The organism is Bacillus sp. JKS001846 (genome assembly GCF_900176455.1).
In the GTDB taxonomy this organism is placed as follows: domain Bacteria; phylum Bacillota; class Bacilli; order Bacillales; family Bacillaceae_G; genus Bacillus_A; species Bacillus_A cereus.
Genome location: NZ_FWYG01000001.1, coordinates 945,172 through 1,175,857 on the forward strand (window position 1 = coordinate 945,172; position 230,686 = coordinate 1,175,857).

Sequence of the window (230,686 nt, forward strand, 5' to 3'; positions counted from 1 at the left end):
CTTTATCTTTGCTATTCCGTTAGTAATTGGTATTTTACACAGCCTATTTGCACTAAAAGGTTTATCAAATATATTACCATTTGAAATTATGATTCCGCTTCTAATTAGTATCGGAGTATACGGCGCGATTTATATTGGATATTACTTCTTAACGGTTCGTTCTTATTATAAGATCGTGAGTGCGAAGTAATAAGGGACAGCTATCGCTAGAGGCGATAGCTGTTTTTTTATTCTTCATAAAATCTTAAGAAATCTCCTCAATTTTTGTTAAGAAATAATAGTTATACTTAGAAACAAGTTAAAAACTATTGAACGAATGAGGAGAGGTTTATATGCAACTCATAACATTCTTACATGAATTTATTAAACATCCGAAACATACTGGTGCAATTGCGCCAAGTTCAAAAATATTAGCAAAGAAAATGGTAGATGTAATTGATTTTAATAAAGCGAAATGCATTGTAGAGTTAGGTCCTGGTACAGGAGTCTTTACGAAAGAAATTATGAAGAGAAAGAAGAAGGAAACAATATTTCTTCTTATTGAAATTAATGAAGTGTTTTGCAAGGAACTAAAGAGAAAATTTAAAGATGAGCAGAACGTCATTGTTGTACACGGTTCAGCCGAAAATATAAAAAAGTATATAGAAGATCTCAATATAGAATGCGTGGATTACGTTTTATCGGGATTACCTTTTACCTCTTTACCAGAAGAAGTTTCAAAGCGTATTTTAAACAATGTAATGGAAGGGATACATGAGAATGGTGAATTTATTACATTTCAATATTCACTTGTGAAAAAAGGATTTATACAGCACTTCTTTCCTGAAATTACGCTAGAGAAAGTGTGGCTCAATTTCCCACCAGCGTATGTCTTTAGCTGTAAAAAAGAGCTAAGGAGAGCATATGCATAATGGAATTACATGAATTATTATCTTATATTGAACAATACGGTTATTGGGCATTATTTTTCTGTTTATGGTTAGGTATTATTGGTATGCCAATTCCAGACGAAATGATCGTAATGAGTGGTGGCTTTGTATCTTCACTAGGGATATTAAGTGTCATTCCTGCATTTTTATTAACATATTTAGGTGTTGTATCTGGGCTTTCTTTAGGTTATATATTAGGGAAAATATTTGGTACGAAAGTACTTGATAAGCTAATGAAAAAGAAAAAGGCGAAATATCTTTTGAAATCTCAACAAATGGTAGAGAAGTATGGTCATTATGCGTTAGTCACAAGTTACTTCATACCAGTTGTAAGACATATCGTACCGTATTTAGTTGGAATGAATAACATGTCATTTAAGACGTATGCTTTGTATTCTTATATGACAGGATTTGTTTGGACACTCGTTTACTTTGTGCTCGGTGCTTTATTTGGACAACATATTGAAAGTATTGTAGCGATCGCGATAGAATATGGTGTGTATTTTGGCGTGATTGTTTTTATAGTTACAGGTATTCTTTATTTATATAGAAAAAAAAGAATCACACTGATGAGTAAATAGAAGTAAAGAAAGTTTCTTCCAGTATGAAGGACAAGATAGGATTATAAGTATAAAATTATCTTTATTTAATGGTAAAATATAGGTAAGTAGTTAAGGGAGGAAGAGCGTTGTGCTACTCATTTTTAGCCTTATCTTAATTGGAATTATGTGCAGTATGAAAATAGTATCCTTACACATGATAGAACGACAAAAGGTAGAGGAACGATATGTATATTGTCCAAAATGTGATACGAAAATTAGAAGAGGAAATTCAGCTCCTTTTTGTTCGAAATGTAATTTAATATTTTAAAAATAAAAAGTTCGAAATCACTTTATATAGTTTCGGACTTTTTATTCTTAAGTAAACATTAATCCACCTAGTTCTCTTTCGTTTGTTTATTAGCTAAAATGGATTATGAATAACAATAGTATGTAAACGAAAATAAATATAAATGTACACATGGAGTGTTATATTTGGAGATTTTAATCATAGTAGGATGACTAAACTGTATGGATGTTAACCTTTTTAGAGAAAGATATCCCAGCTAATTTAGTTTGGAAGATTGAAAGAATAGATTGAAAATAGATGAGAAGTGGAGTGCATATGATGGAGACACAAATCGTTATTGGAGTACCTGGTTTATGGAAAGATAGAACAGAATTAATACAAGAAGTTGTGAGTAAAAGTAACTATATATTAGCGGGAAATGTTATGCACCATAAGGAGAAAGAGATTGGCTTTGAAATTGATATATATGAACAAGACCCTTCTTTGAGAGAGGCTTTCTTCTATGCAGGTGGTGAGCGTTTTGATGAAGAATTGCTTCAGGAGTTGGAGAAGCATACTTATACAGTGTATGTTATTGCAAAAGTTGACGATACAGAGAGATTACAAGAAGTAATTGATGTAGGAATGGAACTTTTAAATGCAGGTGGACTTGCTTTAAAAGTTGAAACAGCAGGTATGGCTTATTCGAAAGAAGAATGGCAAGAGCTTGCAGAGGATAAGGAAATATTCCCGATGTATTCGCACCTTGTAACTTTAGTTGGAGATGAAGAGGACGGCTACTATTCATGTGGAATGCAAGCATTTAATCTACCAGACGTTGTTTTAGACGGATGGATAGATCCGGAAGTAGCTGTAGATTTATTAAATGATTTTAACCTACATAATATATTGGAAAAACCTAATTTGAAAGATGGAGATACAATTAGTTTCACAGAAGATGCTCCAGTGTATCTTTTATCTCATTATATAGATAATCGTTATGAACAAGAGGATCCATTTTATAATCCGTGTGGGGTATGGAAGTTAGAGAGTGCTTCGGCAAAGAAATCTATCTTTCAAAAATTGGGGAGTGTGCTAAAAGGATGGAAAAATACATAAAAGAACAGAGGAGTATATGTGATAAATATAAAGCGGAGTATGTAGAATCTCCGAATGACTTGAAATTAGGAATAGCGCAAAATGTGAAAGATGGTATCGCTCCGATTAATGGGTTACGAATGCCTATAGAAAACGGAACGACAGGTTGGTACATTTGGGCTGGTGAAGAAATGGGGACAGAAGAAGATTTCTTTCTTCCTTTACACGTTCAACATATTGATGAATGGGCACCTGAAATAAAGAAGTATTTAGGGTTACCACCTGGTTGGAGATTTTTAATTGCTGGAGATTACGAGGATGTGTGGTATGATCCGAATTTGTTTGATGAAGATTTAGAAGAGGATGCAGATGAATGGGAAGAAAATATGCTACAAGAGTATGGATGGTACATGCATAGCATATTAGCAGAAGATATTGATGGCATCCATGCTAATTATCATACGCATGGTCTAAGAGATAACTTTAATCATCAAGATTTACAAATAGCATTAAATATGGATCCTGAAGTCGCGCATAGTGTTTTTTGTACGATAATAGAAGAAATAAAGAGCGGAAAAAAGTTTGAACAAGGGATTGAGTATACGAATATTATTGAAGGATATCCCATTATTATGAAGTCTTTCGTAGAGATGGAACGAGAAGTTTTGAGGGTTTTATTACCTGATGACAGAGGGATTCTTCCTACGAGGTGAGAGTGTGATGAATGTTATAAGACTCAATTGGATGATATTGAGGAGAGTTGATAAAAAAAGAGCTTGAAACTATTCAAGCTCTTTTTTTATCACTATTTATGTCCTAAAATATGCTCAATCTCATGCAAACTTAATTTACTTGCCTTAGCAATCGTTTCAAGTGGTATACCAAGATCATACATATTTTTAATCATTTGAACTTTTCCCTGCTGAACTCCTTCTTTTCGACCTTGTTCAATGCCCTGTTCAATGCCTTGTTCAATGCCCTGTTCAATGCCTTGTTCAATGCCCTGTTCAATGCCTTGTTCAATGCCTTTTTTAATTCCTTGTTTCATCCCTTGTTCCATTCCTCTTTTTATTCCTTCTGTCTCTGCATGGGCGAATTTTGCGGCTTCATCCATTAAAACTTTCTCCCTTGCATCATAGGCTTGTCGGAAAGAAGAATCTTGACTCATACGTTCCCATTTATTTATCGCTTTTTGTAAAATAGGGTCTTGGTTCATAGCAATATCCTCCAATAGTTTAGTTAAGTGCTCATCCTCATTTGCTGAAAGCAATAAAAGCCAACGAACAAATGGATCTTTCCACGGATTTACTTTTTCTTCATGCCATTGTTCAGTTAACTTTGGAATTTCTATAATGTGGATTTCAATGTCGTCACTCAGGAGTTTTTGTTGTTGTGTATTCCATAATATGCTTGTTGTATGGAAGGCTGGGTGTTCCGAAAACATTACGAAGTTTAGTAAGTTTATGGTGATGGTTTTGTGAAGTGCACTGTAGGGCATCCCTTTTTGTAGTTGAGATGTGTATAGTCTTCCCCAATAATATAAACTGCGTTTAACCATATCGTGATTATTATTGAGTTGTATTTCTACATTGACTTTTGTTCCTGTGTCTAATGTTGCTGAAATGTCTAAAATAGATAACTTATCCTCTTCATATTCCCTGTGTAAATGTGGATCTTCTAGTTGTAGAGAAGCAATGGGCGACTCTAAAGACTCTTGTAACATAGCATTTAAAAATGCAATTAGAATATCTTCGCTACCATTCGTACCAAACAATTGTTTAAATGCAAAATCAATGCGTAAATTAACTAACTGTTGGTTGAACAAAGTTTGTCCTCTCCCTTATATGAAGGTGCTTCTTTCCTTCATTGTACATAAAAAGAACTAGAGTATGCAAACAAGCCATTCTTCTATTTTATTAGAGGATGTTTAGAGATTCCTATAATTGACTACCACGAAAATTTCATATGGACTGTGTGGGTATCACTTAGTAAAGAAAGTTATGATGAAGTATTAGAAAAGTGGGATGAGAGAGGCCGAGAAAATAGTGATCCTTATTTTGGTTGGTTATCTGTAGAAATACCAGTTTATCCAGAAACACTAAATTTAAAAACAAATGTACATATAAGAGAAGTTGGAATGGCACCGTATGTTGAATTAGAGCCAACCGAGCATCCTTTAGCGATCGAACAAAGAAATGGAATTACTTTAGAGAGAGTTAAAGAAATAGAGGAAATGATCCAACAATATAACTAGATTAGAAGAGAAAAAACGAGTGCTAGCACTCGTTTTTTTATTACACAACCGCAGGATTATAAATCATCGTAAAGTGTCCTGGTAATAATTCAATGTGACAAGGTGTATGAAGCGAGCTTTCTCCATCTGTATCTACTTCTTTTTCTTCTTTCGTTTCAATATGAATGGATTTCGCTTTTACGTGGAAGATGTCATTTTCATTTGAGTCTTCAAATAGTTTCTTTCCGATGTAATCTTTAAATGCTTGAATACCTGTTGATTTGACTACGAAAATATCAAGTGTTCCGTCATCACATTTTACGTTCGGAATAAAGGATGGAATACCACCAAGATATTCACCATTTCCAACCATGACAAGGACAGCTTCGTCTTCATATACTTGTCCGTCATAAGTAATTTTTACTGGGAATGTTTCAGCATTTTTTACAGTTCGAATTGTGCTTAAATAGTAACCGATTTTACCAAGCTTTGCTTTTTCTTCTGCATCGATATTGTTTGATACTTCAGATACGAGTCCAATGCCCCAGAAGTTTAAGAAATGTTGTTCATTTGCTTTTGCAACGTCAACTGGTTTTATATGTTCTTTTGTAATAAGTTTTGCCGCTTCTGCAATGTTTTGCGGAACACCAAGTGTGCGAGAGAAGTCGTTGCAAGTTCCACCTGGAATGATTGCAAGTGTAGGTCTAGTTTCGAGAGGTGCTAAGCCATTTGTGCATTCAAATACTGTTCCATCACCACCAAAGACGATAATTAAATCTACTTTACTAGCAAACTCTTGGCAATATTTTGTTGCATCACCTTGTTTTTTCGTATGAAGGATATGTAGATCAGGAAAAGCTGCGGCAAGAGGTGGTACGATTTTCGTTAAATTTGTATGTAAGTCACCTTGACCAGCTTTCGGATTTACGATGAGGAGTACTTTTTCAAATTTTGTCTTTGTCATATTTCATCTCTCCCTGTAGTTTGTAATGGAAAGAAAGGAGCTGTTCCCATGTATTTTAGAACAGCTTCTCCCTATTAATTGGGTGCTAAGATTGTCAGTTATTGTCGGTAAGTCGATATATTTAAAAAATCGCCGATATACATTTTATGTACTATCGATTTTTTAAGTTATACGATTATTCCGTTACAACTGAAGCAATGAATGGTAAGTTACGATATTTTTCCGCACAGTCGATACCGTATCCAACGATGAATTCGTCTGGAATTTGGAAGCCAACATATTCAGCTGTTAAGTCTACTTTACGACGTTCTGGTTTATCAAGTAATGTACAGAACTTGAGTGCTTTTGGTTTATGCATAAAGAAGTGATCTTTTAGGAAATGAAGTGTTAAACCAGAATCGATAATATCTTCTACAACAATTACGTTTTTCCCAGTAATGTTTACGTCGATATCTTTTAGTAGTTTCACTTTTCCTGTTGTTTCTGTTTGATTTCCGTAGCTAGATGCAGAAATAAAGTCAATTGTTACATCATTTTTGATGTTACGAATTAAATCAGCAGCAAATACGAATGAACCTTTTAATACTGCGATAACTACAATTTCTTCTCCTTCAAAGTCACGTTCGATTTGAAGTGCTAATTCTTTAACTTTTGCTTGTAATTGTTCTTCAGAAATTAAAGTGTCTTTTATTTCAATATTCATTGTAATCCTCCTACAGTGTAAAACTTATGAACATTTCGACTGTAAAGGATAGAATAGAAAAAGTCAAAGGAGATAGTAATTTTTTACAAAGATAATGACAAAATCATCTGATGATATGATATACTAAGTTTATTAAGAAAACGCTTCCATGAAGGGTGAATATGATGAAGAAGAAACAGTACACAAGTGTAACATTTATAAAAGCATTACTTTTAACAATTGTTCTTGGCCTGTTGGCTTACGTAATTGATGTACCTGCGATTCGTATTTCATTAATTGGAATGACTTTAGTGTTAGGAGCAATTTCGCACGGTATGATGTCGCAGCTAAAAGAAGCTGGACTTGATGATATGAGAGATCATATAGATAAAAAGTAAGAAACCTTCATTATATAGAGTGAAGGTTTTTTTGTTTCTTACAAAAATGTAAGGTAGTTGTAAGGCAAATCGATAGTTGCATAAGAGCATTTTGGATAAACTATGGGTGTAAGGTAAAAGGCAAGCATATTTTAGGTAAATTAAGTTTTAGGCACTCTATATGTGAAAAAGGAGTAGGAGGGCATGGAGAAACGTTGGACGACCTTTTCTTTTTTAGCGACTAGTAACACCGTAATGCTAGATGGAAAAATGGATTTTTTGCACTTGTTTGATCGTGAAGATGATCATTCTTCTTCTAAATTTACAATGAAATGGAATAAATGGAGCGAGAGTTGTAGGTTTGAAGAAGAGGCCCCTAACGAAGAGCAAAAGATTATTTTAACAAACCCTATTAAAGCGTGGGTTGTTCAACGTCGTAAGTGTAACGTCAAAAATCACTTCAAGAAAACTGAGCCGAGACAATTAGTTATCGCTCCGGCCCGTTCTACTTCTAAATCACGCGAAAGTAACATGTAAATAATTGAGACACACACCCGAAAAAAACATCGTACATATTGCGATGTTTTTTTCTTTTTCTACAATGAAATCTTTAAATGAAATATATTTCATCTGCATCTTATATTTATATCTCTTGCTTATTCTAGTAATACATCCGATGCGAGTAGATGTGAATAAAATATAAGGAGAGAGTGAAAATGAAAAAGAAACTATTACCAATTTGTGCAATGGCACTTTTAACAGTAGGATATTCTTCAGTAGCGAGTGCGGATACTGGAACAGTAACAAAGGAAGAAGAAGCGCAAGTACAACAGGATAAAGCTAAAAAAGAAGAAGCAATTAAGGAACAGCAAAAAAGTGAAATAGAGAAAAAGCAAGCGGCACAAGTACAAGAAAAAAATGATATGGCTAAAAAAGAGGAAACAATAAAAGCTGAGAAAAAAAGTGAAGAAGAGAAAAAGAGAATAGCGCAAGAACAGTTAAAAAACGATATGGCCAAAAAAGAAGCAGCGATAAAAGCCGAGCAAAAGAATGAAGTAGCTAAAAAAGAAGAAGCAAAGCCAGTTGTACAAGGTGAAAAATTACCAAATACAGCATCAAATAATGTAGCAATGATGGGATTAAGTGCATGCCTTGTAGCGGTAGGTACATTATTTGGTTTGAATCGTCGCAATAAGATTAAAGCGTAAATAAAATATTTTCCTATAAAGAATGGGATAATTTCATATATTAAAAATGGTAGGTTACTCCTACCATTTTTGGCATGGAGGAATGAAGAATGAAGTTACTCAATTATATCGGTATCATATTGATGGCTATAGGGCTATTCATGGGATCCTATTATGCTGTGGAATGGTATAAAGGAAGAAGCTCTGCCGGGCAATTAACGGCAGAAGAAATAAAGAGCCTTAAAAATATACAAGGTACTCAACTTTCTCATGAAACACCTGTAACTTCTCAAGTGCCTTCTTCTCAAACAGAACATAAAGAAGGAGAAAAGGTAGCGATGTTAAACATACCGAAAATAAAGAAGAAGTTTTCTATATATTGGGGAGCAGATGATATGACTTTGAAAAAAGGAGTGGGTATGTTCGTTAGTGATTTAACGACAACTCCATCTGGAGGGGGACATACTGTACTGAGTGGACATCGAGATACTGTATTTACAGATTTAGAAGAGTTGAAAGAAAAGGATACCCTTGTTTTAGAGTATGATAATAAAACGTACACATATGAAATTCAAAAGACATGGATTACTCATGCGGATGATCGTACTGTTATTATAAAAAAAGAAGAACCGATATTAACACTGACAACTTGTTACCCATTTGATTATATAGGGGATGCACCAGATAGATATATTATCGAGGCGAAGTTAACTGGCAGTTATTCAAAGTGAAATTATAGTTTCTGAAAGCGAGAGGGGGATATATAAGTTATGTCAAAAAACATTTTAATTGTTGAAGATGAAGACATATTACGTGAAATATTAAAAGATTATTTTTTAAGTGAACAATATGTAGTGTTTGAAGCGAGGGACGGGAAAGAGGCTTTAGTTGTATTTGAAGAAGAAGAGGTTGATTTAGTTATTTTAGATATCATGTTGCCAGAACTCGATGGATGGTCTGTTTGCCGAAGGATTAGGAAGACGTCCGAGGTGCCTATTATTATGCTGACGGCGCGTGTAGATGAAGACGATACGTTACTTGGTTTTGAACTTGGAGCAGATGACTATGTGACGAAGCCGTATAGTCCTCCAATTTTATTAGCAAGAGCGAAACGATTATTAGAAAGTAGAAAAGCATCGAAGAAACCTTTAGAGAACGAAGATGATACGTTATCGATTCATGGCATCCATGTCCATTTTCCGTCACGTACTGTTACTGTTGATGAGGCAGATGTTAGTTTAACGCATACGGAGTTTGAAATATTGGTGTATTTCATGAAAAATCAAGGAATCGTTTTAACGCGAGAGCAACTCATTTCAAGAATTTGGGGATATGAATTTGCTGGCGATGATCGAACGGTGAATAGCCATATTCGTAATTTAAGAAATAAATTAGGAGAGAAAGCAAAGTATATTACAACTGTAGTACGAACTGGTTATAAATTTGAGGGGAATGTATGAAGAAAGGAATTGTACTAAAATTATTTACTCTTACAACAGCATTATGTATGTTGATTTTAGCGACGATATTTATTGGACAAACGATATTTTTTAAACAATATTATGCGAATCGAAAAGTGGAAGATATTAAAGTGAATTTAAATTCTTTTGAGAAGAATTATTTAAATTATGCAGGAAATGCAGAAGAAATTCAGAAACTAGAGCAAGACTTTTTAAGAGAAAATAATACGTGGATTACGACATTAGATAAGAACGGGAATTTAAAACATGCAGATGATTTTTATTTTGAAGTAACGATAGATCGTAGGCAACAAAAGAGCTTTGGACAACAAATATTTAAAATTCCCTTAGGTAATCTCGTCAATATAGAGGAAATTGATAATAAATTATCAGAGCAGTTTTTAGGGCAAGAAATTTATTTTTCTGGAGTGAGAAAAGAAGATAGTTTTATTCCATTCTCTTTTTCTTTATCTAAGCAGAATTTAAGTGGATCTAATAAACCGTTAGAAAAAGCATTTAATGAGAAAATGAGCAAATTAAATGAGGAGAAAAAGAGAGCAGTTGAGGAACAACTTGTTAAGGAAAAGAAACCAGCTGTTCAGGAGCAAGCTGCTCAGGAATTAGGCGTTTACATAGGAGGACGTGTTACAAAAGTACAGTTACCAGATGTAAAAGGTCCTGTGAATCCAATTTATAAAAATGGCATCTTCTTAGATAGCATAAAAGAATTTCAAACTAATTTATTATTAAAAGAGAGCAAGCCCATACAATATACAACACAAACAATGGACTATGAAAAAAATGATATTAAATATAAATTATTAATCAAGCCAATAGAAAAAGACGGATCAGTAACATATATTTATGCGATGGCTTCTTTACAGCCCGTAGATGAAGCTGTACAAATGGTGCAAGATTATTACATCTATATCATTGCATTTGTAGTCGTTCTTATTTTTTTAGCTTCGTTCTATTACTCAAAACAAATTGCCAAACCGTTATTAAAAATAAATGATACGACGAAGAAAATAGCACAATTAGATTTTACAGAAAAAATACCGATTACTTCAAAAGATGAAATTGGAGATTTGTCGAAAAATATTAATGTGCTATCAAATAAACTCCATTCACATATTGGACAGTTAGAAGAAGATATTGAAAAGGAAAGAAAGTTAGAAAATACACGGAAAGAATTCATTTCTGGTGTTTCGCATGAATTAAAAACACCGCTAAGTATTATGAAAAGTTGTATTTCCATTTTAAAAGACGGGGTAGCTGAGCATAAAAAAGAGTATTATTTTCAAGCGATGGAGAGAGAAGTAGACAAAATGGATACTTTAATTTTGGATATGCTTGAGCTAGCTAAATTTGAATCTGGTACATATAAAATGAAAAAGTCTGCGTTTTATATTGATACAGTAATTGAAGATATATGTGAACATCTATCTGTGGAAATAGAGAAAAAAGAACTTCATGTTCATAAAAATATACATTCATTTGAAGTGATTGCAAATCAAGGCCGGATTGAACAAGTCATCGTTAACTTCATTACGAATGCCATACGTTATACACCAAATAAAGAAGATATTATTATTTCTGCAATAGATGAGAAGGATCGTATAAAAGTTTGTATTGAAAATAAAGGTACTCACATTGAAGAAGAACAATTAGATAAAATTTGGGATCGTTTTTATCGCGTGGATACAGCTCGTCAGCGTTCACAAGGTGGGACGGGACTGGGGCTTGCTATTTCTAAAAATATTTTAGAATTACACGATGCTGAATATGGAGTGAAAAATACAGAAGACGGTGTATTATTTTACTTTTACTTACCGAAAAAAGCGTAGATAATGCATGCTACGCTTTTTTTAATTTATTTTCATATTATCTTTACCTAATCTTTATTTTTAAGCGATATAATCTGGTTAGAAAATGAGGTTATGTAAGGAGTCGATGAACCGTGCATAGCAATTGGCTAAGTATAATGGTATTTATTTTCTTTTGCGCATTTATTGTATTTTTAATTAATATTACGATATGAAAAAAGAGCGCTCATTAAGCGCCCTTTTTTTGTGTATTCATTTGATAAGCACTGATGCTTTTGAATAAGCGTGGGGAAGTGAGGAATAAAAATATAAGTAAAACTGTACATAGAATATAGGAACCAATCATTGTACTACCGTTAAATATTAAAGAATATAGGAAAGCCGATTGGCCTTTTGGTGCATATTGTCCCCAGAAAATGATACCAGCGATAAAGTGACAGAAGTAACGAGCTAGACTACCGATAAAAGTAGCGACGATAATGTATCCAATTACTTTCTTTCCTTGGTTTGGTTTTGATGAAGGTTTGTCTTTACGGCTACCTAAATTTGATTGCTCTTCGCTATTATCATTGGAAGTTAAAAGTGCTTTTTGAATTGGACGATAGAATAAACCAGCAAATCCAATGAATGCGAAAGCAACAAAGTATTCAATTAGTACTTGAATTGGTGTGACGATAATGGCATCGCCTACGACAATTTGTAATAATCCCCAAATTAGGCCCCCTAAGAAAGCCATTTTGAAGCCCCAGCGGTATGCGATAATAAAAATAGGAATCATAGCAAATGAAATGGAACCGCCTGTTGCTGATATTTTTATTGAAAGTGGTAAAATGTCGATGACCAAGGCGAAGGCTGCAAGAATAGCAGATTCGATCATCGCTTGTAAATTAGTGTTACGCATGTTGTCTCCCCCTAAATCCAAGTTGTACAAAAAAGAATAGATATCATAGGAGGATACGAAATACGTAAATAAAAATGAGGTATGTATTTCGGACGTTTGCACAATCCCTGCGTTAGCATTAACTAACAGGTTCGAAGGGTCGGAACGAAGTGTTCCCTCTCAGCGGCATGGCTCCCCCAGTGATAACGAGATTCTTTATTTGCTATTGTTTATTGTAAGCGAAATGGATGAGAATGGCAAACGAATACAGTATGACAATAATTGAAATAGAATTGTAGCGAAATGTTAATAAATATGAAGCAAAAGGGTATAGTACAAGAGAAATTGGGTGTGGTATAATTTTTTTGAAAATAATTATCATTCTCTTCTGAGGGGGAAGGTTATGAGTTTAGTAGATATTAAAATTGGAGAGAAAGTGTTAGTAAAAAGTATTCAGTCTTTAGATCAGCTATTAAAGCGTAGACTAGCTGCTTTCGGTCTTGCTGAAGGAAGCGAACTTCGCCTGAAACAGAAAGCGATGTTTAAAGGTCCTTGTACATTGGAGTGTCGTGGACAGTTAATTAGTATTCGTCATTGTGACGCGAAAATGATAAAGGTGGAATTAGCGTGAATAAGGTAGCTTTGCTAGGGAATCCGAATACAGGGAAGACATCATTATTTAATGCACTTACTGGTTCTTATGAGTATGTAGGAAACTGGAGCGGTGTAACAGTAGAAAAGAAGGTTGGTAAATTAAAAGATAGACAAGGAACATTAATTGATTTACCAGGTGTTTATGATTTAAATCCAGTTTCACGTGATGAAGGTGTTGTAACAAACTTTCTATTAACAGAAGAATTTAATCATATGTTAAATATCGTAGATTCCTCGCAGTTTGAAAGAAATATGCATTTAACGTTGCAGTTACTTGAATTTGGTAAGCCAGTCTCAATTGGTTTAAACATGGTTGATGTGGCGAAGCAAAGAGGAATTGTCATTAATGTAAAACGATTATCAGAACTATTAGGTGTAACAGTCGTTCCTGTTGTTGCAAGGAGTGGAAAAGGCTGTGAAGAACTGCTTACGACTCTTAAAGAAAATGACAAAAAAGAGAAAAAGCCATTCCTTATTTCATATGGTGTACAAATGGATGAAGGAATTGGAGAAGTAATTGCTCTTTTAGAGACAGTGAATTACGAGCATCCGAGATGGTTAGCACTTCAATTTTTAAGCAATAACGAAGTAGTAGAAAAAGAAATGAAAGCATTACCAATTTATAAGGAACTCATAGCCATTCGATCTCGCTTAGAAGGAAAACTTGATTGTACGTTAGAAGAGCACATTTACAAAACTCGTGAAGCGTATATTGAAAAGTTAAAAACAAATGTTATGAAGCATGAGAAAGAAGGAAAAATTCCTTTTTCAGAAAAAATTGATAGATTAATTACACATAAAATTTTAGGACTTCCAATCTTTTTAGCAGTTATGTTTTTTATTTTTCAGGTTACGTTTACGTGGATTGGTACACCTTTATCTGATATGTTAGATGAGTTTTTTGGTGGCCAGCTTACGGATTGGGTGACGGCTGGACTTACAAGTATTGGAGCTTCTCATTTTATTCAAGCACTCGTTACAGAAGGTATTATTGCCGGTGTTGGTGCTGTATTAGTATTCGTACCACAAATCTTTGCACTATTCTTTTTCATTTCATTATTAGAAGACTCAGGGTATATGGCGCGAATTGCAGTTGTTATGGATAGAATTATGGAGTTTTTCGGCTTAAACGGAAAAGCTTTTATTCCGATGATTATCGGTTTTGGATGTAACGTTCCAGGTATTATGGCTGCGAGAACGATTGAACAGGAGAAAGAACGTTTACTTACCATTTTAGTAACACCATTTATGTCTTGTTCAGCACGATTACCTGTATATGCATTATTTGCGGGCGTATTCTTCCCGCATAGTCAGGCGACTGTTGTATTTTCTTTATATGTTGCAGGGATTGTTCTTGCGTTATTAGTTACAAAAATTATGTCTCTTACGATTTTGAAAGCGGAAAAGTCTATTTTCGTAATTGAATTACCGCCTTACCGTGTGCCACAAGCGAAAACATTATGGCTGAGCACGTGGGAGAAAGGGAAAGGATTTGTTCGTAAAGCTGGTACATTCATCTTTGGTGGTTCGGTTGTCATTTGGTTATTAAACTATGCAGGTCCATCAGGATTTGGTGTTGATATGGGAGATAGTTACTTAGCGATGATTGGTGGATTTATCGCACCGCTATTTGCACCGCTCGGCTTTGGAACGTGGCAAGCTGCAGCATCCCTTTTAACAGGATTTTTAGCGAAGGAAGTTGTCGTTTCAACAATGGCAATTATTTATGCAGTTAAAGAAGATGTGCTTGGAAACGTAATGGGAGCACATTATACAGCATTATCAGCTTATGCATTTATGTTCTTTATTTTATTATACGTTCCATGTTTAGCGACGGTGGCTGTTATTAAACGTGAAACAGGATCAGCGAAATGGACGATTTTCTCAGTCGTTTACCCGCTTGTTGTTGCTTATGTATTAACGCTTATTATATACCAAGTTGGATCTTTACTAGGATTCTAAAAGGAGATGTATAATGATGGTCAATATTATAATTGGAGCTATCATTTTTGGTTATGCAGCATACACGTTAGTTAATTTTGTAAAGAGAAGTAAAAAAGGAAAATGCGCAGCATGTTCTTTAAATAAGTCATGTCAGTCGAAAACTTGTAGTCCAGATATGGAACAAGTTGCTCATAATAAATAGAAAAAAGCTTTGCGAATGTCGCAAAGCTTTTTTGTTTTACTTTTTAATTTTTACAAGTTGAGAAGCTTCGACGCCGTTGTAACCAGGGAATTCTTTACTTGGGTCTTTATCAAATTTTAATACACCTACAGATTTTTCATCACCTTTTACATTGTTGTAAGTTGCGTCATCGACAATCGCATACATATCTGTATATGCACGGCCACTTCCGATAATTGTGTTGCCTTCATATTTTAATTTCGCTCCATCAAGTGTAGCATTTTCTACTTTTTCTTTTGCAAATAATACACCTTGTTCTGTTGTTACAGCTGGTAATTTATCAAGTGGTTTCGTGTTGTCTTTTTCATCAACTTTGCTAAGTAACTCTTTTTTCACTAGTTCCTCACCAGTTTTCTTATCCATTACAAGAACTTTTTTACCATCTAATGTTGTCATTTTCATTTTATAGAAGTCTTTTTCTTTCACTTCTTTTTTGTTTTTATCTGTAATTTGCTGAACTTGTTCTTCTGAGCCGTACAGTACAAAACCGTTCGCTTTCTCTCCTAATAAAGAACAACCTGATAATGCTCCAAGTGAAATTGCTGCTGCTAATCCGATTCCTACTAATTTTTTCATGATGATTTCTCCTTTTATATGTTTTATATTAAATACAATTTTTGTATTATTGCTTACAAGTGAAGAAGCTTGTTTGTTGCTTCTGGTATTAGTGTATAAGAAATATTAGAATGCAACTATCGAGTTAGCTTACAGTAACATTACACTTATGTAATTTAGTGAAATTGCACAAAAGTAAGTTAATTTCAAAGAGGAATAATGAGAATATATTAGAAATACAATATTGTATATAGAATGTCATATTATAATGGATGTATTTTGGAAATAACATGTAAGGACATATTAGTTTTGTTATAATAAACACATAGGCTGTAAAAATGAATATTCTTTACTGTAAAGGGAGATTTTTCAGTTTTCCAAGTAGTGAATTTGAAATATGAGGTATATCATAGGAGGAATTTAGATGTCTGTATTTAAACGATTAAGAGATTTAACAATGTCAAATGTGTATTCGTTAATTGAGAAAGCGGAAGATCCAGTTAAGATGACGGATCAATATTTACGCGATATGCAAGCGGATGTACAAGAAGCTGAGAAAAGTGTAGCAGCTCAAATCGCGCTTGAGAAGAAATTCAAAATATTATTTGAAGAGCAAGAAGCACTTGTGAAAAAACGTGAAGAGCAAGCTCATATGGCTGTTCAAGCTAATAACTTAGATCTTGCGCGCCGTGCACTAGAAGAAAAACAAAATGCGGAGCAAAAGATGAATGAGTATAAAGCAAGCTATGAGCAAAATAAAGCTGCTGCTGATAACCTGCGCCTAAAGCTAGAAGAAATGCGTAAGCAATTAAATGAGCTGAAAAATAAACGTGAGACACTTGTAGCGCGTGTAAATGCGGCGAAAGCACAAAAGAATATTAATCAGGCGATGTCTGGATTTGATTCAAACTCAGCAAAAGCTGGTTTAAGCCGTATGGAAGAGAAAGCTCTTCAATTAGAGGCTGAAGCAGAAGCGAGCGGTGAAGTTTATAAGAAAGAAAAATCATTAGATGATGAATTCGCAAGCTTAAACAAAAATTCTGCTGTTGACGATGAATTAGCTCGTATTATGAAGCAGTATGAGAAATAATATAGAATAGAGACAAATGAACCGACATGTCTAAATATATTCATGTCGGTTTTCTATTATATTTAGAGGAGGTTTTGCAATGACATGGACAAATGTATTAGCCATGCTTGTATGGACTGGAGCGAGTGCAGTACTTTTATTTGCAATTATGTGGGTTGATTCAATTTTTACAAAATACAATGATTTAAAAGAAATCAAAAATGGAAATACAGCTGTAACAACTCGTTTTATTATGAAATTATTTGCACAAGGGTACATTTTATCTCAATCAATTACGAAAGCAAATGACTTATGGCAAGCACTTCTTGCATCAGCAGTTTCTTTCGTTATTTTATTAGTGGTAGAAATGTTTATCGAATTCGTATTAAAGAAAATGTCTGGTCTTGATTTAGAAGAAGGTACGAAAGAAGGCAGCGTTGCACATGCGATGTTAGCTGGATCATTACATATTGTTGGTGCACTTATTTTAGGTGCTTGTTTATAAAGAGAAAAGGAGGGGTAAATCATGAGTTTATTTAAACGAATTAAAAATATAATGAAAAGCCCAGAGCCACCGAAGCCGGAAAAGAGTCTTTTAACGTTAGCTCCTGGCGATATGATTGAAGTGTCATTAGTTATGTATGAATTAATTGGGAAAACGAGTATGCATTCGCGTAAGGAAATTGTTTTGACATTGCAAGATGGAAAAGACATTCGTTATTTAAAAATTGAAGATCGTGAAAATACGTATTACAAATTATATACACCAATTGATGGTCGCTTAGATTCAATTGATGAAATTCCGACGACAATTGAAATGGATGATACCGAGTACCATATGGAAGAACAATATAACGGACGTGTTGTTGTGATGGGAAAAACTCCATTCTCAGCTTCAGAAGAACAGTACGTATGGGAATTCCAATCAGACAATCGAAAATTATTGCGTATTGAATGGCAAAATGGTCGCACAATGATGTATGAGGGAGAAGCAATCATTCCTGCTGATGTACAAATTATAAGAGCAACGTAAGGGGGCGTAATCATGTCAAACCGATTGTTTACCATGATTAAATCGTTTGTAATCCCTATACTTGCTATCGTTATATTACTTGTTGTTGCTGGTTATGCCTTATCAGGTTGTCAAGGCGGGCAGACAAAGTCGATTCAAGACCGTTATCCACTTGAATCTGTTGCCAAGGAAGGTAAACAAGAATCTTACGTGTATAGGGCCGCCAATCGGTCAGTTCCTGAAGTAGCGAAGGAACTCATTAACGAAAGAGAACCGAAGCAAGCATCTAAAGAAGACGAAAATCAAATGTTCCTCGTTTATTCTGATAAGATTTATAACCTGCAAAAGGATAAAGAGAAACCATCTGATACGTTAATTGAAATAAGTAATAAAGAATTTGTCCGTCAAAATTACCAACCGTCCTTCTTGCAAGGATATATTATGGGTAGCATATTAAACGATATATTCGGTTCAAAAAGATCATCATCCGGTGATTACCGAGGATATAATGACAGACAAAATCATCAACCAGTTATTCCAGAAAGACCACCTACAAAAGAAGAAAAGAAAACCCCACCTCCAATTACGAAGGAAGGGAAAGGGTCTATCATTAAGCGAGGCGATAATGTAGATTCGAAACCATCAGTAGGTGATAAGGGAAGTATTACTGAAAAAGGAAGTAATACGACGCCCCCACCTTCTACTGGAAGCAAGGGGAAAATTACGAAAACACCAGGCGGTTCAAGCGGATCAGATGTGAAGCCAAAATCATCTATTAAAACGCCGCCAAGGAATACATCTCCTCCGAAAACGAGGGTCGGTGGTTCAGGAAAGATTACGAAGAGAAGATAGTGTAGAGACCGAAAAGTGTAAATTGCTTTTTGGTCTTTTTTTGTTATGGGAATTAATCCCTTTCAGTTGGTACGATTTAGGCATAAGGGGGGAAGTAAAAGTATATCAGCGATTATTAGAATATATCGACCACAACTCAAAATATATCAGCGATTATTGAAATATATCGACTTACCGACAAAAACTGACAACGATAGCAACTTAATAATAAAAAGAGGGTGTGCCAAAATTTTGGCACACCCTCTTTTTCATAACGATTAATGAATATCACGTTTCTTGAAATTACCGCCTTTTACTTCTGCTACGTCATAAACTGTAATAAAGGCGTGTGGATCGATTTCATTAATAAGTTCTTTCATTTTACTTTCTTCTAAACGGTTAATTACGCAAGAAATTTCTTTGAATTTCTCTCTTGAATAACCACCGTATACTTCGTTATATGTTGCACTTCGGCCTAAACGATCGCGAATTGTTTCTACCATTAATTCAGGCTCTTTTGTAATAATTTTAAATGCTTTTGAACCACTTAAACCAACTTCAACGATATGAATCACTTTCGAAGCGATAAAGTAAGCAATTGCCGAAAGGATAGCTCCTTGAAGACCGAATACCGTTGATACGAAAATAAATACGAACATGTTTAAGAATAAAATAAGGTCACTCGTTCCAAATGGTAACTTACGAGAAAGCAATACAGCAAGCATATCGATTCCATCTAATGCCCCACCGTTACGTAATGCTAGTCCCATACCAAAACCGATGATAATACCACCAACAACTGTAACTAATAATGTATCGCCTTCAATAATAGCTGGTATTCCGTGCATGACAACGGTACCTACTGCTAATGAAGCAATTCCGATAATAGAATAAATCGCAAAGCTTTTACCGATTTGCTTATACCCTAACCAAACGAAAGGAATGTTAATAACTGCGATTAGAGCTCCTAATGGCAATCCAAATAATCTTGAACTAACGATACTTAAACCAGTCACACCACCGTCTGATACGTTATTTGGAATTAATACTGCTTCTAATCCGTACGCTGTGATAAATGCCCCAATAATAATCATCAAAGCTTTTGAAGCAATTTTTAGCTTATTGGGCTTGTTTTTGATAATTTTCTCCATATAATTTCCTCGTTTCAAACTAGTTTCTTATTTGTTACGTCATTCACACCTAAATTTTATTTTAACATTTAATTTGAAAAAATTCTCCTTTAATGGATGTATGCAGGGAATATTATCACCATATTATCTTTAAAATATTTTTGAAATCAGTATAAGAAATCCCATCCTTTCAAAGGATGGGATGCTATTAAGAAAATATAAAACTAAGTATTGATACGAATAAAGCGAAACCTAAAATAGTTCCACATATTTTCATATGGCGCTTACGTCCCATTACGACAATCGCAACATATTCGCGAATCATTGCGTTAGGCCAGTAATAAAATGCAGTTTTTGACCCGATTCCTTGGCTATTAAGACCAGCTTGTCTAGCGTATATGCCAGCGCGGAAAAGGTGGAAATTATTTGTGGTAAAAATACTTTTATATTTACCTTCAGGTTTTAAAGAATCCATAATTTCTTTAGAGAACAACATATTTTGATATGTGTTTACAGAGCGATTTTCTTGCACCGTATGTTCAAGAGGAATTCCTTTTTCAACAGCATAATTTTGCATTGCTTCTGCCTCTGGAAGACCTTCATCTGGACCTTGACCACCAGAGAAAATAATTGTTGGTGGTGTATTTACAGCTGCTTGTTTCCAATAGAAGTCGATAGCTTTATTAATGCGGCTTGCAAGTAATGGTGGTACTTTATCATTAATTAAGCCGCTACCAAGAACGATGATGAAATCTTGATTACGTCTTGGTCTGTTGAATTGGTATAAAAAATATGCGCTTAAGAAGTTAGATAAGTGTATAAAGAAATAGAAGCTTATAAGAGAAATAGCTGCAAAAATAGGCTCTAAATGCGATGAGACCAAACTTGCTGGGTTTATAATAGGGAGTAACATAAAGAATAACATCCCTAAAGCAGCAAGGAGTGTTAAACAGTTAGTGAACCGTCTTCCTTCTCGCTTCATTAAAATTCTAGCATTAAGAAATAGCCCAAACATTAAAGCAACAATACCGAAAGGAAGCATAATAAGAAGTGCTAAAATAGGTAAAATTATAATATAGCGTAGGACATCACTACTTGAATTTACAGATATAATCACACAAAAAAGAAGGAAAAAACAGACAAAGGAATTAAATAAAAAGCCGTTTATTATTTTTCTCGGATCTTTTAAATATGAGATAAGAAAAATAATAAATAATATAAGAGGAATAATTCCGAAATACATCATAAATATAGTACACCTCAATTTGTATAAGAATTTGACATACCTTTTATATTACATGATTTTATAAGTGAAAATGAAAGAAAAAGGATTTTGAATTTTCTCAATAAAATATATGGATACATATGTTACAATATATTCAAAGCGATATATTAAAAGTAAAATGGTTGAAAAGGCACTCAATAGAGTGCTTTTTCTTTTTGTATGCAATTGTGCATATTATATTTTTTTTCAAATGAAGAGGATTACAATATAATTTGTAGACAGACTTTATAAAGCAGAATTTAATACAAACATTTCCCTCTACTTTTTGTATCTAACAATCGTATAACAATAAATAATTCTGTTTTATAGTGTCTGTTTTTGAAAGGTGTCTTTTTTGAAGGCACCTTTTTTTATTAGTATAGATAGTTTTCACTGTTAGCATAGTGTAAACTATCTATACTAAACATTAGCAATCTTCCGTATAAATATTATCAATTTACTATATATTCCAGTGGTGTTAACCTACATATGAAAGGCTTTCTTTTTCAAAATATTACCCCTAATAAAATTTTGAAGAAGTCAACTGTCTCCAAACTTGTCTTTATGCTTAAAGAAAAAGCACTCAAATTGAGTGCTTTTTCTTATTGAAACATGCTATTTTTCTAGGCGATTTTCATAAAATAAAAGTAAAGAAATGAAAGTGGGTGACAAAATGCCGGCAGTTGTGGAAGGTGTTATTATTGAAAACTGCAATGGAACAATTAATGTAGGGGATAAATATAACGTACAGCCGATTGAAAAGACGAAAGCTTATAATGGATCGGGATCATCAAATACAGGAATGAAAGTACAAACGTTTAGCGGGATTAGTACGGCGGATGTAAGGGATAATGATGCGTATGATCAAGTTATTCAATCAACGTTATAATTTTAAAATGCAAAATTGCATAAAGTAACATGTTTGTTGTATGTTACACTCTAGCTGTGAGCTGTTAATGATTCTTCTGTATTATAGTTGTTAGATTAGAAATATAACATCTTATCGAAAATCATACGTACAAAAAAAGACACTTCAAACGAAGTGTCTTTTTTTACTTTAGTGATACCCTTTAGCAGAGTCTTTATGAATTTTATTTTTAAAAATACTGTAGCTCCAAAGCTGATATCCAATAACGATTGGTACCATAACCATTGCAACGAAGAACATAATTTTTAAGTTTAATTGACTACCAGCTGCGTTATATAACGTTGTACTGTATGCATCGTTAATACGAGATGGTAACATTCTTGGGAACATACCTGCAAAGCCAGTTGTCATAAACATTGCGATTGTTAGGCAAACGAATGTGAATGCAAGGCCAATTTTATGTTTGTACACCATAATAAGTGCGAGTACACTCATTAGCATTGCAAGTACTGGAAGAATGAATAGTACCGGATATTCCGTAAAGTTTTGGAATAAGTTTGTCCGATTAGCAGTTGCTACATAGAAGATAGCTAAAATAATAGCAGCTGCCATTGAAAATGGTCTTGCGATTTTATAAGCACGATCAGATACTTCACCAGTCGTTTTAATCATGACCCAAAGGGCACCGGATACGACAAATATAGCAGTGAAGAAAAGACCACCTAATATACCGTAATGGTTTAGTAAGCTAAGTAAATTTCCTTCATAGCCATTTTTTCCGATTTGTAGTCCGTAATAAAGATTAGCGAACGTAACACCGAATAAGAAGGCGATTAGGAAACTGCCAATTGCAAATGCCCATTTACAAGTTTTTTGCCAAATTGGTGAATCATCTTTATGCATGAATTCCAGTCCAGCGGCACGAGCAAATAGTGCAAGTAATACTAAGAATAACGGTGTATATAAATAACTAAACATATTAGCATATGTGACTGGGAAGGCAGCAAATGTTGCGCCACCAGCTGTAATTAACCATACTTCATTACCGCCCCAGAACGGGCCAATTGCTTCTTGTAATTGATTTCGTTCTTGTCGGTCTTTCGTAACGAAAGGAAAAATCATTCCGTTACCAAGTGCATACCCGTCAAGAATGAAGTAAACTGTCCAAATCACGCCCCATAAACCGAACCAGATGATTGCAAGCATATCATGAGACATGAGCTACACCTCCCTCAGTAGCAGGTTCTTCTAATGCGGCAGGTCCTTTTTTCGCGAACTTCAGCATTAAGTATACGTCTGCGATTAAAAGTAAAGTGTAGAATAAAATTAAACTAATTAATGAGAACCAAATTTGCGGGACAGATATAGGTGATACAGATTCTGCTGTACGCATTAGTTTATATACTGTCCATGGTTGACGACCTACTTCAGCGACAATCCATCCTGCGTTAATTGCGATATAAGGAAGTAAGACAGACCATATTGTAATTTTCAAATAACGTTTTGAGTTTTCTAGTTTTCCTTTTCGGTTTAAATAGAAGCCATACCAAGTTAATGCCATAAAGAACATGCCGAGTGCAACCATTAAGCGGAAGCTATAATACACGAGGTTAACATTTGGACGTTCATCTTTCGGAATATCTTTTAAACCAACAATTTCGCCATTAAATGAATTTGTGTAGAAGAAGCTTCCGAGTTTTGGAATCGTAAGGAATTCAAAGTTCTTCTCATTTTTTACATCAGGAATTTGAACAATTGAGAAGCCTTGTCCTTTTCCAGTTTCCCAAACTGCTTCCATCGCAGCACCTTTTGCGGGTTGATATTTAGCTGCTGATACACCAGATTGATGTCCCATAAACGGTGTAATTGTTGCGGCGAATAAGCCTAACATTAAACCAAACTTAAATGATTTTTTGAAGAATTCTACTTCATTTTTACGTAATAAGTGATAAGCACTAATTGCCATAACGAAGAAAGCACCTACGATATAACAACCAACTACAGTATGGAAGAACATGTTCCAAGCGTATGGATTCGTAACGAGTGCCCAGAAATCATTTAATTCAGCGCGGCCGTTACGCACGACGTATCCAACAGGGTTTTGCATAAAGCCGTTTGCTGTAATAATCCAAAGGGCGGAAATGTTTGTTCCAAGTGCAACCATCCACATACAGAAGGCACGGAACTTTGGTGAAATTTTGTCTTTACCGAATAACCATATTCCCATGAAAGTAGATTCTAAGAAGAAGGCAACGAGTGCTTCGATTGCGAGAGGTGATCCGAAAATGTCTCCCATATATTTGGAGTACTCAGACCAGTTTGTTCCAAATTGGAATTCCATCGTAATCCCGGTTATAATCCCCATTACGAAGTTAATTGTAAATAATTTACCCCAGAAATTTGCCATTTTACGGTATGTTGGATTCAATGTGCGGGCGTATTGAGTTTCCATACATGCTACTAAAATGACAAGTCCGATTGTCAAAGGTACAAATAAAAAGTGATAAAAAATAGTAATTGCAAATTGAAAACGACTCAGTAACAGAACGTCGGACATAATAAATATTCACTCCTTTTTTACATTATCTACAATCAGTTTATAGTGAAAATACGTTTAAAGTATGTGAAACTTGTTACAAAGATGTGTGTATATTTTGAAAGAATTATGTCGATTATCTGAAAATATCTTATTTTTACTATAAAGCGATATCCTTTTTGAGTTTTTCATATTTTGGTACACTATTTATGTAGTGTAAACGAGAGAAAAGAGGGTCCTTTACTATGAAGTCATTAGAAGAGATTTTGCAGTACAATGAGAAATTTGTTGAAGAGAAAAAATATGAAGAGTTTGTAGCGGGGAAATTTCCAAACAAAAAGATGGTAATTATTTCTTGTATGGATACACGACTTGTCGAACTATTACCGAAAGCGATGAATATGCGTAACGGTGATGTGAAAATTATTAAAGTAGCAGGCGCTGTTATTTCACATCCATTTGGAAGTATTATGCGTAGTATTTTAGTCGCTGTATACGAACTTGGCGCTGATGAAGTATGTGTAGTTGGTCACCATGATTGTGGTATGGCAAAAATTCAAGCAAGCAGTACGATTGAGAGAATGAAAGAACGCGGTATAACAGAAGAGAAATTAGATATGCTTCGTTATTCTGGAATCGATTTAGAACAATTCTTGCGCGGTTTCTCTAGTGTGGAAGAAAGTGTAGAACATAGCGTATCAGTACTTCGCAACCACCCATTACTTCCGGAAGAAGTACCTGTTCACGGTCTTGTTATAGATCCTGATACAGGAAAATTAGATTTAGTTGTGAATGGTTACGACAATTAAGAATTTACTTTGTCATCCTTTTTATCTGGGACAGGATCAAATCCTCCCGGGTGGAAAGGGTGACATTTTAATATACGCTTACAAGTAAGCCAAAAGCCTTTGAGTGCACCATGTTTTTGAAACGCCTCTAATCCGTAATGAGAACAAGTTGGATAAAAACGACATGTTGGTGGCGTCATCGGAGAAATGAACTTTTGATAAAAGCGTATAATCCCAATAAAAATCTGTTTCATAACGGTCTCCTTTTCAGCATATTCTTAAAGTATTATAGCACGACTGTACATAATACTTTACTAATGTGCATTTCCGTTATATCATATTGGATATAACGGAATTAAATTAAAAGCGGGAGAGATGTTGTATGCCATCAGTAGAAAGCTTTGAATTAGATCATACGATTGTAAAGGCACCTTATGTAAGACATTGCGGAGTTCACAATGTAGGTAGTGACGGTATTGTAAATAAATTCGATATTCGTTTCTGCCAACCGAATAAACAAGCAATGAAACCAGATGTTATTCATACGTTAGAGCATTTATTAGCATTTAATTTACGTAAATATATTGATCGTTATCCGCACTTTGATATTATCGATATTTCACCGATGGGCTGCCAAACAGGATATTATCTTGTAGTAAGCGGAACACCGACAGTACGAGAAATCATTGATTTATTAGAACTAACATTAAAAGATGCGGTTCAAATTACAGAAATTCCGGCTGCAAATGAAACGCAATGTGGTCAAGCGAAGCTTCACGACTTAGAAGGAGCACAACGCTTAATGAACTTCTGGTTAAGCCAAGATAAAGATGAACTTGAGAAAGTTTTTGGATAAAAAGAAAAACTGCCTGTGAAAGGGCAGTTTTTTTATTGTGCTAAGAGCGACCATACTCTTCTTTTGTATGAAAATATATTAGATACTCCAACATATAAAATAAAGGCAGAACAGAGAAAATAAACAAATGCTTTCGCTTTTTGCTGCTTCTTTATTTCATCGATTCCAAAAAGGATACACATAATACTTAAAAGGATAGACACGTAAGGTAAAAGAATAGTGAAGTTTGCAAAGAAGCTAAATAGGGCGAGAGAAAGAGCGATAGTGGCGATTATAATTTGAATGTTTTTTAACATGGAATCCCCCTTAAGTAGAAAGAAATAGTTACTGAGAGAAAATAATTATAAATGCTAAATTGGTCAAAATTTCATTCTACATATAACGAAAGTAGTTTGATATTAAAAAGAAGAATATGAGACTGGAAACGAAAAAATACGGGATACTCATTGATTTTCGTCCGGATTTCAATTCATTAATTCCTAGAAGAATAAAGAAACAACTGAGAATAAATTGTACGTATGGGAGAAGTGAAAAATTATCGGTAACATGGATATAAGTGCTTAGAATGAGTAAGAGAAGCATGAGAAATGCTAAAAAACTCCGTAATATAGTTAGAGTTAGCATTGTATAGCCTCCTTTAGACCATTTACTAGAATATTTCTGTGAAACCAATAAATAAAGCAGCGGCCCCTGCTAGTAGAGCGAGCAGACTACCTCCTGTTTGTCGTTTTAATATTTCCTCTAAACTTATGGTGAGGGCCATACCTCCTAAAAAGATGAACATATAAGGCATTATTTCTCTACTACCAGTAAAAAATCCATAGATTGCTATAGATAAGGCAATAAGTGATAAAGTAATCCGACCCCCTTTTAGCATAAAAGACCTCCTCTATTTTATGTAGGTAATAATGAGAACTATCCAAATGAAAGCACCGGCAATAATACAAATAAATCCAGTTGCTAATTCCTTTTTCTTTATTTGTTCAAATGCGATGAGAAACATTAAAGCCCCTAATAGAAATTGTGAAAGAGGTAAAAAATTATTTTGACCTGTATATAATCCAATTGCCGACATAACGATCACAGTGAGTGCTACTATGATGCGAAGTATACGAAGCATATTAGGAATTCTCCTTATTCTTTTTTGTATAAGGATTGTCTTCTAGTTTATCGACGGAATGTTTATAAGCATAGCCTTTATTAATTGTCATGATGGAGAGTACGAGGATGATTAGGACGATGATAATACCGATAATTAATATTTTGAACATAAAATCCCTCCTTTTCTTTATTTTACATAATTTTGTAATTGATGAAAACAATAGAAAATAAAAGGATGAAAGAAGGGTGTTACATGGAGACGAAAAAAACATATTATATATCAATAGGAAATGGTCAAATTTCACAAGTGAAGACGGCGGATACGTATAATTTTGAGATTTCCGCAAATGATGAGGAAATTACGGAATTAAGAGAGCACTTTGATCAAGCATATGTAGAAGATTTAGGGTCATTTGTACGCTCCCACGTTCCATTTGTTGAGTATCATCACGATTCAAATAATGACCGATATGATGAACAACTACAAAAAGCATATAAAATGATTTACGATTTAGGAAATCATGAGACGAAAGAATTAGTCGCGCAAATGGGAATAATCAATGGATTGTAATTGGATAATATTATGCAGAAAAGCGAGAATATGCTACAATTTGTGGTAGGAAAAACTTGTAACCATCAATAGGGGAGTAATGGCATGTACAAATTTAAAGATTATTACCACAACACTGTACAATTATCGTTTGAACGTTATCCATTTTCTCCTGAGCCAAAGCATGTTTGGGTTGTATGCCGGTACGGGGATCAATGGTTATTAACGCATCATTTACGTCGCGGTCTTGAATTTCCAGGTGGTAAAGTAGAACTAGGGGAAACACCGGAAGAAGCGGCAGTTCGAGAGGTTCATGAAGAAACCGGCGGCATAGTTTCTGATTTAACTTACTTAGGACAATACAAAGTATCTGGAAAAGACAAAATAATCATTAAAAACATTTATTTTGCAACAATTAGTGCGGTAGAAGAACATACGCATTACGAAGAAACGAAAGGGTCTGTTTTATTAAAAGACATTCCGGACAACATTAAAACGAATAGAAAATTTAGCTTTATAATGCGCGATGACGTATTAGCGCGTACGATGAAACATATAGAAGAAATCGGCTGTTTTACGAAGTAAAGTAGCCGGTTTCTTTTTTTTGTATGTAAGAATAAATGTAAATATATCTTTATATTATTTTGGGTATATTATACAATTTTGTAAAGATATATTTACATTTTAGGAGGGGAAAGATGGATAAAAGAAAAGAAACGACTGTTACTGTTTCGATGGTTAAATTAAACTTTTCTTTATTTTTTATAATAATTGCTTTGTCGTTTGGAATTGGTTATTTGCATATATTTCTTTCAGGTGGGGTTCAAGTTGAAGTTGAAGTTACATTATTAACGATGTTTCTTTTTATTATCGCAATGATTGTTCTCGTTTGTATTCATGAGGCGATACATTTAATTGGCTTTCGCTATATCGGAGGTGTTCCGTGGAGTGAACTAAAATGGGGCGTTAATTGGAAATTAGGTGTTGCATATGCTCATTCTAAACAGGCGGTTACAGTAAAGCAAATGAAGAAAGTGTTAATGCTTCCGTTTTTACCAACTGGAATTTTGCCAATTGTATTGGGATTAGCTATGAATCTGGAGCCACTCTCATTTTTAGGAATTCTACTAACAGGAGGTTGTATCGGTGACATTGCCGTATATCAAAAAGTTTCAAAGTTTCCAGATGATGCGCTAGTAAAAGATCATCCGAGTAAACCTCAGTTTACAGTGTATGAATAATAAGAGGAGGCGTTTGGTATTATCCCCTATAGGTAGACAGTAAAAAAAGAGTCCATCTGATATGATGGACTCAATACTGTTTTATCTGGAGGGGATTTTTTTATGGCAAGAAAAGGACAATCATTTCAAAAATATACAGAAGAACTAAAGCGAGAAGCAGTTCGTCTTCGATTAGAAGAGAGAAAATCATTGCGAGAAATTCGTGAACAACTCGGTGTGAAGAGCGATGCCCAGATTATTGAGTGGGTAAAACGTGCGCAACAAGGGGAGTCCTTTGATGATCAACGTGGTGTCTGGAATCGAAAGAATTTTAATAGTCTAGAAGAAGAAAATGCTTATTTGAAGGCACAGGTTGAGTATTTAAAAAAGCGCAATCCAAATCTACACGGGAAGGAATGGTCCTAAAGAAAGAACGATTTTCTCTTATCGATTCATTACGCCAAGCCTATCCACTCCGATGGTTGCTTCAAATCGCGGAAGTTTCTAAGGCTGGCTACTATAAATGGCGGAAATATCATAACGTGCAGCGTTTACGTCAGAAAAGGGATATGTGGCATAAAGAACATATTTTATCTATTCATCGTCAGCACCCTTACTATGGGTATAAACGTATGACTCGTGCTTTGGCTCGAGAAGGAATGGTAATGAATCATAAACGTGTTCGTCGTCTTATGAGAGAGCTGGGTATTCAATCTATCATTCGAAAAAAACGTCCGTTTTATGGAAGAAAAACATCTGTGGTATTTAAAAATCATTTGAATCGAGAGTTTCAAGCTGAAAAGCAAAATCAAAAATTCGTAACAGATATTACTTATGTACGAATCGGAGAACAATTTGCCTATTTGTCGGCTGTGTTAGATTTATACAACAATGAAATTGTTGCCTGGAAGCTATCTTCAAGAAATGATTTAGATTTGGTTTTAACTACATTACGTCAATTAGAAGGGAAGTCATTAACTACTAAGCCCCTTTTCCATTCAGATCAAGGGTTTCAATATACATCTAAATCCTACGCAAAACAGTTAGAGAAATTAGGATTTGTCGGTAGTCATTCTAGACGTGGAAACTGTTTTGATAATGCGTGTATCGAATCATTCTTCTCACATTTAAAAACAGAGAAGTTGTATTTAGTGTGCCCAAAAACATATGAAATGGCCTACCGAGCAATTCAAGAATATATTCAATTTTATAATACAGAAAGATTCCAAGAAAAACTTCACGGCCTTTCCCCGATAGAATATCGGGAAAAGGCCGTGGCATAATACTCTTTTTATTTCTGTCTACTTGAAAGGGAGATGACCAGTTTGTGAAAAACGCCTCCTCTTATTATTGTTACTTTTGGTTGGTGAATTGATATATTGTGAAAATCGCTGATATAATTTATTTGTTATTATTGTGTTGATACCTCCACCTCTAAAAACGAAAGCACCTCCAACAAATCATCTACGATACGTGAATGCTTAAAATTCCCCCAAAATGAATCTTTTTTCCAAACACCAAGAATCCCTACTTGTTCAGAACCAAGCACATCGTTTTCTGGATGATCTCCAACATAAAGACATTCTTCTGCCTTCACATCTAGTCTTTGCAAAGCACGTTCGAAAATTTCAGGATGAGGTTTTTTAATTCCTTCAGCTTCTGAAACGAGAATGGTGTTTGTATACGTATGTATATGTAGTGCTCGAAGGTTGCTCATCTGAAATTCAGTAAAACCATTTGTAATAATACCAATTTTAATGTTTCGCTGTTTTAACTGTTGAAGTAGTTCATGCGTGTTTTTGAAAGGAATACAATGATGTTGGAAGTTTGTAATATAGTCGTGTAGTAGTTGTTCTTGCGTTAAAGTAGTAATGTTGTATTCGAAAAGGAGAGTAGCATATACTTTATCCTTCCACGTATAGCCATTATTATCGAGTTCAAGAAATCGAGAACAATACTTTGATTTCTCTATGCTCTTCAAATGTGAGGCGAAGCGATTATATTGCTCACAAATAAATTGTTCTAAAGATTGGCGCCGATCTAATAGTGTTCCATCTAAGTCGAATAAGATTGCACGAATCATGGGAAGCCTCCTTGCAGTTTTTATAATTAATTATCGCATATTCGTAAAAAAATGATTATGATATTTTGTAGAATGGAATAATGGGGGATTGTATGAAGAAACTGTATGGCAAGTTAGTGTGTTGTATTATAGCAAGCAGTTTAGTTGCAGGATGCGAGAGTGCTATCGAGGTTACGAATGAAAAAGAAATTTGTAAAACAGAAGAAGAGTGCACGCAAATAGGAGATAAAACATTACAAAAAGTATATAAAAAGATAGAGGGACTTTCAGAACTTGAAAAAGTAGAGGATTATGACATAGAAGAGTATGAAAGTATGAATATGAAAGAGGCGGAACAGAAAAAAGAAGAGGATGACAATTACTTCTTTTTAGCTTCTTATTATATCGATGATGATGAAATTGTAGATCCTTATTTTGAGAAATTGGATCGTAAGAGATTGAATAAAGTTTTTGCAGATGACAAAGTAGCAAAAGATGATTTGTTAAGCCAGCGGCAAGATAGAGAGTATCATGAAACGTTATGGGACATGTATCGCACTCTCATTCCAGTGAAATATCGTGAGAATATAACAGGGTTGGATTTAATAACGGATGGTTATGACGGCGTTGTTGCCCATGTCATGCCAAGTATGGATGACCCGAGAGATTGGTTGCTTAGTTTAGACGTGCTCGATTCTGGGGTGAATATAGATGAAGTGATGAAAACATTAATTCATGAAACGGCTCACGTATTAACGATTGGGCATAAACAAGTACCAGTGGATAGGAAATATTTAGAGGCGTTTGATGAAGAGAAAGACATTTCATCATATCGAAATAAATGTAAAACGGTGTTCTTGAAAAATGGATGTGCGAGAAAAACTTCGTATATTAACCAATTTTATAATGAATTTTGGAAACCAATTGAGCAAGAGTGGACAGAAAAGAAAGTAGAAGAAAGTGAAGAGGCACAAATTGAATTTTATAAAGAAAAGCATGATGATTTTGTATCGCTGTATGGAACAACAAATGTAACGGAGGATATCGCAGATACATTTACAGCGTTTATTTTACAAGATTCAAAAAAGGTGAAAGAAGGAACAGAGTTAAAATATAAAAAAATTGCTTTCTTCTATCAGTTCCCTGAGCTTGTAAAAATGAGAGCGGAAGTGCTGTCGGGATTATATGATGTTTCAAAAACGATAGAACAACAAAGTGGAGACTAATGTGAGGTATGCTTTCGATATAGTTTCGTTAAAGAAAAGCGTGAAGAATTTTTAATTCTTTGCGTTTTTTTATGTTGATAAAATTGAAAATTCTGTATTTTTATTAAAAAGAAGAAGGAACTTGCGGTATAAAATAGAATTAGTATAAAAATGTCACAATTTAGACACAATTATAATGCGCGTGTTGTAGGGACTATAAGTTTACTCTCGAGGAGGTAATGAAACGTATGAAAACGATTCTTGCTGTTGCTGGTCTCATTTGGGTAATGTCTCACGGTTTTCCGATTTTTGAAGGGGAGCAAATTCGTAGTGCTTTGAATGAAAAGTTTAATGATTATCATGTGATAGATCGAAAAGATAATGTCGTTACAGTACGTGTGAAAGACTGTTTCCATACAGTTACGGTTGCGGATGGAAACATTACAAATGAAACGAAAATGTGTGATAAAAGGTAAAAGAAAGAAGCTGACTATAGCGCACTGTTTTGAGTCAGCTTCTTTTTCTTTTTCCAATTAGAATTTTTTCAAATGCCTCAACAAATACATACATAAGAGTTGCAAGAACACATGTGAGTAGTACGCTAAGTAAGACGAGTGTGAAGTTAAAGACTTGGAATCCGTAGCTAATTAAGTAGCCAAGTCCTTGTTTGGAAACGAGAAGTTCTCCGAAAATAACACCGACCCAGGATAAACCAACATTTACTTTTAACGTTGAGATAATTGCTGGAAAGGATGCAGGGAGAACGACTTGCTTATAACATTGCCATTTATTTGCGCCAAATGTGTCCATCACTTTTATATAGTTAGAATCGACTTCTTGAAATGCACTGTAAATAACGAGAATGGTAATGATGATGGAAATGATTACTCCCATTGCGATAGAAGATGAAATGTTTGGACCGAAAATAACGATGATGATTGGACCGAGTGCAACTTTTGGCATTGCATTTAGGACGACGAGGTAAGGATCAAGTACGCGGGCTAGAAGTGGCATCCACCAAAGAAATGTGGCAATAATAGCACCGAGTACCGTTCCGAGAATGAAGCCTACTCCTGTTTCCAGCAATGTCGTCCATATGTGGACCCAAAGTGAACCGTCGATCCATTTCGTTAAGAAGAGATCCCAAATACTCGAAGGAGAACTAAAGAGTAAAGGATCGATCCATTCTTTTTGCTAGCTATTTCCCATAGTGCAAAGAAAAGAATAAGTAGTAAAAGCTGTAATGAGCGAGCAATCCAAGCACGCCTGCGTTCTTTCTTTCGAAATTGTTCATGTAGTTGTTTTATATTATCCAAGTCGTTCCAGCTCCTTCCATATATCTTGAAAGAGGGCTGGGAAATCGTAGTGATGGCGTGCTTCTAACGGTGATAAAGAACGGATACTTTCCGGGACGATAAAGGTTTTTGCGATTTTTCCAGGATTCGCTTGCAGTAAATAAATACGATCACTCATCGCAATCGCCTCTTCAATATCGTGAGTAACAAGTAGTGATGTTTTCTTATATTTATTTAGTAAGTTGAAAACGAGTTCTTCTAGTTTTAATTTCGTTTGATAATCGAGTGCGGAGAATGGTTCATCTAGTAATAAAATTTTCGGATCAGTTGCTAACGTTCGAACGAGAGCAGCACGTTGACGCATACCGCCGGATAGTTCACGAGGATATTGTCCTTCTACCCCATGTAGACCGACTTGTTTTAAAAGATTTAAAGTATGTTCTTTCATCTGTTCATCATAAATCTTTCGAATATGAAGTCCAAGCATAATATTTTCTTCAATTGTTTTCCACGGGAATAAGTAATCTTGCTGCAACATATATCCCATAGATGAAGTTTTCGTTGTAATTGGTTCACCATCTAAAAAGACGATACCATCAATTGGATCAAGTAGTCCAGCAATGATTGAGAGGAGCGTTGTTTTACCGCAACCACTTGGGCCGAGTATAGAAATAAATTCGCCTTCTTCCACTTGTAAGCTCATATCTTCGAGAATAAGTTTGGCATTCTCTTTTGCGAAAAAACAGTGAGAAACGTTACGTATTTGTAAAAAACTCATACACTTCGCCTCTATTTCTTAATAACGCTTTCGGCAATTTTTGTATTGACGAGCGCTTCATGTGGGACTTCTTTTTGTAATTCACCAGCATCTTTCATAATCGTTTGGAGCTGTTTCCATTCTTCCGCATCTAGTAGTGGATTTGTCGCATAAGAATGTTGTTTTTTATACCGTTCAATTACTTTTACTGTAATGTCTTTCGAAGTGTCTTTAAATAGCGGAGAAACAGCATCAGCAATCTCTTCTGGACTATGTGTATCAACCCATTGCTGTGCTTTATAGAGCGCACGTGTGAACTTTTCAGCAGCAGCTTTATCTTTCTTTAAGAAACTTTCTTTTGCCATGAACGTTGTATAAGGAACAGTACCAGATTCATTTCCGAATGAAGCGACGATATAACCTTTACCTTCTTTTTCGAATATGCTTGCAGTCGGTTCAAAGAGCTGCACAAACTCTCCTATACCAGATGCAAAGGCATTTGCAATATTAGCAAATTCGATATTTTGAATTAAGTTCGTATCTTTCCGAGGATCAATGCCATTTTTCTTTAAAACGTATTCCCCAACCATTTGCGGCATGCCGCCTTTACGCTGTCCTAAAAATGTAACACCTTTTACGTCATTCCAATTAAAAGAGTCTAGTTTTTTACGTGAAACTAAAAATGTCCCATCTGTTTGTGTAAGCTGTGCAAAGTTAATGACAGGGTCTTTCGCTCCTTGTTGATGAACGTAAATAGACGTTTCAGAACCGACGAGAGCAATATCAATTCCGCCAGATAATAGGGCGGTCATCGTTTTATCGCCACCAGCTGTTGTTTGTAGGTCAATATTTAGTCCTTCATCTTTAAAAAATCCTTTTTCAATCCCGACATATAATGGGGCATAGAAGAGAGAATGGGTAACTTCGCCAACGCGAATGTTTTGAGTTTGTTCTTTCGTACTTTCTTTTTTACTACTACAAGCAGCAAAAGTAAAAACAGCTAGTAACATGATGCAAAAAATCGCGATTAATTTTTTCACTATATAACACCTCCTAGAAGTCACTCTACAAGCATGATATGTAGGTAAGTGCCCATATGTGAGTGTAGATAGCAGGAATTTTTTGGGTGGTAAAGAAGTACAAATATAAGGGGTGATAAAATGGAGTACGAATACGATGATAGCGTACATTTACATCTTGATTATTTCGGGACAGAATGTGATATGGAATCGATCGCTTATAAGAGGAAGAATGAAGACGTATGGGATGTGTATTTTAATTTTGGAGTATACGGTATTCAGAAAGACGATGTAGAGTTAGGTAGGTTTATGGACGAATATGCCGGTTATTACGTTTTTTCTGTACATGCTCGCGATCTTAGTTGGGAATTTGGAAGTGCCCAGTTTGAAGAGTGGGTTTTGAAAAATCGGATAGTAGAAAAAACGCTACAAAAATAGGAGGAATTTTGTGATTGGATTTCTCATCTTATTATTTATTTTTGTGGCCGGATTTTTTATTATGCAAATGCTTATTTACCGATTTGCAAAGAAAAACATCCATAAATATACAAAAATAAAATGGTTTCATATGTGGCTACATATGAATATGAAAAAAGGACCGAGATTAGATTTTTTTGATTTTGTAGTTATAGTGCTCGTATGTATCGTATGGAAAATATGGCTGCTTCCTTTTATATAATACACATACTAATCATTTTCTCTTTTCGTTATAGTAATAGTTGTAAAAAACTTGCATTTATACGTAAAACAGTGAGTGGTGTTGTGAAAGATATTTTGACAAATACAGACACACATACATACGGAATTAAAGTGTGATTACAGAATGGACAAATTGGCCGTGTGTAAAGTGTGGGGGAATAAGAAAGAGGTCGTCCAACGGTGGACGACCTCTTTCTTATTATGCTTGATTAGTGCGGAAGAATGGAAGCTTCTGCACAATGTGAATTAATCCGTATGCAAGAATTAAGCACATAAGAGGATTAATGAAAAATCCATAGCGATTAATTGCTAAGAATAAGTTTGAGAAGATAATGTAAATAATTGAACTTGCTACTAGCATCATAACGCGTTTATGTTTAAATGAATTTAGCATGAAGCAGAAGCTGCTCAAGAATGTACCGATGATAAACACTCTATGACATAGTTGCATAAAGTTGTGAATACGATATTGGTCTACAGCAGGAGCTGTTTTGAATAATTCAATTGTTTTACCGACAGTGAACCAAGAGAACCAATAAGTGAAGTCCGTCTTAAATCCGTTCTTAATTAATTCTTTTGCGTATGCACCTTTGTCATCTAAGCCTTTAGCTCTCATTTCATTTACTATATTTTCATATCCAATTTTATTAAATGGATCTGCACCGGCAATTAGTGGATCTGCACCTTGGGTTGAGAATAAAATAAATTGGTTGAGTGCTAAGTAGTTACGAACAACCCATGCGCCAATAATAAAGAAAGGTCCGATAAACCATAACAATCCGATTCGAATGGATTCTTTAAATCCATATGTAAATAACACAACAAGAACAGGAATGAGCATCATTGGAGCTGGATTTGGACGGAACATAAGTAAAATTGAAACGACAATTCCAAACCATATATGGAATTTCACTTTATTGTATTTCCATGCGAGAACAAATACATATACACATAACGCCAATAAGAATATGGATGGAACTTCTGTTAGCAATGTACGGAAGTATGTATAGTTACTTGGATAAATAGCATATAAAATACTTGCAACAATTCCATAAATGTTTTTTTCGAACAATTCTTTTCCTATTAAGAATACTAATAGCACTGTGCAAAGGTTCATGATCATGTTAATAACAGTTGCTACGTAATAGTAAGGAATTGATGTAATATCAGAAATAATCATAGCGCCAGCTAATAGTAATGGCTGACCTGGTGTAATATATGCATTTTTCCCTGGAACTTCACTAGGTTCTAAATACACATAACCAAATACACCATGTTTTAATAGTTGTTCAGCTGTTAACGAATAGTTAAAGGCATCATTTGCACCATATGTTACTTTGACTAACTCTCCATCTAATCCTGGCTGTTTTACTAAACAAAAAACGTGCAACAGGAAAGAAAGCGCCAAAATTGCATATACCGCTTTAGGCAAACTCTTAAACTTAGTAAGCAAAAATGAGCAACTCCTTTTTTATTAATTCTTTCGTAATTTTATGTGAAATCTTTAATAGTATTAAGGATTTCCAAAACATAGTTATTATATCATAAAGTGGAATGCTGAAATTAAGTTTTTCAAGAATGAGTAATTTGTATACCACAATTTAACTGTTGATTAAGGGAATATTAAGACAATACATTTATGGTAGAAGCAAGTATGCTGACGAAATATGTAATATATGTTATTTTAATAGAAATAGTTCTTTCGATGCGGGGAAATTAAGACATAGAAACGAGGGAATGAATTGAAGTATGGTTCTACACTTTTTCATCTTCCAAAAAGAAATATATTAATTTCTAGCATTATAAGTAGTATGGTGACTTTATTAGTAATAACTATGCTGTTTATGATTTTAAAGGTTTTTAATTTAGACATGATGAAAGATCATTTAAATCAAAAGCTTGTTTTAAGTGTTATGATGATGTTCATATGGGGCATAACGTTTTATATTACGCATTTCATTAAAAAAGAGATGTCTATACTTAGAGCATCCCTGCGAGTGCATTTTATATTACTTTTATTAGCTCATACAGTAGCGTTATTTTATATTGTCATGCAAGTTAATATGAGTTTCATAGAGGCAATGAATTGGATTTACTTTTATAATATGCAGTTTATATTAAGTTTTGTAGTAATTTATGCGATATATATTCTTGTATATAATTTAATAGGTAAGGTTTTTCTAAGTATGGTTTTAACGAGCTGTACGTTAGTCATTTTATGTATTGTGAATTATTTGAAGCTTATTTTTAGAGGTGATCCGTTATATCCTTCTGATTTCACACAAATTACTCATATGCAATCTGTTATACCGATGGTGATGGACTATTTTAGTTGGAGTTATATTTTTGTCATTATCTTAAGTATCGTAGCTTGTATTGTAGCAGGGATATATATGAGAAGGTATATTCAAAATGTAAAGATTCATCTAGGAATAAGAGCCTTATTAGTAGTAGGATCTATTTTTGTTCTATATGCGTATGGCAATTTTGCGAATACATTTATGAATAAAGTATTTCAAAAATCAGGTGTAGATTTTGTTTTGTGGAATCAAAATGAGAACTACGCTTCAAATGGTTTTATACTTGGGTTTATTAGCAATTTAGATACAACAGTTATGGAAAAACCAAAAAATTATTCTAAAGAAAATATGCTTCAAATAGCAAACGATATAAAAAAACAATATAGTGGAAATATAGGGAGTCAAAAGAAAAAAGAGAAACCGAATATTATTTTTGTAATGAGTGAATCGTTTTGGGATCCGACGAAAGTAACCAACCTTTCTTTTAGTGAAGATCCTGTACCAAATTTACATCATTATATAGAAAACTTTCCTGGGGGACAAACTATTTCTCCTACATTTGGGGGAAATACGGCGAACGTTGAATTTGAGGCATTAACAAGTTATTCAATGAGTTTGTTAAAGCCAGGTTCTATACCATATCAGCAGGTTATTACAAATAAGAAAGAAATTCCATCAATCCCTACGGCGTTGAAAAAAGAAGGGTATTACACAAGTGCAATTCATTCATTTGGTCGCACATTCTTTAAACGTGATGATGTATATAAGGTGTTAGGATTTGATAAGTTTAATGCAGAGGACACGATGAAAAATGTGGATATTGATGGAGATTATATTAGTGATTTAGCGATGAGTAAAGAGATAATTGCTGAGTTAGAGGAACAAAAACAGCCTACATTTATTCATGCAGTTACGATGCAAAATCATTTTCCATTTACAGAGGGCCGATTTGGTGAAAACCTAATAGAAATTAGCGGGCTAGAAAATGAAGAATCAAAAGGAGAATTAGAGACGTATACAGAAGGATTAAGACGTTCAGATGAGGCACTTCAATATTTAATAGAGCAACTAGATAATTTAGATAGACCTACATTATTAGTATTCTTTGGAGATCATCTTCCATCACTAGGAACAAATAAATCTTTTTATAAAGAAAACGGGTATATAACGAATGAAAAAACACCGAGTGAACGTTTAGCGATGGCGCAAACGCCGCTATTAATGTATGCAAACTTTGATATGCCAAATGATAATTTAGGTTTAGTAAGCCCAATTCATTTTTCTAATCTTATTTTTGATTATGCAGGATTAAATAAATCCTTATTTTATCAATTTTTATCGGAACTTTACAAGGAAATACCAGTGCTTAGAGATGAATTAAAAGTTGATAAAAATGGAGAAGTAATCAATGATTTAACAAAGAAACAAAAAGAAATGTTAGAGCAATATAAAATGCTCCAATATGATTTACTCGTTGGAAATCAATATAGTACAGATATCCTCTTTAAATAAAAGAAACAAAAAGAACTTGTATAACGATACAAGTTCTTTTTTCATAGTATTTAACGGGGTAACCAGACAAGCTGGGTTTAGGGAGTATTACCTGTACATTTAGTATATATGAAAATGTAATCGTTTTATTTGTGTATTTGTGAGAAATATGTGAATTTTATGTTTTGTGAAAAAATCTATTATATTAACTTTCGTTCTTGTATTGCAGTTGTTATGCATGTAAAAATTTTATCAGTTCTTTATTTAATTCATCCGCTTGATCGATTGGTGAACCATGACCACTATTTGTAAGAGCATGTAACTGAGAATTTTTAATTCGTTGTTGCGTAAGCTCAGCACTTTTGTAAGGAATTAGTTGGTCGTGAACGCCGTGGAAGATTTTTGTTGGGACGTTAATTTTATTTAAATCTTTCGTTACATCTTCATTTGCAGCTGCTTGTAAAATTTTGATAAGGGCATAAGAAGCGGACTGCATACCGAGATAAGAAAACCATTCAAGGGTTGCAGCCCCTAAGTTTCTATTGAAAAAGGATAAAGATACGTCATTTAAAAATTTTGGTAAATTAGCATACATTTGATTAATGAGAGCATCTGCTTGTTCTTTCGGTACACCGTAAGGGGACTCTTGATTTTTAACGAAAGAGGGGGAGACAGCGTCAATTAATGCGAGCTTAGAAATGCGGCGCCCATGATAGCGAGACATATAGCGAATAGAAAGAGCACCACCAACTGAGAAACCGACTAATGTAGCGTTCTCTACTTGGAGTGCTTCTAGAACAATTGCGATATCATCGGCTAATCGATCATACGTGTAACCAGTCCATGGCTTATCAGATTGCCCATTCCCTCGTATATCCATGGCGATACAACGAAAGCCATGCTCTGGTAAAACATTGAGTTGATATTGATACATTTGATGATTTAAAGGCCATCCGTGAACGAAGAAAACAGTCTTACTACCTGGACCAGGATTAACGTCTTGCACAAAAATATGCACATCTTTCTCGACAGTAACAAACATAAAACTCCCCCTGTTCTATCAATAGGCTCCACTCTAAAAGCTTTGTTTTACTTTTTAGGCCGTCTATATAAAACATCCTCCATAATATACGTATTAATGATCATAGATTTTATGCTCTGTATATAGTCTAAATATATTGCGTTTTTGGTACGATTTTCCTCAAATGTTCGATTTATCTTTGTTTGTCTATGAAAATCATTTATTATAATAAATGGTATTCTTTGAGATGTTATTTTGAAGGGGTGTTGAAGTGAAAGAAAGTTTTCTATCATATAAAGAAGAAGAAAGGAATGCAAAACTCCTTTTATGGGTGTTATATGTCATTGTTATTGTATATCAAATTTTCTATGCAATCGTATTAGAAGATAAATCAATAATGGATAAGGGATACAACATAATATGGCAAGTTATTTGCGGAGTAGCAATACTATGCGTGAATATATATTTACTGAAAAAAGAGAAGGCAAACCTTGTTAAATATGCATGGATATTTGCATACATAGGGATAGAAATCGCTAATATAGTTTCGTATATTTTTTATAATAAGGCGGCGTTTGATGCGACAAATATAATAGAAATTATTCTCATTTTCTTTGTACCCATATTTTTAAATAAAAAATTTTATGTGTTTTTGCTTTCCTCTATTGTAGGAAAATATTTAATTTATTTATTTGTATTAGAGGAAATAAAAGCATTTATGTTCCTTATTATGTGTACACTTATGTTAATAGTTGTATATATCATTTTAAATCGATTTTTACAATATCTTTCAGCCGTAAAGGAAAGTATTGCGATTGCTAGTGAATCACAAAAATTAGCAGTAATCGGAAAAATGGCAGCGACTGTTGGACATGAAATTAAAAATCCACTGGCTTCATTAAAAGGATTTACGCAATTACAACGAGAGAAGCATGAAGAGGATCCTATTTATAAACGTATGATTTTTGAAATAGAAAATATGAATAATATGATAAGTGAGTTGATGGAAGTTGCTACATGCAAACCTTCTATTTATAAGAAACATGATGTAGGAAAAATTGTATTACAAGTAATAACAAGTCTTCGCGGAAAAATGAATGAATTAAACGTGCAGTTTATTTCTAATGTGGAAGAAAAAACAATAGAAGTTGAATGTGATGAACGAAAAATAAGAGGAGTCTTTTTATATACGATAAAAAATGCTTTAGAGGCAATGGAACAAGGTGGCATATTACATTTGCAATTAGAGAATAAAGGGAAAGAATATGTAATAATCAGCGTAATCGATAATGGTCATGGTATTAAGCAAGAAAACTTAACCCGTGTTACAGAAGCCTTTTATACAACGAAACAAGATAAAATTGGTCTGGGACTTACGGTAGCGAATCGAATTGTCGCCGAGCACCTTGGTGAGCTGCATATTTCAAGTGAAAGAGATACTGGAACGAGAATAGACATCATTCTCCCAAGGAAGTGTGGAAATACTGAAATCCAAGTGGAAGAAAAGCTAGGAGTTACCATATGAATAAAGGCTATATATTTAAAAATGAAGAAATAAAGGCATTGAAAGTATTTTTAAGTTTATTTTTTATTATATTTTTTGTGTATGATCTTGCCTATGAATTTATCGTACCTTTAATCGCGGGAGAGCAAGAAGGCGTAGGAAAGTTTGAAGATGGTTTAGGTTTATGGCTTTACTTTTTGACGGTAGTATTGTTTTGCAGTGGAATATACTTTATGAAATGGAAGAATGTTTTTGTGGTAAAGTATATTATTCTAATTGGCTATAATGTATTAGATTGTATCCATAACATTATGATTTATTATGGTAGCGATGCGGAATTTGACGGTGGAAATATAGTAGAAGTATTTTTTATTTTGTTCGCACCAATCTTTGTGAACAAAAGATATTTCTGGTTAGTTCCAGCGATACTTGTCGGGAAGTACGCTCTTACAGGAATCATTATTCAATCTTCTCTCGTTTTAATCCCAATGGCATTATATAGTGTATTTACTATTATATGTTGGATTATATTTTTGAGGGTTCAGTCTTACGTTCGTACGCTTGAGATGATGGACAAAGAAATAAAACAGACAGAAAAACTAGCAGCTGTTGGAAAAATGGCAACGGTTATTGGTTATAAGATTAGAAGACCTTTAGCAAACTTAAAAAAACTTGTGAATAAACAAGCCGACAAGCATCCAGAGGATAAAATTTATAGTGATATTATGAAACAAGAAGTAGATCGGATTCATATAATTGCTACAGAACTTAGTGGATTTGAGAAATCTAAATCACTAGAATCAGAAACTCATAACATACAAGAAATTATCTCTTATGTTATTCGAGTTATGGAAAAGCCTGCTTTAAAACAAGGAGTCCACATACAAGGTATTTACAGTAAAGACTTACCGTCCATTACATGTGATGAAAAACGATTAAAACAGGTCTTTTTTAATTTAATCAAAAATGCAATTGAAGCAATGTCAGTTGGGGGAACAATTACGATTAAAGTTACTGTAAAAGATGGAATCATCGTTCAAGTGAAAGATGAGGGATGTGGTATTCCAAAAGATAAAATTCCAAAGTTAAATGAAGCCTTTTATACAACGAAAGAAACAGGAACTGGTCTAGGTTTAGTAGTTACAGAAAAAATTATTAAAGACCACAATGGTAAAATGAGTTTTGAAAGTGAAGTTGGGGTTGGAACAACGGTTGAGGTTATGTTACCACTGCATTAAATAGAAAAAACATCACTTATTTGGAAGTAATGCTTTTGTGTTCTTCTTAGGTAGACGTTCTAAAAAAGAGGACGATAACGAAAAATAATATATTGATAGTGTAAAAAGAAAATAATGGATGTTTTACTATGAAAAATATATAATGGCTTTGTCTGTTATTTGTTGTAGTTCATTTATATTTCTATTTGTTGACCCGAATCTCGGGTCTTTTTTTTATGAAATGAATTGCTATATGTCAGTGATTAGAAAAATAGAATATATATTCATGCTGTAATACTGGTAGCGCCAGTAAACTCGGTGCTACCAGTAGGTTCGTTTTCTGGCACAACGAAAGCATTTACGTTGGTACAGGTGCTTTCTCATTTATCCAGCTATTTGCCGGGCAGCCCGATTGGTGAGGACTGATTAAGGTTTCACTTTATCTATTTTTCTGTGGTCGATTGTATTGTGTATATAAATTTAAAAAATGATAGCGTTAGAGCCACCATTTCTCCTGCGGAAGCAAAATAACATCCACATCAAAATTTTCTTTAAACCAATCATACATCAATGTCTCTTTCACTAAATATTCAGAGGCAGAGTGTGACACACCAATTAGAGACATATTCGTTTCTTTTACATAATCCATAATGAGCGAGTATTTATGTCGGCCGTAATCATTGTCGATATGGCAATGGATTTCTCCTGTAATATATGCTTCAGCACCTTTTTCTTCTGCTTCCTTCATTAAAGATACAACATCGCCACATCCAGCGATAATTGCGATTTTTTTGATGGAATCATGTCGTTTACCTTCGAAGTCTGTGTAAGGAATCTGGAAGAGTTGTTTTAGATGTTTTTGGAGTGCTTCTGTTGATGTTTCATCTATTTCACAAATAAGGCCAACTGGTTCTTGTTCTGGACCTCCATATGCAAAGTCGTCCACTACAGTAGCATTTAATGCTTTTGCAATTGAAATACTCGTTCCATGCGTTTGATGAAAATCCATTGGTACGTGACATGTATATATAGAAAGTTGTTTTTCTTTTATTCCTTGCAAATATTTTTCAGGAATTGGTATGAAACCGCGACCTGATCTTCCAAGCGGATCACCACACTCCATTACAAGGGGATGGTGCATAAAGAGTAAATCACCAGGTGTGGATTGTGAAATGAATGTTTCAAGAACGTCATCTGTAGGGAATACAGCTAAAAATACTTTGTTTACATTTTCAGATCCGTGCATCATAAGGCCGTTAAATAAATCTACAAAATTTGCTTCGAAAAATTGTTGCCAAGGAAATTTGATAGGATCATATACGGCTGGGATAAATCGACTAAAGGCACTATCTTTTCCGTATTTTTCAATTTGGAATAAGTGATCGAGTGATTGCTCTATTTTTTTTAAGGCTGGCATGTTTGATAATCCTCCTTAAGATGATTCTTGCTTTATGAGTTGTTTGTATTCTTCGTAGCAAAATAAGAAGCGGATAGGAAACAAATAAAACCTAGGATCCAGCTAATAGAAGGAGAATAGGGAAGTACATGCTGTAATAGCATTCCGCTAGAAATGAAGAAACTACTAAATAGACCTAATAACATGGGATATCGTTGTAGTTTGAACACGGATAGTAAACATCCTTTCTCCTGCATGAACTACTCATAAAAGCTCGATTGCTGAAACTTTATCACATACATTGTATATTAGTCTTAATTTTCTGTATATAACTTTTAAGAAAAATGGTGATACAATATATGAATGATAAGAGAAGAGAGGATGAAGATTAACATATGTACGTTACTGTAACAGAAGCAGCATATAAAAAGATTATAGATACGATTCCAAGTGAAGCGAAATATATAAAGTTATTTTACGATAATGAGGGTTGCGGTTGTGTCATGAGCGGAATCATCGATTTAGTAGCTGTAGCAGAGAAAGATGAGCGCGATGTGGATATTGAATCAAGCACAATGAACTTTATCGCTGATCGTACAAAGCTTGTATTTATGGACGATAAGTTAACGGTTGATTGGCATGAAGGTGGAGGAACTTTTCAGTTGAAGAGCCCAAGCCAGTTTTATAATCCAAATATGAAGTTACACGTTCGAATATAGTAAAGGAAAGGTGATTCCAAAATGTATTTTGGAATCACCTTTTTTATTTTATAAGTCGCTATTATTGTCGATTTTTGTTGATAAGTCGATATATTGAAAAAATCGCTGATATAAATGGAGTTGCGCCGATATAATTTCATTTACCAAAACGTTTCAAAAGTAAAAAGATTTTTTCACATAATGAAATGTACATGTGATTGAATTTTCTGTATAATCTTCTTTGCGGAGGGGATACGCATGAGAAGATGGGGAATTGAGTTGTTAATTTTAAGTGTTGTTATTATTTGGGGGATTAACTATACAATTGCGAAGTATGGACTTTTAGAATTTACAGCAATTGAGTTTACTGCACTTCGCATGATGGCGGCGGCACCGCTTCTGTTACTCCTTACCTTTTTTATTGAAAAGTCGGTTTATATGGAGCGAAAGGATATACCTAGATTAATTATCGTTAGCATTGTAGGTATTGTACTGTATCAAACGTTATTTATGGAAACTGTCAAATATACATCTGCTACAAATGCCTCTTTACTCATTTCTATTTCACCTATTTTTACAACTGCATTTGCGATTTTCTTGAAACAAGAAAAGTTTTCTTCTCGAAAGTTAATCGGTTCTATGACTGCCTTTGTTGGTGCAGCATTAGTTTTAGTAGCAGGACATTCGCTTACTAGTTCTTTTTATGGCAATGGAATTGGACTTATTACATCAATATGCTGGGGGCTTTATCCTGTTTTAGCAGGACCATTAATTAAAAAATATTCAGCATTACGTGTTACAGCATGGTCTGCATTAGTGGGTGCGATTCCGCTATTATTGTTAAGTGGTCCACATGTGTTTGTCATGCCATTTCACATTACTCACGGAATGACACTATTTGCTTTACTATATTCTATTTTCTTTGTAACAGTATTTGGTCTAGTAATGTGGTATGTTGGTGTTCAAAAAATTGGGGCGTCACATACGATGGTATATATGTATATAACGCCGCTTGTAGCTGTTTTATTTGCAGCTGTCTGGGCAAATGAATATGTATCGTTTCAACAAATCATCGGTGGAATTATCATTTTTGTCGGTCTATGGTTTGTGAAATCGGAGAAAGTAAAAGTTCATTCTATTGCAGGGGAACCTATATCAAAATAGGAAAACAGATCACCTATGATCTGCTTTCCTATTTTTTTATTTTTGGTAAGAAGATGAGAAATAAGATAGCAGTAATAAGTGGAATTAAGTTTAAAAATGGAATACGGAAGAGTGTAATAAGAATAATACCTGGAAGAAGAACACCGAGGACAGCGTAAAAAATGCTATGGTTTTTCGTGTACCAATACAATGAAAGTCCAATAAGTGCAGGGATAATGAGGTGAATGAGAGCCATTAAAAAATAAATCATTAGACGCCCCCTTTATTTGTGTGCTTATTACATCATATCCGTATGTTCATAGATTGATATCATTTTTTTCATAAATGGACGAAAAAAGTTTGAAAAACCGTCACAAAATATGAGAATATGATGTTTGAAATCTTGTATAATATTATTTCCTAAAAATATTTAAACAACATAAACATACTGTTTATGTTGTTTTTAATTTGAGTGAAATGGATGTAAGGAATATGAATTTGAAAGAAATTTTTTGTTGGATAGATAAGAACGAATGAAGAGAGGTACAGCATGATTAGTATGTCACTAAGATCATTTAAAATCCAATCGTATTATATACTAGGTATTTTGTTACTAGGCTGGATGTTAACGCCGTTTTCAGCTCATTTTCTAGGTGCTGGAATTGGGCTTATTGTAAGTATGTATTGCGTTTGGCTTTTAGGGAGACGAATTGAGAAGCTTGGAGATAGTATTGTAAAGAAGACGAAAGCACCGACACTCGGTATGTTTAACCGTTTTGCAGCTGCAATTTTGGGTGCTATTATTATGTACGAAATTGAGCACCACATGGTTATGTGGGCATTTGCAGTAGGGATTTTGGGTGGGTATTTCTTAATTGTTGTTAATTTAGGATACTATAGCATGAAAGATGAGAAAGAACTAACAAAGAGCTAAAAAAGGTAAAAGACTTCTTTTTAGATGGAATAGATGATCCAGCCACGGATAGAAGCGGTCAGGGCCTTTTTTAGCCCCATACGATGTGAAACCCAGTAGGGATATAATGTATATATTCGAAGCTGTAATTTTATAATCTAGGTCACAGATGAAGAGATTAGCGTTTCACTTTATATAAGATATAGAAAGAAGCTTACGTTTTCACGTAAGCTTCTTTTTTATGTAAGTGTGTGTAACCGTTAAGCCGCATTGGGTTTTGTCGGTGAGTACGCGAAACTTTACGGTTACACGACACTTATTCATATGAGTAAAGGGTTATTCCAACAGAAAGTTTTAATTTAAGCGATTGGACCGCCTAAGTTAATAATGTCTTCAGATACGCTGTCGAACTTTTTGAAGTTAGCTTTGAATTCATTTGCAAGTTCGATTGCTTTTGCTTTGTAAGCAGCTTTATCAGCCCAAGTTTGTTCAGGCATTAACACTTCGTCAGGTACACCTGGTACGTGAAGTGGAACTTCAAGACCGAAGATGTCATGTTTAGCTGTTTCAGTTTTCGCAAGTTCACCGTTTAATGCAGCTTGAATCATTGCACGAGTGTAACCTAAGTTCATACGTTTACCAACGCCGTATTCGCCACCAGTCCAGCCAGTGTTTACTAAGAATACTTTCGCATCGTGTTTCTCAATTTTTTCACCAAGCATTTCAGCATAGCGAGATGCATCAAGTGGTAAGAATGGTGAACCGAAGCAAGTTGAGAATGTTGCTTGCGGAGATGTAACACCGCGCTCTGTTCCTGCTAGTTTACTAGTGTAACCACTTAAGAAATGATACATAGCTTGTTCTTTTGATAACTTACTGATTGGAGGCAATACGCCAGATGCATCAGCAGTTAAGAAAATGATTGTATTTGGGTGTCCAGCAACACTTGGCAGTACGATATTGTCGATCGCATGCATAGGGTATGCAGCACGAGTATTTTCTGTTAAAGTAGTATCGTTATAGTCTGCGATACGCGTTTGGTCATTAATGATAACGTTTTCTAAAACAGATCCAAATGTGATTGCATCGAAAATTTGTGGTTCTTTCTCGTGAGAAAGGTTTACACATTTCGCGTAGCAACCGCCTTCAATATTGAATACACCGTTATCAGACCAACCGTGCTCATCATCACCAATTAATTTACGGTTTGGATCAGCAGATAATGTTGTTTTACCTGTTCCAGATAAACCGAAGAATAATGCTACATCGCCTTCTTCACCTACGTTTGCAGAACAGTGCATAGAAAGAATATCTTGTTCAGGTAATAAGAAGTTCATAATAGAGAAGATTGATTTTTTCATTTCTCCAGCGTATTCTGTACCACCAATTAATACGATGCGTTTTTCGAATGAAACCATAATGAATGCTTCAGAGTTTGTACCGTCAACAGCTGGATCAGCTTTGAAATTCGGTGCAGAAACAATTGTGAACTCTGATTCATGAGTCGTTAATTCTTCTTCAGTTGGACGAATGAATAATTGATGTACAAATAAATTGTGCCATGCATATTCGTTAATAACTTGAATTGGTAGGCGGTAATTGCGGTCAGCGCCTGCAAATCCTTTGAAGACGAATAACTCTTCTTTTTCTTTTAAGTATTCTAAAACTTTAGTATATAATTTATTAAAATGTTCTTCAGAAATCGGTTGGTTCACAGCTCCCCAAGCAATTTTGTCAGCAACCGATGCTTCTTTCACAATAAATTTATCTTTAGGAGAACGTCCTGTATATTTTCCTGTTGAAGCAGAAACGGCACCAGTAGAAGTTAATTTCCCTTCATTTCGCATTAATACTTTTTCCACTAATTGCGGAACACTTAGTTGAATCTGTGCATTGCTTCCGTTCAATAATTCGTGTAAACCAATTTGGACATTCACAGTACTCATATTTATATACCATCCTTTTCATTTAATGAAATATTTCTCGTAATCCCCAACAAGAGTATAACACAATTATATAAATAATGTATACTATTTATTTCTTTTTGTTTGTGTGAATGCATTATTTCCTTATTAATATTTCATTTCAGGCGTATTGAGAAAAACTTTCAGGAAAATGTGAATATTAATTGACAAATGAATATCATTTCTTTAGTATAGGTTGGGACGGATACTCTCTTATCCCGAGCTGGCGGAGGGACAGGCCCGATGAAGCCCAGCAACCTCACTTGTATTGATAAATGCAGGTGAATAGGTGCTAAAACCTGTGCGAGGCTACAGGTCTCGAACGATAAGAGCGAAGGGCAAAAAGCAGTATGCAAGTAGCAAATTAAACCTTTCCTCTATGTAAAGTAGGAAAGGTTTTTCTGTATGCTTGTGTGGGAGAATAAATGTATGTCGCAGTTTGTGGCAAATTAAGGATGAGTTCCGTACAATATATACAATTACTGTAGGGAGGTTTACCACATGACAAAAAAACGTCATCTGTTCACATCTGAGTCTGTAACTGAAGGACATCCAGATAAAATTTGTGACCAAATTTCTGATTCAATTTTAGATGCGATCTTATCAAAAGACGCAAATGCACGTGTAGCTTGTGAAACAACTGTAACAACTGGTTTAGTATTGGTAGCGGGGGAAATTACGACTTCTACTTACGTAGATATTCCGAAAATCGTTCGTGAAACAATTCAAGGCATTGGTTACACACGCGCAAAATACGGATTCGATGCAGAAACTTGTGCTGTTTTAACATCTATCGATGAGCAGTCTGCTGACATCGCTATGGGTGTTGACCAAGCGCTAGAAGCACGCGAAGGTCAAATGACTGACGCTGAGATTGAGGCAATTGGTGCAGGAGACCAAGGTTTAATGTTTGGTTTTGCATGTAATGAAACACAAGAATTAATGCCACTTCCAATCTCGCTTGCTCACAAATTAGCTCGCCGTTTAACTGAAGTACGTAAAGATGATACATTATCATACTTACGTCCAGATGGAAAAACGCAAGTTACAGTTGAGTATGATGAAAATGGTAAACCAGTACGTGTTGATACTATCGTAATTTCTACACAACATCACCCAGATGTTACATGGGAAGAAATCGATCGCGACTTAAAAGAGCACGTAATTAAAGCTGTAGTACCAGCAGAATTAATGGATGGAGAAACGAAATTCTTCATTAATCCAACTGGCCGCTTCGTAATTGGTGGACCACAAGGTGATGCTGGTTTAACAGGACGTAAAATCATCGTTGATACTTACGGTGGATACGCTCGCCACGGTGGCGGTGCATTCTCTGGTAAAGATGCAACGAAAGTTGACCGTTCTGCAGCATATGCAGCTCGTTATGTTGCGAAAAACATCGTAGCAGCTGGTCTTGCTGAAAAAGCAGAAGTACAACTTGCATACGCAATCGGTGTAGCACAACCAGTATCAATTTCAGTTGATACATTCGGCACTGGTAAAGTATCTGAAGACGTACTAGTAGAACTAGTTCGTAACAACTTCGATCTTCGCCCGGCTGGTATTATTAAAATGTTAGACTTACGTCGCCCAATTTACAAACAAACAGCAGCTTACGGCCACTTCGGACGTACTGATGTAGATCTATCATGGGAACGTACAGACAAAGCTGCAGCTTTAAAAGAGCAAGCTGGTCTATAATATATGAAAAAAAGCTTTGCGCGGTGAGCGCAAAGCTTTTTTTATTTATAATTACGTTGGAATAAAGCGAAGAGTTCAATGTCATGCCAAGTGCCGTTGCGGAATATAGCTTCTTTACAAGTTCCTTCATGTTGAAAACCAAGTGATTTATATAATTTAACTGCTCTATCGTTAAAAGAAAATACTCGTAAAGAAAGGCGATGTAAATTTAATTCTAAAAATGCATAATCCAATAATAGGGTTAAAGCTTCCTGCCCATAACCTTGCCCCCAGTAATCCTTTTTACCAATATCAATAATGCATTCAGCGTTTCGATTATACGAATCAATATGAATTAAAGAAGTAATACCAATTGGAAGATGCGTAGCTTTTTCTTCAATGATATAGCTCTTAGAGTTCGAAGAATGAATAAATTGCCGGCAAAGTTTTTCTGTGTCTTGAAAGGAATATTTATCAAGAGTGAGTGTAGTTGAACTCATAACGTCTATATCATTATGCCATTTATAATATGTTAGAATATCATCTTCGGAAAACTTTCGTAACTGGATACGGTTGGATTCAAACAATGTAAACACCCCTTTTGTATTTACTGGTTTTTGTTCATTATCTCAACACACGAACTACAATAAATTTGTCCTTCTAATTCAATATACTTTTTCATATTTGTCATGCCATTCGCCGGAAATGGCATATGAATCCACGCTTTTTCATACGTTTGTATTTCTGTTTTACATGATTTACAAAAGATTGATTTCTTTTTGAACATATGTAATCAACCTTTCATTTGACGTGCTTTACTTGCGCAAAAGGCACTACTTAGTAAAAATAGTGTCGCGAATATAATGCTTACTAATGTAGCGTATGGAATTGCGCCTTTTAAGGAAAAGCCGACAGTGATTGAAGCGATGAATAAGAGGATAAATGTTGTTGTTAATTTTTTATAAAGTTCCATACAATGTAGACCTCCAATTTATTTTTTAGTACAAGTTTTAAAATTGAATCTATTATGTAGAAAATATAAAGAGTAGCTAAAGATGTGTAGTCTAGGAGTATAAGAAAGTACACTTTCCTTTTTGTGGGTTAGTATACTTATATTGTATCATGGCGCATGATTGGCTTCATACATAATTGTGTAAAGGTATGTATGATAAAATGAAGAAAAGTCTTTAAGAAAGGAAAGATAAAAAATGAGTGTAACTGAACATAAAAAACAAGCTCCAAAAGAAGTGCGTTGCAAGATTGTTACAATTTCCGATACACGTACGGAAGAAACAGATAAGAGCGGACAACTATTACATGAATTGTTAAAAGAAGCGGGACATAAAGTAACTTCTTATGAAATTGTAAAAGATGATAAAGAAAGTATTCAGCAAGCGGTGTTAGCTGGTTATCATAAGGAAGATGTAGATGTTGTATTAACAAATGGCGGTACTGGTATTACGAAACGCGATGTCACAATTGAAGCAGTATCAGCGTTATTAGATAAAGAAATTGTTGGATTTGGTGAGCTGTTCCGTATGATTAGTTATTTAGAAGATATCGGAAGCAGCGCAATGTTAAGTAGAGCGATTGGTGGTACAATTGGGCGCAAAGTAGTCTTCTCGATGCCAGGGTCTAGCGGAGCGGTTCGACTTGCGATGAATAAATTAATTTTACCGGAATTAGGCCATATTACATTTGAGCTGCATCGCCAATGAGTAAGTATGCTGGAATTGTATTAGCGGGCGGTATGTCGAGTAGATTTGGTGAGCCGAAGGCGTTAGCAATTTGGAAGGGAACTACTTTTGTTGAGCATATTGTGAAAGTGATGGGAACTACTTTGCAAGACATTGTAGTAATTAGCCATACTGATATAAAAGAGCGAGTAGAGCAATTCGTACAAGTTCCTGTTATAGAAGACATTCCGCACTATAAAGGAAATGGACCGCTTGCGGGCATTGTATCAGGTATGGAATACATAGAAGCAGATTGGTACGCTATTATGCCTTGCGATGCACCAAACGTTTCGCATCAATGGTTTGCCATTTTACTAGAGCAAACGAGCAATGAATATGATGCGGTTGTACCTATTATTAATGGAAGAAAACAACCGCTACTTGCGGCGTATCATAACCGCGTGAAAGAAAAGATTTATGCTTTACTTCAGGAAGAAAAAAGAAGTATGGGCCAGCTTTTATCACAATGTAATGTGAAGTATGTTTCTGGAGAAGATGTACAAGCGAATGCGGATTGGTTTATAAATGTAAATACGAAAGAAGAATATGTGCAGGCTCAAAAAGACCTTTCAAATGAATGAAAGGTTTTTTGATATACAGAATTGGGGAACAATTACTGTATAAAGGTATGTGAGTAAGTTGATTTTAAGGGGAATTCTTAAAATCATTATACAGTTTAAAATACTGTATAACCATATATTAATTTTTATGGGTTTTTATTACAAGTCTGTTTAGTTATGTTTATTTTTGATATAATTAATATAGCAATAAAACAATGTTTAACCTTATGTATCATTTATTAAACTAAAATTTATGACCATGTAATAAACTCCCTTCGTTTTTTTGAAGGGAGTTTTTCTATTTAAGCAAGCAACTCTGATGCGTTATGCTGCAGGACTTCTTCATAATGGTTAAGCAAACCGCGAAAGATCTCATCCCAGCTCTTTGATTTCGCAAAAGATGAAGCTGCTATTCCCATCTGCTCAAGTTTTTCTTCATTTTGTAATAAAAAATAAATGGATGATAGAAATGCATCTTCATTTTTAGGCGGACAAAGAACTCCCGTTTTTCCATCTGTAATAATATTTTTAACCCCGCCACTATTTGCACCAATGACAGGTGTACCGCATGCGAGTGATTCAAGTACGACATTTCCGAATGTTTCAGTAGCTGATGGAAACACCATTATGTTAGAACAAGCATATGCTTCAGCTAAATCTGCACTTTGTAAATAGCCAGTAAAAGTGATATTTGTTTTCGGAACAGCTTCACGTAAACTTGTTGCTAGAGGACCGTCTCCTGCGATGAGCCAATGAATATCGTTTCGAGTATGTGCTGTTTTAACGATAAGGTGTTGCAGTGTATCAATATCTTTTTCAGGAGCAATTCGCCCAACATAGGAAAGGACATACTTCGCTGTAATATTATATTTTTTTCGGAATAGGTCTGTATTGTAAGCAGGATGAAAGAGTGTGCAATCTACACCACGTCCCCATATAGAGAGGGTCTGAAAGCCTTTGTTTTTTAATTGATGTAATGTTTCAAAGGAAGGTACAAAATTTTTTTGCATATGACTATGAAACCATTTTAAATAGTTCCACAGCATATTGGAGAGGAATTCGATTTTGTAATAACGTAAATAGGCATCGAAATCAGTATGATAAGAACCGACAACTGGGATGTTTAACTTTTTTGCATAATACAATCCACAAAGTCCCATGTTGAAAGGTGTGGCAATGTGAATAATGTCAGGTTTAAAGGAAAGTAGTTCTCGTTTAATGCGCGGAGTAGGAAAAGAAAAACGACATTCTGGATATAATATTGTTAACGGGATACTTCTCATCTTATTCACATTCGCTACAAAATTATCTTCAGCTGTATGCTGAGGAGCGAAAACAGAATAGGCGATCTGTTTTTTCTGAAAATATTGTGTTAATCGCTCTAACGTTTTCGCAACCCCGTTAACTTGTGGCGTAAAAGTATCGGTAAAAATGGCGACTCTCATCATATCACTTCCTTTATGTGAAAAGTGGGATGAATTGATAAAAAGAGATGATGCCAGAGCAAGTGCCAAGGCACATACCGACGAATACATCTGACGGATAGTGAAGTCCTAAATAAATACGTGAAATACCGACGCATAATGCTAACGGTAATAGGAAAGCAAGTAAGCTTGGATTATAGCAAATAAATGGAATGAAGACAGAGAAAACGGCTGTTGTATGACCAGACGGGAAAGAGTGGTCTTTTAATGGATGGACTGGATATTTTGCATCCTGAATTGTTAAATAAGGACGTTTTCGCGGATACCACCTTTTTAATATTTGCACAGGAATATGGCTAATTGCTAACGAAATAGCAGTTGCAATTGCAGCTTGATGCAAAGTTCCCTTTGCGAAAATTAAAAAGAAAAGTGTGAGTCCGATGGAGAAATTCGCGCCACCGATATGAGTAATATTGCTGAAAAAGATATTTAATGTTTTTTGATCAAAGTAGCGATTAATTCCTCTGAAAATGTAACATTCTATTTTATATAATCCACTGACCTTCATGAAAATTCTCCTCCCTCATCTACATATATATGGAGATATTAGCTTTTATTTTAATAAGATTTTGTTGAGGGAGTAATAATGTTTTGTAAAGAAAAAGTTAGATTTTATATAAAAAAAGCTGCCAATCTTATGGCAGCGGAAATTTACTTCTGTAATGATTTATAATATTGACCTTTTTCAACGTATTGCGTGCGAATACGCTCCATATCTTTACGGTCTTCTTCTGTTAATTCACGAATGACTTTCGCGGGACGACCGAAAGCTAACGTGTTCGGCGGAATTTTCTTTCCTTGTGAAACGAGGCTTCCAGCGCCGATAAAAGCTCCTTCGCCAATTTCAGCACCATCTAATATAATAGATCCCATTCCAATTAAAGCATCTTTCTTAATATGGCAACTATGTAAAATGACTTGATGCCCAATTGTTACGTCATCTTCTAAAATAAGAGGATACTGCGGGCTTTGGTGAAGTGTACATTGGTCTTGTACATTTACTCGGTCTCCAATGATTGTCGGTGACACATCACCACGGATGACTGTATTAAACCAAATACTTGATTCCTCGCCAACGGAAACATCGCCTGTAATCGTAACATAGTCAGCGATAAAAGCACTACTCGCAATTTTCGGTTTTTTTTCTTTGTAAGGATATATCATGTAAAGTCTTCCTTTCCTAGAGACTAATTTTAGTGTATCAAATTATGAGAAAGAGTGAAATGGAGGAGAGCCGTATGTGGAATTATGAAGCGGAGGAAGCAAAGGCTGTCATTGTTATTGTGCACGGCGCAATGGAATATCACGGACGTTACGAAGCCGTTGCGGAAATGTGGAATCATATCGGCTACCACGTCGTGATGGGGGATCTTCCGTCACATGGAACGACTTCAAGAAATAGAGGACATATTGATTCATTTGATGAATACATAGAGGAAGTTAAATTATGGGTGAAAGAAGCAAGAAAGTATAGGTTACCTATTTTTCTATTCGGTCATAGTATGGGTGGTCTTATTGTCATTCGTATGATGCAAGAAACGAAGAGAGAAGATGTAGAGGGTATTATTTTGAGTTCGCCTTGTTTAGGGGTAGTGACTGGACCCTCTGCTCCGCTTCAATTTGCTTCAAAAATATTAAATGTTGTGGCTCCAAAATTGCAATTTGCAACGAATCTTACGGTGGAAATGTCAACACGTAACCATGAAGTGAGAGATGCAATGGAGAATGATTCTTTGTTCTTGCGCAAAGTATCAGTACGTTGGTATAGTGAATTGATTAAGTCTATCGAAATTGCTCATAAGAAAATAGATGATTTTCCAGACGTGCCGCTCTTGCTAATGCAAGCTTGTGAGGATAAACTTGTAGATAAAATACGTGTCCGCACTTGGTTTGATAATGTTAAAATAAGTGATAAGGCTTTTAAAGAATGGCCGAATTGTTATCACGAGCTATTAAATGAGTATGAGCGTGATGAAATTTTGAGTTATATTCAGTCATTTACTGAAATGCATGTCAATAATATAGTAAAAACAAACAAATAAATCATTATTTGTACATTTAATAGAGGAGATGAAGGAAGAAGTGAACGTACCGAGTAATCCCATAACGCTCATGGCGAAAGTATACCGTGATGTGTTTCCGGTTGTACACCATGAGCTAGCGATGTGGAAAGAGCGTGCCTACCATATTCCGAATGATGAGCTTCATAGTCAGGCAATCGCAAGTATTGAGCATAAAACGTTTCATTGCGAGGGCGGTGGCATTTTAGCTCTGCTAGCAAATGAACACCGAGAAGAATGTATTCGTTTTATCGTAGCGTATCAAACGATCAGCGACTATTTAGATAATTTATGTGATCGCAGTACATCACTTGATCCAAATGATTTTGCCGCACTGCATGAATCGATGTTAATGGCATTATCACCTGAAGTAGAAGGCGGCGGTAATTATTATCGTTATCGTGATGATCAAGATGATGGTGGTTATTTAGATGAACTTGTTGAAACATGCCAAGATGTTTTAAAGAAAACGAAGCACTATGACAAAATTGCTCCTGTTCTTCATGAACTTGCTTGTTATTATTGTGATTTGCAAATTCATAAACACGTGAAATTAGAAGAAAGAGAGCCGCGACTGAAAAATTGGTTTGAAGCACATAAAGAAAACTTACCAGAGATGAGTTGGTTTGAATTTTCAGCATGTGCCGGTTCTACACTTGGAATTTTCTGTCTTGTCGCATATGCCTTTCATGATGAATTACATGATGAAGATATTGCGAAAATTAGACAAGGATACTTCCCTTACGTACAAGGACTTCATATTTTGCTTGATTATTTCATTGATCAAGAAGAAGACCGTATAGGCGGAGATTTGAATTTCTGTAGTTATTACGAAAACGAGCAAGCGATATTAGATCGGATGAAACACTTTGTAGAAGAAGCAGAGAAGAGCATTGGTGATTTGCCTCATGCGAAGTTTCATCGTCTCATAAGCCGAGGGTTACTTGGTATTTATTTATCAGATCAAAAAGTATCAGCACAAAAGAATATGCACAAAATGGCACGGCGCATTGTAAAGTACGGAGGCCTCACTTCACGATTCTTCTATTGGAACGGGAAGATGTACCGAAAGAAAACAGCGCTGTGATGAAGAAAACCACTAATTTAGTTAAAGACACTCTTATGAGTGTCTTTTTTGTTATTTTGAAAATGGCGTATTTTATCAGTATACAGAAAATAAAAAGGGTCCACGATCTGTTGTATATAGTAGGTGGTGGGCTTTTTCAGTAGCCTCATCTTAAGTAGGAACACTTTTTTTCACCTATCATACAATAACCCAGAAAATAACTTGCTGTTTTTTGTGAAAAGGAGTATGACAATTATGACTATAGTAGCTTTAATTACCATTTTATTACTTTCGTTATCCTCTAGTATAGATAATTTTGGAGTAGGGCTATCTTATGGGATTCGTAATATTCGAATAGGTTTTTTAGCTAACTTTATAATTGCAATTATTGCTTTTATTTTTAGTGAAATGGGTATTTTGTTTGGGCAATATATTTCAAAAGTTTTTCCAGGTACATTATCTGACGTTATTGGTACATTGTTTTTGTTTGTAATTGGTTTACGAATTATTTTAATGACAATTCCACAAAAAAAGAAGGCTAATCAAGAAGTACTTGATGAAGATGAATCTGTTTCCAATGTTATTACTGGATATTTAAAATCTCCTGAAAAAGCTGACCTTGATAGATCAGGGAATATTAGTTTTTTTGAATCTATTGTTCTTGGTATTGCTATATCGATGAATGCTCTAACGAATGGACTAGGTGCAGGTTTATTAAAATTATCTCCATTTGCTATTTCATTATCAGCAGCTGTATTCAGTTTTTTCACTGTTTGGTTAGGAGTTAAATTAGGAAAAAAAGTTGCAAATGTAAAAATTGGATCTTGGACATTAGGACAATTTAGCACAGCTTTAAGTGGATTTATATTATTATTAATCGCTGTACACAATTTGTTTTAAGTACAAATTGTGGTGAATACATTGGGGGAATTTAATTTTAATGGTGGGAAGTGTGTTATTGGATGGAAAGATAAAAAAGTTATTAATAAAAAAGAAAATGCCATTGAAGATAGATAAGTGATCTAGAGAGAAATAAAAAGCATTTGTACAACGCGTGTACAAATGCTTTTTATTATGATCGTATTTTTGAAAATACATATATAAGAAGTTCAATCGCAAAAATCACTAATACAGATAGTCCGAATAAAGGCATGGCAGCGCCTAGTATAACCATCATGATAAAGAAAACGATTATGCTTTTCTTATCTCTTTGCTTTGGTGGTGCTGCTAATTTTCCTTTCGGCTTTCTTGCTAACCACATTTTTACTCCGTAATAAATAAGAAGTAGTAGAGATAATGTCGTTAGTAAGCATAATATTTTATTTGGCCATCCGAATAAATGTCCTTCATGAAGCGGGATGCCGTAAGTGAACCATTGTGCAAGTAATCCATAATCACGATAGTCCGTTTTTGAAATGAGTTCCCCGCTATATTGATCAAAGTAAGCTGTTATCTCTTCATTTGGTGCAACATGCATACCTGTAATACCAGAACCGCTCGATTTCGAAACGGTGAATACACCTTTTGGATCAGCTGGTAGTGAAATAACATATGGCTTCTTTATTTCAATTCCTTTTTGTAATTCATCGACAGAAATTGCTTTCGGTTCATTTGAATTTGATTCAGGCGGAGCTTCTTTTCTTGTTGCCCACGGCAATTCTTTTACCTTTGATTCAGGCGGCGCCATATACAATTTCGGATATCCGAGCGATTCATTCGACGACGCAATTTTATAAATTTGGTTACCCATAAATCCTGACCATGGCAATCCAGATGCGACTAGCAGAACGAGTGGAATTGTAAATATAATACCGATAATAGAATGACGTCGTTTTGCTTTTTCTCGCTTATTGGATGCCGGTTTGTTTTTGAACTGGCGTATACTCATGTACAACCCAGTCACGATTAAAAAGATAGTCCAGCATGCCGCAAGTTCTACAGTATAGTTGACGACAGTGCCACCAACTAAAAGAGAACTATGTAATTCCCGCATGATATTGGCAAACGTGTCACTTGCATTTTGATCCCCAACAATTTGATTATTACTATCTAAATACACATATTTTTGTTGTCCAGTATACTCATTTGCAATGGTAAGTCTCGTATTATAATCCCCATTAAACTCACTAATTTTCGCCACACTATAATGTGGATATTTTTTCTCTGTTAACGAAATAGAATCAGCCATCGAAATAGATTCTGTTTGAGCGCTCTTCCCAAAATATAAATCTTTATAGATGAAATCTTCAACTTCCTCTCGAAATAAATACCCAATTCCGCTCAGTGACAACGTAATAAGAAGTGGCGTAATAAAAAGCCCAGCATAAAAATGCCAACGCCAAAAAATGTAATGAAGCGAACGATTTACTTTCATACTTTCAGTTCCCCTAACCTTCCCTATATGAATAACTACTTATTTAATATAGCGAGATTAAGTGTGATTACTTTGAAAGAATTGTGAAGAAAGTTAAAAGTTTGTGGGATTTTTATTAAACATAAAACACATTTTAGAAGGAGTGTTTTCTATGTTTATGAAGATCTCTTTATATTTGATAAGTACATCCTAACAACCGCTTTCGCAAGACATTGAGAAGAATCAACAAAATCCTCACTAGCCACAACATTCAAATCAGTACATGCGATAATTGCGGTATCTACTTCATCCTTCAACTGCACAACGAGCGCGCTCCATAATTTGCGAGCTTCTTCAACTTCTCCGCTTTTAATATACATAATAATTTGATTAATCATCGTTTGCCATTTTTCATAATGAATGTATTCTATATTCCGTTTTGCAATCCCGTCTTGATAAATACCAGCTTGAACTGTCGCTTCCGTTGCAAGAAGAGCGACTCTTTTTGCAGTTTCAGGAATTGCTTGTAACGTTTCGTCAACTATATTTAAAATCGGGATAGAAAGAGAACGCTGTAATTCTTCAAAATAAAGATGCGCCGTATTGCACGGCATAGCGATAAAGCTTGCGCCAGTACTTTCAAGTTTTTGTGCTCCTTCAATAATCGCTTTTTTCATCGCTTCGTGATCAATAGGGCGATCCATGTAAAACGGTGTTGGGCACGAATAAATCATCATATGAGGAAAGTCCATATCATGCTTTGCTCCGTATATTGTTTGGCACCCTGCTACAACTGTATCGACGAATGGTCCAGTTGATTTTGGCCCCATTCCTGCTAGTATTCCGATCATTGTGTCGTCTCCTTTAATATGTAATTAAAAACGTTTTTTGCGAACGATAAAAAGAAATAAGGTAAATAATAAAAATGAATATACGATAGCCCAAGCTGTGAGCCATAGTGTGTGAGTCAGTATATTATATTTGTATTGGCCAAGCATTAGAAAGCTTTCGACAGGTGGTAAAAACCATAATAACTCTTTTTTAAACCGGATAGATGCGATCGTTATAAGCAATATAAAGGTAAGGCTAAGCCAAGCAGTGCCTGTTTTTTGAATCATATTTCTAGTAAATAATGTTGCGATTGAAATTCCTAGTATAGAGAAAGACATGTGAGAGAGAAATCCGACTAGAAATAAAGAAACTGTCATTTTTTCATTAAACATTTGCAAAATAATTGGATAGATTACGGATATAAAAGATAATACAGTACAAATGAGAAGAGCTGTAATATATTTACCAACATATAATGCGGAAATATTATTTGTGTGAGAAATAGTAATTTGTTCTTGTACAGGGTCTTCAGTATGAAAAATTGTGACCGTAATCCAGGCAGATAATAAATAAAGCGCGAGAGCTGTTTCTAAATATGTCGGTACAATAGGAGTCGGTTTATATGTATATACAAAAAGCAAGCTCACAAAGTACATCGCAATAGGAGGGACATACTTATACGATTTTGTATAGTCGAGAAAATGGTAACGAATAAGCGCAAACATAATAAACCTTCTTTCGATTTAAAAGTTAGGTTGTAGCAGTGTGATAGATGCTTTTTTATGTAATAAAAACTGAAGTATTTCGTTTGTATATTCTTTTTCGATTTGTAATTGAATAAGATTTTGATTTGCATTGTGTGCAACGTGTATAAAACCGGATTGCTTTTGTAGTTCTATTGCTGAAAATGTGTCGTGAACGATTGCCTCAATATAGACCTGTTCCGCTACTTTTTGTGCAGAGGTATTTTCTGCAATTGTATGATTTGCTAACGTCACAATTCTATCGGCGAAGTTTTCTAATAGTTGTTTTTCGTGACATGTGAAGAGTATAGATATACCTTGTTGTTTTAATGAGAGTAAAATATGTTCTAATTCTTGCTGAGAGTTAGGATCGAGCCCAGAAAGCGGTTCATCTAAAATTAATAAATGGACGTCCGTAAGTAATGCTTGCATAATACCTGTTTTTTGTTTCATACCTTTTGAAAAGTTTCGTACAACGGAATGTCTTGCATGATGTAAGTGAAAAGTCTCAAGGAGCATCGGAATTTTATTTCTTAAATATGTTGTTGATAAGCCGTGAATGCAGCCGAGATGAAATAAATAATCCGCTAATGTAAAACGAATTCCTTCAGGAAAATGTTCAGGTACATAACCAATTTGTATATGTTCTTTTCTTTTGAGTGTCCCTGCCGTAGGTGAAATAAATCCTGCAATTATTTTGAGCAGAGTACTTTTTCCAGTCCCGTTCCCGCCGATAATAGCGAGCGCTTCTCCTTCTGGAATGGATAAATCAATGTTGTCTAGTATAAGTGATTTGCTATACTTCTTTTGAATTCCCCTTAGTTCTACTAGCAAAGTTCTATCCTTCTTTCTTTAAATAGTGTATATATCCATTATATAGGAGAATAACAAAAAGACGTGCAGTGAGTGCACGTCTTTTTTTGTTATGTTTTGTCGAATCGTCGATATATCCGAGAAATCGTTGATATATTACTCCGCATTAACGGGCAGTAAAACTTCCACCTTAAAATTCGGCTGGAGCAAAGAAGTTAGTTGGGAAATAAACTGCCCATAAATGCCCGATTGGTTCAACTAATAATCAGTGGGGATTCCCCCCACTGATTAAAGTTTCACTTTATCGTTTCTCAATCGCCACAATAAATGGCGGGTTGTTTTGTTGGTTAATGAAGCCATATCGCAGTACGTGACCTTGTTTTTGGTCTAGCTCTTCTGCAAATTTGAGAACAGCGTCGCGTTCTACTTGTCCTTCTGGGTGTCCGTGGTAAATGACGAGGACGATGATACCTTCAGGTGCCATTACTTCTAGTAATTGTTCAATTGCCGAAATTGTTGAGTTCGGTTTTGTAACGATATGCTTGTCACCGCCAGGAAGGTAACCTAAGTTGAAGATAGCGCCTGTTACTTTTCCTTTTGCGTCTTCTGGTAGTACGGATAGAAGTGTATCGTGACTATCGTGAACTAAAACAGTACGTTCAAAAAGTTCTTTTTCTTTTAGACGAGTTGTTGAGCTTTCAATCGCTTCTTTTTGAATATCAAATCCAAATACTTTTCCGCTATCCCCAACAATTTCAGCTAGGAAGCAAGTGTCATGACCATTTCCAAGTGTTGCATCTACAGCGTAGTCGCCTTCTTTAACAGCCGTTTGCAGCAGTGTGCGAGCAAACGGTAATACACGTTCTAATTTCATTGTTGTTTCTCCTCATTTGCATATTTTCCTTGCCAGCTTCCGCGGCGTACAAATTCTGCATCGATGGAATTTAATACTTCCCATTTATTTAAGCTCCACATTGGACCAATCATTAAATCAGGTGGGCCGTCACCTGTGATACGGTGCACAATTACGTCTTCTGGAATAATTTCAAGTTGGTCAACAACAAGACTTACGTAATCCTCAAGAGAAAGGAATTCGAGTTGTCCTTTTTCATATTGCTTCACCATTGGCGTTCCTTTTAATAAGTGAAGTAAGTGGATTTTAATTCCTTGTACATCAAGTTTCGCTACTTCACGAGCTGTTTCCATCATCATGTCGTAATCTTCAAGTGGAAGACCGTTAATAATATGAGAGCAAACTCTAATGCCGTGCTTACGTAATTTATTTACGCCTTCCACGTAAGACGGATAATCGTGAGCGCGATTAATAAGGTTTGCAGTGCGTTCATGAACGGTTTGTAGTCCAAGTTCAACCCAAAGATACGTACGTTTATTTAAGTCCGCTAAATATTCAACGACATCGTCTGGTAAACAATCTGGACGAGTTGCGATAGAAAGACCGACAACATCTTTTTCTGCTAGAAGCGGTTCGAATTTTTCTTTTAACACTTCAAGTGGTGCGTGTGTATTTGTGTACGCTTGGAAATAAGCGATACATTTTCCATCTTTCCACTTTGAGCGCATTTTTTCTTTCATTTCATGATATTGTGTTATAACATCATCGCGGCGATCACCAGCGAAGTCGCCAGATCCGGCAGCGCTGCAAAATGTACAACCACCGTAAGCAACTGTACCATCACGGTTCGGACAATCGAAGCCAGCATCTAATGAAACTTTAAAGATTTTTTCACCAAATTCATTTCGTAAATGGTAATTCCATGTATGATAACGTTTATTGTCGTTTGTATATGGAAAAGGGTTTTGAACCTTCATTATTTTCCCTCCTAAGCCGAGTCAAAATGAAACAAAATCCATTATAACATACTCATAAGGTAGAGATGGAAGGGACACACTAAAGGGGAATTGAAGCAAGGAGGGACAATTATGGCAGAGCGTCAATCACTTGAATCGTATATTACACAAGCGGAACAAGCGGTGGAATATGCAAAAGAACAATTAGAACAAGGCATGAGACAAGAGCATTACAATACGATGGAGTATTCAGATGCACAGTTACAATTAGAACAAGCGTATAACGATTTACAAACGATGCAACAACATGCGAATGATGAGCAACGTGAGCAATTAAATAGAGCACGTATGGCAATTCGCCAATTGCAACATCAAATGATTATTACACCGCACTAATAAGGAGTGAATGTAATGGCGAAACGTTCAGATCAAAATAACCCAGAGCAAAAAACACAAAATGGACATAACGCTGAGTTTTCGAATGAACTTGATCCCATTGTTCAAGTAAAACAGCGTAATAGTAAAAAAGGACAACCTCAAAAATCAAAACAATCAGAGTAAACCAGGTCGAAATATGACCTGGTTTTATTTTGCTATATGACAATAGTGTAAGATTTCTGTAAGGTTTGCCGATAGTTGTAATTGTCCTTTTCCAGTAGAGTAAGGGAGGATTAAATTTTGGACAAGGAGCTGCTTTATGGGGAACAATATTACAAACAAACGAATTGATGAGTTAGATTACATTCGTGGCTTCGCATTACTGGGGATTATTTTAGTAAATATTTTAGCACTACTTAATATTAAAACTCCAGATCCTAATACAGTAGATGCTAGCTATCAAAGGTTTCTATACTTATTTGTAGAAGGTCGTTTCTTCTCGATTTTCTCATTCTTATTTGGAGTGGGATTCTATATCTTCATTACAAGAGCGATTGCGAAAGGGAAAAATGGATATGTTCTATTTTTCCGCCGCGTAGTTGCATTATTTATTTTTGGTTTAATTCATCAAATGTTTCAGCCTGGAGAAGCACTAGCGTTATACGCAATTTGTGGGTTAATCGTTTTGCCGTTTTATAAAGCGAAAAAAGAAGTGAACCTAGCACTAGGACTTATTTTGACAATTGCCTTCAGTGTAATGGGAGTTAAAGAACTATTACCACTTGGCTTAATTTTATTAGGACTTGCTGCAGGACAATATCGTGTATTTGAAAATCTTTCAAAAAACATAAAGCAAGTCGCTATTTTTACAGGCATTATGTTTGTTTTAAGTGTGGCAGCTGTATGGTATCAATATGGACACGTGCCTGCTGGCCCATTTGTAAATATGATATTGATGAATGAAGATGGAACAATGGATGCTGCAAGCCAGTTTCTAAAAATTGGTATTACTGTTGGACCAATTATTTCAGCTTTCTATGTAGGAGCATTAATTTTATTACTTCAGTTAAAACCAGTTCAAACATTATTAGCACCATTGAAATACTACGGTCGTATGGCTTTAACAAATTATATCGGACAAACGGCAATGATTTTAATTGCTGGTAGTGTATTTAACTTTGCAGGTAACTTAACATACATGCAGACGCTATATGTATGTATCGCAATTTATGCAATTCAAATTGTGTTTAGTGTAATTTGGATGAAAATCTTTAAAATGGGTCCATTAGAATGGGTTTGGCGTGTTATTACGTACTGGACGGTAACACCTTTAAAGAAATAAAGTGAAACTTTAATCAGTGGGCTGTTCCTTTCGCGGAACAGCCTATTTTTATTGTCATCTTTTGTCGATAAGTCGATATATTTTGGTAATCGCTGATAAAAGTGTAAGAATCGCCGATATATTTGAAAAATCGCTGATAAAAGTGTAAGAACCGCTGATATATTTGAAAAATCGCCGATATAATTTCATTTACCGATTTACTATGTCGAAATGCGAACTAGTAGTAAAAGCCAAACTTACACGCCCACCTTCTTTATATTACAAAAGTGTAAGGTAATTGTAATGTTAACAAATAGCAGTTCACTTCTAAAAAGCGCAAAATAGGTAATGGAAAAACAAGCGTAGGAGGATATATATGACGAAACCAGTTGTAGACGTGAAAAACGTTCAAAAAGTGTACGGTAAAAAAGGTGAGAACCAATCACACGCGTTAAAGGGTGTTTCATTCTCAATTCAAGAGGGTGAGTTTGTTGGAATTATGGGACCATCTGGTTCCGGTAAAACGACATTATTAAATGTAATTTCAACGTTAGATAAGGCAACGGGCGGCGTTGTTGAAATTGCGGGAACGGATATTACAAAAATGAAGCAAGGTGAGCTTTCAGATTTCCGTTCGCAAAAATTAGGATTTATCTTCCAAGATTTTAACTTATTAGAGAACTTATCTATTTATGAAAACATTGCACTTCCACTTTCTCTTCAAGGTGTCGCATCACGTAATATTGGACCGAAAGTAGAAAAAGTAGCGGATATGTTAGGGATTACAGAAATACTTCAAAAGTATCCATCTGAAGTATCTGGTGGACAGAAACAACGTTCAGCAGCAGCGCGTGCTTTAGTGCATGAGCCGGCAATTATTTTAGGGGACGAGCCAACAGGAGCGCTTGATTCTAAAAATGCAACGAGTTTACTTGATGCGATGACAAACTTAAATAAAGATCAAGGCGTATCGATTATGATGGTTACGCATGATCCATATAGTGCAAGTTACTGTCAGCGTATTTTATTCATTCAAGATGGTGAGCTATATAAAGAAATTCATCGCGGTGGTACGCGTGAAGAGTTCTACAAAGAAATTTTAGATGTACTTGCAGATTTAGGTACACAAAAGGCGTAAGAAAGGAGGTTCCAGTATGTTATTTAAACTTTCCATGTCGGGGCTGAAAAGTAAGCTGAAAGATTATATCGTCTTACTTGTCGGTCTTGTCATGTCGATTTCAATTTTTTACATGTTCCAAACGTTAGCACTGAATAAAGCATTTTTAGAATCTAATTCAGTGATTAAATCTATTGGATTCGTATTCCAAGCAGGATCATTTTTATTAGCAATTATAACGTTCTTCTACATTTTATATGCAAACTCTTTCTTATTATCTCTTCGTCAAAAAGAGTTCGGTATGTATATGATGTTAGGTGCGAAAAAACATAAAGTTACATTACTTATGTTTATTGAAACAATCGTATTAGGTGCTGCGTCTCTTGCAATCGGGATTGCAGTTGGAGTAGGACTTGCAGAAGGTATTGGACAGTTATTAATGAAACAGCTTGAATTTGCTGGTGAAGGGTATAAAGCATTTTATCTACCATCTATGACTGTTACTTGCATCTTCTTCTTTGCACTATTTGTATTATCAGCAATTATGAACAGTATTAAATTGTCACGTATTTCTGTATTGCAACTAGTACATGCAGATGCACAAACAGAGCGTGTTGCAGTAAAAGGTAAAAAGACAGTTGTAGTGGCATTCCTTGCTGTTATTTTATTAGGTATAGGTTATGCATCTATGATCTATATGGAAAAACTAAAAGAGATGGGAATCCTTATTGCATTAATTACAACGACAGCTGGTACTTACATGCTATTTGGCTCACTTCTTCCAGTCATTATTAAAAAGTTAAAAAGTAATAAAAAGCGTAGTGAAAAAGGACTTAATGCTTTTACATTTGCACAATTAAACTTCCGAATTAATAGTTTAACAAAAGTACTTGCAACAGTGGCAATGTTAGTTGCACTTGGAGCTGGTGCAATTTCAGGTGGTATGGCATTTAAAAATAACGTTATAAAAATGGTAGATGGTTTAGTAATATATGATTCAGTAGTTCATAATCCAACAGCTGAAGAAAAGAAAATTTTAGATGGTATTACATTTAAAGAGAAAAGCGAATATCGTTACAAAGTTGATGATAAATACGTTTACTATGTAAAAGAAGATTTAGAGAAAAATCGTCCTTTCGTAAAAGATATGGCAAAGATGAAGTCTATGAAGGATTTAGTAAATACGAAAAAAGTTTCAGAGGAACTACCGGTAGGTGCAGTTTCTAGAGAGATGAATCAAAAAGATGCGAATACTAAAGAACTTTCAGCGGAATGGACAGATGCTTTTAGTACAATCCATCCATATTATTTATACAATGATCATGCAATTAAAATTGTAGATCAAAAAATGTATGATGGGATAAATGGTAAAGAAGGTATAGCATTTATCGGAAAAACAGATGATTTTTTAACATATAAAAAAGAATGGAAAAAACTTGACGAGTTGCAGCTAGATAAATATAAAAATGTAAAAGCTGAACAAATGGATAGTAAATATCAAGCTTATAGTGGGTTCTATGGCATTGCGAGTGGAACAGTATTTATGGGATTCTTCCTTGGAATTGCGTTCTTAGCAATGATGGCAAGCTGTCTTATGTTTAAAATTCTTTCTGGTGCATCAAAAGATATTACGCGTTATCAAATGCTTCGTAAAATCGGTGTGCGCCGTGAGTTATTAACGAAATCGATTTATAAAGAGCTATTCTTAGTATTCTTATTCCCAGCAATTGTGGGTATCGCTCACGTATTAGTTGGTATGAATATTTTCGGATTTATTTTAATCGATCCGTACTTCCGTATTTGGATACCAATCGTAATTTTCGTAGTTATTTATGCGATTTATTACTTCATTACAGTTCAATTGTATAAAGGAATTGTTCTTCCGAAAGAAGATTAATAATAAAAACCGAGCAAAAACGCTCGGTTTTTATTATTTTCAGAAAAAACACTTTAATGTTACTGAAATGTATAATATAATGTAAGTAAGTAACGTAATATAAAAGTAGAAGTAGCTGTATAAGGAAAGGAGGAATCCAATCTGTAGAAAGAAGCTGAACTTTTATCCCCACATTTTTTTACCGCAACGTATTTATACAATCGTAAGTTTCCACATTGAAAGTTTTCAGAACCACCTGAGTATATTGTGAAAATAATGGATAACACATGGAAATCTCATAGCATGATAAGGTAAAATGGACAACATAATGAGAAAATTACCGTTCATAAGATGAGGAGAATACATGTATGGAAGTTGTAGAGGCATTAAAAGATATAAGCCAAATTGAGGCTATGAAAAAATATTTAAAAGAGCACTCCCAGCGAGATTATCTTTTATTTGTTATTGGAATTAACACAGGATTAAAAATTACAGAACTACTTAGCATGAAATTTGAAGATGTATTAAATGAAGACGGGACTGTTAAAGAGTTTTATGCTCTTCCTGTGAAAGATGAAAAATTTAAACAAGATATTTATTTAAATACAAAAGTAAAAGAAGCGCTTTTAGATTACGTACAATCTATTGGCGTTAAAAGAGAAAATTACGTATTCCAATCTAATAAAACGCCAAATTCAATTACGCGCCAACAAGCGTATCGTGTAATTCATAATGCTGCAGAAGCAGTTGGAGTTGTTGGTAAAATCGGAACGAATTCAATGCGAAAAACGTTCGGATTTCATGCGTACAAAAGAGGGATAGCGATTGCACTATTGCAAAAACATTTTCATCACGCGACTCCATCAGAGACACTAAAGTATTTAGGTATCTCAAAGGATGAGAGCTTTAAAACGGAGATTGATGTCGATTTATAAAAGCCGTAACTAAAAAATTAGGAGGCGGAAAATATGAATATTAGAGAGAGTGAACTGCCGGGTATTGGATGTAAGTTTGAAGTGATTACAAAAGGTAATGAAAAGATGGTTATCGTTATTCATGATGATGGCCGAAGAGAAATGTACCATTTTGATGCTGATCATGAAGAGAGTATTTCAAGCGTCTCTCTTCGTGATTCTGAAGCGAGACAAATTGCAGCTATATTGGGCGGAATGGTATATAGGCCACAAGCTTTAGATACGATTGAAATGGCTTTTGAGGGATTATCAATTGAGTGGTTTAAGGTGGAAAATAATGCACCAGTTGTACAAAAAACAATTGGTAGTTTACATGTTCGAAACACATATAACGTAACGATTATTGCCATTTTGAAAAAGAATATGAAGAAGTTCTTTAATCCAGGCCCAGATTCTATCATTGAAGCTGGCGATATGCTCGTATTATCAGGCGCGAGACATGAAGTGAAAAGAATTATTAATGAGTTGCTTTCAGTAGGAGGGGATTCATAATCGATGGATACTTTAATCTTTGAAGTTGGAACTGCGTTAGTATTAGTCGCTTTTGTAGCTATTCTCGCTGCAAAGTTAAAGTTCTCGATTATTCCGTTTCTTATTATACTCGGTATGCTAGTGGGGCCTCATGCCCCAGATTTAGGGCTTATCGATTTAAGATTTATTGAAAGTGGAGAAGTTATTTCCTTCCTCGGCCGTGTTGGCGTCATATTCCTCCTATTTTACTTAGGTTTAGAATTCTCAATTAAAAAATTAATTAAATCAGGAAAATCAATTGCTTTTGGGGGAACTGTTCATATATCGCTTAATTTTATATTAGGTTTACTTTACGGATATATAATGGGTTTCCCCTTATTAGAAACATTAATTATTGCTGGGATCATAACAATTTCATCGAGTGCAATTGTTGCGAAAGTAATTGTTGATTTAAGAAGATCTGGTAATAAAGAGACGGAGCTAATTTTAGGAATCATTATGTTTGATGATATCTTTTTAGCGGTATATTTATCAGTCGTTTCAGGATTAGTACTTGGAGGGGCAACATCATTTGTAGGTGCTCTTACATCTATTTTAATCGCAGTAGGTTATATGCTACTATTCTTTGTAGTTGCTAGAAAAGCTACACGGTTTTTAAATAAAATGTTAGATATTTCGTCCAATGAAATTTTTATTATTGTAATATTCGCTATTTTGTTTTTTGTAGCAGGATTTTCAGAAACGATTCATGTTGCAGAGGCAATTGGAGCATTATTACTAGGACTCGTTTTTTCTGAAACAGAGCATAGTGATCGAATTGAACAGCTTGTCGTTCCGTTTCGTGATTTCTTTGGAGCTATATTCTTTTTCAGCTTCGGTTTAAGTATAGACCCATTTTCACTTGGCGGAGCAGTGTGGTTGGCATTAGGAGCAGTTTTCATTACTCTTATCGGTAATTTTACTGCTGGAATGGTTGCGGGGCGTAAAGCTGGGTTATCGCATAAGGCTTCTACGAATATCGGTTTAACACTTGTATCACGCGGAGAATTTTCTATTATCGTCGCGAATATTGGAATTGCGGGTGGCTTAATGGCAGCGATTAAACCGTTCTCAGCTTTGTATGTTTTAATATTAGCATCGTTAGGACCTTTGTTGACGAAAGAATCTGGGAGAATATACTCGCTACTAGATAAGGTGTTTAAATGGAGTGATAAAGAACGTGTGAAGCGAGAAAAGGAAGTTGGATAGTACAAATAAGGGTAGACTGCATGAAAATTTCATGCAGTCTACCCTTTTATATATTGTTACTGTTGTCGTTTTTTGTCGGTAAGTTGATATATTTTAATAATCGCTGATATATTTGTAGTTGCGCCGATATATTCTGATAATCGCTGATATAATCCAAGAAGCAACCAATATAAATTCATTTACCGACGAACTATTATCTGAATTTCATCAACTATTAATCAGTTGCCTTCCTATTTAAAAACGACTACAATTTTACTGTTATATATATGAACGAAAAAAATAGAATAGGAGGGGAAGCTATGCCAAGGAAAGTATGGCTATTAGTAGCTGGGATGATTATTAATGTCACGGGTGCTTCTTTTTTATGGCCTTTTAATACAATTTATTTACATGATCACCTAGGAAAATCTTTATCTGTGGCCGGAATGGTATTAATGATCAACTCGCTTACTGGTGTAATCGGAAACTTGCTCGGCGGTGTTTTATTTGATAAATGGGGCGGTTATAAATCAACTTTAGTAGGGATTGTGATTACACTTGTATCAATTTTAGGTCTTGTGTTCTTCCACGGTTGGCCGTTATATGTTGTATGGCTAGCGTTAATCGGCTTCGGTTCTGGAATGGTCTTCCCATCGATGTATGCGATGGTTGGTACGGTTTGGCCAGAAGGCGGAAGACGGGCATTTAATGCGATGTACGTTGGACAAAATGTTGGTATTGCGATCGGAACAGCATGTGGTGGATTAGTTGCATCGTATCGTTTTGATTATATTTTCTTAGCGAACTTTATTTTATACTTTGTTTTCTTCTTAATTGCTTTTATTGGATTCCGCGGTATGGAAGACAAAAAAGAGCCAGGAGTGCAAAAAGAAGTCGAAACGAAAAAAGGGTGGTCACTTACACCTGGATTTAAAGCACTTCTTATCGTGTGTGTAGCATATGCTTTATGCTGGGTTACATACGTACAGTGGCAAGGAGCGATTGCAACACATATGCAAGAATTGAATATTAGCCTTCGTCACTATAGTTTATTATGGACGATAAACGGAGCAATGATTGTTTGTGCACAGCCACTTGTTAGTATGCTAATTCGTTGGATGAAGCGTTCTTTAAAACAGCAAATTATGATTGGGATTTTCATTTTTGCGGCGTCATTCATTGTGTTAAGCCAAGCGCAGCAATTTACGATGTTCCTCGTTGCGATGGTAACATTAACAATAGGTGAATTATTTGTATGGCCTGCGGTTCCAACGATTGCAAATATACTTGCACCAAAAGATAAATTAGGTTTTTATCAAGGGGTTGTAAATAGTGCGGCGACTGTAGGGAAAATGTTCGGGCCAGTCGTTGGCGGAGCAATTGTGGATTTATACAATATGGAAGTATTGTTTATAGCAATCATGGTAATGCTTGTAGTAGCGCTTATAGCAACGAGCATTTATGATAAACGAGTAAAAGTAGAAGAAACAGTTGAAGAAAAAATTGCAGTTTAGTTTGACGGAACATGTAACATGTTTTAGAATATATTTAAATAAAACAACCTTTAGAACAAGGGAGATAGCTCGGCTGTCTTAAGATGAATTCGTTAGTTATTAAGAGTAACGATTAACCGAGAAGTCCTCGCTTTAAGTAAGCTCTTAAGAGATACTAGGTGAAGGATAGTTCACGTAACTTATATGTGTAATAACAGTGAGAAGGAGTAGTAGTAATAGAAGCTGGTTTAGAGAGTTGACGGTCGGTGCAAGTCAATCCACGTTTCGTTATGAACTCGCCTTTGAGTTGCAGTTGTGAAACTAATAGTAGCAATTGCCGTTAATCCACGTTACGGATCTAAGCGAATGTATATTTGTACATTAATTTAGGGTGGTACCGCGGGAATCTATAACCTCTCGTCCCTTTTTAGGGATGAGAGGTTTTTTGTATTTTGGGCGGTGAAAATAAATAGAATTTCAAGGAGGGTATCTCATGAGCTTTAATCATCAAGAAATTGAGAAGAAGTGGCAAGGGTACTGGGAAGAGAATAAAACATTCCGTACGCCAGATGAGACAGAAAAACCAAAATTTTATGCACTAGATATGTTCCCATATCCATCAGGTGCAGGCTTACACGTAGGACATCCAGAAGGTTATACAGCGACAGATATTTTATCTCGTATGAAGCGTATGCAAGGATATAACGTTCTTCATCCAATGGGATGGGATGCATTTGGGCTTCCAGCAGAGCAATATGCACTTGATACTGGAAACAGCCCAGCTGAATTTACAGAGCATAATATTAATACGTTCCGTAACCAAATTAAATCATTAGGTTTCTCTTACGATTGGGACCGTGAAGTAAATACAACAGATCCAAACTACTATAAGTGGACGCAATGGATCTTCCTAAAACTATTTGAAAAAGGCTTAGCTTACGTTGATGAAGTACCTGTAAACTGGTGCCCAGCACTTGGTACAGTACTTGCAAACGAAGAAATCATTGACGGTAAGAGTGAGCGTGGTGGACATCCAGTTGAGCGTCGTCCGATGAGACAGTGGATGTTAAAAATTACAGCTTACGGAGATCGTCTATTAGAAGATCTAGATGAGCTTGATTGGCCTGAAAGCTTAAAAGATATGCAACGTAACTGGATCGGTCGTTCTGAAGGTGCAGAAGTACACTTCAACATCGATGGTACAGACGAGAAATTCACAGTTTTCACAACACGCCCTGATACATTATTTGGTGCAACATACTGTGTACTAGCTCCAGAACATGCACTTGTTGCAGAAATTACAACAGCAGAACAAAAAGAAGCGGTAGAAGCTTACATTAACGCTGTAAAAATGAAGAGTGATCTAGAGCGTACAGAACTTGCGAAAGAAAAAACTGGTGTATTCACTGGTGCTTACGCAGTTAACCCAGTAAACGGTGAGAAATTACCAATCTGGATTGCTGACTATGTTCTTGCAACTTACGGAACAGGTGCTGTAATGGCAGTTCCAGCTCACGATGAGCGTGACTATGAATTCGCATCAGTATTTAATCTTCCAATGAAGGAAGTTGTAAAAGGCGGAGATATTACGAAAGAAGTGTACACAGGTGATGGTGCACACGTAAACTCAGCATTCCTTGATGGTTTAAATAAAGAAGAAGCAATCGCAAAAATGATTGAATGGCTTGAAGTAACGAGCGCAGGGAATCAAAAAGTAACGTACCGTCTACGTGACTGGTTATTCAGCCGTCAACGTTACTGGGGTGAGCCAATTCCAGTAATTCACTGGGAAGATGGTACAATGACAGCTGTGAAAGAAGAGGAATTACCATTAGTTCTTCCGAAAACAGAAAACATTCGTCCTTCAGGTACAGGTGAATCACCACTTGCTAACATTGACGAGTGGGTAAATGTTGTTGATCCTGAGACTGGTAAAAAAGGTCGTCGTGAAACAAATACAATGCCGCAATGGGCTGGTAGCTGTTGGTATTACCTACGTTACATCGATCCAAACAATAGCGAAGCACTTGTAGATCCTGAAAAAGTAAAACAATGGCTTCCAGTTGATATTTATATCGGTGGTGCAGAGCACGCTGTACTTCACTTACTATATGCTCGTTTCTGGCATAAAGTATTATACGATATCGGTGTAGTTCCAACGAAAGAACCGTTCCAACAATTATTCAACCAAGGTATGATTCTAGGTGAAAACAACGAGAAAATGAGTAAATCAAAAGGTAACGTTGTAAATCCTGATGATATCGTAGCAAGCCACGGTGCAGATACACTTCGTCTATACGAAATGTTCATGGGACCATTAGATGCTTCAATCGCTTGGTCTGAAAATGGTCTTGACGGAGCTCGTCGTTTCCTAGACCGCGTATGGCGTCTATTCGTTCAAGATAACGGTGAATTAAGTGAGAAAATTACTGACGCACCAAATAAAGAGCTTGAAAAAGCTTACCATCAAACAGTGAAGAAAGTAACAGAAGACTATGCAGAGCTTCGCTTCAACACAGCGATTTCTCAAATGATGGTATTCATCAACGATGCATACAAAGCTGAAACACTTCCAAGAGAATATGTAGAAGGTTTCGTAAAAATGATTGCACCAGTTGCACCTCATATCGGGGAAGAGCTATGGAGCAAACTTGGATACAATGAAACAATCACATATGCAAGCTGGCCAACATTTGATGAGTCTAAACTTGTAGAAGATGAAGTTGAAATCGTTGTTCAAGTTATGGGTAAAGTTCGCGCAAAACTAACAATGAGTAAAGACGCATCAAAAGAAGAAATGGAACAACTTGCACTTGAAGCAATTCAAGACCAAATTGAAGGGAAAACAGTTCGTAAAGTAATTGTTGTTCCTGGAAAACTTGTTAACGTTGTTGCAAACTAAATCATTTAAAAAAGCTCAGAGCGTTTATGCTCTGAGCTTTTTTGTATAGAAAATAATTTCAGGGTCACCTTCATCTAAGTTTTCAACTATTCCGCTACGTATAAAACTATTCGAGTTAAATACTTTCTGCATACTTTCATTCGATTCGTTCGTTGAAGAAAATATTTTTTGAGTAGGAGAATGACTTAACATATATGAGATTAACGAGCTTGCATAGCCTCGCCTTCTTTTAGTTGGTGAAACAATGATTAATGAGAGGAAAGTACAACCAAAGAAATTTGTATCGTATGTTAGAAAGCCAGAGATAGAATTTTCTTCTTTTACAATGATGCATCTGCCTTCACGGATAGTGTGCTTAATATAATTTCGTCTACTATCGTTTCCAATTACGTCAATATCTATATGGACGATTGAATCTAAATCATTGATAGAAGCCTTTGTTACATTCTTCAATATAAATACCTCCTAGAAAAAATATTCAGTTAATTAATTTTATCATGAATGAAGAAAAAGAAGCGGAATTCTAGTGCAGACAAACACCTATTCTTCTATAGGAAATATGATAAAAAAGGTAGGCTAAATTGAGTAGAAGAGGTGAAAGGAATGAAAGGGATGGACAATAATGCACCACATGGTTTCTTCGGGGGTGGATCGGATAGTTATGAACAAATGATGTTAATGGGAGGAGGACAACAAGGATACGGTGGAATTCCGAGCTGGATGGGCGGAACACCTGGAGGGTTTTCTACATCAGTAGCGGGTGTACAAACTGGAATTCCAACATTAACAGGAGGATTTCCATCATCGGTAGCCGGAGTGCAAACTGGAATCCCAACATTTGTTGGCGGAGCAGCGGGAGGAGTACCAGTAGGTGTACCAACTGCATTTCCATCTTTCGTTGGAGGAGTACAGACAGGATTTCCTGTACCGGGAGTAGGTGTTGTAGCAGGAGGAGTAGGTGGATATCCGCAAGTAGTTCACGGCTACCATGGTCATCATCACCACCATCAAGGTCAACACGGCCATCATGGACATCACCACCATCAAGGTCAACACGGCCATCATGGACATCACCACCATCAAGGTCAACACGGCCATCATGGTCATCACCACCATCAAGGTCAACACGGCCATCAAGGTCAACACGGCCATCATGGTCATCACCACCATCAAGGTCAACATGGTCATCAGGGGCAACAAGTACATCACCACGGTCACCACCACATTCATCCGCAAGCTGTTCTTTATCAAACTCACCAAGGCCAACATGGTCACCAAGGTCATCAAGGCCAACATGGTCATCATGGACACCACCATCACCAAGGTCATCAAGGCCAACACGGTCATCATGGACACCAAGGCCAACATCATGGACACCAAGGTCAACAGCACCAACAGCACCAACAGCACCAACAATATCAGCAATATCAACAACAACAACAATCTTCTCCTTGGACAGGTGGAATTGGAGCAGGAGGAGCAGGGGCAGCAGCAGGAGCAGCTAGTATTAGTGGAGCAGCAGGACACGCAGGGCACGTGGGTCATTAATGATTGGCAGAAAAAAAGCCATAATAAAAAACTGCTAGGAAATCCTAGCAGTTTTTTTCAGCTTCTTGACGCTGACGTTCAATTTCAGCACGAAGTTGTGGTTCCGGTGCTTGCCAGCCTTCTGGCTTTAGAATCTTACCGTCGCCTTCACGGAATCGAGGCTTCCCATCAGGGAATAGTTTTGCCATGTTGGCGTTGTTTACAATTTCGAATCCTTTATCTGGACGTACGCCCATTTCTGCAAACGTTCCGAATGCAAAGTAAATAAGGTCAATCAGTGCATCGTATTGATCTTCAACAGTCGTTGCCTCTAGAAATTCTTCTAGTTCTTCCTGCATAAAACTTGCACGGATTTTTGCACGCTCTTCTGTTAATTTTGTTGGAGTATTTGTCACAGGATGTCCGAATACTTCATGCATTTTCGCAACAAGTTCGTATCCTTTATCTAAACCTTTTTCGTTTGTCATGTTGTTTCATCCTTTCTTACGTTATGCCGAAGTTTATTGTAACATAAGGTGATTATGAAATGAAAAGAACATCTTATTGAAATAAGATGTTCGCTCGTTATTCTTCTTTTTTTATTAAAAGCGATGAAATAAGATCGATGCCAAAAATACCGACGAGTAACATTGGTATAACGACAAGCAAGTAACGTGTGAAGGAAACATTTTTTAAGTATGTATGAGCAAATAAAAAGACGCCGAGAAATAAAATACCATTTAAAATAGGCTTTACTAATTTTTTAGACATAAGCTCCCCCATAAATATCTTCTCTCTCTATCTAAAATAAAAACTCCTCTCTCCGTTGTATCATGCTGGAGAGAGGAGTTCAATCATTTCTCATTCAATTACACCAGAATTTGTAATATTCACGGTGTATTTTATATGAACTGGAACATCTTTATACATTTGTCTCCATTCTTCTAATTTGAATGGGCGATAATGTTGTTTATACTTTGCACCTAGCCCGAGAGGATCGACGCCTAAAGATTTAAATTGCTTAATTAACTTAGCAGCTTGTTTATCTAATTGTTTTTGGACATCTTTTTCAATGTTTTTTGTGTTCTTGTTATTTTCTAAGTTAATTTGCTTTGATAGTTCTTGAATACGTGCGTCAAGACGAACGTGAATGAAAAAAGAAGGCTTTCCGTTTTTAATTTTTATATCGTAAGTTGGAACAGAACGAATATTATTAATCATTACGTACGCAGAATCTGTTTTAAATTCATGTGAATCTAATTTATGTTTCTCTAATAGTCCTTTAAATATGAACATATCTTTTTCCGCAATTTTACCGATATATTTATCCTTTTTAAAAAGACCAATTCCAGTGATTTTTATTTTATCACCATGCTTCTTTAGAATGGGAATATAGTAGTCTTGCCCTTCTTGATAATAACGAAATGCTCCTACATGCAGATTATCCGTTGGTAAAGGACCGGTCTCCATATTATGTTCTAACAACTTTTTTATATAAATTGCAACGTTGTATGAAGTGGAATATTTGCCTTTTAAAAGTTCAGTACCATTCCCCTCTAATAAAGCGGCATATAAAGCGTTCCCTATATTCACATCTCGAAGTAATGTATCGAATGAAGTAGACATTCCTGTTTTGGCAAGTCTTATCGTATATAGAGCGACACGCATTTGTCCACTAGCAAAAGGTTGAGAAGATTCTAATGATGTATCTGCTTTTACTTGTTTTACCGCATTTGCAGTTCCTTCAAAAACTTGAACTTTATTTCCTTTTTTCTGAATGGGGCAAACGAATGTCACTTTTACTTTGTTGCCTTTTGCAACGTCAAATACGGATCCTTGAATAAGTTGTACATCGTCGATAATATTTTTTTGTAAACATCCAATTAGACTGAAGAATGTTATACAAGAAATAAGTATTAATTTGCTTGTGCTTTTGATTTTTTCCATTTTCTTTTCACCCACACAATAATAAATAGGATTGGGATGTATACATAAATGAGCCAAAAACTAACCTTTGATACATTACTAATAAAGTTATTAATATCGTGTCTGTTTGTTAAAAGTTGTGAAACAATGAGGGTGATAAGGATAAAAGCGATTAAAACCCCTCTTTGTTTTACACGGAATATTTCATGAGTTGCTCTCATTGACGCCCATAAAGGGAGGATAAAACTTGAAATAATAACGAGTGCGTAGCCTGAAATTGCAATATATTCGAGTCTTTCTATAAATGGTAATTGAATGACTTGGGTCATAGAAAGTTGTGCCCATATCGTTTTTAACAATTGTTTTTCACTAAAAAATGCAAAGGCTAAAAGGGTGCTAAATAAATATAGAAGATTTGAAAATAGTGCTCCAAGCTGAGCGTATTTATGAGATTGCATAGGCTTTTTCACAAATGGATATACCATGAGGTAAATCTCAAAACCGGTCATACTGTAGATTGACAGTTGAGCGGATTTTAAAATGTCTGAAAAAGAATGTGTGAATATAGGTAGTAAATTATCCCAATGTGAATATTTCAAAACGAATAAGCTTAGAAATAAATATCCTAATGTACCACCAACAGAGATGACACAAATGCCAGTAATGACACGAAATCCAGAAGAGATAATGTAATAGCTAACTAAGCATAAAAAGAGTGTTAACATAAAGGTGGAAGCGGTAGGAAACATCCATACTTGAATAATTTCAACATATGTTCGAATAACCGAAATGCTGACGTTTAAAAAATAAGCTGCAAAGATGATATTAAAGATATTCCCTATCCACTTTCCGAACGTTTGCCTTTGTAAATCAATTAAATTTCCATTTGTTTCTTTTAATAAAAAATACATCATCCATATAAGGAGATGGATACAGAGTCCCGTGATTAGAACGCCCATCCATCCGTCGTATCCAGCGGCCTTTGCGATGATTCGAGCGAAGCCGAGAACGCCAGCACCAAACTGTGCACCGTGAATTAAGAAGAAAACAAAGACAGGAGATATTTGATATTTTTCTTGAACTTTACTCATCAATGCACCTCATTTCTTAATCATCAAAATCCGATCTATGTTTTGTTGAAATTCCTTTCGCAGCTTTTTTTACATGTTGTGGTCTTGCTTGTACATCTCTTGTATCAATCATTGTTAAAGGAAAACGGATCCAAGAATCTTTAACAGATTGTTGTCTTGTTGGATAGAACAAAGCGTACGGCTTGCGTAAAGAAGTAAGTCTAAACAGATGGGTGAATAAAAAGATAAATCCAAGTGAAATACCGAAAAGTCCTCCTATTTCTGCAAATATGAGAAACGGGAAACGTAGTAATCGAACCGCATTACCCATTTTATAAATAGGTGTAATAAAGGAAGCGAGTGCTGATAAGGCAACGATAATTAATAAAATATTACTCGTTAAACCTGCTTGTACAGATGCTTGCCCGATTACGATACCCCCTACGATACCGAGCGTTTGACCAACTTTCATCGGTAACCTTGCGCCGGCTTCTCTTAATAAATCAATTGCAAGTTCTAAAAAGAGAGCTTCAATTAAAGGCGGGAACGGTACTTGTGCTCTTGATAAAATTAAAGTTTCAAGTAAATCACTCGGAATAAGTTCATAATGATAATTTAAAACTGCAACGTATAACGGTGTAGCGCAAATTGAAAATAGAACGGCAATTAATCTTAAAACCCTTGAAAATGTAGCGTACATCCAGGAGACGTTATAGTCTTCTGGTGAAATGAAAAAATCGAAATAGGATACCGGTGTTAGTAAAACACTCGGAGAACCATCAACAAAAATAGCAATTTTCCCATCAATAAGCGCTTTTGTAACTCTATCAGTACGTTCTGTATTGATATATAGAGGGAAAATTGATTTTTCACCCATCAATTCTTGTATATAAGCACTATCATTAATTTGATCATATTCAAGAGCGCGTAATGATTCCTCGAGAAAATCTACATTATCTTTTTCAGCGAGGTTGTCTAAATACATCATGACAACTTTCGTTTTGGAAAACTCGCCGATAATCATTTCTTTTGTTTGTAAATCTAAAACAGGCAGACGTTTTCGAACTAAATTAATGTTTGTATCAATAGCCTCTACGAAACCTTCTTGCGGACCAATAACAGTTGATTCGTTTAAAGGAGGGGTTGGTGCACGATAATTATCAATTGCAATGTTTGCAAGCATACATTTTTGATCTTGCTGATTCAATTGAATGATCGCATGTCCCTTTAAAACCATGTCTTCAATTTTTTGCAAGTCGTTCGTAATTGTAATGCCACTCATCGGAATATGTTCTTTTAGTTCTTCTAGCGAAGTACAAGGTCTCTCTAAAAGAGTAGGCATTAAATATTTTTGTAATTTCTCCCCATCAAGTGAAGGGCGATAGTAAGAAATCCAATAAGGCATCGTTTCATCGTCAGATGTATGGTAATTAATAAAATCACTAGACTTTTTAAGTTTCTCTATTAAATCTTGTAGAGAATGAATACGGTCTTTTTCTGGTTTTGTAAAGTCATAAATACTATTACCTCCAGAGCTTTGTTGCTTACTTTGAGAAGGTTCATCTTGCTTAGCGTTTTGTTGTTTATCTTGAGATGAATCATCTTGTTTAGCACTTTGTTGCCTATCTTGAGACGAATCATCCTGTTTAGAGCTTTGTTGCTTATCCTGAAACGAATCATCTTGTTTAGCGCTTTGTTGCTTATCCTGAGAAGATTCATCTTGTTTAGCGCTTTGTTGCTTATCCTGAAATGAATCATCTTGTTTAGCACTTTGTTGCCTATCTTGAGATGAATCATTCTGTTTAGCGCTTTGTTGTTTATCCTGTGAAGATTCATCTCGTTTAGATTTTTGTTGTTTATCTTGAGATGAATCATCTTGTTTAGCACTTTGTTGTTTATCTTGAGATGAATCATCTTGTTTAGCACTTTGTTGCCTATCTTGAAATGAATCATTCTGTTTAGCGCTTTGTTGTTTATCCTGTGAAGATTCATCTTGCTTAGAACTTTGTTGCTTATCCTGAGAAGATTCATCTTGTTTAGCGCTTTGTTGTTTATCCTGAGAAGAATCTTTTTGCTCGTTATTTTTACCTTTATTATGTTTTATACTTCTAGTCTGTTCTTTGTTATCATCCTCTTCATTGTTAGAATGCTGCTCCTGGTTATCTCTTTCGTTTGCTTCTGGTTTATTTAATTTTTTTTTCTTACGTAACCAATTCCAAATCATATGTATGCCCTCTTTAATCTTGTAATATAGTGCTATTTTGTGGCTAATTTTGTATATTATTCATTTATTTATGAAAAGAAGAAGGAGATTAGTTGCATGGAAAAAAATCTTTAGTAAGCAGTTCATACTATAACGGGGAGAGGGAGAGTCTATGCAAATTGTAAAAAAAGAGAAGTTTGTTTTAAAAGAGTTTACGTTTGAAAATGGCAGGGAAATTCCTGTTCAAATGGGATACGAGACATATGGTACGTTAAATAGAGAAAGGTCAAATGTGATTTTGGTTTGTCATTATTTTAGTGCAACAAGTCATGCGGCGGGAAAATATACAGTGCATGATGAGGAGTCTGGTTGGTGGGATGGGCTCATTGGACCTGGGAAAGCAATTGATACAAATAAGTATTTTGTTATATGTACGGATAATCTTTGTAATGTGCAGGTGAGAAATCCATATGTGATTACAACAGGACCGAAATCAATTAATCCAGAAACTGGAGAAGAATATGCTATGGAGTTTCCGGTTTTTACATTTCTTGATGTAGCTCGTATGCAATATGAGTTAATAAAAGGTATGGGAATTTCAAGGTTACACGCTGTAATCGGACCGTCGGCGGGGGGAATGATTGCACAACAATGGGCGGTTCACTATCCACATATGGTAGAGCGGATGATTGGCGTTATTACGAACCCACAAAATCCAATTATTACGTCAGTAAACGTAGCGCAAAATGCGATTGAAGCAATTCAACTGGATCCAAGTTGGAAAGATGGAAAATATGGAGAACAGCAACCGATAAAGGGGCTTCATTTAGCAAATAGAATGATGTTTATGAACGCGTTTGATGAGCATTTTTATGAAATGACATTTCCTCGTAATAGTATAGAGGTAGAACCTTATGAAAAGTTTTCTACACTAACATCATTTGAAAAAGAGATAAATAAAGCGACATATACAAGTTTAGAGCTAGTAGATGCAAATTCATGGATGTATACTGCGAAGGCAGTTTTATTGCATGATATTGCACATGGGTTTTCTTCACTAGAAGAATCTCTTTCTAACATAGAAGCGAATGTGCTTATGATTCCGTGTAAACAAGATTTGCTTCAGCCGTCTCGTTATAATTATAAAATGGTAGATATTTTGCAAAAACAAGGGAAATATGCGGAAGTATATGAGATAGAAAGTATAAATGGGCATATGGCAGGAGCACTTGATATTTATTTATTTGAAAAAAAAGTTTATGAATTTTTGAATCGGAAAGTATCTAGTTTTGTGTAGAAGAAAAATGATGGGGAAAAGGTGCAATGTTTGTAGTAGGCACCTTTTTTCACATGATTTGTAGACGGAAAATATATGTAGCTATTGCTATACCAAAGAACGCTATGCTAAGCAATAGAAATAAGAATGACATTTCTTGTGAGGATTTTATTTTTTTATTATTTTTCATACTGAGAGTAATAATTGCAGCGATTAAGAAAATGATGCCCATAATGAAAAGGGAAAGTGTCATTTTCATTGGCTCCTTTCATAAAACAAGTATATTGAGGATACAATGCAAGAGTTATGTTTGTAAAGAATAAGTTTTGCGGGAAAATTGAGAAATAGTTTTTCGATTCTTTGCGTTCTTTCTTTTGCATGCTAAAATTGGTAGAGAATGTTTGTGAAAAAGAAACTAAAGGTTTTATTGTATATAAGGAGGAACTACATATGACAGAAGTTAAAACAATTACTACAGAAGAAGTGCAAGAGCGTTTAGAAAATGGAGAAACGTTATTTTTAGTGGACGTAAGAGAAGATGAAGAAGTAGCGGCAGGGAAAATTCCAGAAGCTGTACATATTAAAATGGGTGATATCCCACATAAAGTAGATTTCTTTAATAAAGAGAATGAATATATCTTTATTTGTCGTTCAGGAATGCGCAGTGAAAATGTATGTCATTATTTAAATGAGCAAGGATTTAAAACAGTGAACATGGTCGGCGGTATGCTTCAATATGAAGGTGAAACGAAATAGTAAATAGTAAATAGTTAAAAACTTGAAACGAGTATGTTTCAAGTTTTTTTTCTTTTGCATACAGTATATAAAAGGAGGATGGAGAAGATGGGAATTAACATGCGTAAAGTAAAAATTATAAATAATACAGGAGCTGTTAATGTTGGCGATTGTTATGATCTCTCACCTTTTGCCGTATCAAAAGCGTATGCGGGTGCCGGAGGGGCGAGTGCGGCTATTTTTTTAAATGGGAAAAGGCAGCCAGAAGCGGTAATTAGAACATCAGTATTTCTTCCACCATTAGCAACAAGTACACGTACGTTAGGTTCGTAAAGGAAAGGTAGTGTGTAAGTATGCCGGCACATATAAAAGAGTTTGTTATCGTTAATAATACAGGAAATATATTTACGGGCGATAATTTAAGAGACACTTCATTTACTGCTTCGAAATCGTATAGTGGTTCAATGGGGTGTACTTGGATTGATGTTGTTACTGTAATAGGGACGGAGACAAAGCTTTGTTTACAGCCAGGAGATTCGGTGACGACGACGTATACAAGGGGCACTCCTGCTGGTACTGTAACAGGAGCAAATATGGGGCAAAATGTAAATACATCGAGTATAGCGCAAGCTGTCCCTAATACAGATAATATGGATTCAATTGCAGGACTCCCTTAAGAAATTAAGGGAGTTTTTATTATTTAAAATAAAAATAGTCTTGGAAATTATTTTTGTAAATAGATTAAGAAGAGGCTTATTTATTATGAAAAAGACGGTTTGTAGGCGGTGAAAGTGTGAAGAAACGTGATAATAATGGGAAGCAAAATTCGTTAAGCTCTAATTTTAGAATTCCACCCGAACTTATTGGACCTACTTTCCCTCCTGTTCCAACTGGATTTACAGGTATAGGGATTACTGGCCCAACAGGTCCACGGGGTCCAACTGGTCCTCAAGGACCGAGAGGGTTACAAGGTCCGATGGGGGAGATGGGCCCGACAGGACCTCAAGGTGTGCAAGGGATACAAGGACCAGTTGGTTCAATAGGTGCAACTGGACCAGAAGGACAGCAGGGACCACAAGGGTTAAGGGGGCCACAAGGAGCAACAGGAGCGACAGGTTTACAAGGGGTGCAAGGAATTCAAGGTCCGATTGGTTCGACAGGAGCAACTGGAGCGCAGGGGATACAGGGCGTACAGGGATTACAAGGTCCGATTGGAGCTACTGGACCTGAGGGACCTCGAGGAATCCAAGGTGTGCAAGGAGTGCCAGGGGTAACTGGTCCTCAAGGAATTCAAGGAGCTCAAGGAATTCAAGGGGCACAAGGACTAACTGGAAGTACGGGGTTAACGGGAGCAACTGGTCAGGGGATAACAGGCCCGACTGGAATAACAGGTCCAACTGGGATAACTGGACCATCTGGAGGACCTCCTGGTCCGACAGGGCCGACTGGTGCGACAGGTCCGGGCGGTGGACCGAGTGGAAGTACAGGTGCGACTGGAGCAACTGGGAATACTGGAGCTACAGGAAGTACAGGGGTAACAGGAGCAACGGGAAGTACAGGTCCTACTGGAAGCACGGGAGCACAGGGCTTGCAAGGAATCCAAGGGATTCAAGGGCCAATTGGGCCAACAGGTCCAGAAGGTCCGCAGGGTATTCAAGGTATTCCTGGTCCGACGGGAGTAACTGGTGAACAAGGAATACAAGGAGTTCAAGGTATTCAAGGGGTAACGGGAGCAACAGGAGATCAAGGTCCGCAAGGTATACAAGGGGCTATAGGACCACAAGGGGCAACAGGAGCAACAGGAGATCAAGGTCCACAAGGAATACAAGGAGTACCAGGGCCATCAGGAGCAACAGGCCCACAGGGAGTTCAAGGAATACAAGGTCCGATGGGTGATATAGGACCAACAGGTCCAGAAGGCCCAGAGGGACTTCAGGGCCCGCAAGGAATACAAGGTGTGCCAGGGCCAGTTGGAGCAACGGGTCCAGAGGGTCCTCAGGGGATACAAGGTATTCAAGGATCGGTAGGAGCAACAGGCCCACAAGGTCCACAAGGAATTCAGGGAATACAAGGTGTGCAAGGGATAACGGGAGCAACTGGAGTACAAGGAGCAACTGGAATTCAAGGGATACAAGGGGAAATAGGAGCAACGGGTCCAGAGGGTCCCCAAGGAGTGCAAGGTGCTCAAGGGGAGATTGGTCCAACAGGTCCGATGGGTCCCCAAGGTGTGCAAGGAGTACAAGGAATTCAAGGAGCGACGGGCGCACAAGGAGTGCAAGGTCCACAGGGAATTCAAGGAATCCAAGGTCCGACGGGGGCAACAGGAGATACGGGAGCAACTGGGGCGACAGGGGAAGGCACTACAGGTCCAACAGGAGTAACCGGTCCAACAGGGGTAACAGGCCCATCTGGAGGACCAGCAGGACCGACCGGCCCAACGGGGCCATCAGGTCCGGCGGGAGTAACAGGTCCATCTGGTGGACCACCTGGCCCGACAGGAGCAACCGGGGCGACAGGAGTAACAGGAGATACTGGGGCGACAGGCTCAACTGGAGTGACAGGAGCGACAGGAGAAACGGGAGCAACCGGAGTGACGGGTTTGCAAGGTCCGCAAGGAATCCAAGGTGTGCAGGGAGAGATAGGTCCGACCGGTCCCCAAGGTGTTCAAGGTCCCCAAGGAATTCAAGGAGTAACGGGGGCTACTGGAGATCAAGGTCCGCAAGGGATTCAAGGCCCACAAGGCGACATAGGTCCAACCGGCCCACAAGGAATTCAAGGCCCACAAGGTTCTCAAGGAATCCAAGGAGCGACAGGGGGAACAGGAGCACAAGGTCCACAGGGAATCCAAGGTCCGCAAGGTGACATAGGTCCGACTGGGCCACAAGGTCCAACTGGAATCCAAGGGATACAAGGAGAGATAGGTCCAACAGGTCCAGAAGGCCCAGAGGGACTTCAGGGCCCGCAAGGAATACAAGGTGTTCAAGGGCCAGTTGGAGCAACGGGTCCAGAGGGTCCTCAGGGGATACAAGGCATTCAAGGACCGGTAGGAGCAACAGGCCCACAAGGTCCACAAGGAATACAGGGAATACAAGGTGTGCAAGGGATAACGGGAGCAACTGGAGCACAAGGAGCAACTGGAATTCAAGGGATACAAGGGGAAATAGGAGCAACGGGTCCAGAGGGCCCCCAAGGAGTGCAAGGTATACAAGGGGCGATTGGTCCAACCGGTCCGATGGGCGCACAAGGAGTGCAAGGAATACAAGGGATTCAAGGAGCAACAGGTGCACAAGGAGTGCAAGGCCCACAAGGGATTCAAGGGATACAAGGTCCGACGGGAGCAACAGGAGATACGGGGGCAACCGGAGCGACGGGAGAAGGAACTACTGGTCCAACAGGAGTAACCGGTCCAACAGGGGTGACTGGCCCGTCAGGAGGACCAGCAGGACCGACCGGCCCAACGGGGCCATCAGGTCCGGCAGGAGTGACAGGTCCATCAGGTGGACCACCTGGCCCGACAGGAGCAACAGGTGCGACAGGAGTAACAGGAGATACCGGGGCGACAGGCTCAACTGGAGTGACAGGAGCGACAGGAGCAACGGGAGCAACCGGAGTGACGGGTTTACAGGGCCCGCAAGGAATCCAAGGTGTTCAAGGAGAGATAGGTCCAACCGGTCCACAGGGTATTCAAGGTCCACAAGGAATCCAAGGAGTAACGGGGGCAACTGGAGCACAAGGTCCCCAAGGAATTCAAGGCCCACAAGGCGACATAGGTCCAACCGGCCCCCAAGGAATTCAAGGTCCACAAGGTCCTCAAGGAATCCAAGGAGCGACAGGGGCAACCGGGGCACAAGGCCCACAGGGAATCCAAGGTCCGCAAGGTGATATAGGCCCGACCGGCCCACAAGGCCCGCAAGGAATTCAAGGCCCGCAAGGAATTCAAGGTCCAACGGGAGCTACAGGAGCAACCGGAGCGACAGGTCTCCAAGGAATTCAAGGCCCACAAGGAATCCAAGGCCCGCAAGGAATTCAAGGTCCAACGGGAGCTACAGGAGCAACCGGAGCGACAGGGCCACAAGGAATTCAAGGCCCACAAGGAATCCAAGGCCCGCAAGGAATTCAAGGTCCAACGGGAGCTACAGGAGCAACCGGAGCGACAGGTCCCCAAGGAATTCAAGGTCCCCAAGGAATCCAAGGCCCGCAAGGAATTCAAGGTCCAACGGGAGCTACAGGAGCAACCGGAGCGACAGGTCCACAAGGAATTCAAGGCCCGCAAGGAATCCAAGGTCCAACGGGGGCTACAGGAGCAACCGGTTCACAAGGTCCAACTGGAGATACAGGTCCAACCGGAGCTGGAGCCACAGGAGCGACCGGGGCGACTGGAGTTAGTACAACTGCAACGTATGCATTTGCGAATAATACATCAGGAACCGCTATTTCCGTTTTATTAGGTGGTACGAATGTACCATTACCGAACAATCAAAATATTGGTCCAGGAATAACCGTTAGTGGTGGAAATACAGTATTTACAGTTGCGAATGCAGGAAATTATTATATAGCTTATACAATTAATTTAACGGCAGGATTACTTGTAAGTTCTCGTATAACTGTAAATGGCAGTCCGCTTGCGGGAACGATAAACGCCCCGACAGTGGCTACTGGTTCATTTAGTGCAACAATAATTGCTAACTTGCCTGCTGGAGCTGCTGTTAGCTTACAGTTATTTGGAGTAGTTGCAATAGCTACATTATCTACAGCAACGCCAGGGGCTACCCTGACTATTATTAGATTAAGTTAATAAGCAGAGAACCTTGAAGCTTTTATGTTTCAAGGTTTTTTTATCTTTGTATTTGTAAGTAAACCTCGTTAACCAGGGGGAGTGAATCCCCTCTAATTATTTAAAGTTTCACTTTATTCACTTGAGCAAAAACATCGCAGTTCGAAAATATATTATAATAGAATGAAAAGAAAGAAATTTGGCAGAAAGGAAGGGTGGCGATGCAGGAGATGGTTAAAGATTTTTTTGGACGCCCACTTCAAGATTTACGTATATCTGTCATTGATCGTTGCAATTTTAGATGTACATATTGTATGCCAGCGGAAATATTTGGGCCAGAATATGCTTTTTTGAAAGACGAGTTTTTACTAACTTTTGATGAAATTGAGCGTTTGGCAAAATTATTTGTTAGCATCGGTGTACGGAAAATTAGACTTACTGGCGGTGAGCCACTGCTTCGTAAAGATTTAACAAAACTTATTGCACGTCTTGTGAAAATTGATGGGCTAATAGATATAGGGTTAACGACAAATGCTATTCATTTAACGAAACAAGCGAAGGCATTAAAAGAAGCTGGATTACATAGAGTGAATGTTAGTTTAGATGCGATAGATGATGACATATTTAAGAATATTAATGGTCGAAATATTAATACGAAACCGGTAATTAAGGGAATTATAGCAGCTAAAGAGGCGGGCTTGGAAGTAAAGGTAAATATGGTTGTGAAAAAAGGGATGAACGATCATCAAGTACTACCGATGGCTGCGTATTTTAAAGAGCAAGGAATCACGCTTCGGTTTATTGAGTTTATGGATGTTGGTAGTACAAATGGGTGGAATTTTGATCAAGTCGTTACAAAACGAGAATTGATTGAGATGATTCATAAGGTGTATCCGCTTGAGCCAGCTGAAGCGCATTACTTTGGTGAAGTTGCGAAGCGATATCGGTACGTTGGAACAAATGTTGAAGTTGGTTTTATTACATCTGTTTCTGAGTCATTTTGTGTCTCTTGTACGAGGGCGAGAATTTCGGCAGATGGAAAGTTTTATACGTGCTTATTTGCGACAGAGGGTTTGGATGTAAGAGAACTTCTTAGAGGAAATCTTTCGGATGAGGAGTTATTAAGTGTTATACAAGATGTATGGATGAATAGAAAAGATAGGTATTCGGATGAACGAACAGAAGAAAGTGCAAAAAATCGTCCGAAAATCGAAATGTCTTATATAGGAGGATAAGAAAGGGGGCTATCGCATGCAGGAGCGATATTCAAGACAAATATTATTTTCTGGTGTTGGAGAAGAAGGGCAGAGAAAAATAAGAGAGAAGCATGTGCTTATTATTGGTGCTGGTGCTCTCGGTGCGGCAAATGCAGAAGCGATTGTTAGAGCGGGTGTTGGAAAAGTAACGATTGCTGATCGTGATTATGTAGAATGGAGTAATTTACAAAGACAACAACTATATACAGAAGAAGATGCAAAGCAGTATAAACCGAAGGCGGTAGCGGCAGCAGAGCATTTAAGAGCGATTAATTCTGAGGTGGAAATAACTCCGGTTGTGACAGATGTAACGGTGCAAGAAATGGAAGAATTAGTGAATGATGTAGATTTAATATTAGATGCGACAGATAATTTTGAAACGCGTCTTCTCATTAATGATATTTCACAAAAGTATAATATTCCGTGGATATATGGTGGGTGCGTTGGAAGCTATGGAGTAACGTATACAATTTTACCAGGGAAAACACCGTGTTTTCGCTGTTTAATGGAGCATCCGGCGAGCGGAGCAACATGTGACACAGCTGGTATTATACAACCGGCAGTACAATTAGTAGTTGCGCATCAAACTACGGAAGCGCTGAAAATATTAGTAGAAGACTACGGAGCGCTTCGTGAAACGATGTTATCATTTGATCTTTGGAATAATCAACAGATGGCATTTAAAGTGAATAGGCAGAAAAAAGATACTTGTTTATCTTGCGGAAGGTTACGTACATATCCGAGTTTAACATTTGAAGCACAAACGAAAACAGAAGTGTTATGTGGGCGAAATACAGTGCAAATTCGTCCAGGTGTGCGGAAGAATTTTAATTTGGAAGAAATTAAAAAGCGCTTACAAAGAAGCGTAGAGATAAAGGCGACACCTTATTTATTGTCGTTTCCGGTAGAAGAATATCGTTTTGTTTTATTTACAGATGGCAGAGCTTTCATTCATGGGACGAATGATATAAATGTAGCGAAAAGTTTATATGCAAGATATATAGGTTGAACCTAAAGGGAATCCTTTAGGTTCAACGGAGAAAGGATTATGAATTTCTCGTATAATCTCCACTTTTTCCGCCTGTTTTTTCAAGTAAGTACGTTTCGCCGATAATCATACCTTTATCGACAGCTTTACACATATCATACACAGTAAGAGCGGTAGCCGAAGCAGCTGTTAAAGCTTCCATTTCAACACCGGTGCTACCTTCTGTTTTAACTTTTACTTCAATGAGTAAACGATATTGTTCTTCTGATTGTTTCCAATCGAAAGAAACGTCAACACCTTTTAATAGTAAAGGATGGCACATTGGGATAATATCAGAAGTTCGTTTCGCAGCCATAATGCCTGCGATTTGCGCAACTGCTAATACGTCACCTTTCCCAATTTCATTGTGAGAGATTTTATCGTAAATTTCTTTCGTAACGACAATGCTAGAGCACGCAATTGCTGTTCGAACGGTTGCTTTTTTGTCACTTATATCAACCATCTTCGCGCGTCCTTGGTCATTAAAGTGTGTAAATGAAGACATGGAATTCCTCCTTGAAGTAATTTCTATTGAATATATAAAGTTTAATCGAGATAAAAAAAATTGCAAATATGAGGTGAGAAACGATGGTAGAAAAACGAATTCCAATTCAAGTTGCTGAGGCAGTAGAACGGGTAATGAAATATGCAAAGCATGGTGAAGTAGAAGAAATTTCTATTACGGAAAGTTACGGGAGAATTCTCGGGGAAGATGTTGTCTCAGATCATGACGTTCCTCATTTTGATCGTTCCCCTTACGATGGTTTCGCCATTCGAGCAGAAGATACGAAAGAAGCAACTCAAGAGAATCCAGTTGAATTTGAAGTAATAGGAGAAATCGGGGCAGGTTCTGTTTTTACAGAAGAAGTAGGATCTTTTCAGGTGGTTCGTATTATGACAGGAGCAGCTATTCCAAAAGATTGCAATGCAGTCGTAATGCTAGAGCTGACAGAAGGGTTTGAGAAGAACGGGAAAACATATATGAAGTTAAAACGCCCTTTTAATAACGGTGACAATGTGTCGTTTAAAGGAGAAGATATAAAACAAAATCAAGTTCTCGTTCAGAAAGGCGTTGCAATTAATCCAGGTGTTGCCGCCTTATTAGCAACGTTTGGATATAGCACTGTGAAAGTTGTAAAACAGCCTGTTGTCGGTATTGTAACGACAGGAAGTGAATTATTAGAAGTACATGAGCCGTTAGAACCGGGGAAAATTAGAAATAGTAACTCGTATATGATCGCAGCTCAAATTATGAAAGCTGGCGGGAAAGTTCGTTATTATGGTCAACTCGCGGATGAGTTAGATGCATGTTTTACAGCTGTTCAATCAGCGGTGGATGAGGTCGACATTTTAATTACAACAGGCGGTGTATCAGTAGGAGATTATGACTACTTACCAGCTATTTATGAAAGGTTACAGGCAAATGTACTCTTTAATAAGATAGCCATGAGGCCCGGAAGTGTAACGACAGTAGCTGAAGTTGATGGAAAGTTACTCTTTGGTTTATCAGGAAATCCGTCTGCTTGTTATGTAGGCTTTGAATTATTTGTGCATCCAATTATAAAAACGTATTTGTATGCGAAGGAACCTCACGTATATAGAGCGGATGCTATTTTACAAAAAGATTTTCCAAAGCCAAATCCATTTACTCGTTTCGTAAGAGCGAACGTAACAATTGTGGACGGGGCGTTACAAGCGATGCCAGTTGGTTTAGATAAATCGAGTGCGGTATCTTCACTTGCAGATGCGAATGCTTTTATCGTGTTACCTGGAGGAACGAGAGGATTTGAGACCGGAATGAAAGTATCCGTATTATTGTTAGAGCACTCTGAGGGATGTGATTGGCCATGGGCAAAGCCACTTCAATCTTACAAATAGTAGGATATCAAAATAGCGGGAAAACAACACTTGTTGAGAAAGTGGTGCATGCATTAGCTGAACGAAAAATGAAAGTTGCTACAATTAAACATCACGGGCACGGAGGCTTTCCAGAAGTAGCGCAAAAAGATAGCGAAAGACACCGTAAAGCTGGTGCTGTCGTAAGTAGTGTAGAAGGTGCTGGATTGCTTTCACTTTCTTCACTAAGAAAGAAATGGTCCTTGCAAGAAATTATTCGCTTATATGAGTTTTTTGAAGTGGATACAATTTTAATAGAAGGCTATAAAAAAGAGAATTACTCGAAAGTAGTGTTACTTCGTTCTGCGGAAGACATTGAGCTTTTACATAAAGTAGAAAATATTGTGGCGGTTATTACGTGGTATGATGTTCCGGCAAATATACGAGAAGAATATAAAGTATTTCATATAACAGAAGAAGAGTTGTACATAGACTGGTTTTTACAAACGGTTAGGAGTGCGAAATGATAAATACATATTATGAAGTAATTGATACAGAAATCTCAATTGAAGAAGTAACGAAGAAAGTAATTCGACGTGAATGCGGTGCTGTTACAACATTTATTGGAACGGTTAGAGAGTTTACGAAAGGGCGTCGTACATTATACTTAGAGTATGTTGCTTATAAGACGATGGCAGAAAAGATGCTAGAGAAAATTGGCTTGGAAGTGAAAGAGAAATGGCCAGGTACATATGTTGCGATTACACATCGCATCGGTACGTTGCAAATTTCTGATATAGCGGTTGTTGTTGCTGTTTCAACACCACACCGTAAAGCGGCTTATGAAGCGAACGAATATATTATGGAACGCATAAAACAAATTGTTCCGATTTGGAAAAAGGAGTTTTGGGAAGATGGTGACTCATGGATTGGTGATCAATTAGAAAAAACACCATATCCGGCGGGAGAGCCTGGGAAGGAGCTATAAGTATGATTAGAGTATTGTTATTTGCGCACTTGCAAGAAGAAGCAGGGACAAGTGAATTACAAATAGAGAAAGAAAATATTACGGTTGCACAGTTAAAAGATGTTGTTGCGAACGAATATAATGTACCAGTTTCAGAGCCAATTATGGTTGCGATTAATGAAGAATACGCAAATGAAGATGACAGGGTCCAATCTGGTGATGTTGTTGCACTAATTCCACCAGTGAGCGGTGGTTAATATTGGATTCATTAAAACGACTTTCCTACATAGGGAAAGTCGTTTTTTTATGGCAGTTTTGAGAACACTAATCTATAGAACAAGGAGGGAACTATGAAAAAAATATGTGTAGTTATCACAATGCTATGTGTGGCCTTTTTCTCTTCTCCAAGCGATTCTTTCGCGAAAGAATCAAGAGAACAGCTTTTAGAGAGTGCATTATCAAATAGGTACTATTCAGTTATTAGACAAGTGACAGAAGATCAATATGAATGTGCTTCAGTTATAGATATAAAGCGTCTCGGCAAGAAAGATGAATTTGTTCCTAGATACGAAGTGAAGCTACAATTTCTTACATTTCAAGGAGCGCATAATCCGCCGAACGATAAAGTTACGCTTACTTTGGAAGACCATTTAGATCACGTAAAGATAAAGAAAGTGGAGCGAGAAAAGAATGTTTCTGACGTTATTGCAGAAAAAGTTTGTGAACGGGAAAAAGAAAAAATAAAAGCTCACTCTAACGACTTAGAGTGATAATCTATGGCATTTAGTAAAGAAAGGTAATGAGTGATGGATATATTTTTAGCGATTTTACCAGCTATATTTTGGGGAAGTATTGTGCTATTTAACGTAAAACTGGGCGGGGGCCCGTATAGTCAAACGCTCGGAACAACGTTTGGAGCACTTATTTTCTCAATTGTTGTTTATATTTTTATGAAGCCAGTATTAACACCTACCGTTATCGGAGTTGGAGTTGTGTCAGGTTTATTTTGGGCGCTTGGTCAGGCAAATCAATTGAAAAGTATTGATTTAATGGGTGTTTCGAGGACGATGCCAATTTCAACAGGACTTCAATTAGTCGCGACGACTTTATTTGGCGTTATCGTATTTCATGAATGGTCCACGACAATATCGGTCGTCCTTGGGATTTTAGCGCTCGTTTGTATTATTATCGGTGTTATTTTAACATCGCTTCAAAGTGAAGAAGAAAAGAATGCAGAGCAAGCAGCAAACTTTAAAAGAGGTATCGTAATTTTATTAATTTCAACAGTCGGTTATTTAGTTTACGTAGTAGTAATTAGGTTATTTAACGTAGATGGCTGGTCGGCTTTGTTGCCACAAGCAGTTGGTATGGTGTTAGGTGGGATTTTGCTTACCTTTAAACATCATCCATTTAATAAATATGCAATTCGCAATATTATTCCAGGATTAATTTGGGCAGCTGGAAATATGTTTTTATTCATTTCACAGCCGCGTGTTGGAGTTGCAACAAGTTTCTCGCTATCGCAAATGGGAATTATTATTTCCACGCTTGGTGGGATCCTTATATTAGGTGAAAAGAAAACGAAACGTCAATTAACGGGTATCGTTGTCGGTATCGTTTTTATTATCGCAGCCGGAATTATGTTAGGTATAGCCAAAAGTTAAAGGAGGTATGGAAATGTATAGTGATTTAGCAGGGAAAGTTGTCGTTATTACAGGATCAGCAACTGGTCTCGGAAGAGCGATGGGAGTGAGGTTTGCTAAGGAAAAAGCGAAAGTGGTTATTAATTATCGCTCACGAGAATCAGAAGCGAATGATGTGTTAGAAGAAATTAAAAAGGTAGGCGGCGAAGTGATTGCTGTAAAAGGTGATGTAACCGTCGAATCAGATGTTGTGAATCTCATTCAATCTGCTGTGAAAGAGTTTGGTACGCTTGACGTTATGATTAATAATGCAGGGATAGAAAACGCGGTACCGTCGCATGAAATGCCGCTTGAAGATTGGAATAGGGTAATTAATACAAATTTAACAGGTGCTTTTTTAGGAAGTCGTGAAGCGATTAAATATTTTGTAGAACATGATATTAAAGGGTCTGTCATTAATATGTCTAGTGTTCATGAGAAAATTCCGTGGCCACTATTTGTGCACTATGCAGCAAGTAAGGGTGGCATTAAACTGATGACAGAAACGTTAGCGCTAGAATATGCGCCAAAAGGTATTCGAGTAAATAATATAGGACCAGGTGCAATTAATACGCCAATCAATGCAGAAAAGTTTGCTGATCCTAAAAAACGTGCTGACGTAGAAAGTATGATACCTATGGGCTATATTGGAAAACCTGAAGAAATCGCAGCAGTAGCAACTTGGCTTGCTTCATCAGAGGCGAGTTACGTAACGGGAATTACGCTATTTGCAGATGGTGGAATGACGTTATATCCATCGTTTCAAGCTGGGCGTGGGTAATATAAAAGGACGAAGAGATAAAACTCTTCGTCCTTTTTTTACAAAAAAAAATAGCGGCCAGCTATTTTAAATTTAGTGATTAATTGTATCTTGAAGAAATTCTGTTGCTTGATGTTCAGTAACATTTTGTACGAGCGCGACTTCGCTGATCATCATTTTTCGTGCATTATCTAGCATTTGTTTTTCGCTCGCATTTAATGTTCTCTCTTTATTACGGCGAAGTAAATCCCGAACCACTTCTGCGCTATCTTGTAAATTGCCATTTTTCATTTTTTCCATATTCATTGTATATCTTTGTTTCCATGAGAGTGATGGGTCTGACTCCCCGTTTTGAAATTCAAGAAGTATATCATCTAACGTACCTCGATCAACGATATAACGAATACCTGATTTTTTTAATTGATCCATCGGAAGCATTACTTGCATATCTTTACTAATGATGCGTATCACACAATATTGACGTGAAGTACCTAATATTTCTTTCTCTTCAATTGCTTCGATGATTCCTGCACCGTGCATTGGATAAACGATTTTATCACCAATTTGAAACAAATCATCCACCTCCATATGTGGTAACCACTTTTAATGATAGCATACGTATGTAAAAATGTCAAATTTTATATGATAACATAATATTTATATTCGAGTCAATAAGATAAAGTGCTTTTTTATGTTTTTTTTTGAACTTATTTATCCCGCATTAACGGGCAATAAGACCCCCACCTCAAAATTCAGCGAAAGCAAAGAAGTTAGGTGGGTGGTCGGGCTGATTAAAGTTTCACTTTATAGTGATTTTTTTAGAAAAATAGTACAGGTGAGAAAGAGGGCATATCCACTTATTTTTAAGCATAAAATGTAAAAGCGCTAATACAATATACCTAAATCCGTTCTTTGCAAAGGAGGGAGAGAAGGTGGGGCGCACAATAAAAATTGATATTACAAATAAAGTTGTAGCTAAATTTAGACCAAATTATTTGGAATTATATACGAGTAAATTTATGATAGGTAAGTTTTATGTCTATACTGAAGATAAAAAATATGTGTTAGAAGACGGATATATATATGAGAATGGAAAGTTTTATCGCATCATAGATACGCACCGTGGCAATAATCAAGCGGCGGAGGGCTGCGATCTAGGATGGTGTTAACATGATTCGTGTGAAAGTGTTTGATGAAAGTCACGAAAAAGACTTAGAAGACGCTGTGAATGTGTTTTTGAAAAAGATTGATGATAGCAACTTTGTAGATATTAAGTATCAAGTTGGTGTTTCCATTAACGACGATGAAAACCAAATTTATTGTTTTTCAGCAATGATCGTTTATAAAGCATAAAAAAGAGCTGGCTCACCCAGCTCTTTTTTATGTTTTATGTTGGGACAACATGTGTCGGTAATACGTTCATAATAGATTGGGGTGTGCCTAATTTCTTTGTCGTTAAAAGAGGCTCCCCTGTTTCATGATTTTGGGCATCTTTACACATACCAAGGTGATAACGATCACCTAAAAATGGATCAATATAAAAACCGTTTTTGAATACTTTATCATTCGGATGTTTTTCATGATGAATATCAGAACAGTTAATGCAATAGAACATAGCTTTCATCCCCTTTTTATTTTTGTTTGAAAAAAGTGAGTCGGTAGTCATTTCGCTCCTGAGGAAATGTTGAGGAGAAGAGAAATAACTACCTACTCAAATGGTGGGCATATTCCTTCTGATTTGTCATATCTCGCGTATTGTCCCTTGAGGGAAGGAGGAGAGACGAAGTACGCATGATATAAGTAAGGCGCTTCTTTCAATATGAATGATGGAGTTTCATGTCGAGAGAAGTTTTTATTTTGTATTGCCTTTGTGAGTATATTATGAGGGAATGCTAAGAGGGTGTTTGTCCTGTTGAAAAAATGTTGAGAATTTCTCAACAGTAAAAGAATTGGCGTTGACATGAAACTAAAAGGTGTTATATTATCAAAGTATAACCAAAAGGTGTTATGTTGTAACGCCGAGTAAAGGAGAATGAAAATGGAACAACAAAATACATTAAATGATATTAAACAAACAATCGTTTTTAACGCGTCTATTCAAAAGGTATGGAGTGTAGTATCAACTGCAGAAGGGATTGCGTCATGGTTTATGCCAAATGATTTTGTATTAGAGGTAGGACATGAATTTCATGTGCAATCACCATTTGGGCCATCACCATGTAAAGTGTTAGAAATTGATGAGCCAAACCATTTATCTTTCTCATGGGATACAGATGGCTGGGTTGTTTCATTTAATTTGAAAGACTTAGGAGATAACAAAACAGAATTTACGTTAATTCACGGCGGCTGGAAACATCCTGATGAAATTCTTCCGAAAGCAAATGCGAAGAGCTCTATTATTCGCGATAGAATGAGCGGTGGTTGGGTAGCAATTGTAAATGAAAAACTGAAAAAGGTTGTCGAAGGCTAAGTGTCCTCGTCAGCAGCGAAATATGATGTATTTCAAGCAATTGCTGATCCAACCCGCCGAGAAGTAATACGGTTATTAAGTGACAAAGAGTTACCGATTTCCAAAATAACGGATCATTTTCCGATGAGTCGTACTGCGGTTGTAAAGCACCTTCATATTCTTTCGGAAGCGAATTTAGTAAGTGGAAGAAAAAGCGGAAGAGAGAAGATATATCGTTTGCATCCAGAACCATTAGAAGAATTACAACAGTGGCTCTCATATTATGAACGTTTTTGGGATAATAAATTATCCATGCTGAAACATATTGTGGAGAATGAAGAATAAAAAAAGGATGACCAAAATGGTCATCCTTTTTATTGTTGCTCACTTGTTTGTGTAGCTGGCTTTAATAAAAGCCAACCGATAATTAATGTACATACTGCTAATACGAAAGTGCTCATATAAATAACGTGTACACTTGCAGCTAATGCGGATTGTGATTCAGTGGCTACACTTGCTGTAGTCCCGCCGTGTCCACCAGATACAAGATCAAGGTTTTTAATGCCGCGTGCATGAATCATCGTATTAAAGATTGTTCCAAAGATTGCAGCACCTAACGTTTGACTGAATGTATTAATAAATGTGTTTAAACCAACGGCTGTTCCGCGTGTATGAGCTGGTACGGCTGCTTGAATTGTTACCATGTAAATCGGTGTCACAAGCCCCATTCCTAAGCCGAATAATCCGACTGCTACATAAATAAGGAACGATGGTGAATTTGTTGATAGTGTAAATAATAAGAACGTAGCGACTGATAAAATGCTAGCTCCAAGTAAAATGATTTGTTTCGTTTTTAATTTGCCTACTAAGTTACCAGAGAAAATAGCGCCAAATGTCCACATAACAGGGATTGGCATTAAAATAAGTCCAGCTTCTGTAGCATTTTTCCCTAATACACCTTGGCTCCAAATTGGAAGGTACATTGTAATACTAATAATCATTGCGCCAGCAATAAGAGTTAATATATTTATCGTAGATAATGTACGGTTAGAGAAAAGTGCTAGCGGAATTAATGGTTCTGGAGATTTTTTCTCGATGAATAAGAAAATAATAAATGAAATCGCGGCAAAGATTAATAGGCCGATAATTGTCATGTCTCCCCAGTTTTGCTTACTGCTACCTGTTAATAATGCATATAGTAGAGCGATTGTACTTAATGAGAAGACTGTTGCACCAAGATAATCGATATGATGCTTAGCAGCTTTAATAGATTCTTTGTAGTAAATTGCAATCATTAAGCAAGCGATAATTCCGAATGGAACGTTTAGGAAGAAAATATAGCGCCAAGAAAGGGAATCAACTAAAAATCCACCTACTAACGGTCCGATAACACCGGATACACCCCAAACGGCACTCATCCAACCTTGTGCTTTCGCGCGGTCTTTCGCTTCGCTATATAAGTCTCCAATAATCGTCATTGTGATTGGCATAACAGCACCAGCACCGATACCTTGAAGCGCGCGGAAGAGGATTAATTGTTCCATCGATGTAACGACTCCGCAAAGTGCAGAACCGACTAAAAAGATTGTAGCTCCGATCAGTAAAACTTTTTTACGGCCAAATAAATCAGCGAGCTTTCCGTATATTGGAGTCGAAACAGCTGTTGCAAGCATATAAATTGCATATACCCAACTAACAAGTTCGACGCCTGACAAATCACTCGTTATACGAGGGATTGCTGTACTAACAATCGTTCCTTCTACCGCAGAAAGAAACGTCATTAACATTAAAGACATCATGACTTTTTTTCTCATTTGTTTTCCCCTTACCCTTTTTTAAATATTCAACAATATAAAATATAAAGGTACTAAGGTAAATAAAGCAACAAAAAAGCAATGGAAAGTTACATGGAGCAGATATTTGTCGTTTCTTGTCGGTAAGTCGATAAATTTGGGAAATCGCCGATATAAGTTGCAGAATCGCTGATAAATTTGGGAAATCGCCGATATAAGTTGCGGAATCGCTGATATATTTGTGGAATTGCTCATATAATTTCATGTACCTATAAAAAAAGAAACAGGAATCCCTGTTTCTTTTTTTAATACTGCATTTTCGCGTTTTCTCCAGCTGTCGTTCCGGCAATTCTACCAGTAACAAGGGCTGATGTAATATTATAGCCACCAGTATAACCGTGAATATCAAGAACTTCTCCGCAGAAATATAAGCCGTTCGTAAATTTAGAAGACATTTCTTTCGGGTTAATTTCTTTCACGGATACACCGCCGCCAGTAACGAATGCTTTTTCAATTGACTGCGTACCATTTACATTCACAGTAAACTCTTTAAAGTCTTTCACAAGTGCACGAATCTTTTCGTGAGAAACTTGTCCAGCTTGTTCGCTACCGTCAATTTCATTTTTTTCTAATAAGAATAGGAAGTAACGTTCAGGAACATAACCTTTTAAAACGTTTTTAATTCCTTTTTTCGGATCTTCTTTCATTTGTTTCAGCATGCGCTGGAATAGTTGCTCACTATTTTCCTCTGGCAATGCATCAATACTCATTTGTATTGTATTCGTTTTAAACTTTTTCAGTGCTTTCACGACGAATTGACTACAGCGAAGAGCAGCAGGACCAGATAGGCCAAAATGAGTGAAGAGCATGTCCATTTTGTGAGAAATGATAGCTTTTCCTTTCGGGTTTAATACACTTAAGTTTATATCACGTAAAGCAAGGCCTTGTAATGAGCGGTCACGTATAAACGGCTCGTTTGAAAGGATAGGTACTTCTGTTGGGAATAATTCTGTGATTGTATGACCCGCTTTTTCAGCCCAAGCATATCCGTCTCCAGTAGATCCAGTTTGAGGAACTGATTTTCCGCCAACAGCGATAACGACGTGATTTGTTTCTAACACTTCACCTGTTTGCAGTATAACTGCTTTCGTTTGACCATTTTCATATTCAATCGTTTCAACAGGCGTATTTGTACGAATTTTTACACCTAAGTCTTTTAATCGTGTTAAAAGTGCGTCTACAACAGATTGTGCTTTGTTTGACACAGGGAACATGCGACCGTGGTCTTCTTCTTTCAATTTAACACCAAGATTTTCGAAGAATGTAATAATATCTTCATTATTAAAAATAGAAAAAGCGCTGTATAAGAAGCGACCGTTTCCTGGTATATGTTTAACAATTTCATCAAGTGGTAGACGGTTCGTTACGTTACAGCGTCCGCCACCAGAAATTGCAAGTTTACGCCCAAGTTTATTTCCTTTATCAAGAAGTAAGACATTTGCGCCTTCTTCTGCAGCACCAATTGCAGCCATTAGCCCAGAAGGACCGCCGCCGATGACAATAACATCATAATGCATAATATATCGACCTCATTTTCTACATTTCCTGCCTAAAAGAATAGCATGTTTTCCCTTAAAAGAAAAATAGAGTGAAGTACTGCTTAATGAGAGAATTGTGGTACAATACAAAAGTTAGAGTTCAGCACTATCCTGCCATTTGTAGGCGATAAGACTAAAACCTCAAGATTTAGGAGAAGTAAATAGGGAGTCTGTTAGCCTGTAAATGCTCGAATGGTTCAACTAATAAGGAGTAGGAGAGAAGTCTCCAACTAATTATAGTTTCACTTTATGTAGATGTAGGAGGATTTTTGTATGTCCGATTCGAAATTTCTGCGCGGAACGCTTATTGTTACGCTAGGGACATTTTTAGTAAAGTTCTTAGGCATGATTTACGTCTTTCCGTTTCATGCATTAGTAGGAACAGAAGGCGGAACGCTCTATACATATGGATACATTCCATATACGATCTTTTTAAGTATCGCAACGGCAGGTGTGCCACTTGCTGTTTCAAAATTTGTTTCCAAATATAATGCGCTTGGCGATTATAAAACGAGCCGGAGAATGTTCCGCTCGGGAATGGTTATGATGATAGTAACAGGAGTTCTTTCGTTCCTAGTACTGTACATGACGGCGCCATTGTTTGCAGAAGCGATGCTTGGTAAACAAAGTATACACAATAATGTAGGAGAAGTTACGACGATCATTCGTCTTGTAAGTTTCGCACTTATTGTTGTACCAGCAGCGAGTTTAATTCGTGGTTATTTCCAAGGTCACCAGTCTATGGGACCAACTACCGTTTCACAAATTATTGAACAAATTATTCGTATCGTCTTTTTATTAGCGGGTAGTTTTATCGTTATTAAAGTACTTGGCGGTACAGTTGCAACAGCAGTTGGAGTAGCGACATTTGCTGCGTTCGTTTCAGCGGTTGGAGCACTCGGTGTGTTAATTTGGTACTGGTTAAAACGTAAAAAATATTTGGATCAATATTTAATTGAACAAACTGTACCAGAATCAACAGTAAGCACCGTTCAATTGTTTAAAGAGTTATTTGCATATGCGATTCCTTACGTTGTAATTGGGTTAACAATTCCTTTATATCAACAAATTGATACATTGACATTTAACTCAATTATGCAGGCGATTGGTCAAGGTGATATCGCAGAGCGAGCTCTCGGTATTTTCACAATGTGGACGCATAAGTTAATCATGATTCCTGTATCACTTGCAACAGCGTTTAGTTTAACTCTTGTACCAGCAATTACAAAATCATTTACTGAAAAACAATACCGCTATTTGAAATTACAAATTACACAAACATTCCAGGCGAATATGTTTTTAACATTGCCAGCAGTTGTCGGTATTTCTTCACTGGCATATCCAATTTATACTGCGTTTTACGATTCAGATCCACTAGGTGGACAAGTATTAATGTGGTATGCACCAGTTGCGTTGTTATTCGCTTTATTTACAGTAACAGCGGCAATCCTGCAAGGTATTAACCAGCAGAAGCATGCGATTATTGCGCTTATAATGGGCGTTATTTTGAAATTTGTATGTAACGTAATTTTTATTCGTTATTTCGGTACAGTAGGAGCAATTCTAGCGACAGCAGTTGGTTTCTTAGCTTCTGTTTGGTACACAAATCAACAAATTAAAAAATATGCACACTATTCATTCGGTGTTGTATATAAAAGAACATTCCAAATTGCAGTACTGACACTTATAATGGTCGTTGCTGTAAAACTATCACAATGGCTTCTATCCTTCATGATTTCGCCTGATGGCCGTATTGGTGCTCTTATAACAGTTGCGATTTGTGCAGGTATTGGCGGTCTTGTTTACGGATTGTTAGCAATTCGCACAGGAGTACTTGAAAGAGTATTTGGCGGAGAAGCATTAGATAAAATTCAACGTAAACTTGGTAGTAGATTTAAAATAAAGTTGAAATCAAGAGGGGCGTAATTACGTCCCCTTTTCTATGATAAATAAAGAAGGTGAAAAACGTGAGATTAGATAAATTATTAGCAAATATGGGATATGGAAGTAGAAAAGAAGTAAAGAAATTATTGAAAGACGGCGTTGTGAAAATTGATGGAACGCCAGTAAAAGATGCGAAAGTTCATGTAAATGTAGAAGAGCAAGAAGTTATGATTCACGGTGAAGTTGTGGAATACAAAGAATTTGTTTACTTAATGATGCATAAACCACAAGGTGTTATTTCAGCGACGGAAGATGATAATCATGAAACAGTAATAGATTTATTAGAATTAGAAGATGCAATCTTTGATCCGTTCCCAGTTGGACGACTTGATATCGATACGGAAGGTTTCTTATTGATAACAAATGATGGGAAGTTATCACATCAATTATTATCTCCGAAAAAGCATGTGCCGAAAAAATATTATGCACACGTTGCAGGAGTAGTAACAGAAGAGGTTGTAAAAGAGTTTGCTAAAGGTGTTATTTTAGATGATGGCTATGAAACAAAGCCAGGTGCACTTACAATATTGAAAAGCGATGACATTTCTGAAATTGAGCTTGTGATTACGGAAGGGAAATTCCATCAAGTGAAGCGTATGTTTGAAGCGGTAGGGAAAAAAGTAGTCTACTTAAAGAGAACAGAGATGGGTCCGTTAGTATTAGATGAAGAACTAGAACTTGGACAATACCGAGAGCTAACAGATGAAGAAGTAGAAATGTTAAAAACATATCAAGTAGATACTGAAAAGTAGTACCTTTATAGGCGCAGAAAAGACCCCTTTCTAATTATTAGAAAGGGGTATGTATTTATTTACATACAATTATTTTTCATTATGAGGTCATTCTCACTTTCTTTCCTGTTGTTGTCCACTTACCGCGGCAAGGGCTATACACGAGTTCATTAAACTGCAACACATTTAGATCACGTTGTATCGTTCGCGGTGTGATCCCGAACTCATCTACAAGGTCTTTCGTCGTTACCGTTCCGTTTTCATTGATGTACATATAAATTGATTTAATGCGTGTTAGCATACGAGTAGTTGTAGGTTTCAAGAGAAAACCACTCCTCTACTAGTTTTTTTGACCCCATTCAGGAAAGAAGGTCGTTACTACCATTGTACTCTACATGATAAAATTCATGCTTTAATCTACTTAAATTTTACAGAAATTTAACAAATATTCATATAGAAAAATATTGGTAGTTGACATTGTATATATGGTCAGTCAACTAACACATAAAATTCTACGTAAAACGCCAAATTCCTGCAAATTTTTTTGAAAAAATAAAAGAAAAACTAATGAGAAATATCTGAAATATTACAATTGTTCGGTATTTAGTTTTCGTGTATGGCATAAGAGATTTCGGTTTGTTATGATGAAAGAAACAATATAGTGAAGGATGGATGCGTGATGTCAGCAATTAATTGGACAGAAGAAGTTGCGAAACGAAAAGATGATTTAATTCGTGATACACAACAATTTTTACAAATTAAAAGTGTATGGGAAGAAGAATCGGCGAAAGAGGGCGCACCATTCGGTGAAGGTGTAGAAAAAGCTTTATCTTTCATGTTACATAAAGGAGAAACTGAAGGTTTTGCTTCTAAAAATTTAGAAGGATATGCAGGTCATCTTGAAATGGGACAAGGAGAAGAGTTAGTAGGCATTCTTTGTCACGTTGATGTTGTACCAGAAGGAGATGGCTGGACGACTCCTGCATATAGTGCGGATATTCGCGATGGAAAGATTTTTGCACGTGGTGCAATTGACGATAAAGGCCCAACGATGGCAGCATATTATGCGATGAAAATTGTGAAAGAATTAGGCTTACCTCTTTCAAAACGTGTTCGTATGATTATAGGAACAGATGAGGAAAGTAATTGGAAATGTGTAGATCACTACTTTAAAAATGAAGAAATGCCAACAATCGGTTTTGCACCAGATGCAGACTTTCCAATTATTAATGCAGAAAAAGGAATTTCTGATATACAAGTTGTGCAAAATGGTAGTGAAGAGAAAAAAGGTACATATGAACTTGTTTCATTTGATTCAGGGCGCCGTTTAAATATGGTTCCTGATTTTGCAGAAGCGGTTATTACAGGAGAAGATGTAAATGCACTTACAGTAGCATATGAAGAATATTTACAAAATGCTAAAAAAATAGGGAAATCGACTATAGAAGGAAATGCAGTGACGTTGCAAATAGAAGGAATTTCAGCGCACGGATCTACTCCTGAAAAAGGAGAAAATGCAGGTTTATTATTAGCAAACTTCTTAACTACAGTTTCACTTAATGGAAAAGCAACTGCATTTGCGACATTTGCAACAGAAACATTTACTGGTGATATTTTTGGTGAAAAAGCTACTATTGCTTATAAAGATGAAATTAGCGGTCCGTTAACAGTGAATGTCGGTCGCATTTCTTATACGAAAGAAAACGGTGGTAACTTAGGGCTAAACGTACGTTACCCAGTTACAACTAACTTTGAAGAAACAATTGTGAAGTTGAAAGAATATGTTGGTACGCATGGTTTTGAAGTGGCCGACTATTCTAATTCTCGCCCACATCACGTCGATAAAGATCACGTATTAATCCGTACGTTACAACGTGTGTATGAAGAACAAACAGGTGAAAAAGCAGAACTATTAGCAATCGGCGGCGGTACTTATGCTCGTTCATTAAAAGCTGGTGTGGCATTTGGCCCGCTATTCCCTGGAAAAGAAGAACTTGCACATCAAAAAGATGAGTATATCGAAATTGAAGACTTATTAAAAGCAACAGCAATTTACGCGCAAGCAATTCATGAATTAGCGAAGTAATGGATATATAAATAATGTCCGCTCTCTATTTTGGAGAGCGGCTTCTTTTTACCTGAATGAGATAAGAAAGAAAAGCAACAATAGAAAGAAGGAGAAGATGTACATGGAACTGCATTATTTTGTCGCAATTACGTTACCGAATCATATAAAAGAAATGCTGTATAACTATAAAAAGGACATGCAAGAGGAATTACAATTTCGTTCATGGGTACATAAAGAAGACTATCATATTACCCTTTCATTTTTAGGGAGTGCAACGGAGGAACAATTAGAGGGAATAAAAAATGGATTACAAACAGTTGCAGAAACAAAAGAACTATCGTTCACGTTACAAGGTTTTTCAACGTTTGGTAGGGAAGATCAGCCCCGTATTTTTTGGGCGAAGGTAAGTGAGAATCACGATTTGTTTCAGTTGCAAAAGCAAGTACATGCCATTTGTGAAGAAAATGGATTTTCTCTAGAAATACGCCCGTATCACCCGCATATTACCGTTGCTCGTAAATGGATAGGAGAAGAAAAGTTTCGTTTAGAAAGTATAAAAGAAGTGCCTGAAATATCATTTCAAGCAGATACAATTACTTTATACGAATCCCACGTGAAAGAAACCCCGAAGTATAAATCGATTGCTGAAATAAAATTACAAAAATAGAATGTTGAAAACGTTTTTTATGCAGGTGAATATACTATAGAGAAGAATGGAGTTACTGTATAGAGTCTTGTTGATAAGAAAAGCCTTATCATTTGCAGCTCATTTTATCTCGCCTAATTGGTGAAGGCTAATAATAAGTGAGGATGGAAAAATTTTCTCGCTCATTAAAGTTTCACTTTATTTTAACTTTGAGAATGATGGTGATTTTTTTATGTTGAAAGTAAAACGTCCATTTGATGCCTATTTAGATGAAATGAATAAAATTACAATTTTGCTCCCACATGCGTATGGAACAAGTCGGACATTTCGTTTGCAAGAAGGAAGTAATGTGAAAGATTTACCGATTGCTCATACTATTGCGCTTCCAGATGCAACGAAGTATGAGTGCTTTATAGAAGAGCCGCTAGATGTGGGGAAGTATTATACAGTACGAGATGAACGGAATGAAGAAACTGATTTACAAATAGGTGCTGTTATTCGAACAAAAATTTTCGATGAAAAGTATTATTACAAAGGTACAGATTTAGGTGCTGTGTATCAAAAACAAGAAACGACATTTAAAGTATGGGCCCCAACTGCAAGGCTTGCGAAAGTAAGAATTTATAAGAGCGATAAAGAATATACCGATCATGAAATGTACAGGGGAGAAAACGGAGTTTGGATTCAAACATTACAAGGTGATTTAGACGGAGCACGCTATACATTTCTTGTTTGTATTAATTTAATATGGAACGAAGCGGTGGATCCTTACGCAAAGTCAGTGACTGTAAATGGAAAGTATGGCATTGTTATCGATTTAGAAAAGACGACTGTAACGAAACGAGAGCAATTACCACCATTACAAGCAATGACAGATGCCATATTGTATGAATTGCATATTCGTGATGCTACTATTCATCCGAACAGTGGAGTGAGTAAAAAAGGGACGTATAAAGGGCTAATGGAAGAAGGAACAACAGGACAAAATGGGACATTGACAGGTTTGTCTCATATAAAAGATTTAGGCGTTACGCATGTTGAATTATTGCCTTTATATTGTTTCGGTGGTGTGGATGAGGCGAATCCTTCTTCTGCCTATAATTGGGGGTACAATCCATTATATTACAATGCACCAACAGGATATTATGCTACAAACCCCTCTGATTCGTATAACAGGATAGTTGAGTGCAAACAACTAATTGAAACATTTCATGAACAAGGTATTAGGGTGATTATAGATGTTGTATATAATCATGTTTATGAAAGAGAGCTATCATCATTTGAGAAGCTTGTTCCAGGATACTATTTTCGTCATGGTGAAGATGGTATGCCTTCTAATGGGACGGGAGTCGGAAATGATATAGCATCTGAACGGAAAATGATGAGGAAATTCATTGTAGAGTCTATTTTATATTGGCTTACTGAATACAATGTCGATGGATTCCGATTCGATTTAATGGGAATTTTAGATGTTGATACAATGAATATGATAGAGAAAGAAGTGCGAAACATAAAACGAGATGCTTTGTTATTAGGAGAAGGATGGGATTTACAAACACCGCTTCCTCTTGAGGAAAAAGCAACGTTAAATAATGCGAAGAAAATGCCACATATCGCGCAGTTTAATGATCAATTTCGTGATGGGATAAAAGGGAGTACATTTCATATAAATAAGCGTGGTTTTGCATTTGGTGGGCATGTAGACTGTAATCATTTGCAGTATATTGCAGCAGGAAGTCTTTTAAGTATGAAAGAAACAGGGCTGTTTTTAGAGCCGGCGCAAAGCATTAACTATGTAGAATGTCATGATAATATGACGATGTGGGATAAACTAGTGCGCAGTAATGAGGAATCAGAAACGATTTTGAAAAAACGTCACCTATTAGCGAGCGCAATGGTTATTCTTTCACAAGGCATTCCTTTCTTACACGCAGGACAAGAGTTTTATCGTACGAAGAAAGGAAATGAAAATAGTTATAATGCAAATGATGAGATCAATCAATTAGATTGGGATCAAAAAGAGAAAGAGATAGAGACCGTTAACTATATAAAAGGTTTAATTGCGATTCGTAAAGAGCATGGGGCATTCCGATTACAAAATGCAGACCTTATAAAAAAACATATGACTTTTTTACAAACATCTACAGAAGTACTTGCATATCACCTAGAGCATGCAGAATCGTTTGGGCCGTGGAAAGAGATTATCGTCTTATTTAATAGCGGTTTAGAAGCTAAAACTGTGCAACTTCCGAAAGAAGCAACGTGGCATGTGTTAGTAAACGAAAACGAAGCGAAAATAGAGCCAATTTCTTCATTTAGAGGAAAGGAACTTAGGCTCGCTCCAATTAGCACGTATATATTGACGATAATGTGACAAATCGCTACTTGACGATGAGAATGTAATAAATGTAGAATTGACAAAGGTGACGATTTTGATAAGTTGTCATTCTATGACAGGTTTTGTAAAATAAAATAGAGGATTTTTGGCTTAGGCTAATTTTTCTTTTCATTTACAGTAAAATATATGAATCCACAACATGTGTAGAAATGTTGCGGTTTTTCTTTTCATAACTATAAAAGATAAGGATTTGTTAACGGGTAATGAATATGGAATGGTTGGAACAATTATTAGGAAAAGAGTGGAGTCTTGTACCGGCTGGTGGAGTAACGGGCGATGCATATATTGCGCAAAACGGACAACAGAAGTTATTTTTAAAGCGGAATACATCGCCCTTTTTAGCGGTATTGTCAGCAGAAGGAATTGTTCCAAAATTACTTTGGACAAGAAGGGTAACGAATGGTGATGTAATTTCTGCTCAAAAATGGCTTCCGGGACAGAAGCTAGAGCCAGAGGATATGAAACTAGAACGTGTTGCGAAACTTTTAAAGAAAATACACTCCTCTAAAGCGCTTGTACAGATGATTCAAAGACTTGGGAAGCAGCCGCTTCACGCACAAGAGTTATTACAACAACTGCAACTCGTTTTAAGAGGAGATATAAGGGATGATGAAACAATTCAGCAAGGCCTTCAATATTTAATGGATTCATTAAAAGCTATTGAATACAATGAATTCGTTGTATGCCATTGTGATGTAAACCATAACAACTGGCTATTGTCGGATGAAGATGAATTGTTTTTAATTGATTGGGATGGAGCTGTAATTGCTGACCCAGCTCTAGACCTCGGTATGTTATTATATTGGTACATTCCGCGCCAGGAGTGGAGTGAGTGGCTCGGTTATTATGATATTGAAATGGATGAATCGCTGCTTAGGCGTATGAGATGGTATGTGATAGCACAAACGATTTTGTCTATTCAATGGCATACAACAAAAAAACAGCAAGCAGAAGCTGAATATTGGCATCAATATTTACAGCAACTACTTGCTTCAGAATAATACTTAAGAAAAATTGTCCATTCCAGCAATCCACTGAGTAAGTTGTTCTTGATTATTGGAAATATGGTTGTCCAAATTAGAGGAAGATTTACCCGATTGACTATAAGAATATACATCGTTTAGCATTGTTTTAGCGTCACTACTTATATTATCGTTTGCGAGTAACGATTGAATGAGGCGCTCTAATTGCTCGCATTCTGAAACTGTCCCGCAGCAATCACTTTGGTGGTTGACTAAAATATCTTTCAGCACTTCTAATTGATGTTGTTGATTAATTGGCATGAACGGATCATCCTTTCGATTGTTTTTCTCTTCAAATGTAAGAGAAAAAGCTGTTTCGTCATGGAATGTTTAATGCTGTATGTAGTTTTTATCAAAATGGTACATCTTATACTTGAAAGAAACGGACCGAGTGCTCGTACGTACTTGGTTTTTTGTTTGGTAGATTGATTAAAAAAGAAAGAAGGAATTATTCCTTTAAAATAGCTATGTAAAGAGAGGGAAACATCTATGCGTTTAAGACATAAACCGTATGCAATGGATCGAATTAATGAATATTCACATATCGTAATCGGAAACCCAGAGGAGCGCGCTGGTAGCTGGAAAGAAGTATTTGGAAACGAACAACCAATTCACATTGAAGTAGGTACAGGTCGTGGCCGCTTCATGTATGATATGGCAAAAGCGAATCCACATATTAATTATATTGGAATTGAAAAATTCACAAGTGTTGTTGTAGATGCACTTGATAAATTAATTGAAGAAGAATTACCAAACTTAAAGTTAATTAATAAAGATGCTGAAGATTTAACAGTTTTCTTTGCGAAAGGTGAAATTGATCGCGTTTATTTAAACTTCTCAGATCCATGGCCAAAGAAACGTCATACGAAGCGTCGTTTAACGTATAAAACATTTTTACGTAATTACGAAGAAGTGTTAGTAGAAGGCGGAGAAATTCATTTCAAAACAGATAACCAAGGTCTATTTGAATATTCTCTTATGAGTATGGCTGAGTATGGTATGTTACTAACGTACTTAAGCTTAGATCTTCATAACAGCGACTTTGAAGGTAACATCATGACTGAATACGAAGAGAAATTCTCTAGTAAAGGTCATCGTATTTACCGAGTTGAAGCAAAATATCGTACAGAGCCTATGCAGTAATGCATAGGTTTTTTTACATCTAAAATAATCAGAATTTTATGTTAAGATTAATTGAAAGGGGGATGTGTAATGGAACAGTTACAAATTGGAGATATAAAAGTAACGTGGTTAAAAGGCGGGAATACACATTTAGACGGGGGAGCGATGTTTGGTGTTGTGCCGAAAGTACTTTGGTCACGTAAGTATAAACATAATGATACAAATCATATTTATTTACGAACAGATCCGTTACTTTTGCAAACGAAAGACGGAAATATGCTCATTGATTCCGGAATAGGAAACGGTAAATTGAATGAGAAGATGAAGCGGAATCAAGGTGTAACAGAAGAATCATCGGTTTATGAATCATTAGAAAAACTAGGATTAAAGCCAGAAGATATTCACTATGTTTTAATGACGCACCTTCATTTTGATCATGCATCTGGTTTAACAAAATGGGAAGGTGATCACCTTGTACCAGCGTTTCCGAACGCGAAAGTTTACGTAAGTGAAACAGAGTGGAATGAAATGAGGAACCCAAATATTAGATCCCGTAATACATATTGGAAGGAAAATTGGGAGCCGATTGTAGATCAAGTTGTTACGTTCCAGCAAGAAATAGAAATTACAGATGAAATAAAAATGGTGCATACAGGTGGTCATAGTGATGGACATGCAGTTATTGCTTTAGAAAGCCATGGGGAAACGATGCTTCATTTAGCAGACCTATTACCGACGCACGCACATCAAAATGTATTATGGGTAATGGCATACGACGATTATCCGATGACCTCGATTGAAAATAAACAAAAGTGGATGAAGTATGGTGCTGAAAAAGAGGCATGGTTTACGTTTTACCATGACGCATATTATCGCGCTGTGAAGTGGAATGAGGAAGGGCATATCGTAGAAAAAGTAGAACGGAAAACGAGTATAGAAGCATAAAAATAGGAGGTTGTTCCATCATATTTATTGGAGCAGCCTCTTTTTTATTGTCGGGTTTTGTCGGTAAGTCGATATATTTAAACAAACGCTGATATAAATTGAGTTGCGCCGATATAATTGGGAAATCGCTGATATAAATTGAGTTGCGCCGATATATTCGGAAAATCGCTGATATAATTTTAATCAATACCCGCAATTTCAAAAAAATAAGAGGTTCACCTAATGGGAACCCTCCTTTTTATGCTGCTATAACCTCTAAAACAGTACCTGTTTTAGCATCAACTAAAAATTCAAATCGTTCTTGTATATCATTTAACATTGTTGTAAGACCGCCGCGATAAACTTCATATGCGACATCATATTTTTCAAATGTCTCTGGAACCATATGTACCCAAGAGCCAGTAATTTCACCTTTATGACTTAATGCTTGTTTCACCATTTTCAATGCTTTTTCTGAAGAAATATGGGATTGTTCTTGTACTTTGTTTGCAACGAGATAACCAGCTGCGAACCCAACGCCAAGACCTGCTACTAAACCTTTCCAGCTCATATATTCACCTCAATTCTATAAAATAAAAATAGTGTACCGATAATAATTATAAAGCAAATACAGCTAAAAAAGAAGAAACTAGAAACATTTCGAAAATTTCGTTACAATAAAAGAGGTATTCTACTAAGGTTTGAAAGAAGGGGACTTCGTGAATAAAGAGACATTACAATTATTTCGTACGTTAACAGAATTACAAGGTGCATCAGGTTTTGAACATGATGTACGCCGTTTTATGAAACAAGAATTAAGCAAATATGCGGATGAAATTGTACAAGACGGTTTAGGTAGCGTATTTGGTCTGAAAAAAGGGGACGAAACTGGTCCGCGTGTTCTTGTAGCAGGTCATATGGATGAAGTAGGTTTCATGATTACGCAAATTACGAAAAACGGAATGCTTCGTTTTCAAACGTTAGGCGGATGGTGGAGTCAAGTTTTATTAGCACAGCGTGTACAAGTTATGACGAAGAATGGTCCTGTTATTGGGGTTGTTGGTTCTATTCCTCCTCATTTATTAAGTGACGCGCAACGTGCAAAACCGATGGATATAAAAAATATGTTAATTGATATAGGTGCAGATAGTTATGAAGACGCGATTGAAATTGGTGTAAAACCAGGACAACAAATCGTGCCGATTTGCCCATTCACGCCGATGGCAAACGAAAAGAAAATTATGGCGAAAGCTTGGGACAACCGTTACGGATGTGGTCTTGCAATCGAATTGTTAAAAGAATTAAAAGATGAAACATTACCAAATACATTATATTCTGGTGCTACTGTACAAGAAGAAGTAGGCCTCCGCGGAGCGCAAACAGCTGCAAATATGATTCAACCAGACATTTTCTATGCGCTTGATGCAAGTCCAGCAAACGATGCATCTGGTGACAAAACACAGTTCGGTCAATTAGGAAAAGGTGCTCTTCTTCGTATCTACGATCGCACGATGGTAACACATAGAGGAATACGCGAATTTATTTTAGATACAGCAGAAACAAACAACATTCCGTACCAATACTTTATTTCACAAGGTGGTACAGATGCGGGCCGTGTACATACAAGTAACTCTGGTATCCCATCAGCAGTAATTGGTGTTTGTGCACGCTACGTTCATACACATGCTTCAATTTTACATGTTGATGATTATGCAGCGGCGAAAGAATTAATTACGAAGCTTGTAAGAACAACAGATAAAACGACGTTAGAGACAATTAAGAATAACGCGTAGAGAAGAAGGGCGAAAAACCCTTCTTTTTTTAGGTTGAATAGATGACCCAGCGATGAGTGGTGGCGGTTAGTGCCTAATGGGTGCTCGAATGATGTATTAAGACCGCGGGTAGGAAGAAAGAAGAAGCCTGTTTTTGTGTTTAGGACCAGTAATATTTTAGAAAGCGACCTTCTTTTATGGGGAGAAGGAATTCCCTGATGGTGTGTGGTAGTGGTTGGTACTTAATTTGTGCCGAAGCGGATATTAGAATAGAATGATGAATTTTTATAGAGGTGAACGAAATGAAAGTAGTAGTTGGATCGAAGAATAAAACGAAGGTTGGCGCTGTGGAGAAGGTTTGGAAAGATGCTGAAATTACATCTCTTTCTGTTCCGTCAGGAGTATCAGCTCAGCCTTTCTCAGATGAAGAGACGATGCAAGGAGCGATCAATAGAGCGAAGCGAGCGCTAGAGGACGGAGAAGCTCCAATTGGGATTGGGCTAGAAGGCGGCGTAATGAAAACGGAGCACGGTTTATTTATGTGTAACTGGGGCGCGCTAGCAACAAGTGATGGGAAAGTATTTGTGGCCGGAGGAGCGCGTATTACGTTACCAGACGATTTTTTAGCACCTCTTGAAGATGGTAAGGAATTAAGCGAAGTGATGGAAGAGTTTGTGCAGCGAAAAGATATTCGTAGTCACGAAGGTGCGATCGGTATTTTTACAGATGATTATGTCGACCGTACGGAATTATTTGTACACGTTGTTAAGTTGTTAGTTGGGCAATATAAGTATGACAAAAAGCAAGCATAAACCTTGCACCGTGCGCGATGTATGGTAGTATAAAAGAAAGATTATAACATGAAAAATGTACCCGTTAGAGGAGGAAATATAGATGAAGTCATTAGAAAGCATGGAGCAATTCCAACAGTTAAAAAATGAAGAGAATGTAGTCTTTATGTTCTCAGCAGAATGGTGCCCAGACTGCCGCTTTGTAGACCCATTTATGCCAGAAGTAGAAGAGAAATATAGTGATTTCTCATTTTACTATGTAGATCGCGATGAGTTTATTGATCTATGCGTAAAATTAGACGTATTTGGCATTCCGAGCTTTGTAGCGTACAATAAAGGTGAAGAAACTGGTCGCTATGTAAACAAAGATCGTAAAACACAAGAACAAATCGAAGAGTTCATTGAAGGTTTAAAATAAGGCAATTTGCCAATTGAATTGTAAAACAACCTCTACCTTCGCGGGGGAGGTTATTTTTTTGGAAGGGAGGAAAAAGAGATGAAGATGACAAGTAAAAAGATGAAAGATGAGCTAATAAAGAAATTATCTCGCCCAGAATGGGACTTTCAGTATGATAGTGAGAAAGAAGTTTTACGTATTGAACAAAAAGACTCCAAAAAAGGTATTAACGTATCGCTTCCAGGAGTTGTGGCAAAATGGGAAGTGAACAAAGAAAAGGCAATTGAAGAAGTTGCTTATTACGTACAAGAAGCGCTAATTGCGATGCATAAAGAAGAAAATAGCGGAGCGAAAATTTTACCTGTTATTCGCTCTACTTCTTTCCCGAAACAAGCAGAAGAAGGAAATCCGTTTATTATGACGGATCATACGGCGGAAACACGTATTTACTATGCGTTAGATTCGAATAAAACGTATCGACTAATTGACGAGCGTCTATTACAAAAATTAGAACTTACAGAACAGCAAGTGCGTGAAATGGCATTATTCAACGCACGCTCATTAGGTTATGAATTTAAACAAGACACAGTAGCGGGTAATACATTCTACTTTTTAAACACAAATGATGGGTATGACGCGACTCGTATTTTAAACGAATCGTTACTACAATCGATGCGTGAAAAGATTTCTGGTGACATGGTTGTTGCTGTTCCTCACCAAGATGTATTAATTATTGCTGATATCGTCAACGAAATCGGTTATGATATTATTGCACAAATGACAATGAAATTTTTTGCCGAAGGGCATGTTCCGATTACATCACTTTCATTCGTATATGAAGATGGAGAATTTGAACCAATCTTTATTTTAGCGAAAAATCGGAAGAAGACAGATGGAAAAGAGAAAGGATGAACGAAGTGAACGTTTTTTACAACCTTGAAGGAATTGGTGACACTTTAATTGTTGCCTTACAAGATATTACTTTAGAGAACCGTACTTTTGATCGCAAAGGAGATGTTGCACGCGTATACGATCGTGAAAGCAACGAGACAGCAGGATTCAACATCTTTAATGCATCTTCTTACTTAGAAGTAAAAGAAACAGGCAACCTTACATTAACGAAAGAGCTTGTAGAGAAAATCAACGAAATTTTAGCGAAGAATGGCTTTGAAGAAACAGTAGAAGCAGATCTTTCTCCGAAATTTGTTGTAGGCTATGTAGCTGAAAAAGAAAAACATCCAAATGCTGATAAGTTAAACATCTGTAAAGTAGAAATCGGTACAGAAACATTACAAATCGTATGTGGTGCACCAAACGTTGATGCAGGACAAAAAGTTGTCGTTGCAAAAATCGGCGCTGTAATGCCAAGCGGTATGTTAATCAAGCCAGCTGAGCTTCGCGGTGTTCCTTCTTCTGGAATGATCTGCTCTGCACGTGAATTAGAGCTTCCAGATGCTCCACAAGAAAAAGGTATTCTTGTATTAGAAGATAGCTTTGAAGTTGGACAAGAGTTTAAATTTTAATTGATATAAGAAAAGAGAGGTTGTCCTTTTGGACAGCCTCTCTTTTTTTGTCATTCTTTGTCGGTAAATCGAAATTTCGTGTTAAATCGTTGATATATTGAGAGTTGTGATAGATATATTTAAAAAATCGTTAATATGATAAGGATGTCACTTTTTTTCTTAAAATCTATATTGTATTTTATAAACAATCTAGTTAAAATTTAGAAAAGTAGAAGGGGATAGAAGTATGAAACAGCAACCAAAAATCGCAGAACTTCTAAAACGAATTGAAACTTCAAAACAGCAAGATGTTGAGCTAGGTACTTATGAAATATATTTGTTTAGTGAAAGTGAATTAGAAAAAGGACAAATCGGTTACCGATACGATAAACATAAAAATTCATTAATAAGTGAAGAACACGGAAAATGGAAAGAAGAATGGATTACAATTGGATATGAAACGGATATGGGCGATCCAGTTTTCGTAAATATAGATGATGCCGCTTATCCGCTTTATACTGCAGAACGTGGTACAGAAAAATGGCAACCAGTTTATATTGGAAATATAGATGAGATTATAGGGCAATTATAAGAAAAACTTTGAATCCGGTGCAAAGTGATGGGAGAGAAGTATGAAGTATATAAAAATAATGAGCATGATTGCATTCATTGGAATATATATGGCCGGTTGTTCACAAGGGCAGCCGAAAAAAGAAACTACATCTTCTATACAAGAGAAAAACAAAGATACCAAAGAAGACGCACCGGTAGAAAAGCAACAAGAAAAGAACGAAGAATCGCAAGCAATTCAAACGAATGAGCAAGTAGAACATAAGCAAGAGGAAGTATCATCTGATGAAAAGAAAGAAGAAACTACGCCAGTGCAGCCGACTGAGCAACCAGTGCAAAATAATGAACAAAAAGTAGAGAGTAATGAAAAACAAGAGAAGTTTCTCGTCGTTATTGATCCAGGGCATCAACAAAAAGCGAATTTAAATTTAGAGCCGATTGGACCAGGGGCAACAACGCAAAAATATAAAGTGACAGACGGTACAACAGGTGTTGTGACGAAAAAGAGAGAGGCTGTACTTGTATTAGAAATGGCTTTTTTATTAAAAGAAAAGCTTGAAGCAAAAGGGATACAAGTATTAATGACGAGAACATCACAAGACGTTGATATAAGTAATAAAGAAAGGGCGACATTCGCAAATAATCATAAGGCTAATTTATTTTTACGTCTTCATGCAGATGGTTCTGAAAATCCAAACCAAAGTGGATTCGCTGTATTGACGCCGGCAGAAGGAAGTCCGTATACGAAAGAGATTTATGCGGAAAGTCTTCAAATCTCTCAAACGATTGTAAATAAAATGAGAGAGAATCAACAAGTGAAAGTGAATGGAATTAAATTCAGGGATGATCTTTCTGGATTTAATTGGTCCAAAGTACCTGGTGTACTATTAGAACTTGGGTTTATGTCAAATCCTGAAGAAGATAAAAAATTATCTGACTCGCAGTATGTAAATTCCTTGTTGCAAAGTGTAACGGATAGTGTAGATGAATATCGGAAGAGTAAAGCTTAAACGCAGTCTTACATGAAAGACTGCGTTTTTTTATATGAAAACACTCGTAAATTAGAATATTATGGATAAATATGACATGCTTAATTTTACCTGCACTTTTTGCCGAATGCTGATACAATAAAGGATGTTACTATTTAGTAGAAAGAGTGGTAAGCATGTTAGATTGGATGAAAAAGCTGTTTAACAAAGAGGAAGAACAAACAGCGATGAATAAAGAAGTACCAAAGCAAATTGAAAGTCAGCCGAAAATTCCTCGTGTAAACCACTACACTGAAGCAAGAGAAGCACAAATGGCAAGTAGGAATGCAGGTAAATGCCGTTTTCCTTTAGTACCGGATAATGGGTTCGATGAAGAGGATGAAAGCGAAGTAAATCGCTTCGAAGAACAACCTGTTCAAGGAGTAACATATGAAGAACCGACTGCCCAAAGAGGAATAAAGGTGGAAAGAAGCAGACGACCGTATGTGGAAAAGGTAGTTTCTACATATGAAGAGCCGGAAGTGCAATATGAACCGGTGCGGGAGTCTGTCGTAAAGAAAGCATCTACACCAGCGCAAGAGAGTAACCGTAGACCATTTCGGCCAACAGAAATGATTTCGCCAATTTATGGATATAATCGTCCTTCAGTAGAGAAAAAGGAAGAAAAGCAGGAGGAAGTAAAGGAAAGAGAAGACCTTGAAATATCTGTAGAGGGTAAATCAGTCGTTGATGCATGGTTAGAGAAAAAAGGATATACATTATCTGATTTCTCAGAAGGACAAGCACCAACTTCTTCTAGTCATAGAGCTGCTAACCAGCAAGGAGAGCAACAATATGAAGAGAATAAAAAGGAAGAAAAGTCAGTAGTTGATCAATGGCTAGAGAAAAACGGTTATGAAATTGAACGCCAAGTGCCTTTAGTAGAAGAAAAAGAAGTGATTCAAGAAATGAGTACACCGCAGGAAGTTTCAGCGGATGAATTACTTCATAAAACAGTAGCTGAGCAGATGGAAAGTGCTAAGCTAGAAAAAGATGTAGTGGTGTTAAACGAAAACAATCTACAAGAAGAATTAGTAGCTTCTAAAGTAGAGCACGAGGATACAATATTATCAGAAGAAATTAAACGTAATACAGAAATAAAACAACCTACTATTGAAGTAGAAAAGCAAGCTCCAGAAGAATCAGTGATTGTCAAAGCAGAAGAAAAACTTGAAGAAACAATCATTGTGGAAATACCAGAAGAAGTGTCAAAAGTAGAAGTAATTGCAGAAACGGAAGAGTTTGAAGAAGTAGTTATGGAAACAGAGGCACCTGAAGAAGTGGAAGTAATTACAGAAACAGAAGAGTCAGAAGAAGCTGAAGTAATTGCGGAAGCAGAAGAGTCAGAAGAAGTGGAAGTAATTGCAGAAGCGGAAGAGTCAGAAGAAGTAGAAGTAATTACAGAAACAGAAGAGCTAGAAGAAGTAGAAGTAATTGCGGAAACAGAAGAGATAGAAGAAGTGGAAGTAATTACAGAAACAGAAGAGTCAGAAGAAGTGGAAGTAATTACAGAAACAGAAGAGTCAGAAGAAGTAGAAGTAATTGCGGAAGCAGAAGAGTCAGAAGAAGTGGAAGTAATTGCGGAAGTAGAAGAGTCAGAAGAAGCTGAAGTAATTGCGGAAGTAGAAGAGTCAGAAGAAGTGGAAGTAATTGCGGAAGCAGAAGAGTCAGAAGAAGCTGAAGTAATTGCAGAAATAAACGCGCCTGTAGTAGAGACATTTGTAGCACTTGAGGAAATTCAGCAAGAAGATGAAGCAATTGAACAAAAGAGTGAATTCATACATGTTGCTGAGGCTGATGAACAAACGAAGAAAGATGTTCAAAGCTTTGCGGATGTTTTAATTGCAGAAGAACAACCAGTTGTAGAAGAAGCGCCAGTCGTAGAAGAACAACCAGTTGCCGAGGAAACACTAGTCGCAGAAGAGCAACGAGTTGTAGAAGAAGCACCGGTCGTAGAAGAGCAATCAGTTGTAGAAGAAGCGCCAGTCGTAGAAGAACAACCAGTTGCCGAGGAAACACCAGTCGCAGAAGAACAACCAGTTGTACAAAAAGAAGAACCAAAACGTGAGAAAAAGCGTCATGTACCATTTAATGTTGTTATGTTGAAACAAGATAGAACACGATTAATGGAAAGACATGCAGCTAGAGCAAATGCAATGCAGCCTTCTGCTAATGTACGAGTAGAGAATAAGCCAGTGCAACAAGAGGTAGCAGAACCACAAGTGGAAGAACGCCCAGTGCAGCAAGTAGTAGCAGAACCACAAGTGGAAGAGCACCCAATGCAGCAGGTGGTAGCAGAACCACAAGTGGAAGAGCACCCAATGCAGCAAGTAGTAGCAGAGCCACAAGTGGAAGAACGCCCAGTGCAGCAAGAGGTAGCAGAACCACAAGTGGAAGAGCACCCAATGCAGCAGGTGGTAGCAGAACCACAAGTGGAAGAACGCCCAGTGCAGCAAGAGGTAGCAGAACCACAAGTGGAAGAGCACCCAGTGCAGCAAGTAGTAGCAGAGCCACAAGTGGAAGAACAACCAATACAGCAAGTAGTGGTAGAGCAAGTACAAAAGCCAATTTCAAGTACGGAAGTACAAGAGAAAGCATATGTTGTAAATCAAAGAGAGAACGATATGCGAAATGTATTGTACACACCACCGACATACACTGTTCCGCCATTAGCGCTGTTGTCGATTCCACAGCAATCAGCGTTAGATAATACAGAATGGTTAGAGGAGCAGAAAGAATTATTAGATACAACGTTTAATAATTTTCACGTTGGAGCACATGTTATTAATGTATCGCAAGGTCCGGCAGTCACTCGTTTTGAGGTGCAGCCAGACCCAGGTGTGAAAGTAAATAAAATTACAAATTTAAGTGATGATATTAAGTTAAGCTTAGCTGCGAAAGATATTCGTATTGAAGCACCGATTCCAGGGAAGAGTGCGATTGGAATCGAGGTTCCAAATAAAGAAAGTAAGCCAGTATTTCTTCGTGAAATTTTAAGAAGTCCTGTATTCACAAAGAGTGAATCACCGCTTACTGTTGCGCTGGGGCTTGATATTTCAGGGGATCCAATTGTAACGGATATTCGAAAAATGCCGCACGGACTTATTGCGGGTGCAACGGGTTCAGGTAAAAGTGTGTGTATTAACGCGATTTTAACGAGTATTTTATATAAAGCGAAACCACATGAAGTGAAGTTAATGTTAATCGATCCGAAGATGGTTGAGCTTGCACCATACAATTCTGTTCCACATCTTGTAGCACCTGTTATTACGGATGTAAAAGCAGCAACAGCTGCATTAAAATGGGCAGTTGAGGAAATGGAACGTCGTTATGAATTGTTTGCGCACGCAGGTGCTCGTGATTTAACTCGTTATAATACGATTGTAAGTGAGCGAGAAATTCCGGGAGAAACATTACCTTATATCGTTATTGTCATTGACGAGTTAGCCGATTTAATGATGGTAGCACCTGGTGATGTTGAGGAAGCGATTTGTCGTATTGCACAAAAAGCACGTGCTTGTGGTATTCATTTATTAGTAGCGACGCAGCGTCCATCTGTAGATGTTATTACAGGTTTAATTAAGTCAAACATTCCAACGCGTATTGCGTTTACTGTATCATCTCAAGTTGATTCGCGTACGATTATCGATATTGGTGGCGCGGAGAAATTACTTGGCCGTGGTGATATGTTATTCTTAGGGAACGGTACATCTAAGCCTGTTCGTGTACAAGGTGTATATGTATCGGATGATGAGATTGAAAAGACAGTTGATCATGTGAAAAAGCAAATGAAGCCGAATTATTTATTTAAGCAAGAGGATTTATTAGCGAAAACAGAACAAGCTGAGTCGGAAGACGAATTGTTCTTCGAAGCATGTCAATTTGTTGTAGAACAAGGGGGAGCGTCCACATCTTCTGTACAGCGAAAATTCCGCATCGGTTATAATCGCGCAGCACGTCTCATTGAAGAGATGCAATCGCAAGGAATTATTTCTGAAGCAAGAGGAACGAAGCCAAGAGATGTCCTTATTTCTGAGGATGAATTCGCTGCTATGCAGGAAACAAATGTATAGTAAACGGTTATGCTGTATACTAAGAGAAAATGTTGGATAGTAAAGTAGGGAGTAAAGCGACATGAAAGAAATTGAATTAAAATTAAAAGGTGAAATAAATAGACTAACAAATAAAACATTTAAATTTGACGAACGCGTTGGAGAAGGTTGGTTCTCTGCCGTTTACTTTTTAAAGACTAGAGAAATCATTGAAGAATTTCGCCCGAAAAGTGTTGTAACGATGCAATTTTTCCAAAAGGAAAATGCAGTTCTTTGCGGAACAGATGAGGTGATTGCGTTGCTACAAACATTCGCTAAAAATCCTGAGGAACTTGAGATTAACTCTTTAAAAGATGGCGATAAAATTAGTCCATTTGAAACAGTGTTAACAATTCATGGTCCTTATGAAAATTTCGGATTTTTAGAAGGTGTCATTGATGGAATTTTAGCTCGTCGTACATCGGTTGCGACAAACGTATATAACGTTGTCCAAGCTGCGCGTAGCGTAGATAAAGAAAAACCAGTTATTTTCATGGGAGATCGTGACGATCATTATACACAACAAGCTGGTGACGGTTATGCAGCATACATCGGAGGTATGAGCGCACAAGCGACGCATGCGATGAATGAATGGTGGGGCAAAAGTGGTATGGGGACGATGCCTCACGCATTAATTCAAATGTTTAATGGTGATGTTGTAGAAGCGGCAAAAGCATATCATAAGAAATTCCCAGAAGATGAATTAGTTGTATTAATTGATTACAACAATGATGTCATTACAGATGCACTTCGCGTAGCGCGTGAATTTGGATCAACATTAAAAGGTGTACGTGTAGATACGTCCCGCACGATGATTGATCAATACTTCATTCGCCACCCAGAAGTACTTGGAACATTCGATCCACGTGGTGTAAACCCATCGCTTGTATTCGCACTTCGTAAAGCACTTGATGAAGAAGGATTCCAGCATGTAGACATCGTTGTAACTGGTGGATTTGATGAGAAGCGTATTCGTGAATTTGAAGCTCAAAACGTACCTGTTGACATATACGGGGTAGGAAGTAGCTTATTAAAAATGAATATTGGCTTTACTGGTGATAATGTAGAATTAAATGGGAAACCAGAAGCAAAAGCTGGTCGTAAATATCGTCCAAACCCACGTTTAGAGCGTGTTCAATTAGAAAAAAGAGAAGAGATGTAAAAGAGAGAAAAACTGATAGGTGATTGACCCTATCAGTTTTTCTGTTATCATAGTATAGCGGCTTCTTTTTTGCTATAATGGACTTGTTATGGACATATAAAGAAGTACGTACGAGTTTATCCTGATAAGTGAAGGGAAAAAATAACTTCACTACATCAAAAATGTATGATGATTACCAAAATAAGAAAAGATTCATATACTGTCTTATAGATAGGCCGTTGTATTAGTTCGAAATGTTGGAGGTTCTTTAAGATGACAGTTTACCATTTTGTAGGAATTAAAGGAACAGGAATGAGTTCATTAGCGCAAATTCTTCATGATATGAAGCATACTGTTCAAGGGTCTGATTATGAAAAGCGTTTCTTTACACAAACAGCGTTGGAAAAGCGTAGTATCTCGATCCTTCCTTTTGATAAGAATAATGTAGAAGAAGGACAAGTGATTATTGCAGGAAATGCATTTCCTGATACGCATGAAGAAATCGTAGCAGCAAAAGAATTAAACATCCCAGTCCATCGTTACCATCATTTCTTAGGTGACCTGATGAGCCAATACACAAGTGTTGCTGTAACTGGTGCACACGGAAAAACATCAACAACAGGTTTGTTAGCCCATGTAATGCAAGGTGCACACCCGACATCTTACCTTATTGGAGATGGAACAGGGCATGGGGTAGAAAATAGTAAGTATTTTGTATTTGAAGCTTGTGAGTATCGTCGTCATTTCTTGTCTTATAATCCAGACTATGCAATTATGACGAATATTGATTTTGATCATCCAGATTATTTTGCAGACATCAATGATGTATTCAGTGCATTCCAAGAGATGGCATTGCAAGTGAAAAAAGGCATTATTGCATGTGGAGATGATGAAGAACTTCAAAAAATTCAAGCGAAAGTACCTGTTATTTTCTATGGATTTGGAGAAGATAATGATTTCCAAGCACGCAACATCCAAAAGAGAACAGATGGCACGATATTCGATGTATTCGTTCGTAACACGTACTATGATACGTTCAAAATTACAGGATACGGCAATCACAGCGTATTAAATGCGTTAGCAGTAATCGCGCTTTGCCATTATGAAAATGTTGATGTAGAAGCAGTAAAACATCAATTAACAACTTTTGAAGGCGTAAAACGTCGCTTTAATGAAAAGCCGATGGGAGAGCAAGTAATCATCGATGACTACGCACACCATCCGACAGAGATTAATGCAACGATTGAAGCTGCTCGTCAAAAACATCCAGAGCGTGAAATTGTCGCTGTATTCCAGCCACACACATTCTCACGTACAGAAAAGTTCTTAGATGAGTTCGCAGAAAGCCTAAGCAAAGCTGATCAAGTATACTTATGTGATATTTTCGGATCAGCGCGCGAAAATAAAGGTGAATTAACAATCGAAGATCTGCAAAAGCGTATTGACGGTGCAGAGCTAATTACAGATACAACAACGGATGTATTAAAGAAACATAAAAACGGCGTTCTAATTTTCATGGGCGCAGGAGACATCCAAAAATTCGAAGCAGCTTACGTAAAAGAAGTTCAAGTTGCAGAGAAGTAATAGGAAAGACGCATAGCTTGGCTATGCGTCTTTTTTGTTGTGTTCGATATATTTAAAAAGCATTGATAGGTTGGTATTGTTTATTCTTTTTGTAGAGTTGTTTTAACAAAACGATATAAATTGAACTAAAAAGTACATATCCAATTAAATAATAGAATGAAAACATATCGAATTGTTTTGTTATGATGATGCGAATTGCGAAAAAAGTAAACGGAAGGGCGATTAAAAGCCTTGAGCTAATGGAAATTATTGTTTTAAAGTATTTTAATAAGTCTGTATTCCAATGGTTTTCTCTACAGATGAACCAAATGTTACTTGCTATAAAAGCTAGTACAAATGGCAAATTAGCTGAAATATTGATGAAGCCTAGTACAATAGGCACTGATAGAGCGCCAAGTGGACCGATAGATAGGCCAGAATAATATTTAATAAATGTATTTGTAGATTGCTGTGCTTCTTCAATAACGTCTGTATATTCTACTGCAATTTCCTTTGCTAATTCTTTTGGAGGAAGAAATTCTTCAATCACTTGTGAAGGAATGAATCCTGATGGTATCCCTTGACTTTCTTTACGTAATGCATTTTCGTATAAATCGGATTTGATTTCTAGCACATGTTGTTCTCTTGCTGGCGTAGGTAATTTCATTAAACCTTTGTGAAGGTCATGTAAGAAAGAAGCTATGAGTTCATTTGCAAAGAATTGTTCTTTGTTCATTTTTTATCCTCTCCTTTAGCTAGTAACATTAGAGCTTGATACACGGCATCATAATCATGTAAGCGATTATGTAAAATTTCTCTCCCTTCGTCTGTAATGCGATAGTATTTTCTTTTTGGACCATCACCAGATTCTTCCCAATAGGAAACAGCCCAGTTGTTTTTCGTAATTCGATTTAATATAGGATAAATCGAGCCGTTTGGGATATGAAATACAGGGATATCTTGTAATGCACTTGTAATTTCGTATCCGTACATAGGTTGTTTACTTATTAAAGACAAAATGGCGAGATCAAAAACGCCTTTACGTAATTGAATTATAAAATTATCATTTTTTTCCATACTTTAACTATATATGATTCATATCTAGTTATCAATTATATATAGCTGTTTTTTTATTTACGTATTGACCTAGAGTTAACTCTAGGTCGTAAGATGAAGATGTAAAAACAAGGGGGAGAGAACATGTATAAAATCGGTGAAGTAGCAGAGTTAACTGGGATGGGTATTCATACTTTGCGTTACTATGAGAAATTAGGATTATTACCACCACCAACGCGAAATAGCGGGATCCGCCAATATACAGAAGGTGATGTACGCCTTTTAAAATTTTTATATTCGTTAAAACAAACTGGAATGTCATTAGAAGAGATGGCTCAGTTTGCAAGTGATGGATGTATTATAGAGGAAATTAGGCAGAGAAAAGAGGAAGTACCGGCGAAAGTAAAAAAGAGAATTTCAATTTTAACAACTCACTTAGAGAGATTAAAAAAACAGCAGGAACAATTGCAAAAAGTTGTTCAGCTAACGGAGGAGAAACTAGAAATTTATTACGGTTTTCTAGAAGGTGGAAATTCAGAGGCTGACAATGAAAAATAAAGTATACGCTCAGTTACTTGGATTTGCGATTTTCACTGGTGGGACATTTAATGCTTCGAAATATGCTGTACAGTATTTCGAAGCAATTCATATAGCAGCATGGCGCTTTGGAATTGCTGCATTTGTGATGTTATGTTTGTTAAAAATACGAAAAGATTTTGAGGTAGAGGTATGGAGGGAGAATAAGGTTTATTACTTTTTGCTAGGTATTGTTGGTGTATTCGGTTTTAACTTCTTTTTCTTTTTAGGTATGAAACATACAGAAGCTATGAATGGTGCACTGATTATGGCGACGAATCCGCTCGTTACGACGCTGTTAGCAAGTTTTATTTTACGAGAAAAAATTATAAAACGCCAAGGTATTGGGATGTTACTTGCATTACTTGGCGTTGTCTTTGTACTGACACAAGGTTCGTTTACGATACTACAAAACTTATCATTTTCAAAAGGAGATTTTTATATTTTATTAGGGAATATTTGCTGGGCGTTATACGGTGTGCTAGGCAGAAAGTTTATTAAAACTAGTAGCCCAATACAAACGACGACATACACAATGACTATTGGTGCCATTGCCTTTATGATCATATCTTCAACTCAAAAAAATATCGTACCAGTTTTGGAAATTCCTTTGTTAGCTTGGGGAGCGATTCTTTTTATGGCAATTGGAATGAGCGTGCTCGGTTACTTATGGTGGAATAATGGAATTGCTCAAATTGGAGCAGCCAGAACATCTTTATTTTTTAATTTAGTGCCTGTTGTTACAATGATTATTTCTTTTATTGAAGGAGTAAATATAATGCTCGCACAGTCTGTAGGAATGATATTAGTTGTTACGGGTGTATTATATTCTTCTAATTTTATACAAATAAAACCGAAAAAAGTGTGAATATTTAACAATTTACATCTAGAAGTGTTAGAATAATAAGAAAAATAAAAAGGGGACTAAAAAACATGTTCACACTCCGGGTAGATGACGAAATCGAACTACAATTACTAGAAAAACATCATAAAGAGGAATTATATCAATTAATAGACCAAAACCGTAATCATTTACGAAGATGGCTTCCTTGGGTAGATGGGACCAAATCTGCTGATGCGTATGATGAGATTTGTCCGATGTGGTTAAAGAAGTTTGCAGAGGGAGATGGTTTTGAAAGTGGCATACGTTACAAAGGAAAGCTCGTTGGGATGGTAGGTATTCATCCAGTGAGCTGGGGGAAGAAAGCGACGAGTCTTGGGTATTATCTTGCAGAAGATGCTGGCGGGAAAGGTATTATGACGCGTAGCGTAAAGGCTGTACTTCACTATGCATTTGAAAATTTAAAGTTGAATAAAATTGAAATTCGGTGCGGTGTTGGAAATGCGAAGAGCCGCGCAATTCCAGAACGTTTAGGATTTAAGTTAGATGGTATTTTACGAGATGAAGAATGGCTATATAATCATTTTCATGATATCGCTGTATATAGTTTACTAGCTTCAGAATGGAAAGAGATTCGATGAACGAGAAGATTCGTATTGTTCCATATGAAAGTACGTTTCAAGAGGAAGTAGTAGATCTTATCGTTCATATTCAGCAAAAAGAATATAATGTTCCCATTACGAAAGAAGAGCAACCTGATTTACTTGAAATAGAAACATTCTATCAAAAGGATCACGGAAACTTTTGGGTAGCAATTTATGATGGGAAAGTAGTTGGAACAGTAGCTTTATTAGATATTGAGAATCTTCAAGTAGCGCTAAGAAAAATGTTCGTGAAGAAAGAGTTTCGCGGAAAAGAATGGAGCGCGTCACATATGTTGCTTCAAACAGCAATTTCATGGGCTGAGGATAAAAAATTGAAAGATATTTACTTAGGAACAACAGTAAAATTTTTAGCGGCACATCGTTTTTATGAAAAGAATGGTTTTGAAAGTGTGAGTATAGACGAGTTGCCGAAAAACTTTCCGGTGCTACAGGTAGATAAGAAATTTTATAGGTACATTGTGTAAAAGGTCATTTAGAAATGGCCTTTTTCTATGAAGAAAAATGGAAATAGTGGTATAATTTGGGTTAGGGGGTGTAGGTATGAACTTTCCAATTCAAAGAAGTAAGTCAGTAGTCATTTTCGTTTGTCTTACGTTAGCTTTTATGTTTATATATCCAATTGTCATGCTTTTCACTAATAAAGCGCATTGGATGTCAGCGTTGATTGGGATGGGTTTATGCTTCATTGTAAATGTACCACTCGTTTGGGAAGTATTTCTTAAAAAACATAAAGTAGAAAATGGCGTATTAAAGTACGGTATTTTAAATGATGATATTGTATTAAAAGATGTGAGAATTATACGTCAGGTCGGAAAGTCTCTTGAAATTACGACGAATGCATATAAAGTACATATCGTTGCGATGCCGCAAAATATGGATGAATTCTTGGGGCTTATAGAGAAAGAAAATCCACATGTGAAAATAGAAATGGTAGGGAAGAAATAAAAACGCTCGGCGAAAATTCCGAGCGTTTTTATTATTATTTTAAGTTCTCTGGGTTTAAAGCTTCTAGTTCAGGTACAACGAAGCGTCCGTCTTTACGGATTAGTACGTCGTCGAAGTAAATTTCGCCGCCGCCGTATTCAGGGCGTTGGATGCATACTAAATCCCAGTGGATGTTCGAGTTGTTGCCGTTCCATGCATCGTCGTAAGCTTGTCCAGGAGTGAAGTGGAAGCTGCCATCGATTTTTTCATCGAATAGGATGTCTCCCATTGGATGTAAGATGTATGGGTTTACGCCAATTGCGAACTCACCAACGTAGCGTGCGCCTTCGTCTGTATCGAAGATTTTGTTAATGCGCTCTGTATCGTTTGCAGTTGCTTCAACGATTTGACCGTTCTCAAACTTAAGTTGTACATTTTCAAATGTATAACCGTTGTAAGGAGATGGTGTGTTGTAAGAAACTGTACCGTTAACAGAATCACGAACTGGTGCAGAGTATACTTCACCGTCTGGAATGTTTAAATGACCTGAGCATTTAATTGCTGGAATGTCTTTAATAGAGAATGTTAAGTCAGTTCCAGGACCAGTTAAACGAACTTTATCTGTTTTATTCATTAATGTAACAAGGCTATCCATTGCCTTATCCATTTTACCGTAGTCTAAGTTACATACTTCGAAGTAGAAGTCTTCGAAAGCTTCTGTACTCATTTTAGCAAGCTGTGCCATAGAAGCATTTGGGTAGCGAAGAACAACCCAGCGTGTTTTTGGAACGCGAATGTCTCTATGAACTTTTTTACCAACTGTTTGGCCATGAACTTTCATACGCTCACTTGGAACGTCAGCTTGTTCATTAATATTATCACCAGAGCGAAGGCCGATATAAGCGTCCATGTCTTTCATTACGCTTGCTTCATATGCAGCGATTTGTTCGAAATGTTCTTCAGTAGCACCCATTAATAAAGAGCGATCTACTTGATGATCTTTTAAAGAGACGAATGGGAAACCACCAGCTGCATATGCTTCTTTTACAAGTGCAGTTACAAGTTCTTTTTGTAAGCCAAAGTTTTCAATTAATACTTTTTCACCTTTTTGTAAGCGGATAGAGTAGTTAATTAAATTGTATGCTAACTTTTCAATACGTGGATCTTTCATATGTAAAGCCTCCCTACTAATTATGTATCCTCTCCTATTGTAACCTACTTAGTGGAATTTGTTGAATGATTTATGTTACAGTTAACGAATAAGTATGAAAATTCTAATGATGAGATAGGGATTAGAATGAAACGGAAAATGATTGTATAATAGGGGAAAGTATGAAAAAGATAAAGGAAGTGATGAAATGCAAGTTCTTTTATATGTAAGTGCGGCTATTATCGCGGTTGCTTTCGCAGTATTAGTAGTGTATGTATGCAGAACGTTGTTATCGGTTCAGAAGACGTTGGAAAACGTTGCAAGTACGTTAGAAGGTTTAGAAAAGCAAATGCAAGGAATTAGCGTAGAGACAGAGCAATTATTACATAAAACGAATGCGTTAGCTGATGATATTCAACAGAAGTCACAGTCATTAAATAAAGTGGTAGCGGGTGTAGATGGGATTGGAACGACAATCCAATCTTTAAATACGAAGCTTCGTAATGTATCGGACTCTGTAACGGACGAAATTGAAAATAACGCTGATAAAGTAGCGCAAGTTGTACAGTGGAGCAGTGCGGCGATTGAAGTATACAATCATTACCGTGCGTCGAGACAAGAGAAGAAGGTTGAAAAAGAAGAGCGTAAATTAGAAAGAATTGAGAAAAAAGCTGAAAAGAAAGAGAAGCGCTCTAGATTTCGTATGAGAGGTGAATCGTGATGAATATGACAAAACTTGAAACAATTGAAGAGCTTGAAGTCTTAGTAGAAAAGAACGAGCCGTATGTGCTTTTTAAACATAGTACGACATGTCCGATTAGTCACGGTGCATACACAGAATTTCAAGCGTATTGCAGCGAAGAAAGAGAAGTGCCAGCGTATTACTTATACGTACAAGATGCGAGAGATGTGTCAAATCGTGTTGCAGAACAATACAGTATTAGACATGAATCACCGCAAGTGCTATACATAAAAGATGGGATGGTAGTATGGAATACATCTCATTGGAATATTAAAAAAGATGCTTTAGAAGAGAATATAAAGTAAAAAGAAGCAAGCTAAAGGTGCTTGCTTCTTTTTTTTGTTTTTGTTGAAATATATTTAGTGGTACACTATTAATAGTTCAAACTAAATAACTAGATTGTTGAAAGTAGGTTTTAAGTAATGAAGAAAATGGCATTATCCTTCGCAGTCGTAAGTTTATTACTGGGAGCTTGTAGTAACAATAGTAATACGATTAGTAAGAAGGATGAAGTTATACAAAAAGATACAAAAGAAAAAAGTATGATTCCGAGAACTGCTGTTTCTAAAGATTATTATAGAACTGTTATTCCTTTAAAAGAACAAAAGGTTATTAATACAGCTAATATAAAAACAAATTCTAAATTAGATTTAGCAGAGTATGAAAATGGTTTAATAAATATTGCAACGCAGCAATTTGATACAGAGAGTCACGTACTGCAATTAAACCAGTATATTCCAGAGAAACTAATTGATGAACTAGTTGCGAAAGTAGAAGCGCCAGTTTTGACGAATATTATAGAACAAGACTATTTCGGAAAACAGAATTCAAATGAACTAAGTTTATCTGGTGTTATGATAGGTTTAGCTATGTCTTCAAGTGTATCGAATGAAGAAGCTATGTCTAAAGGGACTGAAGTTGCTAAACAACTTATTGAAGCTATTAACAAAAATGATAAGTATAACAAATCTCCAATTACGTTTGCTATCTTTAAGCAAGAAAGTACTAGTTCTTTAAAAAATGGTACGTATATTGCTAGTGCTACTGTTCAAAAGAATGATACAAACCTTGGAAATTGGAGTACAATTGATGAAAAGTCGTATTCATATCCTTCTGATGAATTTACACAAGCACATGGAGAAGATAATACAAAAATAAATAACTTTGCTAAGGAAATAAAAGGTTTTTCTAATGGAGATTTTATTCCAGTCAACGCTAAAGTTTCTTATAAGAAAGATCAAATGGATACATTAAATATGAATATTGTTATTAAATATAACGGTAAAACAGAATTAATGGCTCTTACCCAATTAGCTGCGCAAGGTATGTTAGACAAATTGCCTAAAGATGCGAAAGTACAATTACAGATCAAGTCCGAGAGTAAAATCGAGGCTGTGATTATAAAAGAGAAAAACAGTGATAAACCGTTTGTTTCCTTCTTGTAAAAAAGACAGTATGTAAACTGTCTTTTTTTATTTTAAATGAAAATATACAACGTTTTTTGATAGTAATTCATTGCTGTATATCGTGTGACAATCGTATATGTATCAGCTATAATAAGTTATCTTAAAAAAGTAACATATAGGAATTTGAAAGAGGTGGCTTTCTTATGGCATCACAACAATTAGGTCGTTTACGTTCTGAAATTGATCAACTTAATTTACAAATATTAGAGTTACTAAACGAAAGAGGTCGTCTCGTACAAGAAGTTGGTAATTTAAAAGAAGTACAAGGTGTGAAACGTTTTGATCCTGTACGTGAAAGAAATATGCTGGATTTAATTGCAGAGAATAATAATGGTCCATTTGAAACTTCGACTTTACAACATATTTTCAAACAAATTTTTCAAGCTGGTTTAGAATTACAAGAAGATGATCATCGTAAAGCATTACTTGTTTCTCGTAAGAAAAAAACAGAAAATACGATTGTTGAAATTAATGGTGAAAAAATTGGTGACGGAAATCAGCATTTTATTATGGGGCCGTGTGCAGTGGAAAGTTATGAACAAGTACGTCAAGTTGCTGAAGCAATGAAAGAACAAGGTCTGAAATTAATGCGTGGTGGTGCGTTCAAACCACGTACTTCACCGTATGATTTTCAAGGTCTTGGATTAGAGGGATTACAAATTTTGCGCCAGGTAGCAGATGAATATGATTTGGCTGTTATTAGTGAAATTTTAAATCCGAATGATATTGAGATGTCATTAGATTACGTTGATGTTATTCAAATTGGCGCTCGCAATATGCAAAACTTTGATTTGCTAAGGGCAGCTGGTGCTGTAAATAAACCAGTATTATTAAAACGTGGTCTATCAGCAACGATTGAAGAATTCATTAATGCGGCAGAATATATTATGGCAAAGGGAAATGGGAACATTATTTTATGTGAACGAGGTATTCGCACGTATGAAAGAGCGACGCGTAATACGCTTGATATTTCCGCTGTGCCGATTTTAAAGAAAGAAACACATTTACCTGTCGTTGTCGATGTAACGCATTCTACAGGGCGACGTGACCTTCTTTTACCAACTGCAAAAGCAGCGATGGCAATTGGTGCAGACGCAATTATGGCTGAAGTACATCCAGATCCAGCTGTAGCTTTATCTGATGCAGCGCAACAAATGAATATACCGCAGTTCAATGATTTTATGAATGAATTAAAATCATTTGGAAGTAAATTATAAAAACTTTTAATGGGCTGTTCCAAAAAGGCATTTTGGAACAGCTTTCTCTTATTGTATAGCGACTGTCATTGTCGATTTTTGTTGGTAAGTTGATATATTTAAAAAATCGCTGATATAATTAGAGTTGCGGTCGATATATTTGGAAAATCGCTGATATATTTCGAGTTACAGTCGATATATTCGAAAAATCGCCGATATAAATTTCATTTACTATCGTACTGCTTAAAATAAGATTTCTACTTAGGAAACATCTATTTTTTTACAAAAAATGCCCTTTTTTCATAAAAAATACGAAAATACGAGAAAAGAAGCGAATTTTTTCGAAACTTTTGCGGGAAAATATTGTATGAGCCTGCGTTTTTATCGTATCATTAGTAAAAGGAAGAACTCGGGACGATTGGTGGCATCTGCAAATAGAGTTGATGTCTTTTTTTCATTCAAGTAACCGATACATAAAAATAGATAACAAAAATAGAAGGAGTGTGCGATGAGATGAACGTAACAATCTATGATGTAGCGCGCGAAGCAAACGTTTCAATGGCTACCGTATCTCGTGTTGTGAACGGTAACCCAAATGTAAAGCCTACAACAAGAAAGAAAGTATTAGAAGCAATTGATCGTTTAGGATACCGCCCGAATGCGGTAGCACGTGGACTAGCAAGTAAGAAGACAACTACAGTAGGTGTTATTATTCCTGATATCTCAAATACGTTTTATGCAGAACTTGCACGTGGAATTGAAGATATCGCAACAATGTACAAATATAACATCATTTTAAGTAACTCTGATCAAAACAAAGAGAAAGAGTTCCATTTATTAAATACGATGCTTGGAAAACAAGTGGACGGAATTGTTTTCATGGGTGAAGATATTACAGACATTCACATTGAAGAATTTAAAAAATCTCCAGTACCAATTGTATTAGCAGCGTCATTTGATGAGCAAAATGAAACGCCATCAGTAAATATTGATTATACACAAGCAGCTTATGATGCAATGAAGCACTTTATCGAGCAAGGACATAAACGTATCGGTTTCGTCTCTGGTCCTTTCATTGATAAAGCGGGAAGCGCGAAGAAGTTACAAGGTTATAAAAAAGCTTTAGAAGAAGCAGGTATTTCATATGATGAAAATCTTGTAATCGATGGAGATTACACATATGACTCAGGTATTGAAGCATTCGAAAAGCTTTGGAGCAATGATGAAAAGCCAACAGCAATCTTCGTGTCTTCTGATGAAATGGCACTAGGTGTAATCCATGCAGCACAAGACGCTGGATTAAACGTACCAACTGACGTAGAAGTACTTGGTTTCGATAATACACGTCTTGCATTAATGGTTCGTCCGCAGCTTTCAACAGTTGTTCAACCGATGTATGATATCGGTGCAGTAGCAATGCGTCTATTAACAAAGTATATGAACAAAGAAAAAGTGGAAGATCACACTGTTATCTTACCTCACCGTATCCAATTTAGAGATTCAACGAAGTAAGTATAAAAAAGCTCACAGCGATTGCTGTGAGCTTTTATTCGTATTCAGGATAGTATTTTTGTACGACTGCATTTACCATTTCGTCTTTCTTAACGTGTAAAAATCTTGCGTACAGTTCTTTTCCGGTTTCAAATGGTGTATCGTCTAATTCAAACACATGCAACACTTTTCGGAACTTCCACGTTATTTGCTCACCGTACATATTATCGTACGTATCTTCAGATTGCATAGCAATTTTTTTACCAAGTTCGTGAGCATCTTCTAAATTGTTTGCTTTAACAAGAATAATACTTTCTTCAAAAAGTGTATCGTGATTCTCTTCATAATGCTCATCAATTTTCGTAGGATCAGGCTCACTACAATGAACAGATTCAAACAATAATTTTACAGCGTACATATTATGCTGCATGTTTCACTTTATAAATAATACTTGCGACAAGCGAAGCAGGTATTGTAAATACGTTACTTTGATAATGGTAATGTACTTGGGATTCTTCATAAGACATGTTATCATATAGTTCGTTTTGTGAGACACTCAATTTTTTCTGTTTTTCTTTGAGCATTTTAATGTAGTTGTACTGTATTGGGACGAGAATGATGAAATAAGCTAATACGATTAGTGAAATCCAAATCATTATGAACACTCCCTTACAAAGAATATTTCTCTATAACAATTATATCAATAAAAAGAAAAAATAACCATTTTTTTGTTGGAGCTAATTTTCTTCTAAAAATGCGAACAGTTCCTTTTGGTTTTTTAAATTGCGATCAATACATGTTCGAGCAACATATTTCAATCCTTGTAATAATGCATCTACGTGCAAAGTATCATAATGAATTATATTTCCCTCTACCATCGTTTCGTCTTTTTGCAAGTTAATTGATATTTTTAGTACAGTTATATTACTTTGTAAATTTACAACTTCTATGTAAAAAAACTGTTTGTCTAAGTCAATCGTAACATAATCGAATCGTTCGGATAGCTCTAATTTACATGTAGTAGTATAGTCCAAATGAAAGCCTCCTTATTGTATAAGTGTATGTTATAATGCCTTCGCTATAGATGGGGCTATTCCTTGTTATATGTCACATAAGTGCAAATTTAACTATTATAGGGCAATGTCATGTATAATAGAAAGAAAAGGCTTGTGAGGGGGGAAAAGAGATGATCGTTCTTTGGATAATTACGCTTTGTATGACTGCTATTTTTGCATATATGACGTTAAAACAAAATGGTTTAAAGCGATTTGTTCCAGGAAGTATTCTTGCAGGAATTGCCCTTATCACGTATGTAATTTCTATTTTTATTGAAAGTGTATCAGTAGATATGAGCACAAGTTTAATGTTTATTGGTATTACACTATTTGCAGGTAGCATTATGGTACTTATGGTTGCTGGTATTATTTTATTTATTCATATGAATTCGGAAACGTTATAGTATATAGAAAAGGCATGTCCCGAGGGACATGCCTTTTTATCCGTTCAATTATGCTCTATCTTTAGAAGAGTTTTGCTGTTTTAGTAAGTCGCGAATTTCGCCAAGAAGAACTTCTTCTTTTGTTGGCTCTGGAATTTCTTCCTCTTTTTCTTCTTCTTTTTTAGATGTTAGTTTGTTGAAAACTTTAACAAACATAAAGATAGAAGCTGCGATAATTAAGAAGTCAAAAATTGTTTGGATGAAGTTACCATACATAACAGCTGATTTACCATATCCAAATTGTAAATCAGTAAAGTCAACGCCACCTAATACCATACCAAGTAATGGTGTGATGATATCTTTTACTAAAGAACTAACGATTTTACCGAATGCAGCACCGATTACAACCCCGACAGCTAAATCAACGACATTCCCTTTGAAAGCGAACTTTTTAAACTCGTTCCACATGTGTTAATCCCATCCTTTCCACGATTCATTATGAAATTTATAATTCCTATCAACATATTCTATAGAAATTTACGAGAGAAATAAAGGGGAAATGGGAATGAAAGTAAATTCTGAAAAATGTATCCGTTTTAATTTTTGTTTACATCATCTAGTAGAGATTGCAACAGTTGCTGCGTTTTTAATCCTTCTAATCCATCTACAACGGGCTTTGTATCGCCTTGTACACACTCAATAAAATGATGAACAGCATCTTCAAAACCACGTTGTTTTAACGTCGTATCCCATGATGGGGAACCACTTTGTGAAACTGAGTTTTCCTGTTCAATTTCAAATGTATTCATATTTTTTACGCGAATGATTTTCCCTGGCGTTACAAGTTCAATTTGTTCTAAATTAGTACCGGCATGGCGATGCATTGCAGTAGAAAGTAACAGTCCACTTGGAGTTGTATATGTATGATGTCCGTAAAGAAGTTCATTCTTTTCATTGATTTGCATCATATTGTGAACGGCGTTAAGGTCATCATTAGCTAACCAGCGAGCGGTATCTACAATGTGTAAATAATCATCTAACATAGTGAAGTCGTACGTATATGGCCCGACTTTATTTGTACGATGCTTTTCAATTCGAATCCATGAAATATCATGAGCCTGTTCTTTGGCAGCGACATACATAGGAACGAATCTGCGATTAAATCCGACCATTAATTTTCGGTTATACTTCTCGCTCAACTCGACTAGTTGCTCAGCTTGTTCCACTGTAGTTGCTAGCGGTTTATCAACATAAACGTCGATCCCTTTTTTTAGAAGTTCAGAAACGATTTCATAATGCGATGCAGTTGAACTATGAACGAAGATTGCATCGCATTCCGAAGCTAACATTTCAATAGAATGAAAGTCTTGAATTCGGTATTGCTGGCAAACTTGTTTTCTTTTCTCTGCGTTAGGTGTAAACGCCCCTACAAAATTCCAATCAGTTTCTTTTGTAAGTGTTGGAAGATAGGCCTTTTGCGCAATACTTCCAAGTCCAATCATTCCGATTTTAGGTATATTCATTTTACCTCCGCCTTATTATTCAATATTTATATGCCGGAATAAATGTAGCATAGGATAGCTGAGAATGGCAAAAATGAAGAATCTATATTGAGAGATTCTTTATATCATAGTAAGTTCGCTGTCGCTTAATAATTTGTGTAGCATTTTTTCTTGATTTTGTTTAGCTGTTTTATTCCCTGTTTTAGCGTATAAGGAAATTAAATGGTGATACGTATTTTCTTCAAATGGATTCATAGATTGCATACGCATGCAAATATCAATTGCTTCAGTGTAACTCGCGCCTTCTATATAAAAACGAATAAGGGAAAAGGCGTGTTGAAAATATAAGTTTTGTAATCTTGTTCTTTCTCCTTCGCTCCACCAATAGTCCATATCAATAAGGTAATCTCCAGTATATAAAGAGAGGCATGCAATGTATTTATCTAATGTATCGCTACATATTTCTTTTGGAAGAGCGGCTGCTGCTTGTTCGAATAGATCAACATCAATCAAAATGTTTTGTAAATCGAGTTTATATCCGTCATTCACTCGAGTAATGTTTACATTCATTTCGTAAGCATGGATGGTTCTTCGAATTTGATATATGGCTGAATGTAGATTTACTCTTGCTTGTTCTAAATCAGTATTTGACCAGAGTAATTCAATTAAAGTATCTCTATTAATAACTTTATTTCGATTATGAACTAAAAATAAAAATAGTTCTTTCGCTTTTTTTGTGCGCCATTTTTCTAGGGGGATTTTTTTGTCTTTTTCATGATCTACATAATATAACTCACCAAGGCAATTGAGTATCGAAGTTTCTATTGTAGAGGAATTAGTTGTTTCAATCGTCATGCTTTGCATAAGACGTTGAATAGTGTTATGCAATCTTTCCCTCGTAATAGGTTTCATAATGTAATCCAATGCATAAATTTCAAATGCTTCAACCGCATAACGGTCGTGTCCTGTAATGAAAACTATTTTTATATTTTTATGTTTTGATTGTAGTTCGCGGGCTAACATAACGCCATTTTTTTCAGGTATCTCAATATCAAGAAATGCGACATCAATTGTATGATCTTTACTATAAAAACTAAGAGATTCACAATCATCAAAGCAAACGATATCTTTAAAAATTTGAAGTTCTTTTAACATCTTTTCAAGTCTTTGGAGTATTAATGGTTCATCATCAACAATAATTGCCCTCATAGTTCATTACCTCTTTCTTACAATCTTGTTTAATGATTTAACTCAAGTCATATCACCAATAAATATTTAGACAAAATAGGACATTTTTCATTCCTCCATAAATAACCATAAATATTACATGGTAATTATTTGTAATTACTATTATAAATGATTCTTATTAATTGTTATATACGATAAATTATTTAAATATTTCTATTTTTTGATTTTTTGTTCAGTTTTTGTTCAGTGTCCCAATTTATACTTTGAGCGTAAAAGTAATTTAGCGAAAAAGGGGGAAATGAGGCGAGATAAATTTATGTTAAGTGAGAGGATGGAACGATGAAGAAGAACGTCACATTATTTATGTTGCTTCTACTCGTATTTCAAGTGATTAGCCCAGGGATAATAGCGGTTGCTGCTAATACGGTGGAAGCGGTGCAGCATAAGGTAACAACTAAATCGACAGGGAATATGTGTTTAAGGGAGCATGAAGGGGAGCTAAGTTTTAAGTGGCCAGCACCAAAACAAAAGAAAGTTGATTTTGTTATTGTGCAAGATGCAAGTGGAAGTTTCAAAGGCACAATGCCAAATGTGAAAAAAGCATTGAGCAATATCGTAGATGAACTAAATCCTGCGACGGATCGGATTATGGTAACGAGTTATCAAGATTATAAGGGATATAAAGCTAGTGACGGTCGTGTACTTGAAAGTAGAGGTAATGGGATTAAAACAACCTTGCAAGCAGGATTAACTAATAACTTTACCTCAGCAAAGAATGGCATCAATAAAATAACTCCAGATAGCGGTACACCAACTGCCAGTGGTCTTCAGTTTGCGTTAGCTGAGTATGAGAAAGCGAAGGGACAAAATGATCCAGACCGAGAAACAGTTTTTCTGCTTGTTACAGATGGTGTTGCTAACATTCGAAAGGATGGCTATATTTACAAATTAACAAATCAACTAACGGATCAGGGCACAGGTTATAGGTCGAATGAATATGGGCAAGATTATGTAGGTGCTTTGAAGGAAGTAACTACAGAGGCTCAAAATATAAAAAACGCGGGATATAAACTTGTTACAGCTTTTTGGGAAGATAAAAGTATACTAGCAGCATCTGACCAATATTATACTAAGTACGATAAAGAAGTAGGTCCATATGCAAGGCAAGAGTTAAAAAAGATGGCAACAAAACCGGAATGGTTTGTACTGGCAAATGATATTGAAGAGTTTACAAAAAATTTAATTGAAACCGTTACAAAAGTGACAAAAAAAGAAAAAGATAAGTTGATTTTAAATATTAATAATGATTTGCTCGTAACAGGTGTGCAAGGGTCTGGTCCAAATGGTGTTAATACAAAGCCTGTTATACAAGGGAATCAGATCATTTGGGATTTAGACGGACAGCCAGAAGGAACCTATAAAGTCACTTATAAGGTGAAGGAAAAAACACCGCAATCGAAAGAATTTAATGTTGCGGATGGATATTTTATGTTCTTTGATCAAAAGTTTGATATTCAAGCCGTCAAGGCACTTCCGAATGAAAATGCTACTAAGTGTAATACGGCGGTAACGAAAAAAGTTTCTGATTCAGATCAAAAACTGGTCGATGAGGCATTGTTAAATTCATTGCATGAAGAATTTGTATATGATGTCAATTACAACTTTGGATTTGATATGGAGTCAAAACAAGAAATCGTTATACAAGATGATTTGGAAGATATTTTAGAAGTTTTAGATACGAAATTAGTAAATGAAAAAGGCGAAGTTGTAAATATAGCGCCAGTTATAGATAAAGAAAAGTCAATTGTAACGTATAAGTTGCCAAAGCAAAATGATTCGTACGCGTATTTAGCTGGTGGACAATATCGATTAACGATTAAAGCGAAGATAAAGATTGGTACAAATATCGATGTGATCAAAGGGTACCTAGATAAAGGTGGCGTTCCGAATACTGCAAAGCTCATTATAGATAACAATCCAGTTGTTTCTAATAAAGTCATTGTGAAGCCACCAATTGAAGAACCAAAATTACGCAAGACTGTATCGGATGATGATGAAAAGAACGTGGAAAAGGCTACATTATCCAATGTAAAAGAGAAGTTTGTTTGGAATGTGCAGTATGAATTTGGAAGTTCACCAAGTGGATACGATTCTATCGTATTACAAGATGATTTAGAAGATGTTTTAGACATATTAGATGTGAAGGTCATCAATAAAAAAGGTGAAGTCGTAAATATAAAACCAAAAATTGATACTGCTAAGAAACAGGTAATGATTGAAGTACCGAAGCAAGAAGGAAGTTATGTGTATTTAACAGGTGAAGTATATACGGTGCAAATTACATCTAAAATTGCTGATGGTGTAAATCAATCAGAATTAGCACGTTATATAGTAAAAGGTGGAATCCCAAATACAGCAGAGTTAGTACTAAATAATAAGTCAGTGAAATCTAACGAAGTGTATGTGGTTCCTCCGAAGGAAAAACCGAAAGTAACAAAAACCGTTTCTACTCAAAATGAGAAAGAAGTGGAAAAGGGTACATTGCAAGAGAGAAATGAAGAGTTTACTTGGAATGTAGCATATCAATTTGGTAATGATACAGCAAATTTAGAGAAGGTTACCTTACAAGATGACTTAGAGGATATTCTAGATATTTTAGATGTGAAGCTTATGAATGAAAAAGGTGAAGTTGTAAAAGTAACACCGAACATTGATAAGCAAACAAAGAAAGTGACAATTGAGTTAGAGAAGAAAGATGGTTCATATGCGTATTTAGCTGGTTTAAAGTACACGATGCATATTAAAAGCAAAATAGCAGAAGGTACACCAGTAGAGGTGTTAGCGAAATATATTGCAAATGGCGGCGTGCCAAATATAGCAGAGCTCATATTTGATAATACGCCAATTAGTTCGAATAAAGTAGTTGTTATTCCGCCATCTATAGGTAAGATCGAAATTGAAAAGGTAGATGCAGCTGATGAAAATATTAAGTTGCAACATGCGGAATTTCAAGTTTTTAACCAAGAAGGAAAAGAAGTTGGAAAGTTAATTACAGATGAAAATGGCAAGGCTAGCTTAGAGAAACTACCGTTTGGAAAATATACGATTAAAGAAGTGAAAGCGCCGAATGGATATATGTTGCTCCGTGATCCAATTGAGGTCGAGGTAACGGCAGCGACACCTACACAAACGTTAAAAGTAGAAAACAAAAAAAGCGAGTGGGAAATTCCAAACACAGGCGGTGCTGGAACAAATGTATTTTATTTAATTGGTACTTTTTTAATGATTGTAGTTGTATTTTTGTTTTTCCATAAGAGAAATAGTAATTACTAGAATATTAAATTGGTAGAAGAGGAGAACGAGAAATGAAAAAAATTTTAAGTATGTTTTTAATCTTTTTGCTAGCATTTGCTTCATTGCCAAGTATGTTAATAAAAGCGGAATCGAAAAGTGAAAAAAAAGGCACGTTAACAATCCATAAATTTGAACAAGAGCCGCTTAATAATCCAGCTTTAAAAGAAAGTAGCTCTAAAGGAGTAGAAATTCCTAAAGATGCGAAGCCTTTAGCAGGAGTTGTGTATCAAATTAAACAAGTTGAATCATTTGGAACAATTTCAAACGATGGGAAAATTGTTAAAGAAGACATCAAACCAGTAAATGGAGTTCCAATTGAAGTTGAAACGAATGCGGATGGGATTGCATTTTTTGGCGATTTACCACTAGGCCGTTACGAAGTGAAAGAAATTTCTGGACCACCACATGTAAATATAGACACAAAAACATACAAAGTTGATATCCCGATGACAAGTGAAGATGGGAAAGTATTAACATATGATGTTAAAATTTATCCGAAAAATGAAACGAAACGTGGTGCAGTAGAATTAACAAAAATTGGTGTGGAAAATAAAGCGTTAAAGGGTGTTCAATTCTCTTTATATAAAGAAGATGGAACAGAGTTAGAAAAAGGTTTGGAGACAGATGGAAATGGTAAAATTCGTGTCGGTAACTTATCGTACGGGAAGTATTACTTTTTAGAAACGAAAGCGCTAGATGGTTATGTGTTGGATCCGAAAAAATATGAATTCTTCATTAAAGAATCTGGTGTAATTAATAAAGATGGTACAGTTACTTCTGGTGAAGTAGTTAAAGTTGATGTGAAAAACTATGAAGAACCAACAATTGATAAGAAGATTAATGGAGATTTAAACAATTTACCAATTAATACGAAGACGGATTATAACTATGATATTAAAACACTAATTCCAGAAGATATTAAGGATTATAAATATTATGTCGTAACAGATGTATTAGATAGTCGATTAGAAATTCAAGATCAACCAGTTGTAAAAATTGATGGTAAAGTAGTAGATGCAAGTGTTGTAGAAGTAGTTGTAGACGGTCAAAAAGTAACGGCTACTGTAAAAGATTTCTCTAAATTAGATAACAAAAAAGAGTTTCATTTGCAAATTAAAGCACAAATTAGAGATGGCGTAGAAACAGGAGTAGAGATTCCGAATACGGCAACAATTACATTTAAAAACAAAGATGATGTAACAGGTGAGAAGGCAACAAAACCAGTTATCGTTACTCCAACGACTGGTGGTATTACATTAACGAAAGTTGATGGGAAGGATGGTAAGAAATTAGAAGGTGCAGAATTTGCGCTGCAAGATACAAAAGGAAATCCAGTAGAAATCGATGGAAAGAAAGTAGTAGGTACATCTGATAAAAATGGTGTAATTACATGGAATAAGCTACCTTACGGTGAGTATCAAGTTGTGGAAACGAAAGCTCCAACTTATGAAAAAGAAGATGGTACAACAGGTAGTTATCAACAATTAAGAGAGCCAATTCATGTAAAGATTGATGCTGATCATAAAACAGTTACACTTACTGTAGAAAATAATAAGAGTGGATGGATTTTACCTTCAACAGGTGGTATCGGTACAATCTTATTTACTGTAGTAGGTCTTGTATTAATGATAATAGCAGCATTTGTTTTCTTTAGAAAAAAAGCAACAAATAATTAATAAGCGATTTAAACGGTAATGAAAAGAGGAGAGGGAGGCCTTTCCTCTTTTTCGGCATTTTAGCCCGTTATTTGAGGGCTAACAATCAGTGGGGTGAACAAAACCTACACTGATTAAAGTTTCACTTTATAGGAGGATATGATGAAACGTAACATTATATTTGGTGCTATTTTTTTATTGGGACTTTGTATTTTCTTATATCCAACAGTTAGTAATTGGTTAGCAACACGAGCTCATTATTCAGCGGTTAGTTCGTATGATAAAAAAGTAAAAGAGTTACAGCAAAAAGAAATTGAACGTAGGGAGAAAGAAGCGAATGAATATAATAAAAATGTCCAGACGACGTCACAGTCATTTTCGGATCCATTTAATGAAAAAGGGGGCGACGAGAGTGGACGTTCATATGCAGATGTATTAAATGTAGGTGAGAGTATGGGGTATATTGAAATTCCTACAATTGATGTAAAGCTTCCAATTTATGCTGGCACATCTGAAAATGTTTTGAGCCGAGGAGTAGGACATATTAATGCTTCTTCTTTGCCAGTAGGGGGAGAAAGTACGCATGCTGTTTTAACGGGGCATCGTGGTTTGCCTTCTGCTTTATTATTTACGGACTTGGATAAGGTGAAGAAGGGAGATACTTTTTACATACATTCATTAAATAAAGTGCTTGCTTATAAGGTGGATCAAATAAAAGTTGTATTACCAAATGAAACGAATGATTTATTAGTTGTGAAAAATAAAGATTACGTTACGTTAGTTACATGCACACCTTATGGAGTAAATACACATAGATTGATAGTTCGAGGGGAACGGGTTCCTTTTGAAGTGAAAGAAAAGGAAGCAGTTGTGGCTCAAGTGAATCCATTTGTAGTAGAAAAGTGGATGATTGGAATAGTAATCGTTCTATTATTTTTCATTGGAATGTTTCTTTATTTTAAAGTGAAAAAACGTTAAAGTACGAGTGATGGAAAAATTTTTAGAATATAGTTATTATTCACTCGATAAAGAAAGTGTGATATGTTATGGTAAAGATTTGAAAAGATTCCGTAATTTTATAAAGAGGGAATAAGTATGTCTAAAAGAAAAATATTGATAGTAGTATTCTTATTTATCCTTTGTATTGTCGGTTTTCGTTCCATTTGGTTTAAACAATCTCTTTATATAAATCAACCACATGCTGAAGAAGGGATAGTAAATTTATCAGATATAACATTTGGCGAAAAAAATTTAGTTACGTTAAATGGTGAATGGAAATTTTATCCGAATGTTTTACTTACCCCGGATCAAATGAAGGAAAATAATAAAGATTATGAATATATTAATGTTCCGGGGAACTGGAAAGAAAGAGTTGATCGTACTCATCAAAAAGAATATGGCACGTATGCGCTATCTATCAAAGTGAAGAATTCGAATGAAAATTACGGCTTAAAAATACAGCGTGTTCATAATCAGTTCGATTTGTATGTAAATGGAGAACTTGTACAGGAAAGAGGAAGTATTTTTAAACCGAATGATGTACATAAAACTTCACTTACACCAACTGTCATAAAGGTAAAAGCGAATGAACAAGGGGTAATTAATCTTCTTATTCCTGTTACGAAAACGACACAAGAATCGAAACATGGCGGGATTACAGGTGGAGTGCGTTTTGGCAGTGAAAATGCTATTGTACAGGATAGCTTTAACAATCTTATGATGCAAATTATTGCAACGACAATAGTGTTTTTACATGGTATATATGCATTTATCATTTTTGTGATGAAGCCGAAAAATGTTGAGATTCTATATTTTTCACTTGGTAGTATATTTGCAGGTATTATATTTTTAATTACGGATGAACGTTTTTTGTTCTCTTTGTATGAATTTGAATTTTCAACATATATGAAAATTATATATACATCGTTTGTAGGTTTCGCTTTATTTATTTTACTGTATATGAAAAGGTTTTTACGAGGTTATGGGGACAATAAATTTATTTTATTTACCATCGTATTATGCGGAATTTATGTTTTCGTAGTATTGTTTTCTTCACCTAGACTAGTGCAAGATTTTGGATTTATATTATTTTTTACAATTATTATTCCATTCATTTTAACAGCAATTATTGTTTTACGAGTGGTGGAAAGTGGAAAGTATGATTTAATCTTTTTACTTTTTACAGTGATTAGTGCTACTTCTGGAGTATTGTGTGCGAGTTTTAGAGAGTTTGCGTTCATGTATAGCATAGGGTTTGCGAGGATATTTGATGCGGATTTTTATCCATTTGATATTTTTTTAGCAATGGTATCATTTTCGACTTTTTGGTTTATCCGATTCTTTCGCACGAGTGATGAGAATAGTGAACTGGTTGGAAAATTAAAAGAAGAGCATCATAAGAAAGATCAATTTTTAGCAAATACAGCGCACGAACTTAGAAATCCGTTACATGGGATGATGAATATTGCACAAAGTGTAATGGATGAAGAGAAAGCGATAAATGGTGAAAGTAAACAACATCTAAAACTATTAATGACAATAGGAAGGCGTATGTCGTATTTGTTGAACGATTTAATAGATGTTACAAGAATGGAGCAGAAAGGGATACCGATTCATAAGAGACCGGTTGATTTGCAACCAATTATTACAATGGTGATTGATATGCAAAAGTTTATTGGAGAAGAAAAGAAATTACAAATTATCGCGAATATCCCTGAACGGTTTCCATTTGTATTAGCTGACCAAAATCGTCTTATTCAAATTTTATTTAACCTACTTCATAATGCAGTTAAATTTACGGATGAAGGGGCTATTACAATTGATGTTGAAAAACGAAAAAATTACGCGGCTATTCAGGTTACAGATACTGGTATTGGAATTGATAAAGAAGCGCAAAAGCGAATCTTCCTTCCATATGAACAAGGTAGTGATTCATATGGTGAAAGTGGAGGATTTGGACTTGGGCTAAGTATTTGTAAACAATTAGTGGAAATGCACGGGGGAACACTTACTGTTACATCCGTTTTACATAAAGGCTCTACTTTTACATTCACATTACCACTTGCTGAAAGAGAAGAGATGCTAATTGTGTCAAAAGAAACAATTGAAAAAGTAGTGGAATTAAAACAAGTTGAAATGAAGGATAATCGAGTCGGTAATAGAAGGAGAATTCTTGCTGTTGATGATGATCCTATAAATTTAAAAGTATTAAAGAGTATATTACCACAAGATGAATATGAACTTGAAACGGTAACAACCGGAAGAGAGGTTTTGGAGCGGTTAAATATGGAGTGGGATATGATATTAGTAGATGTGATGATGCCGAAAATGTCAGGTTATGAATTAACAAAAATGATTCGTACCCAATATTCTATTGCAGAGTTGCCTATTGTACTGTTAACCGCTAGGTCGCAGCCAGAAGATATTTATACAGGATTTCTTGCTGGGGCGAATGATTACATTGTAAAGCCTATAGATGCACTGGAATTAAAAGTGAGAATTAATGCATTAACAGAGTTAAAGCAATCAATTCATGAGCGAATAAGAATGGAAGGTGCTTGGCTTCAGGCGCAAATTCAGCCGCATTTTCTTTTTAATACACTAAATACGATTGCTGCATTAGGTGAAATTGATATTGTTAGGATGGAGAAATTAATTGTTGAGTTTGGAACGTATTTAAGAGCCAGTTTTGGTGAAGAAGTGTTAGCGGAAACCGTACCTATACAGCATGAATTAGATTTACTTCAATCATACCTTTATATTGAAAGAGAGCGATTTGGAAAGAGAATACAGAGCGTGCTGGAAGTCGAAGATGGAATAGAATGTGTAGTACCACCGTTTTCTATTCAAACATTAGTAGAGAATGCTGTGCGTCATGGTATATTAAAAAAAGCAAAGGGTGGAAGCATTCATATAAAAATAGAGAGTGTGAGTGGATTTATAAACATTTCGATTGCGGATGATGGGATAGGCATGTCAGATGAAAAAATAAAAGAAATATTAGTGAAAAAACCGAATCAAAAACAGGGAATAGGTTTATTGAATACGGATGCACGATTAAAACAGTTATACGGAACTGGATTAGAAATAAAAAGTGAACTTGGAAAAGGAACGATTGTTTCATTCCAGCTTCCTGTTGTTATGGATAAATAAGGTTGTTAAAAAATCCGAAGTGATGAGCGCTTCGGATTTTTTAGTACATTTTTTACTTATTCCCCTCTAACAAAATCTTCTCTATCTCCTCAAAGTGATGAGCGCGAGCATGCTCTAGCGGAGTAACACCATCATTGTCTGGAATATTTACATCTGCACCGTGCTCAATAAGAAGGCGAATGACTTGTTGCTGTGTTTCGTTTCCGTTACTTAGTACGATGGCTTCCATTAAAGCTGTCCATCCCAAGTTATTTACATGATTTACATCAATATTTGTTTGAGTGAGTAGTTCTTTTATAACGTCAATATAGCCATGTTCTGAGGCTGGGATAAGAGCTGTTCCGCCGTAACGATTTGTAATCGTAGGATCTGCACCAGCATCAATTGTTAATTTTAAAATGTCTAAGTAACCTTCCGCACCGGCGTATAGAAAGGGATTATTTTTCATGTCATCTTGGATATTTACGTCAGCACCAGCTTCGATAAGTGCCTTTGCGGTTTTTACATCATTTTTGTATGTAGCAATCATAAGCGGAGTGCGTCCTTGACTATCCGTCGCATTTATATTTGCGCCTTGTTTTAGTAAAGATATAACAGTATTCGTTTCATTTTTTTCAGTGGCTGCTAGTAGTGCAGTCTCCATGTTTATCATCTCCTTTTTTACTTCTTGTTCTTGCGAGCATCCTTGTAAAAAAATTACGCAACATATCATACTGAATGTTTTTTTGAACATGGAATTTCAACCTCCTAATTTCAACTGTAAAATAGGAACATTAAATTTTTATAAACTGACGCTAAAATTACTATAAAATCGCTTGAGTAATTGAACATATATTTTTATGCTTATAAATAATAAGGTTTGATAAAGTGAGGATTTAAGATATGTCTATTAAAACAAGGTTTTTATTTTCTTATATTGCTGTTATCCTCGTTTCCATTACGCTTATATTAGTCGCGGGATTTTTAATCGTTTTTTCGATAACAGGTGACTTGGAAGCAGTGAAAAATTTCTATAAAAGTTCTTACATTCAAAAGCCGCTTACACCAGAAGAAGAGAATGCCTATCTTGAGTTGAAGTCAGCAGCCAAACAGCATCAATCTCAATTGCTAGATGAGTCGTTTGTCTCAGCAATAGAAAAAGAGGGTGTGAAAATAGTAGTAAGAAAAGGAGAAACACTTTCATATGCTTCAAACGTATTTGAAAGTGTATCTTTAAAAGAAGCCCTTCCGAAATTTGAATCAGCAAATATTAATAGTCGTGGTACAACGGAACTAGGCGATACATTTTATCGATATGTAAAGTTTGATTTTTATTTTCCTCAGGAAGAAGAGGGAAGTATATTTGTATTAAAAAAGCAAAGTTCATTTGTAGATCTTACACAAAAATTATTTCCAATCTTATTCGTATCGCTTTTACTACTAGCCATTTTACTCATTGGATTATTAAGTTACCTCGTTTCAAGAAGTGTAATAAAACTAATTTTTGTATTGAAAGGCGCAACGGAGAAAATTAAAGAAGGAAATTTAGATTTTCAAATACCAATTACATCCCAAGACGAAATAGGGCAATTAAATCAAGGGTTTGAGGAAATGAGGAAGAGATTAAAAGAATCGATAGAAATGCAAACACAGTATGAAGAAAATCGAAAAGAGCTTATTTCAAACATCTCTCATGACTTAAAAACACCGATTACATCAATTATCGGATATGTAGAAGGAATAAAGGACGGGGTAGCAAATACGCCAGAAAAAATGGATAAGTATTTAACAACTATCCATACGAAGGCAAAACATATGGACACACTCATTGATGAACTATTTTTATTTTCGAAGCTCGATTTGAATCGAGTTCCATTCCAGTTTGAAACAGTTGAATTAAATACGTTTATGCAAGAATTAATAGAAGAGATGCAGATGGATTTAAGTAAAGAAGGTATAGAAGTTAACTTACAATTACATGCATCAACACTATATGTAACGGCTGATTGTGAAAAAATAAATAGAGTGATATCAAATTTAATTCATAATAGTGTGAAATACATGGATAAAGAAGAGAAGAAAATTACTGTAACAGTATCGAGTGATAATAATAAAGTTATTGTGAAAGTGATGGACAACGGATCAGGTATAGAAGCTGATACATTGCTGTATATCTTTGAACGTTTTTATCGTGCAGAGCAATCGCGGAATTCTAGCACAGGTGGAAGTGGACTTGGTTTAGCAATAGCGAAGCAAATTGTTGAAGAACATGGCGGGGAAATTTGGGCGGAAAGCGAGCTTGGTAAAGGCACAAGCATTTTCTTCTCATTGGAAAAAGTAGAGGAATGTGGTGAGTAAATTGAAAAGAATTTTATTAATAGAAGATGAAGTAAGTATTGCAGAATTACAGCGAGATTATTTAGAAATTAATGATTTCCAAGTTGATGTAGAGCATTCAGGAGAAATAGGTTTACAAACAGCCTTGCAAGAAGACTATGATTTAATTATTTTAGATATTATGCTTCCGAAAATGAACGGATTCGAAATTTGTAAACAAATACGTGCTGTAAAAGATATTCCGATTCTACTTGTTTCAGCAAAAAAAGAAGATATAGATAAAATTCGCGGACTCGGATTAGGAGCGGATGATTATATAACGAAACCGTTTAGCCCGAGTGAATTAGTCGCAAGAGTAAAAGCACATATTGCCCGTTATGAAAGATTATTAGGAAATGTAAGTAAGCAACGTGATACGTTATATATTCACGGAATTTCTATCGATCAACGAGCGAGAAAAGTTTTTATAAACAATGAAGAAGTTGCGTTTACAACGAAGGAATTTGATTTATTAACATTCTTTGTCACACATCCAAACCAAGTATTAAATAAAGAACAGTTATTTGAACGCATTTGGGGATTAGATTCCGCTGGTGATTTAGCCACTGTTGTCGTCCACATTAGAAAGCTACGTGAAAAAATTGAAAGAGATCCTGCTCACCCGCAATATATTGAAACAGTATGGGGAGCTGGTTATCGTTTTAACGTGTAATATACCTGCCGAGTAATTGGCAGGTTTTTTATGTTATTTGTCAAAAGGAAATAATAGGTAATTTGTGTTAAGATATAAAGAGAGATAAAACATAGTAGAGCATGAGAGGGTGTGCTACATTTTGGGAGATACATTACAAGATAATAAATCAAACAAGGTCTTAAGGGTTGGAACTAATATTATAATTATTTTATTAATTATTGGTGCAATACAAATGTTTTATGATAAAGATTATACAAATGATCATTTCGGCTGGTTATTTTTAGTATTAGGTTGGATAGTTAGAAGCATTTTTAATATTACGATAGGTTTAAAAGAAGGAGATAAAAAGTCAGTGTTGTTTGATGTAGGTTTGGTGCTCTTTTCCTTTTATCTTTTATTTTTATATAGTACGAAATATTTCTTCTGAAAATTTAGCTCATAGTCTTATAGAGACTGTGAGCTTTCCTTAATAATAACGGTACTGGCGTAACGATTTATAAAATATTTGAGTAGTAGAAGTAAACAGGGTCGCTTCTTCTAAAAAAGGATAATGGTTGCTGTTTTCGAATGGAATGAAGATAGAATTACGTATCCCATCATGTATCTCGATAGAATATTGAACTGGACACTGCACATCATATCTTCCGCATATAATAAGTGTCTTTGTTTGGATGAAAGGTAAATACTCTCTTAAATCAAATGAAGGATATTCATTGGCGAAAGCGTTCATCCGGCTAACGGACATTGTTTTATTGATTGGTTTACAAAAATAAGAGTTGTAGTTTTCTGGTTTATACAATGATAATTTTGTTCTCTCAGTAGATAGTTCTTTTCGTTCTTCACTTGTAAGGTGAGGGCTTTTTAAGTTTTCGATGTGTTTTTGCATATAATGAAACTGTGGATGTGCTGGGTGATAAATGCAAAATGGTGTTTCGGTATAGTTACTTGCTGCAGCTCCTGCTACGACTAATGATTGTAAGGAATTTGGATATGTAATCGCATATAAAAGTCCAAGCATACCACCTGTTGAATGACCGGCGAAATGCCATGTTGGAAGTTGTAATGCTTCTCGTATTGCTTCTAAGTCGTGGATTGTTTCAATCATGCTTAATTCGTTTTCTGACTGGGCGGTTACAGAGCGACCAGTATCTCGTAAATTAATGAGAAATACACGATGCGTAGCAGTAAAAACATCCGCAAAGTAATCACCAGTTTCATTAAATTGTGAATAGTGATGTGTAATACAAAGCGATTCGCCATTTCCTTTTGTAAAGAGTTCAAATGTACCGCGTTTCGTGTTGATTATTTGTTGTGTCCACATAATATCACGACCTTTTCTCATAAAAGTTGGGCCAGACTGTTATAAAATGAAAATATATCAGCGATTATTAGAATATATCGGCGCAACTCGGAATATATCAGCGATTATTAAAATATATCGACTTATCGACAGAAAACGACAATAATAGCAAGCTTTAAATAAAAGGAGGCTATTCAAAAACGAGCCTCCTTTTCTTTTAGTATAAAGATTTTGTCATATTATTCCGAATAATTTCAAGGGATTTCGCTACAGTTAATGCGTTTTTTTCTTCAATTTCTGGTTTACGGGGGATAGGTTTATACATGTTGTCTGGATCTTCCCATGTGAGGGGAAGTTCTGTTTCTGCTTGTCCTTTCCAAGCTTCAATCCATTCTGGAGGGAGATAACCTGAGATGTTTTGGATGTTGTTCATTTCGAGCCAAATGAGCGCCCAAGCTCTTGGAACGACGCGCCAGTGATCATAGCCACCGCCACCGACAGCGATCCAGCGACCGTCGCAATACTCATTAGCAATTTCACGAGCGAGCTTCGGTATTTCGCGGTAAATATTCATTGTCGCACAAAGATGTGTAAGTGGGTCATAATAATGTGCGTCAGCACCATTTTGCGTTAAAATAATATCCGGTTTAAAGTACGCTGCAACTTCTTTTACAACAGTTCGATATGATTCTAAGAACGATTCATCTTCTGTAAAAGCATCGAGTGGAACATTAAAAGAATAACTATAACCATTACCTTGGCCACGTTCGTTTACAGCGCCAGTTCCAGGGAATAAATAACGACCAGTTTCATGCAGTGAAATGGTGCATACGTTAGGGTCATCATAAAACGACCACTGTACGCCATCACCGTGATGAGCATCTGTATCAATATATAAGACGCGTAAACCGTATTTCTTTTGAATATATTTCATTGCTATGGAGCTATCGTTATAAATACAAAAGCCAGATGCTTTACCACGGAAGCCATGATGTAAGCCGCCTCCTAAGTTAAGCGCGTGTTTTACTTTTCCGGAAAGAACAGCATCGACAGCTGTTAACGTACCACCAACGAGCAATGCGCTTGCTTCGTGCATATTTGGGAACATCGGTGTATCTTCTGTTCCGAGTCCATATGTCATCGCAATTGATTTTTCTAACTTTCCTTCTCCAGCACGTTTTACCGCATTTATGTACTCCTCTGTATGAATGTAGGCAATCTCTTCATCTGTAGCCATCCGTGGTGAGATGATTTGAGAGGGAGAGATGAAACCGCCCTTTTGTAATAAATCATACGTAAGTGTGACGCGCAGTTGGTTAAAAGGATGATCAGGGCTAAATGAATAGCCCCGAAAGTCATCCGAATAAATAAACGCGCTACTCATGCTTGCATCCCCATGATGTTTGGCCATAATACGCGGTAACCTTCTGCTTCAAGTGCATCAATCACTTTTAGAGGATTCATCGTTTGAATGCGGAAAACGAGTACTTTATCATTCTCGTCTTTTGCTGGGTAGACGAGAACGCTCACGATATTTATTTGTAAATCACTAAAAATAGCAACGACTTTTCCAAGAATACCAGGTTCGTTTTTTACTTGAATTTCAATTTGCGAACTTGGTTGATGTGCTCCTGTTAATTTTACTAATGTGTGCAGTACTGTAGATTCAGAAATGATTCCAACTAACTTCCCGGCCTTTGTAACAGGAAGACAGCCAATTTTATTTTCAAAAAATAAAGTAGCAATTTCCTCAACGAAATCGAGAGGATGGCAAGTCATAACAGGATGTTTCATAATAAGTTCGAGCGGTTGCTGTAGCATATCGATTGAAACTTGTTCATCTAGAATAGACGGACTTGCATCTCTTACATCCCGATCAGAAATAATGCCTACGACGTGATTATTTTGATCGACAATTGGAATGTGCCGAATGCCTTTCGTGCGTATCGTTCGGATTGCTGTTTCGATTGTATCGTTTGGATGCAATGTAACTACATTTTGATTCATAATTTCTTCTACAATCATTCCAGTTGCCCCCTTTATTAATACATAAAACGATTGTGAAAACGTAGACGATCAAAAGCTTGAATAGAATCCGTATCAACGCGTTTACCGATGCGGACCATTAAACAGTTGGCAGGATGTGAACAAATTTCAGGATCGTCTGTAGCCATCCATTGTAACCCGCCAGCATTCATCATCTTCTCCATTACTTTTCGGTATTCCCACACATTCAATCCTGTTTGTTTCAAATCCCAGTGCCAATAATATTCAGTCGTCAATATAATGTAATCTTCCATATAATCGTCCATCATAGAAACCTCTAGTAAGTTCTTTCCGACAGAACTCCCGCGGAAGGCTGGGACTACTTCAATTGCCCCAAGCTCAATTAAGTTTTCCATTTTTCCTTCTGACCATCGTTCAAGTGGATCAGGATACAAGTATGTAACATATCCAACAATTGTTTGGTCATGTCTAGCAATAATGAGACGAGCTTCTGGTAATTTAGAAATTTCGACAATTGCTTTATATTGTTGCTCGGCAGGACGAAACGCAATTAAGTCTGGATGAAACTCATACATTTCTAAGTTATGTGTAGAGACAGGACCTTCAATAATTAAAGTGCCTTTCGCTGTTTTTAAGTTTCTAGCATTATATATTTTTTTATGAATCAATGTATTGCTCACCACCTTGAGGGTTTGTGAATCTATTAATATCGTACTTTATAATATATGCGATGTGAATCGAAATTTGTCATTAAAAATTTGTCTAAAAATCAACAAATATACTGAAAATTTTAAATAATGTCATTATAATAGATAATAGAATACATAGGAGGGGGATGTAAAGTATGAAAGTAGAAACGCTTCCTGTCATTAAAGGAGAAAATAATTTGCCGAATTATGATGAGGCATACGCGAATTTTAACTGGGAAGAGGTTAATAAAAACTTTACTTGGAATGAAACAGGCCGAGTAAATATGGCGTATGAGGCAATTGATAAGCATGCGAAATCCGATCGAAAGAATAAAGTAGCTCTTTATTATCAAGATGGATCGCGAAAAGAGAAATATACATTTAAGGAAATGAAGGATTTTTCTAATAAAGCAGGAAACGTCCTTAAGAATTATGGCGATGTAGAAAAAGGCGATCGCGTTTTTATTTTTATGCCACGTTCTCCAGAGTTATATTTCGCACTTTTAGGTGCAGTGAAATTAGGAGCAATTGTTGGACCGCTATTTGAAGCATTTATGGAAGGCGCAGTTCGCGATCGCTTAGAAGATAGCGAAGCAAAGGTGTTAATTACAACGCCTGAATTGTTAGAGCGCGTACCATTAAATGATTTACCGGCTTTAAAAACAGTTTTCCTTGTTGGAGATAATGTAGAAGAAGGCGGTAAAACGGTAGCGTTCAATCCTTTATTTGAACAAGCTTCAAAAGAATTACATATTGAATGGTTAGGCCGTGAAGACGGCTTGATTCTACATTACACGTCTGGTTCTACTGGTAAGCCAAAAGGTGTGCTTCATGCGCAAAACGCAATGGTTCAGCACTATCAAACGGCGAAGTGGGTATTAGATTTAAAAGAAGACGATGTATATTGGTGTACTGCTGACCCGGGCTGGGTAACTGGAACAGCTTACGGTATTTTCGCACCGTGGTTAGTTGGAGCATCAAACGTTATTTTAGGTGGACGCTTTAGTCCAGAAGCTTGGTATGAAGCACTGCAAGATTACGGTGTGACGGTTTGGTACAGCGCACCAACAGCATTCCGTATGTTAATGGGAGCTGGACAAGACGCAATTAAAAAATATGACTTATCACAAGTGCGCCACGTATTAAGCGTTGGTGAGCCGTTAAATCCAGAAGTAATTCGCTGGGGTATGACCGCATTTGGACTTCGTATTCATGATACGTGGTGGATGACAGAAACAGGTGGACAAGTTATTTGTAACTACCCTTGTATGGAAATCCGTCCAGGCTCAATGGGTAAACCAATTCCAGGTGTGAAAGCAGCGATTGTTGATAATGAAGGAAATGAAGTGCCTCCTTACACAATGGGTAACTTAGCAATTGCGAAAGGTTGGCCATCTATGATGCGTGGGATCTGGAATAACCAGCAAAAATATGAATCTTATTTCATGCCGGGAGATTGGTACGTATCAGGTGACTCTGCCTATATGGATGAAGATGGATACTTCTGGTTCCAAGGGCGTATTGACGATGTAATTATGACGTCAGGTGAGCGCGTTGGTCCGTTTGAAGTAGAAAGTAAATTAATCGAGCATGGTGCTGTTGCAGAAGCTGGTGTAATTGGTATTCCTGATCCGGTGCGCGGCGAAATTATTAAAGCATTTATCGCACTTCGAGCAGGATACGAACCATCTGATGAATTAAAAGAAGAAATTCGTCAATTTGTAAAGAAAGGCCTAGCAGCTCATGCAGCGCCACGACAAATTGAATTTAGAGATAAATTACCGAAAACGAGAAGTGGTAAAATTATGAGACGCGTATTAAAAGCGTGGGAGTTAAACTTACCAACAGGTGACTTATCAACGATGGAAGATTAAGAGAGAAAGGTCTGAACGAAAAATGTTCAGGCCTTTCTTTTTTATGATATCATGAACTTATATATATAAGTTAAAGGGGATAGTATGATGAAAACAGAAAAGGAAAAGATGATACTAGGAGAAATGTACATACCGGCTGATCCAGTTTTAGTTCAAGAGAGGGAGCAAGCACGTATATTAACGAGAAAATTAAATGATACGCCAGAAGAGCAATTGAAAGAGCGTAGCGAAATCGTAAAAGAATTATTCGGAACGACAGGAGATAATATTCATCTTGAATCTTCTTTTAGATGTGATTACGGCTATAACATTCATGTCGGTGAAAATTTTTACGCGAACTTTGACTGTACGATTTTAGACGTATGCCCGGTAACAATCGGAGTGAACTGTATGTTAGCTCCAGGTGTTCACATTTATACAGCAACGCACCCACTTGATCCGGTAGAGCGTATAAGCGGATCAGAATACGGAAAACCAGTTACAATTGGCGATAACGTATGGATTGGCGGAAGAGCAATTATTAATCCAGGTGTAACAATTGGAGACAATGCGGTGATCGCATCTGGTGCTGTCGTAACGAAAGATGTGCCTAATAATGTAGTAGTTGGCGGGAATCCTGCAAAGATTATAAAAAAACTAAAATAATATTTGAACGAAGTGCCTTCCTCGTCTGTATACATTTATGAAAGAATAGATGAGGGAGGCTTTTTTATGTCTAATAAATTACTTCTTACTTTTGCTGTAATTGGAATTATAGTTGTATTTTCTTGTGGTCTTTTCTTACCGATACCAATTGGATATAGAGTATCAATGCTTACAGCTGGAGTTATAATGGGTGTTATGTTTTCAATCATTATTCCATTTGATAGAAAACATATAGTACGGAAAAATGGATATAAAATTGATTTTACAAAAACAAAAGTGTATTTTCGCTGGAATGTATTTGACACTATTTCTATCTGCCTTGCGTTGTATGCATGCATATGTGTGCAAGCGTTAAATACTTTAGTTACAATGGGATTTACGATTCAAAACCCATATGTGCAATTTTTTACAAATCAATCACAATTGTGGATTTTTATTGCGATTGCATATTTAATTTCCCGTATTTCATTAACGTTAAAAGGAATAAAGGAGATCAAAAATCATGGCGCAGATTGGGATTGAGGAGGAGCTCATGCTTGCGTATCAAAGTGGAGATAAACAAGCGGGAGAAAGACTATATGTTTTAATCAAACCAGCGCTATACACATTTTTATATCGATTTAACCGAGATGAACAATTAAGTATCGATCTTGTGCAAGATACGTTTTTGACGCTAGAGCGTAAGAAACATATGTATGAACTTGAAAAAGGTAAAATAAAAACGTATTTATTTCAAATTGGTTATCGTCTTATGATTAATAAATTAAATAGGAGAAAAAAGTGGCGTACGCTTTTGCCATTTTTAGTGCCGATTCCGGAAAAAGAATTTTCTCACGAAGATCGGCTCACAGTAAGAGAAGCAATTTTGAAAGTTCCAGAAGAGCAAAGAGCGGTCCTAATCCTTTCTTATTATCATGACATGCAGCAAAAAGAAATTGCAGAGATATTAAACATTCCGATTGGAACGGTGAAATCGAGACTTCATAACGGGATAAAGAGATTGAAACAATTGCTGGAGGTGGACGAAATTGAGCGAAAATCCCTTTAAGAGTGAATATAAGTTAAAGCAACATTTAGATAGTGATCATGTAGAAATACCAGACTTTCCAAAAACGGTAAGTCGATTCGATCGATTAATCGGGTTTCTTGGTTCCCCAGCGAAAGATCCTGTGGAGGCGACCATTGGGAATGATTTATCGATTGTGTTTCATGTATCGTTATTAGTTGGGGTTCCAATTCTTTCTCTTATTACGATACTCTTTATGGTGTTGTAAAGGATTGACAAGAAGGGAAACCTGACCTCTATTTGACATGCCTATATAAATGATGGTATAAAGAAAAGTATATGAATAATTGAGCGTGGAAAGGGAGAAGTAGTGATCATTTCCCTGTTTTAGAGAGCTGATGGCCGGTGAAAATCAGCACATAGATGATCGCGAATTACGCCCCTAGAGCATCTTTTTTCGATTGAATTGTATTCAAAAGGGAAAAGACGGTGCTAAGCCGTTATGTAAATAAGGTGGTAGGCTTTTTTGCCTGCAACTAGGGTGGTAACGCGATAATCAAAATCGTCCCTTATTTGAAGGGGCGATTTTTTTATGTTTTCAACCTTCACGCCAGTAATGAACTTAAAGGAGAGTATGTAGGATATGGGTATTTTACAAGATCTTGAATTTCGCGGTCTAATTAATCAGCAAACAGATGCTGAGGGCCTTGAGCAATTATTAGAAAAAGAAAGCGTTAAATTATACTGTGGTTTCGACCCGACAGCGGATAGCTTACACATTGGTCATATGTTACCAGTATTAATGTTACGTCGTTTCCAATTAGCTGGTCACCAACCAATCGCACTTGTTGGCGGTGGTACTGGTATGATCGGTGACCCGAGTGGTAAAAAAGCAGAACGTACATTAAATACGAAAGATACAGTTGCTTACTACACAGAAAGCATTAAAAACCAACTTTCAAACTTCTTAGAGTTTGAAAACGTGGACAACCCAGCAACGATGGCTAACAACTACGACTGGCTTGGTAGCTTAGATGTAATTTCATTCTTACGCGATATTGGTAAAAATTTCGGTTTAAACTATATGTTAGCAAAAGATACAGTAGCATCTCGTTTAGAAACTGGTATTTCATTCACTGAGTTTAGTTACATGATTTTACAATCATACGACTTCTTAAACTTATATCAGCAACATAATTGCCGTCTACAAATCGGTGGTAGTGACCAATGGGGTAACATTACAGCTGGTCTTGAATTAATCCGTAAATCAGAAGAAGATGCGAAAGCATTCGGTTTAACAATTCCACTAGTTACTAAATCTGACGGTACGAAGTTTGGTAAAACCGAAGGCGGCGCAATTTGGTTAGACCCAGAGAAAACAACTCCTTACGAGTTCTACCAATTCTGGATTAACACAGATGACCGCGACGTTGTTAAATACTTAAAATACTTCACATTCTTATCTCATGAAGAAATTCTTGAGCTTGAAAAGCAAGTAGCTGAAGCGCCAGAAAAACGTGCAGCACAAAAAGCATTAGGTTCTGAAATGACAAAACTTGTTCATGGTGAAGAAGCATTAGAGCAAGCGATTAAAATTTCAGCTGCATTATTCAGCGGTTCTGTAGCAGAACTGACTGCAAGCGAAATCGAGCAAGGATTCAAAGACGTACCATCTGTAGAACGTACTGCAGAAGATACAGTATTAATCGACTTACTTGTAGAAAGCAAAATCTCTCCATCAAAACGTCAAGCACGTGAAGATGTAACGAATGGCGCAATCTACGTAAACGGTGAGCGTACACAAGCATTAGACTACGTTGTAACAGAAAACGACCGCATCGAAGGTAAATTCACAATCATTCGCCGCGGTAAGAAGAAATATTTCTTAATTCGTTACTAATTAGAAACGAATGTAAACAAATAGTACCCCGAATTGTAGGCTGAAAAGTCTATGATTCGGGGTTTTTATGTATGGATTTAAATCGCCGGATCTTTTCTTTTAAATAGAATATAAAGAATTAATATGAGCATATAAAGTAAACTAACTAGCATAACGATAAATGCTGTTGGATAAAATTTTGCCGCATATATAAAGAAATCGATTTGATAAATATCTTGGTAATTTGAAACGGTGCCTTTAAAGTAATTTGTAAACTTAGCGCTATATTTCCATTCATCAGGATTATCTATTAAATTACTCCCCTGATACCAACTCATCAGTGCGGAAGTAATAAATAGCATAAATGAACTTCCGAGTTGAACCATTTGATTTATTGTCAAAAAGAATCCACCTCCCATTTTATGGTTATTATAACGTGCATTCATATGCTTGTAACCATTTTGTTGTAATCTCCTTTTCGAGTTCATACGGAAATCACATGTAAGCGGTATGATAAATGTATAACAACTAGAAAGGAGTGGTAAAACGAAATGTCACTAGAAGCGCTCATTATTTTTTCTTTGCTAAATGCGGGTCAGCTTGCAGAGAATTCGAAGGTGGATGTACATAAAGAGCAGAAAGATGCTTATGTATATGTTCAGAAAGAGGAAAATAAATAACTTTAATATATATAAATAAAGGCTGCCAGAGAAAGGTTTTAGTTTCTTTGGCAGCTTTTCTATTGAAATGTTTTATTCATCCTCATTTTGGAAGCATTAGGTGACTAAAACAACTAATGTAAGTTTATTAATTATAACTACATCTTTATCTTTATCTTTTTCGTCATCATAATCAACTGATTTTGTTTTTCCACCTACAAAGTTAGCTAAAATACTTGTTATTGATTCTGAGTCTAGTAATTTGCCGATCTCAATATTTTGCTTCTTTGGCACATACCCCTTTAAACTCCATTTTGTACATTTTGTATTTCATTCAATGTTGAAGACATTATATCTACATAATCTATCATAGCACCTATGTTTAACTTGGCTGTTTCAGTATCATTTTCATTTAAAGCTATAAATGCTTGGTCTACCATTTGTTTAATTGCTCTTGCATCGTCTCTTAATTGAACTTTGAAGTAATCATACTCCTTAGGAGGTTCTATACTTGCTAGTCTATTAGCTCTCCCACTTACTCTACTTAATTCTCCCTTTAATCCTGTTTGAGTTGTTTTCCACGTTCCATCTTTTTCAGCTAAGGATTTAATAGATTGAACTGCCGTCTTTAAGTCATTAGAAGTATCCTTAATATCTTCTTGATACTTCTCTAAAGGAGAAGATGCACTAGAACCTTTAGTTAACTGCTTATCTCTATACTCTCTTTCCTCAGCTAGTGTTCTACCTTCTCCAATTACAGCTTCTTTTACTGTTTTATCGTTTGAGACTTCATTTTTATCTGTATCCTCTTTCTTTTTCGTTACCTCTTTTTCTTCCTTAGCTTTCTTTTCAGCAAGCAATTCTTCCTTTTTAGCAAGCAATTCTTCTTTTTCCTTGTTTAGCTTATCTGCTTCTTTGTCTATTGACTCGTCTTTCTTCTTTTCTGACTCTGAAATCTTTAAGCTATCAGTCTTATTCTCTTCTGTATTGTTCTTAGAACATCCTACCCACGCTACTAACATAAGTGGTAATGCTAAAAAACATATTAGTTTCTTTGCTTTCATTGCGTATACTCCTTTTAAAAAGAATTGTAATTAATTAACATATGAAACTATAACATAAGTTACATAAATAAGATATATAGATATTTCATCCTTAAGAGGGTTTTAACAATATGAAAACATGTATTACGGTTGTGGAGAATCCCACTCCGTATACTTTTAAAAAATTCCTTTATAAATTCCTTAGCGTTTGGGGGCTTTTTTATGCTTTCATAAACTCTTTATCAAAGAAGTTGTTTACGTAACTGATTATTTTTGTAAGGGTATTAATAAAACTCAAAGCGAACTTATCCATATTCATAATGAAAGGGTGATGAAATGATTATTAGAGAAGGTATTGAAGTAACTAGAATAACTTTAGATGGTATGAATTACCGATTCCAGAAGGGGATTCTGAGTTTCTGCTTCGTGCTGGATATTGGGAAGTTGGTGAAAAAGTAGAAAGAATAAATCGTGAGGAAATTCTGGCGGATTATGACAGAAAGGTTTTTCTGGAAGATGGAAAATTGTGTACGATACTCACTTACAAAGGGAATAAAAAGAAAAGATGTGATAGAGGATGAGTGAAGAACAAATTATTCGTGATGAATATGAGTATGTGGTGAAAGTAATCCTTACAAAGGAACAGCGGAAGAAATTTTTAACACCGTTAATACCAGCTGTACGGGAGCTAATTATAAAAAGGAAAGTAGAACAACGAAATAAGCAAAATGAAAGTATGAAAGAAGGTGAATAACAACATTCTTGATATTAAAATAGATGAACAAAAGATTGAAGAACTTTTCTTAGAAGAGTTACGAAAACGGCTAGATCATATTGAACATAGAAAAATGTTTTGGGATATGAAAGAATTGTGTAGACAAACATGTATGAGTGGAAATTCCATCAGAGAAAATTGCTTTTATGATGAACGTTTCCCGAAATTTAAAATAGATGGAAAGTGGTATTTTTCAGCGTTAGAAGTGGAAAAGTTTCTTCTTATGTAGATAAAAGAACAATGAACAATTTTAAAGAAAGAAGGGCTAATAATTATTAATTACTAATAAGATGAATGTACTACGGACCTACAGAGGTTTTATTATTTTACTTACACTTATCCATTTCTATACACACGCCAGCCATATTATTTTTTGCCCCCAGTACATTCTTTTTTATGCTTTATATAAATAAAAAAAGCCCAGGAACCTTGAATTAACAAGGTTCCTAAGGCTTTTAATACGACTCTTTTCAGAGTACCGAGATTAACGAGAGTAGAACTCTACGATTAATGCTTCGTTGATTTCAGCTGGTAACTCAGAACGCTCAGCGTGACGAGTGTAAGTAGCTTCTAATTTGTCAGCATCGAAAGTTAAGTATTCTGGTACGAAGTTGTTAACTTCGATCGCTTCTTTAACAACAACAAGGCTGTTAGATTTTTCGCGAACGCTGATAGTTTGACCAGGTTTTACACGGTAAGATGGGATATCTACGCGAGCGCCATCAACCATGATGTGACCGTGGTTTACTAATTGGCGAGCTGCACGACGAGTGCGAGCTAAGCCCATACGGTAAACTAAGTTGTCAAGACGAGCTTCAAGAAGGATCATGAAGTTTTCGCCGTGCTTACCAGGCATTTTACCTGCTTGGTCAAATGTGCGACGGAATTGACGCTCAGTCATGCCGTACATGTGACGAAGTTTTTGTTTCTCTTGTAATTGTAAACCGTATTCTGAAAGTTTCTTACGTTGGTTAGGACCGTGAGGACCTGGTGCGTAAGGGCGTTTTTCTAATTCTTTTCCTGTGCCGCTTAGAGAGATTCCAAGACGACGAGACAGTTTCCAAGCTGGACCTGTATAACGAGCCATAGTTGACTCCTCCTTTAAAAATGTTTTTATTTACGTAAAATAAAAACAGACGTAATCGATATTTACGGGCATTTTGTTTTCATGTACCTTCGCTCCAGCAGCAGGGAGTTACGAGATACACCTCCGTAGAGGAACAAAATACAAACGATAAACTCACATTACAAGGCTGCCTTTTTATTTTACACAAACGCTATTATATCTTTTACCCAGAGTTTCGTCAAGCGAGTACGTTTTTGTTTTATGCATATAAATTTTGGAAATTAATATAAGAAGGAATTTAAAACAATATAGAAGAAGAGATAGAAACACAAATAAAGCGCTTACATAAAATGAAGGAAAATGTTCATCAAATTTTTATGGATGAATATGCGGCAATAAAAACATAAGGGGGATGTTTTTATGAAAAAGAAGCATATGGAGACAGCGTTAATTCATCACGGTTATACATCTGAGGAACATAAAGGAAGTTTAACACCACCTTTATTTCAAACTTCTACATTTACATTTGAGACTGCGCAGCAAGGAGAGGCGAGTTTTGCGGGAGTGGATCCATCTTATATTTACTCACGGATTGGAAATCCAACTGTGAAATTATTTGAAGAACGTATGGCGGTGTTAGAAGGAGGAGAAGAGGCACTTGCCTTCGGATCTGGTATGGCAGCTATTTCAGCGACTTTAATCGGTTTTTTAAAGGCTGGAGATCATATTATTTGTTCAAATGGATTATACGGATGCACGTACGGTTTTTTAGAAGTGTTAGAAGAAAAATTTATGATTACGCATTCGTTTTGTGATATGGAGACAGAGGTTGATATTGAAAATAAAATTCGCCCAAATACAAAGCTTATTTTCGTTGAAACACCAATTAATCCGACAATGAAATTAATTGATTTAAAACAAGTGATTCGGGTTGCGAAGCGAAAAGGCTTACTTGTTATTGTTGATAATACGTTTTGTTCACCTTATTTACAAAGGCCGCTTGAGCTTGGCTGTGACGCTGTTGTGCATAGTGCGACAAAATATATTGGTGGTCACGGTGACGTTGTAGCAGGTGTAACAATTTGTAAAACGAAAGCATTAGCTGAAAAGATTCGCCCGATGCGAAAGGATATCGGCGGTATTATGGCGCCGTTTGATGCGTGGTTATTATTACGTGGGTTAAAGACGTTAGCAGTAAGAATGGATCGTCATTGTGATAATGCAGAAAAAATTGTATCGTTCTTAAGAAAACATGATGCGGTAGAAGGTGTTTGGTATCCAGAAGGGGAGCTAGCATCTCGTCAAATGAAACGCGGGGGCGGTGTTATTTCTTTTTCAGTAAAAGGCGGAAAAGAAGAGACGCAAGCGTTTATTAATGATCTTCACTTTATTACAATTGCGGTGAGTTTAGGAGATACAGAAACGTTAATTCAGCATCCAGCAACGATGACGCACGCTGCGATTCCAGCGGAACTAAGAAAAGAAATGGGCATTTTCGATAATTTAATACGCTTATCGGTCGGTTTAGAATCGTGGGAGGATATCGTTTCTGATTTAGAGCAGGCATTAAAGAAAATATCTACTGTTAATCAATGAAAAAAGAGTGAGCTATCGGTTTTGTACAGGACGTACTAAATCGATAACTCGCTCTTTTCTTTTTACATATGTTTTAGGAGTGTTTCCACAAACTTTTCTAAATAGCGCTGATCTAATTCATCAAAACGATTTTTTTCAGGACTATCAATGTCCAGTACACCAATGACAGCTCCTTCTTTCACAATCGGTACAACGATTTCCGAATTAGAAGCACTATCGCAAGCGATGTGACCTGGGAATTGGTGAACGTCCGCTACAAGCTGCGTTGTTTTCGTTTCAGCTGCTACGCCGCAAACGCCTCGTCCAAATGGAATGCGTACGCAAGCAGGCATTCCTTGGAACGGTCCAAGGACAAGCTGATTTCCTTCTGTTACGTAAAAGCCAACCCAATTAACGCGATCTAAAAATTGGTTTAATAATGCGGACGCATTTGATAAGTTTGCGACTACGTTTGATTCGCCAGTTAATAACGCATCCAGTTGTTTAATTACTGTCTCATATTGCTGCACGCGAGATCCTGCATAACTTTCTTTAGTAAACATGGAAACAGCTCCTTTTTTATCGAGATGTGTAAAATATTAGCAAAATACGATGTATTTCACATGACTTTGTCGATAGAAAATTAAAGGAATTTGTCTTAAAAGTCAAGAAATTTAAACTATAGCTGTTCATTGAAGGGAAGTGAGCGCATGAAGCAGACGAAACAAAAAGTAATTGATGCGGCAATATCGTTGTTTAATACGAAAGGTTATGATGGAACGTCGGTGCGAGACATTGCAAAGCGAGCGGATGTGAATGTAGCGAATATTTCATATTATTTTGCTGGGAAGCAAGGTTTATTAGAACAGCTTATTACTGATTTTTTAGAAGGATATATTCATGTGATTGAAATGTCGTTTGAACAGAGAGAGTATTTGTCGGCTAAAGATGTGATGGTGCAAATGGTGCGAGGGATTTTACGATATCAATTTGAAAATAGAGAACTAACACGTTTCTTCTACCGAGAGCTTTCGCTTGATACGACATTAATTCGTGAAGTGATGACCGTTTATTTTTCTAAAGAAAGATATTATATAGAACAAATGATTAGACAAGGACAAATGAAACAAGAATTTCAGAAAGTATCATTTACAATGTTTATGACGCAATTAAAAGGTATGATAAATATGCCGTTTTTATATCCACAATATATATCAGAAGTACTCCATTCTTTCCCGTCTGAGACATTTTTTATAGAGATGTACACGAAAGAGATTGAGCAATGGATGGAACAAGCATTATGTAAAGCGAATATGTACCATGAATGGCCAAGAGCTGTTCATATGTGAAGAATCCCCACCTAACGAACTGAGGTGGGGATTTTTATGTTTACTTTTCTTTGCCATAAATTGTTACATAATAGCGCGATAATTGTTAATGCAGCTCCAGCGATTTCAATTTTATCGACTGTATAACCTCGAAAGATAGAACCAATCAGTGCAAGGATAGGAACTAAATTCATAAATAATATGCCGTTAATAGATGAAATATAGCGATTTCCCATATTCCAGCAAAATACAGCGATAACGCCTGCGATAATCGACATATAAAAGAGTTCAAAACGAACGCTCACAACTGTACGCAGTGACGGCATAGTAACTATATTTGTGTACGTTAAGAAAGTAACAATAACGATGAGTGAAATGGAGCCAAATAAACAAGTTAATGTCGTGTACCTAAGTGGTGACCAAGATTGAAAACGAGCACCCCCGTTTGTATAAATGACCCAGCAAGTAACGCCGCATAGCATCAATATATTTGTTGATAAGTGGCTTGCAGCTCCAAATAGTAATTCAATATTTCCTTTTGAAATGACAAGCATAACACCAAGTAATGCAACGAACATACAAAGGAATGTATAGTTTTGTGGGCGGCGATTTTTCGTTATCCATTGCAGTGATAAGGCAATCAGTGGCATAAGGGATTGAATCATAGCTGCATGGATTGCTCCGGAAGGTCCGGCAAGTTGTTGTCCGTAGAAAACGAGAAAACCATACCCCGCGAAACCGACTGTCCCGTAAAAGAATAGAGAAAGTGTTCTTTTTTCTAAGCGGAGTGAAGTCTTTCCTTCAGTAATTAATAGCAAAATAAGAAAAATAATAGCTGCTGATCCATAGCGAAGCGTTGTGAAGAAGAATGGATCGATAAATTGCAGAGCATTTGCCATTACAGGAAACATAAATCCCCAGGCAGTGACGGCGAGTAAGCATAGAAAGGATCCGAGTAGCATTTGTTTTTTGTTCAAGAGTATCTTTCCCCTTTACATTTCGTTATAGTAAGTTGATGAAATAAGTATAAAGAGTAATTGTTTATAGGAGGAAATATCGATTTCTTATAACGGTTATAACTTTTTGTTAGAGGTGTGTACGATGGATTTGGAGGCAGTACGATCGTTTATTGAAGTGAAGCATACGCGAAGTTTATCAAAGGCAAGTAAGATTTTACATATATCTCAACCAGCGCTTAGTAAACAAATTCAAAAGTTAGAAGCGGATTTAGAGGTTACTTTACTTAAGCGTTCGGCGCAAGGAGTAGAGTTAACGGAGGCAGGAGAGTTATTTATAAAAAGAATGTTACCGATTTTGGAGCAAATAAATGAAGTGAAAACAGAAATGAGGGGGTATCAAGAGAACCGGAAGTTTTCAATTGGTATACTACCGAGTTTAGCGGAGCATTACATATCAGAATGTAAAGATATATTAGGTGATGAGTTCGAAGTGGAATGGCAAATCGGTCATACGGAAGTATTAAGAGATTTATTTAAAGCGCGGGAGATTGACGCGATGTTCATCGATTCAGTAGTAGAAGGTGTTACGTATATAAAAGAAGTGCAACAAGAGAAAATTGTTTGTGCCGTTTCAAATAATCATCCGTACAAAGAGAAGGTAGTCATTCAAATAGAAGAGCTGCACAATGAAAAATTAATTGTATATCCAGAAATATGTGATGTAAGGAAAATGATTATGAACATGTTTCATGAAATAGGTGTAAAACCAACTATAGCTGTGGAAACATCTTACGCAGAACCGATGCTTGCAATGGTAAAAGCTGGCCTTGGTATCACGTTACTTCCAGAAAGGGCAGTAGAGCAGTCTGTAAGGCAAGGAAATGTACATGTAATCTCTGTTGAACCACCACTCATGCGGAAAATTTATTTCGTATCCCATACGAAAGATTGTTTGTTATTACAATCATTTGAGGATAGGTAGTGAGGTAGGCGGAATATTGAGAAAGATTACAATCACATTGAAAGGAACATGAAATTTTTAAAAAAACTAGGTCAAAAACAAACCATTACATGGTATGATTAGTACATTGTTAGTTGTTAAATATAGGGGAATTCCCTTTTTATACATAATGCCTTCCATTTCATAAACGGAACGGACAAAAAAAGAGATATAACTAGGAGGCTTTTTTGCATGGATTCTATCCTGACGATCGTTATCATTGTAGTAAGCTCTATTCTAGTGCTGCTCATGATAGAGCTTGTGATAAGAAATCGTTCATATAAAGATATTGAAGCACTGGAGCAGTGGAAACAAGAGATAAAAGATAAACCTGTGGCAGATGAATTAAAACGGGTAAAAGATTTAAACATGACGGGTCAAACAGAAGAACTGTTTGGTAAATGGCGTGAAGAATGGGATGAAATTGTATCAACAACCCTTCCGAAAGCTGACAAAGATTTAGCGCAAGCGCGAAAATTCGCCTCGCAATTCTCCTTCCGAAAAGCAAAGCATGCGATGAACGAATCCATAAGTGGTTTAGATGACGCTGATAATCGTATTACGGACATTTTAAATGAATTACAGCAATTGTTAGAAAGCCATGAGAAAAATAGCTCGGAAATTGAAGGGTTACGTGATACATATCGTAGTATGAAAAAGAGTGTTCTTGCTCATAGACATATGTATGGAGCAGCAGAGCAGAAAATCGAAGAGATGCTAGACGCTGAATCTGAGAAATTTAAAACCTTTGAAGAAGCAACAAACAATGGCGACTATTTAAAAGCGAGAGAAATTGTTATTAGTTTGGAAGAAGGTTTAGCAGATTTAGAAATCATTATTCACCAAATTCCAGATTTATTGGTAGAGTGCCAAGCGACGTTACCAGTTCAGCTGGAAGATTTATTACACGGACATAATGATATGGTAAGACAAGGTTATGTATTAGATTATTTGGAAGTCCCTAAAGAAGTTCGCGATATGACGAAACAACTACAAACATGTTTAATGGATATACAGGAGCTTCATATAACAGAAGCGGCTGAAAAAGTAGAAAACTTAAAAACACGTTTAGATGGCTTCTACGATCAATTGGAACAAGAAGTACATGCGAGACATTATGTGGAGCAAAAAACACTTTCTGTTTACGATGACTTAGAAGAAATGCGTATCGAAACGATTGAAACGAAAACAGAAACACAACTTGTGAAACAAAGCTATCAGTTACAAGATAAAGACATTGAGTCTCAAAAAGTAATTGAAAAGCAAATGCACATTTTAACGAAACGTTTTGAAATGCTGCAATTACGCGTTGCAGAACAAGATATTGCCTTCTCTATTATTCGTGAGGAACTAGAAGAGGTTTATGAGCAATGTGAAACGTTAAAAGTACTTCATGCAGAATATAAAGAAATGCTGCAAGCGATGCGCAAAGAAGAATTTGAAGCACGTGAGAAGTTACAAGAAATGCGAAATATTATTTTCGAAACGAAACGCTTTATGCAAAAGTCGAATTTGCCAGGTCTTCCAGAGAGTATTATGGAAGATTTAAAAAGAGGGCAAATGGCAATGCAAGCTGTATATGAACAATTAGAAGTGAAGCCGTTAAATATGAACGCTGTAAATAGCAGTTTAGAAGAAGCATACACAACTGTGAACGGTGTAGCTGAAATGACAGAAGAGTTAATTGGACAAGCATATTTAGTGGAAAAATTAATTCAGTACGGTAACCGTTACCGTAGTCATGATGAAAACCTAGCAGAAAGTTTAAATTATGCTGAGAAATTATTCCGTGAATACCAATACGATGCAGCTTTAGAACAAGCGGCTTCAGTGTTAGAGCAACTTGAACCTGGCGTTGTTCAAAAAATAGCTGAATATGTAGACAATGAACAAACCCTTTCATAAAAGGGTTTGTTTTTTTATGTAATTTTGCAGGCGATGTTGCTATAATGAATAGCGGAATACAGCAAGGTTATTCGTTTCAAAATAAAGTGAAACTGTAATCGGTGGGAAGATTCATCCCCACTGATTACTAGCCTTCACCAATCGGGCATTTACGGGCAGTTAATCTCCCATCTAACTTCTTTGCTCTAACTGGATTTTGAGGTGAGAGTCTTATTGCCCGTTAACGCGGGATAAAGTGAAACTGTAATAGGAGGGCATCCTCGCCAATTATTAGCCTTCACCAATCGAGATAAAACGGAACCTTTGCGTAGTCTTAGCGTAATGACACGTATTTATGATATGATTATACGATGTGATAGCGCTGAAAGGGGAAGAACGATGATCTATTTTGATAATAGTGCGACGACTAAGCCATATCCAGAAGCTCTTCAATCGTACGTGACGGTTGCTGGGAAATATTTTGGTAATCCTTCTTCTATTCATTCGCTTGGAGGAGAGGCAGAGCGTCTATTAACACAATCAAGAACGATTGCAGCGCAGCTTCTTCGTGTTAAACCTTCTGAAATTATTTTTACATCAGGTGGAACGGAAGGGAATAACCTTGCGATTAAAGGGATAGCGATGAGGAATCGTTCGCGTGGTAAACATATCATTACAACAAATATTGAACACGCGTCTGTGTTTGAAGCATATAAGCAATTAGAAGAACTCGGGTTTGATGTAACATACTTACCGGTTAACGAGCATGGTGTTGTATCGGTAGAAGATGTGAAACGAGCGCTTCGTGAAGATACGATTCTTGTGTCAATTATTCATGTGAACAACGAAACTGGAGCAATTCAGCCTGTTGCTGAAATTGGAACGTTATTATCGAATCATCCGAAAATAAGATTCCATGTAGATCATGTACAAGGGATAGGAAAAGTACCGCTTGATTTATATGCTTCTCATATTGATCTTTGCTCAATATCTGGACATAAATTCCACAGTGTAAAAGGAACAGGTCTTCTTTATGTACGCGATGGCGTAAGATTAGATCCGATTTTATCAGGTGGTCAACAAGAGCTTAAGTATCGCTCTGGTACAGAAAATTTACCTGGCATTGTAGCGATGGTGAAAGCACTTCGCATGACAATGGAACAAGTGAAAGAAAAGGTAGCTCATTTGCAAAGTTTACAAGCAGAGCTTGTTCGTTTCTTTAAAGAGATGGAAGATGTAACGATTAACACGTCGCTTGCATATGCAGCACCGCACATTTTAAATGTATCATTTGTTGGTTTAAAACCAGAAGTAGTCGTTCATGCTTTAGAAGAACACGGTGTATATGTGTCAACGAAATCTGCTTGTTCTTCAAAAGCAAATGAAGTGAGCAGAGTGTTAGTGTCAATGGGAGTGCCGCATGCAGCAGCTGCAAGCGCTATTCGTATTAGTTTAGCACCAGAAAACACAATGGAAGAAGTAAAACAATTTGAAGGTATTGTAAAAGAGACGATGCCAAAATTATATGAAGTGATGAGGTAAAGAAATTATGTTGAAATATGAATATATTTTAGTGCGTTACGGAGAAATGACGACAAAAGGTAAGAACCGTTCTAAGTTTGTAAGCACATTAAAAGATAACGTGAAGTTCAAACTGAAAAAATTCCCAAATATTAAAATCGATGCAACACATGATCGTATGTACATCCAGTTAAATGGTGAAGATCATGAAGCAGTCTCTGAAAGATTGAAAGATGTATTCGGTATTCATAAATTTAACTTAGCGATGAAAGTACCATCAGAATTAGAAGACATTAAAGAAGGTGCATTAGCAGCTTTCTTACAAGTAAAAGGTGATGTGAAAACATTTAAAATTACTGTACACCGTTCTTATAAGCATTTCCCAATGAGAACGATGGAATTATTACCTGAGATTGGCGGACACATTCTAGAAAACACAGAAGATATTACAGTAGATGTTCATAATCCAGATGTAAATGTACGCGTAGAAATTCGCAGTGGTTATAGCTACATTATGTGTGATGAGCGTATGGGAGCTGGCGGTTTACCAGTTGGCGTTGGCGGAAAAGTAATGGTACTTCTTTCTGGTGGTATTGATAGCCCAGTAGCAGCTTACTTAACGATGAAACGCGGCGTATCTGTGGAAGCAGTTCACTTCCATAGTCCACCTTTCACAAGTGAGCGTGCAAAACAAAAAGTAATCGATTTAGCGCAAGAGTTAACGAAGTATTGTAAACGAGTAACGCTTCACCTTGTTCCGTTTACAGAAGTGCAAAAAACGATTAATAAAGAAATTCCATCTAGCTATTCAATGACGGTTATGCGCCGTATGATGATGCGTATTACAGAACGTATTGCTGAGGAGCGTAACGCACTTGCAATTACGACTGGTGAAAGTCTTGGACAAGTAGCAAGCCAAACGTTAGATAGTATGCATACGATTAACGAAGTAACAAACTACCCAGTTATTCGTCCGCTTATTACGATGGATAAATTAGAGATTATTAAAATCTCTGAAGAAATCGGCACGTATGATATTTCAATTCGTCCATATGAAGATTGCTGTACTGTATTTACACCAGCAAGCCCAGCGACGAAGCCGAAACGTGAAAAAGCAAATCGTTTTGAAGCGAAATACGATTTCACACCATTAATCGATGAAGCTGTAGCGAACAAAGAAACAATGGTATTACAAACGGTAGAAGTAGTGGCGGAAGAAGAAAAATTTGAAGAACTTTTCTAAAACCATAAATTACCATATTTAAAACGTGTATGAAGTCATGTTATTTATCACACTCTATACTCACAAGGAGGTGATATAACATGTCACGTAGCACAAATAAATTAGCGGTTCCTGGTGCTGAATCAGCATTAGACCAAATGAAATACGAAATCGCTCAAGAGTTTGGTGTTCAACTTGGAGCTGATGCAACAGCTCGCGCTAACGGTTCTGTTGGTGGTGAAATCACTAAACGTCTAGTTTCACTAGCTGAGCAACAATTAGGCGGTTACCAAAAATAATCCCATATGATGGCTTAGAAAGAGCGGGTTCTCCCGCTCTTTCTTTTTTGTGTTGTGTCGCTATTTGTCGGTAAGTCGATGTAATGTCATTTACTAATTCGACAGAACTGAAAAATTTGTCAAAAGAAGAGGGTTCAAAATTGACAGAAAATTCTTTATTATATAAAGGAGGCATAAAGAAAAGGGAGGATATTTTATGAAGAGAGAAGAATTGTTGGCGCCACCGTCTTATAATTTAGTTTCAGAAATAGAGAAATATACAGGTGATAAAGAGAAGTTAGCTTTAATTTGGCAAGATGATAAAGGGAATCGAAGGGAAGTTACATACGCTGAATTAATGCAAGGTGCGAATAAAATTGGAAACGCTTTTATAAAAAGTGGTTTGCAAAAAGGGGACAAGCTTCTCATTATGATGCCGCGTTTAATTGAAGCGTACATGACGTATATTGCTGCTATTAAAGCAGGATTTGTCGTAATTCCAAGCTCGGAAATGTTACGTAAAAAAGATATAGAATATCGAATTGAACATGGAGAAGTAAAAGCGATAGTAAGCTATGAGCCGTATATTAGGCAGTTTGATGATATAGAAGCGATGGAATCTCTTCGAAAATTTGTCCTGAGCGAGCAGTCAGTAGATGGATGGATTAATTTAAAAACAGCGTTAGAAACAGAGAGTGACATGTTAGAAATGGCGAAGACAGATAAAGAAGATATGGTTTTTTTATCTTACACGTCAGGAACGACAGGAAATCCAAAAGGTGTCGTTCATACACATGCGTGGGCATACGCTCATTTACGTACGAGCGCTCCAAATTGGCTCGGAATTGAAGAGAATGATATTGTATGGGCAACAGCTAGTCCAGGCTGGCAAAAGTGGATTTGGAGCCCGTTTTTAGCAACGCTAGGATCAGGGGCAACAGGATTTGTATATCACGGTAAGTTTGAACCGAAAACGTACCTGAACTTATTAGACGATAATAAGGTGAATGTGCTTTGTTGTACACCGACTGAGTATAGATTAATGGCAAAGGTAGAAGATTTAAGCCAGTACAATTTAGAGGCGTTACATAGCGCTGTATCCGCAGGTGAGCCGTTAAATAGAGAAGTCATTGGAACGTTCCAAAAGCACTTTCATATTACAGTAAGAGACGGCTATGGGCAAACGGAAAATACATTACTTGTTGGTGTAATGAAAGGGATGGATATTAGACCAGGATCAATGGGGAAACCAACGCCAGGTAACCACGTCGATATCGTAAATGAGGAAGGTACTCCGGTTAAAGTAGGTGAAGTTGGTGATATTGCAGTTCACATTGAAACACCGGCCCTCTTTAAACAATATTACAAAGACGATGAACGTACAGCGATGCAATTCCGCGGTGATTATTATATTACAGGTGATAAAGCGAAGAAAGATGAAGACGGCTACTTCTGGTTTGAAGGGCGCGGTGATGATATCATTATTAGCTCTGGTTATACAATCGGGCCGTTTGAAGTAGAGGATGCACTTGTAAAACATCCTTACGTAAGAGAATGTGCAGTTGTCGCAAGTCCTGATGAAATTCGTGGAAGTGTCGTGAAGGCATTTATCGTATTAAGAGAGAATATAGAAAAGAACGAAGAAACATTAATTCCAACACTCCAACAACACGTCAAAGAACTCACTGCACCATATAAATACCCTCGCAAAATTGAATTTGTAGATGAACTACCAAAAACGATTTCTGGAAAAATTCGCCGTATTGAACTTAGAAAACAAGAGATGGAGATTCCGTCAAAATAATTTTGAAAACAGTGAAGTAAATAGTTGAATGAAATGCAAAACAATGATAATATAAAAAACGAACACAAGTTCGATTTTATAAACTTAAAAAAGAGGTGTCCGTATGATTTTAGGTATTAATCCGTACTTAGTTTTAGATGGTAGTGGGCAAGAAGCTGTACAGTTTTATAAAGAGGCTTTAGATGCAAAAGTAGAAGTCATGCAAACTTTTGGTGACATGCCTGAAAATCCAGAATATCCGATTCCAGCTGAAGCGAAAGAGCGCGTTTTACACGCTACTTTAAAAGTTGGTAATACGGATCTTATGATTTCTGATACATTCCCAGGTCAAGGACATGCAAACGGATCTCAAGTAACAATCGCAATTCAAATTAGTAATGCAGAAAAAGCAAAAGAAGTATTCGATAAGTTACAAGAAGGTGGAGAAGTTATCATGCCACTTCAAGAAACATTCTGGAGCCCAGCATACGGACAAGTAAAAGATAAATTTAATATTGAATGGCAAGTTACAACGTCTACTACTGAACAAAAGTAATTTTTAGAAAAGCACCATGTTTTGAAATGGTGCTTTTTTTTATACAATAAAAAATAAAGGAGATGGGATATATGGGAGAAATTTGGTATGGCGGCACCATTTACACAATGAGAGAAGAAAATGAAAAAGTGGACGCTGTTTACGTTGAAAACGGCATAATTGTTGATGCTGGTAATAAGGGAGAATTAGAAAGCAGATATTCAAACGTAAAGTTACATGACCTAAAAGGAAAAACAATGATCCCAGGTCTCGTTGATAGCCATATGCATCTTATTGGGCATGGAGAGAGATTACTCCGTCTAGATTTATCAAATTGTACATCTTATAGCGAAGTACTGACTCTTGTTCAGAAGCGAGTGGAAGAAGCTCCAAAGGGCTCTTGGATTATTGGAGAAGGATGGAATGAAAATAACTTTACAGATACGAAAGATGTTCACGCGCGTGATTTAGATGAAATTTCGAAAGACCATCCTATTTTATTAAAGAGAGTTTGTCGTCACGTTACATGGGTGAATTCATACATACTGCAAGAAGCGAATATAACAGAAGCGACAGAAGATCCAAAAGGCGGGAAAATTGGCAGAGATTCATCAAATAAGTTAACAGGACTTTTATATGAACAAGGGCAAGAATTAATTAAACATGTTCAGCCAGAAATTGATGAAGCTTATTTACAAAGAGCTCTGCAAACAGCGATTAAAGATTGCTGGAAATACGGGCTTGTTGGCGGGCATACGGAAGATTTAAATTATTATGGTGGTTTTAGAAAAACGCATAATGCGTTTTCTCATGTGATAAAAGAAATGCCATTTAAAGCCCATTTGCTCGTTCACCATGAAGTAGCACATGAACGAAAAGAATATGAAAATGAACATTATATTGAATTTGGGGCAATGAAAATTTTTTCTGACGGTTCTTTTGGCGGAAGAACAGCATTATTAAGTGAACCGTATGAAGATGCGAAGGAAACGAATGGGGTTGCGATTTTCTCATGTGAAGAACTTGCAGAATTAGTGAAGAAAGCACGAGATTTACATATGCCAGTTGCGATTCATACTATCGGTGATTTATCGCTTGAATATGTCATTGATGCACTCGAATTATATCCACCAGCAAAAGGGTTACGTGACCGCATTATTCATTGTCAGCTTGCTCGTGAGGAGTTAATTGAAAGAATGAAAAACTTGCAAGTCATTATAGATATACAGCCAGTCTTTCTTTCATCAGATTTTCCGTCAGTCATTGAAAAACTAGGAGAGCGCCGTCTTCGTTATGCGTATGCTTGGAAGACATTACTGGAAGCAGGGCTACATTGTAATGGTGGCTCAGATGCCCCCATTGAACAAGTAAATCCGTTTCTAGGTATATATAGCGCTGTTACACGTAGAAGTTTTATTGACGGTGTATGCTATATGCCTGAGGAAAGATTAACGGTATATGAGGCTGTTTCTTTATTTACAACAGGAAGTGCCTATGCAATTGGAAAAGAAGCGAAGCGAGGGCAAATTACAAAAGGATATGAAGCAGACTTTACAATATTAGACCGCAATATGTTTGAAATTGAGGCAGAAGAAATAAAAGAAGTAGAAGCAGAAATGACCGTAATAGATGGCCAAGTTGTCTATAGAAAAGATGCGTAAAAATATATCAGCGATTTTCGGAATATATCGACTGTAACTCGAAATATATAAGCGATTATTGAAATATATCTACCGTAACTCGAAATATATGAGCGATTATTAAAATATATCGACTTACCGACAAAAACTGACAAGAATAACGGGTGGATAGTAAGAGAGTATTGTCCGCGCCAATCGGGGTAAATAAATAACCGCAGAATTATGGAATTCCATAATTCTGCGGTTATTTTAATCCTATAAAAACGTTCTCTGTACTTTTTCCCAGAAAGAATTGTTTTTTAATTTAACTGTTTTAATTTGTTTATCGCTTAAGCGTACAACAGCTTTTTCCACTTGTTTAATGCTAAGCGCTTCGTTATCCATGCCGATAACAGGATAATCGTTACCGTCTGGTCTTAGTTTTAAAGTTAATGTACGTTCGTGATTTAAAATGAAAGGTGAACCGAGCGTACGGTAAGTGTTGTTGTTTAAAGATGCTAGTTCGCTTACTTGGAAACATGGAATAAGTGGGTCAACAACTGCGCCATGCAATGATTTATTGTAAGCAGTACTTCCTGTTGGGGTAGAAACTACTAAACCGTCACCTCTAAATGTTTCGAAATATAAATCATCAACGTGAACATCTACAACGAATGTTTTTATAATACTAGAACGTAATGAGAACTCATTTAAACAATGGAAAGATGTACTGTGATCTACATCTACCTGAATTGTTGGATATTTACGCACTTCAATTTCATTTTTTGTAATTTCTTGAAGGGCTGTATCAACGTGATCAATATGGAAATCGCAGTAGAACGAAGTTTCATCTTTCGTAGAAATCCCTGCGTATAAGCAATCTTCCCTAAAACCAGTTTTACGAACGGCTTGTAAGAAGGTTGCATCATCTCCAACACTGACGATAGCGTTTGCATTTTTTGGATGATCTAATATGGTAAATCCATTCTCTTCTAAAATACGATAGATTGGTTTCATTTTTTCAACGAGCGTTGCTTTGTCATCACCATAAAAGAAAAATAAATTGCGACGATCTGCCATTATGTATCCCTCCACTGCAGTTAAATTTTCTGTTTTTCGTGCTACATATCATTAGAGTCCGTTCCCTGATGATATGTTCAAATAATATATTTCGATATAAAATGTCAAAATACCTTTTTATTTTTAGAAAAATTTTTATATTCAATCTTATAGAACTCTGTTTAATGATGAATAAAGTTGTCGATAATGGGTACGGAGTGAAAGGATGATACGTATGAAGTGGCTCGTAATTGGAATAATAATTCTTCTTCTTTTTATTTTGTTTATACTATTGTCAAAAATAAAGCTTAAGGTGACATTTTTATATTCAGAAATGGAAAAGAAATGTTTGCTTCAAGTGAAAATATGGATGATTCGATATACATTTGATGTGTTGGAAAGAATTGAAAAACAGCAGAAAAAGACAGGACAGAAAATCGAAAAAGCTGAAGAGGACGGCGGACTCGATAATAAAATTATGGCGCAACTTGACAGCATTGGTGAACTGATAAAAAAGCTTCAAGAAGTTCATACTATTGTTAAAGATTTTCTCAAACGAGTGAAAATCAATGGTTGGAAATGGCATACACAAATTGGAGCAGGTGACGCAGCTAGTACTGGAATTGTCACTGGATATGCATGGGGGACAAAAGGTATGGCTGCTGGAGTTGTCGGACAATATATGCATATTGTCGACGTACCAGAATTTGAAATTACCCCAGTTTTTCAAGGAAAAGGATTTGCATCAAGATGTGAGTTAACAGCATCTTTTCGTATATTCCGCACTATAAAAACAGCGGTGAAATTGCTCATATTTATGAGGAAGCAAAGATCTGGTATGACAGAAAAATCTGTTCAAGCATAGGGGGGATATAGAATGGACCATCCAATTCAAGGTTTAATGACAACAGCAATGCAGCATTTAAAACAAATGACTGATGTAAATACAATTGTTGGTGACCCAATTAAAGCGGCAGATGGAAGTGTAATTCTTACTGTTTCGAAAGTAAGTTTCGGGTTTGCTGCTGGTGGAAGTGAATTTGGTAAAGTAGAACATTCAGGCCGCCATCCATTTGGCGGGGGAAGTGGTGGAGGAGTTTCTATTAATCCTGTTGCCTTTCTTGTTATAAATGGAGATGGTGTGAAAGTATTGCACTTAGATAAACAAACACATGTCATCGATAAAATAATTGAATTAGCGCCACAAGCTGTTGATAAAGTGAAAGAAATGATGGATAAACGAAAAGAAGATGATCCTGAATTTCAAATTTAACGAATAAAGAAGCTAATCAATAGGTTAGCTTCTTTAATTTTTTTGTAAATAAAGCGATTTTATTTGCATTATCGATAGGGACAAACTATCATTTACATTGTACATATTTTGTTTAAATAAGGGAGGATTTTCAAGTGGCAAACGTAACTTTTAAAGGTAATCCAATGACTTTAGTTGGAACAGAAGTTAAAGTTGGCGATCAAGCGCCAAACTTCCAAGTATTAGCAAACGACTTATCTCCAGTAAGTTTAGAAACATACAAAGGCGAAGTGAAATTAATTAGTGTTGTACCTTCAATCGACACAGGTGTGTGTGATGCACAAACACGTCGTTTTAACCAAGATGCAGCAGGTATTGAAAACGCGAAAGTATTAACAATTAGCGCTGATTTACCATTCGCTCAAAAACGCTGGTGTGCAGCAAACGGTTTAGAAAATGTTGTAACACTTTCTGACCACCGCGACCTTTCATTCGGTGAAGCTTACGGCTTAGTAATGAAAGAACTTCGTTTACTTGCTCGTGCAGTATTCGTAGTAGATAGCAATGACAAAGTAGTTTACGTAGAATACGTAAGCGAAGGTACAAGCCATCCAAACTATGAAGCAGCATTACAAGCAGCTAAATCTGCGAAGTAATGTGAAGAAAATGACCTCTTATAAAGAGGTCGTTTTTTCTCATATATTGCTCTGTAACGGCATCGATATATGAGAAAAAACGTTATATCATATATAACTAAAGGGGAGCTCTTTACAGGAGGTCGCTTTTTCTTTTTGGAAAAAATCACTTTGTGGTATGATATAAGTTATGTGTAAAAGAGAGAAGGAGGAATGTACGTGAGTCAGACAGTAGAAACATTATTTTCTATTTTTGATTCTTCTGCGGTAGTTTTACGTAAAGAATTAGATGTAACATATTTAGAGGCGCTTGTAGAAACAGGTGATAACTTGTTTGAGGGAGCGATTTTACAAGAGGAATTATCCGAATCAGCAATTGAAAGGCTGAATCGTGAATATAGTACGTTTAATGAAGAAACATATAAAGGTGAAGAAATTCGTAAAGCATTTCAGTTAGCCATCTTAAAAGGAATGAAAGAAGGCGTACAAGCGAATCACGAAATGACACCTGATGCAGTTGGGATGTTCATGAGTTACTTATTCCATAAATTTATGCAAGGTCAAAATGAAATTACAGTTTTAGATCCTGCAATTGGAACAGGTAACTTAATGACTACAGTGTTTAATAGCGCTAAAGAAGGACTAACAATGAGTGGATTTGGTGTAGAAGTGGATGAAGTGCTAATTAAACTTGCTTTAGTAAATGCAAATTTACAAAAGCATGCAATCGAATTCTTCCATCAAGATGGACTAGCACCACTTTATATCGATCCAGTTGATGCAGTCGTTTCAGACTTACCGGTTGGTTATTATCCAAACGAAATCGGTGCAAGTGAATATAAATTAAAAGCAGATGAAGGAATGTCGTATGCCCATCACTTATTTATTGAACAAAGTGTGAAACATACGAAAGAGGGCGGTTACTTATTCTTCTTAGTACCAAACTTCATTTTTGAAAGTGACCAAGCACCGAAATTACATGCATTTATTAAAGAAACATGCTTTATTCAAGGGTTATTACAGCTTCCTGTTTCCATGTTTAAAAACGAGAAAAATGCAAAAAGTATATTTGTTCTCCAAAAGAAAGGCGCTAATGTAACAATGCCAAAACAGGCGTTATTAGTGGAGTTGCCTAAATTCTCTAATATGAAGGCGATGGAAGACATTATGGATCAATTAAATACTTGGTTTGCAACACATAAATAAAGCTAGGTATATGTAACAGCATTAGTGATTTATGTAGTACAGTTTTATATAATATGTCATATTTTTAAATATATACAAGATTTAACTGAATTTTTTTGAAATCTGTAATATATATTTTTTCTTGGTGTTACAATTTTTTCACTTGAAATATATGTCGGACGATGTTTAAATTAAAATCGTGAGTATAAAATTTGCTAATGATGAAACGTTTTCATATTTAGTGAATTTGATCAGATAAAATCGAGCGGTTTGTGGAAACATCCACACAACTACCAAGAGAAAAAGGGGCGAAAGACTAGATGTCAAAAATCATCGCGATTAACGCAGGAAGCTCTTCCTTAAAATTCCAATTATTTGAAATGCCAAGTGAAACAGTATTAACAAAAGGTTTAGTAGAACGTATCGGTTTAGAAGATAGTATCTTCACTATTACTGTAGATGGCGAAAAACAAAAAGAAATTACAAACATTCCAGATCACGCAGTAGCAGTTAATATGCTTCTTAAAAAGTTAACTGAAAACGGAATCGTTAAATCTCTAGATGAGATTGGCGGTATCGGTCACCGTGTTGTTCACGGCGGCGAAAAATTTGCTGACTCTGTTTTAATTACTGATGAAGTATTAGCTGATATCGAAGAATTAAGCGATTTAGCACCACTTCATAACCCAGCAAACGTTGTTGGTATTAAAGCATTCCAAGAAGTATTACCAAACGTACCAGCAGTAGCAGTATTCGATACAGCATTCCACCAAACAATGCCGGAATCTGCATTCCTATACAGCTTACCATATGAGTACTATGAAAAATTCGGCATCCGTAAATACGGTTTCCACGGAACTTCTCATAAATATGTAACTGAGCGTGCGGCTGAATTATTAGGTCGTCCAATTGAAAGCTTAAGCTTACTTTCTTGTCACTTAGGTAACGGTGCAAGTATCGCAGCAGTAGAAGGCGGTAAATCTATTGATACTTCTATGGGCTTCACTCCACTTGCTGGTGTAACAATGGGTACACGTTCTGGTAACCTTGACCCTGCGTTAATTCCATACATCATGGAAAAAACAGGCCAAACAGTAGAAGAAGTAGTTAACGTATTAAACAAGAAGAGTGGTATGTTAGGTCTTACTGGTTACTCTAGTGACCTACGTGACATCATTGCGAAAGAAGAAGAAGGCGACCACCGTGCGAAAGTAGCACTTGATGTATTCGTAAGCCGTATCCACAAATACATCGGTTCTTACACTGCTCGTATGAAAGGTGTAGACGCAATCATCTTCACAGCTGGTGTAGGTGAAAACAGTGCGATTATTCGTGAGCGCGTATTAGAAGGCCTTGAGTACATGGGCGTATACTTCGATGCAAAACGTAATAACGTATTCGGTGAAGAAGCATTCATCAGCTTCCCACACTCTCCAGTAAAAATTATCGTAATTCCAACTGACGAAGAAGTTATGATTGCTCGTGACGTACTACGTCTTGGAGATATTGGTTAATATATGAAAAAAAAGACGAGATCCTATAGGATTTCGTCTTTTTTCTTTTAGATGTATTTTAAAACTCCATCCGGATATAATATTTTTTCTTTCTGAATGAATGCCGTAATAGGAATCCATTTCGCATATGCTACTGTTTCCTCATCTTGTATATTTAATATTTTCATTTCATATAGTGACGTGTCTAATAAACGCAAAGAATATAGTTGAATAATTTCATGACCAATGTCTCCATCTAGATGAAAGACATTTTCTAAACAGCCTAAATAATTGGTGATTTCCACTTCTGTATGAAGCTCTTCCCTAAATTCACGAATAACGGTATGTGCTGATTGTTCACCAAGTTCAATTGAACCACCAAGAGGTCGGTAAAATGTTTCATCGGCTGAATGATATTCTTGTACGAGAAGACGCCCGTGATGTATAGCAATGCCAAAAGCCTTTGCACGTGGATACATATACAATCACTCCTTATTTTTTTGTATAAGGAAGATTATAATATGTTTTGTAGTAAAGGTGTCATGTATTTAAGAATGTGGTCTAATCGTAATTCCATCAAATAAGTCTTTCCAAAATGCTTCATTGTATTGGTATACATCCATAATAGGACATTTCATAACGCAAACACGTTGTAATCCCCAATCTTCTTGGGTGATAGTTGGTATATCGGCAGGAATTAGTAACAGGACAGAGAATGTATGTGTAACGATTTGAGATAAAATTTGTTCTAGGGAACATGCTTCTTCATATGTTCCTCCAGTTCGAATAAATAATATGGATTCTGCCGTTTCAATTGTAGCTAGAAAACGATTAATACGATGTTCATAATTTAACTTAATTTCTGTATAAGAAGGCCAAGAAGTTGGTGTGTTTACATCTGTTTTAAAGTCATGACAGGAGTCAATTTCATAAAGGTTGTCCCTTAATCTTAATTTTGCATCATCATCCCAAAATGAGATGAAGGATAAATTTTCGAAATTTAAAAAGCGGTCAAATCGATTTTGTAATAATACATTCACTTTTTCTAATGAGGGGCTTAGCATAAAATCAATAACGCCAAAAAATGGTGATAATTCTAATTGATATAATGCCCAAGCAGGCCAGCAGTTTTGTCCTAAGCTGAATACCGCATTATATTCTTTTTTTATATCGGATAGATTCATGTGATTTATCTCATCCTTTTTGTTAATATTTTATGCCATTCAAAAATGGTATGTGAATAAAGATAGACAAGCATATTTGCAAAGAATAAGCAGAAATATGTTACAATAGAAAAAAATCGAACGAGGTGGTTGTTACGATGCGATCGAAGCGAGAACAAGCCATTTTAGACAATATAAAAGAATGGGAAGCGCAATTAGTTGAGCAAGAAGCGACCGATTTTCAAAAAGTGTTTGATAAATGGTTACATACTACAGTTGCGAAATTACCTGAGAAAAAGCGAAAAGAATTCTTCACGAAAGCAGATGGATGGCTCTTTCATTTGCATGCATTTATTCAAAGTTCACAAGCGCAGTTAGATGCACGTAATCGGATTTTAGGAACATCAAGATTATTTGATGAATCGATTGAACAGCTTGAAGATTTGAAAGCATTATCTATTGATCAATTAACATACATAGCAGAGCAGCAAACAGCACGTCATCGTCTATATTCATTTGTACAAGGCGGGGCAACAGGTGCTGGAGGTTTATTATTATTAACGGCGGATTTTCCGGTTATGATCGCATTAAATGTGAAGGCAGTCCAACTTATTGCAACATCATTTGGACATGATGTGAACAAGCCGTATGAAATGATGCTTGCGTTAAAGGTGTTTCATGCGTCATTACTACCAGGAAGACTTCAGCAATACGCATGGTACAATTTATTGCAAGAGCTGGAGCAAGAAGATTCGTTCTTCTACGAAGGAGACGAAGCAGTGCTACAAACAGCTTCTACTGAGGTTGTGTTAAAACAAATTTTGAAGACATTTTCGATTTATGCTCTTCGTCGTAAATTATTCCAAGGTATACCGGTAATTGGAATGGCAATTGGATCTACAGTGAATTATCGTTTAACAAGAAACGTTACTGAATTTGCAAATAGATTTTATCAAGTGCGCCATATAGTCGAGAAAGAAAAAAGAGCATAAAAAAAGCGAGAGGCCGAAGCCTTTCGCTTTTTTAATTTGTTGCATGTTTTTTGGACATTGGAACAGATACTGGCTGCTTTTCTGCTGTTTTTTCTGTTTTTGGATAATAAATTAAATCCAATGTTTTTGCCTGTACGGCAATCGAAAGAATAGTAAAAGCAATTTCTGTCCAATTTAAATAATATAATGAAAGCGCAAGAACAATCGCGTCAAAGACGAAGAAAATTTGCCCAATTGTAAAACGAGTTCGTTTACTTAATACAATTGTTAAAATATCGTCTCCACCGGTTGCACCGCCAAATCGCAATATAAAACCGAGTCCAATACCAGCTAACGCACCGCCAACTACTGCAGCTATAAATAAGTTATTTGATAAATCTACCGTAAATGGAGAATAATTTTCCATAAAGGAATAAAATACTCCGAATGAAATTGAACCTAGGAATGAATAGCCAACCATTTTTCTACCTAAAAATGAAGCACACAGTAAAATAATTGGGATATCCATTAATACAGTTGAAATAGATGGTGAAATATCATAAAAGTTTTGAATGAATAGTGCAATTCCTACAAAGCCACCTTCTGTTAAGTGGTTTTGGAAGTGAATGTGATATAGCGCTGCTGCTAAAATAAATGAACCGATTAAAACCATAAAAATTTCTTTAATAATTTGCCGACTTTGGATGTTCCTCATCGTTATTCCTTCTTTCCGTAGTTAGTAGTCCTTTTTGTGTTGTAAACTAACTACGAGCTCACATGTAGCTTTCAGTTAGTTTACGAAAAAACTAACTACGCTATATGTCGCTGAAGAAATAACGAATAATCCTCTCGTCCATCAATTCTCCCTACCTTCGTTTTAGTTTAAGTCTTAAAACGACTAAACAAAACGTGGAGTAGGATTCTTCATTTAGCAATCCTGCTCTTCTTTGTTTTGTTTAGTTAGTAACAATTAAGTCCTAAACAAAACGCTATGTGTAAGAAGAGTCTTTTTTTTGCCAAATTATCCTTCGGGCAATCATAATTTCCCCACTCTCGTATTTTTTTCGCTAGACTAAAGTATCTGAGCTGAAAAATACGCTACGTGTATGATTCGTCAATACGATGCCACATGCTCCTTCGAGCGATCATGATATCAAAATCCCTTCCTTCAAGATTTATACTATTATATCATACTTTTAAAAAATGTATGCGGATGGAAACCGACAATAAACGGAGGGAATCTACAAAAAATGTTATGTTTAAATATTTTTGTAGAAAAGCCTAAGTTATTTCGGAGGATTGGACAGTTTGTAACGGTTTGTCCAATAAGTAAGAAAAAAAGGTTTTATTCCGTTGTATTCTTTTCATCACTTTTATCTTTGAAAAACGCATCCCAACTAATCACACTTAAAAAAGTTAAAGCGATAATAACGAAAGCACGCATAAGCTGTAGACCTCCTTTTGTACATAGTATATGAATCATTCGATTCGGAATGTGTCATTTTTTTACAAGTCTTAACTATTATGAGAGTATATTAATATAGATAGATGAAGGGGAGAGTGAAGGTATGCTAAAAGAAATGTTCAAAAGAAAAGAATTAATATGTATTTCATGTCAGAAAAAAATTCAATATGAAGAAGAGCTTGTTGCTTTTGTAAAGTTGCCGAAAGAAAGAAGTATATTAGTTGGCCCTTTTGATGTGTGTTTGGCAAAAACAGCACAAGAGATATATTGTAAATCATGTTACGACAAAAAAAGCATGACCCAAAGTAATTGAGGGGCATGCTTTTTTCATTGGTGTGCTTTCCCCTCAGATACATTTTGAGTGAGTCGATACCAAAGCCAAAGGTCATTAATGATGGAAGCAAGATCGGCAATTTCTGAATTTAGTTTACAAGAAACTTCGAAGTCTTCTTCGTTATTTAAATAATGTTGTTTTTTATTAATATAGTGCTCAAGTTCTTTTATACGATCAGGAATTTTCCCGCGAACTTGTTCCCATTTTAGTAAAATAGCATGTTGCATTTTTTCGGGGATTTCTTCCCAGTCTTCTTGTAAATGTGGAATTTCAATTCCTAGATGTTCATCGTATAAGAAATACTTTTCCATAAGTTCACCCCCGTTTTCCTGCTTATATTGTACAGAAAAACAGAAAGAAGTTCGACGAAATTGTTTGAAAAAATTTGAAAATGACTCTTGATACATTTTGTGAAAGGTGTTAAAGTGTGAATTATTATAAAAGAAAATGAATATTTATTCTTTAGGGGGATGCAAAATGGAGAAGAAAAAAGTTGTATTAGCATATTCCGGAGGTCTTGATACTTCCGTTGCAATTAAATGGTTACAAGAGAAGAATTATGATATTATCGCGCTTTGTTTAGACTTAGGGGAAGGTAAAGACTTAGCATTTGTAAAGGAAAAGGCACTTTCAGTAGGTGCAATTAAATCATATATGATTGACGTTCAAGAAGAATTTGCAAACGAATATGCATTGATGGCGATGCAAGCACACACATTATACGAAGGAAAATACCCTCTTGTCTCTGCATTATCTCGTCCGCTTATTGCGAAGAAATTAGTAGAAATCGCAGAACAAGAAGGCGCAACTGCAGTTGCACACGGATGTACAGGAAAAGGAAATGACCAAGTTCGTTTTGAAGTTTCTATCCAAGCATTAAATCCTTACTTAGAAGTGATTGCGCCTGTACGTGAATGGAAATGGTCACGTGAAGAAGAAATTGCATATGCAAAAGAAAACGATGTACCAATTCCGATTAATTTAGATAGCCCGTTTTCAATCGATCAAAACTTATGGGGACGCAGCAACGAATGTGGAATTTTAGAAGATCCATGGGCAGCGCCGCCAGAAGATGCATATGAGATGACATTAGCGTTAGAAGATACACCGAATAAACCAGAGTTTGTAGAAATCGGATTTGAAGCGGGCGTACCGACTACTTTAAATGGCACTGCATATTCACTTGCAGAATTAATTAAAACGTTAAATGCGCTTGCTGGAAAACACGGCGTTGGACGTATTGATCACGTAGAAAATCGTCTTGTCGGTATTAAATCTCGTGAAGTATACGAATGCCCAGCAGCAATGACGTTAATCACTGCGCATAAAGAGTTGGAAGATTTAACACACGTAAAAGAAGTAGCGCATTTTAAACCAGTGATTGAACAGAAAATAACAGAACTTATTTATAACGGTTTATGGTTCTCACCTTTAAAACAAGCGCTTCATGCATTTTTACAAGAAACGCAAAAGAATGTAACAGGTACAGTGCGTGTGAAATTATTTAAAGGTCATGCGATTGTAGAAGGACGTAAATCTGAATACTCTTTATACGATGAAAAATTAGCAACATATACTGCCCAGGACGAATTTAATCATGATGCAGCAGTTGGATTCATTTCATTATTTGGTTTACCGACGAAAGTATACAGCCAAGTGAATCAAAAGAAGGTGGAAGCGTGAGCAAACTTTGGGGCGGACGTTTTACTGAAGAAGCGGAAGCGTGGGTTGAAGAGTTTGGAGCATCCATCTCTTTCGATCAACAATTAGTAAATCAAGATATAAACGGGAGTATTGCACACGTAACGATGCTAGCAAAGCAAGGCATCGTTACGAAAGAAGAAGCAGAGAAAATAAAGATAGGTCTTCAATATTTATTGAAAGAAGCAAAAGAGAATAAGCTACAATTTTTAGTAGAAGCAGAGGATATTCATTTAAACATCGAAAAAATGTTAATTGAACAAATTGGCGAAGTAGGAGGAAAACTTCACACTGGCCGAAGTCGTAATGATCAAGTAGCGACAGATATGCATTTGTATTTAAAAGAAAAGGTAGAACATATTATAAAAGCTACAAAACAATTGCAAACTGTTCTTGTTCATCAAGCAGAAAATAATATTGAAACGATTATGCCTGGCTATACGCATTTGCAACGTGCTCAGCCGATTTCATTTGCTCATCATATTCTTGCTTACTTTTGGATGTTAGAGCGTGATGTAAATCGTTATGAAGATTCGTTAAAGCGTATTAATATCTCCCCATTAGGAGCAGGAGCGCTAGCTGGGACGACATTCCCGATTGACCGAGAATATAGTGCGGAGCTTCTTGGATTTAATGGAATATATGAAAATAGTTTAGATGCAGTAAGCGATCGTGATTTCATCTTGGAGTTTTTAAGTAACTCATCTCTGCTTATGATGCACTTATCGCGCTTTTGTGAAGAACTTATTTTATGGAGTAGCCAAGAGTTTCAATTTATTGAAATGAGCGATCAATACGCAACTGGAAGCAGCATTATGCCGCAAAAGAAAAATCCGGATATGGCGGAACTAATCCGTGGTAAAACAGGCAGAGTATACGGTAATTTATTCAGTTTACTTACAGTAATGAAAGGATTACCGCTCGCTTACAATAAAGACTTGCAAGAAGATAAAGAAGGAATGTTTGATACAGTAAAAACAGTAGAAGGATGCCTTCATATTATGGCAGGCATGCTTGAAACGATGACTGTAAACAAAGAAAAAATGGGGCAAGCTGTGACGCAAGATTTCTCCAATGCAACAGAAATTGCCGACTATTTAGCAAACAAAGGACTACCATTCCGTCAAGCTCATGAAATTGTTGGGAAGTTAGTGCTATATTGCACACAAAAAGGAGTTTATTTATTAGATGTCTCGCTTGAAACATATAAAGAAATGAGCTCTTTATTTGAAGAGGATTTGTATGAAGTTCTTTCACCATATGCGGCTGTAAAGCGTCGTAATAGTGCGGGTGGAACAGGATTTGAACAAATCAAAAACGCTTTGGAGAAGGCGAAGGGGTTAACGAAAGAATTTATTAAGAATTGAGTTGGGAAGTACGCCAGTCTAGTAAAGTCTGGCGTACTTTGTTTTTTAATAATATTTAAGTTACAATATAGTAAAAAATAACAATTTAGGGGAAGTCTATGAAAAAAATAGTGTTTATCATTGTACTGGTAATTAGTTTAATTGCAAATGCTAAAGTGTTTCTTTTGGACAAATATATGTATGTTGGTGAAAAAGAAAAGCGAGAAGAAGCGATTATCGCAACGATGTGGCATTTGCAAGATAAAGGATATAAAGAAAGTGATATTTTATATATAAAACCGGCCTTTTATAGCAAAATGGATTCGTATGGAATGAATGTGCAGTTTAAAGATGAACCAAATGAATCATATACATATAGAGTTTTAAAAGATACGAAAACAAATAAACTAACTGTACACCAAGATAGCAATGAGCAAGGTGGTATGGGCGGGAAGCATCAAGAGCTTAAATAAAGAAAGAAAACGACTGATGGCATTCGCCTGCAGTCGTTTTTCTTTTAATCATACTTATGTCGATCTTCCGTAATTCGAATATACTCAATATCCATCAAATCTCTAAGTAATGCACCGTTACTTAGTTCAACGCCATGTTTCTCTTTAAAATGAGTACGAATCGTATCTAGCATTTCGAGTTCTTTCCCATTCACATCTAAAATAATACGTTCAGAATCATCCATATTGCATCCTCCTTTTTTACACATATATATTTTGTCCGTCTATTTCTAAAAAATGTATGTTAACGTAATGTTAGGAAATAAGAAAGGGATGAAAAATGAGACGTATTTATTTTATAGGGGTAATTTTGTACACGCTAATTGTATTACACGTTGCATTCCCACATATCTTTTCATTTGAGGATTTAGAAACAGTACACGTTGCGATATTTATTTTTGCTCTATTTGTAGTAGATTGCTTTATTTCTATACGGCTTTCGAAAAGAAAAGATATACAAGGTGAAAAAGAAATGGAACGGAAAAAGAGAAAACGTTCATTTTGGATGATGACGTACTGTTTGTCTTTAGTGCTTACTGCTGCTTTTTTTAGTGAACATATTCCATTAGAAAGATTAAATATTGGATTTGGAGCGTTCGTATTCGCATACTATTTTTTTATGCACTTTCTTCCTTATATGAAAGAAAAGCGAGGAGAAGAGGAAGACCAGCTTGTAGAAGAAGCGAGAGAACAAGAGAGTAAGAGAATTGAAGGAGATATAAAGAAACTTGGAGAACAAAAATGGTATTTAAAATCAAAAATCATATATGTTCTTTGCTTCATTACGCCGCCAATCGGCTATTTGTACGTCTTCTTACTTCGTAAAAAAATGACAGCAGATGCAAAGCAAACGTACTTAACGATCGCGACAATCATGATGGCGTTATGGTCTTTGAAGTTTCTTCCGCCTTATGTGTTGGCAATTACCGTTGTTGTCGTAGCATGTCTTGTGTTAATAGTGAAGTTTATAAAATGAAAAACACCAAGCCTATGTGGACTTGGTGTTTTATCTATAAATTAAAGCTCACCTTGCTCTTCATCACCACGAACAACAAGGACATCGCATTTCGCATAGCGAATAATATGTTCAGAGACGCTACCAATTAGGAAACGCTCAACAGCATTTAAACCAGTCGCACCACACATAATTAAATCTACTTTATGGTTTGGAGCGATTTCTTTTGAAATTTTTGATTTAGGATTACCGAATTCTAATACAGTTTCAATTTTTTCAAGACCAGCTTCAAGCGCAGTTTTTTTGTAGTCTTCTAATAAGTCTTCTGCAAATAGATTTGCCCGTTCAGCAATTGCACGGCTATAAGCTTCTACTGCTGAGTATGCTTTTACATCAACGATATGAGCAATTGTTAATGTTGCATTGTTGCGCTTTGCGACTTGAATTGCTTTTTTAAAGGCTTTTTCTGCTTCTTTAGAACCATCCACCGCGATTAAAATATTTGTATATGTATTATTCATAGTAAATTCCTCCCAATCTGTTTTATAACTGTTTACAACTTAATTATAAAACAAATTTTGGTAACGTGCTTGCCAGAAACGTTACAGAATTTTGAAAACTCTGTTTCAATTCATTTTAGTTGTAATTGGAGCGAGAACTTGTTACATATGAAGTATAGCAATTTAAAAGGGGGCAGTTTTGTGAGACATGCGCTCATTACAGCCGGTACGAAAGGTTTAGGAAAGCAAGTAACAGAAAAGTTATTGGCTAAAGGCTATTCAGTAACAGTAACGTACCATAGCGATACCACGGCTATGGAAACGATGAAAGAAACATATAAAGATGTGGAAGAGCGTCTACAATTCGTGCAAGCGGATGTCACGAAAAAGGAAGATTTACATAAAATAGTAGAAGAAGCGATGAGCCGTTTTGGCAAAATTGACTTTTTAATTAATAATGCTGGTCCATATGTATTTGAACGAAAAAAGTTAGTTGATTATGAAGAAGATGAATGGAATGAAATGATTCAGGGAAATTTAACAGCGGTATTTCATTTATTAAAACTTGTCGTTCCGGTCATGAGAAAACAGAACTTTGGCCGTATTATTAATTACGGATTTCAAGGGGCGGATAGTGCACCGGGATGGATTTATCGTTCAGCTTTTGCCGCAGCGAAAGTAGGACTTGTTTCATTAACGAAAACAGTTGCTTATGAAGAAGCGGAGTATGGTATTACTGCGAACATGGTATGTCCTGGTGATATTATAGGCGAGATGAAAGAGGCAACTATTCAAGAAGCACGTCAGCTGAAAGAGCATAACACACCGATTGGTAGATCTGGAACAGGTGAAGATATTGCAAGAACCATTTCGTTTTTATGTGAGGACGATTCCGATATGATTACCGGTACAATTATTGAAGTTACTGGTGCAGTGGATGTTATTCATAGACATCGATAGAATAAAATAAGATGAAGTTTCGAATAATTGGACAGTTTATCCATTGTGCTGAGAGGTGCGGATAATACTGTCCTTTAATATAAAATTAAATCTATCGGAAAACTCGTGTTATTTTTTTGTCAAATATTGAGATATTATGTTAAAATATAAGAGCGTAGAAAGCGCTTTAAAAAAATGATTCAGGGGTCATTTCATAACTCAAGGGGGAACTAATCATGCGTATCGGTATTCCAACAGAAATTAAAAACAATGAAAACCGTGTGGCAATGACGCCAGCGGGAGCAGTACATTTAGTACAAAATGGTCATGAAGTTTTTGTTCAAAAAGGAGCAGGTTTAGGATCTGGCTTTACGGATGAAGAATACGTACAAGCTGGTGCGAAACTTGTAGAAACTGCTGAAGAAGCATGGAATCAAGATATGGTTATGAAGGTAAAAGAGCCAGTAGCAAGTGAATACGGCTATTTCCGTGAAGGTTTAATTTTATTCACATACTTACACTTAGCTCCAGAACCAGAATTAACGAAAGCATTAATCGATAACAAAGTTGCATCAATCGCATACGAAACAGTACAATTAGACAATCGTTCTTTACCTTTACTTGCACCTATGAGTGAAGTAGCTGGTCGTATGTCTGCACAAATCGGTGCACAATTCCTTGAGAAAAACAAGGGTGGTAAAGGTATTTTACTTGCAGGCGTTCCAGGGGTAAAACGCGGCAAAGTAACAATCATCGGCGGTGGTCAAGCTGGTACAAACGCAGCTAAGATTGCAGTAGGTTTAGGTGCAGATGTAACAATCATTGACTTAAGTGCAGAACGTCTTCGTCAATTAGATGATATTTTCGGTAACCAAGTAAAAACATTAATGTCTAATCCATACAACATTGCAGAAGCTGTTAAAGAATCTGACCTTGTTATTGGTGCAGTATTAATTCCAGGTGCAAAAGCGCCAAAACTTGTAACTGAAGAAATGATTCAATCAATGGAACCAGGTTCTGTCGTTGTAGATATCGCGATTGACCAAGGTGGTATTTTCGAAACAACTGATCGTATTACAACTCATGACAACCCAACTTACGAAAAACACGGCGTTGTTCATTATGCAGTTGCTAATATGCCAGGTGCGGTTCCACGTACGTCAACTCTTGCATTAACAAACGTAACAGTACCATATGCAGTACAAATTGCGAACAAAGGCTACAAAGATGCTTGCTTAGGCAACACTGCATTACTAAAAGGTATTAACACATTAGATGGATATGTAACATTCGAAGCAGTTGCAGAAGCTCACGGCTTACAATACGCTGATGCGAAAGAGCTACTTGAAAAAGCTCCTGCTTTATCATAATAGAAATACATTTGAGACCTTCCTTTATGAGGAGGGTCTTTTTTATATGGGGAAATAACATGTAAATAATTGTTATTTATTGGTGTAAATCATTTTTTTATTATGATAATTTAGAATTATATAATAAAAAGAGGGGATTCAATGGGGAGTAAAAAGAGGAAGAAAAAGCAAGCAAAGAGACAAAAGTACATAAAGAAAAAACAGGAGCAGAACATACCTTTTTCACAAAAAGTAGTCATTACGATAGAGAAAACATTTCGGTATATTTGTATGTTCTTGTATGTGATTTTTTGCTTGTATTTATGTGGGATATTTAAAAGTTTGGGGATAACCCCCAATGTTATTGAAAGTATTTTAGGCGTTATACTTGTTATGGTAGAAGGAATCTTATTCTTTATATTATTTGATAAAGTATGGCCTAGTCATGAAAGTAAAAAAGATAGAAAAAGAAGCAAAAAATCTTCATACGCTTCAAGCTCATCAAGTGGATTCGGAGATTACAGTAGCAATGACTGTAGCAGCTCAAGTGATGGCGGAGGAGATTGCGGAGGTGGTGGAGACTAAGTTGATTTTTCAGAAGAACGACTAATGGAAGGATGGGATGAAATATGGAAACTGTGAACTTAATAGAATTAACAAAAGACATTCAAGATCAACATAAAAACTTCGTCGTTTCAAACATAAACAGTCATTGCTTACGCATCGCTGTATTTACTGGTGAATATGATTGGCACTATCATTCTAATTCGGATGAATTATTTATTGTGCTAGAGGGAGAGTTACTTATTGATTTTGAAGATGGAGAAACGGCGGTTTTAAAGCCAAATGATTCTATTTTAATTCCAGCATGTACGATTCATAGAACGAGAGCATTAAAGAGGACGGTAAATCTTTGTTTTGAACATATAGAGGCTGATACGATTATAGTGGAGCAATTATGAAAAAATTATCTGTAGCCGAGTATAGAAAAGTTCTTCCGGTTTTAGAAGGTAATACAAGAACGACGACGTTTGCTTATGCGGTATGTGATCAAGTGATAGCTGGTGAGGTTTTTGCCAACGAGAAGTTAACAGCAGGATTAATTCGTACAGTTAACGGTATCTATTATTTATTTGGTCATACGGATGATCAAAATTATAATGAAGATTTATTGATGTATTTAAAAATGGCTATTGAAAAAACAGAGAAGAGATTTACACTATTCGCTTCAAGTGAAGAGTGGGAAATGATGATTGAAGGGCGTTTTAGTAATGTACTTCGGAATATGCCACGAATGAAATTCCAAAGAGAAATCTTTGAAGAGCGAACACAAGATGCAAATAAAAATACATATGCAGTGAAGCGTATTGATAAAAGTGATATAGAACGAAGCAGTGAATTTACAGAGAAGTATTATAAAGAATATTGGGGATCAAAAGAACTATTTTTGAACGGTGGTTTCGGATTTTGTATAGAACAAGGTGGGATGATTATAGCTGAATGCGTCTCAATATTTAGAGGGAATAGTTTTGCTGAAATCGATATTGCTACGCATAAAGCATATCAAGGGAAAGGATTAGCTCAAGCTGTTGCGACACGGTTCGTTGAGCATTGCATGCAAAATGATATTACACCGTGCTGGGATTGTTATGTAGACAATATTCCTTCGCAAAAACTAGCTAGTAAATTAAGTTTTCATAATCCGATAGAATATAGATTGTTTGTACGTAAGAAAACGGGGGAATAAAAATGAATGTGGAATTAACGAGATTCAAAGTGAAACAAGGTAAGAGTCATCGAGTAGATGAATGGATGCAGCTTCTTAATGACAATATGAAAGAAGTCCTTTTGACATTAAACGACGAAAAGATGTACGTTGAGACAATTTTCCGGGAAATAAGAGATGGAGAAGAGTACTTATATTGGTATTCTGTGCAAGGAGAAGGCGGGGCTCTTGTCGAAAATTCTCATTATGAAATCGATAAAAAGCACTTAGCGTTTTGGTATGAATGTATTGATGAAGAAGCAATGTCTATTGATATGAAAACAGAAGTTGTTATGATTCAAGATGTTGTGAGGGAAGCGATGGAATAATAGAGTAATATTTTGTGAACAAAAAACAGTCTTATTTTTTTGCTGAAATATATATTATTGGAGATGCTATAGGATGAGAATTAGTAATAAATATATCACTCTCGATGAAATAGAGATAATAAGAGAATCCTTAAATAAATTGCATGAATATCATAATAATAAATCAAAATATTTTTCTGGCGATTACCCAAGAATGACATTTGAGGAACGTATTGAAAATTATAAAAAGAACTCAAAGTACGGAGAATATAGAATTGAATTATTGATTGAGTCAGAAACAGATAATATATTAGGATTTTGTATAGCGTATAGTAAAAGCGTAAGCGGAAAGATTGAAGTTTTATTTGTTGATGAAAAATACCGAAGAAACGGATTTGGTTTGAAATTAATGAATAGTGCAGTGGAATGGTTTAAAGTGAAAAAGATAGATGAAATTGAATTAACAGTAGTGTATGGAAATGAAGCTGTATCATTTTATGAAAAGCTGGGATTTTATCCTCGTTCAATTATTATGGCAACTAAGTCATAACGATAGTATGGGGAGAGATGAGTGGGAGTTTTTGTTTCAAAAAAATGGTTCATATTTTACTAAATTATATGTGAAGAGCACATCAAAATAAATGTGCTTTTTACTATGGAAAAATTTATAAAAGCTGTATTTGGATATCTTTAAGTGAAAATAAAGAGGGATATCGAGAATATTTTAGGATAAACTATAAAGTGAAACTTTAATCAGTGGTGAGGGCATCCCCCACTGATTATCAGCCCTCACCAATCGGGCTTTTACGAGCAGTCCGCCCCCCACCTAACTTCTTTGCTTCCGCTGAATTTTGATGTGGGGTCTTACTGCCTGTTAATGCGGGATAAAGAAATAAAAAACACCAAACCAAAAGACTTACCAATATACGGTGTAGTCGTAACAGGAAAACAGAGGATTTACAAAGTTTACAAGGGTCACCGTATATTAAGGCTGCTGTAAGAGGTGTAACAGTTGAGAAATATTGATTACGAGTAATTAATGTGAATAATCAGAAAACTTATGTTATAATATGGGAAAAGGAGGTTTATATGAGGCAAATACATGGAGCAATTTATATTTACATAACAATGTTTTTCGTGGCGATATCCTATGGATTGGGGCACGTGTATTCGCATCCTATACTAACTTTTTTAAGCGGAGCATGTATGGCGTTTGCGCTTCTTGTCCACCTTTTCTCAGTTTGGATCGTGAAATTTCAATTAAATATTAGTGAAATAGAAGAAGGCACTTTTTGAGTGGCCTTCTTTTTTAATAATATTTAAAGGGAGAAATAGAAAATAAATAAGTGCTTTTGAATGGAGGGGGGCATTATGAAGAGAGCATTATTCTTTTTCATTAGTATTTTCTTTTTAGGAAGCTGTTCCATTTCGTATGTTACTTTTTCTAGCGAGAGCAAAAGTTGGGCTGGACAATATAAAGGGCATATTAAGGATGACAGTGAAGATGGGATGTTTACGTTTCAATATAAGGGCGGGGATGGAAAGACAGAATTTAAAAACTTAGAGATTGCTATTAATGGAGCCTTTAGTACAATGACACAAACGTCAGAAGTTCATAGAGGAGCAAAGATTGAAATGAAGTCTTCTTGTGTAAGTTGCGCGCCTATCTCTAAAGATGAACCTATAGAAGTTGTGATTAAATGGGATGATAAGTATGAGGAGAAGATGGTGCTAAATTTGAAATAGCCTAGAGTAAGGGGTTAAAAATGAATAGGCATATGAAAATTGTTATGTTTTTAAGTGTATTTCTAGTCGTATTATCAGCGTGTGATACAAAACCAGTAGAGCAAGTAACGGTAAAAGAAGGGTATCTTATATTAAGAAATGACACGGTGTTTTTTGCCGATGATAAAACGTTTAAAACAAAAGTAGAGTTGCAACATTATATAGAACAACAAATGAATAAAGATCATCCAGCACATATAGTCTTGAGCTTTAAGGACAAAGACGCATATAAACAGTTAAAAACAGGGGATAAAATAAAAGTATGGTTTTCTCAAATACTTGAAAGTTATCCAGCAAAAATGATTGTAGAGAAATTTGAAATAGTAGAGAAATAAAAAAGGCAGCAATCAAGCTACCTTTTTTATTATTTTACAAATTGTAACTCTTTCGGGAACTTCGTTAAAATTTCTGATCCGTCTTTTGTGATGTAAATATCATCTTCAATACGAACGCCACCTACGTTTGGTACGTAAATACCTGGCTCGATTGTGAAGACCATACCTTCTTTTAATGGAGACTCGTTGCCAGCTTTTACATCTGGATATTCGTGTACGCTAATTCCAAGTCCGTGACCAAGGCGGTGGGGGAAGAAGTCACCGTAACCTGCATCTGCGATAACAGAACGTGCAGCGTTGTCGATTGCGCCAAGTGTAACACCCGGTTTACATGCTTCAACTGCTTGTAGTTGTCCAGCAAGTACAGTGTTGTAAATGCGAGTTTGCTCTTCAGAAATCTCACCGAATGCTACTGTACGTGTAATATCAGAGCAATAACCATCAATGATTACGCCTAAATCAAATAGTACGAAATCGCCGCGTTTCATTTTGTTTGCGCCAGGAATACCGTGTGGAAGAGCAGAGTTCGCACCTGCTAATACCATCGTATCAAATGACATTTTATGTATGCCTTTTGTTTTTAATTCGTGTTCAATAATTGCTAATACTTCTAGCTCGCTGCGGTTTTCTTTAATTGCATTTACACCAACTTCAACAGCATAGTCCGCCATTTTAGCTGCTTCGCGTAAAATAGAAAGTTCTTTTTCATCTTTAATTAAACGAAGTTCGCGAACTTTCTCCTCAGCTGATTTGAAAGCTGCATTTGGGAATAATTTCTTTAATTCTTCGTAGCGCTCTACGTTTAAATGTTCTTTTTCAATTGCAACTGCATTTGCATTGATGCCGCGGTCTTTAATTGCTTTTGCAATCATATCCCATGGTCTGTCAGTATCAGTAAATCCGATAATTTCATGTGCCCAGCCAGCGTTACGCGCTTGACCTTCTTCCATTTTAGGGCAAATTAAAATAGGTTCTTTTTCTTGGAATACAAACATACCAAGTAATCTTTCGTGTGGTTCACAGTGGAAGTTTGTCATGTAGAAGACGTTCGGTGTAGAAGTTAAGAACGCAGCTTCTACGTTTTTTTCTTTTAGCCATTGCATTAAATTTTCTAATCTAGCATTCATCGATTGGCACCCCCGAGATATTTAATTACAAATATAACTTTAACTCGGAAGAAAGTGTTATGACAAGTAAATAGATGTTAGAAAAGACAGGGAATTGAAAAATCATGTAGAATAAAAAGTGAGAATGTGAATAGGGGAGGAATGTAATAATGAAAGTATCTTATCATGGACATTCAGTTGTGAAAATTGAGGCGAATGAAAAAGTTATTTTAATTGACCCGTTTTTAACAGGTAATCCGAAAACAGATTTAAAAGCTGAAGATGTAAAAGTGGATGCAATCCTTTTATCGCATGGACACGGTGATCATGTTGGAGATACAGTAGAGCTTGCGAAGAAAAATAATGCAGTTGTTGTAGCGCCATTTGAACTAGCAACATTTTTAAGTTGGCAAGGTGTAAATACACACCCGATGCATATTGGTGGTTCACATGAATTTGACTTCGGAAAAGTGAAGTTTACACAAGCATTCCACGGCTCTAGTTATATTGATGAAGAAAATAAGACGATTACATATACAGGTATGCCAGCAGGTATTTTATTTACAGCAGAAGAGAGAACTGTATACCACGCAGGAGATACTGCACTATTCTCTGATATGAAGTTAATTGGGGAATTAAATAAAGTTGATCTAGCATTTTTACCAATTGGTGATAATTTCACAATGGGACCAGAAGATGCTGTACTAGCGGCAAAATGGATTAATGCGAAAACTGTTGTACCGATGCATTACAATACGTTCCCAGTTATTGAACAAGATCCATATCAATTTGTAGAAAAGCTACAAAATTGTACAGGGAAAGTATTAGAAGCTGGAGAAAGTATTACACTATAGAAAAGAAACCCTTCATTTGAAAAGAAAAGTGAAGGGTTTTTACGTGTGTAGGACAGCTTTTAATACTTGTATTTGTTTTGGTGATTCTTTTCTTTTGGTACGTGGCTGCTCAGGTGTTTCATTCAATTCCATTGTAACTTTTTTCCCATCTACGAAAGCTAAAAATACAGCACCTACAACCTCTAAAAGTTTTTTCATCATGTGTTCGCTCCTTTGTTTTATTTCTTGTCTTAATTGTATAGGTAATCAAGTGTGCGAACTATCGAATGAGATGACAATAGCATTACATTGTTGTAATAGAATGACTGGTGGAATGTAAGAGTCATTTTGTTATAAAAAAAATAGTACAGGTATGCAAAGAGAGAGTGTAACAGTTTTGAAAATATAGTATACTGAAAGTACAACACATGAAGAATTTAGGGAAAAGAAAGTATGGTGAAACCATTTGGCTACCAAGCATAACCAAATTTTAGAACATATTAATAGCCTGCCAGTAGGCCATAAAATTTCTGTAAGACAAATTGCGAAAGATTTGAGTGTAAGTGAAGGGACCGCTTACCGTGCAATTAAAGATGCAGAAAATAAAGGGTATGTTAGTACAATTGAACGTGTCGGAACAATTCGAATTGAACAAAAGAAGAAAGAGAATATCGAAAAACTGACATATGCAGAAGTCGTTAACATTGTCGACGGTCAAGTACTTGGAGGCAGAGAAGGACTACATAAAACGTTAAATAAATTCGTAATCGGGGCAATGAAATTAGAAGCGATGATGCGCTATACAGAAGCTGGGAACTTACTTATTGTCGGTAACCGTACGAACGCACATCAATTAGCGTTAGAAACTGGAGCCGCTGTATTAATTACGGGCGGATTTGATACGGAAGATCATGTGAAGAAATTAGCAGATGAATTAAAACTGCCGATTATTTCAAGTAGTTACGATACCTTTACAGTTGCAACGTTAATTAACCGTGCGATTTACGATCAGCTTATTAAGAAAGAAATTGTACTCGTTGAAGATATTTTAACGCCAATTGAAGAAACGTTATATTTAAAGCCAAATGATACAGTGCAGCAATGGCATGCCTATAATGAAGAGACGATGCACGGAAGGTATCCGATTGTTGATGAAAGTAACAAAGTGCTAGGAATCGTGACTTCAAAAGATATGATCGGTGTAGCGAAAGAAACACCAATTGATAAAGTGATGACAAAACACCCAATTACAGTGAACGGTAAAATGTCTGTCGCAGCTGCGGCACGTATGATGGTGTGGGAAGGTATTGAGTTACTTCCTGTTGTTGATGAAGGAAATAAACTACAAGGTATTATTAGCCGTCAAGATGTACTTCAGGCACTGCAAATGATTCAACGTCAGCCACAAGTTGGAGAAACCATTGATGATATTGTAACGAATCAATTTATGACGCCGAAAGAAGCGAAGAATGAGCATCTATATCAATTTTCGGTGACGCCGCAAATGACGAACTCAATCGGAACGTTATCGTACGGTGTATTTGCAACAATTGTGACAGAAGCGACAAATCGCGTCATTCGTGCGCAAAAGAAAAGCGATTTAATTGTTGAAAACTTAACGATTTATTTCGTAAAGCCGGTTCAAATTGATAATGTTGTATCTGTTCATCCGAAAGTATTAGAAATTGGGCGTAAATTTGGTAAGGTCGATGTAGAGGTGCATCATGAAGGTAATGTTGTTGGAAAGGCATTACTTATGGTGCAGTTAATCGATAAATAAAAAGATGGAACAAATCGTTTTGATTTGTTCCATCTTTTTTTGTTGTTTTAAATTTGAAAGGCATGATTTTAGATGGGAGTTTTAGTGAAATATGTATGGAGTGGAGTGGAAAAGTAACGTAAGAAAAGACAGAATAGTAATTCAATTTGGTTGTATATTGTGTTATGATTATATTGTAAGAAAATGGATTTCTGAAAGGTGGTATGCATTATGTCGTCAGCCGTACTCTTTTTTGGTAGTATCGCACTATTTTACTTTCTTGTAATGATACCGATCCAATATTTATATTTACAAGGTTTACATGAAAAAAAGGAAAAGACAGGATTATCTCAGCGAGAGCTATATGAAAAAATGTCTTTTGGAGAAGAACAACTACATTTTCATGTACAAGGTAACCCATTTAATATACCATCTGCGTTTGTTGCATATATGATTTTGAAAGTTAAGGGACGTAAAAAAGCATCACAATATTGATGCTTTTTTATGTTGCTTCATAGACTTCGGCTTCTTTAACTGCTAATGGTAAGAAATGTTTGTATTGGCGAAACCCGTTAAATACACTTGCACTACCAAATAGAACGAATAAAACACCAACGATAATACGAGCGGTTGAAAGTTCTAAAAAGAATTGGTTTATCCCGAAAAATAAAACGAATGAACCGAGTGCCATTGCGGATTTTCCTGAGAGCCAACCTTTCTCCATTGGGCGGTTTGTACGAAAGTATTTTGTTTTGTAAAAGAGGTACAACATAAATGAGACGATAATACAGAAGACTAATACTGGCATAGTGAACACTCCCATCGCTTTGTGAAAAATAATAGAAAAGAAAAAGAAATATCTAAACTTTCTAACTTTTATTATAAAGCAATTGTTCGCATGTATGAAATACTTTCCGTTATAATGGAGGATAAAGTGAAGAAGTTGATTAAAAAGGAGATTATACATATGCATGAGCAAATTTTAGGAGCAATTAAAGAGTTTGATACAATTATTATTCATCGCCACGTGCGTCCGGACCCAGATGCGTTAGGTTCACAGGGTGGTCTTGGTACAATTCTACAAGAATCGTTTCCAGAGAAAAATATTTATACGGTTGGGTACAATGAACCGTCACTAGCATACTTACGAGTAATGGATGATATTGAAGATAGTGTATACGAAAATGCGCTTGTTATTGTTTGTGATACTGCGAATCAAGAACGGGTTGACGATCAACGCTATACAAAAGGGAAGATGTTAATTAAAATTGATCATCATCCAAATGAAGATCCATATGGAGATATTACGTGGGTAGACACGACAGCGAGTTCTACAAGTGAAATGATTTATGAGTTTTATAACTATGGAAAAGATAAAGGATTAAAAATAACAAAAGAAGCAGCTCGCCTTATTTTAGCAGGAATTGTTGGAGATACAGGTCGTTTCTTATTCCCAAATACGACAGCAAAAACACTTCGTTACGTAAGTGAGCTTGTTGATATGGGTGTGAAATTCACAGATTTATACAATGAAATGTATAAGACAAAAGAAAAAATTGCTCGTTTAAACGGTTATATTTTACAAAACTTTACGATGGTAGAAGAAGGAGCAGCTTACATTAAATTAACGAAAGAAGTATTAGAAGAGTTTGATGTACTTCCTTCTGAAGCATCTGGTGTTGTTGGAGCGCTTGGCAATATTGATGGATTAAAGGCGTGGGTTCTATTTTTAGAGGAAGATGACGTAATTCGTGTTCGTCTTCGTTCAAAAGGACCAGTTATAAACAAATTGGCAATGCAATATAACGGCGGAGGGCATCCGATGGCTTCTGGTGCCAAGGCATCTTCTTGGGAAGAAGCGGATCGTCTTTTTTCTGATTTACGTGAGATTTGTAAATAAAAGACTATATGTTAGAACGAAAAGAAGGAGCGGCGCTAAAGCCCTCCTTCTTTATTTTTCTTTCTCTATAGTAATGCTAATTTCAAGCACTGTATCAAAAGATATTGTATCGACTTTAAAACGGTATAGCCGATCGTAATGTTTGTATGTTTTATTTTCGATTACCTTTTTTAGTAGGTCTTTATTTTTTGCGATACTTTGAATGTTTTTCGTTAAAAGATGCTGGAGATCATTATGAATAGATGTAGTCATATTTTCGAGTGTAAGATTGTCTAAATCGTATTTTTCTCGATTGATAAGTTTTATTTTAATCTCTTGAATGGTTAAGAGCCGTTTATTTTCAGTGTTCAATTTTTCTTGATCTTCGAGAAGGACGTGGAGCTTTGCTTCTTGTTTTTCTATAATTTCTCTTTGTTCTGCTATTTTACTAGCTTGTTCTTGTTGAAAAACACCGTATATGTACAAAAAAATAAACCAGCTCAACACGCCTCCAACAGCAGCACCAGCTAATACTAAGTACCATCTTTTTGCTGTATTGGCACTTGGTACTCTCATACATGTTCCTGCGTTAGCCATTTAATAATAATGAGACCTGTTTGCATACCACCAGTTGCGAAAAAAATAAGGAGAATTTGTTTTACGATATCTTTCATATCTCCGCCAAAGAAACTTCTTTCAAAGCTATAAAAGGTATCGAATGTTCCGCCGATTGCTGCAACGAGTGCCCAAATTCTTAAATTTTGGGCGAATTGATTAATGTAAGTTAGAGCTGGTTTTCCGATAAGAAACGCACCAAATCCACCAATTAATGAACCGCCAAGTATAACCCCAAAGGCAATAAAATAACTAATAATAAGCAGAGAGAAAAAAGTATGTTCTCTTACATCCATCGTCATTCCCCTTTCTTCTTCATATATATGGACAAAGTATAAGAAGTATGTTTTGATTTCCGCTTTCCTCATCACCTATAATAAAAGTAGTCAAATAGGTAAAGAGAGGGTACAACAGTGAAGTTTGTGCATTTACAATGTCAAACCGTTTTTAGTTTATTAAAAAGTGCTTGTAAAATTGATGAGCTTGTAGTCAGGGCGAAAGAACTTGGTTTTTCATCGCTAGCTATTACGGATGAAAATGTTATGTATGGTGTTATTCCGTTTTATAAAGCATGTAAGAAACATGGTATACAGCCTGTTATTGGATTAACCGCTTCTATTTTTAGTGAAGAAGAAGAAAGGTCTTATCCGCTTGTATTACTTGCTGAGAATGAAATAGGCTACCAAAATTTATTAAAGATTTCTAGCAGTATTATGACAAAGTCCAAAGAAGGTATTCCTAAGAAGTGGCTTGCGCATTATGCGAAAGGATTAATTGCTATTTCGCCAGGTAAAGATGGCGAAATTGAGCAATTATTACTAGAAGACAATGAGAGTCAGGCTGAAGAAGTAGCTCGCACGTATCAAAATATGTTCGGCCATTTTTATATGAGTTTGCAGCATCATGCAATTCAAGATGAGTTGCTTTTACAAGAGAAACTACCTGAATTTATTAGTAGGGTTAATATTCCAGTCGTTGCAACAAACGATGTGCGCTATATCAATCAAAGTGACGCGCTTGTTCATGAATGTTTACTATCTGTTGAAAGTGGAACGAAAATGACTGATCCAGATAGGCCGAGGCTGAAAACAGATCAGTATTATTTAAAGTCATCGGATGAAATGGAAGCACTATTTTCCCATGCGCCGGAAGCAATCCGAAATACAATAAAAATTGCAGAGCGTTGCCAAGTAGAAATACCGTTCCATGTAAATCAACTTCCGAAGTTTCCTGTTCCGTCTAATGAAACGAGTGATATATACTTGCGTCGTGTTTGTGAAGAAGGTTTGCGGAAACGATATGGTGAACCGAAAGAAGTGCATATAAAGCGTTTGGATCATGAATTAAATGTTATTTCTCGTATGGGATTTAGTGATTATTTCCTCATCGTATGGGATTTTATGAAGTATGCACATGAAAATCATATTCTAACAGGACCAGGTCGTGGATCGGCAGCTGGTTCACTCGTTTCATACGTATTAGAAATTACAGATATTGATCCAATTGAATACGATCTATTATTTGAAAGGTTTTTAAATCCTGAACGTGTGACGCTTCCTGATATTGATATTGATTTTCCAGACGTAAGACGTGATGAGATGATTCGCTATGTGAAAGATAAATACGGTCAGCTCCGTGTTGCGCAAATTGTAACGTTTGGTACGCTTGCAGCAAAAGCGGCAATTAGAGACATTGCCCGCGTAATGGGGCTTCCGCCGCGAGATATTGATATATTTTCAAAACTTATCCCATCAAAGCTTGGTATAACGTTAAAAGATGCATATGAAGAATCACAATCACTTCGTGAGTTTATACAAGGGAATCTTTTGCATGAGCGTGTGTTTGAAATCGCAAAACGTGTAGAAGGTTTACCACGTCATACGTCTATTCATGCGGCTGGTGTTATTATGAGTCAAGAACCGCTAACAGGCAGTGTAGCAATTCAAGAAGGACATAACGATGTTTATGTTACGCAATATCCAGCCGATGCGCTAGAAGAACTTGGGTTGCTTAAGATGGACTTTTTAGGATTACGTAATTTAACGTTACTTGAAAATATTATAAAATTTATCGCGAACAAAACTGGGAAAGAAATCGATATAAGAAACTTACCTCTTCAAGATGAAAAGACATTCCAATTATTAGGGAGAGGAGATACAACAGGTGTATTCCAGCTTGAGTCAGGCGGTATGCGAAATGTACTTCGCGGGTTAAAACCGAATGAGTTTGAAGATATCGTAGCTGTTAACTCGTTATACAGACCAGGACCGATGGAACAGATACCGACTTTTATTGAATCGAAACATGGAAAAAGAAAAATCGAATATTTACATCCGGATTTAAAGCCAATTTTAGAAAGAACATACGGCGTCATTGTATACCAAGAACAAATTATGCAAATTGCATCGAAGTTAGCAGGGTTTTCGCTTGGAGAAGCAGATTTACTGCGCCGTGCAGTGAGTAAAAAAAATCGTGATATTTTAGATCAGGAACGTAAGCATTTCGTCCAGGGATGTTTGCGAAATGGATATGATGAGACGTCTGCTGAAAAAATTTATGATTTAATTGTAAGATTTGCGAATTACGGTTTTAACCGAAGTCACGCTGTAGCTTACAGTATGATCGGATATCAGCTTGCCTATTTGAAAGCGAACTATACGCTGGAATTTATGACGGCATTATTATCAAGCGCAATTGGAAATGAAGATAAAATTGTACAGTATATACGAGAAACGAAGCGGAAAGGTTTTCACGTTTTGCCGCCGTCTCTTCAGAGAAGTGGTTATAACTTCCAAATAGAAGGGAATGCGATACGTTACAGTTTACTTTCGATCCGAAATATTGGAATGGCTACAGTGACGGCATTATTAGAAGAACGAGAGAAAAAAATGTTCGAAGATTTATTTGAATTTTGTCTCCGTATGCCGTCAAAGTTCGTAACGGAGCGTAATTTAGAAGCTTTCGTCTGGTCGGGATGTTTTGATGATTTTGGTGTTTCGAGAACGAATTTATGGAAAAGTATTAAAGGGGCGTTAGAGTACGCGAATCTCGCACGTGATTTAGGAGATGCTGTTCCAAAATCAAAATATGTACAAGGAGAAGAGCTATCTTTTATTGAACAACTAAATAAAGAGAAAGAAGTACTTGGCTTTTATTTATCAAGTTATCCGACAGCGCAATATGTGAAGTTAGCAAAAGAATTAGAAATTCCATCTCTCGCTCAGGCGATGCGACACAAGAAAAAAGTACAAAGAGCTATTGTGTATATAACAAGTGTTAGAGTGATTCGTACGAAAAAGTTTCAAAAGATGGCATTTATTACATTCTGTGATCAAAATGATGAAATGGAAGCGGTCCTCTTCCCGGAAACGTATATACATTTCTCGGATAAGTTGCAAGAAGGAGCAATTGTTTTAGTTGACGGTACGATTGAGCTAAGAAATCATAAGCTGCAATGGATTGTAAATGGACTATATCCGCTAGAGGAAATGGATGTTTATGAAGAAAAGAAAGACGCATCTGTTTACGTGAAATTGCCATCTCAGTATGAGAAAAAGCTTTTAAATCGGGTTACGAAAATATTGTTCGACTATTCAGGTTTTGCGAAAGTACTAATTTATTATGAAAAGGAACATAAAATGGTACAATTATCTCGGAGTTTATCGATTCATCCAAGTGAAGAATGTTTAGGAGCACTTCGTGAAATTGTCGGGGAAGAAAATGTAGTTGTGAAAATATAATGGACAATTTCCCTACACTTCGATTATTATAGTAGTAGTGTTCGTGGTCAGACCACTTGGAGAAATTGATATCAGCAAGAATAATTTGAGGAGAGTGGATAGTTTGTCAACACTTCGTGAAGAAGCACTTCACATGCATAAAGTGCATCAAGGAAAATTAGAAACTGTATCAAAAGTAAAAGTAGAAAATGCAAAAGATTTAAGTCTTGCATATTCTCCAGGGGTTGCAGAACCTTGTAAAGAAATTTATGACGATAAAAGTAAGGTATATGAATATACGATGAAGGGAAATATGGTAGCAGTTGTGACAGATGGAACAGCTGTACTTGGTCTTGGTAACATTGGACCTGAAGCATCTCTTCCAGTAATGGAAGGTAAAGCTGTATTATTCAAGAGCTTTGCTGGTGTAGATGCATTCCCAATTGCCTTAAATACAAACGATGTAGATAAAATTGTTGAAACTGTAAAATTAATGGAGCCAACTTTTGGCGGCGTTAACTTAGAAGATATCGCAGCACCAAATTGCTTCATTATTGAAGAGCGTTTGAAAAAAGAAACAAATATTCCTATCTTCCATGATGATCAACACGGAACAGCTATTGTAACAGTAGCAGGTCTTGTAAATGCACTGAAATTAGTTGGAAAGAAAATGTCTGACATTAAAGTTGTCGCAAATGGCGCAGGTGCAGCAGGTATTGCAATTATTAAACTTTTATATCGCTATGGTGTACGCGACATTATTATGTGTGACCGTAAAGGGGCAATCTATGATGGTCGTCCTACAGGTATGAATCCGGTGAAGGATGAAGTTGCAAAATATACAAATAAGAATCGTATAGAAGGTTCTTTAGCTGATGTTGTACAAGGTGCAGACGTATTCATTGGTGTATCTGCAGAAGGTGCATTAACAGAAGAGATGGTTCGTACAATGAATGACGATGCGATTATTTTTGCAATGGCGAATCCAGTTCCAGAAATTATGCCAGAATTGGCAAAAGCAGCGGGCGCAGCTGTTGTTGGAACAGGTCGTTCTGACTTCCCGAACCAAGTAAATAATGTACTGGCGTTCCCTGGTATTTTCCGCGGTGCACTTGACGTACATGCGACACAAATTAACGAAGAAATGAAGATGGCAGCTGTACAGGCTATTGCTGAGCTTGTAGCAGAAGATGAGTTAAATGCAGACTATATCATTCCGGCACCATTTGACGCGCGTGTAGCGCCTCAAGTAGCGGCTTACGTTGCAAAAGCAGCAATGGAGACAGGAGTAGCTCGACGTCAAGTAGATCCAAATGAGATCGCTGAAAAAACAAAACAATTAGCGCTGATTGGTAAAGAATAAGCGAGGAAATTCCATTGACATCATCAAATACAAAAGTATATCTTGAAATTGTAAAAAAAATCCGTTCCATTATGGAAGAGGATGGATTGGTGGCGGGGGATCGTTTGCCGTCTGAGCGTGAGTTAAGTTCACGCTTAAACGTAGGACGTTCCTCTGTAAGAGAAGCATTGCGTGCTTTAGAACTGGTAGGATTGATTGAAACGAGACGTGGTGAAGGGACGTTTATTCGAAACTTTTATGATAACGGTCTTGTACAATTAATTGCTCCGTTCTTATTGCAAGATGAGAAAACAATTCGTGATTTATTACAAACGAAACGATTACTCGAGAAAGATATGATTCGAATTGTATGTAATTTACCGAAAGAAACGTTTTCTAAAGTGCTAAGTAAATTACACCAAGTACTTGAAGGAAATGAAAACTCAATCCCAACGCTTCATCAAACGTTCTTTAAAACACTTATTGAACAAGTCGATAATTATTTACTATATCGCATTTGGATGATCGTAAATGATTACGTATCAACGCTTTCTTGTAAAGTTTCAAGAGATTCTATCGATATGTATAGAAAGCTTTACGCTACTTTGGAAGAAAAACAAGAAAATGATGCACTAAAAATTTACGATGAATTAGTAGAGAATATACAGTTTCACTCGTAATGTATAAAATTTGTCGAAATGACCATGACACGTTATGACAAACATTCTACCGCGTAGCGGTTAAAGTTAAACGTAAAGAGTGAGGTTATTAGACAGATTGAGAAGATAAGGCTAACATCAAACTTTGGTGTTAGCCCCATTTTCTTCTTACGCTAACCTTAGCTCTCAACGAAGGGGGTCAAATTGTGCTAAGAGATTTATTCGTGAAAAAGAAAAAGTACGCTGCAATACCTTCAGAACAAGTACGAAAAGATGTGCCAGATGGCGTTATGACAAAATGTCCGGAATGTAAAAAAATCATGTATACGAAAGAACTTCTAAAAAATTTAAAAGTATGTGTGAATTGTGGATATCATCATCCTATGAATGCATGGGAACGTCTTGATAGTATATTGGACGAAGGGTCATTCCGTGAGTATGACAAAGAAATGGTTTCATTAAATCCACTCGAGTTTCCAGGTTATGAAGAGAAACTAGAGAGCGATCGTAAGAAGACTGAATTGAACGAAGCGGTTGTAACTGGTGAAGGAACAATTGATGACATGCTTGTTGTTGTTGCAGTAATGGATTCTCGTTTTCGAATGGGGAGCATGGGCTCTGTAGTAGGAGAAAAAATCGCCCGTGCGGTTGAAAAGGCGTACGACTTACAAGTTCCATTTATTATCTTTACTGCTTCGGGTGGTGCCCGTATGCAAGAAGGTATATTAAGTTTAATGCAAATGGCAAAAACAAGCGTAGCTTTGAAAAAGCATAGTAATGCAGGAGGATTATTTATTTCTGTTATGACTCACCCAACGACGGGCGGGGTTTCAGCGAGTTTCGCTTCACTTGGTGATTATAATCTTGCAGAACCAGGCGCACTTATCGGATTTGCTGGTAGACGTGTAATTGAACAAACGGTGCGTGAGAAACTACCGGAAGATTTCCAAACGGCAGAATTCTTACTAGATCATGGTCAATTAGATGCGGTGGTGCATCGTGATGATATGAGAGAATCGCTTCGCAAGATTTTAGAAGTTCATCAAGGAGGGGAAGTGGCTGTATGGCAGAGCTAGAATTTGAAAAACCAGTTGTTGAGCTAAGAAATAAGATTCGTGAACTGAAAGACTATACGAAAAACAGCCAGATGGACTTCAGTGAGGAGATTCGTATTTTGGAAGAAAAGCTAGAAAATTTAGAGGAAGATATATACGGCAATCTAAAAGTATGGGACCGTGTTCAAATTGCTCGTCATGCAGAACGACCGACAACGCTCGATTATATTGAGCACTTATTTACTGATTTTTTCGAATGTCATGGAGATCGTCTATTTGGCGATGATGCAGCGATTGTCGGCGGCATTGCGAAATATAAAGGGATGCCTGTAACTGTAATTGGGCATCAGCGCGGAAAAGATACGAAAGAAAATATTCGCCGTAACTTTGGAATGCCTCATCCAGAAGGATATCGAAAAGCACTGCGTCTCATGAAACAAGCGGAAAAGTTTAATCGTCCTATTATTTGTTTCATCGATACGAAGGGAGCTTATCCTGGTAAAGCAGCTGAAGAGCGTGGACAAAGTGAAGCTATTGCCCGCAACCTATTTGAGATGGCAGGTTTAACGGTACCAGTTATTTGTATCGTTATCGGTGAAGGCGGTAGTGGTGGTGCGCTAGGTCTTGGAGTAGGAGATTACATTCATATGCTAGAAAATTCCACTTATTCTGTTATTACACCAGAGGGTGCAGCGGCAATTCTTTGGAAAGATGCAGGAAAAGCAAAGGAAGCTGCAGAGGCAATGAAAATTACAGCAGCAGATTTGAAAGAATTAGGTGTAATTGATGAAATTATTCCAGAGACAAAAGGTGGAGCTCACCGTAATATTTTGAAACAGTCAGAAAATATAGACTTAATAATTAGAAAAACTTTTGAACAATTAAACGGAATTTCGAAAGATGAATTAATCGAAAAACGTTATGAAAAATATATGAAAATTGGGCAAGTTTCGTTTTCAAACGCTTCCATTGGGATAAAATAAGAAAAGCGTGCGTTCCTCTTCGCGAATGCACGTTTTTATTATGAAAAGACACATCTTCTCCATTGTGTTTTTATATTTTTTCGTGTTATTTTATTATAAGGCAAATAATCTTTATGAGGTGAGTACAAATGAAACGTATTGGTGTATTAACAAGTGGTGGAGATTCACCTGGTATGAATGCTGCCATTCGTGCAGTTGTTCGTAAAGCGATTTTCCATGATATTGAAGTATATGGTATTTACCATGGATACGCTGGATTAATTTCTGGTCACATTGAAAAATTAGAACTTGGTTCTGTTGGCGATATTATCCACCGCGGTGGTACGAAATTATATACAGCAAGATGTCCTGAGTTTAAAGACCCAGAAGTACGACTAAAAGGTATCGAGCAATTAAAGAAACATGGTATCGAAGGACTTGTTGTTATTGGTGGAGATGGTTCTTACCAAGGCGCTAAAAAATTAACTGAACAAGGATTCCCATGTGTTGGTGTACCAGGTACAATCGACAATGATATCCCTGGAACAGACTTCACAATTGGTTTCGATACAGCTTTAAACACTGTTATTGATGCAATTGATAAAATCCGTGATACAGCTACATCTCATGAACGTACATATGTTATCGAAGTAATGGGACGTCATGCTGGAGATATCGCATTATGGGCTGGTTTAGCTGATGGTGCAGAAACAATCTTAATTCCAGAAGAAGAGTATGACATGGATGATGTAATCGCTCGTCTAAAACGTGGTAGCGAACGTGGTAAAAAACACAGTATTATCATTGTAGCTGAAGGTGTTGGAAGTGCAATTGACATCGGTAAGCACATTGAAGAAGCAACAAACTTTGATACTCGTGTAACTGTATTAGGTCACGTACAACGTGGTGGATCACCAAGTGCACAAGACCGTGTATTAGCAAGTCGTCTTGGTGCAAGAGCAGTTGAGTTGTTAATTGCTGGTAAAGGTGGGCGTTGTGTAGGTATTCAAGATAATAAACTTGTTGATCATGACATTATCGAAGCGTTAGCTCAAAAGCATACAATCGATAAAGATATGTATCAATTATCTAAAGAATTATCCATCTAATCGGCGTAATGTCAGATATTTGGGAACGGTTTCATAATTTTCGGAGGTGCAATATGCGTAAAACTAAAATTGTATGTACTATAGGTCCTGCTAGTGAAAGTATTGAAAAATTAGAGCAATTAATCGAAGCAGGTATGAACGTTGCTCGTTTAAACTTCTCTCATGGTAGCCATGAAGAGCACGGAGCTCGTATTAAAAACATTCGTGAAGCTTCAAAGAAAACTGGTAAAACAGTTGGTATCTTACTTGATACAAAAGGTCCAGAAATCCGTACTCACGACTTCGTAGACGGACAAGCTGAGCTTGTAACAGGTGCAGAGGTAGTTCTTTCTACTGAGCAAGTATTAGGTACTGCAGAGAAGTTCTCTGTATCTTATGCTGGTCTTTATGACGATGTAGACCCAGGTTCTCGTATTCTAATCGATGACGGTCTTATCGAACTAGAAGTAATCGAAAAAGCTGATGGAAACATCCGTACAAAAGTTCTTAACAGCGGAACTGTAAAAAATAAAAAAGGTGTTAACGTACCAAACGTAAGCATTAAGCTTCCTGGTATCACTGAAAAAGACGTAAAAGATATCATCTTCGGTATCGAGCAAAAAGTTGATTTCATTGCAGCTTCATTCGTACGTAAAGCGTCTGACGTATTAGAAATCCGTGAATTATTAGAAGAGCATAACGCTCAATACATCCAAATCGTACCAAAAATCGAAAACCAAGAAGGTATCGACAACATCGATTCAATCTTAGAAGTTTCTGACGGTTTAATGGTAGCTCGTGGTGATATGGGTGTAGAAATTCCACCAGAAGAAGTACCGTTAGTACAAAAACGTCTAATTAAAAAATGTAACGTGTTAGGTAAACCGGTTATTACTGCAACACAAATGTTAGATTCTATGCAACGTAACCCACGTCCAACTCGTGCGGAAGCAAGTGACGTAGCTAACGCAATCTTCGATGGTACAGATGCAATCATGCTTTCAGGTGAAACAGCTGCTGGACAATATCCGGTAGAAGCAGTAACAATGATGGCTAACATTGCGGTACGTGTTGAAAAATCATTACAATATGAAGATATGTTCAAAAAACGTATTAAAGAGTTCACTCCAACAATTACAGATGCAATTAGCCAATCTGTTGCGCATACAGCACTTGCTCTTGATGTAGCTGCAATCGTAGCTCCAACAGAAAGTGGATATACTGCGAAAATGATCTCTAAATACCGTCCAAAATCTCCAATCGTAGCTGTAACATCTGACGAGCAAGTAGGACGTCGTCTTGCACTTGTTTGGGGTGTACAAGCATTTATGGCTGAGAAGCGCGCAGCTTCAACTGACGAAATGTTAGATACAGCAATTCAAACAGGTATGGATGCGGGTCTAATTGGACTTGGAGATACTGTAGTGATTACTGCGGGTGTTCCAGTTGCTGAAACTGGTACAACAAACTTAATGAAAATCCACGTTGTTGGTGAAGAAATTGCTAAAGGACAAGGAATTGGTCGTAAAGCTGCAAAAGGTAAAGTAGTTGTAGCAAAAACAGCTGCTGAAGCTGTAGCGAACGTAAACGAAGGTGATATCCTTGTTACAACAAGCACTGATAAAGATATGATTCCTGCAATCGAAAAAGCTGCGGCTTTAGTTGTAGAAGAAGGTGGCTTAACAAGCCATGCAGCTGTTGTAGGCGTATCAATCGGTATTCCTGTTATCGTTGGTGTAAACGGCGTAACAGCAACTTTAAAAAATGGCCAAGAAGTAACAGTTGATGCAGCACGCGGAATTGTTTATAATGGACATGCGGAAGTGCTATAAGTAATACGGAGAGAAGGATCGGAGTCCTTCTCTTTTTTTTACACAAAAACGAGATAGAATTAGCTTAAAGCGCCTAGAATTGCTTTTAAAAGCTGTTTGTTATGTGTTTTAATATGAAAGAGTATCTATATTTCATATGATATATATAGGCGTTGTGAGGGAGGTGTAGAACTATGAAGTGGTTACTATTCTTGTTTATTTTAATACCGGCGATTGAGATTACGGTCTTAATTGGATCAAGTCATGTAATAGGTTTATGGTCTACGTTCGCTATGATTGTATTTACAGGTGTTGTAGGTGTGTATTTGGCGAAAAGACAAGGGTTTAAAGTGCTTGGAGAGATTCAATCTAAGTTGAATAGAGGGGAAATGCCAGGTGAGGCGGTACTAGATGGTATTTTTGTATTTGTAGGAGGTATTCTCTTAGTGCTTCCTGGGTATGTGACAGATGTGCTAGGGTTTATCTGTGTGATCCCTATTACGAGAGCTTTATTGAAGCCGCTTGTTATGAAGTGGATGGAATGGAAATTTAGAAAGAACTCTACTATTATTATTCAGAAATAGCACTTAGATTGTAGAAATCTAAGTGCTATTTTTTGTGTTGTAAGAGGAGAGGAACTTTCTGGTTGAAGCTTTGCTTTACCGCGCTATTTGTGGGGTGGAATTTCTATCTCAAAGCTGGGCTGCTCGTAAGTGTCTGGTGTGGGGCGAATGATGAGTGGGGATGAACAAAACGTTCGCTTATTATATGTGCTATATAATTTTCGTTTGAATTCTTGTGTGTACTTCGATTAAACTTGTGATTTTTTAGTGCTATTAATTTAGATGAATAAGATGGAGGGAACGCTGCTGAATTAAATTTTTGCTTTCTTATATAAAGGAACGATTGGTGTAAAAAATTCATATAAAAAGGCGGAGATTGTTAGTTGAAGTCTTGTTTTATGCTATTTTGTATATTTATTCATTTACATAAAAAGTAATAAATGTAAATGATAATTATAAAATAAATAGAATAAATATGTAAAAACACCACGAAATATGCGTTTTTCATGCAAAAAAACAAGAGAATTATCTTTTTTGAGTGCAATTCTCTTGTTTTATGTAATGAGTATGAAAAATAAGTACAAGGAATAATCAGTGGGAAATTCCCACTGATTACATGTGAGTTTTTTGTTGTGTATGAATTAGAAACTATTATTTTGAAGGTGAACCTTTAATATATTTCCACAAGTCATGGAAGACATTAGCTTTGTGTAATGTATTAAGTAGTACTAAGGTGACTGGGCCGATGATTAATCCTAAAAAGCCAAAAAGTTTAAAGCCGACAAATAGAGCGACGAGTGTTGCTAATGGATCGAGACCGATGTTAGATGAAAGTACTTTCGGCTCCATAATTTGTCTTTGGACAATCACGACGATGTATAAAATGAGAAGACCAATGGCGAATGCGGTATCGCCAGTGAAAAATACGTATATAACCCATGGAACGAAGACTGCGCCTGTTCCTAAGTATGGTAGTAAATCTACAACTCCTGTAATAATCGCAATAGTAATGGCGTATGGTACGCGTAATATTAAAAGTCCGATTAGTACAATGACGGTTGTCATAGATACGAGTGTAAGTTGTGCTTTCACAAAACCAAACAAAGCTTTTCTTAAGTCGACAAAAATAGTTTTTCCATAGCCATGTACACGATTCGGTAGCAATTTTCTTGCCTTCTGAGCAAGACGGTGCCAATCGTAACTAATGAAGAAAGTGGCTAATAAAATGAATACAAGAACAGTTAAAGTTGTTGGCAGTGCACTAATGAAATTCGTTAACCCGCTTATAATGGCGGTTAAAAGTTCTTTCATTTGTGTTGTTGCTTCTGTTCCTAAGTTTTGAATGTTTTGTGTAATTGTATAGCGCTGTGGTTCTCCAAGATGATTAAATTTAGAGATTAAATCATCGTAGAGAGGCATAATATGATTAAGTGCAAATTGCTGAGCGAATGTAACGATATCTGGAAACTTTACTGTAACAAGTTGTAGTAAGTATGTTGTGGCAGATATTGCTTCAGTCACAAGATATGTAACAAGTCCAACGATAGCTCCAAATACGAGAATTAAGCTAACGAGTACTGCTAGTGCGCGAGGAAATTGTAGTTTTTGATTAAGGAAATTGACGACAGGATTAATCAAATAAGCAAATGCAAAAGCGATAATAAAAGGATAGATAAGCCCTGACATGTATAGTAATACATAGAACCCAGCTACCGTTGCTACAATGACAAATATGAGTCTCAATATCATATATAGTAAGTTTCGGTTCAAAGATGTATACCTCCCATTCCAATTTGGATTATCCTAATTCGTTCAACTTATAACGAGTGTGCTCCACTGATTAAAGTTTCACTTTACCCCGCATTAACGGGCAGTAAATCTCCTACCCGAAGTGCGGCTGAATCAAAGGAGTTAGCTGGAGATAAACTGCCCGTAAAAGCCCGATTGGTGAAGGCTAATAATCAGTGGAAAATGCCCCACTGATTAAAGTTTCACTTTATGTTATAGTGGAATGATGGATTTTTCCTGCTTTTTCAGTATGTGAGTGACTGTGAAAGCTTGGTGTTGATGCTTCTACTATATGGTAAAAACTTCATTTTCTCTTCTTTTTATTTTACCTGTTTCTAATTAGAAAAGAAAGAAGAGACGCCCGTTTTTTAAAATGTATACATGCTTAAATTTTGATGGTGAAAGTCTCAGTTTGTCATTTTAAAATACATAAAAAATGAAGTGATTCATGTTGAATAGGCATCGATATAGCATGTATAACGATAGGTTTAAAGGTATTTTTGTTTGGAAATGAGTTCATTATTTTCAGAAAGGAAGTGCAAACATGATTAGTCAGTCAACGTTATTTTTATTCATACTACTTATTATAGGATTTATTGCTAAAAACCAATCGCTTACTGTAGCTATTGGTGTGTTATTTTTATTGAAGTTTACGTTTTTAGGAGATAAGGTCTTTCCTTATTTACAAACGAAAGGAATTAACCTAGGTGTAACGGTCATTACAATAGCGGTGCTCGTACCGATTGCGACAGGGGAAATAGGTTTTAAACAACTTGGAGAAGCGGCGAAATCTTATTATGCGTGGATTGCTTTAGCTTCAGGTGTAGCGGTCGCTTTGTTAGCGAAAGGCGGCGTACAATTGTTGACGACGGATCCTCACATTACAACTGCGCTTGTTTTTGGGACAATTATAGCGGTTGCGCTATTTAATGGGGTTGCTGTTGGTCCGTTAATTGGGGCTGGAATTGCCTATGCGGTTATGAGTATTATACAGATGTTTAAATAAGGAATTTTATAGTAATATAAAATTTTTGAATTCTTTCTGTTCACAAAAGTCAGATAATTGTTTATAATAGGATTAGAAACTTTGAAAAGTTACATAACAGCAGAGACTTTACACCAGATAAAATAAAAACAACATAAAACAATTTTATAATGATATTGTTTTATGTTGTTTTTATCATAAAACTCTTCGGAATGTATTTTCCTCACTAACTTGTTGTTTTGAGCGTGAGGATTCGGGGAGACATTCACGCTCATGCTTTCCATGTAAACAATGGACAATAAGAGGGGAACATCGCAACAAATTTGCATGATCGTGCATTTTGCTTGCCTAAAGAGTGAACGGGCGTTCATAATTCATAAGGGGAGCAAATAGATATAAGGAGCAAGGTTGGGAGAATTTTCAGGAAAAGGAGAGAATGTCATGACTGTTATTCGAGGTTTAGAAGGGGTAGTAGCAACAACATCATCTGTGAGCTCTATTATTGATGATACATTAACTTATGTTGGGTATAATATTGATGATTTAGCTGAGAATGCTACGTTTGAAGAAGTAGTGTACTTATTATGGCACCGCAAGCTTCCTAATGAAAAAGAACTAGCGGAATTTAATGAAATTGTATCTGAATACTATAAAGTTCCAGGTGAGATTTTAACATATTTGAAACAAGTAGATTTAAAAATTGCACATCCGATGTCTGTTTTACGAACTGCAATTTCCATGCTATCATTATACGATGAGAGCGCTGAAATTATGGATGAAAAGTCCAATTATTTGAAAGCGGTTAAATTACAGGCGCAAGTCGGAACTTTAGTTGCTGCTTACGCGAGAATCCGTAAAGGTTTAGATATTGTTGAGCCAAGAAAGGATTTATCATTAGCTGCAAACTTCTTGTACATGTTAAATGATCGCGAGCCAAATGAAGTTGAAATTGAAGCTTTTGATAAGGCGCTTGTACTTCATGCAGATCATGAGTTAAACGCTTCTACATTTACTGCACGTGTTTGCGTAGCTACACTTTCAGATGTATATTCTGGTATTACAGCAGCAATCGGTGCATTAAAAGGTCCTCTTCACGGTGGGGCAAATGAAAATGTAATGAAGATGTTAACTGAGATTGGTGAAGAAGAAAATGTAGAGTCATATATTCATAATGCTCTTCAAAATAAAGTGAAAATCATGGGCTTTGGCCACCGTGTGTATGAGCAGGGTGATCCACGTGCAAAACACTTACGTGAAATGTCTAAGAGATTATGCGTGCTTTTAGGAGAAGAGAAATGGTATAATATGTCTATCAAAATTGAAGACATTGTAACAAAAGAAAAAGGTCTTCCACCAAATGTTGATTTCTATTCAGCTTCTGTATACCATTGTTTAGGAATTGACCATGACTTATTTACACCTATTTTTGCAATTAGCCGTATGTCAGGCTGGTTAGCTCATATTCTAGAACAATATGAAAACAACCGTTTAATTCGTCCGCGTGCTGATTATAATGGACCAACGCATCAAGTGTATGTTCCAATTGCACAACGATAAGCGAATAACACTATTTTGATAGTGAAAATACGCTTTCAAAAGTCTGATTTTTTCGGAAAGATGTAATGATTAGAATATTTTAATTTGACTAACGGTTTGAACTGAGGGGTTATTCCCTCAGTTTCATACATATGAAATTTCAAACATGGGGGTTATCACATTGACGACAGGTGAAAAAATTACTGTAACTAATGGTGTTATGAATGTACCAAACAATCCGATTATTCCATTTATCGAGGGAGATGGAATTGGTCCTGATATTTGGGCGGCTGCATCTCGCGTACTAGAAGCAGCAGTTGAAAAAGCTTATGATGGTGAGAAGAAAATCGTTTGGAAAGAAGTGCTTGCAGGGGAAAAAGCATTCAACCAAACAGGCGAGTGGTTACCAGAAGAAACTTTAAACTTAATTCGTGAATATTTAATCGCGATTAAAGGTCCACTTACAACTCCAGTTGGCGGTGGTATTCGTTCTCTAAACGTAGCACTTCGTCAAGAATTAGATTTATATGTATGTCTACGTCCAGTTCGTTATTTTGAAGGTGTTCCTTCACCTGTAAAACGTCCGGAAGATACTGATATGGTTATTTTCCGTGAAAATACAGAAGACATTTATGCTGGAATTGAATATGCACAAGGATCTCCAGAAGCAGAAAAAGTTCTTGCTTTCTTAAAAGAAGCAATGGGTGTTAATAAAATCCGCTTCCCAGAAACATCTGGTATTGGTATTAAGCCGATTTCAGAAGAAGGGACAAAGCGTCTTGTTCGTGCTGCAATTCAATATGCAATTAACGAAAAACGCTCTTCTGTTACATTAGTTCATAAAGGAAACATTATGAAATTTACAGAAGGTGCTTTCAAAAACTGGGGTTACGAAGTAGCGGAACAAGAATTCGGCGACAAAGTATTTACTTGGGCTGAATACGATCGTATCGTTGAAAAAGATGGTAAAGATGCAGCGAATAAAGCGATGGCAGACGCTGAAGTGGCTGGAAAAATCATCGTAAAAGATTCTATTGCAGACATCTTCTTACAACAAATTTTAACTCGTCCACGTGAGTTCGATGTTGTTGCAACAATGAACTTAAATGGTGACTATATCTCTGATGCACTTGCTGCACAAGTAGGTGGAATTGGTATTGCACCTGGTGCAAACATTAACTATGTGACTGGACATGCTATCTTTGAAGCTACACACGGTACAGCTCCAAAATATGCAGGTTTAGATAAAGTAAACCCATCTTCTGTTCTTCTTTCAGGTGTATTATTATTAGAACACTTAGGATGGAACGAAGCTGCGAAATTAGTAACTGCTTCTGTTGAGAAAACAATTGCTTCAAAAGTAGTAACTTATGATTTCGCACGCTTAATGGAAGGTGCAACAGAAGTGAAATGTTCTGAGTTCGCTAATGAACTTATTAAAAACATGGATGTAGCGATAATCAAAAACGCATAATTAAAGCGGGGGGTAAATTATGACAATCAAACGCAAGAAGGTTTCAGTCATCGGTGCAGGATTTACAGGAGCAACAACGGCATTCTTATTAGCGCAAAAAGAACTGGCAGATGTTGTATTAGTGGACATTCCACAACTGGAAAATCCAACAAAAGGGAAAGCGTTAGATATGTTAGAAGCGAGCCCAGTACAAGGTTTTGATGCTAACATTATTGGAACATCTGATTACGCAGATACTGCTGATTCTGACGTTGTCGTTATTACAGCAGGTATTGCACGTAAGCCTGGTATGAGCCGTGATGACTTAGTAGCAACAAACTCTAAAATTATGAAAAGTATTACGCGCGACATTGCAAAACATTCACCAAATGCAATTATTGTTGTGTTAACAAATCCAGTTGATGCAATGACATATTCTGTATTTAAAGAAGCAGGATTCCCGAAAGAGCGTGTTATCGGTCAATCGGGTGTATTAGATACAGCTCGTTTCCGTACATTCATCGCACAAGAATTAAATCTTTCTGTAAAAGATATTACAGGATTTGTTCTTGGTGGACACGGTGATGACATGGTACCTCTTGTGCGTTATTCATATGCAGGCGGTATTCCGTTAGAAACGTTAATTCCGAAAGAGCGTTTAGAAGCAATCGTAGAACGTACACGTAAAGGTGGCGGTGAGATTGTAGGCTTATTAGGAAACGGTAGTGCATATTACGCACCAGCAGCTTCTTTAGTTGAAATGACAGAAGCAATCTTAAAAGATCAACGCCGTGTATTACCGGCTATTGCGTACCTTGAAGGTGAGTATGGTTATAGTGACCTTTACTTAGGGGTACCAGTAATTCTAGGTGGTAACGGAATTGAAAAAATTATTGAATTAGAACTTCTTGCAGATGAAAAAGAAGCGTTAGATCGCTCTGTAGAATCTGTACGTAACGTAATGAAAGTTCTTGTTTAATAATTGAATAGTAGTGAAAAAGATTCGGGATTCCGAATCTTTTTCTACTATTTACCGAATTGTTTTTTTGAAATAATATGAAAACGCTATCATTTGTAATATCCTATAATGAAACTGTAGATTTATACTATACATTGCCCTCATCATAGTAAATTTCGGATAAGGTATCGCTTTTAGTAGGATAATAAGGTGAAAAAATCGGAGGGGGTTGTAACATGTTAAAGAAAAAAGTTCAAATTGGTCGTAAAATGGATGAAATTACAGTAGGAGAGAAATTATCTATCACTGAAAAAATTGAGGATAAAGATTTGTTATTGTACTTAGGGTTAACGAATGATGCCAATCCATTATATATTCAGCATGATTACGCATCCCAAACTCCGTATGAAAAGCCGATTGTACCAAGCATTATGCTAACGGGAATGATTACAACGGCGGTTACGAAATATTTACCGGGTCCAGGAAGTCATATTACGAGAAAGGACCTTACATTCGTGAAACATGTTCACCATTATGAAACGTTACAAATCCACTTTGAAGTTGTGGCTGTTTCTGAGGAGGAACATACAATTGATATGCTTGTATCTGCTCATGATGAAAAAGGAGAAACTGTTGTAAAGGGTTCATTAACAGTAACGCCACCTTATAAATCTGTTTCCATTATGGAAAAAGCATTAGATAACTTTTAAAAGATGAAAATAAAAATAGCGCTAGCATACCTTTAATAAGGATGCTAGCGCTATTTTTAGTTGAAAAACCCTTCTTTGAACCCTTCAGCAAATTCTGAGCAACCCGTTTTAATCGTATCCCAGCTAGGAGCGTTAAAAGCAAGGATACATGTGATTGCTAAAGATAGAATGGATAGTATTAGTCGCATAATAGACCTCCAAATATTATTAATTTATATATTAAGATTAATAATATTATTATCGGTAATTGAAGTCAATTAAAGGAGTGATTTTTTAGGTGAGGTGGAAAAGAGAAGACGCGATCTTTGAAACGGTAAGAGAAGCTGAAGTGTGGGCAGACGGGTTTGTGAATGAAATGTACGGGAGAGTATTTGATGGATATGAAACACCAGATTATAAAATAGCGTATGCTTTATCTTTTCTCTTAGCACAAAATCGAGAACTCAATATTCATACGGAAGTAGAATTTAATAACGATATGGAAGTATATAAAGTATGGATAACAAAACATAATTGAGGCGAACGTAATTGTTTTTAGGAATAACAATAGCACAATCCGAATCCATGAATAGACAATTATATTGAGAGGGACCTTGTTTTCTAGTATGATGAGAATAACGGGGAAAATACTAGGATGAAGAAGGTTTCAAGTCTATAACTTGGAGGAAAAGAATGAACAATCGTATTTTAGTAGTTGATGATGAGGAATTTATCTTAACTTTAATCGAATTTAATTTACAACAAGCTGGGTTTGAAGTTATAACAGCGATGGATGGAGAAATGGCGCTTCAAAAAGCGACAACAGAACGCCCAGATTTAATTATATTAGATTTAATGCTTCCGAAAATGGATGGTATGGAAGTGTGTAAAGAATTACGATTGCAGCGCGTTATGACGCCGATTTTAATGTTAACGGCAAAAGATGATGAGTTTGATAAGGTGCTAGGCCTTGAACTTGGGGCAGATGATTATATGACAAAGCCATTTAGTCCAAGAGAAGTAGTTGCTCGTGTGAAGGCGATTTTGCGCCGTACGAAATTACAACAAGAAGAACAAGTTGCAGAAGCGCCAGATGAAGATAGCATCACAATTGCAGAACTTAAAATTTTACCGGAGTTTTATGAGGCTTATTTCCAAGGAAGAAAGCTTGAATTAACACCAAAAGAATTTGAACTACTTGTGTATCTTGCGAAAAATAAAAGTCGCGTGTTGACACGTGATCAATTATTAAGTGCTGTATGGAATTATGATTTTGTTGGTGATACACGAATTGTTGATGTTCATATTAGCCATTTGCGCGATAAAATTGAACAAAATACGAAAAAACCGACGTACATTAAAACGATACGTGGTTTAGGATATAAATTAGAGGAGCCAAAAGGGAATGAATAAATTTCGTTCCAGGCTTCTTTTTACATTTGTTTCTCTTATTGTATTTATTTTAGTTGGACTAGGTTTATTACTAGAAACTGTGTTTGAAAACTACTATATAGATCATGCTAAAGAGAGAATGGTAAAAGAGACGGAGTATGTTGCGACGTTAGCAGAAGAGCAAGGTTTTGATAATGTCTTAAAAAATCCATACGTATTTGAAAAGTTAGAAGAAAAAATACCAGCTTCTATCGTATTTTTGGATGAAAAAAAGAAAGTTCAATATAGAAAAGGACAAGAATTGGCATTTAGTCCAGAGACGATTAAAGAACTTTCTTCGGAAGTGGCAAAACAACGAAGTAAAGTAATTACGAAAGAAACGGATCGAAAGAATGAATTTTATCATGCGGTGTTCGTTCAAGATGTAGAAGGAAAACAAGGATACATTTTGGTGAAAAGTATAATTGATCCTTTAAGAGACGTACATCAAAAAACGTGGGGATTATTAATTATCGGATTTGTCATTGCTTGTCTCGTAGTTGTATTTTTAGGTATGAAAATTACAGGGCAATATATTAGGCCAATTGAATCGGTTACGAAAGTTGCAATTGAATTGGCAAAGGGTAATTATAAAGCACGTGCATACGAAAGTCATTCGGATGAAACAGGAATGCTGAGTAAAGCGATTAATATTTTAGCACGAAATTTACAAGAGATGACACTTGAACAAGAAATGCAGCAAGATCGTCTGCATACGTTAATTGAAAATATGGGAAGCGGAATGATTTTAATTGATAGCCGAGGATATATAAACCTTGTAAACCGCTCTTATAAGGAAACTTTCCACGTAACAGATGAAGAATATTTAGATCGCTTATATTATGAATCGTTTCATCATACAGAAATTATTGAGCTTGTAGAAGAAATCTTTATGACAGAAGTGAAAGTGCGTAAACAAATGTTATTACCACTTGGAATTGAACGGAAGCATTTCGAAGTATATGGAGCGCCTATTATCGGGACAAACCATGAATGGAAAGGGATTGTTCTCGTATTCCATGACATAACAGAGTTAAAGAAATTAGAACAAATGAGAAAAGACTTTTTAGCAAATGTTTCTCATGAATTAAAGACACCGATTACTTCTATTAAAGGTTTTTCAGAAACACTCTTAGACGGAGCGATGGATAATAAAAAATTCTGCGAACATTTCTTGCACATTATTTTAAAAGAAAGTGAGCGCATGCAAGGATTAATTGAAGATTTATTAGATTTGTCGAAGATCGAACAACAAGGATTTAAATTAAATATGGGAACCGTTGACATGAAGGGGCTGCTTGAAGATATTCATATGGTGCTTGATAATAAAGCAGGAGAAAAAGAAATCTCTTTACAAGTGAATGTATTAAAACGTGCCTCTGTTATTGGAGATCCAAGTCGTTTGAAACAAATCTTTATTAATTTAATTAATAACGCAATCGTATATACACCGGCTGGAGGCGTTGTTTCAGTAGAGTTAGCGGAAGATAAATATAATGCTTATATAAAAGTATCGGATACTGGAATTGGTATTAGTAAAGAGGAAATTCCGCGTATTTTTGAACGTTTCTACCGGGTGGATAAAGCAAGAAGTAGAAATACTGGTGGTACCGGCCTTGGATTGTCGATCGTAAAGCATTTAGTTGAGGCGCATCAAGGTACGATTACAGTAGATAGTGAAGTTGGAGAAGGAACAACGTTTACAGTTGTTTTACCGAAATCAGCAACTGAAAAATAGGATGAAGGATGTTTACAATATATTAACAATGGCTTAATTAAATATTAATAAAGCTCTGTTAATATAATACATGAAAACCCCTTCATCCAAGGAGTAATTTTGGACGAGAATAGTTAAGCTGTTCTCGTCACTTCCCTTTATGCCAATATAAGTCTGTTTTATATATGAAAGAAAATAGCCGTTATTTTTCTTCTCTCTATTAGTCATGTTAATATAGAGAGAGGAAAGGAACGGTTTTTTTCTGTGAAAAAAATCATTTCAAATTTGTATGGGGAGGTTTCAATTTTGGAAAAAAAGGTCGTATTAGTAGATGGTAATAATATCGCGTATCGTGCATTCTTTGCACTACCGCTTTTAAATAACGACAAAGGTATACATACGAACGCAATTTACGGTTTTACAATGATGTTAATGAGAATATTAGAGGAAGAAAAGCCAACTCATATGTTAGTGGCGTTTGATGCAGGCAAAACAACGTTCCGTCATAAAACGTATAGTGAGTATAAAGGAGGGCGTCAAAAGACTCCACCTGAATTATCAGAGCAGTTCCCGTTTATTCGTGAGATGCTGGATGCGTTCAATGTACCGCGTTATGAATTAGAAAATTATGAAGCGGATGACATCATGGGAACGTTAGCGAAAGAAGCGAGTGAGCAAGGGGCAAGTGTAAAAGTTATTTCAGGAGATAAAGATTTACTTCAACTTGTTTCTGATAACACGCTTGTATGTATTCCGCGAAAAGGGATTACAGAAGTGGATGAATATACGAAAGAAGCTTTATTTGAAAAATACAGCTTATCACCAAAGCAAATTATCGATATGAAAGGTTTAATGGGAGACCAGTCAGATAATATACCGGGTGTACCAGGAGTTGGTGAAAAAACGGCAATTAAATTGTTAACACAGTTTGGAACGGTTGAAGCGGTGTATGAAAATATAGATCAAGTAAGTGGGAAGAAATTAAAAGAAAAACTGGAAGAAAATAAAGAACAAGCTCTTATGAGTAAGGATCTTGCAACTATTATTACAGATGCGCCGATTACAGTTCGTGTGGATGATATGGCGTATAAAGGATATGAAGCAAGTGATGTCATTCCAATGTTCGAGAGTTTAGGATTTACATCCCTTTTAAATAAATTAGGCGTTACGCCAGAAGAAACTGCTCCAGCTGAATTAGATGATATTACATTTGATATTGTGGAAGAAGTTACAGAAGAAATGCTTCAGCAAGATAGTGCGCTTATCGTTGAAGTACAAGAAGATAACTATCATAAAGCAGACATTCAAGGTTTCGGTATTCAAAATGAAAATGGATGTTACTTTATTCAGACAGACATTGCTCTTAAGTCAGATGCTTTTAAA

Annotated in this window: 250 protein-coding genes, 6 pseudogenes, 2 riboswitches and 2 other annotated features (2 of these 260 running past the window's edge); of the genes and pseudogenes, 172 read left to right on the top strand and 84 right to left on the bottom strand. The window is 36.3% G+C overall.

What is annotated here, in order from left to right:
• The 6 genes and pseudogenes from B9A45_RS05105 to B9A45_RS05130 all read left to right on the top strand — a co-directional run.
• A pseudogene (locus tag B9A45_RS05105) lies at positions 1–190 on the top strand (ABC transporter permease); it begins 1,759 nt to the left of the window's first position.
• Between the two features lie 142 nt (positions 191–332).
• Positions 333–911 carry a class I SAM-dependent methyltransferase gene (locus tag B9A45_RS05110; RefSeq protein WP_001176053.1) on the top strand — a complete coding sequence of 193 codons (579 nt, stop codon included), beginning with the start codon at positions 333–335 and terminating at the stop codon, positions 909–911.
• Positions 911–1,510 carry a DedA family protein gene (locus tag B9A45_RS05115; RefSeq protein ID WP_061654854.1) on the top strand — a complete coding sequence of 200 codons (600 nt, stop codon included), beginning with the start codon at positions 911–913 and terminating at the stop codon, positions 1,508–1,510. The genes B9A45_RS05110 and B9A45_RS05115 overlap by 1 nt, the downstream gene beginning before the upstream one ends.
• 109 nt (positions 1,511–1,619) lie before the next feature.
• On the top strand, positions 1,620–1,799 hold the full coding sequence (locus tag B9A45_RS05120; protein ID WP_001986677.1) for a hypothetical protein: 180 nt from the start codon (positions 1,620–1,622) through the stop codon (positions 1,797–1,799).
• Between the two features lie 297 nt (positions 1,800–2,096).
• Entirely contained in the window at positions 2,097–2,876 is a 780-nt protein-coding gene (locus B9A45_RS05125) for a DUF4261 domain-containing protein (protein ID WP_042891164.1), read from the top strand.
• Entirely contained in the window at positions 2,861–3,568 is a 708-nt protein-coding gene (locus B9A45_RS05130; protein WP_084063904.1) for a DUF4262 domain-containing protein, read from the top strand. The genes B9A45_RS05125 and B9A45_RS05130 overlap by 16 nt, the downstream gene beginning before the upstream one ends.
• Before the next feature lie 92 nt (positions 3,569–3,660).
• Here the strand turns inward: B9A45_RS05130 and B9A45_RS05135 are convergent, their stop codons facing one another.
• Positions 3,661–4,680 (bottom strand): Rpn family recombination-promoting nuclease/putative transposase, encoded by a 1,020-nt coding sequence (locus B9A45_RS05135; protein ID WP_053514585.1) that lies wholly within the window; start codon positions 4,678–4,680, stop codon positions 3,661–3,663.
• An 84-nt stretch (positions 4,681–4,764) separates the two neighbouring features.
• Between B9A45_RS05135 and B9A45_RS05140 the strand changes: the two are divergent.
• Positions 4,765–5,109: pseudogene (locus B9A45_RS05140) on the top strand (DUF2199 domain-containing protein); the annotation flags it as partial.
• Positions 5,110–5,149: 40 nt separating this feature from the next.
• On the opposite strand, the gene B9A45_RS05145 reads toward B9A45_RS05140, so the two are convergent.
• A complete protein-coding gene (locus tag B9A45_RS05145) occupies positions 5,150–6,052 on the bottom strand; it encodes a diacylglycerol/lipid kinase family protein (RefSeq protein ID WP_000167895.1) in 903 nt (300 codons plus the stop codon).
• A gap of 175 nt (positions 6,053–6,227) precedes the next feature.
• The gene (gene hpt / locus B9A45_RS05150; RefSeq protein WP_001019298.1) at positions 6,228–6,755 is read right to left on the bottom strand and encodes a hypoxanthine phosphoribosyltransferase; all 528 of its coding nucleotides are present in this window, start codon (positions 6,753–6,755) and stop codon (positions 6,228–6,230) included.
• 161 nt (positions 6,756–6,916) lie between these two features.
• Here hpt and B9A45_RS05155 point away from each other — a divergent pair, with 161 nt between their 5' ends.
• The 6 genes from B9A45_RS05155 to B9A45_RS05180 all read left to right on the top strand — a co-directional run bounded on the left by B9A45_RS05155 (position 6,917) and on the right by B9A45_RS05180 (position 11,605).
• Positions 6,917–7,132 carry a hypothetical protein gene (locus B9A45_RS05155; protein ID WP_002001286.1) on the top strand — a complete coding sequence of 72 codons (216 nt, stop codon included), beginning with the start codon at positions 6,917–6,919 and terminating at the stop codon, positions 7,130–7,132.
• Positions 7,133–7,315: 183 nt separating this feature from the next.
• A complete protein-coding gene (locus tag B9A45_RS05160) occupies positions 7,316–7,648 on the top strand; it encodes a hypothetical protein (protein ID WP_000415613.1) in 333 nt (110 codons plus the stop codon).
• Between the two features lie 179 nt (positions 7,649–7,827).
• A complete protein-coding gene (locus tag B9A45_RS05165; RefSeq protein ID WP_000728022.1) occupies positions 7,828–8,319 on the top strand; it encodes an LPXTG cell wall anchor domain-containing protein in 492 nt (163 codons plus the stop codon).
• Between the two features lie 89 nt (positions 8,320–8,408).
• Entirely contained in the window at positions 8,409–9,029 is a 621-nt protein-coding gene (locus tag B9A45_RS05170) for a class D sortase (protein ID WP_000771596.1), read from the top strand.
• A 39-nt stretch (positions 9,030–9,068) separates the two neighbouring features.
• On the top strand, positions 9,069–9,758 hold the full coding sequence (locus tag B9A45_RS05175; RefSeq protein ID WP_000041848.1) for a response regulator transcription factor: 690 nt from the start codon (positions 9,069–9,071) through the stop codon (positions 9,756–9,758).
• Positions 9,755–11,605, top strand: a complete 1,851-nt coding sequence (locus tag B9A45_RS05180; protein ID WP_000715405.1) for a sensor histidine kinase — start codon at positions 9,755–9,757, stop codon at positions 11,603–11,605. Before B9A45_RS05175 ends, B9A45_RS05180 begins: the two co-directional genes overlap by 4 nt.
• 208 nt (positions 11,606–11,813) lie before the next feature.
• Here B9A45_RS05180 and B9A45_RS05185 read toward each other — a convergent pair whose 3' ends face one another.
• The gene (locus tag B9A45_RS05185; RefSeq protein ID WP_084063905.1) at positions 11,814–12,485 is read right to left on the bottom strand and encodes an energy-coupled thiamine transporter ThiT; all 672 of its coding nucleotides are present in this window, start codon (positions 12,483–12,485) and stop codon (positions 11,814–11,816) included.
• An 86-nt stretch (positions 12,486–12,571) separates the two neighbouring features.
• Positions 12,572–12,673, bottom strand: a riboswitch (TPP riboswitch).
• Positions 12,674–12,867: 194 nt separating this feature from the next.
• On the opposite strand from B9A45_RS05185, the gene B9A45_RS05190 reads away from it, so the two are divergent.
• Genes B9A45_RS05190 through B9A45_RS05200 form a run of 3 tightly spaced genes read left to right on the top strand, consistent with a single transcriptional unit; the run spans position 12,868 to position 15,264 of the window.
• Complete coding sequence (locus B9A45_RS05190) at positions 12,868–13,095, top strand: FeoA family protein (RefSeq protein ID WP_000060512.1); 228 nt, start codon at positions 12,868–12,870, stop codon at positions 13,093–13,095.
• Positions 13,092–15,080 (top strand): ferrous iron transport protein B, encoded by a 1,989-nt coding sequence (feoB, locus tag B9A45_RS05195; protein WP_084063906.1) that lies wholly within the window; start codon positions 13,092–13,094, stop codon positions 15,078–15,080. Before B9A45_RS05190 ends, feoB begins: the two co-directional genes overlap by 4 nt.
• Positions 15,081–15,093: 13 nt before the next feature.
• On the top strand, positions 15,094–15,264 hold the full coding sequence (locus B9A45_RS05200; protein WP_000989593.1) for a FeoB-associated Cys-rich membrane protein: 171 nt from the start codon (positions 15,094–15,096) through the stop codon (positions 15,262–15,264).
• A gap of 36 nt (positions 15,265–15,300) precedes the next feature.
• Here the strand turns inward: B9A45_RS05200 and B9A45_RS05205 are convergent, their stop codons facing one another.
• Positions 15,301–15,879, bottom strand: a complete 579-nt coding sequence (locus tag B9A45_RS05205) for a lipoprotein BA_5634 family protein (protein ID WP_000737502.1) — start codon at positions 15,877–15,879, stop codon at positions 15,301–15,303.
• Between the two features lie 403 nt (positions 15,880–16,282).
• Here B9A45_RS05205 and B9A45_RS05210 point away from each other — a divergent pair, with 403 nt between their 5' ends.
• The 4 genes from B9A45_RS05210 to B9A45_RS05225 all read left to right on the top strand — a co-directional run bounded on the left by B9A45_RS05210 (position 16,283) and on the right by B9A45_RS05225 (position 18,791).
• Positions 16,283–16,948, top strand: a complete 666-nt coding sequence (locus B9A45_RS05210) for a PspA/IM30 family protein (protein ID WP_000110280.1) — start codon at positions 16,283–16,285, stop codon at positions 16,946–16,948.
• A gap of 79 nt (positions 16,949–17,027) precedes the next feature.
• Entirely contained in the window at positions 17,028–17,432 is a 405-nt protein-coding gene (locus B9A45_RS05215) for a DUF350 domain-containing protein (RefSeq protein ID WP_000220321.1), read from the top strand.
• Between the two features lie 21 nt (positions 17,433–17,453).
• A complete protein-coding gene (locus B9A45_RS05220) occupies positions 17,454–17,960 on the top strand; it encodes a DUF4178 domain-containing protein (RefSeq protein WP_000051746.1) in 507 nt (168 codons plus the stop codon).
• Positions 17,961–17,972: 12 nt separating this feature from the next.
• On the top strand, positions 17,973–18,791 hold the full coding sequence (locus B9A45_RS05225; RefSeq protein WP_000071185.1) for a DUF4247 domain-containing protein: 819 nt from the start codon (positions 17,973–17,975) through the stop codon (positions 18,789–18,791).
• Between the two features lie 257 nt (positions 18,792–19,048).
• On the opposite strand, the gene B9A45_RS05230 is transcribed toward B9A45_RS05225, so the two are convergent.
• Positions 19,049–19,921 (bottom strand): YitT family protein, encoded by an 873-nt coding sequence (locus tag B9A45_RS05230; RefSeq protein WP_000411244.1) that lies wholly within the window; start codon positions 19,919–19,921, stop codon positions 19,049–19,051.
• A gap of 187 nt (positions 19,922–20,108) precedes the next feature.
• Positions 20,109–21,146: a YdcF family protein gene (locus B9A45_RS05235; RefSeq protein WP_000990101.1), complete on the bottom strand. Its 1,038-nt coding sequence runs from the start codon at positions 21,144–21,146 to the stop codon at positions 20,109–20,111.
• Positions 21,147–21,819: 673 nt separating this feature from the next.
• Here B9A45_RS05235 and B9A45_RS05240 point away from each other — a divergent pair.
• Positions 21,820–22,053, top strand: coding sequence for a spore germination protein (locus B9A45_RS05240; protein WP_002062565.1), 234 nt, complete (start codon positions 21,820–21,822; stop codon positions 22,051–22,053).
• 168 nt (positions 22,054–22,221) lie between these two features.
• On the opposite strand, the gene cydB is transcribed toward B9A45_RS05240, so the two are convergent.
• Positions 22,222–23,250 carry a cytochrome d ubiquinol oxidase subunit II gene (gene cydB / locus B9A45_RS05245; RefSeq protein ID WP_000017662.1) on the bottom strand — a complete coding sequence of 343 codons (1,029 nt, stop codon included), beginning with the start codon at positions 23,248–23,250 and terminating at the stop codon, positions 22,222–22,224.
• The gene (cydA, locus tag B9A45_RS05250; RefSeq protein ID WP_001286194.1) at positions 23,240–24,589 is read right to left on the bottom strand and encodes a cytochrome ubiquinol oxidase subunit I; all 1,350 of its coding nucleotides are present in this window, start codon (positions 24,587–24,589) and stop codon (positions 23,240–23,242) included. The genes cydB and cydA overlap by 11 nt, the downstream gene beginning before the upstream one ends.
• Before the next feature lie 224 nt (positions 24,590–24,813).
• Between cydA and B9A45_RS05255 the strand changes: the two genes are divergently transcribed.
• A complete protein-coding gene (locus B9A45_RS05255) occupies positions 24,814–25,377 on the top strand; it encodes a beta-class carbonic anhydrase (RefSeq protein ID WP_000838164.1) in 564 nt (187 codons plus the stop codon).
• Here the strand turns inward: B9A45_RS05255 and yidD are convergent.
• Positions 25,374–25,610 carry a membrane protein insertion efficiency factor YidD gene (yidD, locus tag B9A45_RS05260; RefSeq protein WP_000809334.1) on the bottom strand — a complete coding sequence of 79 codons (237 nt, stop codon included), beginning with the start codon at positions 25,608–25,610 and terminating at the stop codon, positions 25,374–25,376. The two genes, B9A45_RS05255 and yidD, sit on opposite strands and share 4 nt — an antisense overlap.
• Positions 25,611–25,738: 128 nt before the next feature.
• Here yidD and luxS point away from each other — a divergent pair, with 128 nt between their 5' ends.
• Positions 25,739–26,212 carry an S-ribosylhomocysteine lyase LuxS gene (luxS, locus tag B9A45_RS05265; protein WP_001141371.1) on the top strand — a complete coding sequence of 158 codons (474 nt, stop codon included), beginning with the start codon at positions 25,739–25,741 and terminating at the stop codon, positions 26,210–26,212.
• 32 nt (positions 26,213–26,244) lie between these two features.
• Here the strand turns inward: luxS and B9A45_RS05270 are convergent, their stop codons facing one another.
• The 4 genes from B9A45_RS05270 to ytzI all read right to left on the bottom strand — a co-directional run bounded on the left by B9A45_RS05270 (position 26,245) and on the right by ytzI (position 27,483).
• On the bottom strand, positions 26,245–26,508 hold the full coding sequence (locus tag B9A45_RS05270; RefSeq protein ID WP_053514591.1) for a YczI family protein: 264 nt from the start codon (positions 26,506–26,508) through the stop codon (positions 26,245–26,247).
• Between the two features lie 353 nt (positions 26,509–26,861).
• Entirely contained in the window at positions 26,862–27,089 is a 228-nt protein-coding gene (locus B9A45_RS05275; protein WP_000911652.1) for a DUF3953 domain-containing protein, read from the bottom strand.
• 12 nt (positions 27,090–27,101) lie between these two features.
• Positions 27,102–27,332 (bottom strand): DUF3953 domain-containing protein, encoded by a 231-nt coding sequence (locus B9A45_RS05280; protein WP_000944457.1) that lies wholly within the window; start codon positions 27,330–27,332, stop codon positions 27,102–27,104.
• A gap of 1 nt (position 27,333) precedes the next feature.
• A complete protein-coding gene (gene ytzI, locus B9A45_RS05285; protein ID WP_000472791.1) occupies positions 27,334–27,483 on the bottom strand; it encodes a YtzI protein in 150 nt (49 codons plus the stop codon).
• Positions 27,484–27,566: 83 nt separating this feature from the next.
• Between ytzI and B9A45_RS05290 the strand changes: the two genes are divergently transcribed.
• The 4 genes from B9A45_RS05290 to B9A45_RS05305 all read left to right on the top strand — a co-directional run bounded on the left by B9A45_RS05290 (position 27,567) and on the right by B9A45_RS05305 (position 30,366).
• Complete coding sequence (locus tag B9A45_RS05290; RefSeq protein WP_000448409.1) at positions 27,567–27,884, top strand: hypothetical protein; 318 nt, start codon at positions 27,567–27,569, stop codon at positions 27,882–27,884.
• Between the two features lie 84 nt (positions 27,885–27,968).
• On the top strand, positions 27,969–28,448 hold the full coding sequence (gene mutTA / locus B9A45_RS05295; protein ID WP_000276385.1) for an antimutator 8-oxo-(dGTP/GTP)ase: 480 nt from the start codon (positions 27,969–27,971) through the stop codon (positions 28,446–28,448).
• 113 nt (positions 28,449–28,561) lie between these two features.
• Entirely contained in the window at positions 28,562–29,104 is a 543-nt protein-coding gene (locus B9A45_RS05300) for a DUF3267 domain-containing protein (protein WP_084063907.1), read from the top strand.
• A gap of 102 nt (positions 29,105–29,206) precedes the next feature.
• Positions 29,207–30,366, top strand: a protein-coding gene (locus tag B9A45_RS05305) for an IS3-like element ISBth8 family transposase (protein WP_087874946.1) whose coding sequence is annotated in 2 segments (ribosomal slippage) — positions 29,207–29,465 and positions 29,465–30,366 — 1,161 coding nt in all. Because the reading frame shifts where the segments join, the coding sequence is not laid out codon by codon here.
• Between the two features lie 128 nt (positions 30,367–30,494).
• Here B9A45_RS05305 and B9A45_RS05310 read toward each other — a convergent pair.
• Entirely contained in the window at positions 30,495–31,166 is a 672-nt protein-coding gene (locus tag B9A45_RS05310; protein WP_084063908.1) for an HAD family hydrolase, read from the bottom strand.
• 92 nt (positions 31,167–31,258) lie between these two features.
• Here B9A45_RS05310 and B9A45_RS05315 point away from each other — a divergent pair, with 92 nt between their 5' ends.
• Both B9A45_RS05315 and B9A45_RS05320 read left to right on the top strand, forming a co-directional pair.
• Positions 31,259–32,371 (top strand): hypothetical protein, encoded by a 1,113-nt coding sequence (locus B9A45_RS05315; RefSeq protein ID WP_065702998.1) that lies wholly within the window; start codon positions 31,259–31,261, stop codon positions 32,369–32,371.
• A 227-nt stretch (positions 32,372–32,598) separates the two neighbouring features.
• Positions 32,599–32,826: a hypothetical protein gene (locus B9A45_RS05320; protein ID WP_000849112.1), complete on the top strand. Its 228-nt coding sequence runs from the start codon at positions 32,599–32,601 to the stop codon at positions 32,824–32,826.
• A gap of 34 nt (positions 32,827–32,860) precedes the next feature.
• Here B9A45_RS05320 and B9A45_RS05325 read toward each other — a convergent pair.
• The 3 genes and pseudogenes from B9A45_RS05325 to B9A45_RS05340 all read right to left on the bottom strand — a co-directional run bounded on the left by B9A45_RS05325 (position 32,861) and on the right by B9A45_RS05340 (position 35,442).
• Positions 32,861–33,666, bottom strand: a pseudogene (locus B9A45_RS05325) (ABC transporter permease).
• A complete protein-coding gene (locus tag B9A45_RS05335) occupies positions 33,659–34,423 on the bottom strand; it encodes an ABC transporter ATP-binding protein (protein ID WP_000009025.1) in 765 nt (254 codons plus the stop codon). Before B9A45_RS05335 ends, B9A45_RS05325 begins: the two are co-directional and overlap by 8 nt.
• Before the next feature lie 11 nt (positions 34,424–34,434).
• A complete protein-coding gene (locus B9A45_RS05340) occupies positions 34,435–35,442 on the bottom strand; it encodes an ABC transporter substrate-binding protein (RefSeq protein WP_142263043.1) in 1,008 nt (335 codons plus the stop codon).
• Positions 35,443–35,562: 120 nt separating this feature from the next.
• On the opposite strand from B9A45_RS05340, the gene B9A45_RS05345 reads away from it, so the two are divergent.
• The 3 genes and pseudogenes from B9A45_RS05345 to B9A45_RS32570 form a co-directional block, all read left to right on the top strand.
• Positions 35,563–35,859 (top strand): DUF3986 family protein, encoded by a 297-nt coding sequence (locus B9A45_RS05345; RefSeq protein WP_000455580.1) that lies wholly within the window; start codon positions 35,563–35,565, stop codon positions 35,857–35,859.
• Positions 35,860–35,869: 10 nt separating this feature from the next.
• Complete coding sequence (locus B9A45_RS05350) at positions 35,870–36,100, top strand: hypothetical protein (protein WP_000578981.1); 231 nt, start codon at positions 35,870–35,872, stop codon at positions 36,098–36,100.
• Positions 36,101–36,165: 65 nt separating this feature from the next.
• Positions 36,166–36,237, top strand: a pseudogene (locus tag B9A45_RS32570) (DUF2196 domain-containing protein); the annotation flags it as partial.
• Between the two features lie 82 nt (positions 36,238–36,319).
• Here B9A45_RS32570 and B9A45_RS05355 read toward each other — a convergent pair.
• A complete protein-coding gene (locus B9A45_RS05355) occupies positions 36,320–37,573 on the bottom strand; it encodes a glycosyltransferase family 39 protein (protein ID WP_000956220.1) in 1,254 nt (417 codons plus the stop codon).
• Positions 37,574–37,862: 289 nt separating this feature from the next.
• Here B9A45_RS05355 and B9A45_RS05360 point away from each other — a divergent pair, with 289 nt between their 5' ends.
• Positions 37,863–39,932 carry an LTA synthase family protein gene (locus B9A45_RS05360; RefSeq protein WP_000873637.1) on the top strand — a complete coding sequence of 690 codons (2,070 nt, stop codon included), beginning with the start codon at positions 37,863–37,865 and terminating at the stop codon, positions 39,930–39,932.
• A gap of 211 nt (positions 39,933–40,143) precedes the next feature.
• Here the strand turns inward: B9A45_RS05360 and B9A45_RS05365 are convergent, their stop codons facing one another.
• Positions 40,144–40,953, bottom strand: coding sequence for an alpha/beta fold hydrolase (locus B9A45_RS05365; RefSeq protein ID WP_000498275.1), 810 nt, complete (start codon positions 40,951–40,953; stop codon positions 40,144–40,146).
• Positions 40,954–41,203: 250 nt separating this feature from the next.
• On the opposite strand from B9A45_RS05365, the gene B9A45_RS05375 reads away from it, so the two are divergent.
• Entirely contained in the window at positions 41,204–42,457 is a 1,254-nt protein-coding gene (locus B9A45_RS05375) for an ATP-binding protein (RefSeq protein WP_058839677.1), read from the top strand.
• Entirely contained in the window at positions 42,454–43,674 is a 1,221-nt protein-coding gene (locus B9A45_RS05380) for an ATP-binding protein (protein ID WP_001032637.1), read from the top strand. Before B9A45_RS05375 ends, B9A45_RS05380 begins: the two co-directional genes overlap by 4 nt.
• A 475-nt stretch (positions 43,675–44,149) precedes the next feature.
• Here B9A45_RS05380 and B9A45_RS05385 read toward each other — a convergent pair whose 3' ends face one another.
• A complete protein-coding gene (locus tag B9A45_RS05385; RefSeq protein WP_001111122.1) occupies positions 44,150–45,070 on the bottom strand; it encodes a Nif3-like dinuclear metal center hexameric protein in 921 nt (306 codons plus the stop codon).
• Positions 45,071–45,444: 374 nt separating this feature from the next.
• Here B9A45_RS05385 and B9A45_RS05395 point away from each other — a divergent pair, with 374 nt between their 5' ends.
• Together B9A45_RS05395 and B9A45_RS05400 are read left to right on the top strand one after the other, a co-directional pair.
• A complete protein-coding gene (locus B9A45_RS05395) occupies positions 45,445–45,768 on the top strand; it encodes an iron-sulfur cluster biosynthesis family protein (RefSeq protein WP_084063911.1) in 324 nt (107 codons plus the stop codon).
• Positions 45,769–46,005: 237 nt separating this feature from the next.
• Positions 46,006–46,911 carry a DMT family transporter gene (locus B9A45_RS05400; protein ID WP_001255414.1) on the top strand — a complete coding sequence of 302 codons (906 nt, stop codon included), beginning with the start codon at positions 46,006–46,008 and terminating at the stop codon, positions 46,909–46,911.
• Positions 46,912–46,939: 28 nt separating this feature from the next.
• Here B9A45_RS05400 and B9A45_RS05405 read toward each other — a convergent pair whose 3' ends face one another.
• A complete protein-coding gene (locus tag B9A45_RS05405) occupies positions 46,940–47,161 on the bottom strand; it encodes a hypothetical protein (RefSeq protein ID WP_000639042.1) in 222 nt (73 codons plus the stop codon).
• 279 nt (positions 47,162–47,440) lie between these two features.
• Between B9A45_RS05405 and B9A45_RS05410 the strand changes: the two genes are divergently transcribed.
• Entirely contained in the window at positions 47,441–47,824 is a 384-nt protein-coding gene (locus B9A45_RS05410; protein WP_000624924.1) for an ATP synthase subunit I, read from the top strand.
• 338 nt (positions 47,825–48,162) lie between these two features.
• Here the strand turns inward: B9A45_RS05410 and pckA are convergent, their stop codons facing one another.
• Entirely contained in the window at positions 48,163–49,749 is a 1,587-nt protein-coding gene (gene pckA / locus B9A45_RS05415) for a phosphoenolpyruvate carboxykinase (ATP) (protein WP_000108802.1), read from the bottom strand.
• A gap of 228 nt (positions 49,750–49,977) precedes the next feature.
• A riboswitch (SAM riboswitch) is annotated at positions 49,978–50,099 on the top strand.
• A gap of 169 nt (positions 50,100–50,268) precedes the next feature.
• On the opposite strand from pckA, the gene metK reads away from it, so the two are divergent.
• On the top strand, positions 50,269–51,468 hold the full coding sequence (gene metK / locus B9A45_RS05425; protein ID WP_000163123.1) for a methionine adenosyltransferase: 1,200 nt from the start codon (positions 50,269–50,271) through the stop codon (positions 51,466–51,468).
• A gap of 41 nt (positions 51,469–51,509) precedes the next feature.
• On the opposite strand, the gene B9A45_RS05430 is transcribed toward metK, so the two are convergent.
• From B9A45_RS05430 to B9A45_RS05440, 3 genes are read right to left on the bottom strand one after another with little or no spacing between them, the layout of a single operon-like run.
• A complete protein-coding gene (locus B9A45_RS05430; RefSeq protein ID WP_000464120.1) occupies positions 51,510–52,034 on the bottom strand; it encodes a GNAT family N-acetyltransferase in 525 nt (174 codons plus the stop codon).
• Positions 52,035–52,054: 20 nt separating this feature from the next.
• Positions 52,055–52,234: a hypothetical protein gene (locus B9A45_RS05435; protein WP_000473617.1), complete on the bottom strand. Its 180-nt coding sequence runs from the start codon at positions 52,232–52,234 to the stop codon at positions 52,055–52,057.
• Positions 52,235–52,240: 6 nt separating this feature from the next.
• On the bottom strand, positions 52,241–52,420 hold the full coding sequence (locus tag B9A45_RS05440) for a hypothetical protein (RefSeq protein ID WP_000424800.1): 180 nt from the start codon (positions 52,418–52,420) through the stop codon (positions 52,241–52,243).
• A 235-nt stretch (positions 52,421–52,655) separates the two neighbouring features.
• Here B9A45_RS05440 and B9A45_RS05445 point away from each other — a divergent pair, with 235 nt between their 5' ends.
• Together B9A45_RS05445 and B9A45_RS05450 are read left to right on the top strand one after the other, a co-directional pair.
• Positions 52,656–53,165: a MogA/MoaB family molybdenum cofactor biosynthesis protein gene (locus tag B9A45_RS05445; protein ID WP_000117124.1), complete on the top strand. Its 510-nt coding sequence runs from the start codon at positions 52,656–52,658 to the stop codon at positions 53,163–53,165.
• Positions 53,162–53,764 carry a molybdenum cofactor guanylyltransferase gene (locus B9A45_RS05450; RefSeq protein WP_000049598.1) on the top strand — a complete coding sequence of 201 codons (603 nt, stop codon included), beginning with the start codon at positions 53,162–53,164 and terminating at the stop codon, positions 53,762–53,764. The genes B9A45_RS05445 and B9A45_RS05450 overlap by 4 nt, the downstream gene beginning before the upstream one ends.
• Before the next feature lie 281 nt (positions 53,765–54,045).
• On the opposite strand, the gene B9A45_RS05455 is transcribed toward B9A45_RS05450, so the two are convergent.
• The 3 genes from B9A45_RS05455 to B9A45_RS05465 all read right to left on the bottom strand — a co-directional run bounded on the left by B9A45_RS05455 (position 54,046) and on the right by B9A45_RS05465 (position 56,391).
• Positions 54,046–55,188: a glycosyltransferase family 4 protein gene (locus tag B9A45_RS05455; protein ID WP_084063912.1), complete on the bottom strand. Its 1,143-nt coding sequence runs from the start codon at positions 55,186–55,188 to the stop codon at positions 54,046–54,048.
• A gap of 13 nt (positions 55,189–55,201) precedes the next feature.
• Positions 55,202–55,735 carry a phosphatase PAP2 family protein gene (locus B9A45_RS05460; protein WP_084063913.1) on the bottom strand — a complete coding sequence of 178 codons (534 nt, stop codon included), beginning with the start codon at positions 55,733–55,735 and terminating at the stop codon, positions 55,202–55,204.
• 143 nt (positions 55,736–55,878) lie between these two features.
• The gene (locus tag B9A45_RS05465) at positions 55,879–56,391 is read right to left on the bottom strand and encodes a gamma carbonic anhydrase (RefSeq protein ID WP_084063914.1); all 513 of its coding nucleotides are present in this window, start codon (positions 56,389–56,391) and stop codon (positions 55,879–55,881) included.
• 74 nt (positions 56,392–56,465) lie between these two features.
• Here B9A45_RS05465 and B9A45_RS05470 point away from each other — a divergent pair, with 74 nt between their 5' ends.
• From B9A45_RS05470 to ytaF, 3 genes are all read left to right on the top strand, one after another.
• Positions 56,466–57,269 (top strand): alpha/beta hydrolase, encoded by an 804-nt coding sequence (locus B9A45_RS05470; RefSeq protein WP_065485432.1) that lies wholly within the window; start codon positions 56,466–56,468, stop codon positions 57,267–57,269.
• 40 nt (positions 57,270–57,309) lie between these two features.
• A complete protein-coding gene (locus B9A45_RS05475) occupies positions 57,310–58,374 on the top strand; it encodes a tetraprenyl-beta-curcumene synthase family protein (RefSeq protein ID WP_016110826.1) in 1,065 nt (354 codons plus the stop codon).
• A gap of 234 nt (positions 58,375–58,608) precedes the next feature.
• Complete coding sequence (gene ytaF / locus B9A45_RS05480) at positions 58,609–59,253, top strand: sporulation membrane protein YtaF (RefSeq protein ID WP_000156906.1); 645 nt, start codon at positions 58,609–58,611, stop codon at positions 59,251–59,253.
• A gap of 172 nt (positions 59,254–59,425) precedes the next feature.
• On the opposite strand, the gene B9A45_RS05485 is transcribed toward ytaF, so the two are convergent.
• From B9A45_RS05485 to B9A45_RS05510, 6 genes are all read right to left on the bottom strand, one after another.
• Positions 59,426–60,727 (bottom strand): PepSY-associated TM helix domain-containing protein, encoded by a 1,302-nt coding sequence (locus B9A45_RS05485; RefSeq protein ID WP_053514567.1) that lies wholly within the window; start codon positions 60,725–60,727, stop codon positions 59,426–59,428.
• Positions 60,728–60,882: 155 nt separating this feature from the next.
• Positions 60,883–61,557: an aspartate/glutamate racemase family protein gene (locus B9A45_RS05490; RefSeq protein WP_016110824.1), complete on the bottom strand. Its 675-nt coding sequence runs from the start codon at positions 61,555–61,557 to the stop codon at positions 60,883–60,885.
• 24 nt (positions 61,558–61,581) lie between these two features.
• Complete coding sequence (locus tag B9A45_RS05495) at positions 61,582–62,262, bottom strand: hypothetical protein (RefSeq protein WP_000457775.1); 681 nt, start codon at positions 62,260–62,262, stop codon at positions 61,582–61,584.
• Between the two features lie 18 nt (positions 62,263–62,280).
• On the bottom strand, positions 62,281–63,114 hold the full coding sequence (locus B9A45_RS05500; RefSeq protein ID WP_000959746.1) for an ABC transporter ATP-binding protein: 834 nt from the start codon (positions 63,112–63,114) through the stop codon (positions 62,281–62,283).
• Between the two features lie 280 nt (positions 63,115–63,394).
• Positions 63,395–63,967 (bottom strand): tRNA 5-(aminomethyl)-2-thiouridylate-methyltransferase MnmM, encoded by a 573-nt coding sequence (locus B9A45_RS05505; RefSeq protein ID WP_084063915.1) that lies wholly within the window; start codon positions 63,965–63,967, stop codon positions 63,395–63,397.
• Positions 63,964–64,923 (bottom strand): tRNA modification radical SAM protein MnmL/YtqA, encoded by a 960-nt coding sequence (locus B9A45_RS05510; protein WP_000868034.1) that lies wholly within the window; start codon positions 64,921–64,923, stop codon positions 63,964–63,966. Before B9A45_RS05510 ends, B9A45_RS05505 begins: the two co-directional genes overlap by 4 nt.
• A 111-nt stretch (positions 64,924–65,034) precedes the next feature.
• On the opposite strand from B9A45_RS05510, the gene B9A45_RS05515 reads away from it, so the two are divergent.
• From B9A45_RS05515 to leuS, 10 genes are all read left to right on the top strand, one after another.
• The gene (locus tag B9A45_RS05515; RefSeq protein WP_000840871.1) at positions 65,035–65,298 is read left to right on the top strand and encodes a YtzC family protein; all 264 of its coding nucleotides are present in this window, start codon (positions 65,035–65,037) and stop codon (positions 65,296–65,298) included.
• Positions 65,299–65,313: 15 nt separating this feature from the next.
• Positions 65,314–65,463, top strand: a complete 150-nt coding sequence (locus B9A45_RS05520; protein ID WP_001129340.1) for a hypothetical protein — start codon at positions 65,314–65,316, stop codon at positions 65,461–65,463.
• Between the two features lie 136 nt (positions 65,464–65,599).
• Positions 65,600–66,622, top strand: coding sequence for a DUF418 domain-containing protein (locus B9A45_RS05525; RefSeq protein ID WP_053514565.1), 1,023 nt, complete (start codon positions 65,600–65,602; stop codon positions 66,620–66,622).
• A 355-nt stretch (positions 66,623–66,977) separates the two neighbouring features.
• Positions 66,978–67,739 carry an ABC transporter ATP-binding protein gene (locus B9A45_RS05530; RefSeq protein ID WP_000165837.1) on the top strand — a complete coding sequence of 254 codons (762 nt, stop codon included), beginning with the start codon at positions 66,978–66,980 and terminating at the stop codon, positions 67,737–67,739.
• Between the two features lie 16 nt (positions 67,740–67,755).
• Positions 67,756–69,615: an FtsX-like permease family protein gene (locus B9A45_RS05535; protein ID WP_000897799.1), complete on the top strand. Its 1,860-nt coding sequence runs from the start codon at positions 67,756–67,758 to the stop codon at positions 69,613–69,615.
• Between the two features lie 347 nt (positions 69,616–69,962).
• Complete coding sequence (locus B9A45_RS05545; RefSeq protein WP_000454205.1) at positions 69,963–70,529, top strand: tyrosine-type recombinase/integrase; 567 nt, start codon at positions 69,963–69,965, stop codon at positions 70,527–70,529.
• Positions 70,530–70,562: 33 nt separating this feature from the next.
• The gene (locus tag B9A45_RS05550) at positions 70,563–71,060 is read left to right on the top strand and encodes a cation:proton antiporter regulatory subunit (RefSeq protein ID WP_016110821.1); all 498 of its coding nucleotides are present in this window, start codon (positions 70,563–70,565) and stop codon (positions 71,058–71,060) included.
• Positions 71,061–71,063: 3 nt separating this feature from the next.
• Positions 71,064–72,287, top strand: a complete 1,224-nt coding sequence (locus tag B9A45_RS05555) for a cation:proton antiporter (RefSeq protein ID WP_084063916.1) — start codon at positions 71,064–71,066, stop codon at positions 72,285–72,287.
• Between the two features lie 299 nt (positions 72,288–72,586).
• Positions 72,587–73,780, top strand: coding sequence for an MDR family MFS transporter (locus B9A45_RS05560; RefSeq protein ID WP_001137561.1), 1,194 nt, complete (start codon positions 72,587–72,589; stop codon positions 73,778–73,780).
• Positions 73,781–73,967: 187 nt separating this feature from the next.
• Positions 73,968–74,187 (top strand) — a binding site (T-box leader).
• A gap of 65 nt (positions 74,188–74,252) precedes the next feature.
• Positions 74,253–76,661 carry a leucine--tRNA ligase gene (gene leuS / locus B9A45_RS05565; protein ID WP_000009466.1) on the top strand — a complete coding sequence of 803 codons (2,409 nt, stop codon included), beginning with the start codon at positions 74,253–74,255 and terminating at the stop codon, positions 76,659–76,661.
• A gap of 24 nt (positions 76,662–76,685) precedes the next feature.
• Here leuS and B9A45_RS05570 read toward each other — a convergent pair whose 3' ends face one another.
• On the bottom strand, positions 76,686–77,114 hold the full coding sequence (locus tag B9A45_RS05570; RefSeq protein WP_141521773.1) for a GNAT family N-acetyltransferase: 429 nt from the start codon (positions 77,112–77,114) through the stop codon (positions 76,686–76,688).
• Between the two features lie 150 nt (positions 77,115–77,264).
• Here B9A45_RS05570 and B9A45_RS05575 point away from each other — a divergent pair, with 150 nt between their 5' ends.
• Positions 77,265–78,209 (top strand): hypothetical protein, encoded by a 945-nt coding sequence (locus tag B9A45_RS05575; protein ID WP_084063917.1) that lies wholly within the window; start codon positions 77,265–77,267, stop codon positions 78,207–78,209.
• A gap of 44 nt (positions 78,210–78,253) precedes the next feature.
• Here the strand turns inward: B9A45_RS05575 and B9A45_RS05580 are convergent, their stop codons facing one another.
• The 5 genes from B9A45_RS05580 to B9A45_RS05600 all read right to left on the bottom strand — a co-directional run bounded on the left by B9A45_RS05580 (position 78,254) and on the right by B9A45_RS05600 (position 83,408).
• The gene (locus tag B9A45_RS05580) at positions 78,254–78,676 is read right to left on the bottom strand and encodes a pyrophosphohydrolase domain-containing protein (RefSeq protein WP_000180554.1); all 423 of its coding nucleotides are present in this window, start codon (positions 78,674–78,676) and stop codon (positions 78,254–78,256) included.
• Positions 78,677–78,773: 97 nt separating this feature from the next.
• Positions 78,774–78,959 carry a hypothetical protein gene (locus tag B9A45_RS05585; protein ID WP_000038781.1) on the bottom strand — a complete coding sequence of 62 codons (186 nt, stop codon included), beginning with the start codon at positions 78,957–78,959 and terminating at the stop codon, positions 78,774–78,776.
• Positions 78,960–79,049: 90 nt separating this feature from the next.
• Entirely contained in the window at positions 79,050–80,135 is a 1,086-nt protein-coding gene (gerHC, locus tag B9A45_RS05590) for a spore germination protein GerHC (protein WP_000411390.1), read from the bottom strand.
• Complete coding sequence (locus B9A45_RS05595; protein ID WP_000049083.1) at positions 80,105–81,205, bottom strand: spore germination protein; 1,101 nt, start codon at positions 81,203–81,205, stop codon at positions 80,105–80,107. The genes gerHC and B9A45_RS05595 overlap by 31 nt, the downstream gene beginning before the upstream one ends.
• Before the next feature lie 16 nt (positions 81,206–81,221).
• Entirely contained in the window at positions 81,222–83,408 is a 2,187-nt protein-coding gene (locus tag B9A45_RS05600; protein ID WP_084063918.1) for a spore germination protein, read from the bottom strand.
• 151 nt (positions 83,409–83,559) lie between these two features.
• Between B9A45_RS05600 and B9A45_RS05605 the strand changes: the two genes are divergently transcribed.
• A complete protein-coding gene (locus B9A45_RS05605) occupies positions 83,560–84,684 on the top strand; it encodes a homoserine O-acetyltransferase family protein (RefSeq protein WP_058839682.1) in 1,125 nt (374 codons plus the stop codon).
• Positions 84,685–84,733: 49 nt separating this feature from the next.
• On the opposite strand, the gene B9A45_RS05610 is transcribed toward B9A45_RS05605, so the two are convergent.
• Positions 84,734–84,916: a hypothetical protein gene (locus B9A45_RS05610; protein WP_002101457.1), complete on the bottom strand. Its 183-nt coding sequence runs from the start codon at positions 84,914–84,916 to the stop codon at positions 84,734–84,736.
• A gap of 197 nt (positions 84,917–85,113) precedes the next feature.
• On the opposite strand from B9A45_RS05610, the gene B9A45_RS05615 reads away from it, so the two are divergent.
• From B9A45_RS05615 to B9A45_RS05645, 6 genes are all read left to right on the top strand, one after another.
• Complete coding sequence (locus B9A45_RS05615) at positions 85,114–85,419, top strand: rhodanese-like domain-containing protein (RefSeq protein ID WP_000141207.1); 306 nt, start codon at positions 85,114–85,116, stop codon at positions 85,417–85,419.
• An 87-nt stretch (positions 85,420–85,506) separates the two neighbouring features.
• Complete coding sequence (locus B9A45_RS05620; protein WP_000512596.1) at positions 85,507–85,731, top strand: spore germination protein; 225 nt, start codon at positions 85,507–85,509, stop codon at positions 85,729–85,731.
• Between the two features lie 20 nt (positions 85,732–85,751).
• Complete coding sequence (locus B9A45_RS05625) at positions 85,752–86,075, top strand: hypothetical protein (RefSeq protein WP_084063919.1); 324 nt, start codon at positions 85,752–85,754, stop codon at positions 86,073–86,075.
• 116 nt (positions 86,076–86,191) lie between these two features.
• Positions 86,192–90,193 carry a BclA-related collagen-like exosporium protein gene (locus B9A45_RS05630; protein WP_084063920.1) on the top strand — a complete coding sequence of 1,334 codons (4,002 nt, stop codon included), beginning with the start codon at positions 86,192–86,194 and terminating at the stop codon, positions 90,191–90,193.
• Between the two features lie 200 nt (positions 90,194–90,393).
• Positions 90,394–91,407, top strand: a complete 1,014-nt coding sequence (moaA, locus tag B9A45_RS05640) for a GTP 3',8-cyclase MoaA (protein ID WP_001157117.1) — start codon at positions 90,394–90,396, stop codon at positions 91,405–91,407.
• Between the two features lie 16 nt (positions 91,408–91,423).
• On the top strand, positions 91,424–92,437 hold the full coding sequence (locus tag B9A45_RS05645) for a molybdopterin-synthase adenylyltransferase MoeB (RefSeq protein ID WP_001158106.1): 1,014 nt from the start codon (positions 91,424–91,426) through the stop codon (positions 92,435–92,437).
• A gap of 37 nt (positions 92,438–92,474) precedes the next feature.
• Here B9A45_RS05645 and moaC read toward each other — a convergent pair whose 3' ends face one another.
• Complete coding sequence (gene moaC / locus B9A45_RS05650; protein WP_000094146.1) at positions 92,475–92,960, bottom strand: cyclic pyranopterin monophosphate synthase MoaC; 486 nt, start codon at positions 92,958–92,960, stop codon at positions 92,475–92,477.
• 83 nt (positions 92,961–93,043) lie between these two features.
• Between moaC and moeA the strand changes: the two genes are divergently transcribed.
• From moeA to B9A45_RS05685, 7 genes are all read left to right on the top strand, one after another.
• A complete protein-coding gene (moeA, locus tag B9A45_RS05655) occupies positions 93,044–94,333 on the top strand; it encodes a molybdopterin molybdotransferase MoeA (RefSeq protein WP_000229696.1) in 1,290 nt (429 codons plus the stop codon).
• Positions 94,297–94,818, top strand: a complete 522-nt coding sequence (gene mobB, locus B9A45_RS05660; RefSeq protein WP_002101454.1) for a molybdopterin-guanine dinucleotide biosynthesis protein B — start codon at positions 94,297–94,299, stop codon at positions 94,816–94,818. The genes moeA and mobB overlap by 37 nt, the downstream gene beginning before the upstream one ends.
• Positions 94,815–95,279 (top strand): molybdopterin synthase catalytic subunit MoaE, encoded by a 465-nt coding sequence (gene moaE, locus B9A45_RS05665; RefSeq protein WP_000611226.1) that lies wholly within the window; start codon positions 94,815–94,817, stop codon positions 95,277–95,279. The genes mobB and moaE overlap by 4 nt, the downstream gene beginning before the upstream one ends.
• 2 nt (positions 95,280–95,281) lie before the next feature.
• A complete protein-coding gene (gene moaD / locus B9A45_RS05670; protein WP_000621778.1) occupies positions 95,282–95,515 on the top strand; it encodes a molybdopterin converting factor subunit 1 in 234 nt (77 codons plus the stop codon).
• 93 nt (positions 95,516–95,608) lie between these two features.
• Complete coding sequence (locus B9A45_RS05675) at positions 95,609–96,028, top strand: DUF3888 domain-containing protein (protein ID WP_000717679.1); 420 nt, start codon at positions 95,609–95,611, stop codon at positions 96,026–96,028.
• A gap of 36 nt (positions 96,029–96,064) precedes the next feature.
• A complete protein-coding gene (glcU, locus tag B9A45_RS05680; RefSeq protein WP_000350861.1) occupies positions 96,065–96,922 on the top strand; it encodes a glucose uptake protein GlcU in 858 nt (285 codons plus the stop codon).
• 13 nt (positions 96,923–96,935) lie between these two features.
• Positions 96,936–97,721 carry a glucose 1-dehydrogenase gene (locus B9A45_RS05685; protein WP_084063921.1) on the top strand — a complete coding sequence of 262 codons (786 nt, stop codon included), beginning with the start codon at positions 96,936–96,938 and terminating at the stop codon, positions 97,719–97,721.
• Between the two features lie 72 nt (positions 97,722–97,793).
• On the opposite strand, the gene B9A45_RS05690 is transcribed toward B9A45_RS05685, so the two are convergent.
• Positions 97,794–98,288 carry a CarD family transcriptional regulator gene (locus B9A45_RS05690; RefSeq protein ID WP_000451444.1) on the bottom strand — a complete coding sequence of 165 codons (495 nt, stop codon included), beginning with the start codon at positions 98,286–98,288 and terminating at the stop codon, positions 97,794–97,796.
• A gap of 344 nt (positions 98,289–98,632) precedes the next feature.
• On the opposite strand from B9A45_RS05690, the gene B9A45_RS05700 reads away from it, so the two are divergent.
• On the top strand, positions 98,633–98,869 hold the full coding sequence (locus B9A45_RS05700; protein WP_000533804.1) for a DUF2553 family protein: 237 nt from the start codon (positions 98,633–98,635) through the stop codon (positions 98,867–98,869).
• A gap of 1 nt (position 98,870) precedes the next feature.
• Entirely contained in the window at positions 98,871–99,053 is a 183-nt protein-coding gene (locus B9A45_RS05705; protein WP_000621751.1) for a sporulation protein Cse60, read from the top strand.
• A 34-nt stretch (positions 99,054–99,087) separates the two neighbouring features.
• On the opposite strand, the gene B9A45_RS05710 is transcribed toward B9A45_RS05705, so the two are convergent.
• Complete coding sequence (locus B9A45_RS05710) at positions 99,088–99,315, bottom strand: DUF3973 domain-containing protein (protein ID WP_000498988.1); 228 nt, start codon at positions 99,313–99,315, stop codon at positions 99,088–99,090.
• A 423-nt stretch (positions 99,316–99,738) separates the two neighbouring features.
• On the opposite strand from B9A45_RS05710, the gene B9A45_RS05720 reads away from it, so the two are divergent.
• Together B9A45_RS05720 and B9A45_RS05725 are read left to right on the top strand one after the other, a co-directional pair.
• Entirely contained in the window at positions 99,739–100,170 is a 432-nt protein-coding gene (locus tag B9A45_RS05720) for an SRPBCC family protein (RefSeq protein WP_000437769.1), read from the top strand.
• Positions 100,171–100,494, top strand: coding sequence for an ArsR/SmtB family transcription factor (locus B9A45_RS05725; RefSeq protein ID WP_000098837.1), 324 nt, complete (start codon positions 100,171–100,173; stop codon positions 100,492–100,494). It begins immediately after the preceding gene.
• Between the two features lie 29 nt (positions 100,495–100,523).
• Here B9A45_RS05725 and B9A45_RS05730 read toward each other — a convergent pair whose 3' ends face one another.
• Both B9A45_RS05730 and B9A45_RS05740 read right to left on the bottom strand, forming a co-directional pair.
• Complete coding sequence (locus B9A45_RS05730) at positions 100,524–101,963, bottom strand: MDR family MFS transporter (RefSeq protein ID WP_084063922.1); 1,440 nt, start codon at positions 101,961–101,963, stop codon at positions 100,524–100,526.
• A gap of 284 nt (positions 101,964–102,247) precedes the next feature.
• Positions 102,248–103,519 carry a BaiN/RdsA family NAD(P)/FAD-dependent oxidoreductase gene (locus tag B9A45_RS05740; RefSeq protein WP_000558859.1) on the bottom strand — a complete coding sequence of 424 codons (1,272 nt, stop codon included), beginning with the start codon at positions 103,517–103,519 and terminating at the stop codon, positions 102,248–102,250.
• A 294-nt stretch (positions 103,520–103,813) separates the two neighbouring features.
• On the opposite strand from B9A45_RS05740, the gene B9A45_RS05745 reads away from it, so the two are divergent.
• Entirely contained in the window at positions 103,814–105,466 is a 1,653-nt protein-coding gene (locus B9A45_RS05745) for a putative polysaccharide biosynthesis protein (RefSeq protein ID WP_001284029.1), read from the top strand.
• Between the two features lie 41 nt (positions 105,467–105,507).
• Positions 105,508–106,236 carry a pseudouridine synthase gene (locus tag B9A45_RS05750; RefSeq protein WP_084063923.1) on the top strand — a complete coding sequence of 243 codons (729 nt, stop codon included), beginning with the start codon at positions 105,508–105,510 and terminating at the stop codon, positions 106,234–106,236.
• A 79-nt stretch (positions 106,237–106,315) separates the two neighbouring features.
• Here the strand turns inward: B9A45_RS05750 and B9A45_RS05755 are convergent, their stop codons facing one another.
• A complete protein-coding gene (locus B9A45_RS05755) occupies positions 106,316–106,537 on the bottom strand; it encodes a DeoR family transcriptional regulator (protein ID WP_000805512.1) in 222 nt (73 codons plus the stop codon).
• Positions 106,538–106,894: 357 nt separating this feature from the next.
• Here B9A45_RS05755 and pepV point away from each other — a divergent pair, with 357 nt between their 5' ends.
• From pepV to B9A45_RS05780, 4 genes are all read left to right on the top strand, one after another.
• The gene (pepV, locus tag B9A45_RS05760; RefSeq protein WP_001274250.1) at positions 106,895–108,301 is read left to right on the top strand and encodes a dipeptidase PepV; all 1,407 of its coding nucleotides are present in this window, start codon (positions 106,895–106,897) and stop codon (positions 108,299–108,301) included.
• Between the two features lie 103 nt (positions 108,302–108,404).
• Positions 108,405–108,950, top strand: coding sequence for an RNA 2',3'-cyclic phosphodiesterase (thpR, locus tag B9A45_RS05765; RefSeq protein ID WP_000418996.1), 546 nt, complete (start codon positions 108,405–108,407; stop codon positions 108,948–108,950).
• Between the two features lie 211 nt (positions 108,951–109,161).
• Positions 109,162–111,303: a type I pullulanase gene (pulA, locus tag B9A45_RS05775; RefSeq protein WP_016110808.1), complete on the top strand. Its 2,142-nt coding sequence runs from the start codon at positions 109,162–109,164 to the stop codon at positions 111,301–111,303.
• Between the two features lie 227 nt (positions 111,304–111,530).
• Positions 111,531–112,328 carry a phosphotransferase family protein gene (locus B9A45_RS05780; protein WP_001986674.1) on the top strand — a complete coding sequence of 266 codons (798 nt, stop codon included), beginning with the start codon at positions 111,531–111,533 and terminating at the stop codon, positions 112,326–112,328.
• Positions 112,329–112,331: 3 nt separating this feature from the next.
• Here the strand turns inward: B9A45_RS05780 and B9A45_RS05785 are convergent, their stop codons facing one another.
• On the bottom strand, positions 112,332–112,610 hold the full coding sequence (locus B9A45_RS05785) for a YtzH-like family protein (protein ID WP_001122235.1): 279 nt from the start codon (positions 112,608–112,610) through the stop codon (positions 112,332–112,334).
• 228 nt (positions 112,611–112,838) lie between these two features.
• Here B9A45_RS05785 and trmB point away from each other — a divergent pair, with 228 nt between their 5' ends.
• Positions 112,839–113,492, top strand: a complete 654-nt coding sequence (gene trmB / locus B9A45_RS05790) for a tRNA (guanosine(46)-N7)-methyltransferase TrmB (RefSeq protein WP_001239385.1) — start codon at positions 112,839–112,841, stop codon at positions 113,490–113,492.
• A gap of 69 nt (positions 113,493–113,561) precedes the next feature.
• Complete coding sequence (locus tag B9A45_RS05795) at positions 113,562–114,416, top strand: YtnP family quorum-quenching lactonase (protein WP_000436862.1); 855 nt, start codon at positions 113,562–113,564, stop codon at positions 114,414–114,416.
• Positions 114,417–114,654: 238 nt separating this feature from the next.
• Here the strand turns inward: B9A45_RS05795 and B9A45_RS05805 are convergent, their stop codons facing one another.
• Positions 114,655–114,966 carry a PepSY domain-containing protein gene (locus tag B9A45_RS05805; RefSeq protein WP_000118543.1) on the bottom strand — a complete coding sequence of 104 codons (312 nt, stop codon included), beginning with the start codon at positions 114,964–114,966 and terminating at the stop codon, positions 114,655–114,657.
• Between the two features lie 148 nt (positions 114,967–115,114).
• Between B9A45_RS05805 and B9A45_RS05810 the strand changes: the two genes are divergently transcribed.
• The 10 genes from B9A45_RS05810 (at position 115,115) to murC (ending at position 127,271) form a co-directional block, all read left to right on the top strand.
• The gene (locus B9A45_RS05810) at positions 115,115–116,188 is read left to right on the top strand and encodes a M42 family metallopeptidase (protein ID WP_001031507.1); all 1,074 of its coding nucleotides are present in this window, start codon (positions 115,115–115,117) and stop codon (positions 116,186–116,188) included.
• Positions 116,189–116,469: 281 nt separating this feature from the next.
• Positions 116,470–116,979, top strand: a complete 510-nt coding sequence (locus tag B9A45_RS05815) for a DUF84 family protein (protein WP_000869937.1) — start codon at positions 116,470–116,472, stop codon at positions 116,977–116,979.
• A gap of 82 nt (positions 116,980–117,061) precedes the next feature.
• On the top strand, positions 117,062–117,376 hold the full coding sequence (locus B9A45_RS05820) for a thioredoxin family protein (RefSeq protein ID WP_000838193.1): 315 nt from the start codon (positions 117,062–117,064) through the stop codon (positions 117,374–117,376).
• A gap of 78 nt (positions 117,377–117,454) precedes the next feature.
• On the top strand, positions 117,455–118,267 hold the full coding sequence (locus tag B9A45_RS05825) for a DUF1444 domain-containing protein (protein ID WP_000784588.1): 813 nt from the start codon (positions 117,455–117,457) through the stop codon (positions 118,265–118,267).
• Positions 118,264–118,878, top strand: coding sequence for a YtpR family tRNA-binding protein (ytpR, locus tag B9A45_RS05830; RefSeq protein ID WP_001006761.1), 615 nt, complete (start codon positions 118,264–118,266; stop codon positions 118,876–118,878). The genes B9A45_RS05825 and ytpR overlap by 4 nt, the downstream gene beginning before the upstream one ends.
• 226 nt (positions 118,879–119,104) lie before the next feature.
• Entirely contained in the window at positions 119,105–119,449 is a 345-nt protein-coding gene (locus B9A45_RS05835) for a hypothetical protein (protein ID WP_000813342.1), read from the top strand.
• A 40-nt stretch (positions 119,450–119,489) separates the two neighbouring features.
• On the top strand, positions 119,490–120,437 hold the full coding sequence (locus tag B9A45_RS05840; RefSeq protein WP_000874054.1) for an N-acetylmuramoyl-L-alanine amidase: 948 nt from the start codon (positions 119,490–119,492) through the stop codon (positions 120,435–120,437).
• A gap of 155 nt (positions 120,438–120,592) precedes the next feature.
• Positions 120,593–124,528 (top strand): DNA translocase FtsK, encoded by a 3,936-nt coding sequence (locus tag B9A45_RS05845; protein WP_084063924.1) that lies wholly within the window; start codon positions 120,593–120,595, stop codon positions 124,526–124,528.
• A gap of 61 nt (positions 124,529–124,589) precedes the next feature.
• Positions 124,590–125,708, top strand: a complete 1,119-nt coding sequence (locus tag B9A45_RS05850) for a nicotinate phosphoribosyltransferase (RefSeq protein ID WP_000658370.1) — start codon at positions 124,590–124,592, stop codon at positions 125,706–125,708.
• A 252-nt stretch (positions 125,709–125,960) separates the two neighbouring features.
• Complete coding sequence (gene murC / locus B9A45_RS05855) at positions 125,961–127,271, top strand: UDP-N-acetylmuramate--L-alanine ligase (protein WP_000219468.1); 1,311 nt, start codon at positions 125,961–125,963, stop codon at positions 127,269–127,271.
• Positions 127,272–127,323: 52 nt separating this feature from the next.
• Here the strand turns inward: murC and B9A45_RS05860 are convergent, their stop codons facing one another.
• Positions 127,324–127,986 (bottom strand): HAAS signaling domain-containing protein, encoded by a 663-nt coding sequence (locus tag B9A45_RS05860; RefSeq protein WP_001031369.1) that lies wholly within the window; start codon positions 127,984–127,986, stop codon positions 127,324–127,326.
• Entirely contained in the window at positions 127,983–128,327 is a 345-nt protein-coding gene (locus B9A45_RS05865) for a PadR family transcriptional regulator (RefSeq protein ID WP_000414137.1), read from the bottom strand. Before B9A45_RS05865 ends, B9A45_RS05860 begins: the two co-directional genes overlap by 4 nt.
• Before the next feature lie 123 nt (positions 128,328–128,450).
• Between B9A45_RS05865 and B9A45_RS05870 the strand changes: the two genes are divergently transcribed.
• From B9A45_RS05870 to B9A45_RS05890, 5 genes are all read left to right on the top strand, one after another.
• On the top strand, positions 128,451–128,864 hold the full coding sequence (locus B9A45_RS05870) for a MerR family transcriptional regulator (protein WP_000276603.1): 414 nt from the start codon (positions 128,451–128,453) through the stop codon (positions 128,862–128,864).
• A complete protein-coding gene (locus tag B9A45_RS05875) occupies positions 128,854–129,750 on the top strand; it encodes a DMT family transporter (RefSeq protein WP_084063925.1) in 897 nt (298 codons plus the stop codon). The genes B9A45_RS05870 and B9A45_RS05875 overlap by 11 nt, the downstream gene beginning before the upstream one ends.
• 65 nt (positions 129,751–129,815) lie before the next feature.
• Positions 129,816–130,364 carry a GNAT family N-acetyltransferase gene (locus B9A45_RS05880; protein WP_084063926.1) on the top strand — a complete coding sequence of 183 codons (549 nt, stop codon included), beginning with the start codon at positions 129,816–129,818 and terminating at the stop codon, positions 130,362–130,364.
• Entirely contained in the window at positions 130,361–130,852 is a 492-nt protein-coding gene (locus B9A45_RS05885; protein ID WP_025966469.1) for a GNAT family N-acetyltransferase, read from the top strand. The genes B9A45_RS05880 and B9A45_RS05885 overlap by 4 nt, the downstream gene beginning before the upstream one ends.
• A gap of 76 nt (positions 130,853–130,928) precedes the next feature.
• Positions 130,929–131,333: a PH domain-containing protein gene (locus B9A45_RS05890; RefSeq protein ID WP_084063927.1), complete on the top strand. Its 405-nt coding sequence runs from the start codon at positions 130,929–130,931 to the stop codon at positions 131,331–131,333.
• 34 nt (positions 131,334–131,367) lie between these two features.
• Here B9A45_RS05890 and B9A45_RS05895 read toward each other — a convergent pair whose 3' ends face one another.
• The gene (locus B9A45_RS05895; RefSeq protein WP_000654731.1) at positions 131,368–132,483 is read right to left on the bottom strand and encodes an aminopeptidase; all 1,116 of its coding nucleotides are present in this window, start codon (positions 132,481–132,483) and stop codon (positions 131,368–131,370) included.
• A gap of 187 nt (positions 132,484–132,670) precedes the next feature.
• Here B9A45_RS05895 and B9A45_RS05900 point away from each other — a divergent pair, with 187 nt between their 5' ends.
• From B9A45_RS05900 to ccpA, 5 genes are all read left to right on the top strand, one after another.
• Positions 132,671–133,183 (top strand): DUF948 domain-containing protein, encoded by a 513-nt coding sequence (locus B9A45_RS05900; protein ID WP_001197720.1) that lies wholly within the window; start codon positions 132,671–132,673, stop codon positions 133,181–133,183.
• The gene (gene ytxJ, locus B9A45_RS05905) at positions 133,183–133,509 is read left to right on the top strand and encodes a bacillithiol system redox-active protein YtxJ (protein ID WP_001057469.1); all 327 of its coding nucleotides are present in this window, start codon (positions 133,183–133,185) and stop codon (positions 133,507–133,509) included. The genes B9A45_RS05900 and ytxJ overlap by 1 nt, the downstream gene beginning before the upstream one ends.
• Positions 133,510–133,626: 117 nt before the next feature.
• On the top strand, positions 133,627–134,649 hold the full coding sequence (locus B9A45_RS05910; RefSeq protein WP_000738025.1) for a CamS family sex pheromone protein: 1,023 nt from the start codon (positions 133,627–133,629) through the stop codon (positions 134,647–134,649).
• A 164-nt stretch (positions 134,650–134,813) separates the two neighbouring features.
• A complete protein-coding gene (locus B9A45_RS05915) occupies positions 134,814–135,887 on the top strand; it encodes a bifunctional 3-deoxy-7-phosphoheptulonate synthase/chorismate mutase (RefSeq protein ID WP_016110801.1) in 1,074 nt (357 codons plus the stop codon).
• 492 nt (positions 135,888–136,379) lie between these two features.
• Positions 136,380–137,378, top strand: coding sequence for a catabolite control protein A (ccpA, locus tag B9A45_RS05930; RefSeq protein ID WP_001103297.1), 999 nt, complete (start codon positions 136,380–136,382; stop codon positions 137,376–137,378).
• 34 nt (positions 137,379–137,412) lie between these two features.
• Here the strand turns inward: ccpA and B9A45_RS05935 are convergent, their stop codons facing one another.
• The 3 genes from B9A45_RS05935 to B9A45_RS05945 all read right to left on the bottom strand — a co-directional run bounded on the left by B9A45_RS05935 (position 137,413) and on the right by B9A45_RS05945 (position 138,391).
• Positions 137,413–137,775 (bottom strand): DUF4288 domain-containing protein, encoded by a 363-nt coding sequence (locus B9A45_RS05935; RefSeq protein ID WP_002101435.1) that lies wholly within the window; start codon positions 137,773–137,775, stop codon positions 137,413–137,415.
• Between the two features lies 1 nt (position 137,776).
• On the bottom strand, positions 137,777–138,013 hold the full coding sequence (locus tag B9A45_RS05940; RefSeq protein WP_000637897.1) for a DUF3949 domain-containing protein: 237 nt from the start codon (positions 138,011–138,013) through the stop codon (positions 137,777–137,779).
• A gap of 81 nt (positions 138,014–138,094) precedes the next feature.
• Entirely contained in the window at positions 138,095–138,391 is a 297-nt protein-coding gene (locus B9A45_RS05945; protein ID WP_000386755.1) for a protein Dhp61, read from the bottom strand.
• Positions 138,392–138,543: 152 nt separating this feature from the next.
• Between B9A45_RS05945 and B9A45_RS05950 the strand changes: the two genes are divergently transcribed.
• Complete coding sequence (locus tag B9A45_RS05950) at positions 138,544–138,816, top strand: DUF3917 domain-containing protein (protein WP_000636589.1); 273 nt, start codon at positions 138,544–138,546, stop codon at positions 138,814–138,816.
• A gap of 48 nt (positions 138,817–138,864) precedes the next feature.
• On the opposite strand, the gene mscL is transcribed toward B9A45_RS05950, so the two are convergent.
• The 3 genes from mscL to B9A45_RS05965 all read right to left on the bottom strand — a co-directional run bounded on the left by mscL (position 138,865) and on the right by B9A45_RS05965 (position 141,506).
• Entirely contained in the window at positions 138,865–139,263 is a 399-nt protein-coding gene (mscL, locus tag B9A45_RS05955; RefSeq protein WP_016110800.1) for a large conductance mechanosensitive channel protein MscL, read from the bottom strand.
• Between the two features lie 128 nt (positions 139,264–139,391).
• Positions 139,392–140,318, bottom strand: a complete 927-nt coding sequence (locus tag B9A45_RS05960) for a Gfo/Idh/MocA family protein (protein ID WP_084063928.1) — start codon at positions 140,316–140,318, stop codon at positions 139,392–139,394.
• A 99-nt stretch (positions 140,319–140,417) separates the two neighbouring features.
• Entirely contained in the window at positions 140,418–141,506 is a 1,089-nt protein-coding gene (locus B9A45_RS05965; RefSeq protein ID WP_001201607.1) for a response regulator, read from the bottom strand.
• 318 nt (positions 141,507–141,824) lie between these two features.
• Here B9A45_RS05965 and B9A45_RS05970 point away from each other — a divergent pair, with 318 nt between their 5' ends.
• The 4 genes from B9A45_RS05970 (at position 141,825) to B9A45_RS05985 (ending at position 150,646) form a co-directional block, all read left to right on the top strand.
• Positions 141,825–144,818 (top strand): isopeptide-forming domain-containing fimbrial protein, encoded by a 2,994-nt coding sequence (locus B9A45_RS05970; RefSeq protein WP_016110798.1) that lies wholly within the window; start codon positions 141,825–141,827, stop codon positions 144,816–144,818.
• 32 nt (positions 144,819–144,850) lie between these two features.
• Positions 144,851–146,515, top strand: coding sequence for a SpaH/EbpB family LPXTG-anchored major pilin (locus tag B9A45_RS05975; RefSeq protein WP_084063929.1), 1,665 nt, complete (start codon positions 144,851–144,853; stop codon positions 146,513–146,515).
• 141 nt (positions 146,516–146,656) lie between these two features.
• Entirely contained in the window at positions 146,657–147,472 is an 816-nt protein-coding gene (locus B9A45_RS05980) for a class C sortase (RefSeq protein WP_058839721.1), read from the top strand.
• A gap of 117 nt (positions 147,473–147,589) precedes the next feature.
• Positions 147,590–150,646, top strand: coding sequence for a hybrid sensor histidine kinase/response regulator (locus B9A45_RS05985; RefSeq protein ID WP_084063930.1), 3,057 nt, complete (start codon positions 147,590–147,592; stop codon positions 150,644–150,646).
• 52 nt (positions 150,647–150,698) lie between these two features.
• Here the strand turns inward: B9A45_RS05985 and B9A45_RS05990 are convergent, their stop codons facing one another.
• Entirely contained in the window at positions 150,699–151,379 is a 681-nt protein-coding gene (locus B9A45_RS05990) for an ankyrin repeat domain-containing protein (RefSeq protein WP_084063931.1), read from the bottom strand.
• A 149-nt stretch (positions 151,380–151,528) separates the two neighbouring features.
• Between B9A45_RS05990 and B9A45_RS05995 the strand changes: the two genes are divergently transcribed.
• The 3 genes from B9A45_RS05995 (at position 151,529) to B9A45_RS06005 (ending at position 154,083) form a co-directional block, all read left to right on the top strand.
• The gene (locus B9A45_RS05995) at positions 151,529–152,983 is read left to right on the top strand and encodes a sensor histidine kinase (RefSeq protein WP_084063932.1); all 1,455 of its coding nucleotides are present in this window, start codon (positions 151,529–151,531) and stop codon (positions 152,981–152,983) included.
• A gap of 1 nt (position 152,984) precedes the next feature.
• Positions 152,985–153,674 (top strand): response regulator transcription factor, encoded by a 690-nt coding sequence (locus B9A45_RS06000; protein ID WP_001986686.1) that lies wholly within the window; start codon positions 152,985–152,987, stop codon positions 153,672–153,674.
• A 121-nt stretch (positions 153,675–153,795) separates the two neighbouring features.
• A complete protein-coding gene (locus tag B9A45_RS06005) occupies positions 153,796–154,083 on the top strand; it encodes a hypothetical protein (protein ID WP_084063933.1) in 288 nt (95 codons plus the stop codon).
• A gap of 39 nt (positions 154,084–154,122) precedes the next feature.
• Here the strand turns inward: B9A45_RS06005 and B9A45_RS06010 are convergent, their stop codons facing one another.
• From B9A45_RS06010 to acuA, 4 genes are all read right to left on the bottom strand, one after another.
• On the bottom strand, positions 154,123–154,998 hold the full coding sequence (locus B9A45_RS06010; RefSeq protein ID WP_003285496.1) for an alpha/beta fold hydrolase: 876 nt from the start codon (positions 154,996–154,998) through the stop codon (positions 154,123–154,125).
• A gap of 175 nt (positions 154,999–155,173) precedes the next feature.
• Entirely contained in the window at positions 155,174–156,340 is a 1,167-nt protein-coding gene (gene acuC, locus B9A45_RS06015; protein WP_000092810.1) for an acetoin utilization protein AcuC, read from the bottom strand.
• Positions 156,337–156,981 (bottom strand): acetoin utilization AcuB family protein, encoded by a 645-nt coding sequence (locus tag B9A45_RS06020; RefSeq protein ID WP_000634578.1) that lies wholly within the window; start codon positions 156,979–156,981, stop codon positions 156,337–156,339. Before B9A45_RS06020 ends, acuC begins: the two co-directional genes overlap by 4 nt.
• A gap of 17 nt (positions 156,982–156,998) precedes the next feature.
• Positions 156,999–157,631 (bottom strand): acetoin utilization protein acetyltransferase AcuA, encoded by a 633-nt coding sequence (acuA, locus tag B9A45_RS06025; protein ID WP_000581388.1) that lies wholly within the window; start codon positions 157,629–157,631, stop codon positions 156,999–157,001.
• A 176-nt stretch (positions 157,632–157,807) separates the two neighbouring features.
• Between acuA and acsA the strand changes: the two genes are divergently transcribed.
• The 6 genes from acsA to tyrS all read left to right on the top strand — a co-directional run bounded on the left by acsA (position 157,808) and on the right by tyrS (position 163,077).
• Positions 157,808–159,526 (top strand): acetate--CoA ligase, encoded by a 1,719-nt coding sequence (gene acsA / locus B9A45_RS06030; RefSeq protein ID WP_084063934.1) that lies wholly within the window; start codon positions 157,808–157,810, stop codon positions 159,524–159,526.
• Positions 159,527–159,610: 84 nt separating this feature from the next.
• Positions 159,611–160,171 (top strand): maltose acetyltransferase domain-containing protein, encoded by a 561-nt coding sequence (locus B9A45_RS06035; RefSeq protein ID WP_002026426.1) that lies wholly within the window; start codon positions 159,611–159,613, stop codon positions 160,169–160,171.
• Positions 160,172–160,237: 66 nt separating this feature from the next.
• The gene (locus tag B9A45_RS06040; protein ID WP_000066457.1) at positions 160,238–160,693 is read left to right on the top strand and encodes a hypothetical protein; all 456 of its coding nucleotides are present in this window, start codon (positions 160,238–160,240) and stop codon (positions 160,691–160,693) included.
• Positions 160,674–161,219, top strand: a complete 546-nt coding sequence (locus B9A45_RS06045; protein WP_084063935.1) for an RNA polymerase sigma factor — start codon at positions 160,674–160,676, stop codon at positions 161,217–161,219. Before B9A45_RS06040 ends, B9A45_RS06045 begins: the two co-directional genes overlap by 20 nt.
• Positions 161,200–161,445 (top strand): hypothetical protein, encoded by a 246-nt coding sequence (locus tag B9A45_RS06050; protein ID WP_001293778.1) that lies wholly within the window; start codon positions 161,200–161,202, stop codon positions 161,443–161,445. The genes B9A45_RS06045 and B9A45_RS06050 overlap by 20 nt, the downstream gene beginning before the upstream one ends.
• Before the next feature lie 77 nt (positions 161,446–161,522).
• Positions 161,523–161,750: a binding site (T-box leader), on the top strand.
• A gap of 70 nt (positions 161,751–161,820) precedes the next feature.
• The gene (gene tyrS / locus B9A45_RS06055) at positions 161,821–163,077 is read left to right on the top strand and encodes a tyrosine--tRNA ligase (protein ID WP_000512092.1); all 1,257 of its coding nucleotides are present in this window, start codon (positions 161,821–161,823) and stop codon (positions 163,075–163,077) included.
• 77 nt (positions 163,078–163,154) lie between these two features.
• Here tyrS and B9A45_RS06060 read toward each other — a convergent pair whose 3' ends face one another.
• Positions 163,155–163,442: a YjdJ family protein gene (locus B9A45_RS06060; RefSeq protein WP_113623466.1), complete on the bottom strand. Its 288-nt coding sequence runs from the start codon at positions 163,440–163,442 to the stop codon at positions 163,155–163,157.
• Positions 163,443–163,607: 165 nt separating this feature from the next.
• On the opposite strand from B9A45_RS06060, the gene B9A45_RS06065 reads away from it, so the two are divergent.
• Entirely contained in the window at positions 163,608–163,736 is a 129-nt protein-coding gene (locus tag B9A45_RS06065; RefSeq protein ID WP_000050944.1) for a hypothetical protein, read from the top strand.
• Positions 163,737–163,832: 96 nt separating this feature from the next.
• Here B9A45_RS06065 and B9A45_RS32090 read toward each other — a convergent pair whose 3' ends face one another.
• A complete protein-coding gene (locus tag B9A45_RS32090; RefSeq protein ID WP_002101421.1) occupies positions 163,833–164,009 on the bottom strand; it encodes a hypothetical protein in 177 nt (58 codons plus the stop codon).
• 8 nt (positions 164,010–164,017) lie between these two features.
• Positions 164,018–164,779 (bottom strand): DUF6376 family protein, encoded by a 762-nt coding sequence (locus B9A45_RS06070; protein WP_016110796.1) that lies wholly within the window; start codon positions 164,777–164,779, stop codon positions 164,018–164,020.
• A 315-nt stretch (positions 164,780–165,094) separates the two neighbouring features.
• Here B9A45_RS06070 and B9A45_RS32575 point away from each other — a divergent pair.
• The 3 genes and pseudogenes from B9A45_RS32575 to B9A45_RS06080 all read left to right on the top strand — a co-directional run bounded on the left by B9A45_RS32575 (position 165,095) and on the right by B9A45_RS06080 (position 165,762).
• A pseudogene (locus B9A45_RS32575) lies at positions 165,095–165,339 on the top strand (hypothetical protein).
• A complete protein-coding gene (locus tag B9A45_RS32095) occupies positions 165,336–165,512 on the top strand; it encodes a hypothetical protein (RefSeq protein ID WP_001288257.1) in 177 nt (58 codons plus the stop codon). Before B9A45_RS32575 ends, B9A45_RS32095 begins: the two are co-directional and overlap by 4 nt.
• The gene (locus B9A45_RS06080) at positions 165,505–165,762 is read left to right on the top strand and encodes a hypothetical protein (RefSeq protein WP_001063531.1); all 258 of its coding nucleotides are present in this window, start codon (positions 165,505–165,507) and stop codon (positions 165,760–165,762) included. Before B9A45_RS32095 ends, B9A45_RS06080 begins: the two co-directional genes overlap by 8 nt.
• 255 nt (positions 165,763–166,017) lie before the next feature.
• On the opposite strand, the gene rpsD is transcribed toward B9A45_RS06080, so the two are convergent.
• Positions 166,018–166,620 (bottom strand): 30S ribosomal protein S4, encoded by a 603-nt coding sequence (rpsD, locus tag B9A45_RS06085; protein ID WP_000135317.1) that lies wholly within the window; start codon positions 166,618–166,620, stop codon positions 166,018–166,020.
• A gap of 399 nt (positions 166,621–167,019) precedes the next feature.
• On the opposite strand from rpsD, the gene megL reads away from it, so the two are divergent.
• Positions 167,020–168,195, top strand: coding sequence for a methionine gamma-lyase (gene megL / locus B9A45_RS06095; protein WP_084063936.1), 1,176 nt, complete (start codon positions 167,020–167,022; stop codon positions 168,193–168,195).
• Positions 168,196–168,257: 62 nt separating this feature from the next.
• Here the strand turns inward: megL and B9A45_RS06100 are convergent, their stop codons facing one another.
• A complete protein-coding gene (locus B9A45_RS06100) occupies positions 168,258–168,737 on the bottom strand; it encodes a GAF domain-containing protein (RefSeq protein WP_000494337.1) in 480 nt (159 codons plus the stop codon).
• Positions 168,738–168,884: 147 nt separating this feature from the next.
• Here B9A45_RS06100 and refZ point away from each other — a divergent pair, with 147 nt between their 5' ends.
• Positions 168,885–169,523 carry a forespore capture DNA-binding protein RefZ gene (gene refZ, locus B9A45_RS06105; RefSeq protein WP_000814921.1) on the top strand — a complete coding sequence of 213 codons (639 nt, stop codon included), beginning with the start codon at positions 168,885–168,887 and terminating at the stop codon, positions 169,521–169,523.
• Between the two features lie 11 nt (positions 169,524–169,534).
• On the opposite strand, the gene B9A45_RS06110 is transcribed toward refZ, so the two are convergent.
• Positions 169,535–170,479, bottom strand: a complete 945-nt coding sequence (locus B9A45_RS06110) for a DMT family transporter (protein ID WP_002101415.1) — start codon at positions 170,477–170,479, stop codon at positions 169,535–169,537.
• A gap of 124 nt (positions 170,480–170,603) precedes the next feature.
• Between B9A45_RS06110 and B9A45_RS06115 the strand changes: the two genes are divergently transcribed.
• From B9A45_RS06115 to B9A45_RS06150, 8 genes are all read left to right on the top strand, one after another.
• The gene (locus B9A45_RS06115) at positions 170,604–171,443 is read left to right on the top strand and encodes a LysR family transcriptional regulator (protein WP_000362530.1); all 840 of its coding nucleotides are present in this window, start codon (positions 170,604–170,606) and stop codon (positions 171,441–171,443) included.
• Positions 171,444–171,653: 210 nt separating this feature from the next.
• On the top strand, positions 171,654–173,366 hold the full coding sequence (gene ezrA, locus B9A45_RS06120) for a septation ring formation regulator EzrA (protein WP_000377299.1): 1,713 nt from the start codon (positions 171,654–171,656) through the stop codon (positions 173,364–173,366).
• A 378-nt stretch (positions 173,367–173,744) separates the two neighbouring features.
• Positions 173,745–174,887 (top strand): cysteine desulfurase family protein, encoded by a 1,143-nt coding sequence (locus B9A45_RS06125; protein ID WP_000638992.1) that lies wholly within the window; start codon positions 173,745–173,747, stop codon positions 174,885–174,887.
• A 7-nt stretch (positions 174,888–174,894) separates the two neighbouring features.
• The gene (thiI, locus tag B9A45_RS06130; RefSeq protein WP_000922338.1) at positions 174,895–176,109 is read left to right on the top strand and encodes a tRNA uracil 4-sulfurtransferase ThiI; all 1,215 of its coding nucleotides are present in this window, start codon (positions 174,895–174,897) and stop codon (positions 176,107–176,109) included.
• A gap of 80 nt (positions 176,110–176,189) precedes the next feature.
• On the top strand, positions 176,190–176,387 hold the full coding sequence (locus B9A45_RS06135; RefSeq protein ID WP_000091640.1) for an alpha/beta-type small acid-soluble spore protein: 198 nt from the start codon (positions 176,190–176,192) through the stop codon (positions 176,385–176,387).
• A gap of 196 nt (positions 176,388–176,583) precedes the next feature.
• Positions 176,584–178,170, top strand: coding sequence for an acyl-CoA synthetase MbcS (locus B9A45_RS06140; RefSeq protein ID WP_016110793.1), 1,587 nt, complete (start codon positions 176,584–176,586; stop codon positions 178,168–178,170).
• A 103-nt stretch (positions 178,171–178,273) separates the two neighbouring features.
• Positions 178,274–178,705: a VOC family protein gene (locus B9A45_RS06145; protein WP_000600356.1), complete on the top strand. Its 432-nt coding sequence runs from the start codon at positions 178,274–178,276 to the stop codon at positions 178,703–178,705.
• A gap of 71 nt (positions 178,706–178,776) precedes the next feature.
• Positions 178,777–180,345 carry an amidohydrolase gene (locus B9A45_RS06150; RefSeq protein ID WP_084063937.1) on the top strand — a complete coding sequence of 523 codons (1,569 nt, stop codon included), beginning with the start codon at positions 178,777–178,779 and terminating at the stop codon, positions 180,343–180,345.
• A gap of 234 nt (positions 180,346–180,579) precedes the next feature.
• Here B9A45_RS06150 and B9A45_RS06155 read toward each other — a convergent pair whose 3' ends face one another.
• Positions 180,580–181,383: an NAD kinase gene (locus B9A45_RS06155; protein ID WP_000785186.1), complete on the bottom strand. Its 804-nt coding sequence runs from the start codon at positions 181,381–181,383 to the stop codon at positions 180,580–180,582.
• Positions 181,384–181,588: 205 nt separating this feature from the next.
• Between B9A45_RS06155 and B9A45_RS06160 the strand changes: the two genes are divergently transcribed.
• From B9A45_RS06160 to ackA, 5 genes are all read left to right on the top strand, one after another.
• Positions 181,589–182,227 (top strand): DUF2953 domain-containing protein, encoded by a 639-nt coding sequence (locus B9A45_RS06160; protein WP_002101410.1) that lies wholly within the window; start codon positions 181,589–181,591, stop codon positions 182,225–182,227.
• A 12-nt stretch (positions 182,228–182,239) separates the two neighbouring features.
• The gene (gene ytfJ, locus B9A45_RS06165; protein ID WP_000350003.1) at positions 182,240–182,635 is read left to right on the top strand and encodes a GerW family sporulation protein; all 396 of its coding nucleotides are present in this window, start codon (positions 182,240–182,242) and stop codon (positions 182,633–182,635) included.
• 134 nt (positions 182,636–182,769) lie between these two features.
• Entirely contained in the window at positions 182,770–183,270 is a 501-nt protein-coding gene (gene tpx, locus B9A45_RS06170) for a thiol peroxidase (RefSeq protein ID WP_084063938.1), read from the top strand.
• Positions 183,271–183,468: 198 nt separating this feature from the next.
• Positions 183,469–184,455 (top strand): class I SAM-dependent methyltransferase, encoded by a 987-nt coding sequence (locus B9A45_RS06175; RefSeq protein ID WP_000084367.1) that lies wholly within the window; start codon positions 183,469–183,471, stop codon positions 184,453–184,455.
• A 299-nt stretch (positions 184,456–184,754) separates the two neighbouring features.
• On the top strand, positions 184,755–185,948 hold the full coding sequence (ackA, locus tag B9A45_RS06180) for an acetate kinase (RefSeq protein WP_000034575.1): 1,194 nt from the start codon (positions 184,755–184,757) through the stop codon (positions 185,946–185,948).
• A gap of 47 nt (positions 185,949–185,995) precedes the next feature.
• Here the strand turns inward: ackA and B9A45_RS06185 are convergent, their stop codons facing one another.
• Together B9A45_RS06185 and B9A45_RS06190 are read right to left on the bottom strand one after the other, a co-directional pair.
• The gene (locus tag B9A45_RS06185; RefSeq protein WP_000283467.1) at positions 185,996–186,406 is read right to left on the bottom strand and encodes an NUDIX hydrolase; all 411 of its coding nucleotides are present in this window, start codon (positions 186,404–186,406) and stop codon (positions 185,996–185,998) included.
• Between the two features lie 69 nt (positions 186,407–186,475).
• Positions 186,476–187,111 (bottom strand): DUF1796 family putative cysteine peptidase, encoded by a 636-nt coding sequence (locus B9A45_RS06190; protein ID WP_001053732.1) that lies wholly within the window; start codon positions 187,109–187,111, stop codon positions 186,476–186,478.
• Positions 187,112–187,248: 137 nt separating this feature from the next.
• Here B9A45_RS06190 and B9A45_RS06195 point away from each other — a divergent pair, with 137 nt between their 5' ends.
• Positions 187,249–188,082, top strand: coding sequence for an EcsC family protein (locus B9A45_RS06195; protein ID WP_001256853.1), 834 nt, complete (start codon positions 187,249–187,251; stop codon positions 188,080–188,082).
• A gap of 31 nt (positions 188,083–188,113) precedes the next feature.
• On the opposite strand, the gene B9A45_RS06200 is transcribed toward B9A45_RS06195, so the two are convergent.
• Entirely contained in the window at positions 188,114–188,776 is a 663-nt protein-coding gene (locus tag B9A45_RS06200) for a YitT family protein (protein ID WP_001244515.1), read from the bottom strand.
• A gap of 853 nt (positions 188,777–189,629) precedes the next feature.
• Between B9A45_RS06200 and B9A45_RS06210 the strand changes: the two genes are divergently transcribed.
• A complete protein-coding gene (locus tag B9A45_RS06210) occupies positions 189,630–189,839 on the top strand; it encodes a hypothetical protein (protein ID WP_000910674.1) in 210 nt (69 codons plus the stop codon).
• A 14-nt stretch (positions 189,840–189,853) separates the two neighbouring features.
• On the opposite strand, the gene B9A45_RS06215 is transcribed toward B9A45_RS06210, so the two are convergent.
• The gene (locus B9A45_RS06215) at positions 189,854–190,171 is read right to left on the bottom strand and encodes a hypothetical protein (RefSeq protein WP_000417216.1); all 318 of its coding nucleotides are present in this window, start codon (positions 190,169–190,171) and stop codon (positions 189,854–189,856) included.
• 166 nt (positions 190,172–190,337) lie between these two features.
• On the opposite strand from B9A45_RS06215, the gene B9A45_RS06220 reads away from it, so the two are divergent.
• The 3 genes from B9A45_RS06220 (at position 190,338) to B9A45_RS06230 (ending at position 193,380) form a co-directional block, all read left to right on the top strand.
• On the top strand, positions 190,338–191,543 hold the full coding sequence (locus B9A45_RS06220; protein WP_000412315.1) for an argininosuccinate synthase: 1,206 nt from the start codon (positions 190,338–190,340) through the stop codon (positions 191,541–191,543).
• A complete protein-coding gene (gene argH / locus B9A45_RS06225; RefSeq protein ID WP_084063939.1) occupies positions 191,540–192,928 on the top strand; it encodes an argininosuccinate lyase in 1,389 nt (462 codons plus the stop codon). The genes B9A45_RS06220 and argH overlap by 4 nt, the downstream gene beginning before the upstream one ends.
• Before the next feature lie 98 nt (positions 192,929–193,026).
• Positions 193,027–193,380: a DUF3139 domain-containing protein gene (locus tag B9A45_RS06230; RefSeq protein ID WP_000724675.1), complete on the top strand. Its 354-nt coding sequence runs from the start codon at positions 193,027–193,029 to the stop codon at positions 193,378–193,380.
• Between the two features lie 44 nt (positions 193,381–193,424).
• Here the strand turns inward: B9A45_RS06230 and B9A45_RS06235 are convergent, their stop codons facing one another.
• On the bottom strand, positions 193,425–193,604 hold the full coding sequence (locus tag B9A45_RS06235) for a hypothetical protein (RefSeq protein ID WP_000342765.1): 180 nt from the start codon (positions 193,602–193,604) through the stop codon (positions 193,425–193,427).
• Positions 193,605–193,699: 95 nt separating this feature from the next.
• On the opposite strand from B9A45_RS06235, the gene B9A45_RS06240 reads away from it, so the two are divergent.
• On the top strand, positions 193,700–194,395 hold the full coding sequence (locus B9A45_RS06240; protein ID WP_084063940.1) for a hypothetical protein: 696 nt from the start codon (positions 193,700–193,702) through the stop codon (positions 194,393–194,395).
• A 41-nt stretch (positions 194,396–194,436) separates the two neighbouring features.
• Here the strand turns inward: B9A45_RS06240 and B9A45_RS06245 are convergent, their stop codons facing one another.
• Positions 194,437–194,895 carry a universal stress protein gene (locus B9A45_RS06245; protein WP_001066673.1) on the bottom strand — a complete coding sequence of 153 codons (459 nt, stop codon included), beginning with the start codon at positions 194,893–194,895 and terminating at the stop codon, positions 194,437–194,439.
• A 147-nt stretch (positions 194,896–195,042) separates the two neighbouring features.
• Here B9A45_RS06245 and B9A45_RS06250 point away from each other — a divergent pair, with 147 nt between their 5' ends.
• The 11 genes and pseudogenes from B9A45_RS06250 (at position 195,043) to B9A45_RS06300 (ending at position 201,355) form a co-directional block, all read left to right on the top strand.
• Positions 195,043–195,834, top strand: coding sequence for an SDR family oxidoreductase (locus B9A45_RS06250; RefSeq protein ID WP_002062486.1), 792 nt, complete (start codon positions 195,043–195,045; stop codon positions 195,832–195,834).
• A 215-nt stretch (positions 195,835–196,049) separates the two neighbouring features.
• Positions 196,050–197,183, top strand: a complete 1,134-nt coding sequence (ald, locus tag B9A45_RS06255; RefSeq protein ID WP_001219402.1) for an alanine dehydrogenase — start codon at positions 196,050–196,052, stop codon at positions 197,181–197,183.
• 141 nt (positions 197,184–197,324) lie between these two features.
• Positions 197,325–197,747 carry a hypothetical protein gene (locus B9A45_RS06260; RefSeq protein ID WP_084063941.1) on the top strand — a complete coding sequence of 141 codons (423 nt, stop codon included), beginning with the start codon at positions 197,325–197,327 and terminating at the stop codon, positions 197,745–197,747.
• A 44-nt stretch (positions 197,748–197,791) separates the two neighbouring features.
• Positions 197,792–198,124, top strand: a complete 333-nt coding sequence (locus tag B9A45_RS06265) for a cupin domain-containing protein (protein WP_000450931.1) — start codon at positions 197,792–197,794, stop codon at positions 198,122–198,124.
• Positions 198,121–198,909, top strand: coding sequence for a GNAT family N-acetyltransferase (locus B9A45_RS06270; protein WP_084063942.1), 789 nt, complete (start codon positions 198,121–198,123; stop codon positions 198,907–198,909). Before B9A45_RS06265 ends, B9A45_RS06270 begins: the two co-directional genes overlap by 4 nt.
• A 2-nt stretch (positions 198,910–198,911) precedes the next feature.
• The gene (locus B9A45_RS06275; RefSeq protein WP_016110784.1) at positions 198,912–199,256 is read left to right on the top strand and encodes a DUF6176 family protein; all 345 of its coding nucleotides are present in this window, start codon (positions 198,912–198,914) and stop codon (positions 199,254–199,256) included.
• Between the two features lie 73 nt (positions 199,257–199,329).
• Positions 199,330–199,785 (top strand): GNAT family N-acetyltransferase, encoded by a 456-nt coding sequence (locus B9A45_RS06280; RefSeq protein WP_001222923.1) that lies wholly within the window; start codon positions 199,330–199,332, stop codon positions 199,783–199,785.
• 336 nt (positions 199,786–200,121) lie between these two features.
• A pseudogene (locus B9A45_RS32100) lies at positions 200,122–200,261 on the top strand (anti sigma factor C-terminal domain-containing protein); the annotation flags it as partial.
• A 63-nt stretch (positions 200,262–200,324) separates the two neighbouring features.
• Positions 200,325–200,531, top strand: a complete 207-nt coding sequence (locus B9A45_RS06290) for a hypothetical protein (protein ID WP_001248905.1) — start codon at positions 200,325–200,327, stop codon at positions 200,529–200,531.
• 75 nt (positions 200,532–200,606) lie between these two features.
• A complete protein-coding gene (locus B9A45_RS06295) occupies positions 200,607–200,981 on the top strand; it encodes a hypothetical protein (RefSeq protein WP_016110783.1) in 375 nt (124 codons plus the stop codon).
• Positions 200,982–201,001: 20 nt separating this feature from the next.
• A complete protein-coding gene (locus B9A45_RS06300) occupies positions 201,002–201,355 on the top strand; it encodes a DUF3221 domain-containing protein (protein ID WP_016110782.1) in 354 nt (117 codons plus the stop codon).
• Positions 201,356–201,384: 29 nt separating this feature from the next.
• Here the strand turns inward: B9A45_RS06300 and pepQ are convergent, their stop codons facing one another.
• Positions 201,385–202,482 (bottom strand): Xaa-Pro dipeptidase, encoded by a 1,098-nt coding sequence (gene pepQ, locus B9A45_RS06305; protein ID WP_000994024.1) that lies wholly within the window; start codon positions 202,480–202,482, stop codon positions 201,385–201,387.
• Positions 202,483–202,631: 149 nt separating this feature from the next.
• On the opposite strand from pepQ, the gene B9A45_RS06310 reads away from it, so the two are divergent.
• Positions 202,632–203,315 (top strand): metal-dependent hydrolase, encoded by a 684-nt coding sequence (locus tag B9A45_RS06310; RefSeq protein ID WP_000868920.1) that lies wholly within the window; start codon positions 202,632–202,634, stop codon positions 203,313–203,315.
• 39 nt (positions 203,316–203,354) lie between these two features.
• On the opposite strand, the gene B9A45_RS32105 is transcribed toward B9A45_RS06310, so the two are convergent.
• Entirely contained in the window at positions 203,355–203,516 is a 162-nt protein-coding gene (locus B9A45_RS32105; protein WP_000976306.1) for a hypothetical protein, read from the bottom strand.
• 244 nt (positions 203,517–203,760) lie between these two features.
• Here B9A45_RS32105 and B9A45_RS06320 point away from each other — a divergent pair, with 244 nt between their 5' ends.
• Together B9A45_RS06320 and B9A45_RS06325 are read left to right on the top strand one after the other, a co-directional pair.
• The gene (locus tag B9A45_RS06320; protein WP_000201590.1) at positions 203,761–205,074 is read left to right on the top strand and encodes a CBS domain-containing protein; all 1,314 of its coding nucleotides are present in this window, start codon (positions 203,761–203,763) and stop codon (positions 205,072–205,074) included.
• A 210-nt stretch (positions 205,075–205,284) separates the two neighbouring features.
• Positions 205,285–205,548 carry a DUF3949 domain-containing protein gene (locus B9A45_RS06325; RefSeq protein ID WP_000093045.1) on the top strand — a complete coding sequence of 88 codons (264 nt, stop codon included), beginning with the start codon at positions 205,285–205,287 and terminating at the stop codon, positions 205,546–205,548.
• Between the two features lie 7 nt (positions 205,549–205,555).
• Here the strand turns inward: B9A45_RS06325 and B9A45_RS06330 are convergent, their stop codons facing one another.
• Complete coding sequence (locus B9A45_RS06330; protein ID WP_001144776.1) at positions 205,556–205,861, bottom strand: YtpI family protein; 306 nt, start codon at positions 205,859–205,861, stop codon at positions 205,556–205,558.
• Between the two features lie 159 nt (positions 205,862–206,020).
• Here B9A45_RS06330 and B9A45_RS06335 point away from each other — a divergent pair, with 159 nt between their 5' ends.
• Positions 206,021–206,953, top strand: a complete 933-nt coding sequence (locus B9A45_RS06335) for a DHH family phosphoesterase (protein ID WP_084063943.1) — start codon at positions 206,021–206,023, stop codon at positions 206,951–206,953.
• Positions 206,954–207,004: 51 nt separating this feature from the next.
• Here the strand turns inward: B9A45_RS06335 and ytrI are convergent, their stop codons facing one another.
• Positions 207,005–207,508: a sporulation membrane protein YtrI gene (gene ytrI / locus B9A45_RS06340; RefSeq protein ID WP_001265740.1), complete on the bottom strand. Its 504-nt coding sequence runs from the start codon at positions 207,506–207,508 to the stop codon at positions 207,005–207,007.
• Complete coding sequence (locus B9A45_RS06345; protein WP_002005839.1) at positions 207,505–207,918, bottom strand: YtrH family sporulation protein; 414 nt, start codon at positions 207,916–207,918, stop codon at positions 207,505–207,507. Before B9A45_RS06345 ends, ytrI begins: the two co-directional genes overlap by 4 nt.
• A gap of 42 nt (positions 207,919–207,960) precedes the next feature.
• On the opposite strand from B9A45_RS06345, the gene dnaE reads away from it, so the two are divergent.
• From dnaE to B9A45_RS06385, 8 genes are all read left to right on the top strand, one after another.
• Positions 207,961–211,287, top strand: a complete 3,327-nt coding sequence (gene dnaE / locus B9A45_RS06350; protein WP_084063944.1) for a DNA polymerase III subunit alpha — start codon at positions 207,961–207,963, stop codon at positions 211,285–211,287.
• Positions 211,288–211,420: 133 nt separating this feature from the next.
• Entirely contained in the window at positions 211,421–212,629 is a 1,209-nt protein-coding gene (locus B9A45_RS06355) for an NADP-dependent malic enzyme (protein ID WP_161508111.1), read from the top strand.
• Positions 212,630–212,643: 14 nt separating this feature from the next.
• Entirely contained in the window at positions 212,644–213,288 is a 645-nt protein-coding gene (locus B9A45_RS06360; RefSeq protein ID WP_000204440.1) for a FadR/GntR family transcriptional regulator, read from the top strand.
• 185 nt (positions 213,289–213,473) lie between these two features.
• Positions 213,474–214,343 (top strand): acetyl-CoA carboxylase, carboxyltransferase subunit beta, encoded by an 870-nt coding sequence (gene accD / locus B9A45_RS06365; RefSeq protein WP_000942857.1) that lies wholly within the window; start codon positions 213,474–213,476, stop codon positions 214,341–214,343.
• Positions 214,331–215,305, top strand: coding sequence for an acetyl-CoA carboxylase carboxyl transferase subunit alpha (gene accA / locus B9A45_RS06370; protein ID WP_000818807.1), 975 nt, complete (start codon positions 214,331–214,333; stop codon positions 215,303–215,305). Before accD ends, accA begins: the two co-directional genes overlap by 13 nt.
• Positions 215,306–215,433: 128 nt before the next feature.
• Positions 215,434–216,393 carry a 6-phosphofructokinase gene (gene pfkA / locus B9A45_RS06375; RefSeq protein ID WP_000821156.1) on the top strand — a complete coding sequence of 320 codons (960 nt, stop codon included), beginning with the start codon at positions 215,434–215,436 and terminating at the stop codon, positions 216,391–216,393.
• 53 nt (positions 216,394–216,446) lie between these two features.
• Positions 216,447–218,204, top strand: a complete 1,758-nt coding sequence (gene pyk, locus B9A45_RS06380; protein ID WP_001232673.1) for a pyruvate kinase — start codon at positions 216,447–216,449, stop codon at positions 218,202–218,204.
• Between the two features lie 173 nt (positions 218,205–218,377).
• Positions 218,378–218,767, top strand: a complete 390-nt coding sequence (locus B9A45_RS06385) for an FxsA family protein (RefSeq protein WP_000871631.1) — start codon at positions 218,378–218,380, stop codon at positions 218,765–218,767.
• 630 nt (positions 218,768–219,397) lie between these two features.
• Here B9A45_RS06385 and ytvI read toward each other — a convergent pair.
• Positions 219,398–220,516, bottom strand: coding sequence for a sporulation integral membrane protein YtvI (ytvI, locus tag B9A45_RS06390; protein ID WP_001081388.1), 1,119 nt, complete (start codon positions 220,514–220,516; stop codon positions 219,398–219,400).
• Between the two features lie 562 nt (positions 220,517–221,078).
• Here ytvI and B9A45_RS06395 point away from each other — a divergent pair.
• The 5 genes from B9A45_RS06395 to B9A45_RS06420 all read left to right on the top strand — a co-directional run bounded on the left by B9A45_RS06395 (position 221,079) and on the right by B9A45_RS06420 (position 226,176).
• Complete coding sequence (locus B9A45_RS06395; RefSeq protein WP_016110779.1) at positions 221,079–221,540, top strand: DUF441 domain-containing protein; 462 nt, start codon at positions 221,079–221,081, stop codon at positions 221,538–221,540.
• Between the two features lie 387 nt (positions 221,541–221,927).
• Complete coding sequence (gene citZ, locus B9A45_RS06405) at positions 221,928–223,076, top strand: citrate synthase (protein ID WP_000503652.1); 1,149 nt, start codon at positions 221,928–221,930, stop codon at positions 223,074–223,076.
• A gap of 160 nt (positions 223,077–223,236) precedes the next feature.
• Positions 223,237–224,529 carry an NADP-dependent isocitrate dehydrogenase gene (icd, locus tag B9A45_RS06410; RefSeq protein ID WP_000206898.1) on the top strand — a complete coding sequence of 431 codons (1,293 nt, stop codon included), beginning with the start codon at positions 223,237–223,239 and terminating at the stop codon, positions 224,527–224,529.
• Between the two features lie 19 nt (positions 224,530–224,548).
• The gene (gene mdh / locus B9A45_RS06415; protein ID WP_000153232.1) at positions 224,549–225,487 is read left to right on the top strand and encodes a malate dehydrogenase; all 939 of its coding nucleotides are present in this window, start codon (positions 224,549–224,551) and stop codon (positions 225,485–225,487) included.
• A gap of 215 nt (positions 225,488–225,702) precedes the next feature.
• A complete protein-coding gene (locus B9A45_RS06420) occupies positions 225,703–226,176 on the top strand; it encodes a MaoC family dehydratase (protein ID WP_000914181.1) in 474 nt (157 codons plus the stop codon).
• A gap of 56 nt (positions 226,177–226,232) precedes the next feature.
• On the opposite strand, the gene B9A45_RS32585 is transcribed toward B9A45_RS06420, so the two are convergent.
• Positions 226,233–226,364, bottom strand: a complete 132-nt coding sequence (locus B9A45_RS32585; protein WP_001237020.1) for a hypothetical protein — start codon at positions 226,362–226,364, stop codon at positions 226,233–226,235.
• An 89-nt stretch (positions 226,365–226,453) separates the two neighbouring features.
• Between B9A45_RS32585 and B9A45_RS06430 the strand changes: the two genes are divergently transcribed.
• From B9A45_RS06430 to polA, 4 genes are all read left to right on the top strand, one after another.
• The gene (locus tag B9A45_RS06430; protein WP_001267373.1) at positions 226,454–226,693 is read left to right on the top strand and encodes a hypothetical protein; all 240 of its coding nucleotides are present in this window, start codon (positions 226,454–226,456) and stop codon (positions 226,691–226,693) included.
• 155 nt (positions 226,694–226,848) lie between these two features.
• The gene (gene phoP, locus B9A45_RS06435) at positions 226,849–227,568 is read left to right on the top strand and encodes a two-component system response regulator PhoP (protein WP_084063945.1); all 720 of its coding nucleotides are present in this window, start codon (positions 226,849–226,851) and stop codon (positions 227,566–227,568) included.
• Positions 227,561–229,324 carry a sensory box histidine kinase PhoR gene (phoR, locus tag B9A45_RS06440; protein WP_001032106.1) on the top strand — a complete coding sequence of 588 codons (1,764 nt, stop codon included), beginning with the start codon at positions 227,561–227,563 and terminating at the stop codon, positions 229,322–229,324. The genes phoP and phoR overlap by 8 nt, the downstream gene beginning before the upstream one ends.
• A 285-nt stretch (positions 229,325–229,609) precedes the next feature.
• Positions 229,610–230,686, top strand: the 5' portion of a protein-coding gene (gene polA, locus B9A45_RS06445) for a DNA polymerase I (RefSeq protein ID WP_000412807.1). The gene runs 1,557 nt beyond the window's last position; only the first 1,077 of its 2,634 coding nucleotides appear in the window; the start codon lies at positions 229,610–229,612; its stop codon lies beyond the right edge, outside the window.

Bases quoted from the DNA above. Each gene is read 5' to 3' on its own strand.
- B9A45_RS06250 (WP_002062486.1), top strand. From the start codon at position 195,043: ATGAAGTATAGCAATTTAAAAGGGGGCAGTTTTGTGAGACATGCGCTC.
- B9A45_RS05525 (WP_053514565.1), top strand. From the start codon at position 65,600: ATGGGGAACAATATTACAAACAAACGAATTGATGAGTTAGATTACATT.
- B9A45_RS06355 (WP_161508111.1), top strand. From the start codon at position 211,421: ATGCATAAAGTGCATCAAGGAAAATTAGAAACTGTATCAAAAGTAAAA.
- B9A45_RS05185 (WP_084063905.1), bottom strand. From the start codon at position 12,485: ATGCGTAACACTAATTTACAAGCGATGATCGAATCTGCTATTCTTGCA.
- megL (WP_084063936.1), top strand. From the start codon at position 167,020: ATGAAAAAGAAGCATATGGAGACAGCGTTAATTCATCACGGTTATACA.
- B9A45_RS05300 (WP_084063907.1), top strand. From the start codon at position 28,562: ATGGATAAAAGAAAAGAAACGACTGTTACTGTTTCGATGGTTAAATTA.
- metK (WP_000163123.1), top strand. From the start codon at position 50,269: ATGACAAAAAAACGTCATCTGTTCACATCTGAGTCTGTAACTGAAGGA.
- B9A45_RS05605 (WP_058839682.1), top strand. From the start codon at position 83,560: ATGCAAATTGTAAAAAAAGAGAAGTTTGTTTTAAAAGAGTTTACGTTT.
- B9A45_RS05805 (WP_000118543.1), bottom strand. From the start codon at position 114,966: ATGAGCTGGAAAGGTTTAGTAGCAGGTCTTGGCGTTGGGTTCGCAGCT.
- B9A45_RS06280 (WP_001222923.1), top strand. From the start codon at position 199,330: ATGAGAATTAGTAATAAATATATCACTCTCGATGAAATAGAGATAATA.
- B9A45_RS05230 (WP_000411244.1), bottom strand. From the start codon at position 19,921: ATGGAGAAAATTATCAAAAACAAGCCCAATAAGCTAAAAATTGCTTCA.
- B9A45_RS05290 (WP_000448409.1), top strand. From the start codon at position 27,567: ATGGAGACGAAAAAAACATATTATATATCAATAGGAAATGGTCAAATT.
- B9A45_RS06290 (WP_001248905.1), top strand. From the start codon at position 200,325: ATGAGGCAAATACATGGAGCAATTTATATTTACATAACAATGTTTTTC.
- B9A45_RS05785 (WP_001122235.1), bottom strand. From the start codon at position 112,610: ATGCCAATTAATCAACAACATCAATTAGAAGTGCTGAAAGATATTTTA.
- phoP (WP_084063945.1), top strand. From the start codon at position 226,849: ATGAACAATCGTATTTTAGTAGTTGATGATGAGGAATTTATCTTAACT.
- moaE (WP_000611226.1), top strand. From the start codon at position 94,815: ATGATAAATACATATTATGAAGTAATTGATACAGAAATCTCAATTGAA.
- B9A45_RS05440 (WP_000424800.1), bottom strand. From the start codon at position 52,420: ATGGAACTTTATAAAAAATTAACAACAACATTTATCCTCTTATTCATC.
- pepQ (WP_000994024.1), bottom strand. From the start codon at position 202,482: ATGAATGCTAGATTAGAAAATTTAATGCAATGGCTAAAAGAAAAAAAC.
- B9A45_RS05595 (WP_000049083.1), bottom strand. From the start codon at position 81,205: ATGAGTAAAGTTCAAGAAAAATATCAAATATCTCCTGTCTTTGTTTTC.
- B9A45_RS05860 (WP_001031369.1), bottom strand. From the start codon at position 127,986: ATGAACAAAGAACAATTCTTTGCAAATGAACTCATAGCTTCTTTCTTA.
- B9A45_RS06385 (WP_000871631.1), top strand. From the start codon at position 218,378: ATGAAGTGGTTACTATTCTTGTTTATTTTAATACCGGCGATTGAGATT.
- B9A45_RS05710 (WP_000498988.1), bottom strand. From the start codon at position 99,315: ATGTTCTATTGCATTAACTGTTCTGATATTCATCATGAAAAACATCCG.
- B9A45_RS05510 (WP_000868034.1), bottom strand. From the start codon at position 64,923: ATGAAGGTTCAAAACCCTTTTCCATATACAAACGACAATAAACGTTAT.
- B9A45_RS06010 (WP_003285496.1), bottom strand. From the start codon at position 154,998: ATGAGAAAAGGTCGTGATATTATGTGGACACAACAAATAATCAACACG.
- leuS (WP_000009466.1), top strand. From the start codon at position 74,253: ATGAGCTTTAATCATCAAGAAATTGAGAAGAAGTGGCAAGGGTACTGG.
- pepV (WP_001274250.1), top strand. From the start codon at position 106,895: ATGTCAGCAATTAATTGGACAGAAGAAGTTGCGAAACGAAAAGATGAT.
- B9A45_RS05310 (WP_084063908.1), bottom strand. From the start codon at position 31,166: ATGATTCGTGCAATCTTATTCGACTTAGATGGAACACTATTAGATCGG.
- B9A45_RS32585 (WP_001237020.1), bottom strand. From the start codon at position 226,364: ATGCGACTAATACTATCCATTCTATCTTTAGCAATCACATGTATCCTT.
- cydA (WP_001286194.1), bottom strand. From the start codon at position 24,589: ATGTCCGACGTTCTGTTACTGAGTCGTTTTCAATTTGCAATTACTATT.
- B9A45_RS05535 (WP_000897799.1), top strand. From the start codon at position 67,756: ATGTTATTTAAACTTTCCATGTCGGGGCTGAAAAGTAAGCTGAAAGAT.
- B9A45_RS05960 (WP_084063928.1), bottom strand. From the start codon at position 140,318: ATGAATATACCTAAAATCGGAATGATTGGACTTGGAAGTATTGCGCAA.
- B9A45_RS05205 (WP_000737502.1), bottom strand. From the start codon at position 15,879: ATGAAAAAATTAGTAGGAATCGGATTAGCAGCAGCAATTTCACTTGGA.
- B9A45_RS05335 (WP_000009025.1), bottom strand. From the start codon at position 34,423: ATGAGTTTTTTACAAATACGTAACGTTTCTCACTGTTTTTTCGCAAAA.
- ytpR (WP_001006761.1), top strand. From the start codon at position 118,264: ATGAACGAAGTGAACGTTTTTTACAACCTTGAAGGAATTGGTGACACT.
- B9A45_RS05530 (WP_000165837.1), top strand. From the start codon at position 66,978: ATGACGAAACCAGTTGTAGACGTGAAAAACGTTCAAAAAGTGTACGGT.
- B9A45_RS05685 (WP_084063921.1), top strand. From the start codon at position 96,936: ATGTATAGTGATTTAGCAGGGAAAGTTGTCGTTATTACAGGATCAGCA.
- B9A45_RS06310 (WP_000868920.1), top strand. From the start codon at position 202,632: ATGAAAGTATCTTATCATGGACATTCAGTTGTGAAAATTGAGGCGAAT.
- B9A45_RS05435 (WP_000473617.1), bottom strand. From the start codon at position 52,234: ATGTTCAAAAAGAAATCAATCTTTTGTAAATCATGTAAAACAGAAATA.
- B9A45_RS05450 (WP_000049598.1), top strand. From the start codon at position 53,162: ATGAGTAAGTATGCTGGAATTGTATTAGCGGGCGGTATGTCGAGTAGA.
- B9A45_RS05690 (WP_000451444.1), bottom strand. From the start codon at position 98,288: ATGGAGGTGGATGATTTGTTTCAAATTGGTGATAAAATCGTTTATCCA.
- B9A45_RS06040 (WP_000066457.1), top strand. From the start codon at position 160,238: ATGTCTAATAAATTACTTCTTACTTTTGCTGTAATTGGAATTATAGTT.
- B9A45_RS05845 (WP_084063924.1), top strand. From the start codon at position 120,593: ATGTTAGATTGGATGAAAAAGCTGTTTAACAAAGAGGAAGAACAAACA.
- B9A45_RS05875 (WP_084063925.1), top strand. From the start codon at position 128,854: ATGAAAAATAAAGTATACGCTCAGTTACTTGGATTTGCGATTTTCACT.
- ald (WP_001219402.1), top strand. From the start codon at position 196,050: ATGCGTATCGGTATTCCAACAGAAATTAAAAACAATGAAAACCGTGTG.
- B9A45_RS05625 (WP_084063919.1), top strand. From the start codon at position 85,752: ATGCCGGCACATATAAAAGAGTTTGTTATCGTTAATAATACAGGAAAT.
- B9A45_RS05985 (WP_084063930.1), top strand. From the start codon at position 147,590: ATGTCTAAAAGAAAAATATTGATAGTAGTATTCTTATTTATCCTTTGT.
- B9A45_RS06035 (WP_002026426.1), top strand. From the start codon at position 159,611: ATGATGAAAACAGAAAAGGAAAAGATGATACTAGGAGAAATGTACATA.
- ytfJ (WP_000350003.1), top strand. From the start codon at position 182,240: ATGGACCATCCAATTCAAGGTTTAATGACAACAGCAATGCAGCATTTA.
- B9A45_RS05225 (WP_000071185.1), top strand. From the start codon at position 17,973: ATGTCAAACCGATTGTTTACCATGATTAAATCGTTTGTAATCCCTATA.
- B9A45_RS06155 (WP_000785186.1), bottom strand. From the start codon at position 181,383: ATGGCAGATCGTCGCAATTTATTTTTCTTTTATGGTGATGACAAAGCA.
- B9A45_RS05600 (WP_084063918.1), bottom strand. From the start codon at position 83,408: ATGATTTGGAATTGGTTACGTAAGAAAAAAAAATTAAATAAACCAGAA.
- B9A45_RS05460 (WP_084063913.1), bottom strand. From the start codon at position 55,735: ATGAAGGTCAGTGGATTATATAAAATAGAATGTTACATTTTCAGAGGA.
- B9A45_RS06330 (WP_001144776.1), bottom strand. From the start codon at position 205,861: ATGCCAGTATTAGTCTTCTGTATTATCGTCTCATTTATGTTGTACCTC.
- B9A45_RS06295 (WP_016110783.1), top strand. From the start codon at position 200,607: ATGAAGAGAGCATTATTCTTTTTCATTAGTATTTTCTTTTTAGGAAGC.
- B9A45_RS05815 (WP_000869937.1), top strand. From the start codon at position 116,470: ATGAAAGTAGTAGTTGGATCGAAGAATAAAACGAAGGTTGGCGCTGTG.
- B9A45_RS05175 (WP_000041848.1), top strand. From the start codon at position 9,069: ATGTCAAAAAACATTTTAATTGTTGAAGATGAAGACATATTACGTGAA.
- B9A45_RS05835 (WP_000813342.1), top strand. From the start codon at position 119,105: ATGAAACAGCAACCAAAAATCGCAGAACTTCTAAAACGAATTGAAACT.
- B9A45_RS05190 (WP_000060512.1), top strand. From the start codon at position 12,868: ATGAGTTTAGTAGATATTAAAATTGGAGAGAAAGTGTTAGTAAAAAGT.
- cydB (WP_000017662.1), bottom strand. From the start codon at position 23,250: ATGTCTCATGATATGCTTGCAATCATCTGGTTCGGTTTATGGGGCGTG.
- B9A45_RS05915 (WP_016110801.1), top strand. From the start codon at position 134,814: ATGGCATCACAACAATTAGGTCGTTTACGTTCTGAAATTGATCAACTT.
- mscL (WP_016110800.1), bottom strand. From the start codon at position 139,263: ATGTGGAACGAGTTTAAAAAGTTCGCTTTCAAAGGGAATGTCGTTGAT.
- acuC (WP_000092810.1), bottom strand. From the start codon at position 156,340: ATGAGTAGCGCGTTTATTTATTCGGATGACTTTCGGGGCTATTCATTT.
- B9A45_RS05850 (WP_000658370.1), top strand. From the start codon at position 124,590: ATGAAAGAAATTGAATTAAAATTAAAAGGTGAAATAAATAGACTAACA.
- B9A45_RS05870 (WP_000276603.1), top strand. From the start codon at position 128,451: ATGTATAAAATCGGTGAAGTAGCAGAGTTAACTGGGATGGGTATTCAT.
- B9A45_RS05515 (WP_000840871.1), top strand. From the start codon at position 65,035: ATGGCAGAGCGTCAATCACTTGAATCGTATATTACACAAGCGGAACAA.
- B9A45_RS06270 (WP_084063942.1), top strand. From the start codon at position 198,121: ATGAAAAAATTATCTGTAGCCGAGTATAGAAAAGTTCTTCCGGTTTTA.
- murC (WP_000219468.1), top strand. From the start codon at position 125,961: ATGACAGTTTACCATTTTGTAGGAATTAAAGGAACAGGAATGAGTTCA.
- B9A45_RS06145 (WP_000600356.1), top strand. From the start codon at position 178,274: ATGATTTTAGGTATTAATCCGTACTTAGTTTTAGATGGTAGTGGGCAA.
- B9A45_RS05910 (WP_000738025.1), top strand. From the start codon at position 133,627: ATGAAGAAAATGGCATTATCCTTCGCAGTCGTAAGTTTATTACTGGGA.
- B9A45_RS06020 (WP_000634578.1), bottom strand. From the start codon at position 156,981: ATGATTGTAGAAGAAATTATGAATCAAAATGTAGTTACATTGCATCCA.
- mutTA (WP_000276385.1), top strand. From the start codon at position 27,969: ATGTACAAATTTAAAGATTATTACCACAACACTGTACAATTATCGTTT.
- B9A45_RS06190 (WP_001053732.1), bottom strand. From the start codon at position 187,111: ATGAATCTATCCGATATAAAAAAAGAATATAATGCGGTATTCAGCTTA.
- moaA (WP_001157117.1), top strand. From the start codon at position 90,394: ATGCAGGAGATGGTTAAAGATTTTTTTGGACGCCCACTTCAAGATTTA.
- B9A45_RS06265 (WP_000450931.1), top strand. From the start codon at position 197,792: ATGGAAACTGTGAACTTAATAGAATTAACAAAAGACATTCAAGATCAA.
- B9A45_RS06220 (WP_000412315.1), top strand. From the start codon at position 190,338: ATGGAGAAGAAAAAAGTTGTATTAGCATATTCCGGAGGTCTTGATACT.
- tyrS (WP_000512092.1), top strand. From the start codon at position 161,821: ATGGGTATTTTACAAGATCTTGAATTTCGCGGTCTAATTAATCAGCAA.
- B9A45_RS05240 (WP_002062565.1), top strand. From the start codon at position 21,820: ATGAAAGTGGGTGACAAAATGCCGGCAGTTGTGGAAGGTGTTATTATT.
- B9A45_RS05275 (WP_000911652.1), bottom strand. From the start codon at position 27,089: ATGCTAAAAGGGGGTCGGATTACTTTATCACTTATTGCCTTATCTATA.
- B9A45_RS06275 (WP_016110784.1), top strand. From the start codon at position 198,912: ATGAATGTGGAATTAACGAGATTCAAAGTGAAACAAGGTAAGAGTCAT.
- B9A45_RS05975 (WP_084063929.1), top strand. From the start codon at position 144,851: ATGAAAAAAATTTTAAGTATGTTTTTAATCTTTTTGCTAGCATTTGCT.
- B9A45_RS06070 (WP_016110796.1), bottom strand. From the start codon at position 164,779: ATGAAAGCAAAGAAACTAATATGTTTTTTAGCATTACCACTTATGTTA.
- mdh (WP_000153232.1), top strand. From the start codon at position 224,549: ATGACAATCAAACGCAAGAAGGTTTCAGTCATCGGTGCAGGATTTACA.
- B9A45_RS06135 (WP_000091640.1), top strand. From the start codon at position 176,190: ATGTCACGTAGCACAAATAAATTAGCGGTTCCTGGTGCTGAATCAGCA.
- B9A45_RS06215 (WP_000417216.1), bottom strand. From the start codon at position 190,171: ATGGAAAAGTATTTCTTATACGATGAACATCTAGGAATTGAAATTCCA.
- B9A45_RS05255 (WP_000838164.1), top strand. From the start codon at position 24,814: ATGAAGTCATTAGAAGAGATTTTGCAGTACAATGAGAAATTTGTTGAA.
- B9A45_RS06200 (WP_001244515.1), bottom strand. From the start codon at position 188,776: ATGAGGAACATCCAAAGTCGGCAAATTATTAAAGAAATTTTTATGGTT.
- B9A45_RS05465 (WP_084063914.1), bottom strand. From the start codon at position 56,391: ATGATATATCCTTACAAAGAAAAAAAACCGAAAATTGCGAGTAGTGCT.
- B9A45_RS05445 (WP_000117124.1), top strand. From the start codon at position 52,656: ATGAGTGTAACTGAACATAAAAAACAAGCTCCAAAAGAAGTGCGTTGC.
- B9A45_RS05520 (WP_001129340.1), top strand. From the start codon at position 65,314: ATGGCGAAACGTTCAGATCAAAATAACCCAGAGCAAAAAACACAAAAT.
- B9A45_RS06235 (WP_000342765.1), bottom strand. From the start codon at position 193,604: ATGGATGATTCTGAACGTATTATTTTAGATGTGAATGGGAAAGAACTC.
- B9A45_RS05940 (WP_000637897.1), bottom strand. From the start codon at position 138,013: ATGATTTGGATTTCACTAATCGTATTAGCTTATTTCATCATTCTCGTC.
- B9A45_RS05400 (WP_001255414.1), top strand. From the start codon at position 46,006: ATGAGAAGATGGGGAATTGAGTTGTTAATTTTAAGTGTTGTTATTATT.
- B9A45_RS05825 (WP_000784588.1), top strand. From the start codon at position 117,455: ATGAAGATGACAAGTAAAAAGATGAAAGATGAGCTAATAAAGAAATTA.
- B9A45_RS05165 (WP_000728022.1), top strand. From the start codon at position 7,828: ATGAAAAAGAAACTATTACCAATTTGTGCAATGGCACTTTTAACAGTA.
- B9A45_RS05675 (WP_000717679.1), top strand. From the start codon at position 95,609: ATGAAAAAAATATGTGTAGTTATCACAATGCTATGTGTGGCCTTTTTC.
- B9A45_RS05780 (WP_001986674.1), top strand. From the start codon at position 111,531: ATGAATATGGAATGGTTGGAACAATTATTAGGAAAAGAGTGGAGTCTT.
- B9A45_RS06045 (WP_084063935.1), top strand. From the start codon at position 160,674: ATGGCGCAGATTGGGATTGAGGAGGAGCTCATGCTTGCGTATCAAAGT.
- gerHC (WP_000411390.1), bottom strand. From the start codon at position 80,135: ATGGAAAAAATCAAAAGCACAAGCAAATTAATACTTATTTCTTGTATA.
- phoR (WP_001032106.1), top strand. From the start codon at position 227,561: ATGAATAAATTTCGTTCCAGGCTTCTTTTTACATTTGTTTCTCTTATT.
- B9A45_RS05895 (WP_000654731.1), bottom strand. From the start codon at position 132,483: ATGAAAGATCCACGTATTGAAAAGTTAGCATACAATTTAATTAACTAC.
- B9A45_RS06395 (WP_016110779.1), top strand. From the start codon at position 221,079: ATGATTAGTCAGTCAACGTTATTTTTATTCATACTACTTATTATAGGA.
- B9A45_RS05215 (WP_000220321.1), top strand. From the start codon at position 17,028: ATGACATGGACAAATGTATTAGCCATGCTTGTATGGACTGGAGCGAGT.
- yidD (WP_000809334.1), bottom strand. From the start codon at position 25,610: ATGAAACAGATTTTTATTGGGATTATACGCTTTTATCAAAAGTTCATT.
- B9A45_RS05980 (WP_058839721.1), top strand. From the start codon at position 146,657: ATGAAACGTAACATTATATTTGGTGCTATTTTTTTATTGGGACTTTGT.
- B9A45_RS05580 (WP_000180554.1), bottom strand. From the start codon at position 78,676: ATGACAAACGAAAAAGGTTTAGATAAAGGATACGAACTTGTTGCGAAA.
- B9A45_RS05900 (WP_001197720.1), top strand. From the start codon at position 132,671: ATGCAAGTTCTTTTATATGTAAGTGCGGCTATTATCGCGGTTGCTTTC.
- B9A45_RS32095 (WP_001288257.1), top strand. From the start codon at position 165,336: ATGAGTGAAGAACAAATTATTCGTGATGAATATGAGTATGTGGTGAAA.
- B9A45_RS05470 (WP_065485432.1), top strand. From the start codon at position 56,466: ATGTGGAATTATGAAGCGGAGGAAGCAAAGGCTGTCATTGTTATTGTG.
- B9A45_RS05490 (WP_016110824.1), bottom strand. From the start codon at position 61,557: ATGATCGGAATACTAGCAGGAATGGGGCCAAAATCAACTGGACCATTC.
- B9A45_RS05615 (WP_000141207.1), top strand. From the start codon at position 85,114: ATGACAGAAGTTAAAACAATTACTACAGAAGAAGTGCAAGAGCGTTTA.
- B9A45_RS06195 (WP_001256853.1), top strand. From the start codon at position 187,249: ATGCGATCGAAGCGAGAACAAGCCATTTTAGACAATATAAAAGAATGG.
- B9A45_RS05115 (WP_061654854.1), top strand. From the start codon at position 911: ATGGAATTACATGAATTATTATCTTATATTGAACAATACGGTTATTGG.
- B9A45_RS06300 (WP_016110782.1), top strand. From the start codon at position 201,002: ATGAATAGGCATATGAAAATTGTTATGTTTTTAAGTGTATTTCTAGTC.
- B9A45_RS05485 (WP_053514567.1), bottom strand. From the start codon at position 60,727: ATGAAAGTAAATCGTTCGCTTCATTACATTTTTTGGCGTTGGCATTTT.
- moeA (WP_000229696.1), top strand. From the start codon at position 93,044: ATGGTAGAAAAACGAATTCCAATTCAAGTTGCTGAGGCAGTAGAACGG.
- B9A45_RS05125 (WP_042891164.1), top strand. From the start codon at position 2,097: ATGGAGACACAAATCGTTATTGGAGTACCTGGTTTATGGAAAGATAGA.
- B9A45_RS05730 (WP_084063922.1), bottom strand. From the start codon at position 101,963: ATGAGAAAAAAAGTCATGATGTCTTTAATGTTAATGACGTTTCTTTCT.
- pulA (WP_016110808.1), top strand. From the start codon at position 109,162: ATGTTGAAAGTAAAACGTCCATTTGATGCCTATTTAGATGAAATGAAT.
- B9A45_RS06140 (WP_016110793.1), top strand. From the start codon at position 176,584: ATGAAGAGAGAAGAATTGTTGGCGCCACCGTCTTATAATTTAGTTTCA.
- B9A45_RS05200 (WP_000989593.1), top strand. From the start codon at position 15,094: ATGATGGTCAATATTATAATTGGAGCTATCATTTTTGGTTATGCAGCA.
- B9A45_RS05545 (WP_000454205.1), top strand. From the start codon at position 69,963: ATGGAAGTTGTAGAGGCATTAAAAGATATAAGCCAAATTGAGGCTATG.
- B9A45_RS05705 (WP_000621751.1), top strand. From the start codon at position 98,871: ATGATTCGTGTGAAAGTGTTTGATGAAAGTCACGAAAAAGACTTAGAA.
- B9A45_RS05645 (WP_001158106.1), top strand. From the start codon at position 91,424: ATGCAGGAGCGATATTCAAGACAAATATTATTTTCTGGTGTTGGAGAA.
- ytrI (WP_001265740.1), bottom strand. From the start codon at position 207,508: ATGAGAGTACCAAGTGCCAATACAGCAAAAAGATGGTACTTAGTATTA.
- B9A45_RS05740 (WP_000558859.1), bottom strand. From the start codon at position 103,519: ATGCATTATGATGTTATTGTCATCGGCGGCGGTCCTTCTGGGCTAATG.
- B9A45_RS06160 (WP_002101410.1), top strand. From the start codon at position 181,589: ATGATACGTATGAAGTGGCTCGTAATTGGAATAATAATTCTTCTTCTT.
- pckA (WP_000108802.1), bottom strand. From the start codon at position 49,749: ATGAGTACTGTGAATGTCCAAATTGGTTTACACGAATTATTGAACGGA.
- B9A45_RS05620 (WP_000512596.1), top strand. From the start codon at position 85,507: ATGGGAATTAACATGCGTAAAGTAAAAATTATAAATAATACAGGAGCT.
- B9A45_RS06100 (WP_000494337.1), bottom strand. From the start codon at position 168,737: ATGTTTACTAAAGAAAGTTATGCAGGATCTCGCGTGCAGCAATATGAG.
- B9A45_RS05880 (WP_084063926.1), top strand. From the start codon at position 129,816: ATGTTCACACTCCGGGTAGATGACGAAATCGAACTACAATTACTAGAA.
- B9A45_RS05160 (WP_000415613.1), top strand. From the start codon at position 7,316: ATGGAGAAACGTTGGACGACCTTTTCTTTTTTAGCGACTAGTAACACC.
- B9A45_RS06065 (WP_000050944.1), top strand. From the start codon at position 163,608: ATGTCACTAGAAGCGCTCATTATTTTTTCTTTGCTAAATGCGGGTCAG.
- accA (WP_000818807.1), top strand. From the start codon at position 214,331: ATGGCAGAGCTAGAATTTGAAAAACCAGTTGTTGAGCTAAGAAATAAG.
- B9A45_RS05345 (WP_000455580.1), top strand. From the start codon at position 35,563: ATGGAGTACGAATACGATGATAGCGTACATTTACATCTTGATTATTTC.
- moaD (WP_000621778.1), top strand. From the start codon at position 95,282: ATGATTAGAGTATTGTTATTTGCGCACTTGCAAGAAGAAGCAGGGACA.
- B9A45_RS05550 (WP_016110821.1), top strand. From the start codon at position 70,563: ATGAATATTAGAGAGAGTGAACTGCCGGGTATTGGATGTAAGTTTGAA.
- B9A45_RS05555 (WP_084063916.1), top strand. From the start codon at position 71,064: ATGGATACTTTAATCTTTGAAGTTGGAACTGCGTTAGTATTAGTCGCT.
- B9A45_RS06060 (WP_113623466.1), bottom strand. From the start codon at position 163,442: ATGGTTCAACTCGGAAGTTCATTTATGCTATTTATTACTTCCGCACTG.
- B9A45_RS05380 (WP_001032637.1), top strand. From the start codon at position 42,454: ATGAATAAAGGCTATATATTTAAAAATGAAGAAATAAAGGCATTGAAA.
- B9A45_RS06185 (WP_000283467.1), bottom strand. From the start codon at position 186,406: ATGTATCCACGTGCAAAGGCTTTTGGCATTGCTATACATCACGGGCGT.
- B9A45_RS05990 (WP_084063931.1), bottom strand. From the start codon at position 151,379: ATGTTCAAAAAAACATTCAGTATGATATGTTGCGTAATTTTTTTACAA.
- ytaF (WP_000156906.1), top strand. From the start codon at position 58,609: ATGACTATAGTAGCTTTAATTACCATTTTATTACTTTCGTTATCCTCT.
- B9A45_RS05950 (WP_000636589.1), top strand. From the start codon at position 138,544: ATGATCGTTCTTTGGATAATTACGCTTTGTATGACTGCTATTTTTGCA.
- B9A45_RS05745 (WP_001284029.1), top strand. From the start codon at position 103,814: ATGTCCGATTCGAAATTTCTGCGCGGAACGCTTATTGTTACGCTAGGG.
- B9A45_RS05865 (WP_000414137.1), bottom strand. From the start codon at position 128,327: ATGGAAAAAAATGATAATTTTATAATTCAATTACGTAAAGGCGTTTTT.
- moaC (WP_000094146.1), bottom strand. From the start codon at position 92,960: ATGTCTTCATTTACACACTTTAATGACCAAGGACGCGCGAAGATGGTT.
- B9A45_RS05405 (WP_000639042.1), bottom strand. From the start codon at position 47,161: ATGATTTATTTTTTAATGGCTCTCATTCACCTCATTATCCCTGCACTT.
- B9A45_RS06325 (WP_000093045.1), top strand. From the start codon at position 205,285: ATGTCGTCAGCCGTACTCTTTTTTGGTAGTATCGCACTATTTTACTTT.
- B9A45_RS05890 (WP_084063927.1), top strand. From the start codon at position 130,929: ATGAACTTTCCAATTCAAAGAAGTAAGTCAGTAGTCATTTTCGTTTGT.
- B9A45_RS05155 (WP_002001286.1), top strand. From the start codon at position 6,917: ATGATGAAGAAGAAACAGTACACAAGTGTAACATTTATAAAAGCATTA.
- ytxJ (WP_001057469.1), top strand. From the start codon at position 133,183: ATGAATATGACAAAACTTGAAACAATTGAAGAGCTTGAAGTCTTAGTA.
- B9A45_RS05455 (WP_084063912.1), bottom strand. From the start codon at position 55,188: ATGAGAGTCGCCATTTTTACCGATACTTTTACGCCACAAGTTAACGGG.
- glcU (WP_000350861.1), top strand. From the start codon at position 96,065: ATGGATATATTTTTAGCGATTTTACCAGCTATATTTTGGGGAAGTATT.
- B9A45_RS05505 (WP_084063915.1), bottom strand. From the start codon at position 63,967: ATGAAATTAGAACGTGTATTACCGTTTGCTCGCACACTGCTGCAAACG.
- hpt (WP_001019298.1), bottom strand. From the start codon at position 6,755: ATGAATATTGAAATAAAAGACACTTTAATTTCTGAAGAACAATTACAA.
- ytzI (WP_000472791.1), bottom strand. From the start codon at position 27,483: ATGTTCAAAATATTAATTATCGGTATTATCATCGTCCTAATCATCCTC.
- B9A45_RS05270 (WP_053514591.1), bottom strand. From the start codon at position 26,508: ATGTTAAAAAACATTCAAATTATAATCGCCACTATCGCTCTTTCTCTC.
- ackA (WP_000034575.1), top strand. From the start codon at position 184,755: ATGTCAAAAATCATCGCGATTAACGCAGGAAGCTCTTCCTTAAAATTC.
- B9A45_RS05840 (WP_000874054.1), top strand. From the start codon at position 119,490: ATGAAGTATATAAAAATAATGAGCATGATTGCATTCATTGGAATATAT.
- pfkA (WP_000821156.1), top strand. From the start codon at position 215,434: ATGAAACGTATTGGTGTATTAACAAGTGGTGGAGATTCACCTGGTATG.
- B9A45_RS05220 (WP_000051746.1), top strand. From the start codon at position 17,454: ATGAGTTTATTTAAACGAATTAAAAATATAATGAAAAGCCCAGAGCCA.
- B9A45_RS05365 (WP_000498275.1), bottom strand. From the start codon at position 40,953: ATGTTTGTTACTGTCGAGAAAGATGTGCATATTTTTGTGCAAGACGTT.
- B9A45_RS05935 (WP_002101435.1), bottom strand. From the start codon at position 137,775: ATGTACGCTGTAAAATTATTGTTTGAATCTGTTCATTGTAGTGAGCCT.
- B9A45_RS05720 (WP_000437769.1), top strand. From the start codon at position 99,739: ATGGAACAACAAAATACATTAAATGATATTAAACAAACAATCGTTTTT.
- B9A45_RS05235 (WP_000990101.1), bottom strand. From the start codon at position 21,146: ATGATGTATTTCGGAATTATTCCTCTTATATTATTTATTATTTTTCTT.
- B9A45_RS32105 (WP_000976306.1), bottom strand. From the start codon at position 203,516: ATGATGAAAAAACTTTTAGAGGTTGTAGGTGCTGTATTTTTAGCTTTC.
- B9A45_RS06115 (WP_000362530.1), top strand. From the start codon at position 170,604: ATGGATTTGGAGGCAGTACGATCGTTTATTGAAGTGAAGCATACGCGA.
- refZ (WP_000814921.1), top strand. From the start codon at position 168,885: ATGAAGCAGACGAAACAAAAAGTAATTGATGCGGCAATATCGTTGTTT.
- thpR (WP_000418996.1), top strand. From the start codon at position 108,405: ATGGAACTGCATTATTTTGTCGCAATTACGTTACCGAATCATATAAAA.
- rpsD (WP_000135317.1), bottom strand. From the start codon at position 166,620: ATGGCTCGTTATACAGGTCCAGCTTGGAAACTGTCTCGTCGTCTTGGA.
- ezrA (WP_000377299.1), top strand. From the start codon at position 171,654: ATGGATTCTATCCTGACGATCGTTATCATTGTAGTAAGCTCTATTCTA.
- thiI (WP_000922338.1), top strand. From the start codon at position 174,895: ATGTTGAAATATGAATATATTTTAGTGCGTTACGGAGAAATGACGACA.
- B9A45_RS05395 (WP_084063911.1), top strand. From the start codon at position 45,445: ATGTACGTTACTGTAACAGAAGCAGCATATAAAAAGATTATAGATACG.
- pyk (WP_001232673.1), top strand. From the start codon at position 216,447: ATGCGTAAAACTAAAATTGTATGTACTATAGGTCCTGCTAGTGAAAGT.
- B9A45_RS05320 (WP_000849112.1), top strand. From the start codon at position 32,599: ATGAAAACGATTCTTGCTGTTGCTGGTCTCATTTGGGTAATGTCTCAC.
- B9A45_RS05610 (WP_002101457.1), bottom strand. From the start codon at position 84,916: ATGACACTTTCCCTTTTCATTATGGGCATCATTTTCTTAATCGCTGCA.
- B9A45_RS06125 (WP_000638992.1), top strand. From the start codon at position 173,745: ATGATCTATTTTGATAATAGTGCGACGACTAAGCCATATCCAGAAGCT.
- B9A45_RS05575 (WP_084063917.1), top strand. From the start codon at position 77,265: ATGAAAGGGATGGACAATAATGCACCACATGGTTTCTTCGGGGGTGGA.
- B9A45_RS05970 (WP_016110798.1), top strand. From the start codon at position 141,825: ATGAAGAAGAACGTCACATTATTTATGTTGCTTCTACTCGTATTTCAA.
- B9A45_RS05110 (WP_001176053.1), top strand. From the start codon at position 333: ATGCAACTCATAACATTCTTACATGAATTTATTAAACATCCGAAACAT.
- B9A45_RS06245 (WP_001066673.1), bottom strand. From the start codon at position 194,895: ATGAATAATACATATACAAATATTTTAATCGCGGTGGATGGTTCTAAA.
- B9A45_RS05995 (WP_084063932.1), top strand. From the start codon at position 151,529: ATGTCTATTAAAACAAGGTTTTTATTTTCTTATATTGCTGTTATCCTC.
- acsA (WP_084063934.1), top strand. From the start codon at position 157,808: ATGAAAGTAGAAACGCTTCCTGTCATTAAAGGAGAAAATAATTTGCCG.
- B9A45_RS05795 (WP_000436862.1), top strand. From the start codon at position 113,562: ATGGAACAGTTACAAATTGGAGATATAAAAGTAACGTGGTTAAAAGGC.
- B9A45_RS05965 (WP_001201607.1), bottom strand. From the start codon at position 141,506: ATGAGGGCAATTATTGTTGATGATGAACCATTAATACTCCAAAGACTT.
- B9A45_RS05560 (WP_001137561.1), top strand. From the start codon at position 72,587: ATGCCAAGGAAAGTATGGCTATTAGTAGCTGGGATGATTATTAATGTC.
- B9A45_RS05885 (WP_025966469.1), top strand. From the start codon at position 130,361: ATGAACGAGAAGATTCGTATTGTTCCATATGAAAGTACGTTTCAAGAG.
- B9A45_RS05585 (WP_000038781.1), bottom strand. From the start codon at position 78,959: ATGTCTAAAAAATTAGTAAAGCCTATTTTAAATGGTATTTTATTTCTC.
- ccpA (WP_001103297.1), top strand. From the start codon at position 136,380: ATGAACGTAACAATCTATGATGTAGCGCGCGAAGCAAACGTTTCAATG.
- B9A45_RS05280 (WP_000944457.1), bottom strand. From the start codon at position 27,332: ATGCTTCGTATACTTCGCATCATAGTAGCACTCACTGTGATCGTTATG.
- B9A45_RS05410 (WP_000624924.1), top strand. From the start codon at position 47,441: ATGATTAGTATGTCACTAAGATCATTTAAAATCCAATCGTATTATATA.
- B9A45_RS05145 (WP_000167895.1), bottom strand. From the start codon at position 6,052: ATGACAAAGACAAAATTTGAAAAAGTACTCCTCATCGTAAATCCGAAA.
- trmB (WP_001239385.1), top strand. From the start codon at position 112,839: ATGCGTTTAAGACATAAACCGTATGCAATGGATCGAATTAATGAATAT.
- luxS (WP_001141371.1), top strand. From the start codon at position 25,739: ATGCCATCAGTAGAAAGCTTTGAATTAGATCATACGATTGTAAAGGCA.
- B9A45_RS05180 (WP_000715405.1), top strand. From the start codon at position 9,755: ATGAAGAAAGGAATTGTACTAAAATTATTTACTCTTACAACAGCATTA.
- B9A45_RS05820 (WP_000838193.1), top strand. From the start codon at position 117,062: ATGAAGTCATTAGAAAGCATGGAGCAATTCCAACAGTTAAAAAATGAA.
- B9A45_RS06420 (WP_000914181.1), top strand. From the start codon at position 225,703: ATGTTAAAGAAAAAAGTTCAAATTGGTCGTAAAATGGATGAAATTACA.
- B9A45_RS06210 (WP_000910674.1), top strand. From the start codon at position 189,630: ATGCTAAAAGAAATGTTCAAAAGAAAAGAATTAATATGTATTTCATGT.
- B9A45_RS05130 (WP_084063904.1), top strand. From the start codon at position 2,861: ATGGAAAAATACATAAAAGAACAGAGGAGTATATGTGATAAATATAAA.
- B9A45_RS06260 (WP_084063941.1), top strand. From the start codon at position 197,325: ATGGGGAGTAAAAAGAGGAAGAAAAAGCAAGCAAAGAGACAAAAGTAC.
- B9A45_RS06230 (WP_000724675.1), top strand. From the start codon at position 193,027: ATGAAAAAAATAGTGTTTATCATTGTACTGGTAATTAGTTTAATTGCA.
- B9A45_RS06240 (WP_084063940.1), top strand. From the start codon at position 193,700: ATGAGACGTATTTATTTTATAGGGGTAATTTTGTACACGCTAATTGTA.
- B9A45_RS05315 (WP_065702998.1), top strand. From the start codon at position 31,259: ATGAAGAAACTGTATGGCAAGTTAGTGTGTTGTATTATAGCAAGCAGT.
- B9A45_RS05385 (WP_001111122.1), bottom strand. From the start codon at position 45,070: ATGCCAGCCTTAAAAAAAATAGAGCAATCACTCGATCACTTATTCCAA.
- B9A45_RS06150 (WP_084063937.1), top strand. From the start codon at position 178,777: ATGGGAGAAATTTGGTATGGCGGCACCATTTACACAATGAGAGAAGAA.
- B9A45_RS06335 (WP_084063943.1), top strand. From the start codon at position 206,021: ATGCATGAGCAAATTTTAGGAGCAATTAAAGAGTTTGATACAATTATT.
- B9A45_RS05495 (WP_000457775.1), bottom strand. From the start codon at position 62,262: ATGTTTGCGCTTATTCGTTACCATTTTCTCGACTATACAAAATCGTAT.
- B9A45_RS05170 (WP_000771596.1), top strand. From the start codon at position 8,409: ATGAAGTTACTCAATTATATCGGTATCATATTGATGGCTATAGGGCTA.
- B9A45_RS05210 (WP_000110280.1), top strand. From the start codon at position 16,283: ATGTCTGTATTTAAACGATTAAGAGATTTAACAATGTCAAATGTGTAT.